At 42.2% G+C, this 230,686-nt stretch carries 196 protein-coding genes, 1 tRNA gene, 1 rRNA gene and 7 pseudogenes (2 of these 205 cut by a window edge); 118 read left to right on the top strand and 87 right to left on the bottom strand.

Annotated elements, in window-relative coordinates:
- Window positions 1–993, bottom strand: the 5' portion of a protein-coding gene (locus P4S60_RS14110) for a sugar MFS transporter (RefSeq protein WP_337116363.1). Its footprint begins 339 nt before the window's first position; 993 of the gene's 1,332 nt are visible here — the first part of the coding sequence; its start codon is at window positions 991–993; its stop codon lies beyond the left edge, outside the window.
- A 159-nt stretch (window positions 994–1,152) separates the two neighbouring features.
- Between P4S60_RS14110 and agaR the strand changes: the two genes are divergently transcribed.
- The 3 genes and pseudogenes from agaR to tatA all read left to right on the top strand — a co-directional run.
- Complete coding sequence (agaR, locus tag P4S60_RS14105) at window positions 1,153–1,917, top strand: transcriptional repressor AgaR (RefSeq protein WP_054561067.1); 765 nt, start codon at window positions 1,153–1,155, stop codon at window positions 1,915–1,917.
- 315 nt (window positions 1,918–2,232) lie between these two features.
- Window positions 2,233–5,049: a TonB-dependent receptor gene (locus P4S60_RS14100; RefSeq protein ID WP_337116362.1), complete on the top strand. Its 2,817-nt coding sequence runs from the start codon at window positions 2,233–2,235 to the stop codon at window positions 5,047–5,049.
- A gap of 75 nt (window positions 5,050–5,124) precedes the next feature.
- A pseudogene (tatA, locus tag P4S60_RS14095) lies at window positions 5,125–5,274 on the top strand (twin-arginine translocase TatA/TatE family subunit); the annotation flags it as partial.
- 19 nt (window positions 5,275–5,293) lie between these two features.
- On the opposite strand, the gene P4S60_RS14090 reads toward tatA, so the two are convergent.
- A complete protein-coding gene (locus P4S60_RS14090) occupies window positions 5,294–6,367 on the bottom strand; it encodes a mechanosensitive ion channel family protein (protein ID WP_337116361.1) in 1,074 nt (357 codons plus the stop codon).
- Between the two features lie 122 nt (window positions 6,368–6,489).
- On the opposite strand from P4S60_RS14090, the gene P4S60_RS14085 reads away from it, so the two are divergent.
- From P4S60_RS14085 to P4S60_RS14075, 3 genes are all read left to right on the top strand, one after another.
- Window positions 6,490–7,458, top strand: coding sequence for a YihY/virulence factor BrkB family protein (locus P4S60_RS14085; RefSeq protein ID WP_337116360.1), 969 nt, complete (start codon window positions 6,490–6,492; stop codon window positions 7,456–7,458).
- 82 nt (window positions 7,459–7,540) lie between these two features.
- Complete coding sequence (locus tag P4S60_RS14080) at window positions 7,541–8,383, top strand: pirin family protein (RefSeq protein ID WP_062566500.1); 843 nt, start codon at window positions 7,541–7,543, stop codon at window positions 8,381–8,383.
- 9 nt (window positions 8,384–8,392) lie between these two features.
- Entirely contained in the window at window positions 8,393–9,364 is a 972-nt protein-coding gene (locus P4S60_RS14075; protein ID WP_337116359.1) for a glutathione S-transferase family protein, read from the top strand.
- A gap of 40 nt (window positions 9,365–9,404) precedes the next feature.
- Here the strand turns inward: P4S60_RS14075 and P4S60_RS14070 are convergent, their stop codons facing one another.
- The 4 genes from P4S60_RS14070 to P4S60_RS14055 all read right to left on the bottom strand — a co-directional run bounded on the left by P4S60_RS14070 (window position 9,405) and on the right by P4S60_RS14055 (window position 11,120).
- The gene (locus tag P4S60_RS14070) at window positions 9,405–9,980 is read right to left on the bottom strand and encodes an AAA family ATPase (protein ID WP_337116358.1); all 576 of its coding nucleotides are present in this window, start codon (window positions 9,978–9,980) and stop codon (window positions 9,405–9,407) included.
- Between the two features lie 89 nt (window positions 9,981–10,069).
- Window positions 10,070–10,327: a hypothetical protein gene (locus P4S60_RS14065; RefSeq protein WP_337116357.1), complete on the bottom strand. Its 258-nt coding sequence runs from the start codon at window positions 10,325–10,327 to the stop codon at window positions 10,070–10,072.
- On the bottom strand, window positions 10,327–10,773 hold the full coding sequence (locus tag P4S60_RS14060) for a hypothetical protein (protein ID WP_337116356.1): 447 nt from the start codon (window positions 10,771–10,773) through the stop codon (window positions 10,327–10,329). The genes P4S60_RS14065 and P4S60_RS14060 overlap by 1 nt, the downstream gene beginning before the upstream one ends.
- Window positions 10,774–10,778: 5 nt before the next feature.
- Window positions 10,779–11,120: a DUF883 domain-containing protein gene (locus P4S60_RS14055; RefSeq protein ID WP_337116355.1), complete on the bottom strand. Its 342-nt coding sequence runs from the start codon at window positions 11,118–11,120 to the stop codon at window positions 10,779–10,781.
- Window positions 11,121–11,591: 471 nt separating this feature from the next.
- On the opposite strand from P4S60_RS14055, the pseudogene mraZ reads away from it, so the two are divergent.
- From mraZ to lpxC, 16 genes and pseudogenes are all read left to right on the top strand, one after another.
- Window positions 11,592–12,049 (top strand): annotated as a pseudogene (mraZ, locus tag P4S60_RS14050) (division/cell wall cluster transcriptional repressor MraZ).
- A gap of 30 nt (window positions 12,050–12,079) precedes the next feature.
- Window positions 12,080–13,015, top strand: coding sequence for a 16S rRNA (cytosine(1402)-N(4))-methyltransferase RsmH (rsmH, locus tag P4S60_RS14045; RefSeq protein ID WP_337116354.1), 936 nt, complete (start codon window positions 12,080–12,082; stop codon window positions 13,013–13,015).
- Complete coding sequence (gene ftsL, locus P4S60_RS14040) at window positions 13,015–13,341, top strand: cell division protein FtsL (RefSeq protein ID WP_119852496.1); 327 nt, start codon at window positions 13,015–13,017, stop codon at window positions 13,339–13,341. Before rsmH ends, ftsL begins: the two co-directional genes overlap by 1 nt.
- On the top strand, window positions 13,338–15,155 hold the full coding sequence (locus tag P4S60_RS14035) for a penicillin-binding transpeptidase domain-containing protein (protein ID WP_337116353.1): 1,818 nt from the start codon (window positions 13,338–13,340) through the stop codon (window positions 15,153–15,155). The genes ftsL and P4S60_RS14035 overlap by 4 nt, the downstream gene beginning before the upstream one ends.
- Window positions 15,148–16,626, top strand: a complete 1,479-nt coding sequence (murE, locus tag P4S60_RS14030; protein WP_337116352.1) for a UDP-N-acetylmuramoyl-L-alanyl-D-glutamate--2,6-diaminopimelate ligase — start codon at window positions 15,148–15,150, stop codon at window positions 16,624–16,626. Before P4S60_RS14035 ends, murE begins: the two co-directional genes overlap by 8 nt.
- Window positions 16,623–18,011, top strand: coding sequence for a UDP-N-acetylmuramoyl-tripeptide--D-alanyl-D-alanine ligase (locus P4S60_RS14025; RefSeq protein ID WP_337116351.1), 1,389 nt, complete (start codon window positions 16,623–16,625; stop codon window positions 18,009–18,011). Before murE ends, P4S60_RS14025 begins: the two co-directional genes overlap by 4 nt.
- Window positions 18,005–19,087 (top strand): phospho-N-acetylmuramoyl-pentapeptide-transferase, encoded by a 1,083-nt coding sequence (gene mraY, locus P4S60_RS14020; protein ID WP_337116350.1) that lies wholly within the window; start codon window positions 18,005–18,007, stop codon window positions 19,085–19,087. Before P4S60_RS14025 ends, mraY begins: the two co-directional genes overlap by 7 nt.
- Window positions 19,088–20,413, top strand: coding sequence for a UDP-N-acetylmuramoyl-L-alanine--D-glutamate ligase (gene murD, locus P4S60_RS14015; RefSeq protein WP_337116349.1), 1,326 nt, complete (start codon window positions 19,088–19,090; stop codon window positions 20,411–20,413). It begins immediately after the preceding gene.
- Window positions 20,410–21,585 carry a cell division protein FtsW gene (gene ftsW, locus P4S60_RS14010; protein ID WP_337116347.1) on the top strand — a complete coding sequence of 392 codons (1,176 nt, stop codon included), beginning with the start codon at window positions 20,410–20,412 and terminating at the stop codon, window positions 21,583–21,585. Before murD ends, ftsW begins: the two co-directional genes overlap by 4 nt.
- The gene (gene murG / locus P4S60_RS14005; protein ID WP_337116346.1) at window positions 21,582–22,655 is read left to right on the top strand and encodes an undecaprenyldiphospho-muramoylpentapeptide beta-N-acetylglucosaminyltransferase; all 1,074 of its coding nucleotides are present in this window, start codon (window positions 21,582–21,584) and stop codon (window positions 22,653–22,655) included. Before ftsW ends, murG begins: the two co-directional genes overlap by 4 nt.
- A gap of 17 nt (window positions 22,656–22,672) precedes the next feature.
- On the top strand, window positions 22,673–24,109 hold the full coding sequence (gene murC, locus P4S60_RS14000) for a UDP-N-acetylmuramate--L-alanine ligase (protein ID WP_442961488.1): 1,437 nt from the start codon (window positions 22,673–22,675) through the stop codon (window positions 24,107–24,109).
- On the top strand, window positions 24,106–25,026 hold the full coding sequence (locus P4S60_RS13995) for a D-alanine--D-alanine ligase (RefSeq protein ID WP_105174506.1): 921 nt from the start codon (window positions 24,106–24,108) through the stop codon (window positions 25,024–25,026). The genes murC and P4S60_RS13995 overlap by 4 nt, the downstream gene beginning before the upstream one ends.
- Before the next feature lies 1 nt (window position 25,027).
- Window positions 25,028–25,807: a cell division protein FtsQ/DivIB gene (locus tag P4S60_RS13990; RefSeq protein WP_063702598.1), complete on the top strand. Its 780-nt coding sequence runs from the start codon at window positions 25,028–25,030 to the stop codon at window positions 25,805–25,807.
- Window positions 25,804–27,036, top strand: a complete 1,233-nt coding sequence (gene ftsA / locus P4S60_RS13985) for a cell division protein FtsA (RefSeq protein WP_063702596.1) — start codon at window positions 25,804–25,806, stop codon at window positions 27,034–27,036. The genes P4S60_RS13990 and ftsA overlap by 4 nt, the downstream gene beginning before the upstream one ends.
- Window positions 27,037–27,057: 21 nt before the next feature.
- Complete coding sequence (ftsZ, locus tag P4S60_RS13980; protein ID WP_063702594.1) at window positions 27,058–28,305, top strand: cell division protein FtsZ; 1,248 nt, start codon at window positions 27,058–27,060, stop codon at window positions 28,303–28,305.
- Window positions 28,306–28,409: 104 nt separating this feature from the next.
- Entirely contained in the window at window positions 28,410–29,321 is a 912-nt protein-coding gene (gene lpxC / locus P4S60_RS13975; protein ID WP_036971181.1) for a UDP-3-O-acyl-N-acetylglucosamine deacetylase, read from the top strand.
- A gap of 70 nt (window positions 29,322–29,391) precedes the next feature.
- Here the strand turns inward: lpxC and yjjG are convergent, their stop codons facing one another.
- From yjjG to P4S60_RS13960, 3 genes are read right to left on the bottom strand one after another with little or no spacing between them, the layout of a single operon-like run.
- The gene (gene yjjG, locus P4S60_RS13970; RefSeq protein WP_119852488.1) at window positions 29,392–30,066 is read right to left on the bottom strand and encodes a pyrimidine 5'-nucleotidase; all 675 of its coding nucleotides are present in this window, start codon (window positions 30,064–30,066) and stop codon (window positions 29,392–29,394) included.
- Window positions 30,067–30,077: 11 nt separating this feature from the next.
- Window positions 30,078–30,617 (bottom strand): inosine/xanthosine triphosphatase, encoded by a 540-nt coding sequence (gene yjjX / locus P4S60_RS13965; protein WP_337116344.1) that lies wholly within the window; start codon window positions 30,615–30,617, stop codon window positions 30,078–30,080.
- 48 nt (window positions 30,618–30,665) lie between these two features.
- Window positions 30,666–31,565 carry a phosphoribulokinase gene (locus tag P4S60_RS13960; RefSeq protein WP_054561042.1) on the bottom strand — a complete coding sequence of 300 codons (900 nt, stop codon included), beginning with the start codon at window positions 31,563–31,565 and terminating at the stop codon, window positions 30,666–30,668.
- A 228-nt stretch (window positions 31,566–31,793) separates the two neighbouring features.
- Here P4S60_RS13960 and P4S60_RS13955 point away from each other — a divergent pair, with 228 nt between their 5' ends.
- Complete coding sequence (locus P4S60_RS13955) at window positions 31,794–32,663, top strand: hypothetical protein (RefSeq protein ID WP_337116342.1); 870 nt, start codon at window positions 31,794–31,796, stop codon at window positions 32,661–32,663.
- A 65-nt stretch (window positions 32,664–32,728) separates the two neighbouring features.
- Window positions 32,729–33,094, top strand: coding sequence for a hypothetical protein (locus tag P4S60_RS13950; RefSeq protein WP_337116341.1), 366 nt, complete (start codon window positions 32,729–32,731; stop codon window positions 33,092–33,094).
- A 39-nt stretch (window positions 33,095–33,133) separates the two neighbouring features.
- Here the strand turns inward: P4S60_RS13950 and P4S60_RS13945 are convergent, their stop codons facing one another.
- The 6 genes from P4S60_RS13945 to P4S60_RS13920 all read right to left on the bottom strand — a co-directional run bounded on the left by P4S60_RS13945 (window position 33,134) and on the right by P4S60_RS13920 (window position 38,547).
- Window positions 33,134–35,704: a M1 family metallopeptidase gene (locus P4S60_RS13945; RefSeq protein ID WP_337116340.1), complete on the bottom strand. Its 2,571-nt coding sequence runs from the start codon at window positions 35,702–35,704 to the stop codon at window positions 33,134–33,136.
- Window positions 35,705–35,816: 112 nt separating this feature from the next.
- A complete protein-coding gene (locus tag P4S60_RS13940) occupies window positions 35,817–36,494 on the bottom strand; it encodes a hypothetical protein (RefSeq protein WP_337116339.1) in 678 nt (225 codons plus the stop codon).
- A gap of 115 nt (window positions 36,495–36,609) precedes the next feature.
- On the bottom strand, window positions 36,610–36,960 hold the full coding sequence (locus tag P4S60_RS13935) for a DUF2750 domain-containing protein (RefSeq protein WP_054552718.1): 351 nt from the start codon (window positions 36,958–36,960) through the stop codon (window positions 36,610–36,612).
- 17 nt (window positions 36,961–36,977) lie between these two features.
- Window positions 36,978–37,556 (bottom strand): glutathione S-transferase family protein, encoded by a 579-nt coding sequence (locus P4S60_RS13930; protein WP_337116337.1) that lies wholly within the window; start codon window positions 37,554–37,556, stop codon window positions 36,978–36,980.
- A 60-nt stretch (window positions 37,557–37,616) separates the two neighbouring features.
- Entirely contained in the window at window positions 37,617–37,898 is a 282-nt protein-coding gene (locus P4S60_RS13925) for a peptidylprolyl isomerase (RefSeq protein WP_054552716.1), read from the bottom strand.
- Between the two features lie 73 nt (window positions 37,899–37,971).
- Window positions 37,972–38,547, bottom strand: a complete 576-nt coding sequence (locus P4S60_RS13920; protein WP_063702578.1) for a glutathione peroxidase — start codon at window positions 38,545–38,547, stop codon at window positions 37,972–37,974.
- A gap of 75 nt (window positions 38,548–38,622) precedes the next feature.
- Between P4S60_RS13920 and P4S60_RS13915 the strand changes: the two genes are divergently transcribed.
- The 3 genes from P4S60_RS13915 (at window position 38,623) to P4S60_RS13905 (ending at window position 42,354) form a co-directional block, all read left to right on the top strand.
- Complete coding sequence (locus P4S60_RS13915; RefSeq protein ID WP_119852482.1) at window positions 38,623–39,114, top strand: GNAT family N-acetyltransferase; 492 nt, start codon at window positions 38,623–38,625, stop codon at window positions 39,112–39,114.
- A gap of 143 nt (window positions 39,115–39,257) precedes the next feature.
- Window positions 39,258–41,207 (top strand): sensor histidine kinase, encoded by a 1,950-nt coding sequence (locus tag P4S60_RS13910; protein WP_337116872.1) that lies wholly within the window; start codon window positions 39,258–39,260, stop codon window positions 41,205–41,207.
- A gap of 19 nt (window positions 41,208–41,226) precedes the next feature.
- A complete protein-coding gene (locus P4S60_RS13905) occupies window positions 41,227–42,354 on the top strand; it encodes a response regulator (RefSeq protein ID WP_138625103.1) in 1,128 nt (375 codons plus the stop codon).
- Between the two features lie 21 nt (window positions 42,355–42,375).
- Here P4S60_RS13905 and queG read toward each other — a convergent pair whose 3' ends face one another.
- The 9 genes from queG to P4S60_RS13860 all read right to left on the bottom strand — a co-directional run bounded on the left by queG (window position 42,376) and on the right by P4S60_RS13860 (window position 50,455).
- Window positions 42,376–43,509 carry a tRNA epoxyqueuosine(34) reductase QueG gene (gene queG / locus P4S60_RS13900; RefSeq protein WP_337116871.1) on the bottom strand — a complete coding sequence of 378 codons (1,134 nt, stop codon included), beginning with the start codon at window positions 43,507–43,509 and terminating at the stop codon, window positions 42,376–42,378.
- 70 nt (window positions 43,510–43,579) lie between these two features.
- On the bottom strand, window positions 43,580–43,951 hold the full coding sequence (locus P4S60_RS13895; RefSeq protein WP_337116335.1) for a hypothetical protein: 372 nt from the start codon (window positions 43,949–43,951) through the stop codon (window positions 43,580–43,582).
- Window positions 43,952–44,076: 125 nt separating this feature from the next.
- Window positions 44,077–44,241 (bottom strand): hypothetical protein, encoded by a 165-nt coding sequence (locus P4S60_RS13890; protein WP_337116334.1) that lies wholly within the window; start codon window positions 44,239–44,241, stop codon window positions 44,077–44,079.
- A 60-nt stretch (window positions 44,242–44,301) separates the two neighbouring features.
- Window positions 44,302–45,519 carry a methyl-accepting chemotaxis protein gene (locus tag P4S60_RS13885; protein ID WP_337116870.1) on the bottom strand — a complete coding sequence of 406 codons (1,218 nt, stop codon included), beginning with the start codon at window positions 45,517–45,519 and terminating at the stop codon, window positions 44,302–44,304.
- A gap of 83 nt (window positions 45,520–45,602) precedes the next feature.
- Window positions 45,603–46,301 (bottom strand): glycerophosphodiester phosphodiesterase, encoded by a 699-nt coding sequence (locus tag P4S60_RS13880; protein ID WP_063702566.1) that lies wholly within the window; start codon window positions 46,299–46,301, stop codon window positions 45,603–45,605.
- Window positions 46,298–47,164 (bottom strand): DMT family transporter, encoded by an 867-nt coding sequence (locus tag P4S60_RS13875; RefSeq protein WP_337116333.1) that lies wholly within the window; start codon window positions 47,162–47,164, stop codon window positions 46,298–46,300. The genes P4S60_RS13880 and P4S60_RS13875 overlap by 4 nt, the downstream gene beginning before the upstream one ends.
- Window positions 47,165–47,251: 87 nt before the next feature.
- Window positions 47,252–48,778 carry a polyamine aminopropyltransferase gene (locus P4S60_RS13870; RefSeq protein WP_337116332.1) on the bottom strand — a complete coding sequence of 509 codons (1,527 nt, stop codon included), beginning with the start codon at window positions 48,776–48,778 and terminating at the stop codon, window positions 47,252–47,254.
- A complete protein-coding gene (locus tag P4S60_RS13865; protein ID WP_337116331.1) occupies window positions 48,768–49,586 on the bottom strand; it encodes a hypothetical protein in 819 nt (272 codons plus the stop codon). The genes P4S60_RS13870 and P4S60_RS13865 overlap by 11 nt, the downstream gene beginning before the upstream one ends.
- Before the next feature lie 20 nt (window positions 49,587–49,606).
- A complete protein-coding gene (locus tag P4S60_RS13860) occupies window positions 49,607–50,455 on the bottom strand; it encodes a DUF350 domain-containing protein (RefSeq protein ID WP_337116330.1) in 849 nt (282 codons plus the stop codon).
- A gap of 182 nt (window positions 50,456–50,637) precedes the next feature.
- Between P4S60_RS13860 and rnr the strand changes: the two genes are divergently transcribed.
- Both rnr and rlmB read left to right on the top strand, forming a co-directional pair.
- Window positions 50,638–53,121: a ribonuclease R gene (gene rnr / locus P4S60_RS13855; RefSeq protein WP_337116329.1), complete on the top strand. Its 2,484-nt coding sequence runs from the start codon at window positions 50,638–50,640 to the stop codon at window positions 53,119–53,121.
- Entirely contained in the window at window positions 53,118–53,864 is a 747-nt protein-coding gene (rlmB, locus tag P4S60_RS13850; RefSeq protein WP_063702555.1) for a 23S rRNA (guanosine(2251)-2'-O)-methyltransferase RlmB, read from the top strand. The genes rnr and rlmB overlap by 4 nt, the downstream gene beginning before the upstream one ends.
- 69 nt (window positions 53,865–53,933) lie before the next feature.
- Here rlmB and P4S60_RS13845 read toward each other — a convergent pair whose 3' ends face one another.
- Entirely contained in the window at window positions 53,934–54,860 is a 927-nt protein-coding gene (locus tag P4S60_RS13845; RefSeq protein ID WP_063701986.1) for a manganese-dependent inorganic pyrophosphatase, read from the bottom strand.
- Between the two features lie 264 nt (window positions 54,861–55,124).
- On the opposite strand from P4S60_RS13845, the gene P4S60_RS13840 reads away from it, so the two are divergent.
- The 5 genes from P4S60_RS13840 (at window position 55,125) to P4S60_RS13820 (ending at window position 62,151) form a co-directional block, all read left to right on the top strand.
- Complete coding sequence (locus P4S60_RS13840; protein ID WP_337116328.1) at window positions 55,125–55,502, top strand: hypothetical protein; 378 nt, start codon at window positions 55,125–55,127, stop codon at window positions 55,500–55,502.
- An 11-nt stretch (window positions 55,503–55,513) separates the two neighbouring features.
- Entirely contained in the window at window positions 55,514–56,323 is an 810-nt protein-coding gene (gene mutM, locus P4S60_RS13835; protein ID WP_337116326.1) for a bifunctional DNA-formamidopyrimidine glycosylase/DNA-(apurinic or apyrimidinic site) lyase, read from the top strand.
- Between the two features lie 74 nt (window positions 56,324–56,397).
- Window positions 56,398–57,624 (top strand): efflux RND transporter periplasmic adaptor subunit, encoded by a 1,227-nt coding sequence (locus tag P4S60_RS13830; RefSeq protein ID WP_337116325.1) that lies wholly within the window; start codon window positions 56,398–56,400, stop codon window positions 57,622–57,624.
- A 2-nt stretch (window positions 57,625–57,626) separates the two neighbouring features.
- A complete protein-coding gene (locus tag P4S60_RS13825) occupies window positions 57,627–60,761 on the top strand; it encodes an efflux RND transporter permease subunit (protein ID WP_337116324.1) in 3,135 nt (1,044 codons plus the stop codon).
- Window positions 60,754–62,151 carry an efflux transporter outer membrane subunit gene (locus tag P4S60_RS13820; RefSeq protein ID WP_337116323.1) on the top strand — a complete coding sequence of 466 codons (1,398 nt, stop codon included), beginning with the start codon at window positions 60,754–60,756 and terminating at the stop codon, window positions 62,149–62,151. Before P4S60_RS13825 ends, P4S60_RS13820 begins: the two co-directional genes overlap by 8 nt.
- Before the next feature lie 27 nt (window positions 62,152–62,178).
- On the opposite strand, the gene P4S60_RS13815 is transcribed toward P4S60_RS13820, so the two are convergent.
- The 4 genes and pseudogenes from P4S60_RS13815 to P4S60_RS13800 all read right to left on the bottom strand — a co-directional run bounded on the left by P4S60_RS13815 (window position 62,179) and on the right by P4S60_RS13800 (window position 65,709).
- Window positions 62,179–62,667, bottom strand: coding sequence for a DUF3299 domain-containing protein (locus tag P4S60_RS13815; RefSeq protein WP_166338804.1), 489 nt, complete (start codon window positions 62,665–62,667; stop codon window positions 62,179–62,181).
- Window positions 62,668–62,675: 8 nt separating this feature from the next.
- Window positions 62,676–63,974, bottom strand: coding sequence for an ABC transporter permease (locus tag P4S60_RS13810; protein WP_337116322.1), 1,299 nt, complete (start codon window positions 63,972–63,974; stop codon window positions 62,676–62,678).
- On the bottom strand, window positions 63,961–64,659 hold the full coding sequence (locus P4S60_RS13805) for an ABC transporter ATP-binding protein (protein WP_337116321.1): 699 nt from the start codon (window positions 64,657–64,659) through the stop codon (window positions 63,961–63,963). Before P4S60_RS13805 ends, P4S60_RS13810 begins: the two co-directional genes overlap by 14 nt.
- Before the next feature lie 16 nt (window positions 64,660–64,675).
- Window positions 64,676–65,709, bottom strand: a pseudogene (locus P4S60_RS13800) (CDP-glycerol glycerophosphotransferase family protein).
- Window positions 65,710–65,964: 255 nt separating this feature from the next.
- On the opposite strand from P4S60_RS13800, the gene P4S60_RS13795 reads away from it, so the two are divergent.
- The 7 genes from P4S60_RS13795 (at window position 65,965) to P4S60_RS13765 (ending at window position 73,524) form a co-directional block, all read left to right on the top strand.
- Window positions 65,965–67,071, top strand: coding sequence for a phosphoribosylaminoimidazolesuccinocarboxamide synthase (locus P4S60_RS13795; RefSeq protein WP_119852470.1), 1,107 nt, complete (start codon window positions 65,965–65,967; stop codon window positions 67,069–67,071).
- A gap of 166 nt (window positions 67,072–67,237) precedes the next feature.
- The gene (locus P4S60_RS13790; RefSeq protein ID WP_337116320.1) at window positions 67,238–67,888 is read left to right on the top strand and encodes a methylamine utilization protein; all 651 of its coding nucleotides are present in this window, start codon (window positions 67,238–67,240) and stop codon (window positions 67,886–67,888) included.
- A complete protein-coding gene (locus P4S60_RS13785; RefSeq protein ID WP_337116319.1) occupies window positions 67,878–70,193 on the top strand; it encodes an EAL domain-containing protein in 2,316 nt (771 codons plus the stop codon). The genes P4S60_RS13790 and P4S60_RS13785 overlap by 11 nt, the downstream gene beginning before the upstream one ends.
- Window positions 70,180–71,013 (top strand): DUF3034 family protein, encoded by an 834-nt coding sequence (locus P4S60_RS13780; RefSeq protein WP_337116318.1) that lies wholly within the window; start codon window positions 70,180–70,182, stop codon window positions 71,011–71,013. The genes P4S60_RS13785 and P4S60_RS13780 overlap by 14 nt, the downstream gene beginning before the upstream one ends.
- The gene (locus P4S60_RS13775; protein WP_063702012.1) at window positions 71,013–71,432 is read left to right on the top strand and encodes a group I truncated hemoglobin; all 420 of its coding nucleotides are present in this window, start codon (window positions 71,013–71,015) and stop codon (window positions 71,430–71,432) included. The genes P4S60_RS13780 and P4S60_RS13775 overlap by 1 nt, the downstream gene beginning before the upstream one ends.
- Window positions 71,433–71,614: 182 nt before the next feature.
- Window positions 71,615–72,685, top strand: a complete 1,071-nt coding sequence (locus tag P4S60_RS13770; protein WP_337116317.1) for a capsular polysaccharide export protein, LipB/KpsS family — start codon at window positions 71,615–71,617, stop codon at window positions 72,683–72,685.
- Window positions 72,685–73,524, top strand: a complete 840-nt coding sequence (locus P4S60_RS13765) for a sulfurtransferase (RefSeq protein ID WP_337116316.1) — start codon at window positions 72,685–72,687, stop codon at window positions 73,522–73,524. The genes P4S60_RS13770 and P4S60_RS13765 overlap by 1 nt, the downstream gene beginning before the upstream one ends.
- Here P4S60_RS13765 and P4S60_RS13760 read toward each other — a convergent pair.
- From P4S60_RS13760 to P4S60_RS13750, 3 genes are all read right to left on the bottom strand, one after another.
- Window positions 73,499–75,037: a tetratricopeptide repeat-containing sulfotransferase family protein gene (locus P4S60_RS13760; protein ID WP_337116315.1), complete on the bottom strand. Its 1,539-nt coding sequence runs from the start codon at window positions 75,035–75,037 to the stop codon at window positions 73,499–73,501. The two genes, P4S60_RS13765 and P4S60_RS13760, sit on opposite strands and share 26 nt — an antisense overlap.
- Window positions 75,038–75,132: 95 nt before the next feature.
- Window positions 75,133–77,565 (bottom strand): TonB-dependent receptor, encoded by a 2,433-nt coding sequence (locus P4S60_RS13755; protein ID WP_337116314.1) that lies wholly within the window; start codon window positions 77,563–77,565, stop codon window positions 75,133–75,135.
- Window positions 77,566–77,746: 181 nt separating this feature from the next.
- A complete protein-coding gene (locus P4S60_RS13750; protein WP_337116313.1) occupies window positions 77,747–78,103 on the bottom strand; it encodes a DUF5522 domain-containing protein in 357 nt (118 codons plus the stop codon).
- A 43-nt stretch (window positions 78,104–78,146) separates the two neighbouring features.
- On the opposite strand from P4S60_RS13750, the gene P4S60_RS13745 reads away from it, so the two are divergent.
- Window positions 78,147–78,467 (top strand): hypothetical protein, encoded by a 321-nt coding sequence (locus P4S60_RS13745; RefSeq protein WP_105174518.1) that lies wholly within the window; start codon window positions 78,147–78,149, stop codon window positions 78,465–78,467.
- Window positions 78,468–78,532: 65 nt separating this feature from the next.
- On the opposite strand, the pseudogene rapA reads toward P4S60_RS13745, so the two are convergent.
- A pseudogene (rapA, locus tag P4S60_RS13740) lies at window positions 78,533–81,428 on the bottom strand (RNA polymerase-associated protein RapA).
- 298 nt (window positions 81,429–81,726) lie between these two features.
- Here rapA and P4S60_RS13735 point away from each other — a divergent pair.
- From P4S60_RS13735 to P4S60_RS13720, 4 genes are all read left to right on the top strand, one after another.
- On the top strand, window positions 81,727–83,124 hold the full coding sequence (locus tag P4S60_RS13735; protein WP_337116312.1) for a PhoH family protein: 1,398 nt from the start codon (window positions 81,727–81,729) through the stop codon (window positions 83,122–83,124).
- A 62-nt stretch (window positions 83,125–83,186) separates the two neighbouring features.
- The gene (locus P4S60_RS13730) at window positions 83,187–85,295 is read left to right on the top strand and encodes a PAS domain S-box protein (protein ID WP_337116311.1); all 2,109 of its coding nucleotides are present in this window, start codon (window positions 83,187–83,189) and stop codon (window positions 85,293–85,295) included.
- A gap of 22 nt (window positions 85,296–85,317) precedes the next feature.
- Window positions 85,318–86,616, top strand: a complete 1,299-nt coding sequence (locus P4S60_RS13725) for a response regulator (RefSeq protein ID WP_337116310.1) — start codon at window positions 85,318–85,320, stop codon at window positions 86,614–86,616.
- Entirely contained in the window at window positions 86,585–87,508 is a 924-nt protein-coding gene (locus P4S60_RS13720) for a GGDEF domain-containing response regulator (RefSeq protein ID WP_337116308.1), read from the top strand. Before P4S60_RS13725 ends, P4S60_RS13720 begins: the two co-directional genes overlap by 32 nt.
- 33 nt (window positions 87,509–87,541) lie before the next feature.
- On the opposite strand, the gene P4S60_RS13715 is transcribed toward P4S60_RS13720, so the two are convergent.
- The gene (locus tag P4S60_RS13715; protein ID WP_337116307.1) at window positions 87,542–87,922 is read right to left on the bottom strand and encodes a DUF3192 domain-containing protein; all 381 of its coding nucleotides are present in this window, start codon (window positions 87,920–87,922) and stop codon (window positions 87,542–87,544) included.
- Window positions 87,923–88,085: 163 nt separating this feature from the next.
- The gene (locus P4S60_RS13710; protein WP_337116306.1) at window positions 88,086–89,030 is read right to left on the bottom strand and encodes a D-2-hydroxyacid dehydrogenase; all 945 of its coding nucleotides are present in this window, start codon (window positions 89,028–89,030) and stop codon (window positions 88,086–88,088) included.
- Between the two features lie 94 nt (window positions 89,031–89,124).
- Between P4S60_RS13710 and zntR the strand changes: the two genes are divergently transcribed.
- The 4 genes from zntR to P4S60_RS13690 all read left to right on the top strand — a co-directional run bounded on the left by zntR (window position 89,125) and on the right by P4S60_RS13690 (window position 92,592).
- Window positions 89,125–89,538, top strand: coding sequence for a Zn(2+)-responsive transcriptional regulator (gene zntR, locus P4S60_RS13705; protein ID WP_119853996.1), 414 nt, complete (start codon window positions 89,125–89,127; stop codon window positions 89,536–89,538).
- The gene (locus P4S60_RS13700) at window positions 89,522–90,799 is read left to right on the top strand and encodes an SO_0444 family Cu/Zn efflux transporter (RefSeq protein WP_337116305.1); all 1,278 of its coding nucleotides are present in this window, start codon (window positions 89,522–89,524) and stop codon (window positions 90,797–90,799) included. The genes zntR and P4S60_RS13700 overlap by 17 nt, the downstream gene beginning before the upstream one ends.
- 154 nt (window positions 90,800–90,953) lie before the next feature.
- The gene (locus P4S60_RS13695; protein WP_188728276.1) at window positions 90,954–92,084 is read left to right on the top strand and encodes a 1-acyl-sn-glycerol-3-phosphate acyltransferase; all 1,131 of its coding nucleotides are present in this window, start codon (window positions 90,954–90,956) and stop codon (window positions 92,082–92,084) included.
- 262 nt (window positions 92,085–92,346) lie between these two features.
- Window positions 92,347–92,592 (top strand): DUF1289 domain-containing protein, encoded by a 246-nt coding sequence (locus P4S60_RS13690; protein ID WP_337116304.1) that lies wholly within the window; start codon window positions 92,347–92,349, stop codon window positions 92,590–92,592.
- Here the strand turns inward: P4S60_RS13690 and P4S60_RS13685 are convergent.
- Window positions 92,589–93,293, bottom strand: coding sequence for a hypothetical protein (locus P4S60_RS13685; RefSeq protein ID WP_337116303.1), 705 nt, complete (start codon window positions 93,291–93,293; stop codon window positions 92,589–92,591). The two genes, P4S60_RS13690 and P4S60_RS13685, sit on opposite strands and share 4 nt — an antisense overlap.
- A gap of 149 nt (window positions 93,294–93,442) precedes the next feature.
- Here P4S60_RS13685 and P4S60_RS13680 point away from each other — a divergent pair, with 149 nt between their 5' ends.
- Genes P4S60_RS13680 through P4S60_RS13670 form a run of 3 tightly spaced genes read left to right on the top strand, consistent with a single transcriptional unit; the run spans window position 93,443 to window position 98,592 of the window.
- Window positions 93,443–93,643 (top strand): DUF3283 family protein, encoded by a 201-nt coding sequence (locus P4S60_RS13680; protein ID WP_054562754.1) that lies wholly within the window; start codon window positions 93,443–93,445, stop codon window positions 93,641–93,643.
- A gap of 2 nt (window positions 93,644–93,645) precedes the next feature.
- On the top strand, window positions 93,646–94,071 hold the full coding sequence (locus P4S60_RS13675; protein ID WP_288343720.1) for a GNAT family N-acetyltransferase: 426 nt from the start codon (window positions 93,646–93,648) through the stop codon (window positions 94,069–94,071).
- A gap of 15 nt (window positions 94,072–94,086) precedes the next feature.
- Window positions 94,087–98,592, top strand: coding sequence for an EAL domain-containing protein (locus P4S60_RS13670; RefSeq protein WP_337116302.1), 4,506 nt, complete (start codon window positions 94,087–94,089; stop codon window positions 98,590–98,592).
- Window positions 98,593–98,614: 22 nt separating this feature from the next.
- Here the strand turns inward: P4S60_RS13670 and P4S60_RS13665 are convergent, their stop codons facing one another.
- Together P4S60_RS13665 and P4S60_RS13660 are read right to left on the bottom strand one after the other, a co-directional pair.
- Window positions 98,615–99,562, bottom strand: a complete 948-nt coding sequence (locus P4S60_RS13665) for an ion transporter (RefSeq protein WP_063702064.1) — start codon at window positions 99,560–99,562, stop codon at window positions 98,615–98,617.
- Between the two features lie 15 nt (window positions 99,563–99,577).
- Window positions 99,578–102,247, bottom strand: coding sequence for a bifunctional acetate--CoA ligase family protein/GNAT family N-acetyltransferase (locus P4S60_RS13660; protein WP_337116301.1), 2,670 nt, complete (start codon window positions 102,245–102,247; stop codon window positions 99,578–99,580).
- Between the two features lie 169 nt (window positions 102,248–102,416).
- Between P4S60_RS13660 and P4S60_RS13655 the strand changes: the two genes are divergently transcribed.
- Window positions 102,417–103,133: an SIMPL domain-containing protein gene (locus P4S60_RS13655; protein ID WP_337116300.1), complete on the top strand. Its 717-nt coding sequence runs from the start codon at window positions 102,417–102,419 to the stop codon at window positions 103,131–103,133.
- Here the strand turns inward: P4S60_RS13655 and P4S60_RS13650 are convergent.
- The 9 genes and pseudogenes from P4S60_RS13650 to P4S60_RS13610 form a co-directional block, all read right to left on the bottom strand.
- Window positions 103,122–104,378: a lipopolysaccharide biosynthesis protein gene (locus P4S60_RS13650; RefSeq protein WP_337116299.1), complete on the bottom strand. Its 1,257-nt coding sequence runs from the start codon at window positions 104,376–104,378 to the stop codon at window positions 103,122–103,124. The genes P4S60_RS13655 and P4S60_RS13650 overlap by 12 nt on opposite strands.
- 4 nt (window positions 104,379–104,382) lie before the next feature.
- Window positions 104,383–105,066, bottom strand: a complete 684-nt coding sequence (locus P4S60_RS13645; RefSeq protein ID WP_337116298.1) for a hypothetical protein — start codon at window positions 105,064–105,066, stop codon at window positions 104,383–104,385.
- Window positions 105,067–105,165: 99 nt separating this feature from the next.
- A pseudogene (locus tag P4S60_RS13640) lies at window positions 105,166–107,002 on the bottom strand (DUF885 domain-containing protein).
- A 34-nt stretch (window positions 107,003–107,036) separates the two neighbouring features.
- On the bottom strand, window positions 107,037–108,170 hold the full coding sequence (gene hemW, locus P4S60_RS13635) for a radical SAM family heme chaperone HemW (protein WP_337116297.1): 1,134 nt from the start codon (window positions 108,168–108,170) through the stop codon (window positions 107,037–107,039).
- On the bottom strand, window positions 108,167–108,766 hold the full coding sequence (locus P4S60_RS13630; RefSeq protein ID WP_054562745.1) for an XTP/dITP diphosphatase: 600 nt from the start codon (window positions 108,764–108,766) through the stop codon (window positions 108,167–108,169). The genes hemW and P4S60_RS13630 overlap by 4 nt, the downstream gene beginning before the upstream one ends.
- A gap of 7 nt (window positions 108,767–108,773) precedes the next feature.
- A complete protein-coding gene (locus P4S60_RS13625; protein ID WP_063702078.1) occupies window positions 108,774–109,214 on the bottom strand; it encodes a DUF4426 domain-containing protein in 441 nt (146 codons plus the stop codon).
- A 58-nt stretch (window positions 109,215–109,272) separates the two neighbouring features.
- Window positions 109,273–109,806 (bottom strand): YggT family protein, encoded by a 534-nt coding sequence (locus tag P4S60_RS13620; protein WP_063702082.1) that lies wholly within the window; start codon window positions 109,804–109,806, stop codon window positions 109,273–109,275.
- 23 nt (window positions 109,807–109,829) lie between these two features.
- Window positions 109,830–110,651, bottom strand: coding sequence for a pyrroline-5-carboxylate reductase (gene proC / locus P4S60_RS13615; protein WP_063702084.1), 822 nt, complete (start codon window positions 110,649–110,651; stop codon window positions 109,830–109,832).
- Between the two features lie 17 nt (window positions 110,652–110,668).
- Window positions 110,669–111,382, bottom strand: coding sequence for a YggS family pyridoxal phosphate-dependent enzyme (locus P4S60_RS13610; RefSeq protein ID WP_337116295.1), 714 nt, complete (start codon window positions 111,380–111,382; stop codon window positions 110,669–110,671).
- A gap of 2 nt (window positions 111,383–111,384) precedes the next feature.
- On the opposite strand from P4S60_RS13610, the gene P4S60_RS13605 reads away from it, so the two are divergent.
- Genes P4S60_RS13605 through P4S60_RS13595 form a run of 3 tightly spaced genes read left to right on the top strand, consistent with a single transcriptional unit; the run spans window position 111,385 to window position 114,446 of the window.
- Window positions 111,385–112,425, top strand: a complete 1,041-nt coding sequence (locus tag P4S60_RS13605) for a type IV pilus twitching motility protein PilT (RefSeq protein WP_337116294.1) — start codon at window positions 111,385–111,387, stop codon at window positions 112,423–112,425.
- Window positions 112,426–112,439: 14 nt separating this feature from the next.
- Window positions 112,440–113,573 carry a PilT/PilU family type 4a pilus ATPase gene (locus P4S60_RS13600; protein WP_119853986.1) on the top strand — a complete coding sequence of 378 codons (1,134 nt, stop codon included), beginning with the start codon at window positions 112,440–112,442 and terminating at the stop codon, window positions 113,571–113,573.
- The gene (locus P4S60_RS13595) at window positions 113,574–114,446 is read left to right on the top strand and encodes a hypothetical protein (protein ID WP_337116293.1); all 873 of its coding nucleotides are present in this window, start codon (window positions 113,574–113,576) and stop codon (window positions 114,444–114,446) included.
- Here P4S60_RS13595 and ruvX read toward each other — a convergent pair.
- From ruvX to P4S60_RS13565, 6 genes and pseudogenes are all read right to left on the bottom strand, one after another.
- Window positions 114,443–114,892: a Holliday junction resolvase RuvX gene (ruvX, locus tag P4S60_RS13590; protein ID WP_063702093.1), complete on the bottom strand. Its 450-nt coding sequence runs from the start codon at window positions 114,890–114,892 to the stop codon at window positions 114,443–114,445. The two genes, P4S60_RS13595 and ruvX, sit on opposite strands and share 4 nt — an antisense overlap.
- A gap of 20 nt (window positions 114,893–114,912) precedes the next feature.
- Window positions 114,913–115,469: pseudogene (locus tag P4S60_RS13585) on the bottom strand (YqgE/AlgH family protein).
- Window positions 115,470–115,493: 24 nt separating this feature from the next.
- A complete protein-coding gene (gshB, locus tag P4S60_RS13580) occupies window positions 115,494–116,447 on the bottom strand; it encodes a glutathione synthase (protein ID WP_337116292.1) in 954 nt (317 codons plus the stop codon).
- Window positions 116,448–116,515: 68 nt separating this feature from the next.
- Entirely contained in the window at window positions 116,516–117,250 is a 735-nt protein-coding gene (gene rsmE / locus P4S60_RS13575) for a 16S rRNA (uracil(1498)-N(3))-methyltransferase (RefSeq protein ID WP_337116291.1), read from the bottom strand.
- A 69-nt stretch (window positions 117,251–117,319) separates the two neighbouring features.
- Window positions 117,320–117,781, bottom strand: a complete 462-nt coding sequence (locus P4S60_RS13570; RefSeq protein WP_105174532.1) for a hypothetical protein — start codon at window positions 117,779–117,781, stop codon at window positions 117,320–117,322.
- 28 nt (window positions 117,782–117,809) lie between these two features.
- Window positions 117,810–118,703 (bottom strand): DUF350 domain-containing protein, encoded by an 894-nt coding sequence (locus P4S60_RS13565; RefSeq protein ID WP_063702105.1) that lies wholly within the window; start codon window positions 118,701–118,703, stop codon window positions 117,810–117,812.
- 72 nt (window positions 118,704–118,775) lie between these two features.
- On the opposite strand from P4S60_RS13565, the gene glnE reads away from it, so the two are divergent.
- Window positions 118,776–121,562, top strand: a complete 2,787-nt coding sequence (glnE, locus tag P4S60_RS13560; protein ID WP_337116290.1) for a bifunctional [glutamate--ammonia ligase]-adenylyl-L-tyrosine phosphorylase/[glutamate--ammonia-ligase] adenylyltransferase — start codon at window positions 118,776–118,778, stop codon at window positions 121,560–121,562.
- Between the two features lie 7 nt (window positions 121,563–121,569).
- On the opposite strand, the gene P4S60_RS13555 is transcribed toward glnE, so the two are convergent.
- The 3 genes from P4S60_RS13555 to tolC form a co-directional block, all read right to left on the bottom strand.
- On the bottom strand, window positions 121,570–122,145 hold the full coding sequence (locus tag P4S60_RS13555) for a TcpQ domain-containing protein (RefSeq protein WP_337116289.1): 576 nt from the start codon (window positions 122,143–122,145) through the stop codon (window positions 121,570–121,572).
- A gap of 59 nt (window positions 122,146–122,204) precedes the next feature.
- Entirely contained in the window at window positions 122,205–123,131 is a 927-nt protein-coding gene (gene lpxL / locus P4S60_RS13550; protein WP_188728306.1) for an LpxL/LpxP family Kdo(2)-lipid IV(A) lauroyl/palmitoleoyl acyltransferase, read from the bottom strand.
- A gap of 107 nt (window positions 123,132–123,238) precedes the next feature.
- Window positions 123,239–124,579 (bottom strand): outer membrane channel protein TolC, encoded by a 1,341-nt coding sequence (tolC, locus tag P4S60_RS13545; protein WP_337116288.1) that lies wholly within the window; start codon window positions 124,577–124,579, stop codon window positions 123,239–123,241.
- 149 nt (window positions 124,580–124,728) lie between these two features.
- On the opposite strand from tolC, the gene P4S60_RS13540 reads away from it, so the two are divergent.
- From P4S60_RS13540 to P4S60_RS13495, 10 genes are all read left to right on the top strand, one after another.
- Entirely contained in the window at window positions 124,729–125,361 is a 633-nt protein-coding gene (locus P4S60_RS13540) for an NUDIX domain-containing protein (protein WP_337116287.1), read from the top strand.
- A gap of 9 nt (window positions 125,362–125,370) precedes the next feature.
- The gene (locus P4S60_RS13535; RefSeq protein ID WP_119853977.1) at window positions 125,371–125,829 is read left to right on the top strand and encodes a DUF1249 domain-containing protein; all 459 of its coding nucleotides are present in this window, start codon (window positions 125,371–125,373) and stop codon (window positions 125,827–125,829) included.
- Entirely contained in the window at window positions 125,816–126,598 is a 783-nt protein-coding gene (locus P4S60_RS13530; RefSeq protein ID WP_337116286.1) for a metallophosphoesterase, read from the top strand. The genes P4S60_RS13535 and P4S60_RS13530 overlap by 14 nt, the downstream gene beginning before the upstream one ends.
- A complete protein-coding gene (locus tag P4S60_RS13525) occupies window positions 126,583–127,143 on the top strand; it encodes a YqiA/YcfP family alpha/beta fold hydrolase (RefSeq protein WP_337116285.1) in 561 nt (186 codons plus the stop codon). Before P4S60_RS13530 ends, P4S60_RS13525 begins: the two co-directional genes overlap by 16 nt.
- 33 nt (window positions 127,144–127,176) lie before the next feature.
- On the top strand, window positions 127,177–129,066 hold the full coding sequence (gene parE, locus P4S60_RS13520; RefSeq protein ID WP_337116284.1) for a DNA topoisomerase IV subunit B: 1,890 nt from the start codon (window positions 127,177–127,179) through the stop codon (window positions 129,064–129,066).
- 52 nt (window positions 129,067–129,118) lie between these two features.
- Window positions 129,119–130,219 carry a PQQ-dependent sugar dehydrogenase gene (locus P4S60_RS13515; RefSeq protein WP_337116283.1) on the top strand — a complete coding sequence of 367 codons (1,101 nt, stop codon included), beginning with the start codon at window positions 129,119–129,121 and terminating at the stop codon, window positions 130,217–130,219.
- 10 nt (window positions 130,220–130,229) lie between these two features.
- Window positions 130,230–132,527, top strand: a complete 2,298-nt coding sequence (gene parC / locus P4S60_RS13510) for a DNA topoisomerase IV subunit A (RefSeq protein WP_337116282.1) — start codon at window positions 130,230–130,232, stop codon at window positions 132,525–132,527.
- Between the two features lie 165 nt (window positions 132,528–132,692).
- Window positions 132,693–133,379: a 1-acylglycerol-3-phosphate O-acyltransferase gene (locus tag P4S60_RS13505; RefSeq protein WP_082665677.1), complete on the top strand. Its 687-nt coding sequence runs from the start codon at window positions 132,693–132,695 to the stop codon at window positions 133,377–133,379.
- Window positions 133,379–133,714, top strand: coding sequence for a ribonuclease E inhibitor RraB (gene rraB / locus P4S60_RS13500; RefSeq protein WP_054552644.1), 336 nt, complete (start codon window positions 133,379–133,381; stop codon window positions 133,712–133,714). The genes P4S60_RS13505 and rraB overlap by 1 nt, the downstream gene beginning before the upstream one ends.
- 198 nt (window positions 133,715–133,912) lie before the next feature.
- Window positions 133,913–135,130 carry an HD-GYP domain-containing protein gene (locus P4S60_RS13495; RefSeq protein WP_337116281.1) on the top strand — a complete coding sequence of 406 codons (1,218 nt, stop codon included), beginning with the start codon at window positions 133,913–133,915 and terminating at the stop codon, window positions 135,128–135,130.
- On the opposite strand, the gene P4S60_RS13490 is transcribed toward P4S60_RS13495, so the two are convergent.
- Window positions 135,090–135,413, bottom strand: coding sequence for a hypothetical protein (locus P4S60_RS13490; RefSeq protein WP_105174539.1), 324 nt, complete (start codon window positions 135,411–135,413; stop codon window positions 135,090–135,092). The two genes, P4S60_RS13495 and P4S60_RS13490, sit on opposite strands and share 41 nt — an antisense overlap.
- A 336-nt stretch (window positions 135,414–135,749) precedes the next feature.
- Between P4S60_RS13490 and P4S60_RS13485 the strand changes: the two genes are divergently transcribed.
- Window positions 135,750–137,027, top strand: a complete 1,278-nt coding sequence (locus P4S60_RS13485) for an outer membrane protein transport protein (RefSeq protein ID WP_337116280.1) — start codon at window positions 135,750–135,752, stop codon at window positions 137,025–137,027.
- Between the two features lie 272 nt (window positions 137,028–137,299).
- Here the strand turns inward: P4S60_RS13485 and P4S60_RS13480 are convergent, their stop codons facing one another.
- The 3 genes from P4S60_RS13480 to pepA form a co-directional block, all read right to left on the bottom strand.
- Window positions 137,300–140,155, bottom strand: a complete 2,856-nt coding sequence (locus P4S60_RS13480; protein WP_337116279.1) for a valine--tRNA ligase — start codon at window positions 140,153–140,155, stop codon at window positions 137,300–137,302.
- Window positions 140,156–140,178: 23 nt separating this feature from the next.
- On the bottom strand, window positions 140,179–140,625 hold the full coding sequence (locus P4S60_RS13475; protein ID WP_337116278.1) for a DNA polymerase III subunit chi: 447 nt from the start codon (window positions 140,623–140,625) through the stop codon (window positions 140,179–140,181).
- Window positions 140,626–140,751: 126 nt separating this feature from the next.
- Window positions 140,752–142,266, bottom strand: a complete 1,515-nt coding sequence (gene pepA, locus P4S60_RS13470) for a leucyl aminopeptidase (protein WP_337116277.1) — start codon at window positions 142,264–142,266, stop codon at window positions 140,752–140,754.
- Between the two features lie 322 nt (window positions 142,267–142,588).
- Here pepA and lptF point away from each other — a divergent pair, with 322 nt between their 5' ends.
- Both lptF and lptG read left to right on the top strand, forming a co-directional pair.
- Entirely contained in the window at window positions 142,589–143,701 is a 1,113-nt protein-coding gene (gene lptF, locus P4S60_RS13465; RefSeq protein WP_119853968.1) for an LPS export ABC transporter permease LptF, read from the top strand.
- On the top strand, window positions 143,698–144,765 hold the full coding sequence (gene lptG / locus P4S60_RS13460; RefSeq protein ID WP_337116276.1) for an LPS export ABC transporter permease LptG: 1,068 nt from the start codon (window positions 143,698–143,700) through the stop codon (window positions 144,763–144,765). Before lptF ends, lptG begins: the two co-directional genes overlap by 4 nt.
- A 73-nt stretch (window positions 144,766–144,838) precedes the next feature.
- Here the strand turns inward: lptG and P4S60_RS13455 are convergent, their stop codons facing one another.
- Window positions 144,839–145,339, bottom strand: coding sequence for an RDD family protein (locus tag P4S60_RS13455; protein ID WP_337116275.1), 501 nt, complete (start codon window positions 145,337–145,339; stop codon window positions 144,839–144,841).
- A gap of 140 nt (window positions 145,340–145,479) precedes the next feature.
- On the opposite strand from P4S60_RS13455, the gene P4S60_RS13450 reads away from it, so the two are divergent.
- From P4S60_RS13450 to P4S60_RS13430, 5 genes are all read left to right on the top strand, one after another.
- Window positions 145,480–147,132, top strand: a complete 1,653-nt coding sequence (locus P4S60_RS13450) for an acyl-CoA dehydrogenase family protein (protein WP_337116274.1) — start codon at window positions 145,480–145,482, stop codon at window positions 147,130–147,132.
- A gap of 177 nt (window positions 147,133–147,309) precedes the next feature.
- Window positions 147,310–147,394, top strand: a tRNA-Leu gene (locus P4S60_RS13445).
- Window positions 147,395–147,913: 519 nt separating this feature from the next.
- The gene (locus P4S60_RS13440; RefSeq protein ID WP_337116273.1) at window positions 147,914–150,085 is read left to right on the top strand and encodes a putative bifunctional diguanylate cyclase/phosphodiesterase; all 2,172 of its coding nucleotides are present in this window, start codon (window positions 147,914–147,916) and stop codon (window positions 150,083–150,085) included.
- 46 nt (window positions 150,086–150,131) lie between these two features.
- Window positions 150,132–151,145, top strand: coding sequence for a fatty acid desaturase (locus P4S60_RS13435; RefSeq protein ID WP_337116272.1), 1,014 nt, complete (start codon window positions 150,132–150,134; stop codon window positions 151,143–151,145).
- A gap of 1 nt (window position 151,146) precedes the next feature.
- Entirely contained in the window at window positions 151,147–151,557 is a 411-nt protein-coding gene (locus P4S60_RS13430; protein WP_337116271.1) for a GFA family protein, read from the top strand.
- Between the two features lie 14 nt (window positions 151,558–151,571).
- Here the strand turns inward: P4S60_RS13430 and P4S60_RS13425 are convergent, their stop codons facing one another.
- The 3 genes from P4S60_RS13425 to rhlP all read right to left on the bottom strand — a co-directional run bounded on the left by P4S60_RS13425 (window position 151,572) and on the right by rhlP (window position 155,811).
- On the bottom strand, window positions 151,572–152,756 hold the full coding sequence (locus P4S60_RS13425) for an MFS transporter (protein ID WP_337116269.1): 1,185 nt from the start codon (window positions 152,754–152,756) through the stop codon (window positions 151,572–151,574).
- Between the two features lie 96 nt (window positions 152,757–152,852).
- Window positions 152,853–154,910 carry a TonB-dependent receptor gene (locus P4S60_RS13420; RefSeq protein WP_337116268.1) on the bottom strand — a complete coding sequence of 686 codons (2,058 nt, stop codon included), beginning with the start codon at window positions 154,908–154,910 and terminating at the stop codon, window positions 152,853–152,855.
- An 88-nt stretch (window positions 154,911–154,998) separates the two neighbouring features.
- The gene (rhlP, locus tag P4S60_RS13415; protein ID WP_337116267.1) at window positions 154,999–155,811 is read right to left on the bottom strand and encodes a rhombotarget lipoprotein; all 813 of its coding nucleotides are present in this window, start codon (window positions 155,809–155,811) and stop codon (window positions 154,999–155,001) included.
- Between the two features lie 251 nt (window positions 155,812–156,062).
- Here rhlP and P4S60_RS13410 point away from each other — a divergent pair, with 251 nt between their 5' ends.
- The 3 genes from P4S60_RS13410 (at window position 156,063) to P4S60_RS13400 (ending at window position 158,004) form a co-directional block, all read left to right on the top strand.
- The gene (locus P4S60_RS13410) at window positions 156,063–156,494 is read left to right on the top strand and encodes a hypothetical protein (protein WP_337116266.1); all 432 of its coding nucleotides are present in this window, start codon (window positions 156,063–156,065) and stop codon (window positions 156,492–156,494) included.
- Window positions 156,495–156,593: 99 nt separating this feature from the next.
- Entirely contained in the window at window positions 156,594–156,809 is a 216-nt protein-coding gene (locus tag P4S60_RS13405; protein ID WP_337116265.1) for a hypothetical protein, read from the top strand.
- A gap of 121 nt (window positions 156,810–156,930) precedes the next feature.
- Window positions 156,931–158,004, top strand: coding sequence for an endonuclease/exonuclease/phosphatase family protein (locus P4S60_RS13400; RefSeq protein ID WP_337116264.1), 1,074 nt, complete (start codon window positions 156,931–156,933; stop codon window positions 158,002–158,004).
- 62 nt (window positions 158,005–158,066) lie between these two features.
- On the opposite strand, the pseudogene P4S60_RS13395 reads toward P4S60_RS13400, so the two are convergent.
- A pseudogene (locus P4S60_RS13395) lies at window positions 158,067–159,442 on the bottom strand (NAD-dependent succinate-semialdehyde dehydrogenase).
- Between the two features lie 165 nt (window positions 159,443–159,607).
- On the opposite strand from P4S60_RS13395, the gene P4S60_RS13390 reads away from it, so the two are divergent.
- From P4S60_RS13390 to P4S60_RS13380, 3 genes are read left to right on the top strand one after another with little or no spacing between them, the layout of a single operon-like run.
- Entirely contained in the window at window positions 159,608–160,645 is a 1,038-nt protein-coding gene (locus P4S60_RS13390; RefSeq protein ID WP_337116263.1) for an NAD(P)H-dependent flavin oxidoreductase, read from the top strand.
- The gene (locus P4S60_RS13385) at window positions 160,642–161,208 is read left to right on the top strand and encodes a Crp/Fnr family transcriptional regulator (RefSeq protein ID WP_337116262.1); all 567 of its coding nucleotides are present in this window, start codon (window positions 160,642–160,644) and stop codon (window positions 161,206–161,208) included. Before P4S60_RS13390 ends, P4S60_RS13385 begins: the two co-directional genes overlap by 4 nt.
- Window positions 161,209–161,257: 49 nt before the next feature.
- Window positions 161,258–161,752 carry a YgjV family protein gene (locus P4S60_RS13380; protein ID WP_337116261.1) on the top strand — a complete coding sequence of 165 codons (495 nt, stop codon included), beginning with the start codon at window positions 161,258–161,260 and terminating at the stop codon, window positions 161,750–161,752.
- A gap of 7 nt (window positions 161,753–161,759) precedes the next feature.
- Here P4S60_RS13380 and P4S60_RS13375 read toward each other — a convergent pair whose 3' ends face one another.
- Window positions 161,760–162,260: a cytochrome b gene (locus P4S60_RS13375; RefSeq protein ID WP_337116869.1), complete on the bottom strand. Its 501-nt coding sequence runs from the start codon at window positions 162,258–162,260 to the stop codon at window positions 161,760–161,762.
- Between the two features lie 113 nt (window positions 162,261–162,373).
- Window positions 162,374–162,886: an NUDIX hydrolase gene (locus tag P4S60_RS13370; RefSeq protein WP_337116259.1), complete on the bottom strand. Its 513-nt coding sequence runs from the start codon at window positions 162,884–162,886 to the stop codon at window positions 162,374–162,376.
- Between the two features lie 216 nt (window positions 162,887–163,102).
- Here P4S60_RS13370 and P4S60_RS13365 point away from each other — a divergent pair, with 216 nt between their 5' ends.
- Genes P4S60_RS13365 through P4S60_RS13345 form a run of 5 tightly spaced genes read left to right on the top strand, consistent with a single transcriptional unit; the run spans window position 163,103 to window position 168,643 of the window.
- Window positions 163,103–164,443: a sigma-54-dependent transcriptional regulator gene (locus P4S60_RS13365; RefSeq protein ID WP_337116257.1), complete on the top strand. Its 1,341-nt coding sequence runs from the start codon at window positions 163,103–163,105 to the stop codon at window positions 164,441–164,443.
- Window positions 164,444–164,453: 10 nt separating this feature from the next.
- Window positions 164,454–164,663, top strand: a complete 210-nt coding sequence (locus P4S60_RS13360; RefSeq protein WP_054562695.1) for a histidine kinase — start codon at window positions 164,454–164,456, stop codon at window positions 164,661–164,663.
- Between the two features lie 22 nt (window positions 164,664–164,685).
- On the top strand, window positions 164,686–166,164 hold the full coding sequence (locus tag P4S60_RS13355) for a sensor histidine kinase (protein WP_337116255.1): 1,479 nt from the start codon (window positions 164,686–164,688) through the stop codon (window positions 166,162–166,164).
- Complete coding sequence (locus P4S60_RS13350; protein ID WP_337116254.1) at window positions 166,164–166,625, top strand: response regulator; 462 nt, start codon at window positions 166,164–166,166, stop codon at window positions 166,623–166,625. The genes P4S60_RS13355 and P4S60_RS13350 overlap by 1 nt, the downstream gene beginning before the upstream one ends.
- Before the next feature lie 50 nt (window positions 166,626–166,675).
- The gene (locus tag P4S60_RS13345; RefSeq protein ID WP_337116253.1) at window positions 166,676–168,643 is read left to right on the top strand and encodes a response regulator; all 1,968 of its coding nucleotides are present in this window, start codon (window positions 166,676–166,678) and stop codon (window positions 168,641–168,643) included.
- Here the strand turns inward: P4S60_RS13345 and P4S60_RS13340 are convergent.
- The 3 genes from P4S60_RS13340 to P4S60_RS13330 are packed head-to-tail and all read right to left on the bottom strand — an operon-like array spanning window position 168,630 to window position 172,334.
- On the bottom strand, window positions 168,630–169,628 hold the full coding sequence (locus P4S60_RS13340) for a LacI family DNA-binding transcriptional regulator (protein WP_105174547.1): 999 nt from the start codon (window positions 169,626–169,628) through the stop codon (window positions 168,630–168,632). The genes P4S60_RS13345 and P4S60_RS13340 overlap by 14 nt on opposite strands.
- A 21-nt stretch (window positions 169,629–169,649) precedes the next feature.
- Window positions 169,650–170,981, bottom strand: a complete 1,332-nt coding sequence (locus P4S60_RS13335; protein ID WP_063702188.1) for a glycoside-pentoside-hexuronide (GPH):cation symporter — start codon at window positions 170,979–170,981, stop codon at window positions 169,650–169,652.
- Window positions 170,982–171,005: 24 nt separating this feature from the next.
- A complete protein-coding gene (locus P4S60_RS13330; RefSeq protein ID WP_337116252.1) occupies window positions 171,006–172,334 on the bottom strand; it encodes a GH1 family beta-glucosidase in 1,329 nt (442 codons plus the stop codon).
- A gap of 232 nt (window positions 172,335–172,566) precedes the next feature.
- Between P4S60_RS13330 and P4S60_RS13325 the strand changes: the two genes are divergently transcribed.
- From P4S60_RS13325 to P4S60_RS13315, 3 genes are read left to right on the top strand one after another with little or no spacing between them, the layout of a single operon-like run.
- Window positions 172,567–173,835 (top strand): sugar MFS transporter, encoded by a 1,269-nt coding sequence (locus P4S60_RS13325; RefSeq protein ID WP_337116251.1) that lies wholly within the window; start codon window positions 172,567–172,569, stop codon window positions 173,833–173,835.
- Between the two features lie 47 nt (window positions 173,836–173,882).
- The gene (locus P4S60_RS13320; RefSeq protein ID WP_442961487.1) at window positions 173,883–176,360 is read left to right on the top strand and encodes a glycoside hydrolase family 3 protein; all 2,478 of its coding nucleotides are present in this window, start codon (window positions 173,883–173,885) and stop codon (window positions 176,358–176,360) included.
- Window positions 176,351–177,388 carry a glycoside hydrolase family 16 protein gene (locus tag P4S60_RS13315; protein WP_337116249.1) on the top strand — a complete coding sequence of 346 codons (1,038 nt, stop codon included), beginning with the start codon at window positions 176,351–176,353 and terminating at the stop codon, window positions 177,386–177,388. The genes P4S60_RS13320 and P4S60_RS13315 overlap by 10 nt, the downstream gene beginning before the upstream one ends.
- A 94-nt stretch (window positions 177,389–177,482) precedes the next feature.
- On the opposite strand, the gene P4S60_RS13310 is transcribed toward P4S60_RS13315, so the two are convergent.
- The 4 genes from P4S60_RS13310 to P4S60_RS13295 all read right to left on the bottom strand — a co-directional run bounded on the left by P4S60_RS13310 (window position 177,483) and on the right by P4S60_RS13295 (window position 183,817).
- A complete protein-coding gene (locus P4S60_RS13310) occupies window positions 177,483–178,493 on the bottom strand; it encodes a cupin-like domain-containing protein (RefSeq protein ID WP_337116248.1) in 1,011 nt (336 codons plus the stop codon).
- Window positions 178,493–179,218, bottom strand: a complete 726-nt coding sequence (locus P4S60_RS13305) for a SapC family protein (protein WP_337116247.1) — start codon at window positions 179,216–179,218, stop codon at window positions 178,493–178,495. Before P4S60_RS13305 ends, P4S60_RS13310 begins: the two co-directional genes overlap by 1 nt.
- 20 nt (window positions 179,219–179,238) lie before the next feature.
- Entirely contained in the window at window positions 179,239–180,780 is a 1,542-nt protein-coding gene (locus P4S60_RS13300) for a tryptophan halogenase family protein (protein WP_337116246.1), read from the bottom strand.
- 88 nt (window positions 180,781–180,868) lie between these two features.
- Complete coding sequence (locus P4S60_RS13295) at window positions 180,869–183,817, bottom strand: TonB-dependent receptor (RefSeq protein WP_337116245.1); 2,949 nt, start codon at window positions 183,815–183,817, stop codon at window positions 180,869–180,871.
- Between the two features lie 301 nt (window positions 183,818–184,118).
- On the opposite strand from P4S60_RS13295, the gene P4S60_RS13290 reads away from it, so the two are divergent.
- A complete protein-coding gene (locus P4S60_RS13290) occupies window positions 184,119–184,730 on the top strand; it encodes a fumarylacetoacetate hydrolase family protein (protein WP_337116244.1) in 612 nt (203 codons plus the stop codon).
- Here P4S60_RS13290 and P4S60_RS13285 read toward each other — a convergent pair.
- The 3 genes from P4S60_RS13285 to P4S60_RS13275 form a co-directional block, all read right to left on the bottom strand.
- Complete coding sequence (locus P4S60_RS13285; RefSeq protein WP_337116243.1) at window positions 184,681–185,607, bottom strand: ABC transporter substrate-binding protein; 927 nt, start codon at window positions 185,605–185,607, stop codon at window positions 184,681–184,683. The two genes, P4S60_RS13290 and P4S60_RS13285, sit on opposite strands and share 50 nt — an antisense overlap.
- Window positions 185,608–185,743: 136 nt before the next feature.
- On the bottom strand, window positions 185,744–186,796 hold the full coding sequence (locus tag P4S60_RS13280) for an aldo/keto reductase (RefSeq protein WP_337116242.1): 1,053 nt from the start codon (window positions 186,794–186,796) through the stop codon (window positions 185,744–185,746).
- Between the two features lie 12 nt (window positions 186,797–186,808).
- Complete coding sequence (locus P4S60_RS13275) at window positions 186,809–187,237, bottom strand: acyl-CoA thioesterase (protein ID WP_337116241.1); 429 nt, start codon at window positions 187,235–187,237, stop codon at window positions 186,809–186,811.
- Window positions 187,238–187,390: 153 nt separating this feature from the next.
- Between P4S60_RS13275 and P4S60_RS13270 the strand changes: the two genes are divergently transcribed.
- The 4 genes from P4S60_RS13270 (at window position 187,391) to P4S60_RS13255 (ending at window position 192,127) form a co-directional block, all read left to right on the top strand.
- Entirely contained in the window at window positions 187,391–187,597 is a 207-nt protein-coding gene (locus tag P4S60_RS13270; protein WP_054552594.1) for a hypothetical protein, read from the top strand.
- A 61-nt stretch (window positions 187,598–187,658) separates the two neighbouring features.
- Window positions 187,659–188,711 carry a DNA polymerase IV gene (gene dinB, locus P4S60_RS13265; RefSeq protein WP_337116240.1) on the top strand — a complete coding sequence of 351 codons (1,053 nt, stop codon included), beginning with the start codon at window positions 187,659–187,661 and terminating at the stop codon, window positions 188,709–188,711.
- A 106-nt stretch (window positions 188,712–188,817) separates the two neighbouring features.
- Window positions 188,818–190,500 (top strand): carbon starvation CstA family protein, encoded by a 1,683-nt coding sequence (locus P4S60_RS13260; RefSeq protein WP_337116239.1) that lies wholly within the window; start codon window positions 188,818–188,820, stop codon window positions 190,498–190,500.
- A gap of 103 nt (window positions 190,501–190,603) precedes the next feature.
- Entirely contained in the window at window positions 190,604–192,127 is a 1,524-nt protein-coding gene (locus P4S60_RS13255; RefSeq protein WP_337116238.1) for a M17 family metallopeptidase, read from the top strand.
- A 64-nt stretch (window positions 192,128–192,191) separates the two neighbouring features.
- On the opposite strand, the gene P4S60_RS13250 is transcribed toward P4S60_RS13255, so the two are convergent.
- Window positions 192,192–193,829, bottom strand: coding sequence for a methyl-accepting chemotaxis protein (locus tag P4S60_RS13250; RefSeq protein WP_105174555.1), 1,638 nt, complete (start codon window positions 193,827–193,829; stop codon window positions 192,192–192,194).
- 148 nt (window positions 193,830–193,977) lie between these two features.
- Window positions 193,978–196,191 carry a S9 family peptidase gene (locus P4S60_RS13245; RefSeq protein ID WP_337116868.1) on the bottom strand — a complete coding sequence of 738 codons (2,214 nt, stop codon included), beginning with the start codon at window positions 196,189–196,191 and terminating at the stop codon, window positions 193,978–193,980.
- Between the two features lie 123 nt (window positions 196,192–196,314).
- On the opposite strand from P4S60_RS13245, the gene P4S60_RS13240 reads away from it, so the two are divergent.
- Complete coding sequence (locus P4S60_RS13240) at window positions 196,315–196,719, top strand: HIT domain-containing protein (RefSeq protein WP_337116237.1); 405 nt, start codon at window positions 196,315–196,317, stop codon at window positions 196,717–196,719.
- A 63-nt stretch (window positions 196,720–196,782) separates the two neighbouring features.
- Window positions 196,783–197,532 (top strand): substrate-binding periplasmic protein, encoded by a 750-nt coding sequence (locus P4S60_RS13235; protein ID WP_337116236.1) that lies wholly within the window; start codon window positions 196,783–196,785, stop codon window positions 197,530–197,532.
- Window positions 197,533–197,607: 75 nt separating this feature from the next.
- Here P4S60_RS13235 and P4S60_RS13230 read toward each other — a convergent pair whose 3' ends face one another.
- A complete protein-coding gene (locus tag P4S60_RS13230; protein WP_337116235.1) occupies window positions 197,608–199,308 on the bottom strand; it encodes a dipeptidyl-peptidase 3 family protein in 1,701 nt (566 codons plus the stop codon).
- Window positions 199,309–199,579: 271 nt separating this feature from the next.
- Between P4S60_RS13230 and P4S60_RS13225 the strand changes: the two genes are divergently transcribed.
- A complete protein-coding gene (locus P4S60_RS13225) occupies window positions 199,580–200,422 on the top strand; it encodes an HDOD domain-containing protein (RefSeq protein WP_062566084.1) in 843 nt (280 codons plus the stop codon).
- A gap of 57 nt (window positions 200,423–200,479) precedes the next feature.
- Here P4S60_RS13225 and rdgC read toward each other — a convergent pair whose 3' ends face one another.
- Both rdgC and P4S60_RS13215 read right to left on the bottom strand, forming a co-directional pair.
- The gene (gene rdgC, locus P4S60_RS13220) at window positions 200,480–201,388 is read right to left on the bottom strand and encodes a recombination-associated protein RdgC (protein ID WP_337116234.1); all 909 of its coding nucleotides are present in this window, start codon (window positions 201,386–201,388) and stop codon (window positions 200,480–200,482) included.
- A 90-nt stretch (window positions 201,389–201,478) separates the two neighbouring features.
- Window positions 201,479–203,242, bottom strand: a complete 1,764-nt coding sequence (locus tag P4S60_RS13215; protein ID WP_337116233.1) for a sensor histidine kinase — start codon at window positions 203,240–203,242, stop codon at window positions 201,479–201,481.
- Between the two features lie 236 nt (window positions 203,243–203,478).
- On the opposite strand from P4S60_RS13215, the gene P4S60_RS13210 reads away from it, so the two are divergent.
- The 4 genes from P4S60_RS13210 (at window position 203,479) to thrC (ending at window position 208,736) form a co-directional block, all read left to right on the top strand.
- Complete coding sequence (locus P4S60_RS13210) at window positions 203,479–203,853, top strand: response regulator (RefSeq protein ID WP_105174557.1); 375 nt, start codon at window positions 203,479–203,481, stop codon at window positions 203,851–203,853.
- A gap of 227 nt (window positions 203,854–204,080) precedes the next feature.
- Window positions 204,081–206,498, top strand: a complete 2,418-nt coding sequence (gene thrA / locus P4S60_RS13205; RefSeq protein ID WP_063702234.1) for a bifunctional aspartate kinase/homoserine dehydrogenase I — start codon at window positions 204,081–204,083, stop codon at window positions 206,496–206,498.
- Window positions 206,499–206,507: 9 nt separating this feature from the next.
- Window positions 206,508–207,434 (top strand): homoserine kinase, encoded by a 927-nt coding sequence (gene thrB / locus P4S60_RS13200; RefSeq protein ID WP_337116232.1) that lies wholly within the window; start codon window positions 206,508–206,510, stop codon window positions 207,432–207,434.
- A gap of 18 nt (window positions 207,435–207,452) precedes the next feature.
- A complete protein-coding gene (thrC, locus tag P4S60_RS13195) occupies window positions 207,453–208,736 on the top strand; it encodes a threonine synthase (RefSeq protein WP_337116231.1) in 1,284 nt (427 codons plus the stop codon).
- A 43-nt stretch (window positions 208,737–208,779) separates the two neighbouring features.
- On the opposite strand, the gene P4S60_RS13190 is transcribed toward thrC, so the two are convergent.
- On the bottom strand, window positions 208,780–209,148 hold the full coding sequence (locus P4S60_RS13190) for a hypothetical protein (protein ID WP_063702240.1): 369 nt from the start codon (window positions 209,146–209,148) through the stop codon (window positions 208,780–208,782).
- Between the two features lie 292 nt (window positions 209,149–209,440).
- Between P4S60_RS13190 and glyA the strand changes: the two genes are divergently transcribed.
- The 10 genes from glyA to P4S60_RS13140 all read left to right on the top strand — a co-directional run bounded on the left by glyA (window position 209,441) and on the right by P4S60_RS13140 (window position 219,830).
- Entirely contained in the window at window positions 209,441–210,697 is a 1,257-nt protein-coding gene (gene glyA / locus P4S60_RS13185; RefSeq protein WP_063702242.1) for a serine hydroxymethyltransferase, read from the top strand.
- A 108-nt stretch (window positions 210,698–210,805) separates the two neighbouring features.
- Entirely contained in the window at window positions 210,806–211,255 is a 450-nt protein-coding gene (gene nrdR, locus P4S60_RS13180; RefSeq protein WP_054552576.1) for a transcriptional regulator NrdR, read from the top strand.
- Between the two features lie 2 nt (window positions 211,256–211,257).
- The gene (gene ribD, locus P4S60_RS13175; protein WP_337116229.1) at window positions 211,258–212,397 is read left to right on the top strand and encodes a bifunctional diaminohydroxyphosphoribosylaminopyrimidine deaminase/5-amino-6-(5-phosphoribosylamino)uracil reductase RibD; all 1,140 of its coding nucleotides are present in this window, start codon (window positions 211,258–211,260) and stop codon (window positions 212,395–212,397) included.
- A gap of 4 nt (window positions 212,398–212,401) precedes the next feature.
- A complete protein-coding gene (locus P4S60_RS13170; RefSeq protein ID WP_063702246.1) occupies window positions 212,402–213,055 on the top strand; it encodes a riboflavin synthase in 654 nt (217 codons plus the stop codon).
- Between the two features lie 42 nt (window positions 213,056–213,097).
- On the top strand, window positions 213,098–214,213 hold the full coding sequence (gene ribBA, locus P4S60_RS13165) for a bifunctional 3,4-dihydroxy-2-butanone-4-phosphate synthase/GTP cyclohydrolase II (RefSeq protein WP_337116227.1): 1,116 nt from the start codon (window positions 213,098–213,100) through the stop codon (window positions 214,211–214,213).
- Window positions 214,214–214,318: 105 nt separating this feature from the next.
- Entirely contained in the window at window positions 214,319–214,783 is a 465-nt protein-coding gene (gene ribH, locus P4S60_RS13160; protein WP_036966328.1) for a 6,7-dimethyl-8-ribityllumazine synthase, read from the top strand.
- A 15-nt stretch (window positions 214,784–214,798) separates the two neighbouring features.
- The gene (gene nusB, locus P4S60_RS13155) at window positions 214,799–215,209 is read left to right on the top strand and encodes a transcription antitermination factor NusB (protein ID WP_105180229.1); all 411 of its coding nucleotides are present in this window, start codon (window positions 214,799–214,801) and stop codon (window positions 215,207–215,209) included.
- Between the two features lie 44 nt (window positions 215,210–215,253).
- Window positions 215,254–216,228, top strand: coding sequence for a thiamine-phosphate kinase (thiL, locus tag P4S60_RS13150; protein WP_337116226.1), 975 nt, complete (start codon window positions 215,254–215,256; stop codon window positions 216,226–216,228).
- Window positions 216,225–216,710, top strand: coding sequence for a phosphatidylglycerophosphatase A family protein (locus tag P4S60_RS13145; protein WP_054562659.1), 486 nt, complete (start codon window positions 216,225–216,227; stop codon window positions 216,708–216,710). The genes thiL and P4S60_RS13145 overlap by 4 nt, the downstream gene beginning before the upstream one ends.
- Window positions 216,711–216,743: 33 nt before the next feature.
- Window positions 216,744–219,830, top strand: a complete 3,087-nt coding sequence (locus tag P4S60_RS13140; protein WP_337116225.1) for a diguanylate cyclase domain-containing protein — start codon at window positions 216,744–216,746, stop codon at window positions 219,828–219,830.
- Between the two features lie 60 nt (window positions 219,831–219,890).
- On the opposite strand, the gene dxs is transcribed toward P4S60_RS13140, so the two are convergent.
- The 3 genes from dxs to xseB form a co-directional block, all read right to left on the bottom strand.
- Complete coding sequence (dxs, locus tag P4S60_RS13135; protein WP_337116224.1) at window positions 219,891–221,753, bottom strand: 1-deoxy-D-xylulose-5-phosphate synthase; 1,863 nt, start codon at window positions 221,751–221,753, stop codon at window positions 219,891–219,893.
- 89 nt (window positions 221,754–221,842) lie between these two features.
- Window positions 221,843–222,730, bottom strand: coding sequence for a (2E,6E)-farnesyl diphosphate synthase (gene ispA, locus P4S60_RS13130; RefSeq protein WP_063702262.1), 888 nt, complete (start codon window positions 222,728–222,730; stop codon window positions 221,843–221,845).
- 4 nt (window positions 222,731–222,734) lie between these two features.
- Window positions 222,735–222,977, bottom strand: coding sequence for an exodeoxyribonuclease VII small subunit (gene xseB / locus P4S60_RS13125; RefSeq protein WP_054552565.1), 243 nt, complete (start codon window positions 222,975–222,977; stop codon window positions 222,735–222,737).
- A gap of 272 nt (window positions 222,978–223,249) precedes the next feature.
- Between xseB and pomA the strand changes: the two genes are divergently transcribed.
- The 4 genes from pomA (at window position 223,250) to P4S60_RS13105 (ending at window position 227,530) form a co-directional block, all read left to right on the top strand.
- A complete protein-coding gene (gene pomA, locus P4S60_RS13120; RefSeq protein ID WP_063702264.1) occupies window positions 223,250–224,017 on the top strand; it encodes a flagellar motor protein PomA in 768 nt (255 codons plus the stop codon).
- A gap of 3 nt (window positions 224,018–224,020) precedes the next feature.
- Window positions 224,021–224,944 (top strand): flagellar motor protein MotB, encoded by a 924-nt coding sequence (locus tag P4S60_RS13115; RefSeq protein WP_063702266.1) that lies wholly within the window; start codon window positions 224,021–224,023, stop codon window positions 224,942–224,944.
- A 135-nt stretch (window positions 224,945–225,079) separates the two neighbouring features.
- Complete coding sequence (locus P4S60_RS13110; RefSeq protein ID WP_188731011.1) at window positions 225,080–225,556, top strand: hypothetical protein; 477 nt, start codon at window positions 225,080–225,082, stop codon at window positions 225,554–225,556.
- A 66-nt stretch (window positions 225,557–225,622) separates the two neighbouring features.
- On the top strand, window positions 225,623–227,530 hold the full coding sequence (locus P4S60_RS13105; protein ID WP_337116222.1) for a DNA topoisomerase III: 1,908 nt from the start codon (window positions 225,623–225,625) through the stop codon (window positions 227,528–227,530).
- A gap of 1 nt (window position 227,531) precedes the next feature.
- Here P4S60_RS13105 and P4S60_RS13100 read toward each other — a convergent pair whose 3' ends face one another.
- Window positions 227,532–228,845: a M20 metallopeptidase family protein gene (locus P4S60_RS13100; RefSeq protein ID WP_337116221.1), complete on the bottom strand. Its 1,314-nt coding sequence runs from the start codon at window positions 228,843–228,845 to the stop codon at window positions 227,532–227,534.
- An 83-nt stretch (window positions 228,846–228,928) separates the two neighbouring features.
- Here P4S60_RS13100 and P4S60_RS13095 point away from each other — a divergent pair, with 83 nt between their 5' ends.
- Window positions 228,929–229,786: a tetratricopeptide repeat protein gene (locus P4S60_RS13095; protein ID WP_337116220.1), complete on the top strand. Its 858-nt coding sequence runs from the start codon at window positions 228,929–228,931 to the stop codon at window positions 229,784–229,786.
- A gap of 619 nt (window positions 229,787–230,405) precedes the next feature.
- Window positions 230,406–230,686 (top strand): 16S ribosomal RNA (locus P4S60_RS13090) (it continues 1,260 nt past the right edge of the window).

The raw sequence follows: 230,686 nt of genomic DNA, 5'->3' as shown, positions 1-230,686 counted from the left end.
TTCAATCAAAATGATGCACAGTGAAAACACACAACCACTTAACGCGGAAAATATCAGCGCCTGTTGCTGACTAAAAAAGCGAGGAATTAACACGATACCTAAAACATAACCTAGCACCATAAAGCCCATGGTGTAAGAGGTGAGTTCTGCGAACTGCAATACCCCTTGTTCTTTGCCGTACAGGCCAATAGTGTCGCCGGCAATAACTTCTGCACCTATGTAAAAGAATAGGGCTATCACGCCTAAAACTAAGTGTGGAAATTGCAGGACTGATTTGCTCTCGCTGTTATTGCTGGCTTTTGGTTGCTCAATATCAGGTAGCGGGGCCAGCATGATTAACGCCGCTAATATCGTTAATGCGATTGCCATTACAAAGTAAGGAGTAATTAAACGATTAGCGAGTTCTTGTAACTGCAACTGCTTTTGAGTGCTATTCAATTGGGCGAGGGCTTCTGGGCTAAAGCTGGCAATGTCGCTAAACACAATCGCAGAGAAAAGTAATGGAGCAACCACGCCTGCGCTCTTATTGAGAATGCCCATAATGCTAATGCGCACGGCTGCCGTGTCTTTAGAGCCTATTAGCACGATGTAAGGATTCGCGACGGTTTGTAATAAGGTGAGGCCGCTACCTAACGTAAATAAGGCAACCAAAAATAACCAATACGCTTGAATTTGTGCTGCAGGAATAAACAACAGTGCACCAAATGCCATGGTGCCTAAACCAAATGACATTCCATGTTTATAGCTGAATATTTGCAAAATCTTAGCGCTTGGCAGTGCCATCACGGTATAGGCGATATAAAACACCAGTGTCACCATGTAAGCTTCAATATGGTTGAGATCGCAGACCATTTGTAAAAATGGGATCAAGGAGCCGTTAAGCCAAGTTATAAAACCAAATAAGAAAAACAAGCCACCTATAATCATCATTGGCAGTAATTGCGTGCGATTGGTGTGTTCTGTTTGCTCTAACAGTGAGCTTTGTGTTGTCATTTTTGTCACCAAGAAATTTATTGTGAAATTATCATAAAACAATTATCGTAAGTTTTGAAAGTTTTATTTTGTTTCGAAACTAAATTTGGCTTTAAAACTGTAAATTGTGTAATATTGATCTACAAATTTGAAAGCAGCTATTAAAACAACAGGCCAGCTATGCTAACCACAATAGAAAGAAGACAAAAAATCGTCCTGATGACCGAGGAAAATGGCAAAGTAAATGTTAAAGATCTTGCAAAGACCTTTGATATTTCGGAGGTTAGCATTCGCCATGATCTTAACGAGCTCGGTAAACGAGGCTTAGTTGTCCGTTCACGTGGTGGGGCAATTGCCTGCGATAAATTGGCAAAAGAGCTTTCGGTAAAAGATAAGCATAACGAAAACTATGCTGTGAAAGTGTTATTAGCGAAAGCTGTGGCAAGTTTGGTTGATGATGGCGATTCATTGATTATTGATTCTGGCACCACCACAGAAGAAGTTGCCAAAGCATTAACCAATAAGCAGGGCCTTACTGTGATGACAAACGGCCTTAATATTGCCCATGTATTGGCTGATATTGAAGATGCAAATGTGTTTATGCTGGGTGGGCAACTACGAAAGAAATCAATGTCTTTCTACTCAAATGAAGTCGAGCAAGCACTTAGCAAATATAACTTTAAAAAGGTTATTTTAGGGGTTGATGGTATCGACTCAGAAGCGGGGATCACCACTCATTATGAGCCCGAGGCAATGTTGAATCGCACCATGTGCACCCGCGCAGATAAAGTCATTGCAGTCACAGATTCAAGTAAATTTGGTAAGCGTGCTTTGTATAATGTATTGCCGCTTAAATCAATTGATGTGCTGGTCACCGACAAAAATATGCCAGCAGAGTTCGTTGAATCATTAACGAGCTTAGGTATCGAGGTGATTACCGTTTAACTCGCTAGTTAAATAGAATTGATGAAAGGTGGCTGTTGCCGCCTTTTTTGTTGTGCAAAATAACCTTACCTGCCCACCGTAAATAAAATCTTTAAAAAAAATCATTATCGTAATTTTCGAAATTAAAACCCTATATTTAAAGGCTTTGAAGGTCATTTTTGTCATATTTAAAACCTAATTCGTAACTATCGAAAGTTTCACAAGGTAATTTATTGTTGCTAGATTGTTTCATTTTGTTATAGATTAAATATAAGGCCTTACTCATTACCATTTTTATGGTGAAGAAATCTGAACATTTAAAAACAGGAAATCATCATGGCAACAACAACTAGAAAAACATATTTGAGCATGCTGATAAGCTCGATTCTGGCCTCATCAGTCAGTTTCGCAGCAACTGCTCAGCAACAACAAAACGATAGTAAGGCCGAAGAGGATGTTGAGGTTATTGAAGTTACAGGGATCCGTAGCAGTATTAAAGAATCAAACTTTCGAAAGAAAGAAGCAACGACGGTTGTTGATGTCGTTGTCGCTGATGACATCGGTAAGTTCCCCGATGAAAACTTAGCGGAAGCATTGCAGCGTATTCCGGGCATCACCATTACTCGTAATGGCGGTGAGGGGCAAAATATCTTAGTCCGTGGTTTAGGTGGTGGCTACAACATTACTACGTTGAATGGTCGTAAACTGGCGTCTGAAAACTCAGGCCGCGACTTTAACTTTGATACGATTGCTTCAGAGTTAGTGGGGGCACTACAAGTGTATAAGTCACCAGAAGCACGCTTAATTGAAGGGGGCATTGGTGCAGTTGTTGATATCGAAACGCGTAAACCACTAGATCAAGATGGCTTTACCTTGAGTGCTTCAGCAAAAGGGATTTATGAATCGCGAACAGGCGATGTACACCCGCATGCTTCATTCATCATAGGTGACAACTTTAATGATGATACCTTTGGTGTGCTTTTCTCTGGTGCGTATTCTAAGAAAACCTTACGTGCAGACACATACTCAGCAAGCGGCTTTTTTGACGAAGAAGAAGGTTGGGGAGCAGACAGTGCTGGTGTGCCAGTCGACATGAACGGCAACGGAGAAATTGATGGCCAAAGTGAAATATTTGCCTCAAAAATACCGAGTTACATGTATTTTGCCAACGCGCAGGATGTGCGTGAACGCGTCGGTGCGACGTTAGCAATGCAATGGCGCCCAACAGATACCCTAGATATTAACTTTGATGCTCTTTATTCACGTTACAACACTGATGGTCATCGCTATCAAATCGGTTTTGTTAACTATGATGAAAGCTGGACACCAGGCACGCCAGTGTTTACCGATGCAGAATTTGATGACACAGGCCGTGTAGTTTCAATGACGCAAACCGGTAACACTATGGTGGAGTTACTCAACTTAACCAATCCACGTAAAACCGATACTTATCAGTTTGCCCTTAATGCTAAATGGTATCCAATGGATGGCCTAACACTGGCTGTGGATGTTGCACATTCAAAAGCGAAAAACGATAACGGTGGTGACAACCGCTTTATTGTTGCGCGTGGTTTTATTGATTCGATTGGGATTGATTACACCACGGGTAATATGCTGCCAGATGTGACCTTATCGCCGGGCTTAACTGCGGATCAATCATACGGTGCTCACTATAGCCGTAATACAGGTACTGGGGTTGAAGACACGGTTAATGACTTTAAATTTACCGGTACGTTTGTGCCAGAAAGTGATTTAGTGACCCGTGTTGATTTTGGTTTGACTTACCTTGAGCAGACTAAAAGTCAGCTTCAGTATGCATCAAAAAATGCCAGCCAATTCAGTAATGGTGGTCAATATTTAGAGCGCGATGGTTACGAATTTGATGACAGCACAGTAGTGAATGTTGGTGACTTTAACCTCTTTGAAATTCCAAGCGATGTGTTTGTTGAGGCGAATTTCGATAACTTCTTAGAAGGCGAAAGTAGCATCACACCTGAGCCATGGCCAAGTTTCGATTACGATAAGTTACTTGCTTATTATCGTTCAATTAATGCTGAAGCGACCGATAAGAGCATTGTTGCATCGCTTAATCCATCAGGTTCTTATGAGGTAACCGAAGAAGTCCTTACCGCGTATGCGCAAGTGACGCTCGAAAGCACTCTTGCAAACATGCCGTATATGTTAAACGTCGGTATTCGTGGTTCGCAAACAGAAGTGAGCTCTAAAGGGTCAGTGTATGATCTATCGTTAATTGACTTACAAGAGGATGGTAAACCGCTTGAAAATGGTTGGCGCGAAACCGTTGAGCAATCATTTGAAGGAGACTATAGCAACATTTTACCAAGCATGAACTTCAAGCTCAGTATTACCGATGATTTGATTTATCGTTTCTCTGCGGCACAAGTAATTAGCCGCCCATCGTTAGGCTATTTACGCCCATGGCTTGCGCCAAACTTTGATACGTATCGTGAAGGTTTACCACAACTTTCTATGGGCGATTCATCGTTAACGCCTGAAGAAGCTAATCAAGCCGATATGACCTTAGAGTGGTACTTTGAAGACAGTAGCTCATTAAGTGGTGGAGTGTTTGTCAAAGACCTGAAATCATTTATCGATTACGTAGAAAGCCCAGTTGAAATTGAAGGTGTGCGTTACTTTGCATCTTACCCTGGTAAGAGCAAGTACGGTGCAACTATCAAAGGGGCTGAGTTTGCTTATCAGCAGTCGCTTGAAAACTTACTACCTGAACCATTCAATGGCTTAGGTTTTCAGTTGAACTACACCTACGTTGACAGTAGTTACGATGAGCCAGAGCTTAAAGAGTCAGGCTTGCCATTTAAAGGCATGTCGAAGAACTCATACAACGCCGTGGTTTATTATGAGCAATATGGTTTCCAAGCACGCTTAGCGTATAACTGGCGTAGCAAATTCTTATCGGATCCTGATGCATGGGGCGGTCCATATTGGATCTCTGATTATGGTCAGTTAGATGCCAGCATGAGCTATAACATCAGTGATCAATTCACTGTGTTTGCTGAAGCAACTAACTTAACGAATGAGCGTTATTGGGGTTACACCAAACGCACTGACCAAGTGAGTTACCTTGAGCGCTTTGGTACTCAGGTCGCATTAGGTATACGTGCTAGTTTTTAATCTTTGTATTCCCAGTTGTTAGTGTTGTTCAAGCGCCTGCAAAGGCGCTTTTATTTTTAAAAAAATGAGGTTGTTATGGCAGGAATTAGTGTTTGGCAATTAGTCATTATTGCCGCAATTGTGGTGCTGTTATTTGGCACAAAAAAGCTCTCTCGAATAGGTGGTGATTTAGGGACATCAGTTAAAGGGTTTAAACGCGCTATGCACGATAAACCCAATGATGAAACCTAGTTAGCAATAAATTTTAGATAATATTACTGCCTTGTTCGGGGTCGCGAGATTGATCAGCTTGTTCGCGTATATCATCAGCATCGCTGCTGACATCATCTAAACTATGATCGGTGAGTGTTTTTGATGTTTGGGTAGGCGTGCTCGAATTACTATTTATTTGCTCTGTTTCGGTATTTAAAATAATTCGCTCGCGAGCATCATCAGGCATACTTATTTGCTCTGCTAAATAGGTATTGACCAGCTCTCGCATTAATTGTGAGGCCACTTTAATAGTACTGTGCTCGTTACTATTGACCCAAAAATAAATGGTTAGATTAAGGGTCGCTGAGCCTAATGAATCAATTAACACTTGGCTTGGCGGATCATTAATAACAGCCGAGTTTTGATTAACCACTTTCATCGCTAATTGTTGGGCATAGCGAATGTCATTATCGTAACCAATGCCAACATTAAAGTGACCCCGCATTTTCGGGTTTGCGGTGAGATTTTTAATGACGTTTTTATACACGGTCGCATTGGGAATTTGAATGTGATTGCCATCAAAATCAACCAAGGTGGTGGCGCGAGCCGTAACCTTTTTAACTACCCCTAAACGACCATCAACTTCGATAACATCATCAATACGAAAAGGGCGCTGCACACTAAGTAGCATACTCGAAATAAAGTTTTCGGCGATATCGCGAAAAGCAAAACCTAAAATAAGACCGACTAAGCCAGTACCACTCATAATCGCCACGGCAAAACTGGTGAGCCCTGCAAGACGCAAAAATAAGTACACGCCAAACAAGATGATAATGATGCTAAAAAAGCGCCTAGTCACCACATGTAAAAGTTTACTTTCACTGACAAAGCCAAGCGGTTTGATTAATAAATACGATAAAGGACGAGCTAATAAGTAGCAGATAATGATAGCTACAATACCGAGTGTCAGTGCAGGTAACATTTGCCATGTAGTATGTAAAAACTGCGTAACTTGAGAATTTAAGTCTTGCCAAGATAGACTCTCAGGAATTGCTTGTGACGTTACTGAAACTGTCGGTGTAAACAAACTAGCTAATTGATTTTTAATAAGTAAATAATAACTCATCGCACCGCTCCATGGACCTTTGTACTGTTTTTATAAGCTTAGCTTAATGCAATTCAGACGCCATTATTACTGGCAAGTTGTTTGCAGCTTGAGAGTGTTAAAGGCAATTATTTAGGTCGTTTATGAGTAAGGACAATCGTGGTTACCACGCTCGCTCACCGATGGAGATCCCAATTCGTGGTTGGTGGGATATCAGTAAGCGGGTTTATCACAACCTATCACAAGACAATTTATCTTTCGTGGCGGCAGGTGTGGCATTTTATGCCTTGTTGGCGATTTTCCCTGCGCTGGCGGCCATAGTCTCTGTGTATGCTTATTTTGCGTCGCCAACCGATATTTATGATCAGCTCGATAAAGTGATTGCTATTTTACCTGCAAGTAGCCGCGACATTATTTTGCTGCAAGTGAGTGGCATCACTCAGCAATCACAAAAGGTATTAAGTGTCAGCGCCATAGGGACCTTGTTATTAACGGTTTGGAGTAGTAGTAAAGGCTGCCAAGCACTGATCACTGCCTGCAACATTACTTATCATCAGCGCAATAAGCGCCAGTTTTTTATGGCATTAGTGGTGCGTTTTTTATTTTCGTTAGGTGCTATTGTGGTTGCGCTGGTGGCGTTATTGATCATTGGCATTTTACCGATAGTGCTTAACTTAGTTGGCTTAACTGAGCTTATCGATTTAATGATTAAGCTTGTTACTTGGCCGCTATTAGCCATTATATTTAATTGCGCTTTAGCATTTTTATATCGCTATGCACCTCACCGAACGCCTGCAAAATGGCGCTGGATCACCCCAGGCTCAATGCTTGCCACCTTACTGTGGATCATCGCATCAATAGGCTTTTCATATTATGTATCGCAATTTGCAAGTTATAACGAAACTTACGGATCGTTAGGTGGTGTGGTGATCATGTTGATGTGGCTTTATATCAGCGCATACATCATCATTTTTGGTGCGGCCATTAATGCCAGTGCTGAGCAGCAAACCTTAGTAGATAGCACCATAGGTCCAGAGAAAGAAGTGGGAGATCGCGGGGCAACAGTGGCTGATAGGTTAACCAGACAACAAAATAAGCATTCTCATAAATAGAATGATTAGTGCGAATTTTACTCATGGTTGTTAGTTAAATTAGCGCCTACAATCATTTCATACAATTTACGGGAGTAAAGTTATGAAAGTGATTCAACAATTAAATAGCCATGCCACACAAGATGGTGATGGTGTAAACATCAGCCGTATTCCAGGCTTTGATGGCAAGTATTTAGACCCTTTTTTAATGATCGATGAGCTGAAGTCTGATGATCACAGTGATTTTATGGGCGGCTTTCCTGCGCATCCTCACCGTGGTATTGAAACCTTTACGTACATTATTAAAGGTGGCTTTGAGCACCAAGATCAAATGGGTAACAAAAAAGCGATTCGCGCTGGTGATGTGCAGTGGATGAGTACCGGTTTTGGTGTGATCCACAGTGAAATGCCATTAGCAGATGCCAAAGAAGGTATGCACGGCTTTCAGATTTGGCTCAATATGCCAAGTGCCGAGAAGCTAAGAGCACCGCGATATCAAGATACCACTGAAGCGCCAGCACCAACGACTCAAAATGAGCAAGGTGTTGAGCTTAAAGCGTTGGCAGGAAGCTGGCAGTTTGCCGGTGAAAAGCAGGACTCAAGCCTACAAGACCTCGCCGCTGATGGCATGCTTGCTGATGTGACTTTACCGGCTGGTACGCAGTTTTACCATGCACCATTAGCGCAAACTAAGGTGATGATTTATATCCATACCGGAGAAATCCATACTGAACAGGGCGGTCCAGTTAAAGCGGGCAGCTTATTGATTTTAGAGCCTGGCAGTAACATTGAGTTTAACTCGCAAACTGGTGCTGGGGCGTTGATCCTAGCCGGTGAGCCGCTTAAGCAACCAATCGCTCATATGGGCCCGTTTGTAATGACAACCCAAGCTGAGTTACAGCAAGCAGTACGTGACTATCAGCTAGGTAAATTTGGCACACTATAGGAGGTTATTGTGGGATTACTAGTAAATGGCCAATGGCAAGATAAATGGTACGATACCGATAACAATCAAGGTGAGTTCAAACGTGAGGCAGCCCAGTTACGTAACTGGGTTACCGAAGATGGCAGTGCAGGGCAAAGCGGTGATGCGGGCTTTAAAGCTGAGAAAGGTCGTTACCATCTTTATGTCTCTTTAGCTTGCCCTTGGGCTCATCGCACTTTGATTTTTCGCCATTTAAAAGGCCTTGAAGATTATATCAGTGTGTCGGTTGTGAGCCCTGACATGCTAGAGCATGGCTGGACCTTTGATAAAGACAATCACAGCACCGGTGATGCACTTTTCGATAGCGACTTTATGCATCAAATTTATACGCGTAACAAAGCCGATTATTCAGGTCGTGTTACGGTTCCCGTGCTTTGGGATAAAAAAACGCGGCGTATTGTTAGCAACGAATCTGCTGAAATTATCAGAATGTTTAATAGCGCGTTTAATGCTCTAACAGGTAATGAACGCGACTTTTATCCGCAATCGTTACGTTCTGAAATTGATGAAGTTAATGAGTTTGTTTATCACAACATTAATAATGGGGTGTATCGTGCTGGCTTTGCGACAACGCAAGAAGCTTATACATCAGCCTTTGATAATCTCTTTGCCGCTCTAGATAAGATTGAGCAACGTTTAACAGCTAATCGTTATTTAGTGGGTGACACACTGACAGAGGCCGACTGGCGTTTATTTACTACTTTAATTCGCTTCGACAGTGTTTATGTGGGCCACTTTAAATGTAATTTGCGTACTATTGAGAGCTATCCGGCGATCAGCAACTATTTGCGTGAGTTATATCAAGTTGAAGGTGTAAGTAAGACCGTTGATTTTTATCATATAAAACGTCATTACTATTTTAGCCACACCATGATCAACCCAACTCAAGTTGTGCCAAAAGGGCCTGATATAGACTACGCTCGACCACATAATCGTGGTTAATAGACCTGATAACTAACAGTTTAATGGCTTGATTAAGCTGTTAGTTATAGCTATCCATGACTTTGCGGATGGTGTCGATGCCAAACATCACCTTTTGAATAAATGACTCTGAACTTTTCACTAAATTAAAGTTAGGGTGCTGAGACCAAACAGCTTGTAGTTTGTCATCAAGCAATATGGCTTGTTGATCAGATTCGTTTCTGACTGGGTTATTAGAATGAATACTCTGCCCAGATTTAGCAGCCGTTTCAAAAAAGATCACCGCATCATACTGATTAAGTTCGATTTCTAGGCTGGTTTTTAAGCACTGAAAAAACTCATCTTGTTCACCGGGCCAGTAGGCAAGGCCATCTAAGCTACCACGATCGCAAAGCATTAAACGATCTGGGTGCATGGTTCGCTGAATATGTTCAAGGTGTTTTTGTAAGCTGAAGATAGCTTGTTGATGGGCTTTGATAAGATGAGCTGAATCGCCTCGTTCTATACCACCACTGAAAAGCATGGTCGCAGACTCTGGCACCACGACAATTTGTTTTGAAAACTCACGTCTTAATAAATCGATGGCTGTTGTTTTGCCACCACCAGGTCCGCCTGTTAATACAATCCTTTTTTTCACCTTAGGTTTCCACAAATAGCTAGTGTGTGTTTAAAGTAATGAAAATGGATGGAAAAGAGAAGTAAAATGCACACTTTACATGATAAAGATCACAACAAACGCAGTAACCAGCTAAAGCGACCAATTTGTTTCAGTTTGCTGCTTTTTGGCTGTGGATCATTGAGCGCTTCGTAGCCCATACCCGCCGTAAAGGCACTGGCAATACCCACCTTACTGACAGCAAAACGTTTCAGGCGGTAATTAAATGCTTGATGATGCTGACGTTTAAGCTCATCTTGTAAATCCATTTGATGACTAAGCTCACCGACTTTGTGTTGTGGCTTATTGATAAAATAATCAATTAACATCATTCATCCTTATTAATATTCAGTAATTGACGAACGCTCTTGAGCGTATGATCAAAACCAATTTTACTGCTGACATAACCAATGTTTTTCCAAAGCCATGCAAGACAAAGCAATTGCAAAACAATCAATGAAACAGCAGATAACCACAATGATTGGCTAAAGCTAAATATCGCGATGCCTACAGTGGCAAGTAAGCCAGCCCAAAGTAGCACCAAGCCGCCTGCAAAACAGACGAGTAGAATTATTGTTAAGGCGAGTGAGCGTGTTGATAAGCGCCACTCCGTCGCGGCAAGCTGTTTGCAAAGCCCCGTTTGCTTGCGGTAGTCAATATAAAGCTGTTTGGCATAGTCAGATAATTTGGCAAGATGATCTTGCCACTGATCAGCGTTTAACGGCTGATCAGTGGCATCTTGCGTTTTCTCATCTGTAGATTGAGAAGATTGCATAACGATTACTTACGACGAATAAGTGCGGTTACTAGCATGCCTGCTGCAAATGCAATACCTGCTGTCGCAAGTGGGTTCTCAGATGCAAGCTTACGAGTTTTACCACTGTACTCATTAATTTTAGCGCGTGCTATAGCTTGCTTTTCAGAAAGCGTTTGAGCTGAGTTCGATGCACCTTGACGAACACTGTGCTCAGCACTTGCTGCACGCGATGATAATGCATCTACAGCGTGGTGCGCTGCTTCTGTTGCTTTTTCTGTGAATGGCGCCTCTACTTGAGCCGCGTTCGAGTGTGCACTGCCATTCGTTGCTGTGCTTGAGTTCGATTTTGAAGTTGCGGTAGTCATAATCATTCCTTAAAAATTGCCATTTAATTGGTAGTTAACCTGTCGCAACCTTCATACCAAATAGTAAAAGTTATTTTTTTCAATGCGTTATGTTTTTAAAACAGCTGTTGGTTGGAGAATACTCGTAACTCTTGCAGGGTGATTAAGTAAAAATTACAGAATAAGAAAGATGTGCGACTTATTTGTAATCATTCACTGGCTATTCATTAACCATTTATCCCCAATAGTTCGCCAATAAAATTGAAAAAAATTTTTTTTCGATGTTTACCACTTTTTCCCACGTAATTCATAGGCTTTGCCCGAGCCCTTATTTTTTCTGGCTTCACAAGGCGATTATGATGATCTGCTTACTTGACAAAAAGGCTTGTCAAGCCCTAAACTGGAGCACTGTGGTAAAAAGTGGTTTTTAGTGGATCAAACTGGATCGGAATTAATCATTAACGATTAACAACCTAATTTTTAAGGCAAGCTATGTTTCGGGGTGCGAGCTCTCTGAGTTTGGATGACAAAGGACGCTTTGCGGTACCAACAAAGTACCGAGATGCGATCTTGTCTGAAGATCAGGGAACGGTTATTTGCACTGTGGCCTTAAACGAACCGTGTTTGTGGTTATATCCGTTAGCAGAATGGCTCGAAATTGAAGAACGATTATTAAAAATTTCGAACATGAATCCACGCGCTCGCCGTATGCAACGTATGTTGCTCGGTAATGCTACAGAGTATCAACTAGATAAAAATGGCCGAATTTTGCTGGCGCCGTCGCTACGCGCACATGCAGAACTTGGAAAAAAATCATGTTGGTTGGCTTGATGAACAAATTTGAAATTTGGGATGAAGATCGTTGGCATGAACAAATGCGCCAAGATACTGAAATTGAACGCCTAGGCGATTTTGAGGCGAATCCTGAATTCGATAACTTTTCACTCTAACCACAATAATAAAAAGGCAAAAAATAGCTAATGACAGCGCAATTTGAACATGTCTCTGTACTGATGGACGAAACCATAGATGCTTTGGATATTAAACCCGAAGGCATTTACATGGATGGCACATTTGGTCGCGGTGGACACTCTGGACAAATTCTTGCGCGATTAAGTGAGCAAGGTCGCTTACAAGCGATTGACCAAGATCCACAAGCTATTAAAGCTGCCGAAAAATTTGCTGATGATGCACGCTTCTCGATTGCTCACACTCGCTTTTCAAATCTTAAAACGGTTGCCGAAGATAACGATTTAATCGGCAAGGTTGACGGTATTTTGTTAGATATCGGCGTTTCTTCACCGCAACTTGATGATGCTGAGCGCGGTTTTAGCTTTATGAAAGATGGCCCGCTTGATATGCGTATGGACCCAACCAGTGGTCGCAGTGCGGCACAATGGCTAGCAGAAGCTGAACTTGAAGATATTACTCATGTGATTAAAACCTACGGCGAAGAAAAGTTTGGTCGTCGTATTGCTCATAAAATTATTGAAACACGTGAGCACACACCGATCATCAGCACTAAGCAGCTTGCTGACTTAGTCGATGAAGCGGTGCCAGTGAAAGATAAATATAAACACCCAGCTACAAGAACATTCCAAGCGATCCGTATTTATATCAACAGTGAGCTTGAAGAAATTCAAACTGCACTGCAAGCCGCTGTTGAGGTGTTAAAACCAGGTGGACGTTTAGTCGTTATTTCGTTCCACTCGTTAGAAGATCGCATTGTTAAGCAGTTTATTAAAAAACAGAGTAAGGGAGAGGCGATACCCAGAGGTCTGCCTTTGACTGACGCACAAATAAATAAAAACCTGACGTTAAAGGCAGTGGGTAAAGCCATTAAGCCAAGTAAGGCGGAAATTGAAGCGAACCCGCGCTCACGCAGTTCGGTGTTAAGGATTGCACAGAGGTTGTAATGAAAGCTAAAGCGGTGAATCGCCAACCTAATTTATTTGTAGAGATTTTTAAAGGCCTAGGAGCTAATAAGCTGACCTTGGCCTTGTTGGTTGTGATTCTGGCTTCAAGCTTAAGTGTAGTTCAGGTGACGCACTTAGCTCGTCAACAATTAATAAAGCAAGATAAATTATTGCAAGAGCGCGATGAACTCGATTTAGAGTGGCGTTACTTGCTTGTAGAAGAAGAGTTTTATTCTCAGCATGCGCGCATTGAAGAAGTGGCGACCATGCAATTAGAAATGAAACGGCTAACTAGCAAAGATGAACAAGTGGTGGTGCTGCAATGAGAAGCAGAGGGAAAAAGCCAACAAATACCTTGATCACATGGCGTTTTTCGCTGGTGTGTTCAGTGGTGTTTTTAGTATTCATGTCGCTGGTTGCACGAGCCGCATTTTTACAAGTGATTGAACCAGACAAAGCGCGTTCTGAAAGTGACAAACGCACTGTACGAGTTGAAAAACAACATGTGCAGCGAGGTATGATCTTCGATCGCAATGGTAAAGAATTAGCAGTCAGTGTGCCTGTGGTGAGTGTGTATGCCGATCCTAAAGCTCTGAACAAGTCTCTGATCAGTAAAGTACTTCGTCAAGCCCGCAAAAACGGCGAGGACCAACAAGCGCTTGCTGAAAACACCGCTGAATTAGATAAACGTATTGCCGCTTATTATAACAATGACATCCGTTGGCGTGAGCTTGCGGATGTATTACGTATTGAACCAAGCAAAATTAATTCTCGCCTGCGTGATAACCCAAAACGTCGTTTTGTGTATCTAAAACGTCAGGTTACCCCTGCCGTTGCTAACTATATTGGTGACCTTCGTTTACCTGGTATCCATTTGCTGGATGAGTCGAAACGTTATTACCCTGCTGGTGAAGTGACGGCTCATGTTGTTGGTTTCACCAACATTGATGGTCATGGTATCGAAGGGATTGAAAAGCTGTATGAAAAATCGTTAACCGGTGTTGAAGGGCAACGTACCATCCGTAAAGATGCGCAAGGCCGTGAAGTCGAAGTACTCGATGAACGTGAGCGTGTAGAACCAGAAAACATCCATTTAAGTATCGACCAGCGTATTCAAGCAATTGCCTATAAAGCATTAAAATCTGCGGTATTAACATACAAAGCAACATCGGGTTCAGCCATGGTTGTGGACGTTAAAACCGGTGAAGTGTTAGCCATGGTAAATAGCCCATCTTTTAACCCAAACAATCTTAATGATGCAGCTCCTCATAAGCGTCGTAACCGTGCAATTACCGATTTGTTTGAGCCTGGCTCAACTGTTAAGCCGCTAGCCATTTTGGCTGGTTTAGACTACGGCACAATTCAACCGGATTCAATCGTTGATACTTCCCCAGGCTGGATGCGCGTTGGCGGAAGCCTAGTACAAGATACGCGTAATCACGGCAAGATGACGTTAAGAGAAATCTTAAAGTATTCAAGTAATATGGGTGTAACAAAGGTGAGTCAAGAACTACCAAAAGACTACTTTGTAAGCCTGTATGAAAAAGTCGGATTTGGCAGCGACAGTGGCACGGGCATGGTTGGTGAAAGCAGTGGTTTATTTTATCCAAATCGCCGCTGGTCAGATCATGAAATTGCCGCATTATCATTTGGCTATAACCTCGCTGTAAGTACCGCACAAATGGCGCGCTTTTATGCGATGTTAGGTTCAGGTGGCGTGATGCGTCCGCTTACGGTACTTAAACAAGAGTCAATTCCTGAAGGTGAGCGAGTTTTTCAGCAAAAAGACGTTGAAGCTGTTGTTCACATGATGGAAAGCGTGTTTGAGAAAGGCGGTACCGCACAAAAGGTTCATGTTGATGGCTATCGCGCAGCAGCAAAAACAGGGACTTCTAAAAAAGCCGCGGTAGGTGGTTACGGTGACGAGTACGTCGGCTATATTGCTGGCCTTGCACCAGCGAGTAACCCACGCTTAGCGGTAGTAGTAATGATTAACGAACCAGGTGGAGATGTTTATTACGGCGGTGCGACGGCAGGTCCTGCATTTGCAGAGATTGTCTCCAATGCCTTAAGAATTCTCAACGTTGCACCGGACAAAGATGCGGTTGCGTACGTAGAAGGCAAAGATAACGATGCGTGATTTAAAACCGATTCTTAATCATATTGATGTTGAGGCCAATAGTTTAGTGGTCAATCAACTACGTCTTGATAGCCGAGATGTCAAAGCTGGCGATGTGTTTGTTGCCATAAAAGGCCATCAACTCGATGGCGGACAGTTTATTGAAAAAGCCATTGAAAATGGTGCGGTGGCAGTCATTGCCGACCGTTTATGTGAGTTCGAAAGTGATTTTGAACCACTTTATCTAGTAACCGATTTAGCGAAAAAGCTGCCTGCACTTGCAGCTGCTTTTTACCAACAGCCATCAAAGCAGCTGGATTTAGTGGGTGTGACAGGCACCAATGGTAAATCGACTACCACAGCGATGATCGCGCACTTAGCGCAGCACTGCCATAAACGTGCAGCTGTGATTGGTACGCTCGGTTATGGGCATCCTGATAACCTGACCGAGCTTGCAAACACCACACCATCGAGTGTTGATTTACAACGTATTTTATCTGAGCTTGTTGCAGAGCAGAATGATGTTGTGGCTATGGAAGTTTCATCTCATGGCTTAGTACAACAACGCGTTGATCAGTGTAAATTTAAAGCTGCAGTGTTTACTAATCTTTCACGGGATCACTTAGATTATCATGGCACGATGGATGCCTATGGTGATGCGAAGTTGATGTTAATGCGTGACCATATGCCTGAGCTTGTAGTGCTTAATCAAGACGATGCGCAAGTTGAAGCATGGTTAGATAAATACGACTTTAATAACCTGATTTGTTATGGGCATAAAAATTTACCACCTGAAAACGCACGTTTTGTTTATTTCAGCGATGTAACTTATGATAACGCCGGTATTTCAGCGAAGTTCGATACCAGCTGGGGACAAGCTGAAGTTAACAGTACACTATTTGGTGAATTTAACCTTTATAACTTAGCCGCTGCAATGGCCACTTTATTAGGTATGGGTTACCCGCTTAATTTACTTGTTGAAGGGTGTAAAACATTACAGCCTGTAGCAGGGCGTATGCAGGCATTTAGTGCGCCAGGTCAACCGACTTGTATTGTTGACTATGCCCACACTCCTGATGCATTAGCACTGGCATTACAAGCATTGCAAAAACATGTTCCAGGTGGCGTGAGCTGTGTGTTTGGCTGTGGTGGCGACCGAGATAAAGGCAAGCGCCCGATGATGGCAAAAGCTGCTGAAGGTAATGCAAACCGTATTATTATCACCAGTGATAACCCGAGAAGTGAAGACCCAGACGCTATTATCGCAGATGTGATTGCAGGGCTTGAACAGCCTGAGCGAGCACATTGTGAAGCAGACCGCGCACAAGCTATTAGCTATGCCATCGCACAAGCGGGGGCTGATGATGTCATTCTTATTGCAGGTAAAGGCCACGAAGACTATCAAATTATTGGCGACCAACGAATCGACTTCTGCGATCGTCAATATGTACAACAACAATTAAAAGAAAAATCGCAAGGGGCGCAGTTATGATCCCTATGGATTTTGATTGGCTAGCTAAAGTTCTAGCAACAGATTACCAAGGTGGTAATCAAACGGTAAAAAATATTAACACTGACACCCGTACGTTGTGCGATGGTGAAGTGTTTTTAGCGCTACAAGGGCCTAATTTTGATGGTCATAAATTTGTTGCGCAAGCAAAAGAAAAAGGGGCGATAGCTGCCATTGTAGCTCGTCCTGTTAATGTCGATATTGTGCAGTTTGTGGTCAGTGATACACGTATTGCGCTTGGCCAAATTGGCGCAGCTGTGATGGCACAGGTCGCGCCAAAAACAATCGCTATCACAGGTAGCGTGGGTAAAACGACCGTTAAAGAAATGTGTGCGGCGATTTTATCTGGTCATGGTGAAGTACTGGCCACAAAAGGCAACTTTAATAATGACATTGGTGTACCACTAACATTGTTACGCCTTGAGCCACAGCACCAATATGCAGTGATTGAGTTAGGTGCAAACCACATTGGTGAAATAGCTTACACCGTTGCAATGACAAAACCTGATGTTGCTGTGGTATGTAATGTTGCCGCTTCTCACTTAGAAGGCTTTGGCTCATTACAAGGTGTTGCAACGGCAAAAGGCGAAATCTATGACGGCTTAAAGCCTAATGGGGTTGCTATCGTCAATTGCGATAGCGACTTTGCCGATTTTTGGCTTGATAAACTAACTGATCGCAACGTAAAACGTTTTTCTACTAGCCAACAATTAGATTATTGGGCAGAAGATGTGGTGCTTGATGAACAAGCGCGCGCTTCTTTCATGCTTTGTAATAAAGATAAAAAAATACCTGTCACGCTCGCGTTACCGGGCAAACATAATATTGCTAATGCGTTAATTGCAACTGCCTTAACCACTGAGTTGGGTGTAAGCCTAGAAAGCGTAGCATCAGCGCTGGCAACCATGGGCGAAGTTAAAGGCCGCGTTAACGTCCTTAAAGTGTCAGACACATTGACGGTGATTGACGATACCTACAACGCAAATGTGCAGTCGGTGAAAGCGGCAATTGATTTATTAAGTGATATGCCGGGGCGTCGTATTTTTGCGTTAGGTGATATGGGCGAGCTTGGTGAAGAAGCGCGTTTTTATCATCAACAAGTCGGTGAATATGCACAGCAAAAAGGCATTGATGAACTTTATAGCTTAGGCGTATTAAGTAAATCAGCCAGTGATGTCTTTGAAAAGCCAAACCGCCACTTCTCAAGCCGTGAACAATTATTACAACAATTACAAAGTGAGCTTGCTCAATCGACGCAAAAAACCACAGTTGTTGTAAAAGGTTCGCGCAGTTCTCGTATGGAGCTTGTGGTCACAGATTTAGTAAATAGCCAGCAAAATGGCAACAATGGAGTATCGTCATGTTAGTTTGGCTGGCCGAGTATTTAACACAGTATTACAGTGGTTTTAATGTTTTTTCTTACCTAACAGCGCGCGCAATTTTAGGTATTTTAACAGCGCTGCTTATCTCACTTTATTTTGGCCCTAAGCTAATTCGTGCATTACAAAAAATGCAGATTGGTCAGGTGGTTCGTCACGATGGTCCAGAGTCACACCTATCTAAAAAAGGTACGCCAACTATGGGCGGTATTTTGATTTTAGGAGCGATTTTTACTAGCACATTACTGTGGGCAGACCTTTCAAATAAATATGTTTGGGCAACCTTATTTGTCGTGGGCTCGTTAGGTGTGGTTGGTTTTATTGATGACTACCGTAAAGTGATCCGCAAAGACCCTAAAGGCTTAATTGCGAAGTGGAAATACTTTTGGCAATCAGTGATTGCGTTAGTGGTTGCCAGTGCGCTTTATTTTACCTCGCAGCAAGGCAGCGAAACCTCGTTAGTTGTGCCGTTTTTCAAAGACGTTTTACCACAGCTTGGCTTGTTTTATATCGTGATGACTTATTTTGTAATTGTCGGTACGTCGAACGCGGTAAACCTGACAGATGGCCTTGATGGTTTAGCGATTGTGCCAACCATTTTAGTAGCGGCAGCACTTGCCATTATTGCTTACTTAACTGGTAACGTTAATTTCTCAAGCTACCTACACATTCCTCATTTGCCGCTCGCCAGTGAGCTTGTGGTTGTGTGTACTGCGATTGTCGGGGCTGGGCTTGGTTTCTTATGGTTTAACACCTACCCAGCACAGGTATTTATGGGTGATGTAGGCTCATTAGCACTGGGCGGTGCTTTGGGTATTATTGCGGTGCTGGTTCGCCAAGAACTGGTACTTATCATCATGGGTGGTGTGTTTGTAATGGAAGCATTATCGGTGATTTTACAAGTAGGCTCATACAAATTACGTGGCCAACGTATTTTTAGAATGGCGCCTATTCACCACCATTATGAATTAAAGGGTTGGCCTGAGCCGCGCGTTATTGTGCGCTTTTGGATTATTTCAATCGTGCTAGTACTTGCTGGCCTTGCGACATTAAAGATCAGGTAAATGATTGTAATTAACGAGATTAAAAACAAACAAATTTCAGTGCTCGGACTCGGTGTAACCGGTCTGGGCATTGTGCGTTTTTTATTGTCTCAGAATATTAAGCCAATTGTTGTTGATAGCCGCACAGCGCCGCCGGGGGCTGATTGGCTAAATGAGCATGCCAGTGAGTTAACGACTCACTTTGGTGACTTAGAACAGGCAGACTTAGCCAGCAATGACATTATTATCATCAGCCCTGGTTTAAGCCTCGCTACACCCGCTGTAGCAAAGGCAATTGATGCTGGTGTTGAAGTGATTGGTGATGTTGAGCTTTTTGCTCGATTGACGGATAAGCCGATTGTCGCGGTGACTGGCTCAAATGGTAAGTCGACAGTGGTTACATTGGCGTTTGAAGTGCTTAAAGCGGCTGGTTATAAAGTTGGCCTTGGTGGCAACATTGGTACTGCGGTGCTTGATTTACTCTCGCAAGACTACGATGTATATGTACTTGAGCTGTCGAGTTTTCAACTTGATACCACGCACAGCTTAAAAGCAAAAAGTGCTTGTGTCTTGAATGTGAGTGAAGATCACCTTGATCGTTACCCAAGCTACCAAGCATACATTGACTCTAAGCAAAGTATTTATAACGGCTCTGAGCTTGCGGTAGTCAATGCTATTGATGTGGCAACGCACACTGCAAAGCAACCTCAAGTGAGCTTTGCACTTGCCAATGCAGATTTTGCCTTGGTTGAACATCACGGTGAGCAATACTTTGCAGCACACGGTAAACCAGTGTTGCCTGCAAGCTGTTTGCAAGTTGTTGGCTCGCACAACCAACAAAATGCGCTCGCGGTGATGGCGTTATTGAGTCCGTTTAGCATCTCTACAGCGCATTATCAGCAAGCGTTTAGTGCATTTACTGGACTTGCCCATCGTTGCCAGTTTGTCGCCGAAATTAATGAAGTGAAATACTTTAACGATTCAAAGGCGACCAATGTTGGTGCGACTATCGTCGCGATTGAAAGCTTAGCTGATCAAGCAAAGCAACTAGTTGTGATTGCCGGTGGTGATGCAAAAGGGGCAGATTTAGATGCCTTAAAGCCTTATTTAAATGACAAAGTGAAAGCGCTTATTTGTTTTGGTAAGGATGCTAAAGCACTTGTGGCATTAACCGAAAAAGGCCACCTAACCACCAACATGCATGAAGCTGTGCAGTTAGCTAAACAGCTAAGCAGCAGCGGCGATATCGTTTTATTAGCACCTGCTTGTGCCAGCATCGATATGTATAACAACTATATGCAACGTGGCGATGACTTTGCGCAGTGCGTATTGGCGGAGGCAGTATGATCGCATTTGCTGACATCCGGGAAGCATTAACACCAAAGCAATCGCCACAACTTTATGATGTGCCGTTGCTGTATTGCATGTTGATGTTGATAGGTGTTGGTTTTGTGATGGTAACCAGTGCGTCAATGCCAACTGCCGAGCGAATTTTTGATAATCCGTACCACATTATTATTCGTCATAGCATGTTTTTAATCATGGGCTTTTTCTTGTTTTGGATAGCCACTAATGTGCCTATGGATTGGTGGAAACGCAGTAACGCTTATTTATTATTACTGGGTTTAGGTTTACTCGTTTTGGTGCTGATTGTTGGCCGTGAAGTGAATGGCGCAAAACGTTGGATACCAATCGGCCCAGTTGGTTTTCAGGTAGCCGAGGCTGCGAAGTTGTATTTCTTTAGTTACATTGCCGGTTACTTAGTGCGTAAACGTGAAGAAGTGCAAGAGAACTTAAAAGGTTTCTTTAAGCCATTAGCTGTGTTTGGTGTGTATGCGTTTTTGATTTTAATGCAACCAGATTTAGGCACCGTGGTGGTGTTGTTTGTGACTACTGTAGGCTTACTGTTTTTAGCCGGTGCTAAGTTATGGCAGTTTTTTGGTCTTATCTTAACGGGTATAGCAGCCGTTGTGGTTTTGATTATCGCTGAACCATACCGTATGGCTCGTGTTACAGGCTTTTTAGAGCCATGGGAAGATCCATTCGGTAAAGGTTATCAGTTAGTACAATCGTTAATGGCATACAGCCAAGGTGGCTGGTTTGGTCAAGGCTTAGGTAATAGTGTACAAAAACTACAATATCTTCCAGAAGCACATAATGACTTTATCTTTGCTGTGATTGGTGAAGAGCTCGGCTTTTTTGGCGTAGTGAGTATCTTGATGGTACTCGGTGTGTTTGTATTCAGAGCCTTGTTGATTGGTCAAAAAGCGCTGAAATGTGGCAAAGAGTACGAAGGCTATTTTGCCTTTGCTATTGGTATCTGGTTTGCGTTTCAAACCATGGTAAATATTGGCGCAAGTGCAGGTATTTTACCAACAAAAGGCTTAACGCTACCGTTTATTTCTTACGGTGGTTCAAGCTTATTAATTATGACCATAGCAACAGGTGTACTTTTGCGAATAGATTTTGAAACAAAAATGGCGACTAAGCAGGCTACCTCTCGTGGAGGTAAGCGATGAGTAAAAAATTACTTGTAGTTGCAGGTGGTACCGGTGGCCATATTTTCCCAGGTATTGCTGTTGCTGACTTTTTAAAGCAACAAGGCTGGCAAGTTAGCTGGATTGGTACGCCTGATAGAATGGAAGCAACTGTGGTTCCTAAACACAACATTGAGATTGATTTTATCAATGTGAAAGGTGTGCGTGGTAATGGAATTAAACGCTTGATTAAAGCGCCATTTATGGTGATGAATGCGATTTTTCAAGCACGTAAAATTTTAAAAGCACAAAAGCCTGATGTTGTTCTTGCTATGGGTGGCTATGTGACCGGACCTACTGGGATTGCAGCAAAGAGCTTAGGTATTCCTTTGGTTATTCATGAGCAAAATGCGGTTGCAGGTATGAGTAACCGCTGGTTAGCAAAGTTTGCCAATAAAGTGTTAGCCGCTTTTCCATCGGCTTTTGTAAAAGAACAATGTGAAGTGGTGGGTAATCCGGTCAGAGCCAGTGTTGCAAATGTCACCGCTAAGCAAACAACGACACCGATCAATGTGCTTGTGGTGGGTGGTTCACTTGGTGCGCAGGTACTTAATGAGACTTTACCTGCTGTATTCAGTGAACTTTCAGCGCTAACAACGCTTAATATATGGCACCAAACAGGTAAAAATAATGAACCGAATGTGACTGCGAGCTATCAACAGTTAGGATTAGCTGAAAATAGCAAAGTTGCTGAATTCATTGATGATATGGATAGTGCATATCAATGGGCCGATTTGGTAATTTGCCGCGCTGGTGCGTTAACGGTCAGTGAGATTGCCGCGACGGGTCGAATGGCATTATTTGTGCCTTTCCCACATGCTGTCGACGACCATCAAACTGCCAATGCAAAATATTTAGTGACAGAACATGCCGCGCTGATTATGCAGCAAAGCGAGTTCAACAAAACTGCGGTCGTTGAGTTATTAACACCGTACGTAAACGCACCAGAAAAAATTTCAACAATGGCAAGTAAAGCAAAACAACTTGCTATTTTAGATGCCACAGCCAATGTAGCAAAACGCTGTGAGCAACTAGCAGATAGAAGAGATTAGTAGTGAAAGAAAGCACGATGAAAGAAAACAACACTCGTCCTGCGATGCGTCGTATCGACACCATCCATTTTGTTGGGATTGGTGGTGCAGGCATGGGTGGAATTGCCGAAGTACTTGCTTTTGAAGGCTACCGCATCACAGGCTCAGATATTGCGCACAGTGCAATGACTGAGCGCTTAATTCAAGTGGGTGCAGAAGTATTTATTGGTCATGATGAAAACAATGTAAAAGATGCCAGCGTTGTGGTGGTATCAAGTGCTATAAATGAGCAAAACCCTGAGATTAAAGCGGCTAAAGCGGCGCGTATTCCTATTGTTCGCCGTGCTGAGATGCTGGCTGAACTAATGCGTTTTCGCCACGGAATTGCGGTAGCAGGCACTCATGGTAAAACCACAACCACGAGTTTAATCGCGAGCATTTATGCGCAAGCTGGCCTTGATCCAACATTTATTATTGGTGGCTTGTTAAATAGTGCAGGAAGTAATGCCAAGGTTGGTAAAAGTGACTTTTTAATTGCAGAAGCTGATGAGAGTGATGCGTCATTCTTACATTTACAGCCTATGGTATCGGTGATCACGAATATCGAAGAAGATCACATGGATACGTACGGCGGTAGCTTAGAAAAAATGAAAGACACCTATGTTGATTTCATTCATAACTTACCGTTTTATGGTTTAGCAGTGGTGTGTATTGATTCTGAGGTTGCGGCAGAGCTGATCCCGCGCTTTGGACGTCCTGTTATTACCTATGGTGAATCGGCCGAAGCTGATTACCGTATGCTTGATTTTAGCCAAACAGCGAATACCTGCTCATTTAGTGTAGTGAATAAGCAAGGTGAAAGCTTAGCTGTCACGCTTAATATGCCGGGCAAACACAACGCGCTTAACGCGACAGCGGCGATTGCAGTGGCTAAAGATCAAAACATTGCGAACCATGCAATTTTAGAGGCACTTGCAAAGTTTGAAGGTGTAGGCCGCCGCTTCCAACATTATGGTACGTTTGAAAATGAGCGCGGCAATGTGATGTTAGTTGATGACTATGGCCATCATCCATCTGAAGTTGCAGCGACAATTGCTGCGGTTCGTGAGGGTTGGCCAGATAAACGTTTAGTGATGGTTTACCAGCCGCACCGTTATAGTCGTACTCGCGACTTGTACGAAGATTTTGTCAAAGTGCTTGCTGATGTTGATCAGCTATTACTCCTTGATGTGTACTCAGCGGGCGAAGAGCCAATTGTGGGTGCAGATAGTAAGAGTTTATGTCGTAGTTTACGCCAGCGTGGCAAAGAGCCACTGCATGTTGCTAGTAGCTCTGAGCTTGCCGGTGTCCTTGCTGATACACTGCAAGATAATGATTTAGTTTTAACACAAGGCGCTGGTAACATAGGCCAGTTAGTGAAAAAGTTAGCAGCAACCAACTTGTCTATTGAACAACTAAAGCAGGTAAATGTATGAGCCAGTTAAGCGACAAATTTGGCAAAGTAGCGGTACTTTTTGGTGGCACATCTGCCGAACGAGAAGTTTCTCTTAAATCTGGCCAAGCCGTATTGAACGCTTTGCAAAGTGTTGGCGTTGACGCCATTGCTTTTGATCCAAAAGATCAGCCGTTATGGCAATTAAAAGAATTAAACATTGAACGTGTATTCATTGCCCTTCATGGTCGTGGTGGTGAAGATGGCACCATTCAAGGTGCGCTTGAATTTATGGGTATTCCTTATACCGGTAGTGATGTACTTGGCTCTGCACTTGCGATGGACAAAGTACGTTGTAAACACTTGTTCAAAGCGATGGGCCTAAGCACCTCACCTTATACCGTTGTTGATAGCCGTTATGAATTTGATAGCCAAGCGATTATTAATGAATTTGGCAAAGTGATGGTCAAACCGTCACATGAAGGTTCAAGCATTGGTATGGCAGAAGCAAGTAGCGCAGAGCAACTCGATGCTGCATTAAATGCTGCATTTAAGTTTGATAGCCAAGTGCTTGTAGAGCAGTGGATCACTGGCCGTGAATTTACTGTTGCGGTACTTGGGCAAGATGTTCAACCTGTGATTGAAATGACGACGCCGAATGGTTTTTATGACTATCAAGCTAAGTACCAATCAACTACAACTCAGTACCATTGCCCAGCAGATTTATCTGCGCAAGAAACTGAATTGTTGCAAGATATGGCATTAAAAGCGTTTGATTTAGTCGGTGCAAGTGGTTGGGGCCGTGTTGATGCAATGCGTGATCAGCAAGGAAACTTTTACTTATTAGAAGTAAATACGGTACCAGGCATGACAGAAAAGTCTTTAGTACCAATGGCGGCAAAAGCAAATGGTGCAAGCTTTGAGCAATTAGTTGTTCGCATTTTGGAGCAAACACTTTAATATGCATCCTTTTTTAGAAAAAGCGCAACAATTAAAACAACAGCTAAATTGGTCGTTGATTTTTGGTGTGAGCTTTTTTCTAGTGGTGATTTTTGCATTAGTGAAAATCACCACGGGCGTCTCTGATTGGTTGGTCGAAAATAAAGACGCACAAATAAAGCATTTATCAGTACTTGGTCAGCCCCAATATACTGATGAAAAAGCAATTATTGGTGCAATAAAAAAAGCCGACTTATCGAGTTTTTTTGAATTAGACGTAAAACATGTGCAACGCTTAGTGCAAAGCTTACCTTGGGTGGCAACGGCCTCGGTCAGAAAACAATGGCCAGATACCTTACAGGTCTATGTTGTTGAACACCAAGCTGTAGCGCACTGGAACAGTGATTTACTGCTAAACCAAGCAGGCGAAGTGTTTCAGGCCAGTAGTGAAAAATTACCCACTACTTTGCCGCAGCTTTACGGCCCTGAAGGCAGTGAAATCGAAGCGTGGACTGCATTTCGTCAATTTCAAGAAATGCTTAAAGTGAATAATTTAGAGCTGACAAGTTTAGCGCTATCAGAGCGTTTTTCGTGGCAGTTATGGCTTGATAATGGCATTCGCCTGAATTTAGGCCGCAAAGAAAAAGCAAAGCGTGTACAACGTTTTATTGACGTGTATCCGCGCATGGAACAACGTGCAGATGCACAAATCGATGTTGTTGATTTACGGTATGATACCGGTCTTGCGGTGAGCTGGAAGCCAGTGCAAGAAGAACAATTAGAAAATAAGAGTAAGGCATGACCAAGTCAGCAGAAAGAAACCTAGTGATTGGATTAGACGTTGGCACATCGAAAGTTGTGGCCACCGTTGGTGAAATCACCGCAGATAACAAACTGAGCATTGTGGGTGTTGGCAGCCAAGTATCGCATGGTATGGATAAAGGCGGCGTTAACGACCTTAACCTTGTTTCTGAATCGATTCGTCGCGCAATAGACGAAGCAGAGTTGATGGCTGATTGCCGTATCAGCTCTGTTTATTTAGGTATTTCTGGAAAACACATCCAGTGCCAAAACGAAAGCGGTGTCGTTGCGATTAACAACACTGAAGTAACTGATGAAGATATCGAAAATGTGATTCACATTGCTCGCTCTGTGCCAATTTCGGCAGAGCGCAAAATGCTGCATGCACTGCCACAAGAGTACAGCATTGATATGCAAGAGGGGATTAAGAACCCACTTGGTATGAGTGGTGTACGTATGGAAGCTCGTGCGCACATCATTACTTGCTCAAATGATATGGCAAAGAATATCGAAAAGTGCGTTGAGCGTTGTGGTCTCGAAGTCGATCAGTTGATCTTCACAGCACTGGCATCATGTTATTCAGTCCTTACAGATGATGAAAAAGAACTGGGTGTGGCTGTGTTAGATATTGGTGGCGGCACTATGGATATCACCATTTATATTAATGGTGCGCTTCGTCACTCAGCCGTTATTCCGGTAGCTGGTAACCAAGTGACTGGTGATATTGCAAAAATATTTAGAACACCTATATCACATGCTGAGTCACTCAAAGTACAATACGCGTGTGCGAGTAGCCAAATGGCAAGCAACGAAGACACGATTGAAGTGCCGAGTGTGGGTGGTCGTCCTGCGCGCATTATGTCGCGTCATACCTTATCTGAGGTTGTGGAGCCACGTTTTAGAGAATTATTCGAGTTGGCGATGGAAGAAATACGCCGCTCAGGTTTTGAAGACCAAATTGCTGCAGGTCTCGTCATTACTGGCGGAACAGCAAAAATGACGGGTGCAATGGAAGTGGCAGAAGACATTTTCCAAATGCCGGTCAGAATTGGCAAACCAATCGGGATTGTTGGTTTGACAGATTATGTAGATGATCCTTCGTACGCGACCGCGGTTGGTTTGTTACAATACGGCCGTACAATGCAATCGATGAATGCACAAAAGTCGAAAGCGGAAGGTGATAATAATTGGTGGAACCGTATTACTAAATGGTTCCAAGGTGAGTTTTAAGACTCAAGTCGGAGAGTAAACATGTTTGATATGATGGAACAGCACAGCGAAGAAGCTGTCATTAAAGTAATTGGCGTGGGCGGTGGCGGCGGTAACGCTGTTGAGCACATGGTAAAACAACAAATTGAAGGCGTACGTTTCATTGCCGCGAATACAGATGCACAAGCATTACGTAATTCGTCGGCTGATGTGACAGTACAGCTAGGAACACAAATCACCTCTGGTCTAGGTGCGGGTGCAAACCCTGAAGTGGGTCGTAACTCTGCTGAAGAAGACGCTGATACTATCCGTGCCAGCCTTGAAGGCGCTGACATGGTGTTCATCGCTGCAGGTATGGGCGGTGGTACGGGTACCGGTGCTGCACCAGTGGTTGCTAAAATTGCTAAAGAGTTAGGTATTCTAACGGTTGCTGTAGTAACACGCCCATTTGACTTCGAAGGTAAAAAGCGTGCTGCAGCTGCTGAACAAGGCATTAATGAATTGTCAGAAACTGTAGACTCACTTATTACAATTCCGAACAATAAATTGCTTAAAGTTTTAGGTAAAGGGACTACACTATTAGATGCTTTCGCAAAAGCGAATGACGTGTTATTTGGTGCGGTACAAGGTATTGCAGAGCTAATTACACGTTCTGGTCTAATCAACGTGGATTTCGCCGACGTACGTACAGTAATGTCAGCGATGGGCACTGCGATGATGGGAACAGCATCAGCGTCTGGTCCAGACCGCGCGCAAGAAGCAGCTGAAGCGGCTATTTCAAGCCCATTACTTGAAGATGTTGATTTAACAGGTGCTAAAGGTATCCTAGTTAATATCACCGCAGGTATGGATATTGCGATTGAAGAATTTGAAATTGTTGGTAACCACGTTAAAGCACTTGCGTCAGAAAACGCAACAGTGGTTGTAGGTGCGGTAATTGACCCTGAAATGAGCGACGAGTTACGTGTAACGGTTGTTGCAACAGGTTTAGGCGGCGATCGTCGTCCACAGTTTGGTATTGTTGATAATGGCTTTAAAAAAGCATCAGGTTCTGATGTACACAGCTCAATGAACCAAACGACTAGCAGCATGTATGTACCAAGCTTTGCAAGTCAAGGCAGCAGCGATGACGTAAGCATGTCATCTGCGTCTGAAAAGCAAGAGCCAGTACAACAAAGTACAGCGAGCAGCTCAGTATCTAGCAGCACTGAGAGCAGCAAAAAATCTGATAAATCAGAGGGTGGCGATTACTTCGACATTCCTGCTTTCCTAAGAAAGCAAGCTGACTAAGACAGTTTTTGTTGGTAATTTTGTTCGATAAATAAACAAATTGGCAGCTGGATGTATTTATGATACAATTCGCCGTCTAACTGTAACTATAAGTGAGCGAACCTATGATTAAACAGCGTACGATTGCAGAAGTAGTCAAAGCCATAGGAATTGGACTTCATAAAGGTGAGAAGGTCACTATTACTCTCCGACCTGCGAGCGCAAATACTGGGATAGTATTTCGTCGCGTAGACCTTGATCCGGTTGTTGATTTTGAAACAACACCAGAAGCCGTTGGTGATACGCAACTGTGTACCTGTTTAACAAACAAAGATGGCGTTCGTTTATCAACGACTGAGCACCTTATTGCGGCGGTAGCGGCGATGGGTATTGATAATCTAATTGTTGAATTAGATAGCTCAGAAGTACCAATCATGGATGGTAGTGCATTACCATTCATCTACTTGTTACAAAAAGGCGGCATTAAAGAAGTAAATGCAGCTAAACGCTTTATTCGTATTAAAGAAAAAGTACGTATTGAAGAAGGCGATAAATGGGCTGAGATCGAACCATACGATGGTTTTCACATCGATTTTGAAATTGCGTTTGATCACCCAGCAATCAATGAAAGCCGCCAACGTATCGGTTTAGATATCACGGCACAAAGCTTCACTGAAGAAATCAGCCGCGCACGTACTTTCGGCTTTATGAAAGATATCGAGTATATGCACGCTAACAACCTAGCATTAGGTGGTAGCATGGATAACGCAGTTGTATTGGATGAGTTTAAAGTACTGAATCCAAACGGCTTACGTTATAGCGATGAGTTTGTTAAACACAAGATCTTAGACTGTGTGGGCGATATGTTTATGACTGGCCACAACATTCTAGGTAAAATCACGGCTTATAAATCAGGCCATGATTTAAACAATAAACTACTTCGTAAAATTATGGCGACTGAGTCAGCATGGGAATGGGCAACTTTCGATACCCCAGTGACTATGCCAGCACCAGGCTTAGAAGTAGCGACAGCTTAATCGCAAGCATATTACAGTTACAAAAAATGACGCTTTAAGCGTCATTTTTTTGCCAAACTATTATCAAGAATTATAAGCCTAGAATAGCTTCAAGCTCGACCAACTGATTGATTTGATATGTAGGTTTAATATCCTCAGGTAGCTCAACTCCCGGGTGTTGTAACCAACACGTGTCGATACCCACATTGTGACCACCTAAAATATCACTGGCAGCGGTATCACCCACCATTAAAATCTGCTCTTTTGGCGGATTGCCCATTAATTGGAATGTGTGCTGAAAAATCTCTGGGGCAGGCTTTGCTTTACCGACTAACTCTGAAATAACAAGCCAATCGAACATATCCTGTAAACCGGTGTGCTCTAAGCGCTTTTGTTGTAACTTAGCAAACCCATTGGTAATAATGCCTAGCTTGGCGTGTGGCTTCAATTTTGTGAGTAATTCAACTGCACCAGGCAGTGGCACACAAATAGAGGCCATAGCGTCTAAGAAGCCATCGTTAAGTGCTTTTGCTGGTACATCGAGTTTATTTGCCCACTCGGTAAAGCGAGTTATCTGTAGTTCACTGGCAGTAATTTCGTGCTTTTGATATGCAACCCACAGCGGCTTATTAGTTGCTTGGTAATGATGATAATCTGACTCAGTAAATTCTACGCCGTAATGTGCAAACATCACTTTTAAACCTTCAAATGCATTAAAGCTAAAAAGCGTTTCATCTGCATCGAATAATACGTGGCTATACTTCATAGTTATCCTAATTACTGATTGAATAGGGTTGGGTGTAAAAATGGCGCCATGGCCAGTGTCAGCGCTTGTACATAAGTGCTTTCACGCGTAGCAAGGTGATTGGTCAATAAGCCAATAGCACCACCTTGTTGTTTGATATTAACAGTATTGAATGCCTCATCCATGACATCACCCAACTCTTTACCTGCCAGCAATGCATCGTAAAAAGGTTGCGGTAATGGCAGGTTGCTACTGCGACCAACGCTAAATTGTTGCTTGTTTGCAATCACCACAAAGGCAAAGGTTGCTGCGCCATAACTAAATTGTTCTGCGCCACCTTCCATTGCTGCATAAAAGTCGGCGTCAAAGTGATCTTGGCAATACTTAACACGATTCTCAGCACCGATACGGGTTTCATCTTCACCTAGCGGTTGATCAGGCACGCCAGAAGGCGCATGTTCACCTTTGCATTCAATCGTATGATTTGGGAAATAAAGACTAAAGACATGTTTAGCCGCGTTAATTTTAACGGGGTTCTTTGAACCAACCATAACACGTAAAGTTTGTTTCAAGCCGACGACTCCATTGTTTTACCAGAGTCAGCAGTGTACCCGAGTGAATTAAATCGGCAAGTCAACCGGGGCTAAATTTTCAAGAGCGCGTTTTTTCAAAATAATATCTTTGATCAACGGGGTTAGCACAAGCTCCATTGCTAAGCCCATTTTGCCTCCAGGCACCACAAGCGTATTGATACGAGACATAAAGCTGCCTTCAATCATGCTCAAATAGTACGGAAAATCGACGTCATCTATGCCACGAAAGCGAATAACAACAAAGCTTTCGTCTAGCGATGGAATGTCTTTTGCGCTGAATGGGTTTGAGGTATCAACAGTAGGCACTCGCTGGAAGTTGATATGAGTACGTGAAAACTGAGGTGTAATATGATTTATGTAATCGTCCATCGAACGCACAATAGAACCCATTACCGCCTCACGAGAGTGGCCTCGTTCCGAGGTATCGCGAATGAGCTTTTGGATCCACTCAAGGTTAATAATAGGCACCATGCCAATCAATAAATCGACATGCTTAGCAACATCATGATTCTCATCGACAGCACCACCATGTAGACCTTCATAGAACAAGATATCTGTATTTGATTCTAAGTCTTGCCAAGGTGTAAAGGTGCCCGGTAATTGGTTATAAGGAACCGCTTCGTCGAAAGTATGTAAGTAGCGTCTGATTTTACCTTGCCCGGTTTCACCATATTGGTAAAAAAGCTCTTCAAGGGCGCCAAAATCGTTAGCTTCTCGGCCAAAGTAGCTAATATGCTTGCCTTCTTGCTGTGCTTCACGGACTTTTTTATCCATTTCTGGACGTGTATAACGATGAAAGCTATCGCCCTCGATGAAGGCTGCATCAATGCTTAAGCTTCTAAAAATGTGCTTAATTGCATTGGTGGTTGTAGTAGTCCCCGCCCCAGATGAACCGGTAATAGCGATGATAGGGTGTTTAGCTGACATAATTATTCTCGTTATTGTTGATACCTATCGGCTTAAATAGTTAACCATTGTTGTGCTTAATGGTCAGTACCTTAACGCGTTTGGTATTATCGTGCATAAAATCAATCAGTAGAAACTGATAAAAAACGAACACGTCCTAGTTATAAAGGTCGAGCATGGTAAGGTCAAGTGACTGGCGGATTAATTAACGCTATCATGGGCTGATAAAAATTAAAACGAGAGAACAACATGAAATTGATTTCGTCTTTACTTTTCGTCGCAGCAGGGACATTGTTTACCAGTCACGTACATGCAGCGATGCCTAAAAGCGAAATATTACTTGCCGACTTAGATACCCCATATGGTATGCAGGTGTCGCGAGTAACAGATGATAAAGCTTATAATAATCAACCATTTTTAGTTGATACAGGGCTTTACTATACCCATGAGGTTGTTGGCGAAAATGACCAATCGCAAACCGATATTGCGTTTTACGACTATGCAACTAAAAGCAGTGTGAATATTACCAATACGCCCGTCAGTGAATACTCTCCAACCCTGATGCCAAATCAGCAAGCCTTGTCGGCAATCGTGGTTGAAGCAGATGGCAAGCAAAAGTTATGGCAGTATCCATTAGCAGAAGAGTCTGTTGCTAGCCGAATTTTTGAATGGATTGAACCGGTTGGCTACCATGCTTGGGGCGCTGATGAAGAACTCATCATGTTTATCTTAGGTGAGCCGCATACATTGCAATACACTCGCGTTGCAGCTGCTAAACCACGTGTCATTGCCGGTGATATTGGCCGTACTTTAATTTTTGATAAGCACACAAACAGTTATTTATTTAGTTATAACAAAGATAACCAACACTGGGTTGCGCGCTTTATGCCGCAAACAGTGGAAGTAAGTGATTTATTTAGATTACCTGAGTCGGTGCAAGACTTTGCTTTAATTGATAAAGATACTGTGGCCTATGCGGTTAATAACCGAGTGCATAAGCGCAGTTTGTCAGAGCCAGAAGTGGTATCACAGTGGCTTGATTTGAGACGCTTTTGTGAAGGCTCAATCTCGCGTTTAAATTATAAACAGAGCAAACTGGCATTTGTATGTAATAAATGAGTAACGGTTTCAGCCTGATTGCTGTACTGTGGCTAAACTATCCACGTTATATGTAAGGAACGCCTTTGTCTTTTTCTGCCGAGCAAGTGAGTGTACAGCTGGTAAAAGCGGGCTGCCGCAGTAATTTCAAGATTAAAAATATTAACGAATTTATGCCAGCTAGCTCAAAAGAGGCATTTTATGTTCATGAGCAAAGTGGCCAAGCAAAAATTGTTATTAGACCTATTTTTGAAGTATTCAGTGCTGATTTCGAGTCAATTGAGGGCATTACACGTATCAAAGATTATTTTCACAGTAGTGAAATGACTCGTTTTCCAACTCGCATTTATAAAAGTGCACAGCCCATTCATTATGGTATTGCATTTAAAGTCACCTCATCTGAAGCGACTGAGCAATTTATAACTAAATTAAATGCTATTTTAGCGCAATAAAAAAGGGCCACATTGTGGCCCTTTTCGTGTTAGCTTAAATTAGCGTTTAAGGAAGCTATTCACTGAGTTTAACTCACGATTTTTCAGTGCAATACAATCATTGATGCTTTCTTCAAGCTTACTAAGAGAACGTGCATAACCAGGTACTTCAGTGATTTTATCGTTGAAGAAGGTTTTGGTTTTCTCTAAGCTTTTTGCATCACAGCTTGCAGTGGTGAAAAACGGTAAGTTTGGTACAAAGAACGGCGGTAAGTTCTTAGTGATTGCATCGTAATTGTTGTAAATCCACTCAATAAACAGTGCTTCACGCTCTTTACCATAGCCTAAACCACCTAATAACGTACGCATATCAGAGGCTGTTACGTTATCTGTTAAGCTGTATTCTAGAACCGCATTTTGTAGCTCAGGTTTACCAAAGTAACCCATCGCTGCCAGCATCTTAGTACGAACTTGTGGATCTTTGGTCGTTTTAAAGGTTTGCTTGTACTTTTCAAGTAACTTCGCATCGCCATGGTAAGCCGCAAGGTTTAAGTATGTTGAGGCTAAATAAGGGTCAACATTTTCAGGGTTGTTTAAGTACAGTGCCGCTTGTGCTTTTGCTGTATCAATGACTTTTTGGTCATGGCCATCAAAGCCTAAACGAGCAATAACTTGCGCACGTAATTGCGATACCGCCGCGTCTTCACCTGCTTTTGCTGTTAAACCATATTGCTTAGCGGCAGGAGCAATGCTATCACGGATAAACTTAGGCCATAGGTCACGATTGCTGTCGTCTTCGAATACGCGTTTTTGAGAAGCTAGGTAACCTAACGCTGTGTTTGCCACTAGAGGGTGAGCATCACTCACAAAGGCTTCTAAAGTTTGCATTAAGTGAGCCGCAGAGATAACACCCGCATCAAGTAATGAATCAACCGCAGAAAGTAACGCTAAGCGCTCACGCACCGTTAGCTTATCTGCTGCATTCTCTAATAGAGCATTGAACTGTGCATCATTTAATACCCAGCGGTAATAACCCATGGCACCTTGATCTGGGTAGATCCACTCAGGTTCAAAGTCGAGAGTCAATTGCTGTGTTTCTTTGTTCAGCAGAACACTTGCGGTTTTAACTTTGTCGCCCGCACCATACTTAATTGCAACCGGAACATTCCACAGTTGTGCAGGTGCATCAACGCCAGCATTTACAAAGCGGCTTTGACTGATATTAATTTTCTTACCATCTTGCGTTACTTTGATAAGTGGGAAAGATGATTGTTCGATAAATGATTTTAGTACGCTTGCTACATCTTTATTAGACGCTTCGCCTAGTGCTTGCCATAGGTCAGCGGCTTCTGCATTTTTATACGAGAATTTCTTCAAGTAGGCACGAATACCTTGCTGGAATGCCTCTTCGCCAATCCAGTTTTCAACCATAGATAAAACCGCACTCCCTTTACTGTAGGCAAGGCCAAGGCCGTCCATGATGTCAGCTTCAGTTTTGATTGGTTTACGAATAGGTTTAGTACTTAAACGCGCATCCAGTGCCATTACATGGTTTTGCGGCAAGTCTAAGTGCGACTCAAACTCTGGGTTGATTTGTGCAGTGATTTTCGCTGCCATCCAGCTTGCGAATGCTTCGTTTAACCATAAGTCATTCCACCATTTCATGGTCACTAGGTTACCGTACCATTGGTGAGCTAATTCATGGGCAATGATTGATACATTTCGCTCTTTTTTGCTGCGCGTTGCTGTTGCTAGGTCTACCAATAAAATGTCTTCACGGTAAGTCACTAAGCCTGCATTTTCCATCGCGCCAAATGGGAACTCTGGTACAGCAACTGAATCTAGTTTTTTGTAAACGTAAGGAATGCCAAAGTAATCTTCTAGTGCTTTTAACACACGCGGCATATTTTCTTTTGCGTAGTCAGCAAGATGGATTTTGCCTTGTGGAGTCAGAACGCGGCCAGGAATTGGCATGCCTTTAATTTCAAGCTCTTCAAACGGGCCTACAGCCATGGCGACTAAGTAAGAAGGAATAGGAGGCGTTTTGTCAAAAAAGTGCGTTGTCATATCGCCATCAACTTTGGTTTTTAAAACCGGTGTATTGGCATACACTTTTTGTGATGTTGGCGCTGTGATAGTTAGCTGAAATGGAATTTTATAACTAGGCTCGTCAAAAACCGGGAATGCACGACGCGCATCGCTCATTTCAAATTGGGTGAAAAGATAAGGCGTGCCTTGATCTAGCGTTTTATATAAACCAACACTTTGACGGTTATAAGGGGCTGTAAAATCAACTTTTAAAGTGTATTTGCCTGGCTGAATTTTTTCTTCACAAGCGAATTTAACTTTGCCTGTTTTTAGCATTTCAGCACTTAGGTCACAGTTTTCTGCACCTAAAATTTTCGCCATGCTAACCGCATAATCAATACCGTTTAATTCGATATAATTCGTTGCTTTTAAAACCTCTAAAGCAATTTCAGTATGACCAGAAAAATTGTCTTTTGCAGGATCAAGCGTAAGTTCTACTTGTTGTGAGCTAGGCTTGGCAAGCTTTTCGATAACATATTCATTGGCATGGGCAGAGCTAACAGCAAGTGCAACACTTACCGTTAATAGGCTTTTTAAGAACATAAGTATCCCTGATTTTTTGTTGTTAGAAAGGCACCTGCTATGAGGGGCGAATCACCATGCTATCAGGTTTTAATTTGAACAGTAATAAATAGTTAGTAACAAAGTTTGTCAATTAATTATGGCGGTCGATGAAACGTTGCCAATGCAGGTGTGGGTTTATTTGTCGGACGTTTTGTAGCACGGCATTTAATAGTGCCAAATCAGTAAAGCGTTGTTCGTTGAAATCTTTAAAACCAAGTAAGTAGTTAAAGGCGTCTTTGCTATTTGCTTGCAGTGCATGAATACGCACTTGTTGTTCGAAGTTGAGCCGTAAGCTACTAATTGCGGTTTTCATACCTTGTTGATCGACATTAGGAATAGCGCATTTTTGTAAGTAACCAGCACGTTCACCTTCACCAGAAAACCAAATGCGTACTTTTTCGCTATAGCGACCTGATTTTGCAGGTAAATCAAACATTAGCCGTTGTTGATTTTGCTCTGTTAAAAAGTCTAAGTATTGATCAAGTCCAGCATCGAGTAATGCATTATGGATTGGCACATAGCGGGGTTTTATCTTGCCATGCGTATGAAAATCAAAGCAGCGAATACCGTCAAGGGTGACGATGTTATCTAGGGTTAAGTGGCCAATTTCATCGCTATAGGCACCAGTATAATAAGCAAATAAAGGCAGCCAAAAGTGCCAATGCTTAGCTTGTTCACGTGCTAAACGCTGATCACCATAGATGTAACCATTATACAGGGTATGTAATTCCATGGCCGAAAATGGCCTACGACCAAGATGGGACTTCAACCTAATACCTTGATAATAAAGATGTGTCGAAGAGTATACCTGATAAGTATCAAGTTTCCAGCTTAACGACACTGCCACAAATACGGCCGTGTCGTTATAAGCTTAAGGATTGCTATTAATCACAAAGAGCTTTAGCTAAACCAACCGGTTCGATTTCAACGCAAACTTGATCATCGTTCCAGTTTAAACCTACAAGTGCATCATCTTCGTTTAGGTCTTCAACCCATTCATCAAGGAACTCGTCAAGGCCAATTTCAACGGGCGTGTAGTCTTGCCATTCGTCTTTACATTGTGCTTTTGCAGCGTCTTCAGTGCCCCATAGTAATAGCACATCAGTGTCGCTAAATTGGTTTGATTCACAGACAACAAAACCACCATCTTCGGCACCGAGTGCCCACATAGATTCGTTCAAACGAACTTTTTCTACAAAGCTAACTAATTCTGATTCAATTTCGATATCGCTCATTTGCGTAATCCTTATCTTTATTTTCGTGGATCTGTTTGTTGTACCGCCGCTTTATCGGCGAATTTATGATAAAAATCAACTAAGTTATTTAGTTGGCTAAAATCAGTTAATTCGCGGAAGCGGATCCAATCTAGCAAGCAGTATAAACTGATGTTGAGGTATTCACAGCTTTTAAATACTGGCTCCGATAAATGACTATTTAAATAGGCTAATGTTTCAGCAATTCGTTCATTCTGTAAATTAAAAAACAGTTTGTCGGTATTGGTATCAAACCCCGAGCGCTGACAAAGTAGAATTTCTACTAATGAATCATTACAGGCATTGATAATGGTTAAATAGTTCTCTTGCTGCCAGCTAAGTAATGGCTGGTCTGATTGTTCAAGCAAATAGCGAATAATTGAGTTGGAATCACACAAGGTAAAATCATGGTCGATTAATACAGGAATTTTTCTGGCAGGGTTATGAGCAATCATGGTTTGTCTGTCTTGCTCAGAGAAAATATCCAAATTAATAAAATCAATAGGTAGGTTATTCAGTGCCGCCCAAATCCGAATACGGCGCACAAAAGGTGAGGTGGTAGAGCCTAGTAATTGCATGATGGTGTCCTTTGCAAAAAAAAGCCGCTGTGAAGCGGCTTTTTGGATTCAATTGTGAAATTAATCAGTACGGCTTGTTACTTCAAGAAGATGATAACCAAACTGAGTTTGTACCGGGCCTTGTACTTGGTTAATTGGCGCAGAGAAAACGACTTTGTCGAACTCTGGAACCATCATGCCAGGGCCAAACTCACCTAATGCACCACCATCTTGACCTGATGGGCAATTAGAATGAGCACGAGCAAGCTCTGCAAAGTCAGCTCCTTGCTCAATTTGCTGTTTTAAATCCAAACAGTGAGCTTCACTGTCTACGAGAATGTGTCTTGCACTGGCTACTGCCATAACATCTCCCTAATGTGTGTTTTAGTATTAAATTACTAGTCTAGTTCAATATTTACCGAACGAAAAATTAAATTTATTTTGCAGTCAGCTCAGCTTCAATTGCATCGCGTAATGTTTGCGATTCTGGCTTAGTTTTACTGTTGAAGCGTTGTACTGTCTTACGGTCAGCTGACACTAAGTATTTGTAAAAGTTCCAGTTAGGTGAACTGGTTACTTCGTTTAAATGCTTAAATATTGGGTTTACATCACTACCACGAACAGCACTGGTGGCAAACATATCAAAGGTTACACCATAATTGATGAAGCATACTTTAGCAGTGTCTTTTTCATCGTCTTCTTCTTGAAAAAAATCATCTGAAGGAAACCCTAATACGACTAAACCACGGTCTTTGTATTCTTTATGAAGGGCTTCTAAGCCTTCAAATTGCGGTGTAAAACCACAGTTACTGGCGGTATTAACAATTAAAAGCGGCTTATCTTTAAATTCACATAAGTTGATTGACTCTTTCGAGCGTAATTTTCTCATTGTGACATTGGTGAAATCATCGCATTGACTGCTTGCTTTAGCTGCCGGTGTCGCTTCTGTGGTTTGTGCTGCAAGGTTTGTTGTTAGTAGGCCTGCTGCAAGTAACAAAGCATATTTATACATAGTTATTTCCCGCTAGTTATTTGTGATGAATATACGCTAATATGCAGCAAAGTGATCATTTAATTTCAGCTATTTATGACGATTCGCAAAGCAACTCAAAACGATTTAACTGACATAGTCGCTATTTATAACGAGACTATCCCTGGGCGTATGGTAACCGCAGATACCGAAGAAGTGTCGGTTGCAGATAGGCAAGCGTGGTTTGATAGCCATACACAGAAAAGACCAATCTTTGTTTTTGAGCAACAAGGTAAAGTGCTTGCTTGGCTGAGTTATAAGTCGTTTTATGGCCGTCCTGCTTATGATGGTACCGTTGAAATAAGCATTTACATCACTCAACAGGCTCAAGGACAAGGGCTTGGTAAACAATTGCTTACATTTTCAGAGCAACATGCAAAAACACTTGATATCAAGGTGTTATTAGCTTTTATTTTCAGCCATAACCTACCGAGCATAAAACTGTTTAATCGCTTTGATTACAAGGTCTGGGGAGAGCTTCCGGATATTGCGATTATGGATGATAAAGCTTATAGCCTCACTATTTTAGGCAAGCGATTAGACCGTTAATACGTTAAAAAACTAATAAAAAATGCGGTACAAATTGTGACCCACTGTGATTTTAGACTACGCTAAAATAGGTATTTATTATTAAGTGGGTCTAGTCAACGGTGCGAAGAATATTAATTGTTGATAGCAATAGCGTTTTAGCCATGCGGGTCAAGGTGCTGCTGGAGCTGATTGGCTGCAGAGTAGAGCTATTACATTTTGCGATGGTTGATGATGCTGTTTTAGAGCAAGACTTTGATCTTGTTGCAGCTTCTCATGGTGTGCCAACCAGTATTATTAAAAAGCTTATGGAGGTATTTGCTCAAGAGCATTTCTTGCTTTTGGCTCCTAAAGCGCAACGAAGCGATTTACTTGAGCATTTTAGTGAAGTAAATCGCCTGTTACCTAATGCTGTGGTCATTTACCCATTCTTTGCTAATAAAGAAATTAGCTCTTTATTGGAAGGGGTACTTGAGCTCGACAGCGATAATATTCTTCAACTTCCTACCGTGTTACTCGTTGATCATAGTGCTGAACGTTTGGCGCAAATAGCCCTGAATCTCAAAGGTGCACATATTAAAACCTTCACGGCTGGTAGTACGGCGTCAGCATTGGATGTTATCAAAGAGCAAAATATTGATTTACTGATAAGCGACTTTACTTTTGAAGACGGTACTGGACTTGCGCTTTTCAACAAGCTCAAAACACGCCAGCCGAATAGTCGCTGTTTACTTTATACTTCTAAGCCTGATCAAGTCTCCATGGTGGCCGCTATTCGCCAAGGGGTGGAAGATGTGCTCATCAAACCGGTTGATGATAATAGCTTACTGCAATCCGTACATAAACTGTGGCAGACAGAGCTCTTAAGACGCCATAACAGTGAATTAGTTGAGCGTTTACAAAATACTGTTGATGCACTCATTGAAAAAGACAGCTTACTGCGAGTTATCTTTAAACACACACCCGATGCCATTATTTTATTTGAACGCTGTGGCAAGGTAATTGAAACGAATGATGCCTGTGAACAGCTGTTTGAAAAACCGCTAAAAGAGTTTGAAAACTGCTCGGTCTATGAGTTCTTTGATGTTGCATCAACTGAGCGAATCAAAGATAAAATCGCAACCTTAAGTAAAAATCGTCAATTTAGTTGTGATTTACGACTACTTAAGAAAAATGGCACAGAGGTACCTCTTGTTGGATCGTTTAATGAAATCGATCATCATGGCGAAATAGCGTTAGCGGTTATCTTTAAAAATGTGACTCATTTAAAAGAGAAAGAAGACTTGCTGCTTGAAGCAAAAGACATGCTTGAAGAAGAAGTAAAAGCCCGTACTGCCCAGTTAGAGCATGCTAAAAATGTTGCAGAAGCTGCAAATCACAGTAAATCTGAGTTTTTAGCAAACATGTCTCACGAACTTAGAACCCCTATGCATTCTATCTTAAGTTTTGCTCGCTTTGGGCTTGAGAAGGTGGCCAATGACGATTTAAGTAAAGATAAGTTAAACAAATACTTATCTAGAATTGAGCAAAGTGGTGAGCGCTTATTGTCGCTGCTAAATAACTTGCTTGATTTATCAAAGCTCGATGTCGGGAAATTCCCATTCAATCCACACAAACATAATTTAAGCAATATTATAAAAACCAGTATTGATGATGTGTCGGGAACAGCGCTTGAGCGAAATATTGCGATTCGGCCAATAGGCTTTGAGCAAGGCATTGTGCTTGAGTGTGACGAAGAGCAAATAAACCAAATCATGCGCAACTTACTCGGAAATGCACTGAAATTTAGTGAGCCGAATAGCGAGATTGATATTAGTTTAGCTGTGCATGAGGAGATGGCCGAAATCGCTGTTATTGACCGCGGAATAGGGATCCCTGAACAAGAACTTGAAAAGATTTTTGCTAAGTTTGAGCAAAGTAGTAAAACCAACAGTGGTGCGGGAGGCACCGGGCTTGGTCTGGCGATTTGTCGTGAATTCGTGTCCTTGCATCAAGGCACCATTATGGCAAGCAACAATGAATACGGGGGCGCCACTATTTTGGTTCGATTGCCCCTAGAAATAGACTTGCCACAACACTTGGCAAATGAACAACAGTCTATATCGATAAATTGATAAAACGGAAGAAGCAATCATGGCCTTGAAGCGTATTTTAGCGGTTGATGATGAACCATTTAATCTAGAAATTATTGAAGAGATCTTAGAAGATCTCGATTTTGAGCTGAAAATGGTTAATAGCGGCCCAGAATGTTTAGAAGTCGTTGAAGAGTTTGATCCTCAGGTGATTTTACTCGATGTGAGCATGCCACAAATGAGTGGTTATGATGTATGCCGTAAACTCAAAGAAAATCCAATCACACAAAAAATTATAGTGATGTTTGTCTCAGCGAGGGGCACGGTTGAAGAGCGTATGGAAGGCTACTCTGTCGGTGCAGAAGACTACATTGTTAAGCCATTTAGTCATGAAGAACTGAGACTTAAATTACAACATTTGAATCAAGTACTCATTGAAAAAGAGTCGTTAGAGCAACAGGTTGAAGATGCGACTTCAACGGCGTTTAACGCCATGGCAAACAGCAGTGAAATGGGGCAAATCGTTAATTACATCGAACATATTGGTTCGATTGATAATGAGCAAGATCTCGGTAAAGCCTTTTTAAACTGTTTAGGTGCGTTTGATTTACAAAGTAACGTGGAATTTAGGCTAGATGGTGAAGTGTTACATTTCTCTGTGTCGGGGGTGTGTTCACCCATAGTGATCGAGCTGTTTGAAATGCTCAAAAGTAAAGGACGTTTGCACGAGTTCTCAAATCGGATTTTAGTAAACTATGAAATGATTAGTTTGCTTATCTTAAACATGCCGGGACAAGACCCCGATAAGCATGGCCGAATTCGAGACCATATTTGCTTTTTAGTCAGTGTTACAGAGCAGCAGCTTAAAGCGATTCTCACTAAAAAAGAGCTTCTTCAGCAGCAACAACAATTGAATGATGCCGTCGGTAAGGTACATAGTAAATTTACTGGTTTAATTGAGCTTTTAAATGAAAACCGTATCAATAACGAAGCAATTTTTAAGCAGCTTCAAGAAGACTTAGAAAGGCGCATACCGACCATGGGCTTAGATGAAGACCAAGAGGTGTTTATCTATCAAAAGGTCGATGAAACCATTCAAAACTCGGTAGCTCGAGAAGAGTCTGTAAAAGGGGTTAAAACGGCCTTCAAAGAAATTGAAAATGACCTATCGCAATTATTAAAGCAATAGGTACATCGCTTTGATTATGCATTAAGCATCTCTGGGGAGGCCTTTTTCAACAATGCGAATTAAGCGCGCAGTTTTACGAAGCTTTAACTGGCGCTTATTTTTTTGTTGATCAAGTGCCCACTCAATATGCTCTGCGACCAAAGTGCTAGCGGTTGTTAATCTTTGCTCTAAAGCATCGATTATCTGCTCATTGTAATCAGCGTTACCTAATCCGACAGCGAGGTTCCTTAACCAACGCTCATGGCCGATGCGGCGAATAGGGCTGCCTTCGGTATTTTTAAGAAATGTCGCTTCATCCCATGCAAATAAAGCCAGTAAGTCTTGATCTTTAAGCTGTGTTCTTGGGTGAAAGTCAGTTTCATCGGTGATCTGACCATAGCGATTCCATGGACACACTAACTGGCAATCATCACAGCCATAAACGCGATTACCTAGCAGTGGGCGATACTCTTCAGGAATTGCGCCTTGCAGTTCAATAGTAAGGTAAGAGATACATTTACGGGCATCGACTACATAAGGCTCGACAATCGCACCGGTTGGGCACAGCGTCATACAGGCAACGCATTTCCCACAGCCTTCAAAGCTATTTTCTTCATCAATAGGCAGCGGTATATCAACAAATAACTCACCTAAGAAAAACCAAGAGCCCGCTTCTTTATTGATTAATAAACTATGTTTTCCACGCCAACCTAAGCCTGCCTTTTCGGCTAGTTGTCTTTCAAGCACAGGGGCTGAGTCAACAAAAGGACGAAAACCGAGTTGGCCGATATGCTGTTCTATTTGTTGGCCTAATTTTTTCAAACGGTTGCGAATTAACTTGTGATAATCACGACCTAGTGCATAGCGACTGATGTACGCTTTGTCGGTTTGTTTAAGGTTTTTAGCAAAACTTGCATCAGGCGGTAGGTAATTCATTTTTACTGAGATGACTCGTCGCGTACCAGGTACCAACTCAGCGGGGCGCGCTCGCTTCATACCATGGGCTGCCATGTATTCCATTTCACCGTGATAGCCTGAATCTAACCAGCGTTGTAGCTGCGCTTCGTGCTTCGTTAGGTCAATATCAGTGATCCCGACTTCTGCAAAGCCAAGTTCTTTACCCCATTGCTTTATTTGCAGTGCGAGTTGTTCATAATCAATAGAGGGTATTGTCACGGTCAATAAAAAAGTAGCCAAGAAGCGGCTACTTTAACATAGTTTGAGGTAGGCCCTGAACAATATTCACTTATCGTAGGGTAATTCCTTCGTCAGTAATAACAGCGATTAGTAAGCCATACTCGACGTTGTTTTCAGAAAAAGCACGCGATAATCCACCTCTACTGTTTTGCTTCATTGTATTGCTGCTGATTAAATCATCAAGGCTCTGGCTAATAGCATCTGTATTATTGCTTTGCAGAATAATGCCGCATAGTTGATTTGAACATTGCATATCATAAACAGTAATGTCTGCGTGTTCTTCTTGGTATTTCACTGTTTCATCGTAAACTAGTTCTCTAATTTGCGCTTTGTTGGTATCAGTTAAGCCATTCGCTAACTCAGAAACATAATCTTGAATTTGTGTAAATCCCATTTCGTTTAATGGCTGTGTATTAAACACTTTTTGACCGTTTTCTGTGTTTGTTACGAGTTCATCAAATGAGCTTATTGAATCTTTAGAGGCGTTTGTGTTGGCAAATGTACTGCTATAACTTGGAGAATCAGTCTCTTGTGATGATTGCGGGTTTATTTTTGTTTGAAGCGCTGATGACTCAATATTAAGGGGGCGGTTTCTTTTGCTGTTTCTACAGCCATCACATTGTGTGTACTGTTACTCTCAAGCAGGTTAACGACTTTATAAGTAATAAAAAGCGTGCAGAGCGTGAGTACTGCAAAGAAAACATTTTTCATTTAAATTCCCTTTAGATGTTTTCTTATACAGTACTGTAACTAAATGAATTAAGTCAATTTTTACACAAAGCGTTTTAATTGCTCTTGGGTTTGTTGGCTTAGTTTGTGTGATTGTTGGCAATCAGCGAGTGATTCATCAATTTGCTGTTTAGCTTGCTCGCCCAAAGCCACAATTTGCTCTACCGTTTGATGAGTGTGGGTTTGGGTTTGCTCTAGTAAATGCACCGCGCTGACAATCTGCTGCAACTGTTGTTGGTTTTGCTCAAATTCGCCAAGCATATTGCTAAAGCCTGTTGAGGTATTGCTAATTGCTGTTTCAGCCTCACTCGAGTGGCTAATTAGTTGCTCAGATTCTTTATTGGTTTCGCTAACGAGCGTGTTCATTTGGTTAATAAAATCACTGATCTGGCGAGTTGCATCGTTTACTTTAACTGAGAGCGATCTGACTTCATCGGCAACCACAGCAAACCCTCGGCCAGCTTCACCGGCACGTGCCGCCTCAATTGCAGCATTGAGGGCAAGTAAGTTGGTTTGATCCGAAAACTCTTCGACCATTTTCAAAATGGCGCGAATGTTCTCGCTGTTTTCTTTCAGACCTGACACAGTTGCTGAGAAGTTACCCAAAATTTGGCTAATCATCGCGACCTTTTTAACTAATGCCGATAACTCAGTGGCTGAGTGCTTAACAAAGTTTAAGTGCTCACTATTAACATGGTGCACGCTGTCAGTATTTGCTGAGATATTCTCAAGGCTTGAAGTAATTTGGTTGCTTGAATCAGTAATGGTTTGACTGAATTTTATTTGCTGGTGGCTCATTTCTGCGGTTTGCTGCATTGAATGAGTCATCTTTAAGCTACTATCAGCACTGGCTTGTGCACTTTGATACGTGGTGGCTAATAGTTTTGCTAGGTGAACGGTAAAGGTATTGTACTGCTCACTTAAATCACGAAATTCATCGTAGGTAAAATGCGGTAGCTTGGCAGATAAATCAGCATCATGGCGATTTATTTGCTCAAGTGTGTCGCGCATTGCTTGCACCGGGCGCACAATCAAAAAGCGCATGTAGAAAACAGTAAAAATAAAGCTGGCGACTATAACAAAGGTCATTAACCAAAATAGTCCCATACCAGCTTGTTGCTCTGACAGGCTGCTATAAAGCCAGATTAATGTGATAGCTTGAAACGCAAACACAAAACCTAAATTACCGACAATCTTACGTGTAAGAGTGTAAAAGAATGTTTGTTCGATAAAATTATAAATGCGCATATAGCTACTCATTAAGGTGTTGTGTTGATTCATTTTGGCGTATTTTTTATTATTCAATTTCACATAATTCAACAGTATAGCTTAGTTTTGTTGAGTTACAGTGACTGCAGTGTCATTTGTGTATGACACGGAAAATTAGTAAAAATACCATCTACGCCATACTCTAGCATTAATTCGATATCTTCCACTTTATCGACCGTGTAAGCATAAACTTGAAGGCCGCGTTGTTTTGCATCAGCAACAAACTCATGGTTTATAAAGTTTTTATCTACGTGAATGCTATAGGCATGCAGTTTTTGCGCAAACTCGCTGTAATTAATTGGAATAGAAGCGGTGAGTGCGCCAATTTTTACCCAAGGCAGTTTTTGCTTAAGCCACATTAGTTGGTGATGATCGAATGAAGAGACTAACAGGTTATCTCTAGATATCTTTCCTGCACTGACATTTGACTCAATAAGCTCAACAAATTTATCTAGCGAAAAAGTATGTTTAAGTTCTAAATTGAGCAGTGTTTTATCATCAACCCAATCGATTGCCTGCTGTAAAGTCGGTACAACTTCGCCATTGCCTGCATCGTATTGCTGAATTTTTTCTTTTGAGCAGGCGTTTACCTTACCGCGCCCTGAGGTTGTACGATCAAGCCAGGTGTCATGAATAATCATGTAATCATCAAGACAGCTTTGCACATCAATTTCGATACCATCTACTGCCAAATCAACAGCGGCGATAATGGCGCTCTTGGTATTTTCTGGATAGGTACCACTGGCACCTCTGTGAGCGAATACTTTCATCATTGCTTATACCTACGAGTCACTGACCATGTTTCATAAAAAGCGGCACTAATTACCAATGCGCCACCAATAAGAGTGCTAATTGAAGGTTGCTCATGCAAAATTAAAAAAGCGAAAAATGTACCGTATAAAGGCTGCAAACACGATATCAAACCAGCGGTTGAGGCTGATAAGTTTTTTAGGCTTGCTGCAAACAGTGAATGCGGTGCTGCTGTAAAAATAACCCCTACGGTAATTAATAGCAGCCAATTTATTGTATCAACTTGTAATGGCGGTACTTCGACAAAGGCGCACAGCATAATGCAGGCGATCCAGGTTTGATAAAGCATGGTTTGTGGGCCGCTATACTGGCTAAAGTAACGCTTGTGAACGATATTTCGAAACGCAAAAAAGAACGCTGACAAAATACCAATAGCAATACCTAGGGTGACATCATTGCCTAAGCTGGCATCAGGAATAAGTAAATAAATACCAAGCATCACCACCAAGGCGCTAAAAATATCTTTGAGCTGTGGTTTGCTGCCATGAAAAAAAGGTTCTAAAAATACCGTGATAACAGGGTAAGTAAAAAAGGCAATCATACCGACTGCAATACCTGCCAATTGCATACCTGCGAAATAGGTGAGCCAATGTATTCCAACAGTGACACCAAGTAACAAGGCTATGAAGTAGTCGCGACGTGAATGAAGCTTAATCGCTTTGTTTTGAATTGTAAGTAAGATCAGTAAGGCACAGCCTGCAATTGCTGTTCGGTAAACGGTAATATCTAATGCACTTAAGCTGACTAGTTTAGCAAATAATGCAGTACCGCCAAAGAGTAGTACTGCAATGTGTAAGTATATTAGGCTCTGTTTGTGCGCCTGCATTACAAACCTTGTTATTGTTGTTATTAACTCTCTTTGTAACGGTAATCCTTTACTTTGTAAACTCCCCAAATGGGCTAATCCATTCGTTTAGTTCCAATATTTCCATCCCTGTAAGTAATAGTGCAGCACATTTGGCTCATCAAGCGTCGATACTTTTTCGTTGTTAGCGCTAATGTCTGGCGTGAAAATAAACAGTTGTGGGTCATTTTCAGGGCGATAATAGCGAGTGTTAACAGGCAATAACTGGTGGTTGCTACACATCAAGTTGCAAGCCATAACAAAGCCCCACTCACCAAAAGAGGGCACATTCAAATGATAAGGCAAAGTATGAGCAAAGCCTGCTGCACTGAGCGTGTTGTTGATAGACCAAAATGCCTGTTTTGCAAAAAATGGACTGGTGGCTTGGGTGACCACAATTCCGTTATTTGGTAATCGTGTTTTTACTAGTTGATAAAATTGCTGACTGTAAAGCCGTGCAAGATTGATTGCTTTTGGATCCGGTAAATCAATAAAAATAATATCGAACAGCTGTTCGCTTTGCTCAATAAACACATAAGCATCTTGATGAATAACCGTCACTTTAGGGTCGCTGAGTGAGTGCTTGTTAAGTGTTGTGAGGTTGTGATTAGTTTGCGCAAGCCTAGCGACAGCAGGGTCTAAATCAACCAGGGTAATCGACTCTAATTGCGGGTATTTCAAAAGCTCCCTGGCTGCTAAGCCATCGCCACCACCTAAAATTAGAATACGTTTTGCATTGCCATGGCGCACCATAGCTGGGTGAATGAGCGCTTCGTGATAGCGATATTCATCAATCGATGAAAACTGTAAGCCACCGTTTAAATAAAGGCGAATATCATCTTTATGACGAGTGAGTACGATTTGCTGATAGGGGGTTTGCTCTGAATGTACAACACGATCATCGTAAATTTGGCTTTGCCAAAGATACGTGAGTTGTTTACTAGCAAATAAGCAAAGCACCAATATTAAGCAAATTAAAACAAGTGTGAGCCTCAGTACTTTTCGACGGTTTGGGCTGATATGGTCGATAAAGTACCACAGTAATAATAACGCAATACTCAGGTTCATTAAGCCAAAGCTTAGGGCCGTTTTAAAAACCCCAAGCCAAGGTAAAAATAGAAAAGGAAACAGTAAAGTCGCGAGCAGGGCACCAAAGTAGTCAATAGATAACACATTGGCGAGGTTTGCTTTTAGCGCATAATGTTTTTCCATTAGGCGACTTAACAGCGGAATTTCTAAGCCAATCAAAATCCCTATTAGCGTGGTGAGTAAAATACTAATTGCTTGCAGTGGCAAGCCATAGGCATACGAGAAGTACAACAAGGGCACACTCAAACCACCGAGTAACGCAAGCGCTAACTCAAAACCAATAAAATAAGCTAGCAATGGTTTATCGGGCACAAAACGCGAAAAATAAGAGCCTATGCCCATTGCCGCCATATAGACGCCAATCGTCAGAGAAAATTGGGTGATGCTATCACCCAAAAAGTAGGCACCCGTTGTTGCGATCAGCAGCTCATAGATAATAGAGCAAAGACCAGCAACAAAAATACTAAACAGTAAAATGTGGCTTTCGCGAATTGATTTACTTACCACCCGGGCCGCCTCGTGAACGAAAACCAGCACTACCAATACTTTGCTCTCGAAGCTGTTTATCTACATAGATATTACTGTGTCCATAGGCGTAAACTTGCCAGTCAGCTTCATCATCACCCTTGCCATAGGCGAACAGAGATACAAGTAGCACAGGCACAAAAAACAGTAGGGCAATAGGCCAAACAGGAAATGTTGTTTCCATCGCTTGCTTTGCCTGTAAACCTTTTTTGGTGATAGGTTTAAAAGAAATATCTGATTTATTTTTACCTTCCTCTAAGCGATTCAAAATCACAAAAAGGCATAAGCCAGCAATAATGCCTGACATCCACATTAGCGGAATCAGTATTTTACTATTCCCTTTGATTGGGATAATTCGAAACGTATAACTGAAATGTTCGGCACGCTTATTTGGGCCAAACGTACTACTGACGTAGGCGCTATATTGCCCCTTCTTGGGGAAGTGGACATCGTGATAAGTATAATCACGGTATTCAGTCCATTTTCCTTCTGAATCGCGTCCGGTTTCTGCCCATAGCTCATCTGCGTAACTAAATAAATAGTTGCCATCAGGGTCAAATACTTCGAGGTCAATGGCTTTCCACGAATTTAAAGGCAGTCTGCCTTTAATTTCTAAGCGCATCATCTGGCCATCTTCTGGCACTGAAAATAGGTAGGCTTTATCTTGTCCGTCGTAGTCTTTAAAGTTGCCATATTGGCCACTGATAAGTGGCGCTTGTAGATCTGCACGTATTATTATGCAAGCCAAAAACGAGATGGCAGCAATAATAAAAAGCTTATAGATGTTCATCCATTACTCCATATATAAGCTTAAATAGCGATAGTGATGATAACAGCAACACAAATGGCAATGCTGCTTTCGATAACCGCAACAGCGGTGTTTTTATCGTGCATTGCTTGGTCGAGAGAAATTTTACTAAAGATAATCTTATCAACGAGATAACGCACAATTGGTAAAATTAAAAAGCCAAATAATGCGTCAATAAAGAATAAGCTTAAGCTTTGTTGCCAACTATGAAAGCCACCAATAAGCGCATGACATAAGATAATTGCTAATGCCAACATGGTGCCAGAAAAGCTAAGTGCAACAGCTTTATTGCCTTTTTCTAACTGCTCGTGAAGGTTGAATGCAGTAAGGTGATCATAGCCTTTGGCAAAAATGATCAGCATCAGTTGCCCTAAAAAGTAGAACACAATGGCTGATAACCAGGTGCCTTCGCCGGTTAATGCGCCACCAATGATAAGTGCTGCTGCCATATAGTTAGCTGCTTGTACTAAGCCAACAGCCTCGTTTTGTTGGTTAATTAATTGCTCTTGGTTGCAGAACAATCGCAGCAGTAATTTGTCATTTAAAATACGTGAGCAGGTCAGTAGTACCATACCTAACACGCTGTACAGTGATACATTCATCAAGTCGCTAACAAGCCCTTTACTAGGCCCAGCTAAAACAAAGCCGTAAATAATGGTGATAGCACCTAAATAACCGCCAATCGATAAACCTAAAGCACTGTTGGCATTATCGGTTAACTGGCTGGTGGTGTTGTAAGGAGTTGCTAAGTTATACGACAGTTTTGCAAGGGCTATGATAGCAATGAACAGGGCAATATAAGCGCTGTTATAGGCCATAGTCGAAAGGTAATGGGTTAAGTTAATATCCATATAGATTTGTTAGCTTGTTGTTATTTTCCGAAAATATTAACACAGAGTGTTTGTTGCAAAGAATATCAACGCCTCATTTTTTGCCAGAATTAATCAATTTCTTAAAAGTTTCATAGCTTTTGCCTGTCTCATTGTTAGGTTATGGGTTAAAATAACAACATAACCAACTAACAAGATAGTGAATGTCAAAACAGGATCCCAATCTCAGTCGAGAACAAGAAAAGTACGAAAACCCCGTCCCTAGCCGTGAGTTTATACTTACTCACTTAGAATCTCGCGCCAAACCAGCAAACTTCACACAACTTTGTGACGAATTACATGTGAACGATACAGAGCGCCAAATAGCGTTCAAACGTCGTTTACGTGCTATGGAGCGCGATGGTCAACTGTATTTCAATAAGTTTAAATGCTACGCATTGATCGATGAATCTGGCCTCGTTAAAGGTAAGGTCATTGGTCATCGTGACGGATTCGGCTTTTTAGAAGTTGAAGGTGAGAGTAAAGATTGGTTTATCGCGAAGCACCAAATGAATATGGTGTTACACGGTGACATTGTGCTTGCAAAAGGCAATCGTAAAGGCGCTAGTGGCAAATGCGAAGCACGTATCATTAAGGTATTAACCAATGAACGTGCACCGATTGTTGGTCGCTATTTTGTTGAGCATGGTATTGCTGTTGTAGTGGCGGAAGACCCACGCATAACGCAAGACATTATGATACTACCGGGTAGTGAAAATGGTGCGCGCCACAATCAAATGGTGCAGGTGCAAATTACCCAAAACCCTAGCCGACATATGAATGCGGTAGGTAAAGTAACCGAGGTACTGGGTGAGCACTTAGCTCCGGGTATGGAAATTGAAGTAGCACTACGCAATCACGATATTCCCCATGTGTGGCCAGAAGCGGTTGAGAAGCAAGTTGCTCATTTAGGTGAGTTTGTTGATGAACAAGCAAAGCAAGGTCGTGTTGATTTACGTGACTTACCGCTGGTGACCATTGACGGTGAAGATGCTCGTGACTTTGACGATGCCGTTTATTGTGAGCGTAAACCATCGGGTGGTTGGCGTTTATGGGTCGCTATTGCTGATGTGTCGCATTATGTAGGTATGAATACGCCTCTGAATAAAGAAGCGATTGAACGCGGTAATTCGGTGTACTTCCCTGAGCAAGTTATTCCGATGCTGCCAAAAGTGTTATCCAATGGCTTATGCTCACTAAACCCGAAAGTTGACCGCTTATGTATGGTCGCTGAGATGACAGTGTCAGATGCGGGTAAATTGTCTGGGTACAAATTTTACGAAGCGGTGATGAATTCACACGCTCGTTTTACCTACACTAAAGTGAATGCGATTTTACAAGGCGATGAAAAGCTGCGTGAAGAATATGCCGAGATGGTGCCACATTTAACTGATTTACATCAAATGTATATGGCACTAAAAGCAGCACGCCAAGAACGTGGTGCGATTGAGTTTGAAACGTTAGAAACGCGTTTTGTGTTTAATGCACACCGTAAGATTGAATCAATCGTGCCAGTGGTTCGCAATGATGCACACAAACTTATCGAAGAGTGCATGATTCTTGCGAACGTATCAGCTGCCCGTTTATTAGAAAAACACGAAGCAAGTGCGCTTTATCGTGTGCATGATGAGCCTGATGCTGAAAAGCTTGGTTTCTTCAGAAACTTTTTATCAGAGCTTGGTATTGAAACCGCGATTTCTGATGAGCCAACACCAAAAGAAATCACTCAGGTGTTAGCAAAATTAGGCGACCGCCCAGAAGCTGAGCTTATTCAAACCATGTTGCTTCGTTCGATGAAGCAAGCGGTGTATCAGCCAGATAACATTGGTCACTTTGGTTTGGCTTTGCCAGCCTATGCCCACTTTACATCGCCTATTCGTCGTTACCCTGATTTAGTGGTACACCGTGCAATTAAAGCCATGCTTAAAGCGCAAGGTCAGCAAACATCCGGTGAGTACGCCTACACTGATGACGAAGTTGATATTTTAGGTGAGCAGTGTTCAACCACTGAACGCCGTGCTGATGATGCGACACGCGAAGTCGCAGATTGGCTGAAATGTGAATTTATGCAAGATCATGTTGGTGACGAATTTGGTGGGGTGATCTCATCGGTAACTAACTTTGGTTTATTTGTACGCTTAGATGATTTACAAATCGACGGTATGATCCATGTAACTAATTTAGGTAATGAATATTTCCATTATGATGGAGCTAAGCATTGCTTGATTGGTGAACAAACACATACCGTTTATCGTTTAGGCGATAAAGTAACAGTTCAGGTTTCATCTGTAAGTCTTGATGAGCGACGCATAAACCTAGTGTTAGCAGGTGAAGCGCAACAAGACCGTTATGCGCGTCGTCGTGGTCATAGTGCCCCTGCAAAACCAAGTGTTCGTGCCCAGCTTAAGGCCGGTAAAATCCCAGGCAAAAAACCGCAGTCAGGCAGTTTTGAGGCTAAGTCAGGCGATACAGACAACGAAAAACGTGGCAAGTCTTCTCATTCTAAAGGGCGTAAAAAACCTAATGGTAAACAAGCCGATGCTGTAAAAGCCGGCAACAAGAAGAGCAAGAAGAAAGCCACCAAAAAGGCAAAAAGACCGGGTAAGAATGCCCGTAAACGTAATAGCCGAGGAGCAAATAATACGTGAGTAATGAATTAATTTTTGGTTTTCACTCAGTTGAAGCAATTTTAGCAAAAGAGCCAGAGCGCTTTTTAGAAATTTATGCTTTAAAAGGACGTGAAGATAAACGTTTAAACCCGATTATTGATGAAGCACGTAAATTCGGTATTTCTGTACAATTTATGCAGCGTAAAGCGCTTGATAATAAAGCCGACGGTGAGCAGCACCAAGGCATTATTGCCAATGTAAAAGCAGCCCGTATGTATAACGAGAAAGATCTCGATGAGATCATTGCCCGTGAGGAAACGCCTTTCTTACTGGTACTTGATGGCATAACTGATCCGCATAACTTAGGGGCGTGTTTACGTAGTGCTGATGCTGCAGGCGTGCACGCGATTATCGTTCCTAAAGATAAATCAGCAAAACTCAATGGTACAGCGCGTAAAGTCGCATGTGGTGCTGCAGAAACAGTACCACTGGTACAAGTCACTAATCTGGCACGCACATTACGCGAAATTAAAGACGCAGGTGTTTGGGTTGTCGGCACTGCCGGTGAAACAGATACTGAGTTATTCGATGCAAATCTAACAGGGCCAATGGCGATTGTTATGGGTGCAGAAGGGGATGGTATGCGCCGTCTTACTCGCGAGCATTGTGATTTATTAGTTAAAATCCCAATGGCTGGTACGGTATCTAGCTTAAATGTGTCAGTTGCGACGGGGATTTGCTTATTTGAAGTGTTACGCCAGCGTAATGCAACGCAAATCTAACTACCGCGAAAATTTTAGACACAAAAAAGCCGATGTAACATCGGCTTTTTTTGTATCTATTTCGTAAGATTAGATCTTTGCGAAAGCGTCTTGTAGTGGTGGTACTACTTGCTTCTTACGGCTTAATACGCCATCTAACCATACGCGACCGTCTTCTGATTTAACATCATAAGCAGCTTCGATTACAGATACGTCATCAGACGTAATTAGCATTTCTGAGCCTTCTTTCATGATATCAGTTAACAGGAGTAATACTGAGTGGCGATCGCCTTCTTCTTTAAGCTTAGCGATATCAGCTTCAAGATCTGCTTTGATTTCATCAAATACTGCAAGGTCGATAACTTCTAGCTGGCCAATACCTACTAGCTTACCGTTCATGTTGAAGTCTTTGAAATCACGCATTACTAAATCGCGTGCAGGCGTGCCTTCCACTGCTGATTTAACCTTGAACATGTCCATACCAAGTTCTTTGAAATCTTCGATGCCAGCGATTTCAGCAAGTGCTTCAACACACTTGATATCAGCCGTTGTACACGTTGGTGATTTAAAGATTACAGTGTCGCTTAAGATAGCGCATAACATGATGCCTGCGATATCTTTTGGAATCTCTACGTTGTAGAAGTCATACATCATTTTGATGATAGTGTTTGAACAACCAACTGGGCGGATCCAACACTCAAGTGGTGTTGACGATGTTAAATCGCCTAGTTTGTGGTGATCAACAACACCTACAACACGTGCTTCATCGATGTCATCAGGCGCTTGTGTTTTTTCTGTGTGGTCAACGATATAAACGTCTTCGCCTGCGTAGCTAAGTTTTAGCTCAGGTGCTTCGAAACCGAATTTATCTAGGATAAATTGTGTTTCAGGTGATACTTCACCTAAACGCGTCGGGATCGCAGGTTCATTGATCTGGTTTTTTAAGTAAGCAAGCGCAATTGCACCGCAAATTGAATCTGAATCAGGGATCTTATGACCCACTACATACATTGACATTGACGGAACTCCTTTAAATTTGGCGGATATTTTAGCAAAGTATCGACAGATTGATACATAACAGACATGAAATTTTGTTGATCAATTACAACTGCCAATTAATGCCCTTTTTGGTTACACTTTAAGATATTGAAAACTGAGGAAGATACTGATGCGCTTGAGCCGAAAAGCATGGAATAATGTGGTGATTATTTCGATGCTATTGATGATTTTTTCTTCAATGGCCTACATAAAAAGCTCAATACACAGCCCGTTGAAGAAGGAGTGCAAGCGTTACTCCCAGAGCAAAGCTTTATTTTGGCGATGGCATTTCCAGAATTAAAAATCGAGCGTATCGGCACCTCTTGGCGTAGCCAATCCCTGCAAGAAACCACATGGCAAGGCGATGAGCAGCAGCTCGAACAACTCGTTGAACTTTGGCAACATCAAAAGCTGACTATTGCCAGTCTCCCTGTGAGTAAAATTTCACAGACATCGGCTGATTATGTTGCCTCCGTGTGGTTAGCTGGAGAGCAGTTGCCAGCGGTGTACCAGTTGTACAACATAGATCAGCAATACTATTTATTAGATAAGCGGTTACAACGGGTATTTGAGCTTGAACAAGCTGATGCTACTAAGTTATTTCCGTTATATCCGTTTTAAGAGAGCCACAGATGCCTGAATTACCAGAAGTTGAAGTTAGCCGTTTGGGAATAACGCCGCATGTGCTTAACCAAACAGTGACCAAAGTAAATATTCATAACGCCAGTATGCGTTGGCCTGTGCCTGATGATGTATATCAATTACAAGGACTTAAAGTTACTTCAGTGGAGCGCAGAGCAAAATACTTATTACTCGGTTGTGAGCTGGGTAGTGTTATTCTGCACTTGGGAATGTCGGGTAACTTACGGGTTGTGAGCGCAGATGAGCCACTGAAAAAGCACGACCATATCGAGTTTATTTTAGCTTCAGGTAAAGCGCTTAGACTCAACGACGCGCGTCGCTTTGGTGCCTGTTTGTGGCAAGCGCCAGGTGAATGTCATACCTTGTTAACCAAACTCGGGCCTGAGCCGCTCACTGATGAGTTTACTGGTAAGCGAGTCTACGAGCAGTCTAGAAATAAAAAAGTACCAATCAAACAGTTTATTATGGATAACGCTGTGGTGGTTGGCGTAGGTAATATCTATGCCAATGAGTCGTTGTTTAAAGCGGGGATCCATCCAAAGCGAGAAGCCGGCAAGGTGTCTTTAAAGCGTTTTCAGCAATTAGTGCCTATTATTAAAGAAACACTTGCTGCGGCTATCACGCAAGGGGGTACAACATTAAAAGATTTTGCTCAAAGTGATGGTAAGCCCGGTTATTTTGCCCAGCAATTACTAGTTTATGGCCGCAAAGGTGAGCCATGTGTAACGTGTAAAGAGCCATTAAAAGAAATTAGACTAGGACAAAGAAGCACAGTGTACTGTTCTAATTGTCAAAAATAATAAAGAATCCCTCATCTATGTAGTATTGCAACAGATAGCAAGATAGAGACAGGCTTAAGGAATGAGAAGGTTGTATGCTATTAAACAAATACGTCATAGGGTGTGTGTGCTTAGCGGTACTGGTGGGTTGTTCTAAAGAGCAACCTCAAGTTATCGTTGAGGAAGTGGTTACCGCTGAGGTAAAGCAGCTTGATGTGCCGCTGTACGGGAATTACGTGGCACGCACAGATGCATCACTTGATGTTGAAGTACGCGCAAGGATCACCGGCTTTGTACAAAGCGTAGAATTTGTTGAAGGTAGCTGGGTAAATGAAGGAGATTTACTCTACACCATTGATGATAGGCCTTACCGAGCAAAACTTAATCGCGTTAAAGCGGCGCTGCAAAAAGACCAAGCAGCGCTGGCTAAAGCAAAGCGCGATGTAACCCGTTTAAAACCCCTCTACGAGCAAGACGCAGCAAGTCAGCTCGACTACGACAATGCAATTTCGATTCAAGAGCAAGCGCAAGCATCACTATCAGCAACCCAAGCAGAACTTGAAGAAACCAAGCTCGATTTAGAATATACCCGCGTGACGGCGCCAATTAGCGGCATGGTCGGTAGCTCAGAAGCCGATCTTGGTGCTTTGGTCGGCAGTAATGGTATTTCGCTCCTTACCACCATTCAGCAAATAGACCCTATTTTTGTTAATTTTAATATGTCGGCACTTGATTATTTGAATGCCAAGCGGCGTATGACCAGCATGATGGAGCAGCTACAAGCCGAACAACAAGGCAAGGCACTAGAAGGCTTTGTACGTATTTCTTTGCCAGATGGCAGCGAGTATCGATATTGGGGCGATGTGAGTTTTACCGACCCTAAAATTAGCCCGAAAACGGGCACCTTTAAAGTAAGAGCAAAGCTACCTAACCCTAATAGTGAGCTATTACCTGGGCAATATACAAAAGCGCGTATCAAATTATCTGAGCTTACAGATGCCATTGTCGTCCCTGAGGAAGCTACACAAGTGGAGCAGGGTGGTATTTATGTGATGGTGGTACTTGATTCAGGTGAGATAGAGCGGCGCTTTATTGTTGTTGAGCATTACGGTGAACAGGGAATTGTTGCCAGCGGGGGCTTGAGTGCGGGTGAGCAAGTGGTGGTGAAAGGTTTGCATCGCATTCGTCATGGTCAGCAAGTAAAGGCGATTTCGTTAGCCGAGTTTGAAAAACGCCAAGTCGCACCTAACACAGACATTATTCCACTGGCGCCAGATAAACCAAGCAAACAAGATGATGAAAAAAATCAGCAGGGAGCTTAACTATGTTTTCGCATTTTTTTATCAAGCGTCCAGTGTTTGCTATCGTTATTTCGTTAGTTATTTTACTCACAGGCTTGGTTTCGCTCTTTACCCTACCCATTGATCAATACCCAGATATTGCTCCGCCGTCGGTTAAAGTGTCAGCTTCATTCCCTGGCGCAACGGCAGAGACCGCATCGGAGTCGGTAGCCATTCCTCTTGAGCAAGAATTAAATGGCACACCGAATATGTTGTATATGGAGTCAAAGGCAACTAACTCTGGCAGTGTTGGGATCACACTTACCTTTGATGTTGGCACCGACCCTGATCTCGCCCTTGTTGATGTACAAAACACCGCAAGCCAAGCTGGTAGTAATTTACCTGTTGATGTGCAAACTGAAGGGGTGAATGTCTCTAATGAAAGTTCCGTTGAGCTTTTAAAACTGGCACTGACCTCTGATGATCCTCGCTATGACGAAATCTATTTGAGTAACTACGCTAGCATCAATGTTGAGGCGGCTTTAAAGCGTGTTCCGGGGGTTGGTAAGGTGCGTAACACCGGCTCGCGTTCATATGCTATGCGGGTCTGGTTAAAGCCTGATATTTTAGCGGGCTACGAGTTAACAGTGAATGATGTGACCGCAGCAATCAAAGCACAAAATAAAGAGGCCGCTGCTGGGGAGATCGGGGCTCAGCCAATGAGTGATGCAATTAAGCTTAACTTTCCGGTACGAGCACAAGGCCGGCTTAATAAGGTTGATGAGTTTAATAATATTATGCTGCGAGTTAATAGTGATGGCTCGATGATCCGTTTGCGAGATGTCGCAAGGGTTGAGCTAGCTTCCTCTGCGTATACTTTAAATTCAAAACTTAATGAACAGCCAGCCACTATTTTGCAGGTTTACATGTTACCAGGCTCTAATGCATTAGCGGTTACTGAGCGTGTTAAGGCTGAGATGGAACGCCTGAGCGAGGCTTTTCCAAAGGGAGTGAAATGGCAGCTTTTTTATGATGCATCTGAGTTCATTAAGCTGTCGATTAATGAGGTGATCAATACCCTTATTCAAGCGCTTATCTTAGTGATTTTAGTGGTGTATTTATTTTTGCAAAACTGGCGAACAACTTTAATACCCGCTTTAGCTGTGCCGGTGTCGATAGTGGGTACCTTTATCGCCTTGGCTGCATTTGGATTTACCATAAACAATGTCAGTTTATTGGCTATGGTATTGGCAATCGGCATCGTCGTCGATGATGCGATTGTCGTAGTCGAAAGTGTTGAGAGACTGATCAACGAGCAAAATATGGAGGTAGTTGCTGCTACTAAGCAAGCGATGACAGAGCTTTCTGGCGCCATAGTGGCAACCTCTTTAGTACTGGCGGCGGTGTTTGTGCCGGTGTCATTTTTAGCCGGTATTACGGGCATTATGTACCGAGAGTTTGCGATTTCAATCACCGTTGCGGTACTCATTTCAACCTTAGTTGCGCTAACCTTGAGTCCTGCTTTATGTGCGATTTTCTTAAAACCTAGCGCCCCATCAAACAATAAGATTTTTGTTAAATTTAATAGCTGGCTTGAAGGTGTTGGCGAAAAATACACTTGGCTTGTAAAGGCATGCTCCGAAAAAGCGAAACGTAGTTATATCGGCTTTTTTATAATGGTAGGTGGCTGTTACTTTGTGTTTAGCCAATTACCAAGCAGCTTTATGCCGCAAGAAGATCAAGGACGCTTTTTTGTTGATATTACCTTGCCAGATGCGGCAACTGTCTCGCGTACCAATGAGGTGATAAGTAAGGCAAACCTATTTGTTATGAACCATGCAGGGGTGGCTTATTCGTTTACTCTAGCGGGTGAAAACCGTCGTGCTGGTAGTGCGCAATCGCATGGGCAAATGGAGGTGATTTTAAAGCCTTGGCAAGTGCGTGCAGAGCAAGGTTTTACGGTCACAAGTGTGATGAATGATATACGTAAGCAGCTGTATGCCATTCCGGATGCTGAGTTTAATGTGTTTCAACCATCAGCTGTAGCGGGGCTTGGTTCGGGCTCTGGCGTTGAGTTTGCGCTGCAAGAAAAAACAGGAGGTAACTTAACGAGTCTGGTTGAATCGCTTGAGGTACTGTTGGCAAATTTAAATAATCGCCCTGAAGTTGCTAAAGCAAGTAGCTCACTGCGTGGCTCAGTACCTCAGCTGTTTTTGGAATTAGATAGAGAAAAAGCCATGGCATTAGAGGTACCGATTGCCGATGTATACAGCACAATGAAGGTGCTGACTGGCTCATCAACAATTAATGACTTTAATTTATTTGGCCGGGTTTATCGGGTTAAAGTTCAGGCTGAAGATGAATTTAGAGCGCGCCCTGAAAACCTCAATGAATTTTATGTGCGTTCAAAAAATGGCGCTATGGTGCCATCAAATGTGCTTGCTAAGTTGAATTTAACAACCGGTCCGTCGGCGATAAATCGCTTTAATATGTTTACCAGTGCCATGGTGAATGTATCGCCAGCTGAAGGCTATGCATCAGGTGATGTAATTAAGGTAATTAAAGAAGAAATGGCAAAACTACCGCCTAACCTTGGCTATGAATGGACAGGGTTAACCTATCAAGAAATTCGTTCATCGGGTCAGTTAAGTATCGCTATCAGCCTTGCTATCGTGTTTGTATTTTTATTTTTAGCGGCGCTCTATGAAAGTTGGAGCTTGCCGTTTGCGGTTCTACTAATAAGCCCGATTGCTATGTTAGGAGCCGCTGTATTGACCTTAGTGACGGGGCATGAAAACAATTTATTCTTCCAAGTCGCCTTTATTGCCTTGATAGGCCTTGCTGCAAAGAACTCAATTTTGATTGTTGAGGTGGCAAATCAGCTTTATCAAGAAGGTATGGATGCCGCTGATGCAGCAATAGAAGCTGCACGCTCTCGCTTTCGGCCTATCTTAATGACCGCAGCCTCTTTTGTGCTTGGAGTTTTGCCGTTAGTGCTTGCCTCTGGTCCCGGAGCCGTTGGTCGGCAGTCGGTATCTATGCCTATTTTAGGGGGGATGTTACTGGCAAGCTCTATAGGCATTATATTAGTGCCGCTGTTTTTTATTACTGCTGCACGCTTTGTGAAAAAACAGCCAATACTGGCCTCTAAAGCAGTACAGGAGCAAGTTGATGCATAAATTGTTGCCATTGCTTTGTTTCGCTTGTATTCATGGCTGTGCTGTAGGGCCAGATTTTGAAATACCTGATCATAGTGAAGTTGCTAATTTTATGGGCGCAACAGCAACGCCACAGTCGGAGGCTTTAGCGGGCTGGAAGCAAATATATAACGACCCACATTTGCAAAAACTAATTAGCCAAGCGCTTCTTAACAACCAAGATATGCTAATTGCGCAATCGAAAATTATTGTAGCGCGAGCTCAGTATCGGATTACCGATGCCGCTTTATGGCCTGATGTAAGCATAGGGCTTACCTCAGAGCGAGAAGAAGAGCTTAATAGCAGCCCCGAAAATACATTTGATTTAAAAGGTTACTTAAGTTGGGAGCTAGATTTATTTGGCAGTAACCGCCGCGCAAGCGAAGCTGCACTGGCAAATTATTATAGCCAAGAGCAAGCAAGAAACGCGTTGCAGCTCGCCTTGATTGCTGATGTTGCACAGCAGTTTTTTGCCCTCAAAGAAGTGGAAGAGCAATTAAAAATTAGCCTGAGTACGATTAAGCTTCGCGAGAAAGAGCTTGAAATTGCACGTATTCGCAAAAAGGGCGGTATTATTTCAGGGCTAGAGCAGCGCCAAGCTGAGGTTGAATTAGAATCTGCGAAAGTGAAGATCCCGCCATTACAGCACAGTGAAAGGCGGATTATTAATCAGTTAAAGTTTTTGATTGGTGATGCCAATGCTGATGTGCAAGGGGGTAATGAGTTATCTGTACAAACCCTTCCTAAGCAATTACCCACAGGGCTACCTAGCGAGCTTTTAAAACGCAGGCCAGATGTACAGCAAGCAATGTATCAATGGCAAGCGGCCATGGCTGAAATAGGGGTCGCAAAAGCGGCGTTATTTCCAAAACTTAATTTATATGCCGAGCTTGGCAGTGAAAGTGCAGATTTTAGTGATTTGCTCGATAGTAACTCGCAGGTTTGGTTGCTGGGCTCAGAGTTGTTAATGCCCATATTTAATATGGGGCGCAATCAGGCAAATTTAACGGTGGCGGAACAACGAGCATATCAGGCAAGTATTCAATACCAAAAAACAGTGCTGGTGGCACTGCAAGAAGTGAGCAATCAACTTTCGAATTATCAGTCTGCAGAGCAAAGCTATGATGCGCAAAGAAGCCTGGTGCTCAGTAGTCAAGATTACTACCGCTTAGCACGTCTTAGGTATAGCAATGGTGTTGCCAGCTCCCTTGATTTAATGGATGCACAGCGGCAGTTATTTTCGGCAGAAATTGCGTTATCGCAGGCAAAAAATGATCGCTTACAAAGCTTAGCTACGCTTTATAAAGCCTTAGGTGGCGGATGGTATGAATTAAGCGAACAGGAACTGGAAAAAGAACAAGTTATGGATTAGAGCATGCAAAAGCATGCTCTTTAAAACTTATAACTCAAATGGTGCTACACCGACGGCTTTCATTTTATAGCCGACTTGGGCAATTTCACCAGACCAGGTTTCGGTGCTGATAACGCCTGTCACGACAATCGCATCGTAGAGGCTTTCGATTGGAACGCCGTCTTTAATCGTGACATGCACAATTTGATTTGGTGGCGGTGGTGGCACGTGGATACAGGCACCAAAATAAGGAACCAATAAAAACTCGGTGATCACTTCGCTATCACCTTCTAGTGGTACAACAAAACCAGGCAAACTCACTGATTGACCATTAAGCTCTTTTACCACGGGGGCATCAAGGTCTGGTTGCACCCAGTTTTGCTCGCTACCTTCATGGTTTGCTTGCGCTTGGGTGTCGATTTGCACATGACCTTTTGGAATTAAATCTTCCCAGAAGATTTCTTTAGGTGCGCCAGCATTAGCGCTAGCACACACAACTAATGCGACTAAAGCGACGAATTTTCGAAAAAACGGCATAACATTCCTTAAATTTTAATACTCATACCATCAGCAAGAGAGTAGAAATACGCACGGGTTGCAGGAATTAACCCAACAATAAAGCCTGCGACCATTATCGCAGCTAAGAGCATGAGTTCATAGGATGACAGTAAAGCAATATTTAGGCTTATTCCGGCATGGCTTTGCAAGTAATCTGCGCCGAGTAACATTAAAGTATAGAACAGTGCGGTGCCAACAATGCAGCCAAGCCCTGTGATAAGTAACGATTCGACACTGATTAAGGTGAAAATATGCCATGGCCTTGCGCCAACAGAGCGCAAAATAGCAAGCTCTCTACGGCGTTGATTGAGGCTTGAAAGCAGGCTCGTCAACATGCCAAGTAAACTGATCAGCACCACGACGATAGAAAATAACAGCAAGATTTTTTCAACGATAGAGAGCATTTCCCATAGTTCACGCAAGGTAACCCCCGGCATGATGGCTAGCAGTGCTTCATCTTTGTATTGGTTAATATTACGACGCACTTGTAAGGTATAAAGTGGTGAATCAAAACCAAGTAAAAACGCGGTTATTTGTTTTGGTGTGCCAACTAAATCAACATCATCATGCTGGTCGTGGTCGTGGTCGTGGTCGTGGTCGTGGTCATGACCATTTGCATCAGCCTGAGCGGCTTCATGCTGATGAGTCTGACCACCATGAATCGCCTCAATTGCTGCAAGTGGAATATGCAGGGTTTTATCAACTGGCGTGCCCGTTGGTTTTAAAATACCGACCACTTTAAATGGGTTATCGTCATGGTTATGAAAGCTGGTATTGCCCATGCCGTGCGCAATCACCACTTCATCGCCTAGCTGATAGCCTAAGCTGCTGGCAACCTCAGCACCTAAAACAACCTCAAATAAGTGATTAAACTCATGACCTTGTGAAAAGCTCAACGACTGCTTTTTAGCAAAGCGATAGTGCTCAAAATAGTCTTTATTTGTACCAAGTACAGCTAAACCTTTATGGCTGTCGCCAAGTGACATAGGGATAGCCCATTTTACACCTCGCTGCTCAGAGATGTATTGGTAACTTTTCCAGCTCACACCATTGTTAGCATGGCCAATTCGAAATACCGAAGACAGCAGCAACTGGATATCACCGGTACGCGCACCAACAATTAAATCAGTGCCAGAAATTGTATTACTAAAGCTACTTTTAGCATCAACTCGAACCCGTTCAATCGACATGAGTAGCATCACGCTTATGGCTATTGTAAACAAAGTGAGTAGGGCACTGGCCTTACGGTTTAATAAACTTTTTGTGGCGAGTTTAATGAGTAGCATCTGTGCCTCCTTGTAACTCAACAAGGCTGACACTTCGGGTAAATAGTGTTTGTAATGTTTCATCATGACTAACAAAAATTAGCGTGCTATTTGCTGCGCTTGCCTGCTCAAATAACAATTTTACGAAGGCTTGGCGATTTTGCGTGTCGAGTGCTGAGGTAGGTTCATCTGCAATGATAATTTCAGGGCTGCCAATAAAGGCTCGTGCTGCAGCAACTCTTTGTTGCTGACCAATACTCAGCTGTGCAACTGCTTGATGTTGCAAGGCGTTGTTTAGTCCTAAAGCAGTGAGTAAGCGACTTGCTTCAGCGGCTATTGTTGCACTATTTTTTAGAGCGTTGTTTTGCCTTTGTTTTGAAAACTGGCAACCTAAGGTCACGTTTTCAATGGGCGATAAATAGGGCAGTAAATTAAAGTTTTGAAAAATATAACCAATATGGTTGGCACGAAAACGGTCACGTTTACTATTACTCAGTTGGTTTATCGCTTTACCAAGAAGCACGATATTGCCCTGTGTTGGCACTGTGACGCCAGCAAGAAGGGATAATAACGTTGACTTACCACAACCACTCGGACCGTGAAGAAAAACATGTTCGCCTGGATCAATATCTAATTTAGTAATATTGATCGTCGGCTCAGTTTGTTTTGCGTGCCATTTGAAAAGCACATTTTCAAGCGTGATCATAACGACCTATGAATTGTTACCATCGCCAGTAATTTAATTTTCTACGCATTTTAAAATTACGAAGAAAATTACGTGGTTTTGGCTTAAGTGCAGGATTGTTCAATAGTAATTCATTGCTAGCAGCAAGTACACGCTGACTCGATAAGCCGTCTTGGTATGGATGTAACTGTTGGCAGAAGTGTTCAATTTTCGCCATTAATTCAGCGGGTCGTGTAAAGGCATAATCAATCGCCTCAGTTAGCTTATCAGCATTTGTGACATCAATAAGATGTTCGCCAGGTGCTTGGTTGCAGAAAGTCACGACAGGCTTTCTTTGTAAGATAAACATAAGCAAAATAGAAGAGGTATCACACAGCATAACATCCGCTGCTTGCAACAGCGGTAATACATTATCTGTCTCGACAAAGGTGAGATTGTCGTTTTGTAGAGCCTTGTATTGTTCAACAAGCTCGCTTGGCATTTTCGGGTGAAATTGCACCAAAATTCGCCATTTACCTTGCTCACTGTATGCTTTTATTTGTTCGTATAATTTAGGTGCAAGAGAAAGGCGCTTTGAGAAAGTCGAGCAAATCAATAAGGTTTTTCTGTCGTCATCAGGGTTTTTGTATGGATTGTTTTCTATTTTTGAGAATAACGGATCTAGGGTAGGCCAGCCGGTTTCTTTAGCTAAAAAGAAACCATGCTTTTCAGCTAGTTCCTCAAACTTAGAAGTTGTATTAGGACCTTGGGTACAATACAGGTCAAAGCAGCCTCGGATATTAAAATGATCTTCGTATCCTTTTCGATTTAGTTTTCCAGAATTAAAACCGTGAAAAACTGCTACTTTTTTCCTGGAATAAAATTTGGAATCACATTTCCTGGAATGTATGAAATGTCAGGTCGCCACCGAATTACTTCATCTAGTGTTTCTAAACACGATTCATCAGGACGGAGAAAGTTCTGATTAACTTCATTACCAAAGAAGAACCAGCGAACTTCACCACCACGCGCTAAAATCTCCCGTTGTAGTGGGCGTAAGATCGCGTACGAATAGTTCTGTGAAATAAACATTAAATATTTTTTTCTGCGGTAGCTGCTAAGTAATCCAAGAAAACCTCCTATTGCGAGGGCACTAGTATAGCGAAATAATGTTTATGACAGCAAAATTACTGAAAGTTTAAATTTTTATGGTTTTTATCACATCCGCAGGCTGATGATGATAGTGCAATGATTGAGCTTTCAAGGCGTCTAGATTATTATAGGCGGCCATAACCCCAATCCCATACATGTGCTCACAAGAGCATGCCAAATACTATCGGAGATAGCATGACTAGCTATAAAGTTTTAGACGTAAACGATGATTTACCGATCCGTACCAAAGGTGCGGTACATAGTGGTAAAGTGCGTTCAGTTTATTGGTTAACTGATGAAGACAGCGCTCGTTTAATTAATGAAAAAGGTTACCAAGTTCCAAAAGGAACTGAGCTAGCTATTATGGTTATTTCTGACCGTATTTCTGCGTTTGATTGTATTTGGCAAGGTGAAAACGGTTTAAATGGTGTGCCTGGTAAAGGTATCGCGCTTAACTCTGTGGCATCTCATTGGTTTAAGCTATTTGATAAAGCTGGCCTTGCTGGTAACCATATTGTTGATATTCCACACCCTTATGTATGGATTGTACGTAAAGCAAGTACAGTAAAAGTTGAAGCCATTGCGCGCCAATATATTACTGGCAGCATGTGGCGTGATTACGCGAAAGGTACGCGTAATTTCTGTGGTATTGATTTACCAGAAGGCTTAGCTGCGAACCAAAAGCTAGATGACGTGTTAATTACGCCATCAACCAAAGGCATTATCACAGGTGTTGCAGACATTCCTGCAGTCGATGATGTAAATATTACCCGTGAAAACATCACGAATAACTTAGCTGTTTTTAACTTCAAGTCTGAAGATGATGTGGCTAAATATGAGCAATTACTTGTTGAAGGCTTTAAGCTGATCAGTGATGAACTTGCAAAGCTTGATCAAATCTTTGTCGATACTAAATTTGAATTTGGTTATGTTGAAGACGTTGATGGTTCAGATAAGCTTATCTATATCGATGAAGTAGGTACACCTGATTCATCACGTATTTGGGATGGCCCAGCTTACCGTGACGGTAAAATCATTGAAAACTCAAAAGAGGGTTTCCGCCAGTTATTAATTAATAACGTGCCAGACAGCGACGTGTTATTAAATAAAGACCGTATGGGCGAGCGTGAGCAGCTTGCTAAAGACTATACCTTGCCAGAATCAGTGATGCTTGAAGTGTCTGATACCTACGTTGGCATTGCGAGTAAAATTATTGGTCAAGAAATCACGATTCCAAGCGACCCACGTAGTGAAGTGATCGCTATTTTAGATAAAGAATACGGCTTAATTAAGCACAATTAATTGTCGTCTTTTAACTTAGTCATGTGCTAAGTCAATATTATTAAAGCCATGTTAGTTTTCTAGTAAAACTGCTTGGCTTTTTTCTTGCTTTTCATATCCTCTCTCATTAACTTAAGCTAAGATTAATCTATACTTATTAGCAAACTAAGCTAAGCAAGGTCTAATTATGACGTTTTTTTCGCATTGTGCCCGCACTGTATGCTCTTTTGTAGTTCTTTGTTGCTCAGCAAGTACTTTTGCTGGTGATATTTCATTTACCGTTCGTGACCAGTTTGGTAAGCCGTTAGCTGATGCTGTAATCGAATTAGAAAGTAATGCGAACTTACCGAGCACGCAATTACCCATAGCGATAATGGACCAGGTTGATAAACAATTTTCACCTAATGTATTGGTCATACAGCAAGGGCAATCTGTTGATTTTCCAAATAGCGATAATATCCGTCATCATGTTTATTCTTTTTCGAGTGCTAAACCTTTCAATATTAGGCTCTACGCTGACCGTCCAGAGAAACCAGAGTTGTTTGATAACTCTGGGGTTGTAGTCCTTGGCTGTAATATCCACGATTCTATGGTGGGTTATATCTATGTCGCAAACAGCGCTAACACACTAAAAACAGCAGAGGATGGCAAAGTACAATTAAAAGGGGTTACTTTACCGGCCAGTTTAACTATTTGGCACCCAAACCAAGTAAGTGAAATTAACAAAAAATTATCGGTTACTGTAACTGAGCAAGTTGCTGATATTACAATTAATACGAATGAACCTGCACCGCGTAATACGTTTGGTGAGATGTTTAAGGCAGATAATGATTCATAGTTTAAGAGGGCGTATCATAGCTTTATGCGTAAGCTTGGTTTTATTAACTAGTTTAGTCAGTTTAGCGAGCTCTTGGTGGTCGACTAATCGCTTTAATGATCAAAAGTTACGTGAAGATATTAATGTCGCTGAAAATGTTTTTAAGCAATACTTAAGTGCTAAAGAAAGCCTGCTATTAACAGCTGCAAAGGTACTCACCGCAGATTTTGGCTTTAAGCAAGCAATCGCAACTCAAGATGCTGATACTATCAGTAGTGTACTGAATAACCACAGTCGTCGTATCAATGCTGATTTGATGTTACTGATTGATTTATCTGGGCAATTGGTTTCTGCAAATACTGAGTTTAACCATACGCCAGATGAGTTTTCTGCACTGATGAATGAATTACTCATTGATGCAGAACAATCAAATTTCATTGTACTTGACCAAACCCTTTACCAAGTAATTTTACTGCCAGTGCGCGCCCCTCGTACTGTTGCTTACAGCCTTGTGGGATTTGAAATCAACGACTTGGTTGCAGCAGAACTTAAAAAACTCACCACAATGGACGTGAGTTTTATTGGTGAAGAGGATGGTGTTGTAGAGACATCACTCACCAAGCAGCCACAAAGTGATTCGGTGTTAGCGCATTTTAATAACAAAACAACCCAGCGAATTTTTGGCGAAAAACCTGTTTATAGAAACCGATTGGTTGAACTTCCGTCGTTACCAGGTCACTTTGTCTCCGTGTTGTTAAGTGCCGATTTAACGCAAAGTTATCGTGAGTTTGAGCAGTTGTTTTTCACGATTATTGTGCTTGCTGCTATCACGGTTGTCATCGGTGTGCTGGCCAGTGGTATCTTAGCCAAAAACCTGACCACACCGCTTTCAAAGCTTACCTTACTTGCTCAGCAATTTGCGCGAGGTAATTATAAAGCTGAATTTGTAGGTAAAAAACAAAGTAGCGAAATTACTACCTTAGTCGATGCATTTAATAACATGGGTAATGACATACAAGAGCGTGAGCAACAAATTAGTTTTCAAGCCAGCCATGATTCTTTAACTGGCTTTTATACCCGTTCTGCGATGTTAGAGAGCATGGAAAGCTTGTTTGCTGAAGGGGCTGAATACACACTCGTTGCTATTGATATACGCGGTCTTCGTCATATCAATGATAAATTAGGCCCGCGTATTGGTGATGATTGTTTAAAAGCCGTTGCTGAGCGAATTGGCGAATACTCAGCTCATCATAATGGGGTGAATGCTCGGATTGGCGGTGACGAGTTTTTAACTTTATTGCCAGCAGATGAAACGAAACAATTTAAAGATGCAGTAATGAAGCTGGTTACTCAGCTACAAGCAGGCTACTTAATTCAAAGCTTGAATATTACGTTACGCTTTAGCGTTGGGGTAGTGCATTGTCTTTCACAAAATGTCAGCCCTGAGGACTTAATGCGTCGCTCGTTAATTGCCGTTGATACCGCATCTTGTGAGCATAAAACCATTCACTATTATCAAGAAGGTGAAGACGAAGAGCACCTTGAGCGCCTTGCTATTATCGATGAACTTAAGCAAGCCCTTGTCGATGATGATGGTCAGCTGTTTATGACCTATCAGCCAAAACTAAATATTAAAACCAATTGTATTGATAAAGTTGAGTCGTTAATTCGTTGGCAACGCAAAGATGGTCAGTGGGTTTCACCTGAGCTGTTCATTGATTTAGCAGAGCAATCGGGGGTGATTGTTGAGCTAACTTCTTGGGTTGTAAAAACCGTAGTGTCTCAAGTTGCTGCATGGCAACAGCAAGGTATTACTATGCAGGCTGCAATTAATGTCTCTGCACAAGATATTGCATACCCAAGCTTTTACTCACACCTTGCTAAACAACTTGAGAAACATGCTGTTAATGGGCGTTTAATTACGATTGAACTTACAGAGCGAGATATGATTGAGAATGAAGAGCAAGGCATTAAGGCACTCGAAAACCTTAAAACCTTGGGTGTTAAAATCTCGTTGGATGACTATGGTGTAGGGCAAACATCGCTTGGGCGCTTAAAGTCATTACCGATTGATGAGCTAAAGCTTGATAAGTGTTTTATTTTGCAACTAGACCAGTCACGTCAAGATCAATATATAGTGCAATCGACGGTGACTCTAGGTCATCAGTTGGGCTTTTCGGTAGTAGCGGAAGGCGTTGAGAACAAAGATTCACTGGATATTTTAGTGCAAAACAAATGCGATTATGCACAAGGGTATTATTTAAGTAGGCCACTAAAATCAGAGCAGTTTTTGCAGTGGTTAGAGGTGTACAATGAAGCGTCTTAATTGGTTGTTTGGGTTAACATGCCTTGCTTTTGCAAGTTCTGGCTTTGCGGCGTCAGGTAAATTATTAGCAACACCCGGAGTCTCCCAGGTAGAAGGTAGTGCGGGTGGTGGTATTGTCCCTTGGGCGCAGCTTGCAGGCTATGCAAGTGATGATGAAATAGCAATAAATGGTTTTTGCAGCCGTGCAGATGTGAGTGATTATCGCCTAGATGTTTGTGGCGCGCAGCTAAATATTTATGATCGCGTTGAATTTAGTTACGCAGAACAACGCTTCGAAGTTCCGGCATTAAATACCGATATTGAACAATCAATAACAGGGGCAAAAATACGCTTATACGGCGATATCGTTTACAGTAAATGGCCGCAGTTGAGCTTGGGTGTGCAACATAAATCACTGGATGACGGCAGTATCGCAAACCTACTCGGCGCCAAAGACACCAGTGGTACCGATATTTATCTTGCTGCCAGTAAATTACACTTAGGGGCGCTTGCTGGGTATAACTGGTTTTGGAACACCACCTTTCGTTATAGCGATGCTAATCAGCTAGGCTTGTTAGGCTTTGGAGGCCCTGATAGCGATAGAGAATTGTTATTTGAAGCATCGACAGCTATGTTTTTAACCCATCAAATAGCTGTGGGTGTTGAGTATCGTGAAAAGTCCAATAACCTTGGCTTAGGAGAGCAAGATTGGCAAGATGTATTTGTTGCCTGGTTTCCAAATAAGCATGTTAGTGTGACTGCAGCTTGGTTAGACTTAGGAAGTATTGCTGGGGCTGAGGATCAAACTGGTTGGTATCTTTCTGTAACAGGGTATTGGTAATGATGAAAACACTTTTTACATTTGTATTTGCCGCTATGTTAGTTGGTTGTGCGAGTAGCAACAATAGCACCTTGTATCAGCAAATTAATGGTGAGCAAGGAGTTGAAAAACTGGTTGATAGTTTTATTAATCAAATAGGCCGTGACGAACAAATTTTAGCTTATTTTAAACAAACGAATGTTGCTCACTTTCGCCAAGGTTTTATTACTCATCTGTGTAGCGTCACAGACGGCCCTTGTGAATACAAAGGCGACAATATGGTAGATATCCACACGGGAATGAACATCCCTGAAAAAGACTTTAACCGCGTAGTAGAGCTTTTGATTAATGCTATGGACGAACAACAGATCCCGCAAACAGTACAAAATAAGATTCTTAGTCGCTTAGCACCCCTTCGCCCTGAGGTAATTGATATTTAGCTATTGTTTATATTAAATTTTTACTTTATTGCATTCTTTGACTGTAGTCCTTAAACTTCAACAGAATTATTTAATGTATGGCTTAAAGCATGTCTTTTCTATTTATCTCTCGCAATAATGTACACGCCCGCTATTACAAAGAACTAATTGAGAAGTTACCCTTAAATTGCAAAGTGCACACGATGGGGGTACCAAGATTTGGTGCTCTGAAATACATCAAAAATACGACTAAGTATGATTTTAGTAAAATAATTGCGGAGCAACTATTACGTAAACAAGCGCGTAATAGTTTGTGGCATAACCCGCTAATAATCAAAAGTTACTCTGCTTTGATGTATTTAGTAGAGCGATGCCGGTTTGCCAAGTATTATGACTTATTGAAGTCAGAATCCCCACAAGCGTTAGTCATTTGGAATGGTAATAAATTGCCTAATGTTACTGTTTGTATGGCAGCTAAGGCATTAGGAGTGACCACCTATTTCTATGAAAATGGGTTATTGCCTGGAACAACAAGCTTAGATCCTAAAGGTATTAATTTTGCGGCTTCGGTACCGCGAGATAGTCAATTCTATTTAAACTTTGATCCGCAGGGGAAGTTGCCATTTTCTGCGCCTGATTTAATTCCAAGAGCGAATCATAAAAAGCGCTGTAAGTTTGACGCAATCGAGTTACCTAAAAAATACTTATTTGTGCCATTTCAAGTTCCACACGATACCCAAATAGCCTGTTACTCTCCTTGGCTTAAATCAATGGAAGAGTATTACGATGCTGTTGTTTCAGCTGTAAAACAGTTAAATGATCCAGAACTTAAAGTCGTTTTTAAAGAACATCCTTCATGGCATAAGCACTATGAGCACTTGTACGATAGAAATGATGTTGCCATTTTTGCTAACGGAAATTGTACTCGAGAGCTTATCAATGGCGCTGAAGCCGTGATCACAATTAACTCGACCGTTGGCTTAGAATCTTTATTACTTGATAAAAAAGTGATTACCTTAGGGCTTGCTTGTTACAACATTGATGAGCTTGTACTACATGCGAGTGATCAAGCGACTTTGATTAAGTGCTTAGAAAAAATACAAAATGGCTGGCAGTCTAACAGTATTCTGAGAGATAAGTTTTTTACCTACTTAAAGCATGTGTATTGCTTGCCTGGTGTTTGGAAAGAATGTACAACTGAGCATGTTGAAGCGGTCGAAAAGCGCTTAACTCAACAAGATACATTTGCACAGTTATCGCAAAAGGAAAGCTAATGAAGAACATCGTCTCGCCAGAATGGTTAAACGAGCATTTAAGCCACGATAACTTGATTATATTTGATGCAGGAATGGTGCGCCCTGGTTTACCGGGGGAGTATGCACCTAAGGCTATGCTCCCTAATGCACAGCGTTTTGATTTTAAAAAGACGCTAGCAGATAACAGTAACCCTGTACCAAGTATGATGTGCAGTAGCGAGCAGTTTGAAGAGCAAATGCAGTTTGCTGGTGTTAACCAAGACTCTCTAGTTGTGATTTATGAAGACCAAGGCTTGTTCAGTTCTGCCCGTGCGTGGTGGATGTTTAAAGCAATGGGCTTTGATAATGTAAAAGTGTTAAGCGGTGGTTTGGCTAAGTGGCAAGCACTTGGCTTTGCAACACAAGCACGTTATTCAGCTGCTTCTGGTCAAGGCAACTTTGTTGCCAGCCCGCGTGTTGATTACTTCATCAGTGCTGAGCAAGTACTTAACTCACTTGATGAACAAAGCACACTAACACTTGATGCTCGTCCTTATGAGCGCTTTACCGGTGAACACGCTGAGCCGCGCGAAGGCATGCGCAGTGGTCATATTCCAAATAGTCGCAGTTTATCTCTTGCAACAGTGCTAAATAACGGTGAGCTTAAATCGCTAAGCGAGTTGCAGGCATTATTTGAGCAACACATAGCGCCGCATCACACCCAGTTGCAGTTTAGCTGTGGTTCAGGTGTAACCGCTTGCGCAATTGCATTGTGTGCCGATGAATGCGGCTACGCTAACTTACGTGTTTACGATGGCTCATGGAGTGAGTGGGGCGCTCGTCACGACTTACCTATTGAAACAGGCCCGCACCAATAAACTCAGCGTAATTTTGCCAGCTGCCGATACTGTTTTTATTCAGTGGTTGGCGAATTTGCTTTTTACTCGCTGTGGCTGATGCTGCATTGTTTTTATAAAAAGTCAGGCAGTTTTCCTGCCAGCTTAAATCACAAAACGCATAGAGCTTTTGAGTTTGTAGGGTAGGCTCTGCCACCAATTGCTCATAGCTTTGCAAAAAAACGTTCTCAGGATACTTGTTGGCAAAATGACTGACTAATACCGAGTAATCTTGATGGAACGAGGCAATATCTTCAAGTGTAAAACTGTAGTGATGGAACACACTTTGCGGGCTATACATCTGCCTAAAATTGGCAATGCTGCAATCTTGCCAGTCCCGCTGCATACAAACGATTTTAGCATTAGGAAAAGCCGCTAAAATAAAATCAATATAGTAAAAGTTAAATGGCTGTTTATCAGAAATTCTTTGACCACCACTTAGCAGCTGGGCTCTTTGTTGATAGCTAGTCAGTGCTGTCTTTATCGCCTCAGATTCATATGCCTTATTGAGCATTTCGCTGTCAATCACACGCGCTGATTGCGTGGCGTGTTGTATCAATTGCGCAATATCATTTAATTCCCCAATGCCTCGTAGCTTTGAACTTTGATTAAGGATTTTCTCAACTAAGGTTGTACCAGAGCGGGGCATGCCAACGACAAAAACGGGTGAGAACTCAGATTCACTACTTTTAATTGCTTGCTGTTTGCTCTGGGTAATCAGTTTTTGACAAAAGTGGCGATGCTGTGTGGCTTGATAATTAAGTTTACCGGCTATCGCTTGCTTACTTTGTGCAAAGTATTTAAATGCATTTTTGTAGTCATTGAGGTGCTCATAATTAAGAGCAAGACTATGAAAATACACTTGTTGGTCAATAATGCTTTTTTCTCTATCCGCCAAGGCTTGTAGTTTTTGAATATGTAGCTCTGCATCTATAACAGTATTGAGTTCAGCCTGCGAATAGTGGGCTTGATAAAAACTAGCTTGCTTTGTGGTTAGTTGCTGTAACAAGCTTTTAGCTTCATCGAACAGTCCGTGAATTTTATAACACACCGCCAAATTATAGCTAATTTGTAGGTTATCTTTATTGCGTTGGTAGGCTGCTTGTTGAAAGCTAAGGGCGTCGTCATAATGCCCTAAACGGGTCGCAATATTGGCTAATGTATCAAAGTCAGCGGCACCAAAGTCAGCTGTTTGTAGAGCGCTTTGATAATGCACAGCCGCATTACTTACTTTGCCTAACAGTACGTATAACTTGGCAAGTGCTAAATGATAAATCGCAAAAGGGGCTAGGATTAGCGCTTTCTCAAGGAGCTTAATCGCTTTGTTGATATCGCCAGCTGCGGTGTTGACTTCGCTGAGTAAAAAGTAACAAACGTGGTCTTCAGGATTTTGCTTTAGGCGCTGCACGAGTAGGTGATGTGCATCGTTTAGTTGTTTGTTGCTTAACAACTGTTGGATATGAGCGCGAAGCGCTTGTTGGGTATCATTTAGCATAAGCGCATAGTATACCAATTCGCCATAATACTTAATTATTTTGAGGTATTAAAAGCCCTGCCTAAAGGAGGCAAGGCTTTTATGGGGATGTTTAATTACAGCTCAAAGTTGTAGCTAAACTTCATACCGATAGTACGAGGCGCGGTGGTGTAGTGACCATAAACACGCTGTAGCTCAGGTAGCTCTTTATTAAGCTCAGCATATTGCGACATACCTGCCCAAGACCTATCACGACGTACAGAAGTGAATGCATATTTATCGAATAAGTTGTCTACGTAAAGCGTTGCAGACCACATATCGCCAGTAATTTTGGCAGATAAGTTACTTAGTGCATAACCTGGTAATACTTCGCCGTCTGCTTTTAAGCCTACTTTGGTGATCACATCGCTTTGCGCTGTGATACCGTAGTTTACGCTTAATAACTTATCACCTAAGACATCTTGCTCGTAACGAAGACCAAACGAGAATTGATGCTCAGGAGCACCTGGTAAACGGTCGCCTTTAGCACCATCATAGTAGCTTTGGTACTGCGCTAAGTCATCGCCTAACACGCCAAATAAGTACGGCGCATCTTCGGTCAATTCAGCCTTTGCATACGCGTATGTTGCATATGCAGCCCAGTTATCACCAATCATTGCGCGAGTAGAAAGCTCAACACCTTTTGAATTAGCAGAGCCTGCGTTCGAGGTAATTAGCTCTTGACCATTTACAGTACTGCTACCTACTTGCGCATCTTTCCAATCAACATTAAATAGTGCTGCATTGAAGTGTAGGCGGTTACGTAACCATGATGACTTAAAGCCTAGCTCGTAGTTGACCGTTGTATCTGGTTTGTAATCTTCTTCGTTTGGCAGGGCACAAACTATTTGTTGCTCAGGTAATACATCAGGGCAAGGAGCAATGCCGTTACCACCACCAATACGGAAGCCTTCACTCACAGTAAAGTAAGCAAGAATACCGTTATCAAATGTGTAATTAGCATTAAACTTAAATAAGTTACCGCTATCGCTGGCACTAACCGTTTCCATATCTAGATTAGCAAGTGAATCAAAATCCCCTGAGTAAAGCGGTGTAGCAGAACCTGATGTTGTAGAAACATCGTATTCGTAAAAACGTGCACCTAGAGTTACATCAAGCTGATCTGTAATGCTGTAGCCGACTTCACCAAAAAGTGCTTTTTCAGTGGTTTCGCTATCTGAAATTAGAATGTACTCAAGGTCTTGTTCAACATTAGGGATACCGCCACCCCAATATTCAGTCAGACCTGGCGTGTACTCACGGTCATCTGAGTGACTTTCTAATTTGTTATAGAAGCCACCTACGATCCAGTTAAAAGCGCTACTACTATTTGAAACTAAACGAAGTTCTTGCGTGAAGGTATCGCGCTCAGAGGTGTCGTGTGTGTAGCCAACGAATGAAGGGAAGTCAGCATACCCTGACCAAATATCGTAAAGTAGATCGGTTTGATCGCGCTGACCAGATTGCTCATAGCTAGACCAACCTGATGCCGATACCAGCTCAGCAAAACCAAGATCCGCTTTAATTTCTAAGCTTAATAAATCGTTTTCTTCTTCGCCTGGCTCAAGTACACGGGCAACGTTTTCGTACTTTCCTGGGATACCTTGTAGCGCACTGCTATCAGCAAGTGAGCCGTATTGCGATGTTGAGTTACCGCCATTTTCTTGTTTTTGATAGAAGTAGTTAAGCGTTGCATCTACATCTTCGGTTGCAAGCCAACGCAGTGATAAACGTGCTGTGGTGATTTGCTCATCGTTAACATCGCTTACGCTTTTTAAGTTAGCATTTACATCGCTGCTGTCAGAAAAGTCAGGATTCGGATTTGATACACCTGGCTCTTGTACCACGTGCGTGTAGTCAATGTAACCCGGGTTATCGTAATAATTTAAGCTAGCGCGAAGAGCTAGTTTTTCTTCAATTAGCGGAGTGTTGAATACCACGCCAAACTCACCGCCTGTGCCGTCACTTTCGTTAATGCTAAATACATCACCTGTTACCTGACCTTCTGTTAAATCTAGATCGGGTTGCTTAAGCAAATAACGGATCGCACCGCCTAAAGTCCCTGCGCCATACAGTGTACCTTGTGGGCCAATTAGCACTTCAACACGGTCAACATCAGTTAAACGTAAGTCGATGCTAAGTGGAATTTCACCAACATAAGTGGCCACTGTGCCACTATCAGAAATACGGTCAGAGGTATTAGTGTTTAAACCACGAACGATAATCGGAGAGCCTTCACGACCACCTTGATCAGAAATTGTTAAGCCAGGTACCCAGCGCGCGACATCTTCAAGATCACCAATGTTTTGATCGCTAATTACATCGCCGTTTAGCGCTGTAATGTTAAGTGGCGCATCTTGCACTGAGCCTGCACGTCGTGTTGCAGTGATTTGAATAGTTTCAATTGATTTATCAACTTCGATAGCATCTTCAGCTGCAAACGCCATATTGCTATTGAATAAAACCGCAGAAATTGCACTTGCAAGTAGAGCAGGCTTAAAGGTATTCATGATTGATTCCGACTTAGTTACAGTAAATTTATGCTTAAAAAATAGACGTTATTAATAGTTTAAGCTTAAAAATGATTAATTTAGTGAATTTATATCCAATTATAATGTATTTTTATTCTTTTCGTCCATGCAATATTTGCAATTAAATGCAAACTAATTGAATAAATACTCTACTTGGGTGTTAGTTATCGGAATAAGGACAGTGAGAGCAGCCATTACTGCAGCAATGGCCGCGTTTTAAAAAGAACCAGCGGCTAAATACCATGTAATTGTTTTGCATGGTGTAATCAAGATTTTCTATTAAATTTCCTTGAGAAAAATAAGGCTTGGCAAAGGCTAGTTGCTGTTCTAAAGGTTGTTGGTAAAGTTTAGATAAAAATGAATTTATCTTTTTTATAGTACAGTCTCGGCATAAACACTCTGTTGCAGCCTCATCGAGTGGTAAAATGTTGGGCAGCTCGTTACACCAGCAGGCATTAATATTATCGGCTTGGCAGTGAAGGGTTGCTTTGCATTGTGAGCAAGTAAGGGTTGTCATTTATTAAAAAGATGCTTTGAGATTGAAAAGGTAAGCATAGCAAATGGATAAATTAGACGCATTAGATGAGTTTGCCCGTTTTGGTGATAACCGATTTGAGGCAATCTCAGTGATTACAAGCACTCCTGACACACAAGGTGATGTGTATATTCTAACGCAAGACGTTTTCTGTCAGGTTTTACAGCGTGTTATCGATGGCGAAATAGATATCGATGAGTTAGAGCTTTGGGCAAATGTCGTAGAGTCCAGGCAAGACATCGACGAAAGTGCTGTTGAAGGGGCTATATATGCTTTAAGCAATAACGAGCAAATGGGTGAGTTGAATAAAAGTATGCTAGAGAAGTTATTAACGATAATGCAATAGCATGATTGAAGGTAAGCACGAAAGCTTTAAGCAAACCTTAAAGCTTTCGCTCACAAGCCAATGGGTTAGTGAGAAACCACAATTAAACGAATTGCATCCAGTTTAACTTGCGCTTTTTCGATATAAGTAGTGAGTTCACTACGTTGCTTATCAAAGAAGCTCAGCTCTTCATCACGAATATTCGGGTTGATCTGCTTAAGTGCTGTTAAACGAGCTTGCTCTTCACCGAGTGCAGTTTGCATTTTCTCTAGTGATTCAGCGCGTAGTGTTTCAAGCTTGGTTTGTGCCATGCCTTGTGCGCTGGTGATCATTGGGTGAATGGCGCTTTGTAGTGCACTGGCTAACTTACTTGCCGTCTGGCGACCAACCGCAGACAACTGCTGGTTGAAGGCATCAAAGGCAACATTGTCGGCCAAGTTATTGCTGCTCTTATCTAATAAGATACGAATTGGCGTAGGTGGTAAGAAGCGACCAACCTGCAACGCTTTAGGTGCCATCGCCTCAGCAATAAAGATCATTTCAACAAAGAAGGTGCCAGCAGGTAACTTTTTGTTTTTCAGTAACGCCACAGAGGCAGTACCAAAGTCATCATCACAAATCATATCTAAGCTGCCTTGCACCATAGGGTGGTCCCAACTAATGAAATGCGCGTCTTCTTGCGAAAGCGAGGTGCTGCGATCAAACGTTACCGTGATGCCATCATCTTTCAAACATGGGAAAGATGGGTTTAGCATGTGCTCAGTTGGCTTTAAGATAATGGTATTTTCACCTTTATCTTCTTGGCTTACACCGAAGGTGTCGAACACATTGATCATGTAACTTGGCAGCGTGAATTGATCGTCTAATTCTTCGATATCAGCAACAAGACTTTCTGCTCGACCTTGACCACTTGAGTGCAGCTCTAGTAAGCGGTCACGACCACTTTCCATTTGCTTACGAAGCTTGGCATTTTGACCTGCAACTTGTTCTAGTAGTGGGTCTAGCTCTTCTTCGTCGCAATTGTGTGCACCAATAAACTCAAGTAGCTCTTCGCCAAACTCTTTATACAGCATTTGCCCAGTTGTTGAGGTTGTTTCAAACGCATCTAGGCCTTCGTTGTACCAACGTAATAACACTTCTTGTGCCGTGTTTTCGAAATACGGCACGTGAATGTTTACGTCTTGAGTTTGACCAATACGGTCAAGACGGCCAATGCGTTGCTCAAGTAAGTCTGGGTTAAGTGGTAAATCAAACAGTACTAGGTGATGCGAGAATTGGAAGTTACGACCTTCAGAGCCAATTTCAGAACAAAGAAGAATTTGTGCGCTGTCGTACTCATCAGCAAAGTAAGCTGCTGCACGGTCACGTTCTACAATCGACATACCTTCGTGGAAAACTGAGGCTTTAATTGCTTCACGCTCACGTAAAATCTGTTCTAGGCTAAGTGCGGTTTCTGCTTTAGCACAGATAAGCAGTACTTTTTCGTGTTTAAGGGTTTTTAAGGTATCGATTAACCAATCAACACGTGGGTCAAATGCGCCCCAGCTGGCATTTTCACCCTCAAACTCTTGGAAGATTTTTTCTGGGAATAAAGCGCGAAGAGCAGTTAGCTCTGCATTTTGAATCCCAGCCATGTTACCCAGTACTGACATCGCCGTTTTATATTGTTTAGGCATCGCCATAGGGTATGCATGAAGTTTACGGCTTGGGTAGCCATCAATTCCGCTACGGCTATTTCTAAATAAAATACGACCTGTACCATGGCGGTCTAGCAGCATTGATAAAATTTCGTTACGTGCCGTTTCATCACCTTGCTCTGCTTTGGCTAAAAGCTCTGTGATATCGGTTTCTTTTAATAGCTCTTTTAATGTTGCACGAGAAGTATCATCAAGGCCTTTTTGACCCAGTAATTGGTTAGCAGCTTCGGCAACCTCTTTGTAGTTACTTTCTTCTTCAACAAACGCATCGTAGTCATAGAAACGATCTGGATCGAGTAATTGCAAGCGGGCAAAGTGACTGCGGTGACCAAGTTGATCTGGCGTCGCAGTTAATAAGATAAGGCCTGGAATGTCTTGGCTTAATTCTGCCATACGTTGGTATTCAGTGCTTGGCTTACCATTGTTGATACTTAAATGGTGCGCTTCATCAACCACTAATAAATCCCAATCAGCCAGCGTTGCTTGCTCAAACCAGCGTTTTTTCTTGCTTAAGAACTCAAGGCTAGTAAGTACTAACTGTTCTGTTTCGAATACGTTTGGTGAGTCTGCAAATGCTTCATCACAACGCTCTTCATCAAAAATTGAAAAACGTAAGTTAAAGCGGCGTAGCATTTCTACTAACCACTGATGTTGAAGGTTTTCAGGCACAACAATCAATACGCGGCTAGCGCGGCCACTGATGATTTGCTGGTGTAAAATCATACCTGCTTCAATGGTTTTACCTAAACCCACTTCATCAGAAAGTAATACGCGTGGCGCAAAACGTTTACCCACTTCTTGTGCGATATAAAGCTGATGCGGAATAAGGTTTGCACGCTGACCAATTAAACCTTTTAAAGGTGATTGTTGGCGCTCAAACTGGTGCTGCCAAGTTTGGTAGCGAAGCGTGTAGCGGTCAAAACGGTCTACTTGACCTGCAAATAAACGGTCTTGTGGTTTATTGAATTTGATAAAGTGATCTAAAAAGGTTTCTTTTAACTGCGTTTTTTCACCATTATCAACGCGAATGCCGTGATAGCATAGTAACTCGCCTTGCGCTTCAACAGACTCAACTTCTAATTCCCACTCTTCAACAGCCGCGAATAATATCACCTGGATTAAATGCGACACGAGTAACAGGTGCTTCTGTTAAAGAATAAACTCTGTTTTCTCCACTGGCTGGAAATAAAATGCTGACCTGACGGCCTTCAAGGGCAACAACGGTGCCTAATCCTAAATCTGACTCAGTATCACTGATCCAACGCTGACCTAAGGAAAAATTCATGTATGTCTCGTCTATGAAGAAAAAGGCGGCTATGTTACCTGTAACGCCATGCTACTTCAAGGCAGTAAACTCGCCGCACACAATTAAATTTAGTCAACCTTTTTAAGTCATTATTAAGGGTAAAAATTGTATGTATTTTAACCAGTTAAATAATTGTATATTTGTTTGTCATAAAAAGGACTTTTGTCGTAAATAGACTAAACTGAGTATATACCTGACAAATAAATCATAGCTTCATCCGCCGCTTGTTTAGTTTATTGGGTATAGCATAAAAATCATAAAACGTAAGGAAAGTGCTATGGAAAAAGCTTCGAACCTTGATAGTAAAATGTATGTGCTCGATACCAATGTATTACTCCACGAACCCCTCGCTTATTTATCTTTCCAAGAACATGATGTTGTTATCCCCATGACAGTATTAGAAGAGCTCGACCACATTAAAGATAGGAAACATGACGTTAGCCGTGACGCCCGTGTTGCTATTCGTGGTTTAGATGAAGTGCTAAAGGACGCTTCGCCAGAGCAAATGTTGCAGGGTGTCGCGCTTCCTAGTAACAAAAAGGCTAAAACAGAATCTCGTGGCCGCTTAATTATCGTTAATGACCATTTATTTGCAGACAGTATTTCGGGGTTACCTGGCAACGAAAACGACCATCGCATTATCAATTGTGCTGTTCATTTGCAGAAGCAACACAGCGATAGCAAGGTGGTGCTTGTGACCAAAGACATAAATATGCGCCTCAAAGCGAAAGGGGCAGGCCTTAAATTTGTTGAAGACTACAGAACAGACCAATTAATTGACGACATTGCTTTGCTTACTAGCGGCTATAAAAAAATTGACGGTGATTTTTGGCAACAGGTTGGAGAATGCGAAACAGAACAGCAAGGCCGAGATACCTATCATCATGTGGCAAAAAGCACGATTAGCGATGTGTTCTGTAATGAATATATTTTAGATGAAAGCGACCACTTTGCGGCTCGAGTAACAAGCTACGATGATAAACAAATTACTTTAAAAGATATCAGTGTTGAGCGTTTGATGAGCCATACCGCGTGGGGAGTTAAGCCTAAAAATGTGTATCAAGGAATGGCACTTGATGCGCTGCTTGACCCAAGCATTGAGTTGGTGATTTTAACTGGCCCCGCTGGCTGTGGTAAAACCTTACTCGCTCTTGCCAGTGCGCTTGAAATGATTATTGAAAAAGGCATTTACGATAAAGTTATTGTCACTCGTAATACCCCAGAGATTGCTGAGTCAATTGGTTTTTTACCGGGCACCGAAGAAGAGAAAATGGCGCCGTGGTTAGCTGCTATCACCGATACGTTAGAAGTGCTGCATAAAGGAGATGAGAATCCGATTTCAAGCCGTAATTACATTATGGAAAAAGCCAACGTACAGTTTAAATCGGTAAACTTTATGCGTGGTCGTAGTATTCAAAATGCTGTTGTTATTTTGGATGAGAGTCAAAACTTAACCGCATCACAGCTGAAGACCATTATTACTCGTCGCGGTGAAGGCACTAAACTAATTTGCTCAGGTAACCTAGCGCAAATTGATAGTAACTACCTCACGCCTGTGACCTCAGGCTTAACCTATATTGTTGAGCGTTTTAAAGATTTTGAGGGTAGTGCCACTGTTAACTTAAACGGTGTAGTACGTAGTCGTTTAGCCAGCTTTGCTGAAGAAAATTTATAACTTGCCAGTATACCTATGCCTCGTTAACCTAGCTGTTACCGAGGTAAGGTACTTATAAGCCAGTGAATTTTTTACCGTTAAAGCATTACTATCGCTCTTTAGCAGTGGCACTTATTGTGCCGCTGCTGGTGGCGTTTTTTTTGTGTTTACACTTATATAATTTAAAACTTGAGCGGGCGATAGAAAGCAGGCAAAACGGTTTTAATAATATCTCAGCTCAACTTAGCCATGCGATGAGTGCCGCAGATGGCCTCATTGACACCATGTTTAAACTCTACGAGCAGCCACTTTCTTATGATTTTGATCCTAGTTGGGCACGTAATGTGAACCAGTTTGATCATTATTACTATCAAATCGTTGGTGATGGAGTGGGCGAGATAGTCGGGCAAGGAAAGTTTGCTTCAACCGCTTATGCAATTAATCAATGGCGACGAGTAATTGCCCTTGGTCCGTCTTTTAATACCACGCTGTCACTTATTCAATCTTTAGAAGCGGTTGCTTATGTTAATGAGCAAGGCTTTGTTTATATTAAGCGCCGTAACACAGCAAAAAGTGAATTTTTGACCAGTGTGCTAGATAACAAGTTTCGGCCTCTATTAGTGAATAGCAACAAGCTTGCTTCGAGCCCCGTGTTGACTATTAATGGCCATGCCTACTTTGCTATTGGTAAGCAACGAGCAGCCAATAGTCGTGATTACATCGTGTTGATTTATGACCTTGAAGCAATTTCTAGTTGGTTAAAAAAAATATCGCCTAACTATGGTGAGTATATTTTTATCAACCAAGATAACCAAGTTATAGCCAGCTCGAAGACACAACTTAACATTGCCGTCAGTGCTAGCGAACATTGGCCGAATGTCGCTGTAGATATGCGCAAAAATAACCACAGTCATTTAGTGCAAGAAGCAACAAACTTACCTATTTACACTCGTTTCTATGAATCAAAGCAAGCCTTGAGTGAACCTGTAGGCTACGACATTTTTTTAGAATTCGCATTTTTGAGTGTGTTTTTAGTGATGATGTTCAGCGCTGTTTTTTGGTTGAGTCAGCGTATTTTTGTAAAACCAATGACGCACTTAATGAATTATCTTGAGCAGCATGATGAAGGCAAACAAGCGTTAGTTCATTATCGTATTCCAGTTGATTGGCAGCCTTGGTTCAGCCGTGTGAAAAAGGTATTTAGCCGTAATGAAGAGCTCGTTCAATCATTACAAGAGGCAAATAAAGCGCTTGATTCGCAAGTACAGGTAAAGTCAAAACAATTGCGTCGAAGTATTGATGCGAAAGAGCGTCACTTAGCGTTATTAAATACCATGCTTAATAACGTACCTGATCTCATTTATTTTAAGAATATTGATGGCTCGTTTTTAGGCTGTAATAAAGCGTATGAGCGCTATATTGGTTTGCCACAAGAGAAGCTTGTAGGGCAGCAATTATGTGATATTAGTGATGATAACGGCGAGTTAAATGAGCTTGAAAAACAAGTCCTCAAAGATCGCCAAGCTTATCAAAAAAGATTGACCACAGAAGATAACAGTTATCTGTTTAGCATCGTGCCATTTTACAACGAGCATCAGCAATTTCTTGGCACCATGGCGATTGGTCGTGATATTACCGAGCAGCATAATGCGCTGAATGCATTACAAAGTTCTGAAGCGAAATTACGCAGTGCCATGGAGTATGCCGCTAATGGGGTGCTGTTGGTATCACTTGACGATCAGGTGCTGCAAGCAAACAAAGCGGCACGTAAAATCTTTGCAATTGAAAACGCCAATGATCTTAAATTAATAGACTTATTTGCCGATACGTCTTATCAGGCGTTAAAAAATACCCTGACAGAGCTGTTGCATGAGAAGAAAAAAGTTTATCACTTTAGTCTTGAACAACAAGAGCAGCAGCGCTGGCTACAAATTAGTGTGTCATTAGTTTGGAATGCTGAGCAAACACCTGATTACTATGTTGTTCATGTGCAGGATGTGACGGATTTAGTTAAAGCAAAAGATGATGCTGAGCGGGCAACATTAGCTAAAAGCCGCTTTATTGCTAACCTCAGTCATGAAATACGCACACCACTTAATGCTGTATTAGGCTTAATTGATGTTATCGCTTTACAAGGTTTAACACAGCCGCAGGCGCAACCATGCCGAACAGGCAAAATCAGCGGCCAATAGCTTGCTTACTTTATTGAATCGTATGCTCGACTTTGCCCGCGCGGAAAGCTCGCAAGTACAACTTAATAAAGCCCCTTTTAGTGTGCCTGATTTAATCGACTATTGTCAGGGAATAACGGCCCCTTTATGCGCAAGTAAAGATATCGAGTTTAAAGTTGAATGCGATCAAAATATTAGCGATAACTTAGTGGGTGACCAAATTTGCTTGCAGCAAGTATTGGCTAATTTACTGACAAACGCTGCCAAATTCACCGAGCAAGGCACAGTGACATTAAACTTAATGTTGGTAGAAGAGTCAGCTGAGCAACAACTCATTTGTTTTACTGTTAAAGATACGGGCATTGGTATTAGCAAGGCAGATCAAAGCCGCTTATTTGATGCATTTACTCAAGGTGATGAATCATTAACGCGCTCTCATCAGGGAGTTGGCTTAGGCTTAGCGATTGTTAAGTACGAAGTTGCGTTAATGGGAGGCGAAATTAAACTTGAAAGCGAAAAAGGCAAAGGCAGTGAATTTTGCTTTTGCTTACAGCTTGATAAAGCCGCGGAGCCTGCGAAAAAAGAGCTGGTTTCACTGCCTTCAAGTACTGACTTATCAGGGCTTTTAGTACTCGCTGTGGATGATAACCCGCTTAATTTAAGCATTATTAAAAGTATTCTAGAGCAAATTGATGTCACCGTTGTGTGTGCAAAAAATGGTGAAAAAGGCATTGAACTGGCAAATAGCTTAAGGCCCGATCTCATTTTTATGGATATTCAGATGCCAGAGATGGATGGTTGCCAGGCAACGCGTATTATTCGTCAGTCATTCACCAAAGAGCAAATGCCGATTTACGCACTCACTGCACACAGTGAAAGTGAGGATATTGAGCATTCAATCGCGGCGGGGATGAATAAGCATTTAACTAAACCGATTGTTGCTAGTAAGTTGTTTTTAGCAATGAGTGAACTTGATAACACAAAAGAAGTCTTTTTTGATCAAGCTTTTATACTGTCTCAGTTTGCAAACAATACTAAGTTAGTATTAACTATGTTATCAAAGTTTGCGACTATGGCAGCAGAGCAGTTATTACAAATCTCCACATTAAAAACTACCGATGAGTTGGTCCGTGTGGTTCATAATGTAAAAGGGTCAGCCGGAAATCTCGGTTTTAAGCGATTGTCAGCGTGCGCTCAGCAATGTGAAGCTAGGCTTAAGGCAGATGGTGAACTGCCCGAACAATTAAATGATGAGTTGCAATGGCAAATAAAACAGGTCATCGCATTTATCATCGAACAAGGATCTACTGATGTTGAAAAGAGCCAAGGTACTGATTGTTGATGACGATCCGTTAAACCGCTTGGTATTAGAGAAAACATTGCAGCAAGACTATGATGTTTTTTGTGTTGAGAGTGGCGAAAAAGCACTGACGTTTTTAAAAACGCAAAGTGTTGATTTGTTGATCTTGGATATTGTAATGCCCGGCATTGACGGCTACGAAGTGCTTACTAAGTTAAAAGAAAGCGCGGCCACCAGTATGCTGCCCGTAATATTTATTTCTGCTAATACCAGTCACGATGATGAAGCAAAGGGCCTTGAATTAGGTGCGATGGATTACATCACTAAACCATTTAGTGCAGCTATCGTGCGTGCCCGAGTGCGTAACCAGCTGCTGATCAAACAAAAAAATGACTTACTCGAAATGCTCGCCTCAATTGATGGCCTAACCGAGATCCCAAACCGACGTTATTTAGATGAAAATTTAGCGCGAGAGTGGCGTCGTTGCCGCCGAGATCAAACCCCGTTATCGGTGTTATTGATGGATGTTGATCACTTCAAGCGTTACAACGATTGCTATGGTCACCGAGCAGGTGATGATTGCTTAAAACAAATTGCTCATGCCTTAGTTGGGGCGTGTGAACGAGGCAGTGACTTTGTTGCTCGTTATGGTGGTGAAGAGTTTGCTGCGGTGTTACCCAATACTTCAGCGAAAGAGGCTATGTCGTTTGCAAATAAACTGCGCAATGCCGTGAATGAGTTAAACATCCCGCACAAAGCGTCGCTAAATGCTGACCATGTCACAATTAGTATTGGTATTGCGACCACTGAAAATGGTCAGGTTTATGCTGAGCAAACCTTACTTGAAGAAGCCGATTTAGGTCTTTATCAGGCTAAGGATGCCGGACGAGATCAGATAGTATCGAGAATGATTGCAGTAAATGAACATGAGTAGGCGATTGCCTACTCACCCGTTTTAAATTTCTTATTAGCCATTGCTAAGTGATTTATAAATAGTATCACCCACACCAATTAACTTATCATTTTTAAATACGAGTGGCGTACACTCGTCTTTAGTCATCTTGCCATCAGAGTGAATGCTATGCGTTGCATAGAATAATACTTGATACACATCATCATCTTGCTTTAATAACTCGGTAAAGTTAGGTGTATTTAGTTTGTTTAATACCGTTTGGTAGCTTGTATCTAATGCAAGATTAGAAATCACTTCACGATTATTTTTATGTTGTTGCTGCCAGCTAGATGAGCTTCCCGCCCAATGTGTATCGGCTTCGCCGTCAGAAACAGCAATGACACAACCAGTTAAAAATGGTGCAGTTAGCGCGGCAATTAGAAGTGCTTTTTTCATGTTCTTTTATCCCGAAGAAATTGTTTTTTAGTTATTCACTTAATAGCAAACTGCTTGCCAAACTTTTAAATCATAACTAAATCAATTGTTTATGTTGTTTTTAGTCAAAAGGCTAAGTTATAAATTACTAACTACTTAGCTCTATTGACTAATAAATTGCGATTTAGACCAACCTGTTACGCATTTCGCCTTGATTAAATGCTTGGATATTTAACGCAATTTCGTTAACTAAGCGCACGATAGATTCTTGGCTGGCCCATGCAATGTGTGGGGTAAGTAATAAGTTTGCACCTTTGTATTGTGCCAGCGGGTTTTCTTGCTCTGCGGGTTCTTTACTGAGTACATCAACACCGGCTCCGGCAATGACATTATTAGCTAATGCATTAGCTAAATCGGCTTCGTTGATAATTCCACCACGAGCTGTATTAATAATAATAGCTGACGGTTTCATCATGCTTAATTCTGCCGCGCCGATTTGGTTGCGTGTTTCATCAGTAAGCGGGCAGTGAACACTAATAATATCAGCTGTGGTTAGGGCATCATTGAAACTAACACGACCTTCACGAGGCGTTTCGCCTTTTCGTTCGCTGATTATAACATTGGCACCAAAAGCGCGCGCTACATCGGCAACGGCTTTACCCAGCGAGCCATAACCAACAATAGCCAGTGTTTTGCTGGCAATTTCATTAAAGCTGTAATCTAAACGGCAAAACATTGGGCTTTGTTGCCATAAGCCTTGCTGGCAATCATTAATGTATCTGTGAGTATTACCCAGTAAATTAGTGATGAGGGTAAAGGTATGCTGCACTACACTCGGCGTTGAATAACCTGCGACATTGGTCACTGCGATGCCATGCTCTTTTGCTGCACCTAAATCAATGTTGTTAGTCCCTGTCGCTGCAACACATATTAATTTTAAATTAGGTAATTTGCTCATAGCGTGCTGATCAATCACCACTTTATTACTGATAACGACATCGGCATCTTGGCTGCGCTCAACAACCTGCTCTTGGGCGGTTAAGTCGTAACAGGTTAATTTACCTAATTGCGCTAGGGCATCTAACGACGTGTTGGCTAATGTCGCTGCATCAAGGACAGTAATATTCATGTGCTTTCCTTTTTTAATTTATTGCTTGACCTTGGGGTGTACTCCAAGGTTTATAGTGAGCATAATAATTAAACGCTTCACAATGGAGACGGTGATGAAAATAGGTGAGTTTGCACGCCAGTTGGGTGTCTCAACAGATACGCTAAGGTACTACGAAAAGCATGGTTTGTTAACGCCAAGTTCGCGCTCAGACGTGGGATATCGTTTTTATTCTGAGAATGACTATAAACAAATGACGTTTATTCTCAGAGCAAAGAATGTTGGCTTTAGCCTGGCTGAGATTAAAGAGCTACTGCAAATTAAGTTTCATAAAGATCAGCATTCTTGTCATGAAGTTAAAGAGATGACATTACAAAAACGCGATCTCGTTGCACAACGAATTGCAGAGCTTACTCGCTTTTATGACTCACTTTCATTATTAGCAGATAAATGTTGTGGCGGCGAAGAGCCTGCTGAAAACTGTTCAATACTAACGACGCTGGAGGATATCGATGGACTTACTCAATAATTTTTGGCATCTATTTTTACTCTCAGCGCCTTGGTTAATGCTGGGCTTATTCATAGCGGGTCTTCTCAATGTGTATTTGCCTGCTAACTTTCTTAACCGGCATTTAGGCAAAGAAGGGTTATGGACCACAGTTAAAGCAGCCTTTATTGGTGCCCCAATGCCATTGTGTTCATGTGGTGTGATCCCTGCGGCCATTGGTTTAAGAAGGGCGGGGGCGTCAAAAAGTGCCACCACCGCATTTTTAGTTTCAACCCCTGAAACTGGGGTCGATTCGGTTTCGGTATCTTATGTGTTGCTTGGCCCATTTATGGCAGTAATACGTCCTATTGCCGCCGTGTGCAGTGCCATTGTGGCCGGTGTCTTAGTGGGGAAAGATAGTGAACTTCATCAACCGCAAAGCACACAATCAGATAAAGAAAGTACTAAAAAAGACTCTTGTTGTAGTAGTAAACAACCTGAGCCTATGACCACAACGAGCTGTTGCAGTAAAGAGGCAACTGCTAAGCCCGCACAAAGTTGTTGTAGTAAGCAAACACCTCAAGAGCTTGAGCCTGTTAAAACAAGTTGTTGTAGTAGCAAGGGATCGCAACCAATTCAGGAGCCGCAAAATAGTTGCGCAACTGAAAAAGCAGCACCTTCGCAGAAAAGCTGTTGCAGCAGTGAGCAGTCAACTAAAGCCATTGAAAGTCGTTTTAGCAAACTGAAACGTGCGGTGAGCTTTAGTTGTAACAAGCTGCTTGAAGACACCATGATTTGGTTAATGATTGGTTTATTTTTTGCTGCTCTGGTACAAACTTATGTTCCAGAATCTTTTTTAAGCCAGTGGGGTAATGGCATTTTTGCGATGCTGGTGGTTATTTTAATCAGTATTCCTATGTATATCTGTGCGACTGCATCGACACCTATTGCGGCAGGCTTATTACTCAGTGGTGTGTCTCCTGGGGCGGTGCTGGTGTTTATGTTGGCAGGGCCGGCAACCAACATTGCAACGCTTGGTGTGGTTGGAAAAGAGCTTGGCAAGCGCGCGGTATTTGCCTACCTAATTGGGGTGATTGGTACGGCGCTGGCATTTGGCTTTTTAACCGATTATTTAGTGGCGCAATATGGTTTTGTGGTGGCGCCGATGATGGGTGAAGAGCATGAAGTTCTACCACATTGGTTAAGCCTGATAGCAGGTATTGTATTGGCAATTTTAATCCTTAGATTAATGCTAAAAATGGTATTAAAAAAGTCATCTCAAACTGGTAAGAGCATTGCGTAATTGTTTGTTGTAAAATAACTTTTTAAAATTTATTGGCATTTAACTTGGTTAACTACCGCGTCTCGGTTCGCATTTAAAATTGCCTGAGTTATAATCCGCCAATTATTTTTAACGGCACGCTCTGCGTGCCGTTTTTTAACTTAAGTAGTTTTTAATGAGTGAAAGTGTGGATAAATACGCCGACATAAGACCTTACAATGATGATGAAGTAGCTGATTCAGTAGCGCGTTTGATTGCTGATAATGCCTTTGTAGATGTAATCGCTAAGTATAATCTACCGCGCTTTTTATCGAACTTCCCATTTATTACTCGCCCATTAGTGCGTAGCCAGCTACGTAAAAAGTGGGGTAACACCACATCAGTTGAGCAAGTTCAGCATGAAGTGGCTGATTACTTAAATAAACTCGTTACCCGTACTACGTCAGAAGTGACGTTTTCAGGTATCGATAAACTAGACCCAAAACAAGCTTACTTATTTATCTCTAATCACCGCGATATTGTGCTTGATCCTGCGTTGGTGAATTGGGGCTTGTTCAAGCACAACATGCCGACAGTTCGCATCGCAATTGGTGATAACTTACTGCAAATTCCGTATATCACAGAGTTAATGCGTTTAAACAAAAGCTTTATTGTGAAGCGCTCAGCGAAAGCACCGAAAGAGATGCTAAAAGCGCTGTCGCAGCTGTCTGCTTATATTTATGACTCACTTGCTGAAGGCCACTCAATTTGGATAGCGCAAAAAGAAGGTCGAGCAAAAGATGGTTTTGATCAAACAGATCCAGCCTTACTTAAAATGTTGCAGTTACAAGGTCGCAAGCAGAAGAAAGAATTTGCTGAGTACGTTCGCGAGTTAAAAATTGTACCAGTGTCTATCTCTTATCAATACGAGCCATGCGCGATTGCTAAAGCGAAAGAGCTTTATCACAAACAGCAACATGGTCAGTATGTGAAACAGCAGGGGGAAGACATTGCTAGTATTGTTGAAGGTTTTAGTACAGCAAAAGGGCATGTACATTTAGCGTTTGGTGAGCCAATTGAGTCTGGCTGTGAATCGCCTGAAGAGCTGGCAAAAACCATTGATCAGCAAATTGTTGATTCGTTTTTCTTACACCCAGGTAACTATATAGCGGGTGGTTGTACGCAAGCTGTGATTGATGAAAAAGATGCTGCAGCTTTTAACGAGCGCATCGCGAAAGTGCCAGAGGAGTTAAAACCTTTGGTATTAGCTATGTATGCTAAGCCTTTTCATCGTAAAGCAGAACTTGCCACAAGCGAATCTGAGTAAGCGAAACAATTATACCAATCCGCAATAATACTTAATCATTTTGAGGGATTAAACCTGTCGCTACCTGCGTTAAAAATTTCTCATTTAGAACAACTAAATAACGAAATTTTTTCCTTGTTATCAACAAGGTTTTCTTGCCTCAAAATAAACTACTTAATTAAGCGAATTGGTATTAGTTTAAGAAGCCACTTTTTAAAGTGGCTTTTTTTATGGTTAATTTTCAGGCTATACTTTTACTATTACTTATTAACTGGCATTTGTGATGCAACAAATTGAAATATTTGAAATTCCAAGCCCTTGCAAAGGGATATGCCAAGTTAATAACCGTGGCTATTGTAAAGGATGCTACCGTAGCCGTGACGAGCGTTTTTATTGGAATAAGTTTACCAATGCAGAAAAACGTAAAGTCATTAGCTTATGCCAACAGCGTTATAAACGTTACCTTCAGAAAAAACAGCAGGTAGAGCAACAACACACAAACCCTGAGCAAGGTGGCTTTGATTTTTAAAATTTACTGAGGTTATATTTCGATTTTAAAAATTGCACCGTGCCGTTTTCATCAAGCTTTTTAAGTACTTTGGTCAGTTGCGGTATTATTGCCGCATGACGCTTATGAACAAAATGAAAGCTCTTCATCGGCATTAAAACTTGTTTATGGAAGGCTGTTTGGTCAAAGCCAGGGTGCTTAGTCGACAATAAAAAGTCTAGCAAGATTGTCCCTTCAACACGTTTTTGCGTCAGTAAGTTAAGCTGCGCAGTGACATTTCTAACCTTGATCACATCGCCTTCAAATGGGTGGTTATCGATATAACTCTGAGCCGCCGGGTAGCTTGACTGAATTGCTAACGATTTAAGTTCTTCATATTGGCATTGTCGGCAATTTTTCAGTAGCACTAAATTAAAATCAAAAAGTGGGTAGTCCACCTTCAATAAATTAGGATAATCATCTTTAACATCAGCAATACGGCCTAGCTGCCCATCGAGCACACCTTGGTTTGCGGCAACAAGCGCATTTTGATGATTAAAATCGATTATATGGATCTCATAGCCAATTTCTTTGTATGCTATTTTCATTAAATCAATAACATAGCGAGCTTGTGGTGTATCGGCGGGGCGATTAAAGATCAGTAAATTGGTGCTGGCACTACTTGAGAAGCAAAAAAACAGCAAAAATAAGGCGAATCTGTGACTCAGATATTTTGACAACATGCGTTCCTTGCGTACATAAATTGCTCGTTAATTTACTGATATGTGTTTCCAAAATCAAGTTTATACGCGGGCTTTTAAACTAATAAAAGGGATTAAAGCCTGTTAATTTTGTTATACTTGCTAAATTAAAATTTTATTGCTGAGAAAGTATGAGTTTCAATCTATGTAAATTGCCACGAGAGCAAAAATATCAAATTCAACTGGATTACGAAGCGTCTTTTTGGGCTTACCAAATAAAGCGAGGTAAAAACACCCGTGAAGGTGTTTATACTGCAATAAATAGTCGTCCAATATCTGAGCAAGCGTTCTTAAAGCAGCAGTTTGAGCATTACCTTTCGCTAATGAGTTAACCATGGCTGCGTTTAGATTTTGTTTACTTGAGCCAATTAAAACGCCGTTAGTAAATAAATTTTATGATAAACACAAGACACGCGGTCGAGCGACCAAAGCTGACCAAGTATGGGTTGCCTACAAAGAGACAGAAATAATTGCCGCTTGCCGAGTTCAAAACCAAGCTGGGCTGTTATTTTTATCAACCCTTTATGTGGATGAAATGTGGCGGGGTCAAAAAATTGCTTCACAATTACTTGCTACCCTAACTGCATCACAAAAAGGGACGGTTTTTACCTTCGTGTACCAAAATCTGATTGATTTTTATCTACAAAATGGGTTTAACTATGCATTAACATTACCCAATTCTTTGCAATCGTTGTTTGAGGTATATGCGCATCGAAACGTAGTTGCGATGCACTTTACGCGTGACACAGTGCCAAGTTAGCAATTTGGAACGTCAATGACTAAGTTCTTCTCCAGTATAACGTTATTTTTTATTTTGACCTGTGGCTTGTTTAGCCATCCCGCTATCTCGCAGGTAAAACGTTTATCAACCAGTGAAGGCTTATCGCAAAGTTATGTAAACACCATGCTTATCGATAACAGTGGCTACTTGTGGTTATCGACTGAAGGTGGCCTCAATCGCTACGATGGTTATCAGGTGGTCCATATTAAAGGCCCTAATGGTGAGCTTGAAGATGCCATCATTGACCGTATATACCAAGATCCACAAGGCTATATTTGGATAGCTTCGCTACAAGCGGGTTTATTCCGTTATGATCCCACTTCTGATACTTATCAGCAGTTTATTGCTAAACCAACCACAGAAGAGCAAATTTTTATTGAGTCGGTGTTTAGTATGGTGGCTGTTGATGACAAAACACTATGGCTAGGGCGTGGCTGGGATTTTGCCAAACTAGACTTAGAAACGAAAAAAATCACCTCTATTTTTGAAATACCTGAACGTGTAAAAAGCAGTGTTATTCGTGAGCTTTTCGCGTACCAGGGTTATATTTTTATGGGTACCAGTAATGGTGCTTATGTCTATGAGCTTGCATCAGGAAAAGTCCGTAAGCTTGATCATCTGCAAAATGAGCCAACTCATATTTATCAAAATTATGTGAAATCATTCGCTATTATCAATGAACAAACATTGCTAGTGGGTGCTGTTAGAGGCCTTTATCAGGTTGATATTAGTAATTTAAAAGCAATGTTTGATACCCCAGACATCGCCTTTAAAAACAAAACACTCATCAGTGAATTAAATATTTGGAAGATTATTCCAGAGGCTAACTCGATTACGCTTGGCACTGACAAAGGGTTATTTGAATATAACCTTGGAACGGGTGAGCTAGCTAAGAATATGCGCTTAAAAGAAAGTGGTTACACACTAGCTGACACCAGCATTATTGATATTGTGAAAGACCGCTCTGGTGGAATGTGGCTGGCAACTAAAAATGATGGGGCGTTTTATCAGTCATACGATAATTACAATTTTATTAATGTGACCGCCAATTCATTAAAAGGCGATGGGCTATCTCATCACTCAATTTGGAGTATTACTGAGTTTCAAAATCGTCTTTGGCTTGCCACCCATAATGGCTTAACAGCGGTTGATTTAGAAACCTACGAAAGTGAAGTGTTTTTGAAAGATTATCAGGTTGACTTAATAACCACTGAATTTAGTGTTTATCAAGTTATGCCCTATAAAGATAAGTTATGGCTGCATACTAATCGCGGCATTTTAAGCTTTGATCCGAAAACCGGGCAGGCCACGCCTGTCAAAGCGGCAAACCCAGATAATCAGGTTTTAATTAACGATTGGGTGCACGGCATATTGTTGATGCCATCGGGCGATCTTTACTATGTTCATCCTGATTACGGCATGTTTGTTTATAATATTGATAGCCAAAAAGTAACCCGATTAGGCGGTAAATTTGATGAATTTGAGCCGTTTTTAGCCTACGGGTTTTTACCAGCGTTATCTTCAAAGCCTGATGCGCCATTATTTTATAATGCGGGTATTCTTTATCAAGTTGATCCCAAAACTTACGAGCTTTCGACGATTTACAAAGTGCCTGAACAGCATGAAAATGTTGCTGTGAATGTGATGTCTTACATCATAGATAACAACAATGTGTTGTGGTTATCGCTTTCAAACTTTGGCTTAATCGGCTTAGACGCCAGCACCTACGAACATATTTATACCATCGACCTTGAGAAGAATAAGTTAGGTACTTTGTTATACGACATGGTGCTTGATGAAGCAGGTATGATCTGGATGAGTAGCCACAAAGGACTTTGGCGACTGAACCCTGATAATTTACATTTTCAGCAATTTACTGGCTCAGAAGGGTTATTCTCAACCGAGTTTAATAGTGGGGCATTTACTAAGCTTGAGTCGGGGCAAATCGTCTATGGTACGCTAAAAGGCTTTACCTATTTTTACCCTATGGATAACCACTATCAGCAAGCTTTAATTGATCACGTAAATATTACCAACCTTGATTTAATGTCTCGTGATTTACCCGCTGAGCTAAAACAGCCAATCGACAATGTTGTCCTTGAGCATGATGATATAGGCCTCGAAGTTGCCTTTTCGGCGATGGCATTTAACTATCAAGAACGTATCATTTATGAATACCAGCTGGGTGATGGCCAAAAAACCTATACCCGCAATAACAACCGAGTGCTGTTCCCAAAACTCAGCGCAGGAAAATACCACCTCAAGGTATGGGCAAAAGATCCACTAACCGGCGATTTAACGCCGCCCGCTATTTTAAATATCGAAGTGAAATACCCCCTTTGGCGTGCGCCACACTTTATTGTTTTATATGTGATTTTGGTTGCACTGTTTGTTGCTGCTTGGGTATTTAGACGTAACCGTATGCAACAAATACTGCTAGCCGCCCATAAAGAAAGTAAAGAGAGTGAAGCGCGATTGAAGCTTGCTCTTGAAGGCAGTCATTCAGGGGTTTGGGATTGGTCATCGCAAAGCCCGGTTATTTATCAGCCGCGTCTTAAAAATGAGTTAGGCTATGAAACTGACAGCGTTAATTTAGATGACTATTTAGCAAAGATTCACCCTCATGATAAGCAAACTTTCCGGTTAGAGTGGTTAGAGTTTTTATCTACGCAAAAAGGCTATTTCAATTGCACCTACAGGCTGCGCCATGCCGATGGTAATTGGCGTTGGTATAAAGACTTTGGCAAAGTGGTTGAGTGGCAAGATAGCGCCCCTGAAAAAGTTGCTGGCACCTACACGAATATGACCCGTGAGCTGGTATTTGAAGAAAATGCCCGCTTGTTTGGTGCAGCATTTGAACAGACTCGTGATTGGGTGTTTATTTTAGATAAAAACCTGCGTATTCGCGCTACCAATAAGTCATTCCAAGATGCTTTTGGTTTTCCTGCAGAGCCTCGCTCTAGCCGCTCGCTTACACTGGGTATGCCTATATCAACTCGTATCCATTACTTACGCATTATGCAAAAGCTTGAGTCGGGTGAGCATTTTTCAGCCGAAGATGTGGTAGAAGTTGCCAGCGGTGAAAAGCGTCAAGTATTGATAAAAATAAGTGCGGTTGCAGGTAATAATCGCCAACTTGATAGCTATGTAATTATAGTTACTGATATTAGCGCGCAAAAGCTGGCTGAAAGCGAGCTGCATTTACTGGCCAATTACGACGCTTTGACGGGGCTGCCAAATAAAACCTTATTCAATGATCGGGTTATTCATGCCATTGAACAAGCTGATTACCATCAAACAAAAGTCGCCTTATTAAACGTTAATATTAAGCGCTTTAAGCACTTTAATGACTCGCTTGGGCGTGAAGAGTCAGATGAATTAATTAAGCGTGTGGCTAAGCGTTTAAAGCTCGTATTGCGCCCACAAGATAGCGTGGCTCGTTTCGATGGCGACGAGTTTGTGATCCTTGCTGAAGATTTTAAGCAGCTTGATGAGCTACTGCTGTTATGTGCAAAAGTGATGGATTGTGTCGATACCCATATTGAACTGAGCCAGCAAGCTGTAAAAGTGAACCTTAGCGTTGGTGTTGCTGTTTACCCAGATGATGCAAAGGATACCAAAGCATTGCTGAAAGCCTCTAATGTGGCACTGTATCACGCGAAAAGTCATGTCGAGAGTTGTTATCAATTCTATAAGCAAGAAATGAACTTGCAAGTGCAGCGTACTTTGCATCTTGAATCTCAGCTAAGCAAAGCCTATCAAGAGCACGAGTTTTGTAATTTTTATCAGCCAATCGTGAGTGCACAAACTGGTAAAGTCGCAGGACTTGAAGTGTTACTACGTTGGCCTAGTAATGATGAATATAAACCAGAAGACTTTGCAAATGCTGCAGAGAGCTCAGGGCTAATTACCAAAATTATGTTGCAAACCCTTTCAAGAGCATTGATTGAGCTGCGCCAGTGGCGTATCACGCATCCTGATTTATATGTTTCTATAAATCTCTCTGCCCTCGATTTTGAAAGCGAGAATCTAGTTGAGAAAATACATCTATCAATAAGTGCAATTAAAGTGCCTGCAAGCGCATTAGTGTTTGAGATCACCGAATCAGTAATGATGCATGATTCAGATAAAGCGCAGCAGAGTATGGAAAAACTCAAAGCTCTAGGCTGTCGTATTTACATGGATGACTTTGGTACAGGCTATGCGTCACTGACCTACTTGAAGCGTTTTCCGGTTGATGTGCTGAAAATAGACAAGAGTTTTGTCAACGACATCGGGGTCGATAAAGGTGATGAAGCGATTATCAACTCAACGCTTACCTTGGCAAAAAGCTTAGGGAAAGAGTGTGTAGCCGAAGGGGTCGAAAACCACACGCAATTGCAATTCTTACGCACTTTAGGTTGTGAATATTTCCAAGGTTATCTGTTTAGCAAACCTGTGGCAGGTGATGAAGTAAAAGCGCTTTTAGATACTCAATGGGATGAGGGATTTTTAGGGTAAAGCCAAAGCTTTACCCTTTTCGTTAATCTTGGCGTTTTCCGCAGTGGCGGCAATATAAGTTACGATTGCGGTTTTTAAGTTCGTTATGAATCGCTTTATTCGCCTCTTGCTGACTTAAACCCAGTTTGTAACGTAAGTTTTCTAAGTGTTCTTCTTCAACCGGCGATAAATGCCCATCTTCAACGGCTTCGTGGACTGCATCGGTAAATACTTGTCTGCGTTTACGTAACTGCTCAGAAAAGCTTGAGGCCAACAAACCGGTTGGAATAGCCACCATGCCCATACTCACTAGTGTGATGGCACCACCAAATAAGCGACCAAGGGGAGTCACAGGTACGACATCGCCATAACCAACGGTTGTCAGTGTTACCATGGCCCACCACATCGCAGCAGGAATAGAGCCAAATTTATCGGGCTGCACATCGTGTTCAATTAAATAAATACCGCATGAGGCAATGATCAAGACCACAGCCATAATAAAAAATGCCGCAAGCAGTGAGCTGCTTTCTTCTTTGAACGAGTTTAATAATAGCTGCATCGCCCTTGAATAGCGGGTCAGCTTAAAGATACGCATTAACCTAAGCACTCGTAAGAAGCGTAAATCAACACTCACAAAGACCATCAGAATGGTGGGTAAAATCGCGATCAGATCAATCAGCGCCAACGGCGAAAAGAAATATCTAATGCGAATTTTTGAGTTTGTTAACGGGCTTTCTTTATGCACGCTTTTATCTACACAAGACCAAAGCCTGAGCACATATTCTAAGGTGAAGATACCGACAGAAATCAGCTCAATCATTAAAAATTCGTGATGATATTGCTTTGCTAAAGGGCCAACCGACTCCAGCACAATTGCCACCACATTGACCATGATCAGCGACATCAAAAATACGTCGAGTGCGCGTCCTATACGTCGATATTTACCGTTACCTTCAAAAACTCGTGCAGTGTAATTTCTTAAACGATGCAAAATAGTGATCCAGTTTTAGTTAAGTTTTAGCACCATATTTATGCTGCCTTCTTCAAAGTCGCGGGTGATCTTAAACCCGAGTTTTCGTGCCAGTTCAATCATGCCGGTGTTTTCTGGCAAGGTGATACCAGCAATTTGTTTTACGCCTTGGTTCTTACAATGCTCAATCGCCGCGTTCATTAATATTGTGCCAAGCCCTAAACCTTGGCAATCAGAGCGCACCACAATTGCAAATTCCGCATCGAGCTTGTCTGGATCCATCAATACACGAGATACCCCTAATGTACAGGCTGAACCATTTTGCTCTTGGCTGACAATAAACGCCATTTCTCGGTCATAATCAATTTGCGTCATTTTCGCGAGCTGATCATGGTTAAATTGCGGTAATTCACCGAAAAAACGCTTATATCTGTCTTCTTTACTCAATGATTGATCAAACTCTAAGTGTGCTTGCTCATCTTCCGGTTTGATAGGTCTTAGCTGTGCTTGGGTATTATTTTTAAGCGTTACTTCTTTCACCAATTCAATTGGGTAGGGGCGAATACACAAGCGTTTACGGTTCGCTTTTGCTTTATAACGGCTAAGGCCAATGGTTGCATCAAGTACCAAAAACTGCCCGTTGCTGGCTAAAATAGGGTTTAGCTCAACACTAGTGATATCAGGTTGGTCGATAACCAGCTGCGAGATGCGGGTGAGTAGGGCACATAAACGGTATTTATCGACTTTTTCTGGTAGTACGCGGTCTTTAAGTACGCCTTTATCGTGCGCCGCAGCAATCAGGTATTTTGCCAAGTTCATATTTAGTGGTGGTAATGCCACTGCTGCTTGAGCGAATTCAAGTCCGGTGCCTGCTTCACCCAGTAAGATCACCGGGCCAAAGTTAGGCTCTGTTTTTATAGCGATACGTAGCTCATTAGCACCTGCTCGCGGCGCCATCTTTTGCAGTGAAAAACCTTCTATATGGGCATCAGGGTAGGTGTTTTTGATTCGTAGCAGCATGGCAAAGGCTGTTTGTTCAACTTCTTGCGCATCATTTAAATTAAGGACCACACCACCGACTTCTGATTTTGAAGGAATACTTGGGCTAATTAATTTTAATGCTACAGGAAAACCCAGTTCAATAGCTTGCTCTTTGGCTTCTGTTGGTGTGTAAGCAACCTCAGTTTGAATACAATCAATACCATAATGAGTGAGAATTTGGCTTGCTTCATGGGTTGATAGATAGCTTTGCTCTTCGGCTAAAAACTCATTCACTACAGTGCGTGCTGCGTCTTTATTTATTTTTGCATCATCGGTGTTCGATTCTGGCGTTTGCGTTAAATGTTTTTGGTTACGACGATAACTTACCAAGTGCATAAACGCACCAACCGCACCTTCAGGTGTACGGTAGGTCGGAATGGCATTATTAGCGCAGACCTTACGCGCGGCATACGCGGCATCTTCACCCATAAAGTTTGTCATAACATAAGGGCGAGCCATCTTCGGGATTTTTTCTAAGGTTTCAACAATGATCTCTGCATAATCTTCACTCGGTGCAAGCGCAGAAGGGGTATGAATGATCAGCAGGTTTTTAACTTCTTTGGCTTGCAGCAAGATTTCTAAGGCTTGTTGATAGCGTCTTGGCGCTGAGTCACCAAAAATATCCACCGGATTCGAGGTCATTTCTGATTGCGGAATCACTTTATTAAGCGCAGCTCTGGTCTCGTCGCTAAGCTCTGCCAGCTTTCCTGAGCTTTGCAAGAGCGTATCCACAGCCATGACACCTGGGCCGCCGCCATTGGTTAAAATAGTCAGTTGTTCGACTTTAAGTAGTTTGGGGTGCATTGCCAGCGTTTGTGTTGCTGCAAAAAGCTCTCGTAAGTCATTTACCCTTAGCATACCCGCTCGCTGAAACAGCGCATCATAGACTGCATCAGAGCTTTGTTTGCCACCAGTGTGTATTTCTGCTGCAAGGGCACCGGCACTGGTTTTACCGGTTTTAATGGCAATAACAGGTTTACTAAACGCAGCAGCTCGCGCCGCGGAAATAAAGCTGCGAATATCTTCAATATTATCGATATACAACAAGATAGCCTTGGTTTTTGCATCTCGGCCTAAAAAGTCGAGTAACTCATCAAAGTCGATATCAAGGCAATCACCCACAGACACAAAATATGAAAAGCCAATCTCTTTGTTTTTCGCCCAATCAAGAATCGTTGAGCAAACCGCGGCCGATTGCGACACAAAAGCGAGCTTTCCAGGGCTTGCAACTGTGTGCGAAAAACTAGCATTTAAGCCAATGTGAGGAATAAGCAAGCCCAAGCAATTAGGCCCAAGTAAAGAGACATTTGCCTCAGCAGCCGCTTCTTTTAATGCGTGCTTTTGCTCGGCGTTTAAACCCGCAGCTATCACTACCGCATGTTTACAGCCAAGTTCTCCAAGCTCATTTATGATGTTGATTAAGGTGTTTTTATTAGTACAAATAACCGCAAGGTCGGGCACTTTTGGTAGTGCAGCAATGCTCGGGTAGGCTAATACGCCGTGTACAGCGCTGTGATTTAAGCTAACAGGCATGATTGGGCCTTTAAAGCCCCCTTGTAAAAGGTTGCGCATAACCACAAAGCCCGCTCGGTTAGGGGAATTTGAGGCGCCAATGACCGCGACTGATTTAGGGTTAAAAAATTGGCTAATACGTTTAACGCTCATGCTGTTTCCTTCGCTTGCGCTGTTTGTTAAAACTTCAGGGTCTGTTAAGTTTAATACACCCAAACTAGAACCGACACGCTTCTAAAGTATTAAAAGTTATACTCATAAGATAACCTGTTTATAACTACTTTTCGAGTCAAAAACAGTGACCTACATCAAGGAGAAAAGCATGAATAAAGCGCAACCATTTAATATCGTTATTGCAGCGTGTGCATTGGCGGTTGGTTTGCTTGGATTAGGTTTTATTTTGAAAAGTGCAGCCCTTGATGTGAAAGGCATGGAGCGCACTGTTCATGTAAAAGGGTTAGCCGAAATGGAAGTGCCAGCCGACACCGTTATTTGGCCACTGCAGTTTTCTGATGCCGATAACAACCTTGAAAAATTAGTGGAGCGGGTTGAAGAGAAAAGTGATGCAGTCGTCGCCTTTTTAAAGCTGCATGGCTTTAGTGACGAAGAAATCAGTCTTGGCAGTCAGTCAATTATTGATAAACAAGCCCGTGAATATGGCGGCGAGAATCAGCAGTTTCGTTATATTGCTCGCAGCAATGTGATTGTTTATTCAAATGATATTGAAAAAGTACAGCATGCGTTAGGCGAAGTAAGCCAATTAGCCAAGCAAGGTATCGCGATAGTGCAAGATAACTACGAAACGCGTATTCAGTATTTATTTAATGGCTTAAATGAAATCAAGCCAAATATGATTCAAGAGGCAACCGAAAAAGCCCGTGAAGTAGCAATGAAATTTGCTAAAGATTCACAGTCGAAGCTGGGTAAAATTAAAACCGCCCACCAAGGCCAGTTTTCAATTTCTGATAGAGACTCAAATACACCTCAGCTGAAAAAAGTACGTGTTGTTACCAGTGTCGAATATTATTTATCTGACTAAACCCAATACCACAGGTAAAGGCAGCCGCATGCGTGTACACACAATCACCATGCGGCATAGCGCACCAAGCATAAAGCCACCACTAAACGCAACAGCCACGCCCATTAAGCCAAACTGATCTTTTAAAATTATAGCCATCAATACGGTGACACTGGTTGCGCCTAGTAATACGTACAAGTTGATGAGTGGGTTGCCTTTTAATTTGATCATACTACTAGCTAAAATTCTCGCTGGTAGTAACAATTGCCCGAGTAACAGCAGCATTAAAATCCAAAACCCTTCTTGTAATTGGCTTTCGCCATAGAGGCTGAGTAGTGGTTTTGCGAGCAAGGCGAGTAGCAAGATAGCGGCAAAGTTAAAGCGCCACACTACTTTCATTAACTCGCTCAGTTGCTGTTCGGTATTTTCGTTAGCCATTAAAATGGGTTTTAAATATTGGTTGGCCGCATTGCCTAAAATCGTCAGTAAGCCGGCGATCACTACCGCAGGAAAGAAGATACTCACGCCTTGTGCACCAAACCAGTGATGCACCAATAATACATCGAGTTTTGCTACTAATACGGTGCCTGCGCCACTGGCGAGCATGATCAAGGAGTCTTTACACCATTGCTTAGTTTGGTAGCGGGCAGTCCCTGCGACGATCATTTTTTTGATTAGCCAATATTGATAGCTGACTACACACAAGATACTACAAAACAACAAGATACAAATCTCGACTAACGATAAGTCCCCACGTATCAAATAAACTAAGAAACAAAACCCTGCGGTTAATAATTCAAAGATACATTGCTGTGTTATTAGGCCTATTTTAGGTTTATTTAACGCTACTAAAAAAGCTGATTGGCTTTGCATAATAGCGCCAACCGGCACCAGTAACAGTAAATAAACTACATGCTCTTTGGCACTTTGATGCGGTGAAATAGCCTGAAAGCTAATCACCACCGCGACGACAAAAATCACCCCGAATAAACACGATGCAGCTAAATATACGTGTTTTAATCCCCGCAATAACTCATGTTGCTGAGCCTTGTAGAGCGGATAGCTAATACGCATTAAAGACGATGCAAAGCCCATACTCGCGGGTAATAACAGAATTTCACAAAGTGCGAGTAACGCCGCAAAAGTACCAAATTCATCACTACTTAATAATCTTGCAAGGCACAAGGTGAGCACAATACGGCTACCATGATTAAGAGCGGTAAAACTACTGAGCGATAAAAACGCTTTAACAACATCCTTATTCATCGGGTTATTGATTAAGCGCGTTTAATAACTGCGCCGTTGGCACTTGCAAATAGGCCGCGCAAAGCAGCACTTTGCTGTCGGCACTCGTTGGTTGATTGGCACCATAGAATTGCTTAAGGCTATTTACCAAGGCGCTGACTGCACTAGGGCTGTGGCTTTGGTCGACTTCCATCATGGCTAATAACGCAGAGAACTCATGTTTGGCTAACATTTGAGTCGTGCTGTTTAGTGCTACAAAGCAACCAATTGGAGAGAGCAGCTGTTTATTTAATGTTTTTAACGCAACGCCTAAGCTTTCGTTGCTTTCAAATAACATTAACGAACGCAAGTAATTAAAGGGAAGTTTATCTGCTTGGCACTGCGTAAATAAATGATGTAGTAGGGTATTGCCCAGATTGTCTGTTACACAAAAAGCATTTTGAAACTTAAGCCCAGGCGTGAAAAAGCTTAGCTTATCGATATCATCAATCAAGGCAACCGCTTCACTTGGCAGCGGGCTGGCTTCGAGTAAATGCGCTGCCACATTTTGTAAAAACAAGTATTTAACTTCACTACTGCACGCTAATTGATAGATGTGTTGTAATTGTGCCGCTTGCAAAACCCCGGAAACACTTTGGTAATCGGCAATGAGTTCTTTTAATTGGTGATGCTGAAGTCGGCTGTTCAATTGCTCTATAGCGCTTTGCATGAAAATACTCGTTTTTTATTATTTATACATTTATAGCTCAACTACTTGTTTAAATAAATAAAAAAGGCCGCTGAGCGGCCTTTTTCAAGTCTTTATTGTTTAAGCTGCTTGTTTCTTAGCAACCCATTGGTCAACAAATTCCTCAAGTACGTTTAATGGTACAGCACCATTTTTAAGTACGACGTCGTGGAATTCACGAATATCGAATTTATCACCTAGTTTTGCTTTAGCCGCTTCACGAAGCTCTAAAATTTTCAACATACCTACTTTGTATGCCGTTGCTTGTGAAGGCATTACAATGTGACGCTCAACCATTTTAACGCCATCAGAGGTTGCGTTAGGTGTGTTATTTACGTAGTAGTCGATACCCTGTTGACGCGTCCACTTCATAGCGTGGATACCGGTATCTACAACTAAGCGACATGCACGCCATAATTCCATTGAAAGACGACCAAAATCTGAATAAGGGTCTTCGTATAAGCCCATTTCTTTTGGTACTAGCTCAGAGTATAAACCCCAGCCTTCAACATACGCTGTGTAGCCACCAAACTTACGGAACTTAGGCACACCTTCAAGTTCTTGCGCGATAGCAATTTGCATGTGGTGACCCGGAATACCTTCGTGGTATGCAAGTGCTTCCATTTGGTATGTTGGCATTGCTTCCATATCGTATAGGTTTGCGTAATAAATACCTGGGCGAGAACCATCTGGTGCAGGTTGTTGGTAGAACGCTTTACCTGCTGCTTTTTCGCGGAATGCTTCTACAGCTTTAACTTTAAGGTCAGCTTTTGGCTTAACAATGAATAACTCATCTAGGCGAGATTTCATGTTATCGATAAGGGCCGTAGCTTCATCAAGGTAACGTTGTTTACCTTCAGCGGTATTCGGGTAGTAGAACTGCTTATCAGTTTTCATGAATTGCATGAATGCTTTAAGGTCACCTTTAAAGCCAACTTTGTCTTTGATTGCACGCATTTCGTCGTGAATACGCGCAACTTCAGCTAACCCGATAGAGTGAATTTCTTTCGCTGTTAAATCAGTTGTTGTGGTACGTGCTAGCGCATTGTTATAGAACGCTTCACCGTCAGGGAATTTCCAAGCACCGTCACGGTCATCTGCGCGTTTTTCTAACTGAGCTAAAAAGTTAATTAGCTTAGTGTAAGAAGGTTTAAGAGCCGCTTTTAGGGCTTTTTCAGCATCGCTGATAAGTGCTGATTTTTCGCTATCTGCAATCTCTAGAGCGTTAACTTTACGTTTAAAGTCAGCAAGTAATGTTGAATCTTCACCATCATTAAACGGTGCGCCTCGTAAGATGTTTTTGCTTGAATCAATCACGTGTGGGAATACAAACTTAGGCGCGATGATACCTTCATCTGCACGTACTTCTAAATCAGTGATTAATTGATCAATGACCGCTGGTACACCATTTAAACGCGAGATATACGCTTTTGCATCAGATACATCAGCAATCTGATGTTGGTTGATTAAAAACGCAGGGATCATCGAGTGAACACCAAACATTTGGTTCACAGGGTAGTTGTAATGACGCCATTTGAAATCAGCAATTTCGTTTTCTAAGTCTTGCTTTTTAAGGTCGTAGCTTACTTTTGTTGCGTCATCTAATAAATCACGATTAATTGCATTCAACGCAACTAAGTCCGCTTTAGTTTGTTCAAAGTCAGCTAAAACGCGCTCTTCGCTACCATCATCCCATTTATCGTAATCTTTTTTGATACCCATGTATGTTTGGTAGACAGGGCTTTTCATTACGTCACGGTTAAAAGTATCTTCGAAGAAAGCATTTGCTTTATCGATTTCACTTTGAACAGGTTGGCTTTGTACGCTTGGCGCTGGCGTTGGTTGCTCTTGCATTTGTTGGCAGCCACCAAGTAATGCAACGCTTACCGCCGCAGCCGATGAAGGTCAATTTACGCATTTTAGTTCCTTTGTTGTTGTTAGAAATATAATTATTAAACGAATAATTCTAGCAGGTCATTCAAAAAACGATGGCCTTTTTGGCTGACTTGCCAGTTATCTTTATCATCAATTAGTAAGCCTTTTGTAATTGCTTCGGTCAAGGCTTGTTCCTGACTTTGCAGTGACAAACTTGTAAGCAAAGGTAAATCTGCTTTCGGACAAGGTTCGACTAAGCGAAAGCGATTCATAAAGAATTCAAAGGCTAAATCGTCTTCGGTTACTTGCCATTGTTCGTATAAATAAGGTTTGGCAAGGTCCATATAGCCCCGCGGGTGCTTAACTTTCACGGTGCGGGTGATGACTTTATTTTCATCAGTAATTTTACCATGAGCACCACAGCCGATACCGAGATAATCGCCAAATCGCCAATAATTCAAGTTATGACGGCATTGGTAGCCGGGCTTGGCGTAGCCTGAGATCTCGTATTGCTCATAACCTGCTGCGGCTAGTAAGGCTTGACCTTGTTCTTGAATATCCCAAAGGATGTCATCATGAGGTAAGGTCGGTGGCTTTGAAGCAAATTGCGTATTTGGCTCAATCGTTAGCTGATACCAAGAGATATGGGGAGGATTAAGGGCAATGATTTTTTCAAGGTCACCCAAGGCATCTTCAAGAGATTGTCCGGGTAAGCCATGCATTAAATCAAGGTTAAAACTGTTTAGCCCCGCTTGATGCGCTTGCTTAGCAGCGTAGCTTGCTTCATCAGCACCATGAATGCGGCCAAGGGCTTTTAGCTTGTCGTTTTGCATGCTTTGCACACCAATCGAAATACGATTAATGCCAGCGGCTACATATTCTTTAAAGCGACCGGTTTCGACGGTGCCTGGGTTTGCCTCTAAGGTAATTTCACAGTCATCGCTTAAGCCAATTAATTTGTCGACTTCGCCAAGTAGGCGAGTATAAGCGTCACCGGTTAATAAGCTCGGGGTACCGCCACCAATAAAGATGCTGTGGATTTTACGCCCTTGTACTAGGTGTAAATCGGCCTTGAGATCATCAATAAGATGCTGAACGTATTCTTTTTCGGGGATCGTGCCTTTTTGGCCATGGCTATTAAAGTCACAGTATGGGCACTTTTGCACGCACCAAGGCACGTGCACATATAAACTTAAAGGCGGTAAACTCACAGGCCGCCTTTTTGCTGCAATTGCGCAAGTAGTTGTTTTAAAGCTTGGCCGCGATGGCTAAGGGCATTTTTTTGCTCTTTAGTTAACTGAGCGCTAGTACATTGCTCAGACGGCACATAAAACACCGGATCATAACCAAAACCACCCTGACCATCTTGGCTATGGGTGATTTCGCCTTCCCAACTGGCACTACAAATAAGCGGTGTTGGGTCGTCGGCGTGGCGCATTAATACTAACACACACCAAAAGCGTGCACTGCGAACAGGATTATCAGCAAGCTCTTTTAATAACTTATCGATATTATCTTGATCGCTAGCACCCGCTCCGGCAAAGCGTGCAGAGTACACTCCCGGTGCACCATTCAGGCCGTCGACTTCAAGGCCTGAGTCATCGGCTATCGCAGGTAAACCTGTGATCTTTGCTGCATGGCGCGCTTTAATAATCGCGTTTTCAACAAATGTGGTGCCTGTTTCTGGCACATCTGGCACTTGAAAATCGCTTTGTGGAACCACGTTAATATTAAGAGGGCTAAGCATACTTGCCAGCTCTTTTACTTTGCCAGGATTACCCGTGGCTAAAACCAAGGTGTTGTTCATAGGTCTATTAATCTACGTAAAATTTTTGCTGAAATTTCAGCGTCTGTACTTGGCCATTTTGATTAATTTCGATATCAAAACGGTAAATTTCTTCGTTGCTGTAATCGATTTGTGCAAGGTAATAAATTGCATCACCTTCAACAACTTCTTTAAATGTAAGCTGTTTTTTATTGCCAAGCAGATTACGAGCTGTGCCTGTTAAGCTAGCTGTTTGTGCTGATTTGTCGCTATTTTTTAATACCGAAATATTGATAATCCCTTTGTTAGGGCTACGGTCTAAGTCGTAGTTTTTGGCGATATTTGGCTGAATGAAGGTCGATGGAAATGCAATGTAGTGAACTTCCCAAGGACCAAGTACCTTGTACTGAGCGCCTGCTTGTTCATCTGCTTTGGCATAGCTTGTAAATAAACTTAATAAAATCAAAGAAAAATAAATAAATTGCTTCATGGTATATCTCACTTAACAAAAGAGGCCTTTCGGCCCCTTACTGCTTCACGTTAAACGCTTAGCCAATAAAATCCATTAATAGAATTTGTAAAAACTGTAGACCAATAATCAACACTAAGATTGATAAGTCCAGACCACCGAGTGGCGGAATAACCTTACGAATTGGGCGTAACATTGGCTCAGTTAGCTGGTGGAATACAGCTTCAATTGGGTTGTAGCCTTGACTTACCCAACTAAGTAAAGCACGAATAATTAATACCCAAAATAATAAGTTTAAACCTTCTTTGATCACTGTCATAAATGCTTGAATGAATACTGGACCCGGCGCCCAAGCATTATAAAACATCAGAAAAATAACACTGAGTTTTGCTACAGCAACTAAATAAGCAAGCACTAATGAAGCAATATCAAAGCCACCCACTCCAGGGATGATTTTACGTAGAGGGTTCACTGCGAACGAAGTGGCTTTCACCACAAACTGGCTCATAGGATTGTAAAAGTCAGCTTTTGCCGCTTGTAACCAAAAGCGTAAAAGGACCACCATTAAAAAGAGATCAAAAATAATCCCAACTAAAAAGTGCATGGCTTGCATAGTTTTACCTTCAAAAAGTAAGCTTAAAGTTCTTTTTCCATCGCTTCAGCGCGAGCGATACAGGCATCCATTGCATCTGCAACAGTACCGACTAAACCTTGTGATTTCAGATGTTCTACCGCTTCGTGAGTTGTACCCCCTTTAGAGGTTACGTTTGCACGTAGCTGAGAAATACTGATGTCTTGTTGCGACAGCGCCATTTCGGCTGCACCCAGTGCGGTTTGTTGTACTAAACGGCGTGCATCTTCATCGCTAAAACCAAGTGCTTTGGCTTTTTCTTCAATAGCTTCCATAAATAAGAAGAAGTAAGCAGGTGATGAGCCTGTTACAGCAATGATATCGTTGATTTGTGACTCTTGCTCAACCCACACAACAATGCCTGTACACTCAAAAACTTGTTGCACAAACTCGTGTTCTTCAGCGGTTTCACCCGCGCCATAAAGGCCAGAAACACCGCGCCCAAGTAATGAAGGGGTATTTGGCATGCAACGTACCATTTTTACATCTTGGCCTAGCATTTCACGTAATCGTTTAACGGTAAGACCGGCAGCCACTGAAATAAATAGTTTGTTGCTAAAATCAACGCCAGAATCTTGGAATGATTGACAAAGCTCGCCCATCATTTGTGGTTTAACAGATAAGACAATCACATCTGCATCGCGAAGTGCCGCGTTGTTATCCGCGGTAGTTTGCACCCCGAAATCAGCAGCAACCTTAGCTAATTTGTCTTGGTTGCGATTGGTTGCAATGATGTTTTTAGCTGCAAAACCGTTCTTTACCATGCCGCCAATGATGGCGTAGCTCATGTTACCCGTGCCTATAAATGCGATTTTTTTGTCTGACATATGTCTGTTATCACCTTTTAATTTCGTTGGCCAAATATATCCGTGCCAATGCGTACCATGGTTGAACCTGCTGCAATCGCCGCTTCAACATCGTTACTCATACCCATCGACAAGGTGTCTACTTGGGGATATTGGGCCTTTAGTTTATCAAAGCAAGCGCTTAATTGCTCAAAATATTGTAATTGTAGCTGGGCATCTTCGGTTTTGGCAGGAATCGCCATCACACCACGCAGGCACAAATTAGGGCATTGATTGACGAATTCGGCCAATGCCATTAGCTCGTCTGGGTGGCAGCCTGACTTCGCCTCTTCTAAACTAATATTAACTTGAATTAATACATTGAGCGGGGCTTTGTCGGCTGGTCGTTGCTCATTAAGACGTTTTGCAATTTTAGTGCGGTCAACACTTTGTACCCAATCGAAATGTGTGGCTACTTGTGCACTTTTATTTGATTGAATAGGGCCAATAAAGTGCCAAATAATGTCTGTGTAATCAGCCAATGCTGTGACCTTTGTGACTGCTTCTTGAACGTATGATTCGCCAAACTGGCGTTGACCATGCGTATAGGCGGCAATCACATCGTCTGCAGGTTTTGTTTTTGAAACAGCCAATAGGCTGATTGATTGCTCATCGCGATGATTATTTTTTGCAGCTTGAGCAATTCTTGCGTAGGCGGATGTAAGTCGTTCTGCTATTGTAACCATATAATTATCAGTTGGTTGTGGAGTCATAAATGGATATTACCGAATTATTGGCCTTTAGTGTGCAACACAAAGCCTCGGATTTACACTTGTCATCGGGCGTATCACCTATGATACGTGTTGATGGTGATGTGCGTCGTATTAATATTCCAGCATTAGAACAAAAAGATGTAAATAGTCTGGTATACGATATTATGAACGATAATCAGCGTAAGGACTACGAACAAAATCTTGAAGTGGATTTTTCATTTGAAGTACCAAACCTTGCGCGTTTTCGTGTTAACGCATTTAACTCAAACCGTGGCCCGGCTGCGGTGTTTCGTACTATCCCAAGCGATGTATTAACACTGGATGATTTAGGTGCCCCAGATATTTTTAAAACCATTGCCGACAACCCACGTGGTTTAGTGTTGGTTACAGGCCCTACGGGGTCGGGTAAATCAACGACCTTAGCGGCGATGGTTGATTATATTAATCAAACTAAACATCACCATATTTTAACTATCGAAGATCCAATCGAATTCGTACACGATAATAAGCTGAGCCTTATTAACCAACGTGAAGTTCATCGTGACACGCATAGTTTCTCCAATGCACTTCGAAGCGCACTTCGTGAAGACCCGGATGTTATCTTAGTCGGTGAGCTTCGAGACCTTGAAACAATCCGTCTTGCGATGACCGCAGCAGAAACAGGTCACTTAGTGTTTGGCACATTGCATACTACCTCGGCACCAAAAACCATTGACCGTATCATTGACGTATTCCCAGGTGAAGAAAAAGACATGGTACGTTCAATGTTGTCAGAATCATTACGCGCTGTAATCTCGCAAACCTTACTTAAAAAAGTGGGCGGTGGCCGAGTTGCAGCACACGAAATTATGATTGGTGTGCCGGCTATCCGAAATCTGATCCGTGAAGATAAAATTGCACAAATGTATTCATCAATTCAAACCGGTGCATCGCATGGTATGCAAACCATGGATCAATGTTTAGCAAGCTTAGTTAACTACGGTATTATTACAACTAATGATGCGCGTGCTAAAGCGCAAGATAAAACCCAGTTTGGTGGTTAACGGAGCTATTTAAAATGTCTTTACCTTTAAATCATTTTTTACAAGTTATGATCGATAAAAAAGCGTCTGACTTGTTTGTTTCTAGCCAACTGCCAGTCAGTGCAAAAATCAACGGTGAGCTAGTACACCTTACCGACGAAAGACTGTCGGATGATGCTTCCCTTGCGTTAGTTGAGTCGGCTATGAATGATAAGCAACGCAAAGAGTTTCATGACACTAAAGAGTGTAACTTTGCAATTGCAACTGATGAAGGCCGTTTCCGTGTTTCAGCTTTTTGGCAACGTGATAGAGCCGGTATGGTTATCCGCCGTATCGTGACGCAAATTCCTGATGTAAATGAGTTAGGTTTGCCATCAACATTAACCGATGTGATCATGGCAAAACGTGGTTTAGTGCTATTTGTAGGTGGTACAGGTACTGGTAAATCAACATCATTAGCAGCGCTTTTGGGCTATCGTAACCGCAATCAACGTGGTCATATTCTTACTATTGAAGATCCTATTGAATTTGTTCACGAACATCGTAAAAGTATCATCACTCAACGCGAGGTTGGTTTAGATACAGAAAGCTTTGAATCAGCCCTGAAAAGCTCGTTACGTCAAGCACCTGATGTGATCTTAATTGGTGAGATCCGTTCACAAGAAACCATGGAATACGCACTTAGCTTTGCTGAAACAGGTCACTTGTGTGTGGCAACACTGCATGCAAATAATGCCAATCAAGCTATTGACCGTATCATGCACTTAGTACCTAAAGAAAAGCACGACAAGTTAAAGTACGACCTTGCACTTAACCTTCGTGCCATTGTTGCTCAGCAGTTAGTGCCAACTGCCGATGGGGAAGGGCGTGTCGCTGCTATCGAAATTCTACTAAATTCACCGATGGTGGCAGAGCTCATCAAACGTGGCGATATTGGCTCTATCAAAGAAACCATGGCTAAATCGAAAGAAATGGGCATGCAGACCTTTGACCAAGCGTTATTTGAGCTTTATAAACAGCGTCGTATTAACTACGCTGATGCGCTGCACCATGCTGACTCGCCAAATGACTTACGTCTCATGATTAAGCTGCAAAACAATGAACAAAGTGGTGCAGGCTTCTTACAAGGCGTGACTATCGATGGCCTTGATGGTAAGAGTGATATATAAATGCTGCTGGGAGTAAATTTAATCGGCTGGTTATTTTTATTATTGAGTACGTTTCATGTATACGGTAATGACAATAAAAGTGTGGTTATTTTTATTCGCGATGATGTTTATGACGATTACAGTCGCTTTTTGAATGGTCGTAAGCCCATTGAAGTTAAAGACTTCAGTGGTGCTTACATTCGCCGCGATGTCGTTGATATGATCATCGCTCAACAAGCGTTAAGTTTAGGTGGTTTTACAAAGCCATTTCTCTATCACAAAGGGAATGTTAATTACCGTAATACCAAGCTGCTAGAAGATGGCCAACTACTATTAAGCTTCGATAGTGTTTGGTCTGTTGATGCAAAGCAGCTTACTGAGTCAGTGTATATCTCAGATCCTGTCATTAGAAATGGTGAGTATTTTGCGGGCATATTTACTTCGCCGAACAACAAAAAAGTGCTTAAAGTAAAACAGCTTGCTGACTTTAAACAATTAACTGCGGTATCAACGCCACGCTGGCAAACTGATTGGCAAACGTTATCGGCTCTGCCACTAAAAGAGCTGCTCAGAGAAGATGAGTGGCTTGGGCAAGTCCGCACTGTATCGATGCAGTGGGTTGATTTTATGATGATGCCCCTGATGCCGAGTCTCAATAACCGTTATAGCTTAGAAAACATTGAACTGGTTGCAGTGCCAAACCTTGTACTCCAGCTCAATGATAGCCGTCATTTTATTATTTCGAAGAGTCACCCCGATGGCAAAGTGGCTTTTGCTGCAATTCAAAAGGGGCTTTCGCAACTACGTAAAACAGGCGCAATTGAAAAAGCCTACCGAGAGGCAGGCTTTATTCCAAATTTAAACAGCTATACTGTGATTAACAAAGCCCGTTAGTCACCATAAAACTGCTCAAAGAAACTTTCTAAAATGATTACCGCAGACATGTTATCAACGTTACCTTTGCCAAGGTTTCGATAACCGCCTTGTTCGAATAAACGTGCTTTGGCATCAGCAGTCGTCAAGCGTTCATCTTGTGTTTCAACCGGAATACCAAAGTGATTGTGTAAGCGATTAGCGAATTTTTTGGCTTTGAAAGTCACTTCTTGATTGGTGCCATCCATATTGAGCGGTAAACCAACCACCATTAAATCGGGTTGCCACTCGTCCACCTGTTTTTTAATTAGTTGCCAATCAGGAATACCATCTTTCGCTTTCACTGCGTGTAAGCTTGAAGCCGTTCCTGTGAGTTCTTGACCAATGGCAATACCAATGCTTTTGGTGCCAAAATCAAAGCCCATAACGGTGCGTTCACCGAGCGGCTTAAAAGTACGTTTTGTCATAGTCTTAAAAATTTATTAAGTTAGGCGTGGCCGGCTTCAGAGCTTAATTGGCTAACATCAAAGCCCAGCATAGAGACCGCTTTTTCCCAGCGTTTTTCAACGGGAGTGTTAAAGATGATCTCAGGGTCTGCTTTAATAATTAACCACGAATTCTCTAACAGTTCTTGCTCTAATTGACCTTGATCCCAACCTGCATAGCCCAGTGTGATAATAAACTGATCTGGGGCCTCATTAGTGGTTAGGCTTGCTAACACATCTTTTGAGGTCGTGATCATGATGTCACTGCTGAGTTTTTGGCTTGACGCATAACCTGGCTTAGGCGAATGCAATACAAACCCACGATCGGTTTTTACAGGTCCGCCTGCATACACAGCAAAGCCCGCGGCTTGCTTGCTTTTGTCGTTATCAATTTCGATTTTATCGAGTAGCTCGCCCACAGTGATGTTGATAGGCTGGTTGATCACCAAGCCCATCGCACCATCTTGATTGTGCTCACAAATATAAGTGACTGCACGTTTAAAAAAGGGTCTTGCATGCTCGGCATTGCGATTAAGAAATGATTCTCTAATGACTGCATAGGTCGCCCCTTTTGCTGTTTAAATTAAGTATGGCTCAGTTTTCTTTCAATGGCATCAAATAAGTGGCCAGTGATTGAAATGTCGTATGCCGCTTCAATTTCTTTTACGCAGGTTGGTGCAGTCACATTGATTTCAGTTAAGCGGTCGCCAATGATATCTAGGCCAACAAAAATAAGGCCTTTTTCTTTAAGGGTTGGTGCAACAGCCTCTGCAATTTTACGGTCTGAATCGCTAATTGGGCGTGCTTCACCACGACCACCTGCTGCTAAGTTACCGCGTGTTTCGCCATTTTGTGGGATACGCGCTAGGCAATACGGCATTACTTCACCATCAACCACAAGTACGCGTTTATCGCCTTGTTTGATTTCAGGAATATAATTTTGTGCCATCGCAAAGCGGCTACCATGCTCGGTTAATGTTTCGCAGATCACACCGATATTTGAGTCGTCTTCTTTAATGCGGAAAATTGATGCTCCACCCATACCATCAAGCGGCTTTAAGATAATATCTTTATGCTCAGCTAAAAATGCACGAATGTCTGCTTGGCTACGCGTGACCAAAGTATCGGGTGTATGTTCACTAAACCAAGCAGTGAATAGTTTTTCGTTCGCATCACGTAAGCTCTGTGGTTTATTGATAACCAGTGTGCCAGCTTGTTCAGCTCGCTCTAAAATGTAGGTTGCGTAGATATACTCAGTATCAAAAGGCGGATCTTTACGCATTAAAATGACGTCCAAATCAGCTAAAGCAATGGTGGCTTTTTCTTCTAATTCATACCAGTGATTTACATCATCAAATACACGGGCTTTGGCAGCTGTTGCATAGCTTTGACCTTGACGCAGAGACAGGTCATCCATTTCCATGTAGTAAATTTCGTAGCCGCGTTTTTGTGCTTCCATCATCATTGCAAAACCAGTGTCTTTTTTAATATTAAAGCCACTAATTGGATCAGAGATTATGCCTAACTTAATTGCCATGTTTTTGCCTTAGAGTCGTATGCCATACTGTGTTTTGTTACTTTGATATATGGGTGTTTTTACGGTTTTCAATTCGCTAAATCGCCAAACTGCAATTGCAATGCACTCAATACTGTTAGAGCGGCTGTTTCTGTTCGCAGAACACGTGGCCCTAAGCGAATATCAACAAAGTGTTGCTGTTTAGCAATGTCAATTTCTTCATCGGTAAAGCCACCTTCAGGACCGACTAAAAAGCGCACGCCTTCGCTGGGTACTTGAATCGTTTTAATGCTGTGCTCAGCACGTGGATGCAGAGTAAGTTTAATCGCATCACTTGCTTGCTCTAGCCACTCTTTTATATCGATAGGCGGGTGCACAACAGGCACAAAGTTACGGCCTGATTGCTCTGCAGCTGCAATCGCAATTTTTTGCCATTGTTGGTGTTTTTTCTGTAATCGTTCGCCGCTTAGTTTGACGCCACAGCGTTGACTAAAAATAGGCGTGATTTCAGTGATACCAAGCTCGACTGACTTTTGAATTGTAAAATCCATTTTATCGCCGCGAGAAATACCTTGCCCTAAGTGAATTTTTAACGGTGATTCCACATCATGATCAATAAACTCTTGTGGCTCAACCAGCACATTTTTTTTGCTTACTTCAATAATTTCACTGAGGTATTCACCTCCTTCACCATTAAAAATGGAAACTTTATCACCGACTTGCATACGCAATACACGGCCAACATGACCTGCGGCATCATCATCAAGTGCTATCGGGGTGTTTAAAGAAATCGCTGAAGGTTGGTAAATATGAGGAACTCGCATGGCTGTCACTTATCAATAATTTTAGCAATATGGTAAGTATACAGCGGCTTAGGTGCAATTATTTATTTGTTATTTAAATTCGTCTTTGGCAGTTAAAGCATGAGCGGTGGTTTCAGCAATCTCAGATTGACACGAAAGGTGATTAATATGAGCAGGATCAGGGCAGGGAATAAAACTAAAGCTATGCCCATCTTGTTGCACTAAGTAACGTATTTTGTGTAGCGAATTATAAATAAACTTTTGTGCATCATTCGCCAGTTGATAGTCGGTCTGATTGATCAGCACACCTTGAATATCATGATGTTCGTGTAGATAACTGGCGAGCTCTGAAACGCTAATTTCGTTACTAAAATCGCAATAGCAATAATCTTTAACGAGTTGATCGAACATGAGTTTAACCATGTGGCGGCTATTAGCGCCAGCCACAACTAGAGTCGAATTTTCGGCATTTGCAAAGTAGTGCTGAGCAAATGCGCGGCTAAACTCATCATCTATATCAACTAATAAATAATTATTAACTTTAAAGGGCATAATGCCTCACGATTCAAATACTTCCGTATCAAATTGAAAACATACTTATTAGTAAATAGCCTATTGCACCGAAAACGGCAAACTCAATACAAGCTATACCAATGTTATCTTGGTGATCTACTTCTAAGGATGTGTCTATATTAGGTAGCGAGATATATTTAATAATGTAGCTCAAAACATACAACAATACCCACATCGCCCCGCAATGAGATACGAGAGTGAATAAATTTTCTACCATCTTACCACTAATAAATGATGCACTGGCAAGACCAGCATAACCCGCAAGTGCTAAGCCAATAGACTTACCTGCATAGCGAATCCCAATAGAAGTATTTTCGAGATTAAAATTACTTTGCAGTGATGCGCCTTGGTTGGCTTTTGCAAAACGATACTCACGAATTTTACTATCAAGAGCAAACATTCCTTGCAGTACAAAGAAGCTCACTGTGGCGATAAGTAAGCTACTGTAGCCTTGGGTATGACACCAGTTATAAAGACCTAAAGATATTATGCAGTTCGCGATTAACATACCTGAATCGACCAAAGCGGCACACACATTTTGCTTGAGTATGGCTGCTTCTTCGTTAAAGCGATGCAAAATCCATTTACGGTGAATTAAGTGACCGACCTTGATAAAGGTAAACAAAAGTACAATGAGTAAAAGAACTTTGAGTGGATTAGACTGTGCGGCGCTTAAGCTGATTTCATCAAAAATATAGGCGATGGTGGTAATGACCACCAGGATCTCGCTGGCAAAGCTGATCCCCATGGCAAAATTATCATGTTGCGCAAGCTCTTCTTTAAGCGCTTGTTTTGCTTTAATTTGCGTTAGAATACGTAGCAGCACTATGGTGACGCAAATTACAGCGAAACTAATAGCAATCGCGACTAAACTAGTGTTAGATAATGATAAATATGACATGCAGGTCCCTGCTAAATAATTCTTTGATAATCATTCTAGTACGGTTATTGGCAAGTTAAAAGAGAGTATTTAATGAGTAATTTACACGCGCTTCCCGAGTCCCTTTATCAATTAGGGCAAACCCGCTTTGCGAGCTTGTATGAGGGGCAAGCTGAACAACATAAAATTATTAACTTGTTGTCTTTAAGTGACTTTGCGTGGAATTGCTTACAATCTCAACCTGACTTAAAAGACTGGCTACTTGATGACAATGAACTTGCTAACCGGACTGTTGAACTGCCTCTAAACAGTACTGAGATTAACGAGCTGGACGACAGTGCCGCAATGGCAAAGTTGCGCTTATATCGAGAAAAGTATTGGTTGAAAGTGGCTTACCTTGACCTGTGTTGTGCAAACCCAATTGCCGATAGCATTACTTATATCTCGGCCCTTGCAAGCCAGCTCATTGATAGTGCAAACCAGTGGGCGTTTGCGCAGGTCGCAAAAGTCAGTGGTATGCCACTTGATAATGAAGGCAATGCAATTCCCATGTTAGTGCTAGGGATGGGCAAACTTGGTGGGGGAGAGCTCAATTACTCATCAGACATTGATTTAATTTTTTCTTATCCTCGCGATGTTGCAACGCAAGGCGGTCGTCGCTCAGTAGAAGCCCAAGTGTTTTATACCAAAGTGGCGCAAAAGCTCATAATGGCGCTTAACCAAACCACAGTGAATGGCCAAGTTTTTCGCGTTGATATGCGTTTGCGCCCGTTTGGTGAAAGCGGACCTTTGGTAATGAGTTTTCATGCAATGGAAGATTATTACCAAGAGCAAGGGCGTGAATGGGAACGTTATGCGATGCTCAAAGGGCGCTTAATTGGCACTGAAAACCTTTACTGGAAGGAGTTTTATGAATTGCTACGCCCGTTTGTTTACCGACGTTATATTGATTTTTCGGTGATTGAATCGGCGCGTAAGATGAAGCAAATGATCGCCCAAGAGGTACGCCGAAAACGCCTCACAAACAATATTAAATTAGGTGCAGGTGGCATTCGAGAAGTAGAGTTTGTGGTGCAAGCGCTACAAATGGTTCGAGGTGGCCGTGAAGCTAACTTGCAAACTCAGTCACTGCTAATTGCTTTAAAAGAGCTGGTTAATAATCAAGTGATGTCGAGTAAAGAGGCCGATGTATTAACACAGAACTATTTAGACCTTCGTAAAATAGAGCAATACTTACAAATTTTTGCAGATAAACAAACGCAAACGCTACCTGATGACGAATTAAACCAACAACGCTTATGTTATTTGCTCAACAAAGATGACTTTAAACAGTGTTTAACGAGTATTGAGCAGACCATGGCGCAAGTGCATGGTGAATTCGAGCAAGTGATTGGCTTTGAAAGTGAAACGGCGGATCCGTGTGAGAGTGAGTACATTAGCGCTTGGGAAATGACTGATGTTAGCTTGATGTGTGAACCTAACCTTGATTGGCAAGCTGCGCTTGAAGACTTTAAAGCGCGTCTAACAAAAGCGAAAATTGGCAGCCGCGGTCGTGATATCCTCGATAAATTAATGCCACTTTTACTTAAACAGTTAACCGTGACGAAAGCGAGCAGTGATGCCTTTACGATGATTTGCCAAGTGTTAAATAAAATCATCTCACGTACCGCCTACCTAGAGCTGTTATATGAAAATCCTGGGGCCTTAAATCAGCTAGTTGCACTTTGTTGTCATAGTAAATGGATTGGCGAGCATATCTCTCGTTATCCAATTTTACTTGATGAGCTGATCGATCCGCAGGTGCTCTATAAACCGACACCTTTATCCGCTTACAAAGATGAAATCAGGCAGTATTTCTTGCGTATCGAACATGGCGATTTAGAGCTGCAAATGGAAGCACTTCGTCAGTTTAAACAAACGCATCAGTTACGCATTGCCGCAGCCGATGCAACAGGTGTGTTGAGTGTGATGAAGGTAAGCGATCACCTCACTGCACTTGCTGAGGCTATTGTAGAGCAAGCGGTCAATATTGCATGGCATGCGTGTGTTGAGCGCTTTGGCCAACCTGCCAATACGACAGAGCAAGAAAAGGGCTTTGCGGTTATTGCTTACGGGAAAACGGGTGGCTTTGAAGTAGGTTATGATTCAGACTTAGATCTGGTATTTGTGCATAACCACGATGGCAGCAGTTATACCGATGGTGATAAGTCGATTGATTCTAGGCAGTTTTATTTAAAACTTGCGCAGCGTTTAATGCACTTATTCAATACCCGCACTGCGTCAGGTATTTTGTATGAACTTGATACTCGCTTGCGTCCTGAAGGGGCGTCGGGCTTATTGGCTATTAATTTAGAAAGTTACTACCACTATCAGCAAACTCAAGCATGGACCTGGGAGCATCAAGCCTTGGTTCGCTCACGCATGATTTACGGACAAGACTCGTTGAGTGAGCGCTTTGCTCAAATTCGCAAAGACGTTTTATGCCAACCTCGCGATAACGAAAAATTGAAAACCGATGTCGTTGAAATGCGAGAAAAAATGCGTGCACACCTTGCTAAAGGTGATGATGAGCTGTTTGATTTAAAACAAGATAGAGGTGGTATCACAGATATTGAATTTATCACTCAATATTTGGTGTTGAACAATGCAGTGCAGTACCCTGAGCTAACGACATGGTCTGATAATGTGCGCATTTTAGCTGATGCTGCCCGTTTAGGCTGTATTACTGTGCAAATGCAGCAAGAGTTAGTGGCTGCGTATATTGCCTATCGTTCACGTTATCACGTAATGAGTTTGAATCAGCAGGGACGTTGTGCGCCACGTGCTGAGTTAACTCAGCACATCGACTTAGTAAGTCAGGCGTGGCAACAGGTGTTTTAGAGATTCGCTAGCTTTTTAAGCGACGGCAGTTTTCGCGCACATAAGCAGAGGGCAGCTCAGTGATAACCGCTGCTCTTTGCTTAAAGCAAAAATAGGTGTAAACCTCATTTTCGAAATCATCGTTGATGGCGCGGCCAACCTGGTAAAGTGTTGAAACAAAGTTACTATCAACGCGAAAATGGTCTTTTACTACATAGTCTTTGCTTAAATACCAGTACAACACGATGTCTTCGTGACGGGCATAGTCAGACAGTACATCTTTTAAAGTATTGCCATTTTCAAAGCGGCGAGGTTGGATGTCACCAGTCCAGTTGGGTGATGAAGGCTCTACGACTTTTTCGCGTTCAAAAAGCGCGACATCTAAGCTTGTTTCTGGCGTAGGCAATTTTAGAACGTATTTATCACGCTCATTATTTTTGTCATTCACTTGGTTACGTAGCGCTGCATAAAAGCGTGATAAACCTTGTGCTGCAGCATTTTTGGTATCTTTCATGTCCATTACAGGACCACTACCAAATAAAAAGTAAATAGCAGCAGCAATTAAAATAACAGCTAATGATAAATGCTTAACCCAAAACCACATTTCTAATACTCTTGTTGTTAATTAGCTTAATAAAACCATACAAACAGTAAAATGTCACTCTACTTGTAATAAGAAGGTGCGTTCTTGTCAGGGCGAGTTTTAAAGCGGCGGTGAAGCCACATATATTGCTCAGGTGCTAAATCGATGGCTTGTTCCATGCGTTGATTTACTCGGGTAACGTCAGCAAGGTCATCGCCACTTGGGAAGTTTTCAAGAGCAGGTAACACTTCTAAGTGGTAGCGGCCCTTTTCATCACGACGACTTGTTAGGCTTACCGTTTCACAGTTACGGCTACTTGAAAATAACAGCGTTCCCGTTGTTGTGGCTGCTTCTTTTACTGCATAAAAAGGGGCAAACTCACAGCGGTTACGGCCGTAATCTTGATCTGGCAGATAATAACAAACCTTTTTATTTTTAAGTGCTTGCAATAAGCCTTTGACATCTTTTTTGCCAATTAAATATTCGTTTGAACGAAGGCGGCCGTTAGTCGTGAAATATTCCATCAAAGGGTTGTTATGAGGACGGTAAAAGCCAATGCCTTGGTGTTTTACGCCCATAATGCGGCTCGCCATTTCTAAGTGTAAAAAGTGTGGCACAAGTAACAGCACGCCTTTACCTGATTGCTGAGCTTTTTCAAAGTGCTCCAAGCCTTTAACTGAACCAAATACTTTATTGATACGCCAATTTGGCCACCACCAAGCCATGCCAGTTTCCATCATTGCAATACCGGTATTTTCCATGTTTTTGCGGACTAATTCGCGTTGTTCATGTTCAGGCATATCAGGAAAACATAAGCGAATGTTGACCTCTGCAATATGACGGCGGCGCTTCATAAAGCGATGTACTAAACGGCCCAGCAGTTTTCCAAGTGCAAGTTGTAATTTATGTGGTAACCAAGAGATAAGGTATAAAAAGAACACGCCAATCCAAGTTAACCAGTAACGAGGACCTAAAAAAGACGCTTTAAAAGGAGATGAACTAACCACAAAAAAATCTCTAAAAATAAAAAAGCTAGTTTAACTGTATGTCTTTAAAAATACAAAAAAGCCAGCACGAGGCTGGCTTTACAATAAGGACTTTATAGAAGAAATGCTTAGATTTCTTTTAAACCTTGGTTAATTGCAACAAGGTCTTCGCTAGTTAGTGTACCAGCAGCTTGTTTCAAGCGAAGTGTTGAAACAACATAGCGGTAACGAACGTTTGCTAAATTACTTTTTGCATTGTAAAGGTTTTGCGTGCTGATCAGTACGTCTACGATAGTACGTGTACCCACTTCAAAGCCTGCTTCAGTTGCTTTAAGCGCACTTTCAGCAGAAACAACAGCTTGTTGTAGCGCTTTATAAGTAGCAATGTCAGACACTACTTGGTTGTACGATGTGATAACCGAGCGAGTTACTGCACGTAAGCTTGCTTCTAAATCTTCACTTGCAGCAACATAGTATGCGCGTGCTTGGTCAGTCGCTGCTGTAGTCGCGCCACCTGAGTAGATAGGTAGGCTGAAGTTTACACCAATACTCGCACTGTCTTCACGAGGCTGATGTGAGTTGCTGTTTAGATCCGTTAGGCTGTCACCGTATGAAGCGCTTAACGTTAACTTCGGATAGTGGCCAGCTTTTGCTAAGTCGATTTGATCTTTAGCAATATCAACCGTTACTTTTGACACTTGCAGGTTTAAGTTGTTGTCTTTTGCAATTTCAATGTAGTCAGTTGATTGTTTGTTAGGTGCAACAGTTGAAAACGTATCTGTATTCAACATGTCTAGTTTTGCGTGGTATTTGCCTGTGATTTCACGAAGTTGCTCACGGGCTGTTTCAACGCTGTTTTTAGCAACGATTTCTTGTGCTACTGAGTTATCGTACTGCGCCTGCGCTTCATGTACGTCAGTGATTGCAGTTAAACCTACCGCATAACGCTCTTTAGTTTGTTGTAATTGACGCTCGATAGCGCGTTTTTCAGCTTGAACAAACTCAAGGTTATCGATTGCACTTAAAACGTTGAAGTAACCATCTGCAACACGAACGATTAAGTCTTGGCGAGCATAATCATATTGTGCATTTGCTTGTAATGCTTGTTTATCTGCAATACCCAGTGAATTCCATGCACCTAAATCAAACAGTGTTTGATTTAGGCTAATACCACGGCTGAATTCATCAGGGTCATAGTCATAACCGGTATAACCCGTTGCATCAGTACCGTCATAAAGATCTGATTTGGTTGATTGGTAACCAAGGCTTAAGCCAATTTGTGGTAATAGTGCACTTAACGCGCGATCGCTCTCAAAGGCTTGCGCATCTGCTTGGGCTTTTGCTTTAAGTACGGTAGGATCGTTTGCTGTCGCAATCTCGTAAACTTGTAGTAAGTCTTCAGCGTAACTTGCTGTTGCAGTCAGTGCGCTTGAAAAACCAATCAGCGCGACGAGTAGTGTTTTTTTCATTGTTCGTTCAGTCCTTAGACAATTTTGTACTGTGACCATGGTACTCTTTTTTAATGAATAACCAAAAAAAATTACGTAAATCTGCATGTCCAAGTGTAACAGAATATAATTGGCCGTAACATTTACTTAAAACGTGAAGGAAATAGTGAATGAAAATATCAGCAATCTCACAATTTAGCCATGATGACATAGAGTTAAAGCCAATTGAGCGTGTTTATGATGGTTTCTTTAAAATTAACACCTATCGCTTTCATCATGCGTTGTTTGCAGGTGGTAAATCGGTTGAAGTTAAACGCGAAATTTTAGAGCGCGGCCATGCTGTTGCTGTACTTCCTTATGACCCGGCGACAGACCACGTTTTGTTAATCGAACAAATTAGAATCGGAGCACTCGCATCTAAGCAGTCGCCTTGGTTACTTGAGTGTATTGCTGGTATGGCAGATGGCAGTACTGATTATGAAGAGGTTGCTAAGCGTGAAGCATTCGAAGAAGCGGGTATTGAGCTTAACGAGCTGGAATTTATGATGTCGTATCTTTCAAGCCCCGGCGGTACAACTGAGCGTTTGTATTTATATTTAGCGCGCACTGACCTAGCAGGGTATCAAGGCGGTATTTTTGGCCTTGATAATGAAGATGAAGATATCAAAACCCATGTAATGTCATACGATGAAGCTATGCTGCGCCTAGAACAGGGTGAAATAGACAATGCAGCGACAGTTATCTCATTACAGTGGTTAGCACTGAATAAGCAACGTATACTGTCTGATTGGAAAAACTCATAGGGGATTATTTTGTCGTACGTCAGTGCCCAGCAGCGTTATATTCAAAGTTTACCTAAGTACTTAACTTTATGTGAGCATAATTACGTGCGTGCGCTTAAGCTCTTACCTCATGAGCGCCGTGTCGGTCAGGAGCGTAAAGTGCAATTAGGTCACAGTACTTTTACGGTTAAAGTTGACGATACAGCAAAATACACCACAGATATTTCTATCAAACAAGATGCCGGTAATTTACCTTCGGTTAAGCCTTTGTATTTAACTGTACGCATGTATCATGATGCGAAAGTCGCTGAGATTGTGCATCATGATTTTCACCAGCGTATTAAGCCTTCCTATGCTTACCCCAATCCGAATATGCATCAAAAAGATGAAAAATATCAGCTTAACGCCTTTTTATATGACTGGCTGGTGGCCTGTGTTGAAAACGGCCGTGCAGTTTTAAATTGGGATGTAAATAATGGCTTGGTTTAGGAACGCCTACCATTTTGATAAAACAGTATTGAAAGTTGCCCATATCACTGACTGCCATTTATCAAAAGACACAACGGGCAAATACTTTAGCGTGAATACGGCAGCGTATTTTGCGCGTTGCTTACAAGCTATTACTAAGTTAGATGTAGATTGTGTGGTGTTTGGTGGTGACTTAACACAAGATCACAGCACTGAGTCATATCAACTTTTTGCTAAATTAATTGATGACTCAGCGCTCAGTTGTCCGGTGTTTTGGCTACCAGGCAATCATGATGAACTCGCGGAATATGAAAAGCTTACGAGTCCGCAAATTTTAAGCAATAAATGTATTACTTTTTTAGGTGGGCAGTTGCTGTTGGTAAACTCAAAAGGCCCGACGCCAGCTGGTTGGGTAACACACACGCATTTAGATGAATTAAACCAAGCAATTGGTCAGGTGCCTAGCGTGGTGTTTTGTCATCATAATCCGCTACCTATTCAAGCCTACTTAGATAAACATATGCTAGAAAATGGCCCGCAGTTTTTAAATATATGCGTCAATACTGAGCATTGCCTTGGCGTATTCCACGGTCATGTGCATCATGAGTACAGGCAAACCTACCGTGACCTTAGTGTGTATGCGACTCCAGCCAGCTCAATCCAATTTACCAAACACACTATGGCGTGGCAGCAAGACGATTTAGGCCCCGCATTTAGAGTTATTAACTTAACAATTGATGAGCAACAAAACTTACGCTTAAGCACGGATGTAGTATGGCTAAACGAGTAATTTATATTCATGGCTTTAATAGCTCAGAGAAGTCTTATAAAGCCGTTCGTTTTGGTGAGCATATGGCACAATTTGATGTTGATTATCTGGTGCCAAGATTAACTCATGAACCATTACATGCAATTTTACAATTAGAACAACTGCTAAATGATGATACTGTATTACTAGGAAGTTCATTAGGCGGTTTTTATGCGACCTATTTGTCGCAACGTTATTCAATACCTGCGGTGGTAATAAACCCTGCGGTTCGCCCATTTGAGTTACTCGATAACTATTTAGGGCCAAATTACAATCCGTATCAAGATAGTCATTACGAACTTGATACTCGTCACATGGATGCATTGCGCAGTTTATATTTGCCGCAATTAGACACACCTTCATTGCTTTATTTGTTACAGCAAACGGGCGATGAAGTACTGCCTTTTCAACAGGCGGTTAACTATTATTCTCAGTGTAAGCAACACGTTGAATTTGGAGGCGATCATAGTTTTATCGGCTTCGAACAAACCTTTGCAAGTATTGTAGATTTTCTTAAAATCACGTAAAACATAGCTAAGCGCATAAAAGATATAAAAACTATGAGTCAGCAAAATTATAACGCCGAAGCAATTGAAGTCTTAAACGGGTTAGAACCCGTAAAACGCCGCCCAGGTATGTACACCGACACGGTTCGTCCTAACCACTTAGGTCAAGAGGTTATCGATAACAGTGTCGATGAAGCAATGGCAGGTCATGCAACAAAAATAGATGTCATTCTTCATGAAGATAATTCCCTTGAAGTTATCGATGACGGCCGTGGTATGCCGATTGATATTCACCCTGAAGAAGGTATTCCGGGTGTGGAACTTATTTTTACCAAGCTGCACGCCGGTGGTAAATTCTCAAATAAAAACTATCAATTCTCGGGTGGCTTACACGGAGTAGGTATTTCGGTTGTAAATGCGCTATCGACTCGTGTTGAAGTCACTGTGCGCCGTGATGCACAGCAATTTCGCATGGCCTTTGAGAACGGCGATAAGGTTGAAGACTTAAACGTCATTGGCTCTGTGGGCAAACGTAACACAGGTACAACCGTGCGCTTTTGGCCTGATGCCAGCTATTTCGACTCAGCTAATTTTTCGATTACTAAGCTTAATCATTTATTAAAAGCCAAAGCGGTATTATGCCCAGGCTTACGTATCAAGTTTACCAACAAGCAAACCAAAGAAAGCCAAGAATGGTATTACGAAACTGGCTTAAAAGACTATTTAACAGAAGCCGTTAAAGGTTTTGAAATACTACCAAAAGAACCATTTATTGGTGAGTTTTCAAGCTCAACAGAAGGTGCTGACTGGGCTGTAGTGTGGTTGCCTGAAGGCGGTGAGTCCATTGCAGAAAGCTATGTAAACTTAATCCCTACTGCACAAGGTGGCACACACGTTAATGGTTTACGCCAAGGTTTACTTGAAGCAATGCGTGAATTCTGTGAATTCAGAAACCTACTACCGCGTGGTGTAAAGCTAACACCTGATGATATTTGGGAACGCTGTAGCTATGTGTTGTCGGTAAAAATGCAAGATCCGCAGTTTGCAGGCCAAACAAAAGAGAAATTATCATCTCGTTCTTGCGCGGCGTTTGTATCTGGTGTGGTGAAAGACTCATTTAGCTTATGGTTAAACGAGCACACTGAGACTGCTGAATTATTAGCTGAGCTATGTATCTCAAATGCACAGCGCCGCTTACGTGCTGCCAAAAAAGTTGTCCGTAAGCGCATTACCTCAGGCCCTGCGTTACCTGGTAAATTAACTGACTGTAGCGCTCAAGATAATGACCGCACTGAACTGTTTTTAGTAGAGGGTGACTCTGCGGGTGGTTCAGCAAAACAAGCACGCGATCGTGAATTCCAAGCAATCATGCCGGCGCGCGGTAAGATTTTAAATACGTGGGAAGTTGAGTCAGGGCAGATTTTAGCATCGCAAGAGGTGCATGATATTTCAGTGGCTCTAGGCATTGACCCAGACTCAAGTGATTTATCTGGCCTACGCTACAACAAGATTTGTATTTTGGCCGATGCTGACTCGGATGGATTACACATTGCTACCTTGTTATGCGCACTGTTCGTTCGCCATTTCCCTGCGCTTGTAAAAGAAGGTCACGTCTATGTGGCGATGCCACCGTTATTTCGTATCGACATCGGTAAAGAGGTGTATTACGCCCTTGATGAAGATGAAAAGAACGGTATTTTAGCGCGCATTGAAGCAGAGAAAAAACGCGGCAAAGTGAACGTGCAACGCTTCAAAGGGTTAGGTGAAATGAACCCATTACAACTGCGTGAAACGACCATGGACCCTAATACTCGTCGGTTAGTACAGCTTACTTTGGATGAAGAAGAGCAAACCATGGAGATGATGGACATGCTACTTGCGAAAAAGCGTTCGTCAGACCGTCGCCAGTGGTTAGAAGATCACGGTAACCGCGCAGAAGTTTAATAAAGGGTGTAGCAACCTAATTGCTAGCAACGAATTAAAGGGCAAGACAAAAATGAAAAAATTACTGACCTCATTATTATCGCTGAGTTTGTTATCAGCGCCTGTAATGGCAAAAGATATTCTTGATAAGTTAACTGTTGCTGATGGCTTTTCTATCAGCTTATTCGCTGATGATGTCGAAAATGCACGCCAAATTGCGGTATCAAAAAAAGGCATTGTTTACGCAGGTTCACGTAAAGCAGGTAACGTGTATGCATTAATTGATCACAACAGTGATGGTATCGCAGATAAAAAGATTGTGATTGCCACAGGTCTTGAAATGCCATCCGGTTTAGCTGTTAAAGATGGTGATTTATATGTGGCTGAAGTGTCACGTATTATTCGTTTTAAAGACATTGATAAAAATCTAAAAGATCCTAAATTCGAGGTGGTATACGATAAGTTCCCAACCGATCGTCACCACGGCTGGAAGTTCATAAGCTTTGCACCAACAGGTGAATTAATTGTGCCAGTGGGTGTGCCATGTAACATTTGCGCTGAAGACGACAAATACGGTCGTATCTTTTCTTTAAATGTTGATACCAAAGAAATTAAAACGATCGCCAAAGGTGTACGTAACTCAGTTGGTTTTGACTATCATCCTACAACAAATGCATTTTGGTTCAGTGATAACGGCCGTGACATGATGGGTGATGACATCCCTCCTTGCGAAATTAACCGTGTTGGTGAAGGCGAAGAGGGCGCACATTATGGTTTCCCTTATGTTCACGCCGGTGCGATTTTAGATCCTGAATTTGGCGCAGGCAAAAGCATTGCTGACTATAAATCGCCAGCCCTTGCATTAGGTGCCCATGTTGCACCACTGGGTATCCATTTCTATAACGGCAAGCAGTTCCCTGCTAAGTACAAAGAGCAATTATTTGTTGCCGAGCATGGCTCTTGGAACCGTAGTAAAAAGTCAGGTTATAAAGTAATGCTAGCGAATGTTGATCAAGGTCGTATTACTAAATACACCCCATTCATCACTGGTTTCATGCAAAACGAAGAAACATTTGGTCGCCCAGTTGCATTTGCAGAGCTTGCAGATGGCAGCTTATTGATCTCAGACGACTTTGCTAACGTGATCTATCGTGTTAGTGCTAAGAAAAAATAGGTAAGCGTTAATGAGTGATACAGATACCTTGCTGATGCAAGGCATAGAACAACAAACAATGGGGCGTTTTACCGAAGACGCCTACTTAAACTACTCAATGTACGTCATCATGGATCGCGCCTTACCTCATGTAGGTGACGGTCTTAAGCCTGTACAGCGTCGTATCATTTATGCAATGAGCGAACTGGGGTTATCGGCGCAAGCAAAATATAAAAAATCAGCGCGTACCGTGGGTGATGTACTGGGTAAATACCACCCTCATGGTGATAGTGCCTGTTACGAAGCAATGGTGTTAATGGCGCAGCCGTTTTCTTACCGCTACCCGCTGGTGGACGGTCAAGGTAACTGGGGTGCTGCGGATGATCCTAAGTCATTTGCTGCGATGCGTTATACCGAAGCGCGTTTATCTAAGTTCTCTGAAGTTTTATTAAAAGAGCTTGGTCAAGGTACAGTTGACTGGACCTCAAACTTTGATGGCACACTTGATGAGCCAATGGTGTTACCTGCGCGTTTACCACACATCTTACTGAATGGTGTAACCGGTATTGCGGTAGGTATGGCGACCGATATTCCACCGCATAATGTGCGTGAAGTCGCCAGTGCCTGTTGTTTACTTCTAGATAAACCAAAAGCTGAAATCGAAGAGTTGCTTGAGTTAGTGCATGCGCCTGACTACCCAACAGAAGCTGAGATCATCACACCGAAAGACGATATTCGTAAGATTTATCAGACCGGACGTGGCTCTATCAAGATGCGTGCAATTTACACTGAAGAGCAAGGTGACATAGTGATCACAGCGCTGCCTCATCAGTGTTCAGGTGCAAAAGTACTTGAGCAAATTGCTGCGCAAATGAATGCTAAAAAGCTGCCAATGGTTGCTGATTTACGTGACGAATCAGATCACGAAAACCCAACTCGTATCGTGATTGTTCCGCGTTCTAACCGTATCAAGGCTGAGCCATTAATGGCGCATCTATTTGCAACGACAGACTTAGAAAAGAACTACCGCGTAAACTTAAACATGCTTGGTCTCGATGGTCGTCCGCAAGTTAAAGACTTACGTAGTATCTTAACTGAGTGGTTAACGTTTCGCCGTGAAACAGTTCGCCGTCGTTTACAATACCGCTTAGATAAAGTGTTAGCACGCTTACATATTTTAGAAGGTTTATTAACGGCTTTCTTAAATATTGACGAAGTCATTGAAATTATTCGTACTGAAGATAAACCGAAGCCTGTATTAATGGAGCGCTTTGGTATTACCGATATTCAAGCCGAAGCAATTTTAGAATTAAAACTACGTCATTTAGCAAAACTTGAAGAGTTCAAGATTAAAGGTGAGCAAGATGAGCTTGCGCTTGAACGTGACAAGTTAGAGCAAATTTTGGGTTCTGAGCGTCGTATGTCGACGTTGATGAAAAAAGAAATCCAAGAAGCGGCTGAAATGTATGGTGATGATCGTCGCTCACCTGTTGTAGAACGTTTAGAAGCAAAAGCACTAAGCGAAAAAGATCTTATTCCTTCTGAGTCAGTGACCGTTGTGTTATCTGAAAAAGGCTGGGCACGTGTCGGTAAAGGTCATGATTTAGATGTTGAAGGGCTGAGTTATAAGTCAGGCGACAGTTATAAAGCTTCTGCGCGAGGTAAGAGTAATCAGCCTGCGGTGTTCTTAGACTCAAGTGGTCGCGCTTTTGCTACCGATGCCCACAGTTTACCTTCAGCACGTAGTCAAGGCGAGCCAATGACCGGGCGCTTTAACTTAAGCGCTGGTGCTAACTTTGAGCATGTCGTGATGGCTGAAGACAACCAAGTGTTGTTAATGGCTTCAGATGCAGGTTATGGCTTTATAAGCGACTTTAAAGATCTGGTGAGTAAGAACAAAAACGGTAAAGCGCTGGTCAGTGTTCCTAAAGGGGGTGAGTTACTCACGCCAATTAGAGTGACTGATGTAGCGACTGACTACTGTATGGCAATCTCTAACGAAGGCCGAATGTTGCTATTCCCACTGCGAGACTTACCTAAGCTAAGTAAAGGTAAAGGCAATAAGATTATTTCTATACCAAGTGCGAAAGTACAAGCTCGTGAAGAGTTTGTAAAAGTACTGGCTGTGGTGCCTGAGGGCAGTAGCGTAACCCTGCATGCAGGTAAACGAAAACTGACACTCAAACCGTCTGATCTTGAGCATTATCATGGTGAACGTGGTAGACGAGGTAATAAATTACCCCGTGGCTTGCAGCGTGTTGATGAAGCTGTAGTCGAAGTAACTCAAACAGATGAGAGTGATGAGTCGCCAAGCGAAGTAACAGAGTAAAAACCAGAGGCCTGCAATTGCAGGCCTTTTTATTGTTAAAACGTTATGAAATTTTAAGCGTACACATGTGCGCTTAAAGCTATGGAAATGGTATTTTTCACGTTATAATGCGCGCTGATTAGTACGAGGAGAATTCGTTTGTTAGCTATTTTTCGCATAATTTTCATGGCGTTATTTATTATTTTAAGCTGTGTTTTTGGGCTGCTTTTATGCATAGTGAAGCCGTTTCATACTAATAACGTGCATATTATTTCAGGTTGGTTTTGCAAGGTAGCTAAAATTTTAGGTGTCAAACTAGAGCTTAAATATCACGAGACTCCAAAAAATATTGGCCCTGCTGTCTATGTAGCAAATCATCAAAATAACTATGACTTATTCACTTTGCCTGCCATGGTGCCAGAAAACTGTGTAAGCCTTGGTAAAAAAAGCCTTAAATGGATCCCATTTTTTGGTCAACTATATTGGTTATCGGGTAATATTTTAATTGACCGTGCTAACCGCTCAAAAGCGGCTGGCACAATTTCTAAATCAGCTGAGAAAATAAAACAAAAAGGCCTATCGGTTTGGATGTTTCCTGAGGGTACGCGAAGCTATGGCCGTGGTTTATTACCCTTCAAAACAGGTGCTTTTCACACGGCAATGAGTGCAGATGTGCCAGTCGTGCCAGTTTGTATGAGTACAACACACAAAACTATTAAGCTAAATCGCTGGGATAATGGTACAATTTACCTCGAAATGTTAGCGCCAATTTATCTTGATAAAGACGTATCTGCTCGTGACCATGCTTCACATGTTCATCAGATTATGGCTGCTAAAATAACTGAATTAGATGCTCAAGTGAGAAACAAATAATGGAAAATTGGCGCGAAATTACTGAAGACATCGTTACTTCATTGCTTGAAGATGGCTCAGATCCTGAAGTACTTTATGAAGTGGAACACCACTTTGTTAGCGAAAATTTTGAAAAACTAGAGCAGGCCGCTTTAGCCGCTTTTAAACTAGGTTACGATGTTGAAGAACCTGCAGAACTTGAGCTAGAAGACGGCGAGAAAGTGTGGAGCTTTGACGTGGTTGTTGAGTGTGAACTTGACGTAGAAGCCATTATGGAAGATGTAGACAAGCTAGAAGCACTTGCTCAGCAAACAGATGTTGAATACGACGGCTGGGGCACTTACTTTCAGGAATAAAGTTAGCGAGTTACTAGGGGAAAGAGTAAAGTAAGCTGCTGACACATAAAGTGGTGATTCTAGGCTTTCTAACTTTCCCCTTTCTAACTTTCCCCTTTTAAGCTAATACCTATTTCGTATTCGCCACTCAATCTATAGACATTTGTAATCAATTAGCGATAATAAAAAACTCGATGTTTTTATGCGCTAAGCTCACATATGCTTATTACCTTACCCATTGCCGAACTTGTACCAGGGATGTTTGTTGACAGTGTCAGTAAGCAACAAGAGCATGTAAATAGTATTAAAATCAAAACACGTGGTTTAGTACGTGACAAAACCATTATTCAGCGCCTGATCTCTGAAGGGGTTGAAGAGCTACTCATTGACTTTACACAAAGCGATGTTGCACTCCCTAAAAAATACCAACCAAAACCTGAACCGGCTAAACCGAAAGTTGAACAAAAGCCTGCCGCTAACGAAGCACCGCAAGGGGTTACGGTTCAGCAAGAGTTTCTAAAAGCCAGCGTACATTACGAGCAGCACAGCCGGAAACTGCAAGGTTTCTACTCAGACATTACATCGGGTTTGAAGATGAATGTATCGGTGCTCGATGATATCGCCGTTGATATAGTCAGCTCGGTATTTCGTAACCACAATGCCTTAACTATTTTAACTCGCCTTAAAGATAAGCATATCTATAACTGGCGTCATATGATCAACACCGCTATTTTGGTGAGTGTGTTTGCTAAGTACTTAGGTTACAAAGAAAAAACAATTAAAGAACTGGCAATGGGTGCATTGATGCACGATATTGGCCAGGCGAAAATGCCACAAGGAGTATTGTCTAAACCAAGCGCTTTAAACGACAACGAAATGCAAGTTGTTAAAAAGCATGTGGCGCAGAGTTTAGGTTTAGTGAAAGGCGAAAAGGGCATTACGCCGTTAATGCTCGATATGATAGTGAATCACCATGAGCGTTTAGATGGTACAGGTTACCCTCGCGGTATTGCAGCTGAAAAGCTGAGCCGTGCAGCCCGTATCATGGCAATTGTTGATGTGTATGATGCCATGACGGCAGATAGGCCTCATCAAATGGGTGAAGAGCCAATCTCAGCGGCGCGTTATTTACTCGCTAATAAACACATGTTCGATTCTGAATTGGTGCAACGCTTTATTAAATGCCTAGGTGTGCACCCGGTTGGAACTATTGTGAAGTTAAACAATGAGCGTTTGGCATTAGTGATGGAAGGTAACCATGAAAACCCAATCAAACCAAAGATAAAGATTTTCTATAATGCCAAGCATAAGCATCATATTACTGCCAAAGACGTCGATTTAAGCGCAGAAAAAGAGCTAAAAATTATCGCCAGTATTAAGCCTCTAGATTATCAACTTAATTTGGCTCGTTTGTTAAAAGAGCATCTGCTTGTTTAGACTTAATGCAGCGTTTTTTGGCGCTGCGTTTTGCTGATATAAATGCACCACTAAAGCAACTTGTCATTAATACCAACCACAATAACGTGCCTTTTTCGACATGTAATGCCACGCAGCATAATAACAGCGACAACACCGCACTTAGCATAGCGCCTAACCAATAATGATTCACTGGATTATCGCAATCACCCGCTTTAGTACAGGCACAGTAGTTTGCTTTACAAAAATAATGAACACTCACACCGCATAACATCAGTGCCGCAATAATCAATGCGATTTCCATACTCACACTCAACAGAAAAACCTTTATTTTTAGTCTAAAGGGACAAGAAATAGATGTCAATGCAAATGATAATTACTACTGTTTGTTGTTTTTGTAATCAGAGCTCTGATGAGTTTTAATAAGTTGTTATCTTGTTGTTAAAATACGGGTTTTTTACCTATTTCTAACGAAAAATTACAGTTTTTTGATCTTAATTAAGGTAATGTTCGAAAGTTTGTAATCATTAGAATAAAACATCTAATACCAACATACAGCGCTAATCTTTTATGCTTAACTAATAGGTTGCCCTCATTGTTGGATTAGTTTTCGCACAAGTTTGCAAGAGGACACAGATTTATGAAGTTCACTAAAACACTAATTGCAGCATCACTTGCTGTTGTTTCTGCTGACAGCTTTGCTGCAGCTTTCCAATTAGCAGAGCAAAACGTTTCAGGTTTAGGTCGCGCATACGCTGGTGAAGCCGCTGTTGCAGATGACGCATCAGTTGTTGCTCGTAACCCTGCACTTATGTCTTTATTCAAAGGCAAGCAAATTTCAGTAGCAGGTATTGCTGTCATTCCAGATGTAAGCTTAAAAGGTGAAAGTGCAGCATACGGCTTAGATGAAAGCTCTATCGATGACGATAGCATCGCGCCATCTGCATTTATTCCTGCAGGTTACTTCACAATGCCTTTAAACGACAAAGTGTCTTTAGGTTTTGGTGCTTTTTCAAACTTTGGTCTTTCAACTGAGTTTAAAGATGACTACGCGGCAGGCTCTATCGCGGGTGAAACTGAAATCGTAACAGTTAACATGAATGCAAGCGCTTCATACAAAATCAACGAACAGTTCAGCCTAGGTCTTGGTTTAAACTATGTTTATGCTGATGCGAAAGTTGTTCGTAATGCCGGTACTAACCCATTTGGTTTACCAGCGAGCACGCAAATCGCTCACCTTGAAGGTGACGACTACGGCTTTGGTTGGAACATTGGTGCAATGTATCAGTTAGACGAAAACAACCGTTTTGGTTTTAACTACCGCGACGAAACAGATATCGACTTTGAAGGTGAGTACTCAAATCAATTACCAGCTGCAGTTGGCGGTTTAGCGGGCACTGTAGTACCGGGTGAGTTAAAACTGACTTTACCAGCAATTGCTGAGTTCTCTGGTTCACATCAACTTGATAAGAAGCTTGGTGTGCACTACAGCATCTTATGGACTGGCTGGGACAGCTTCCAAAAATTAGAAGCTTACGTACCAGGTGTTGAATCTCCAGTATTCTCTAAAGAAGAGAACTTCTCAGATTCAATGCGTTACTCTATCGGTACTGACTACCAGTATAGCGATGCACTTTTACTTCGTGCAGGTATTGCATACGATGAGTCACCAGCAGACCAATCACATCTTTCGATCTCTATCCCTGATACAGATCGTTTCTGGTTCTCGTTTGGTGGTAACTACGCATTCAGCGAAAACTCAAATGTTGACTTAGGTGTAAGTATCCTTCGTGGTAAAACACAAAACTTCTCTGAAAAAGACAGCCTAGCAGCTTCTTTAGGCCAAGATGTTTCATGGGAATTTGAATCAAAAGGTCACGCAGTTCTAGTTGGTGCTCAGTACAACTACAAATTTTAATACCAATTCGCTTAATAAAGTGGTCTATTTTGAGGCAATAAAACCTGTTGATAACAAGGCAAAAATTTCGTTATTTAGTTGTTCTAAATCAGAAATTTTTAACGCAGGTAGCAACAGGTTTAATCCCTCAAAATGATTAAGTATTATTGCGGATTGGTATAATTGTGATGCGACGTAAAGTCGCTGTTACAGAGCATTAAAAAGCCGCGCTATAACATTGTTATAGCGCGGCTTTTTTGTAAGCGCGAATAAATCGCGCTTTATATATGCTGTTATAGACTTTCGATTTTCGCTTTTTGCGCTAATAGTTTGTCTTTCGCATCTGTAAACTCAGCCAGCTTAGCATGTTCTTTAGCAAGCACAGCTTCTGGCGCGTTATTTACGAACTTCTCGTTAGCTAATTTGTTTTGAACCTGAGCTAAGCCTTTTTCTGCTTTTTCAAGCTGCTTCGCGATACGCGCTAATTCAGCTTCAACATCGATTAGGCCAGCCATTGGGATCATGATCTCAAGGTTACCAACATACGATGTTGCACACGCAGGTGCATCGTCTTTGTTATCAAGAAGCGTGAACTCTTCAAGCTTAGCAAGAGACGCTAAGAAAGCTTCGTTTTCCGTTAAGCGACGCTTGTCTTCGTCAGACGCATTAGCAAGCAATACCGATAATGGTTTGCTTGGGCTGATATCCATTTCACCACGGATGTTACGAATAGCAAGAATGAATTGTTTAACCCATTCTAGGTCGTCCATCGCTTGGCTATCAACATTTGCTTCATTGTATACAGGGAAACCTTGAACCATGATGCTAGTGCCCGCAGTTTCGATACCTGCAAGTGGTGCAACACGTTGCCAAATCGTTTCTGTGATGTATGGCATTAACGGGTGCATTAAGCGAAGTAGGCTTTCTAATACCGTGATTAGGGTATGACGAGTACCACGTTGCTGTGCTTCGTTACCTTTAAACAATACTGGTTTAGTCAGTTCTAGGTACCAGTCACAGAATTGGTTCCAAGTGAACTCATAAATGGTGTTTGCAGCTAGGTCAAAACGGTAGTTTTCTAGATGCTCAGTATAGGTTTTAACAGTTGCTTCAAACTGGCCTAAAATCCAACGATCAGCGAGTGAGTACTGTTTTTCAGCATCTGTAGCGAAACCACAGTCTTGCTCTTCTGTGTTCATCAATACGTAACGACTTGCGTTCCATAGTTTGTTACAGAAGTTACGGTAACCTTCAAGACGGTTCATATCCCAGTTGATATCACGACCTGTTGAAGCCATTGCTGCAAGGGTGAAACGCAGTGCATCTGTACCGTGTGCTTCGATACCGTTTTCGAATGTTTTACGAGTGTTCTTCTCAATCTTCTTCGCTAGTTGTGGCTGCATCATGTTACCAGTGCGCTTTTCAACTAGGCTTTCAAGATCGATACCGTCAATCATGTCGATAGGATCAAGTACGTTACCTTTCGATTTAGACATCTTATCGCCGTTTTCATCGCGGATAAGGCCAGTTACGTAAACGGTTTTAAATGGTACTTGTGGTTTGCCGTCTTCATCTTTGATGAAGTGCATGGTCATCATGATCATACGAGCAACCCAGAAGAAGATGATGTCGAAACCTGTTACCAATACGTCAGACGGGTGGAACGTTTTTAAATCATCAGTGTTTGCAGGCCAGCCTTGCGTTGAGAAAGTCCAAAGCGCAGATGAGAACCAGGTATCTAAAACGTCTTCGTCTTGCTTAAGTGCAACATCATCAGCAAGGTTATTATCGCGGCGAACTTCAGCTTCGTCACGACCAACGTATACATTGCCTTCGTTGTCGTACCAAGCTGGGATACGATGACCCCACCAAAGCTGACGTGAAATACACCAGTCTTGTACGTCGTTCATCCACGAGAAGTACATGTTCTCGTATTGTTGAGGTACGAACTTAATGTCGCCATTTTTAACTGCTTCTTTTGCAGGCTCAGCAAGTGGTGCTACGCGCACGTACCACTGATCTGTAAGAAGAGGCTCAATCACTACGCCAGAACGGTCACCGTAAGGTACAGTTAGGCTATGATCTTCAATTTTTTCTAATAGGCCAAGTTCTTCAAATTCGCTCACAATCGCTTTACGTGCATCAAAGCGGTCAAGGCCGTGTAGGCGCTCAGGGATTGGCGCATCTAATTCAAGCTCTTTACCGTCGAATGTGTAGCTTTCGCCTTCGCTTAATACCGCAGCATCTTTGTTGAAGATGTTGATCATAGGAAGCTGGTGACGTTTACCTACTTCGTTATCGTTAAAGTCGTGGGCAGGCGTGATTTTCACACAACCTGTGCCTTTTTCCATGTCTGCATGTTCATCGGCAACAATTGGAATACGACGGTTTACGATAGGCAGTAAAATGTCTTTACCGATCAGGTCTTGGTAACGCTCATCATCAGGGTTAACCGCAACACCTGTATCACCTAGCATTGTTTCAGGACGTGTTGTGGCAACAACGATATAGTCTTTGCCGTCTTGTGTTTTTACGCCATCAGCAAGTGGGTAACGCAAGTTCCACATGTGACCTTGTTTGTCTTTGTTTTCAACTTCAAGATCAGAAATAGCCGTGTGAAGTTTAGGGTCCCAGTTAACTAGACGCTTACCACGGTAGATTAAATCTTCTTTGTGAAGACGTACGAATACTTCTTTAACCGCTTCAGAAAGACCTTCGTCCATAGTGAAACGCTCACGGTCCCAATCTACAGAAGCACCTAAACGACGTAGTTGTTTAGTGATCGTGCCGCCAGAGTGGTTTTTCCACTCCCAGATTTTATCGATAAATGCTTCACGGCCAAGGTCGTGACGTGTTTTACCTTCTTCAGCAGCAAGCTTACGCTCAACAAGCATTTGTGTTGCGATACCCGCGTGGTCAGTACCTACTTGCCATAATGTGTTGTTGCCTTGCATACGTTTTAAACGCGTTAGCGTATCCATGATGGTATCTTGGAACGCGTGGCCCATGTGTAAGCTACCCGTGACGTTTGGTGGCGGGATCATAATTGAGTATGCGTCACCTTGGCCAGACGGTTTAAAGTAGCCATTTTCTTCCCAGCCTTGGTATAAAGACTGTTCAATATCTTGCGGATTATAGGTTTTATCCATTACACAGAACCTTAAATAAATGCTTAAATGTCAATTTCTTGCGTTGCAATATGGGCGCCCAGTTGGCGAAGCTTTTTAAACCGCTCACGGGCGGCTTGTTTAGCATTTGGCTCAACGGGTACGAAATCATAAACCTGCTGAAAACGGCGAATAAAATCCGGTAGGTGTTCAGCTAAGTTGATTAATATTTTTCTGTTGCCGACAGGCGGAGTCATACCAATTTCAACCGGTGCGCCACCTTTAGGGCCTTCACCTTGTAAGTTGTGAGGTACAAAACTATCTGGTTCAAATGACCAAATGATGTCGTCGATTGTGTGGGCCGTGTCGGTGTTATCGGCGTAAATAAATACGCGATGACCTAGACGATACTGATCCGCAGCAATTTTAGCTGCAAGATCGAAAACTGCGCCAGCCGATTGGAGGGCATTATCATCTTGTTTTAGAACGTAAAATTGTGCGTTCATATTCATAGTGACTTTCGTCCCCACAGATACACAGATCAAAGCAGGGATTTTGACATAGAACGCGAATTGCTTCAATTAATAAGGCGCCATTTGGCGCCTTATTTAGGGTTAGTTTTAAGCTTGCAATAAGGCTTAATCGTGACTTGCTTCGCTTACACCCGCGCGGTTTAGTAAATACTGAGTCAACATAGGGACCGGACGACCCGTTGCACCTTTGTTTTTACCGCCAGCGCGCCATGCTGTACCTGCGATATCTAAATGCGCCCAGTTATATTTTTTGGTGAATTTAGATAAGAAGCATGCCGCTGTAATCGTACCTGCAGCACGGCCACCTAAGTTGGTGAAATCTGCGAATGGGCTTTCAAGTTGCTCTTGATAGTCATCCCACAGTGGTAGTTGCCAAGCACGGTCGCCACTTTGCTCAGACGCTTTTAGTAGGTCATGGGCAAGCGGGTTGTGGTTTGATAGTAAACCAGTGGCATGCGAACCCAGCGCGATAATACATGCGCCAGTCAGTGTTGCTACGTCGACAACAGTATCTGGTTCAAAGCGCTCAACATAAGTGAGTGCATCACACAGTACTAAACGGCCTTCAGCGTCGGTATTTAACACTTCAACTGTTTGACCCGACATAGTGGTTAAGATATCACCAGGGCGATAAGCGTTTGAGCCAGGCATGTTCTCACAACCCGCTAAAACACCGACAACGTTAATCGGTAATTGCATTTGCACTAAAGCGCGCATCGTACCAATAACACCCGCTGCACCACCCATGTCGTATTTCATTTCATCCATGGCTTCGCCAGGCTTAATTGAAATACCACCTGAGTCAAAGGTTAAGCCTTTACCCACTAACACGATTGGCGCTTGGTCTTTGTCGCCACCTTGGTAGTTGATCACCGACATAACCGATTCATTCGCGCTGCCACGACCAACTGCCAGGTATGAATTCATGCCCAGCTCTGCCATTTTTTCTTCGCCAATAATCTCAACGCTAACGTTCTCAAAGTTTTCAGCAAGCTCTTGAGCTTGTTCACCTAAATATGCCGGGTTACAGATATTTGGCGGCATGTTGGCAACGTCTTTACATAATTTGCTACCCGCGACGATTGCTAAGCCATGCTCAATTGCGCTTTCGCCAATGGTTAACTCGCGTCGCGTAGGTACGTTGAAAACAATTTTACGCAGTGGACGGCGAGGGTCGCTCTTTTTGCTTTTCAGTTGGTTGAAGGTGTACAAGCAGTCTTGAGTTGTTTCAACTGCTTGACGCACTTTCCAATAGGTGTCGCGGCTTTTAACGTGCTGCTCAGTTAAAAAGCATACGGCTTCCATCGAACCCGTTTCGTTTAGCGTGTTAATCGTTTTGGAGATGATTTGTTTATATTGTTTGTCATCAAGCTCACGCTCTTTACCACAACCTACTAGTAGTACACGCTCGCTCAGCACATTAGGCACATGATGCAATAGCAGTACTTGGCCTGGTTTACCTTCAAGGTCACCGCGGCGTAGCAAGTTAGAAATATAACCGTCACTGATCTTATCTAATTGTTCACCAATGGGGGATAAACGACGTGGCTCATAAACGCCTACTACAATACATGCGCTACGTTGCTTTTCTGGACTACCACTTTTTACGCTAAATTCCATTGTTACTCCTGATATTGAGTCATATAACCTTAGTTAATAAGGGTAAGAAATTCTTTTTCGAGTCCTTTCTTACATTTTTAAGTTTAATAGCACTAATCTTAGTACATAAACTATGACTCTATTTATGTGTTTTTGAACTTTATCTTAATGTGACTATCAATATCACATAATAGACGCCATCTGCACCATTTATGCAAGATTATATGTTCTTGCTAGGTATGATATTTAACTGTGATGGCATATAATAAAGTGAGTAAAATAACTAGTTTACTCAAAATTCCTTACTATTCCAGTGAAACTCGATGTTTAACAGGGGCGAGCATTGCTAATTTTTCGTTATTTGACCACTGAAGTTCTCAAGTCGCAGGTCGCCGTATTTTTAACTTTGATGACTATTTTTGTGTCTCAAAAGTTTGTTGTTATTTTAGGAGACGCCTCTGAAGGGGGTCTTCCTGCTAAACTTGTGCTTTCGATGATTGCACTAAAACTTCCTCAGCTGGCTTCTCTTATCTTACCTTTGAGTATCTTCTTAGGGATTATTCTGGCGTACAGTCGCATTTATGCCGACAGCGAAATGACCGTATTCAGAGCTTGCGGTGTCAGTGAATGGTATGTGGTTCGGGTAACCCTTATTTCAAGCACTGCGATGGCTGTTTTAGCAGGGGCATTGACACTTTATATTGCGCCATGGGCCAGTGAACAAGAATATCAATTAAAAGAGCAAGCCAAAGCTGATGCTGGCTTATCGGCATTACGTGCCGGGCGTTTCCAAGAAACCGGTAACGAAAAAGCCGTGGTCTTTATTCACAATATTGAAAATGGTGGCAAAGAGCTACACAAGGTATTTGTTGCTCAGCTACCCGATCGTGAAAAAGGTGACTTAGCACGTTTGGTGTATGCAGAACGTGGTGTGGTGATTGAGCAAGAAAACGGTGAACAGCAACTTGTTCTTAACGATGGTAAGCGCTACGAAACAGATGGCGAGTCTGCTGCGTTAAACTTAACAGAGTTCGATGGTTACAGTGTGCAAATTCAAGATCAAGAAATTGAACACCAGCGCCGTAAGTTAGAAGCTATTCCAACGCTTGATTTATTCAAAATGAAAACCTCTGAAGCCATTGCGCAGTGGCAATGGCGTCTTGCTATTCCGCTGTCAATTCCATTACTAACATTACTAGCAGTCCCTTTAAGTGTGGTAAATCCACGCCAAGGCAAATTTGCTAAATTAGTGCCTGCAATCAGCTTGTATTTAGGGTATTTCATATTACTCAATGCCGCTAAATTTGCAGTTGAAGATGGCAAAATTCCTCCTTCAATTGGTTTATGGTGGATCCATTTGTCAGCCTTATTTATTGGTGGATTCTTGATTATTAAAGGTCGTCCGCTCGGCGCATGGTTAAAAGCAGTTGTGACTAAGCGGGAGTTAAACGCATGATGAAAACACTCGACTGGTATTTAGGTCGCAGCATAATTCAAACCACCGGTTTTGCTTTAATGGTACTGGTAGGTATTAGTACCCTAATCAAGTTTATTGAGCAGTTAAAATCGGTTGGCCGTGGTAGTTATGACATTGCTACTGCGCTTATTTACACTGTATATAGCATGCCGGGTGATTTAGTTATCTTCTTCCCAATGGCAGCCTTGATTGGTGGCTTAACAGGCTTAGGTGCATTGGCATCAAACAGTGAGCTGGTAGTCATGCAAGCGGCGGGTATGTCACGTTTACAAATTATTGCATCAGTAATGAAAACCGCGATGTTTATGGCGATTTGTATGATGGCGCTTGGTGAATGGGGAGCCCCAGAAGCACAGCTCAAGGCAAAAGAGATCCGTAACCAAGCAATTAATGGTGGGGATATTTTTAATGCCAAGCGCGGTGTTTGGGCTAAAGATGGCAGTAACTTCATTAATATTGAAGATGTCGATCAGCAGGGCACTTTACGCGGTGTTCACATATATCACTTTGATAAATCGTTGCAACTTACTCAAATTACGAAAGCAAAAGAAGCCGTAAACCGCAAAGATGGTTGGTTGTTGCGTGATGTAAACAAAGTAATGATCACGCCAGAGCAAATTAGTACAGAGCAGCAAAAAGAAGAGTTTTACGACTCGCAACTGACCGCCGAGAAATTAGGGGTGGTGTCGGTTAAGCCGGAAGCACTGTCGTTTACTGGGCTTTGGTCATATTTAAGTTACTTAAAACAGAATGAGCAAGATACTAGCACCTATGAATTAGCGCTTTGGCGCAAAATAATGCAACCGGTGTCTGTGGCTGTGATGTTGCTGGTTGCTTTATCGTTTATATTCGGCCCACTTCGCACCGTGACGATGGGAGCACGTATTATAATGGGTGTAATAACCGGTATTACTTTCCACTTAACCAATGAGATTTTCGGTCCTGTGGTGATGGTTTATCAAATTCCAGCTGTGGTTGGTGCTGTGTTACCAAGCCTGTTGTTTATTGGTTTTGCGACTTATCTCTTAAATAAACGAGTTTAATAGTCGTTTAAAAAGCACAAAAAAAGCGTGGTTGAGCCATGCTTTTTTTGTGCTTAATGTGTTGCTTAATTACTTAATCAAGTGAGCGATAAATACGTTTATTTTCTTCTTTGGTGAGGGTGATCACTTCCGTTTTTGTGATGTAATCTTGCAATGCGCGCTTATTTTTAAAATCGACCAACACCACTAAATTACCTAAACCTAATAGCGCAGTAATGGCTCTAAGTGCACCTTGTTGCCAGCTAATTAATTGACCATCGAGGGTTTGCACCTTTAAACGCCATGCACGCATACCAATTGTTTGGCCGCTCTTAGCCCAGAAGTAGCTAAAGAAACTAATACTCACTATCACCAATAACGCACTACGGATGCCATACAATAATGGTGAATTTTGAATGAAAGCAGATACATCTTCAGCGTCACCAATACTTAGCAACTCCAGAGAAATAAGCCCTTGAACAGCTAATAAATAGAGTACGGTTGTCAGCATCGCAAAAGCAATGATAACCAAGGTATCGTAAATTAAAGAGGCAAAGCGGCGCCAAAAACCGGCACGTGGAAACTCAGCTGACATAAACAATCTCATCCAATTAAATTGCGCAGTAGTTTAGCAAAGTCCTGAGCAAACAAGAAATAGTTAGCGGTTGTTTAGTAAGTCGACAAACAGGTCTGACCTGCTATAGTTGAGAAAATAATAAAAATGAGCACACAGTTATGGCCGTTTCTCAAAGCGAAACTCACCAAGTATTTAATCAACCCAAACCACTTGAAAACTACAACGCCTATGAGGCCGACATGGTACTTCAATATTGGCAAAACTGTTTTGCAGGGCAATGGGGAACTGCGAACTTAACAGCGTTTGGGGAGCAAGTGGGTGGTGCATTACTGCAAGCAGGGTTTTTAGCAAACAAACACTTACCAGAATTAACCACTCACAGCCGCTTTGGCGAACGTATAGACCAAGTTGATTATCATCCAAGTTACCATCAGCTAATGCAGCATGCTATAGAGCAAGGGCACTGCGCATTGCCTTGGCAGCAAAAGAAAGCCGGTAGCCATGTTGTAAGAGCGGTAATGGCGGTGCTACACAATCATGCTGATCCGGGCTCTGGTTGCCCATTAACCATGACGTTTGCTAGTGTGCCTGCCATTGCGAGTCAAGAAAATGTAGCGGCTATGTGGCTACCTAAAATACTGGCAAATCATTACGATTCAGACAATAAGCCTTGGACAGAGAAAAAAGGTGTCACCATAGGTATGGCGATGACCGAAAAACAAGGCGGCTCTGATGTTCGGGCGAACACCACCAAAGCAGACGCCATCAATGAGAGTGGTGCAGGGCAATTATATGCTTTAACTGGGCATAAATGGTTTTGCTCAGCACCTATGAGCGACGCATTTTTAGTCCTCGCTAATACCGATGAAAAGCAATTATCTTGCTTTTTAGTGCCGCGTTGGCTCGAAACTGGCGAGAAAAATGCCATGTATATTCAGCGCTTAAAAAGTAAATTAGGGAATCAATCAAATGCGAGTTCTGAAATTGAATTTAGAGGCGCGCATGGCTGGTTACTCGGTGAGCCGGGGCGAGGCATTGCCACTATCATTCAAATGGTCGCTTTAACTCGTTATGATTGCATGCTGGGTTCAAGCTCGCTGATGTTACAAGCAGTAAAAGAAGCAATATGGCATACAGCTGGGCGCAGTGTATTTGGTAAAAACTTACATCAACAGCCACTCATGCTCAATGTATTGGCTGATTTAGCTATCGAGGCAGAAGCTGCACTTGCCATTTCAATGCGTATTGCTCATGCCCTTGATAACCAAGATGATAGCAATGAAGTGGCATTAGTACGCAGTGCCACAGCAATCGGTAAATATTGGATCTGTAAGCGGGCAGTGCAGCACACTTATGAGGCTATGGAATGTATTGGTGGCGTGGGTTATGTTCAAGACAACATTACCAGTCGACTTTATAGAGAAGCACCAGTTAACTCTATCTGGGAAGGCTCTGGTAATGTGCAATGCCTTGATCTTTTACGCGTGTTCAGCCGTGAACCTGAATCACTTAAGGTGCTTATCAATGAGCTCGAAAAAGCGCGCAGTTTGCACCCTAATTTTGCAATAAAACTCGATGAGCTTAAAGGTATGCTGACAGATACTGCAAACCTCGAAATGCATGCTCGGCGTATAATTGAAAAGCTTGCACTGCTTTGGCAAGCAGCAACACTATTACAATTTGGCGAGCCACTTATTGCCGATGCGTTTGTAAAAAGTCGTTTAAGTGACGCAGGGTTTAGTCAGTACGGCTGCCTTAGTCATGATATCGATTGTCAGGCGATTGTTTCGCGAATGATGCCAAAACTCTAAAGTTAACAACTTGTTTAATTATTGTGCGGTTGAGCAGTGGCGCCGCACAAAACGCTTGCCGCCTTACCCATTCTTTGTATAATGCTTGGCATAGAGACAAAAGCAGTTAAAAAAGCTTCTTGCTCTAAAGTGGTTTTTCTTTATCTTCTCGTGTTTAGAAGGTTAAAGAAAAATGAAGCCAGTATGATGGAATTGGTAGACATGACGGATTCAAAATCCGTTGCCTTCGGGCGTGGCGGTTCAAGTCCGCCTACTGGTACCACTTTTGAACCCTAGCCAATTGGTTAGGGTTTTTTTATGCCTGAAAAGCTTTCAGCCATCAGATATCAGCCATCAGCTATCAGCTGTCAGTTTTTAGCCGAGCGGTGCGGTTGTTGGGTTTTGAAACCACCCTTAGCAATTTAATTCGTAAAAGCATTGTAGGAGGTAGTTTACTGCCGAACCAGCAATGCTGAAAAATATAATTCATGGCTAAAGCCATTCCTACGGGTACATTTTGCCTAGCGCCTAGCGCCTAGCGCCTAGCACCCAGAACCTATAACTCAAATCTAAGTACCAATTCAGGCTCTATTAAAGCAACTTTTGTTCTATTTATAAGCGGTCAAGTTCAAACTATGCTTAGTCTACAAATAACCACGAAAAATGTGTGCTTATTTGTTTGAAAATTAACCATTTAAGACTAGAGTACGATGGTGTTTGAATGCATCTTATAATACAATTTGTGGTCTGAACTATAAGTGAAGTCAATCACTTAGTGCACAATGAAGTAGGATAGCTTAGCGTGGGTACATACGACTTAAAGCGTATTGTTGAAAGTATTTCAAGTCTTAAAAGTGAGAACTTTTATAATGCAATATGCCTGTCTTTATCAGAAGTGCTTGGTGCTTCTCATGTTTTTTTAGCTCAAGTTGATGAGTTAACTCAACATGCGACGACTATCGCTTTGGCTGCGCATGACGAAATCATTGAAAATATCAGCTACGATATTCGTAGCACGCCATGTAATGATGTCAGTTGTGGCAGTATCTCTAGTTACAGCGCAGGAGTTCAGCAGCTATTCCCAGATGATCAGCTACTTGTCGATATGGGTATCGAAGCCTATGTGGGTGTTCCACTACAAAGTATTTCAGGCAAAACCGATACCATCCTTGTCGCGCTATTTCAGCATGAAATAGGCGATGCACTTCAGATTGAATCATTCTTTTCGCTCTTTACTGGCCTTATCCAGCGTGAAATCGAAAAAGACCGTTTTATTGCTAAATTAGATTTCTCAAACCAACTGATTGAGCAAAGTCACGAGGCGATTTTTATTTGCGACCACAATGTGCAAATTACTTACGCAAATACCGCATTTACTAAAATGACGGGCTATTCGTTAGCTGAAGTCTTAGGGCAAAACCCAAAGATTTTAAGCTCAAATCAGTATGATCCGCATTTTTATAAAGCAATGTGGCATCAAATTAATACTGAGGGAAAGTGGTCTGGTGAAATCACCAATAAAACCAAACAAGGTAAGTTGTACACGCAGTTTTTATCAATAACCAAAATGCAAAATAATGGTGAAGATTGCTATGTGGCGTTTATTTTAGATATCACCGAGAAAAAAGAAGCCGAGCAGAAAATTTATTTTCACGCAAACCACGACCAACTTACCGGCTTAACTAACCGTTTTTACTTTAAAGAGTATTTGTGCAAGCTAATATCGTCTTTGTCGTACCAAGACGATGCAAATACTAACCTAGCCGTGATCTACTTTGATGTTGATAAGTTTCAAGATATCAACACCGTTTATGGCTTAACCTTTGGTGATAAGGTTTTATGTGAGCTTGCAGAACGCCTCGACGGTAGCTTTAAAGAATCGGCTTTTTCACGTATCGATGGTGATAGTTTTGCTATCTTACAAACTTATCAGCATGTCAGTGAACTAGAGCATGTTTGCAAACAAATTACCGCGTTACTTGTTGAGCCTGTTTCTATAGGTGGCATTAGTCAGCAGGTTTCAGTTACGCTGGGCATTAGTCAATTTGAGCAAGCTGGAACGGCGACTTCACAAGAAAAAATCGAAAAAATAGCCCGTCGCTTAGTTCGCCAAGCTGAGCTTGCCACCTTGAATGCAAAACAAACAGGCGATGAATATCTGTTTTTCTGCAAAGAGATGGATAACAAGGTTAAAAAGCACAACTTATTAGTTGAGCAGCTTACACAAGCCGTGAAGAACAACGATATTGAAGTGTATTTTCAACCAATTATTGATATTGAAAATAACACGGTCGCTAAATTCGAAAGTTTAGTGCGTTGGAACAATCAAGGACAATGGGTATCGCCTGCCGAGTTTATTCCGCTTGCAGAAGAGTCGCGGGTGATTATTCCCCTCGGTGAGCTTGTGTTGATTAAAACCTGTCAGCAAATAAAAGCGTTAGAAGCACAAGGATATGAAAACTTTGTTTTTAACGTAAACCGTTCTTTATTTGAGTTTACTGAATTTAATCCAGAGCGTAATGCATGGCTTGAAACCATTAAAAGCCAAGGGGTTAAGCCATCGCAAATTTCATTTGAATTAACCGAGAGTGTTTTAGCGCCAGAAAATACTAACCACCTAGACGTGCTTACGCAGTTGAAGCAAGCTGGGTGTTTAATTTCGCTAGATGATTTTGGTACCGGTTATTCGTCTCTTAGCTACTTGCGTCGTTTTCCGGTTGATGTACTTAAACTTGATAAGTCATTTATTGATGAAGTACATGTTGATTTAGGCGACGAAGCGCTGGTTAAATCGATTATTCAAATGAGTCGTGTATTAGGTATTAAAGTCGTTGCTGAAGGGGTTGAAGAGCGCGAGCAATTAGCTGTGTTAACTGAAGCCGGTTGTGACTATATTCAAGGCTATTACTTTTCAAAGCCATTGCCAGCAAATGATGTAATACCATTTTTAACGCAATTTTCTCGAGAGCAATAGATAATTTCGGTATGATTTAGATATCAAACAGTTAGCAAAGCTTGTGATGTCAGAATTAACCGCAAAGCAAAACATAAAGGCGATTGTTACAGCGATAAAAGCCGAAGAGCAATCGCTTAGAGCGCGTTTCCCTATACTCAACCAGCAAAATACACTTGCGATGATTATTCTGCTGGTGTCGTTGTGCTCACTAATCGGTGCTGCAACACTTTATTACTTAGCGATTATTCCCTCGTGGCTGTGTATCATTCTGGCTGCTTTCATTACCTCGATATCACATGAGCTTGAGCATGACCTTATCCATAAGCAGTATTTTAGTAATCGTCCTTTTATACATAACTTTATGATGTTAACTGTGTGGCTTATGCGGCCGAATACGGTGAACCCTTGGTATCGCAGAAAGATTCACCTACATCACCATAAAGTATCCGGCACCTCACAAGATTTAGAAGAGCGATTAGTGGGCAATGGCATTAAATCGCCATTTTTAAGAGCCTTGGTCATTACTGATGGTCTGCTAGGTTTGCTAGTTAACACCAAGCGATTTAGTAAAGAAATTAGCGGTTTTAAGTTTTTAAGCGTGTTTAATGCGGGCTTTCCGGTTGCAACCGCGTATTTTGCGATTCTTTATGGGGTAATTGCTTATTACGCGGTGCAGTTTGTACAGCCATTTACATTGCCGCCGTGGGGAGCTGAGTTATTGGCGATGGCAGAGTTTTTAATGGTGGTACTTATTGTGCCTAATATTATTCGTTCGAGTTCTCTTAACTTAGTGACATCGTCAATGCATTATTATGGCGGTGTAAATAATTTACTTGAGCAAACGCATGTGATCACCAGCCGTTGGTTTTTACCGTTTCAGCTATTTTGTTTTGATTTTGGTCGCACCCACACAATCCATCATTTTGTGCCGAATCAGCCCTTTTATATTAGACAATTGATCAGCAAAAAAATACGTCCTATTATGGCCCAGCATGGGGTACGTTTTAATGATTTTCAAAGCTTAAAACATGCCAATCACTACCCTGTAAAAGGGCAATCATCTCAACAAGGAATTTAATATGAAGGTCACCGGTCGTTGTCATTGTGGTGAGGTAACTTACCACGCAGAAGTGGATGAAAATAAAGTGATTAACTGTCACTGTACTGACTGTCAAATTATCTCGGGTGCGCCATTTCGCACTGTTGTGGTGTCTATGCCTGATGGGGTTACCTTTACAGGTGCAGAGCCAAAAGAATATATAAAAATTGCCGAGAGTGGTAATCAGCGTGCGCAAGGGTTTTGTGGTAACTGTGGAACGGCCTTATACGCGACTTCTGTAGGTGCAGGTGAACGTATTTATGGCTTACGTATTGGCGCCGTAGAGCAAGCTGATGAACTTATCCCTAAAGCGCATATTTGGTATCGCTCACATAAACCTTGGCTCGATAACCTTAATAATATGAATGCTTTTGAAACCGCACCTAAATAGCTGCGGTTTCATATTTATTGTTGGCCGATGGTGATATTGCGGCCACTTAAGTAACCAAATAAAGCACACAATAGGCTTGATGCAATACACAGCCAAAGTGCTCCCGCCCAGTTATTAAAATAACTATGTAAGGCGCCCGCAATAATAGGGCCTGTTGCAGCCAATAAATACCCGATACATTGCGCCATACCCGATAACGCCGCGGCTTGCATTGAGTCATGAGTTCGCAGGCTTACAAATGATAAGCCCAAGATGAAACAGGCTCCTGAGCAAAAACCTAAGGTGACTGACCAAAGCATCGCAAAACTAGGCGCAACTAATAATCCAACAGAACAAAGCGCGCCAAGTAATGCCAAGCTTAGCGTTAAGATGCGTTGATCTTTTAATTTGGCAAGTAGTGGAATAAGCACAATTCCTGGCAGCGCAGAGGCAACTTGAAAGGCGCCTTGCAAAGCACCCGCATGCTGCGCACTATGGCCGCCTTCTATTAAAATGCTGGGTAGCCAACCTAGCATGATATAAGTGAAAAATGAGTTAAAGCCGAGCAATAAGGTGATTTGCCAAGCAAGTGTAGAGTGCCAAATTTTGCTTTGTGTACTGTTTGAAACGGATGCCTGTTTTGGCATGGTATGTTGCTTAAGTTGTGGTAACCACACCACAATAGCCAGCACAACCAATAAGGCATAACTGGCAAGCGCCAATTGCCAACCAAGTTCTTTATACTCAGCCAGCGGAATGATGAGTGCTGAATAGCTGCCACCAAATATGCCCATTGCCAAAACATAACTAGACGTCATTACTGCCACTTTGTGTGGAAAGTCTCGTTTTATCAGGCTTGGCAATAACACATTACCAATCGCGATACCGACACCAATCACTGCAGTGCCAATAAATAATACGGTGGCAGAATCAATAACACGAGACACAACCCCTATGCCTATTAATACAAGGGCAATGAAAAGTGATACTTCAAGGCCACATTTTTTAGCAAGGCTTGCTGCCATAGGCGAGGCAATAGCAAACGCGATTAAAGGTAAAGTCGTCAACATGCCTGCTTGTGATGCATTTAACTTAAATTGATCAATGATCTGTTCAAGTACTGGAGCAATACCAGTGATAGGGGCTCGCAAACTGGCTGCAATAAGAAAAATGCCCAGCACTAAAAGAAGGTTACGAATTAGATTTTGAGAAGATGACACGCTGTTTAGAAACTATAGCAATAGGTACATTTATCATACCAAAACACTAAGCAGCGTGGGTGAACTATGAGATAGCTCACCAAATAATGCGGTTACTTAAAACTGATAACTTGCTGATAACATGGCGTTGCGCGGTCTACCCGGAAAGTAGCGGTCGCCACTAAATGTGGTGTAGTCAGCGCGTTCAGCATAGCGTTCGTCGGTTAAATTGTTTATTCGCGCAGTCACAGTAAAGTTAGCTGCTAGCTGCCACGCCGCTCTTAAATTTACTAATGAATGACCTTCGTAGCTATGCTGGTTTTCAGGATCTGTAAAGTAGCTGCTGGTGGTATGTAGCTCAAGGCCAACACGCGTTATGTTGTTTGCTTGCCATAGTAGCTGTAAGTTAGCGATGTTACGTGGTGCAGTATCAATGAGATTACCATTGATATTAACTGTGCTGAGTACTTGGTCATAACTGTATGTATGCTTGGCGTGACTCGCGGCTAACTGCATCGATAAGCTTGGCGTAATGGCATAAGCTAACTCTAGCTCAACACCACGGTGCTGAGTTTGGCCATCGTTGACGTAATAAAAATCACTGTCGCGGAAAATCGTGTTCTTTTTATTCATTGCATAAATGCTAACTACATAATGCAGTTGTGCTTGTTGACCTTTTAAACCTAGCTCGAGGTTTTTAGCTGTTTCAGATTTCAGGTCTGCGACATTTTGTTCGCGTTGTAACTGATAAAGCTCAGCCGCTTGCGGTGCTCGATAACCTTCTGAAGCATTGGCGTAGATAAACTGGTTATCAGCATATTGATAGCTTAAACCTAGCTTAGGCGAAAAATTAGTAAAGCGGTTTACACCGCTTTCTGGTCGAGAATAGCGACATCCGCCCATTGCGCATGCTGTGCCATCTTCTTTTGTACGGCCAGCCAACATATGGTTGTCGTAGTCATAACGCATACGCTCGTATCGACCACCAAGGCTGATGAGTAACTCATCAAGTTGCCAATCAAGGTTCACAAACGGTGCTAATAGGGTGCTTGTTACTTGATAATCATAATGTTTCCCTTGAGGCACGGTGGCGACTAAAAACGCTGAGCCTTCAGTTGGGCTATCCTGATATTGTAAAAAGTCAGCATCTGTAAGCTCACCATCAAAGCCAACAGTTAACAGGCTAGAACCGGTCAACGTATGCTGCCAGCTTGATTGAAGGCCAACACCTTGCTGAGCATTTTCTTCAAGGGGAGTACCCGGTAAAAAATGCTTAAAGAAGGTCATTTCTTGGTCGCGGATATAAGGCGTTAAAGTAAAGCTGTTAGCCTCATCTTGTGTCCAATTTAGCTTTGACCAAACACGCAAAGAGCGGGCTTTACGAAATGCATCAGGGTCAAAATTAGACTGAGCTATTTGCTCATCTTTATAGCTTTCAAAGCCTTCAATAAAACCAGCCGTTTGTTGATCTAAATGGGTGTAAGTTAGGCCTGTACTTACGTTTAGTTTTTTGCCATCAAAACGGTGACGTAGCGAGAGCTTTTCTTGGTCAACACTTTCATCATCACGATAACCCGTATCTCGGGTGATCGTGGCATTAATGCCTAAACCTTGTTGGCCAAAGTCACGCCCCGTACCTAGTTTGTAGCGGGTGTAGCCAAACGAGCCGTAATCAAAACCAAGTTGGTTATGGTCGTAGGTTGTATCTGGGGTGATTACGTTGATCACACCATGCACTGCGTTTGAACCATAAAGTGCAGAGCCCGGACCTTTCAGTACTTCGATGCGTTCAGCCATTTCAGTGTGGGCTTCGAATAATTCATTGATGTTGCAAAAACCGGCTGCGCGAAGTGGAATACCGTCTTCGGCAGTGAGTAAGCCGCCGCAGGCACCTGCGCCAGAAAGTACAGGTGAACGTAAAGCGGGTAAATACTCTTGTCCGTTACCATGTTGAAGATTCGCACCGGCCACTTGCTTTAGGGCTTGTTCAATGTGAGTTGGAGCGATAAGAGCCAGTTGCTTTTGTGAAATACTGCTGACGACAACAGGCAATGGATCTGCCAACACTTCGTCGCGTGATGCGGTCGTTGTAATATGTTCTAGCTCATTATTAGCGAAAGCTTGATAGTTAAATAATGAGGTGCTCACAAGCACTGAGAGTATCGACAACTTCATGAAAACCCTTTGGTTAGGTACAACAAAAACCAAAGGGTATCTGCTTTTTAGGATGGGTAAAAGCTTTCGCGATTAATAACTTTGTCTGTTATGCACTGCGGCGATGTACGGCAAAACCTGCCAGTACTGCCACTAACCAGAATAAGCTACTGCCGCCAGTACCATTTCTGTGCGTGACATTAGCCACTTTTTCTTCTTTTACGCGGGTTTTAAATTGCGCCAATTCAGCATCGAGATTCGTGATCATGTCATCAACTGCACCATTAAAGCTTGCTAGTGACTGCTCTTTAGCGACTTCATCGATGCCAATCGCTGTGCTGCGTTGCTCTGCTTTATGAATACCTGGCGCGCGAAACAGCATTTTTCGGCTTTTTACGTCAAATACGGCGGTATCTACAAAGGTTTGTACTGAGTTTTCATTGCCTGGAATCACATATAAACCAACAATCGTTAGATATAAAAACGCGACGTTATTTTCTAAGCTTTGCGACACTTGGTCGTACGAAACAAGCGCCATAATATCCACATCATATAAACGAGAAACTTGCTCTAATGCGGTAAATCCTTCACTACCTTTTAAGTAAGTGCTTGGGATCACTTCAATACGGTCTATGTAGTCATATTGCATAAACTGCTTTTTAACTTTATTAAGCAGTGCGACTTCATCACCATGATGCAAGCCATCATTGTACTTGTTAGGAATAAAGGCAATCCCTACTGTGGCAGGTAAGTTCAAGGTTGGAATCGTTGCTTGGTGTGCAGCTCTGTCTTGTTGGTCAGGGTAAAGGTACTCAACTAATGAACTTGATTGCGTATTTTGATTGCCATATTGGCTCATCATGGCACTACAACCCGTTAGTGCAGCAATACTAATTATCAAACACCATTTTAGTACATTCATAAATTATCCTTATTATGGAGTGAAGAAGCGTTTGTTTATGTTGCAAATATAAATACAAACACTGCAACTGGAACTGTAACTCAGACTTGATTTTTCGTAAATAGTGCCAAAGAAGTTTAAAGAAATGTAAAGATTGGCTTTCTAATGTGTTGATATGTAAACAGTTGCGTTTTTAAATCGTAACCCTTCATCTATGATTCAGGCTAAAACGTTAGGCTTTTTATCAAGAGCAAACGTTGAGGGTCTCTATTATGAATAAATTAATTACTATCTCAGTTGCCGTTTTAGGTTTGAGTTTGATACCTATGGAAGCAAACGCGAAACATGATCGTGACCATGATAGATACGAACAAAAACACGAACGCAAAAAGCATAAACATAAAAAACATCACAAGCACTACCATCATGACAGACATGATCGTCATGACCGATATGACCATTACAGCTACCGTGATTTACCACCCGGTTTATACAAAAAAATAGGGCATGGTGGTGGCTTACCACCAGGTTGGTATAAGCGTTATCACCATGGTGATATTCTTGACCGAGATATATATCGCCATGGTCGAGTGATTAAACGTCGCGACCGAAATGGCATTATTGCCATCGAAATCGATGACCGTCTTATTCATTTAGTACACGATACGCGAGAGATTTTATCAATCGTTACTCGCCATCGTTAATCCTGTCAAAAGCCGCTTAGCGGCTTTTTTTAGCTGGTTTCATACCCAGTTCAGAAAAACTTGCTACGCTTAATTGGGACTAATAAAAGGAGCACTCGCATGAAAGCATTGTTAACAGTTGCAGTGATAGGTTTAAGCCTAGTGACGGCTGGCGCACTTGCAAAAGACAAAGACAAGGATAAGGATAAAGATAAAAGTCTACCACCTGGCCTTGAAAAGAAACTTGATAATGGTGGCGATTTACCACCCGGTTGGCAAAAAAATTACGTAAAGGCGATATTCTTGACCGTGATATTTACCGCCGCGGTAAAGTGATTAAATCACGAGACAGAGATGGTCTAATTTCAATTCAAGTTGACGATACTGTCGTGCGTTTAGTGGAAGACACCCGAGAAATTATTTCTATTCTGAGCCGCTAGTTTTGCTTGAATCGATTATGACTTATGGATTGGGTTCACTATTGGCCATGCTGCTAGTGGTCTCAATCTTGCCATTTTCATATTCCCAACATTATTTAATTCGCAGTTGTGACTTTGTACGCTTGCAAGTGGTTTACCTTGCTTGTGGAAGTTTAATTGCTGCAAGCTATTTAATCAGTCGAACGGGATCAATGCTTTTTATTGGTTGCGCTCTGGCGAGTATCGTCGTGCTGCTATTACAAGTTGGCTGGATTTACCCCTACACAAGGCTTGCTAACAAAGAAGTTGCCTCAAGTAATAAAAGCGATAAGCACAGTATTCGTATTATGTCGGCAAATGTACTGATGTCGAACACTGAATATGACAAACTCATTGGATTAGTTAAAACGCACCAACCTGACTTACTCATTACGTTAGAGTCTGATCAAACTTGGCAAAATAAACTGAGCAGTTTAGAACAAGAGTACCCATATCGAGTGTACTGCCCAAAAGATAATCGTTATGGTATGCACTTGTACAGCAAGTTCAAAATTAGACAACAGCAAGTTTGTGAGCTTATTGAAAGCGATATCCCCTCAATCCATATTTTGTTTGAAGATGCAGATGGCGTAGAAGTACAAGGGCACTTTATTCATCCTGCTCCTCCGAGTCCTACAGAAGAAGATAGCTCACGACCGCGTGATACTGAGCTGATTTTCTTAGCGAAAGCACTTAAAAACAGACAGCGACCTTGTATTGTTGCCGGTGATCTAAATGATGTTGCATGGTCGCGTAGTACCCGCTTGTTTATGCGTATTAGCGGTTTGTTAGACCCACGTAAAGGGAGAGGTTTTTTTAATACCTTTCATGCCAGCTATTTCTTTATGCGCTGGCCGCTTGATCACCTTTTTCATAGTAATGAGTTTAGTGTTAAGCGTATTGAGCGTTTGGCAAAGTATGGTTCTGATCACTTTGCACTGCTTAATGAGCTTGTTTATAACCCCGACTCTGACAATCAAAAACAACAAGAGCAGATTGATAAAGAAAAAGCCGTGGATGAGTTAAAAATGCCATCAGCCTCAAAGCAGCAAGTGCCCATGTTTGAAAACTGATAACTTTATTCAGGATTGCACAATCAGATATTAAAAAGGGCTCTAATGAGCCCTTTTTGTGGTTAGTCGTTGACCATAATAGTTTTGATATTAACAAATTCTCGTAGTCCAAAGCCGCCGTGTTCACGGCCATAGCCACTGTCTTTTACACCACCAAATGGTAAGTTCGGCTCTGCAAGGCCATAGCCATTGATATTCACCATACCGGTATCAAAGTGGCGTTTTGCAAGTTCAATGGCTGCTTGTTCATCTTTTGAGAAAATACCGCCACCAAGACCATAGCGTGAATCATTAGCAATTTGCATTGCTTCAGCGTTATCTTTAGCCCTGATAAGCGATGCTACAGGGCCAAATAATTCATCATCGTAAGCGGGCATGCCCGGTTTTATATTTTCAAGTAGAGTCGGGGTGTAATAAAAGCCTGTGTGTTCGGCAACTTTACCGCCGGTAATTATGCTCGCACCTGCATTTACTGATTCAGTCACTTGCTGATGAAGCTTATCTCGTAGATCTTTACGGGCCATTGGGCCGAGCGTGGTTTTTTCATCATTCGGATCACCAAGAACAACCTGTTCAAATTGCTCTTTAATTAAGGCTTTAAAGTCATCGTATAAGGCATCAACCACAATAAAGCGTTTTGCTGCAACACAGGTTTGCCCGTTATTGATTAAGCGCCCTTGTGTACATGCGGTAATCGCCGTATTTAAGTCAGCATCATCGAGTACAACATAGGCATCGTTACTGCCAAGTTCGAGTACCGTTTTCTTAACTTGTTTACCCGCAAGCTCAGCCACTTTTTTGCCTGTTTCGTCGCTACCAGTAAATGTCACGCCACGAATAGCTGAGTGCTCAATAAGCTTGCTTGCGGTTTTGCCGTCAATCAGTAAGTTTTTAAAGCAATAGTCATCAAAACCTGCTTGAGTAAATAACTGCTCAATTTTTTCGGCCATGCCAAATACATTACCAGCATGTTTTAGTACCGTGGTATTACCCGCCATGATATTCGCGCAAGCATAGCGAATAACTTGATAAAGCGGGAAGTTCCAAGGTTGGATACCTAAAATGACACCGATTGGTTGATAGCTAATAATTGCGTGCCCGTCTTGCATATCACGGCTTTCATCAGCAAGCACTTTGGGCCCTTGTTCAGCAGTATAGCGACAAATTGCAGCGCATAATTCAACTTCTTGTAGACCTTGTTGATATAACTTGCCCATTTCATCGGTCATCAGTTGGGCTAATTCTTGTTGATTAGACTCAATCACTTGTGCAAGTTGGTTGAGTAATTTAGCGCGCTGTTCATGTGATGTGGTGCGCCACTTTAAAAAGCTTGATGACATTGGTCAACTTCACTCTGTGCTTGTTGCAATGACAATAAATTATACGTATTTAAGGTTTGCTCATCGGCTGGATTGATTGTAGTAACAGTATCAGTCATCATTATCTCCTTACAAAATTGTAGGAAAAGGTTTGCAAGGCTAATACCTAATTTTCGATATTCTATCTATATGATTTAACTGCCTTTTATTTTATTTAATCTTAACTAGGCACTCTTTTTTCTGTAAAAACTGCAACAGGCTGCAAAACTTACAAGGAATACGTAATGACAAACTCAGTGTTAAATACCGAACTTGCGATTATTCAAGCACCGATGGCGGGTGTGCAAAATGCCAAGCTGGCAGTGGCAGTGTGTGAAGCTGGGGGGCTTGGCTCGTTACCTTGCGCTATGCTCTCGGCTGAGCAGCTAGTTTCAGAGCTTGATTACATTAGTCAGCAGACGGATAAGCCGTTCAATCTTAATTTCTTTTGCCATCAAACACCTGACTATTCACTGGCTCAGCAAACTGCTTGGCATAATGCGCTTACACCTTATTTTGATGAGTTTGCTGTCGATGTCTCACAATTTACCCGTAACGCCTCACGCCAGCCAATTAATCAGCAAGTGATCGATATTATCGCCCCTTATAAGCCTGCTGTTGTGAGCTTTCACTTTGGTCTGCCAAGTAAAGAGATTGTTTCTCAAATAAAAGCATGGGGCGGGGTCGTTCTTTCATCAGCCACAACGTTAGATGAAGCGCGTTGGTTACAAGCAAATGGTGCCGATGCGGTTATCGCACAAGGGATTGAAGCAGGCGGCCACCGCGGCCATTTTTTATCGATGGATTTATCGCTGCAACCAACCACAGCGCAATTGGTGCGAGAGTGTGTAAAGCTTGATATACCCGTTATTGCAGCTGGTGGAATTTGTACAGCAGAAGATGTAGCACACTATCAAGCATTAGGTGTAGCAGCAGTGCAGGTAGGGAGCGCTTACTTACTTTGTGAAGAAGCGACAACAAGTGCTTTGCATCGTGAAGTATTAAAAACAGCTGCACCAAACTCAACCGAATTGACGACATTGTTTTCTGGCCGCCCGGCACGAGGAATACGCAACAGAGTGATGCAAGAGTTAGGCGCGATGCCAGAGCAAGCGCCGCCTTTTCCGTATGCGTCGATTGCGATGACGGCATTACGTGCAAAAGCAGAGGCTAAAGGTGAGAGTGGTTTTTCACCGCTTTGGTGTGGTGAGCGCTTTGTGGTTCGAGAAGGTATAAACGCCCAGCAAATGACTGAACTACTAATGCAAGGTTGGCAATCTTGATAGATACCCAGTTACTTCCGCTCGGTGATAGTTACCATCAACTAGCCTGTGAATTTCGTAACAAGCTTGCTGGGCAATGCGCTATAAAGCGTTACGCTAAAGGTGGTGTTTTATTGCAGCAAGGCGACGAACAAGATGCAGGTTACTTAATTATATCTGGGGTGCTTGGGGCATTACATGCATCATCGCAAGGTGCGCAAAAGTGTAAAGAGTTCTACTTTCAAGATGAATTTGCACTGCTATATGGTAACTGGTTAACCAAAACCCCAGCGCTTTACCAGCTCAAAGTGATACGTGATGCTGAGCTTATTAAGGTGCCTTTGGCTTTACTTGATAGTGCCGACTGGCAAGCAATTAAACATCAGTTAATTAGTCAGCAATTATTGTTTAAAGAAGCAAAAGAAGCGTTTTTATTACTCAATACCCCTGAGCAGCGTTACCAATATTTACTGGAACAAAAACCGCATTGGCTTGAACAACTGAGTTTAAACGAGGTTGCTATGTATTTAGGGATCTCTGCGATTTCTTTATCGCGAATTAGACGGCGTCTTAACTTAAGTTAAGGCGTAGCAAAACAGTGAACATTACACTGCTGATTTTTCAGGAGTCGTTATGTTTATTTTATCTCAGTGTCTAGTTGCCATTGCCACATTACTCGATTTAGCATCTTTTCAATTTAAACAAAGACAGGCAATTTTGGCTTGTTTGTTTAGCTCGGTTTTACTGACATCTGTGCACTTTATGTTGCTCGAAAACTTTAGTGCAGCAAGCTTAATGCTGATTGCTGCACTGCGTTATGGCTATTGTATTTTTGCCCGCAAAAGCTGGGTGATGATAGCTTTTATGCTTTTGAGTATTAGCGCAGTACTATTTACTTGGCAAAGCTGGGTTAGCTTTATCGCGCTGTCGGCAACATTACTGCAAACCTACGCTTCATTCCAAGGCAAAGACTTTACCTTACGTATACTGATGATTGTTGGCACGATTGGCTGGATAGTCCATAACATCTTGGTTTTTTCACCATTGGCAGTGCTTATGGAGACGGTTTTTTTAATAAGTAATTTAGTGGGCTTATGGCGCTTTTATGCTCACCCTAAGCCCGCTTAAATTTGATTTAAGACTTACCTAGCATGCGGCTCAGCATGGCATCTTTGTCAACAAACTGGTGTTTAAGTGCTGCGGCAATGTGCAAGGCTAAAATCACCACGATAATAAGCACTGAACTGTGATGCACAAAGCTGCCTGCATCAGCAAGCCAAGGTGTTTTCTCTGGTGCGCTTAATAATTCAAACTCAAAGAAGCTAATTGCACGACCACCCGCATAGCTCATGATAAAACCAGATAACGGCATAGCTAGAGTTGCAAGTAATAATAAGCCATGAGTGAGGTGAGCAACTGCTGTTTGCCATTTAGGCATTGCAGATGTTGCAGGTAATACGCCTTCTTTAATACGCCAAATAAGCCTTGCAATGGCAAAAACTAATACCATTAAGCCCATTGATTTATGCCAACCCATATAAGTAAATTTAGCGGGGGGCTCGGCAAAATCAGCAACATAAATGCCCATCGCGAATACGCCGATAAACAAAATGGCAACGGTCCAATGTAAAAGGATGGTTGGCTTTGAAAGGGGGCTACTTTACTCATGGTTTACTCTCATAATTGGCTTTAACTATAAGTATAGACTGCCACAATATCTGATGGTTGCGTAAAGTTATGTAAAATAACTTAAAGAATGTCAGCAATCAGCTTTAATAAAAAGGTTTCGCGCTGAATCGATAGGCCCTGTTTCTCACTCATTGCCATGGTGGTTTCGTTATGTGCGATGGCATCAAAAATATTCACCCACTTAGGGTGCATGCCATTTTGCACTTCGTAATGCTCCATTTTAGGGTCTGCAAATTCATCGCTGATTTCACAGTAGTAGCAATAGGATTTGATATGAACACAATCAAAGTCGTCTTTATACCAAGGCCTAATTTCTTCGTATAACCCTAGTGGCTGCTTTATTTGAATTTGTAATGCGCCTGTTTCTTCATGTAGTTCTCGCAGGAGTCCTTGTTCAATGCTTTCGCCTTCATCAACGCCACCGCCAGGTAGGCTGTAGTCATCATAACGGGCGGTGTATAAAAGTAGTATTTGTTCACCTTTTAAAACGATGGCGCGAGCAGTGTTACGAATAAACACCGTGCCATAGTCATTACTTAAACTTGGGTGAATTACTTTTCTTAATAACTTCATAGGATTACAACTTTAAATTAATGCGAGTACAGCTTAGCTTAATATTGAACGTGCCATAATAACCTTTTTTCCGCATTTAATTCATTATGCTTACCCCAAATTGAAACTAATAAGGTAATATAACTGGAATTAAGAACTATTTAGGTATCTAGCGCATATAGTTTTCATTTGCTTATAACTGTGCGTAGAATGATTAAAAAAGCTTAGGGAATGAATATGTTAAACGTACTTTTGGTCGATGACGACAGTGAATTTAGTGATGTAGTTTGTCACATAGTCGAGTTCCTCGGGCACAATATAAATACCGCGCCGAACCTTGCTGAAGCGGAGCAATGGTTTGAAAACAATACGTTTGACCATGTTTTTTTAGATTTCATGTTGCCTGATGGCAGCGGCCTTCATTTACTTGAACACTTAAAAACTATCGGTCAATCGCCTCGTGTTACGTTAATTTCAGGGCACCCTTCCGTAAAAGGTAAGCTGGCTGAAATGTGTGAACCAAATGTAGGCCACCTAGTTAAGCCACTGCAACGCGAAGACATCGAGCGTGTTCTTAACCCTAAAAAAGCAAGTCCTAAGAAAAAAGCAACGCCAGCGATTAAACGCCACTTTGGCACTTTAATTGGTGAATCTGAGGTGATGCAAAAGCTTTACACTATGATCGAACGCGTCGCTGCCACTTCTGCCAATGTAATGTTGATGGGTGAAAGTGGCGCAGGTAAAGAAGTCGTTGCGCAGGCGATTCATAATGCGACTGACTGTGATGGTCCGTTAGTAGCAACCAACTGTGGTGCATTTTCAAAAGAGCTGATCGGTAGCGAATTGTTCGGTCATGAAAAGGGGGCGTTCACTGGGGCTATTGCGCGTAAAGAAGGTGTATTTGAGCAAGCTGCGGGTGGCACTTTGTTTTTAGATGAAGTCACCGAAATGCCGATTGATATGCAGCCAAACTTACTGCGCGTACTCGAAAGCAAAAAAGTAACCCGCGTGGGTGGTACCAAAGAGCAAGCGGTGAACTGCCGCGTTATTTCTGCAACCAACCGCACCTTGACTGACCTTGCGCAAAACAATGTTATACGTGAAGACATTTACTTTCGTTTAGCGGTATTCCCCATTGATATTCCACCGCTTCGTGAACGCAAAGAAGATATTCCACTGCTTGCCAATGCCTTTTTAGAGCAACTCAATGAAGAAAATGGCACCGACTTTAAATGGCAAGCGGCGCAAATCAAAGAGCTTGAAGCCCATGATTGGCCAGGTAACGTGCGTGAGCTTCGTCACGCTATTCACCGCGCCTTTATTATGAGTGACCCTAAGGGCACTGCTATTACTTTGCCTGATTCATTAGAGTCGCCATTTTCTAAAGTGAATAAAGAGAGCCAAGCAAACCAAGTTGTTGCAGGGCAAACCATTGAAGAAGTTGAAAAAGAATTGATCCACGCCACTTTAGATAAAGTACAAGGTAACAAGACGATTGCGGCACAAATGCTGGGGATCAGTACGAAAACACTCTATAACCGTTTAAATGCTTATGGAGGCATTGGCGAATATAAATAAAAGGATAGCTATGAATAATAACGAGTCTTTACGAAAAATGGTGCATGATGCTCGTGCGCCACTAAACCGTATTTCGATGAATGCAGAGTTAGTTAAGCTCGTATTAGAAAATGATATGCCAAAACAAAAAGCACTTGAGGCATTGAATAAAATTATTGCTAATTGTCAGCAGTGTAGTGAGCACTTACAGGAAATAAGCGACACTCACGCAGCTGATTAAGCACTCATAGATTGGGAAGTAAATGCAAAAACAAAAAGGAAAAATAGCAGTCAGTTGGGCTGGCTTTATTGCCGTGGTGCTTTGTATTGTGGTGGCTAATGCGTTTTTAGCCCTTAATAGCATTCGCTCACTCACTGAAACACAAAGTAGCCTTGATAATACCAACTCACTAAACACTGCGATTGAGCGTTTGCACTTATCTGTGGTGCAAGCTGAGTCTGGTCAGCGTGGTTATCTATTAACCGATCGAAAAGACTATTTACTCCCTTACAATGATGCGATTGCATCGATGCAAGCGCAAATCATGCTTGTGAAAAGTTTGCATTCCGAAATACCCGGTCAGGCAGACCGCATTGCGCGGTTAATTTATCTAGTAAACGACAAAGTGGCGGTGATGACTAAAACCACCGATCTGGCCCTTGCAAATAAAGACCTTAAAGCACGCCAACTGTTGCTAACAGACCAAGGTCGCGAATTATATAAAGACATCCGTGTAGCGGTTGATGAAATTCAAATGCGTGAGCTCAACTTTAAAATCGAGCAGTTCGCGAAGCTCTCTCAAATCAAAAACGAAGCTAAGCTAACATTTGCGATTACGGCTGTGACCAGTACCTTATTGCTTATAGGTATGTTTGTGTTAACCCGTATCAACTTACGCAACCAAGCTAAGTACAGAGCTGAGCTTGAAGAACAAAACGAAAACTTGGCAGCAAAGGTAGCAGAGCGCACTCAAGAGCTAACCATCTATTCAGACGAACTAAGCCGTTCAAACAGAGAGCTTGAAGACTTTGCCTTTGTTGCAAGTCATGATCTACAAGAGCCACTACGTAAGATTCAAGCTTTCAGTGACCGCCTTGAAAAGATGTTTAAAGATGAACTTGGCGAAAAAGGTATTGACTATATTAGTCGTATGAAAAATGCCGCTCAGCGTATGTCTAATTTAATCAATGACCTGCTTGAGTTCTCACGAGTAACAACCCGTGGCAAAGACTTTACTGATACAGATTTAAATGAAGTTGTTGCAGAAGTTCTCGATGACCTTGAAATCGCAATAAAAGAATCTGAGACCACAGTGAATCTTGATACTTTACCGCACATTCAAGCGGATCCTAGCCAAATGCTGCAATTGTTCTTAAACATACTTTCTAATGCGGTGAAGTTTAGACGTGAAAATGTGCCGCCTGTAATCAATATTAGTTACCAGCGAACCAAAGAGTTTAGTCAAGTTCATAATGCTGATGTGGAGTGGGAAATTATTACGATTTCAGATAACGGTATCGGCTTTTCTGAAGAGTATCTAGAAAAAATATTTGTTCCGTTTCAGCGATTGCATGGTCGTTCTCAATATAAAGGCACAGGCATTGGTTTATCGGTTTGCCGCCGTATTGTGGAGCGTCACGGCGGAGAAATAACAGCAAGTAGTCGCGTTGGTGAGGGTGCAAGCTTCACTCTTAAATTACCCGTGGAAGCATCGCTTTTCACATTACAAGGAGAGGCGTAATGCCACTTACTAAAGTTAAACCAATTACTATTTTAATGGCTGATGACGACGAAGATGATCGTTTATTAACCCAAGATGCATTGGCCGAAAGCCGTGTATTGAACGAGCTATTTTTTGTTGAAGACGGTGTAGAGCTGCTTGAGTATCTTGAGCGTAAAGGCAAATTTAGTGAAAAAGAAAAATCGCCTCGTCCGGGCTTGATTTTACTTGATTTAAATATGCCGCGCATGGACGGCCGAGAGGCTTTACAAGCAATCAAAGCCAACCCTAACTTAAAGGGGATCCCGGTTGTAATTTTAACCACATCAAAACAAGAAGAAGATATGGTTAAAGGCTACGATTTAGGCGCTGCATCTTATATTACTAAACCGGTTACTTTTGAAGGTTTAGTCGAGTTAATGCAAACATTAGGAAAATACTGGGTAGAGTTTGTAGAGCTGCCAACATCACAGAACGATTAATTCCAATTTGCAAAAGTACTAATTTAAGCAAATAGGTATAAGGAACAAGAATGTTAGATAAGGTAACCCGATTACTCTTAGTAGAAGACGATGAAGACGATTATATTCTTACTTGCGACTACCTAGATCAGTTAGGTTCCCATACATTCGATGTAGAATGGTTAAGTTGCCCAGAACAAGCCATTAGTGTGCTGAGCGAAAACAAGCATGATATTTGTTTGTTAGACTATCGTTTAGGTGCCTCTGATGGCTTAGAAGTACTGAAACGGGCCGTGGCGAATGGCTTTCGCGGCCCAATTATCATGCTAACAGGGCAATCTGATGACGCCCTAGATTCTGCTGCACTCGATGCCGGTGCGGTTGATTACCTCGTTAAAAATGAAATGAGCACCGGGCGCTTTGCGCGTGCTATACGTTACGCGTTAGCTCGTCGAGATGTTGAAGATGAGCGTGTTGAGCGCTTAAAGGCCGAAGCTGAAAACCGCTCTAAAGACCGCTTTTTGGCCCATTTAAGCCATGAGCTACGCACACCGCTGTCATCTATCTTGGGTTACACCGAGTTACTTATGCAAAGCGGCAAGAACCAGCATGCCCAAAATGAGCTAGGAGTGATTTACCGAAATGGTAAGCACTTACTGAGTTTACTCAATGATGTGCTCGACCTCTCAAAAATTGCTGCTGATAAACTTGAGCTCAATTGCAGTGATGTCAATTTAGATAGCCTAATGGCTGACGTTTATACCTTAATGCGCGTCTCAGCCATAGATAAAGGCTTAACACTTAAATTTGAGTCACAGCAAGCCTTACCTTTAGTGATAAACACAGACGCGACGCGGTTACGCCAAATCCTGATTAACATCATTAATAATGCAATTAAGTTTACCAACCAAGGCGAGATCACCGTGCGTGCTTGGACTGCTTGGGTCAATGAGCGGGAAATGCTGTTTTTTAGCATTAAAGACACAGGCCTTGGGATCCCTGCCGAAAAACAAGCTTTGATCTTTAAGCCATTTGAACAAATTGCCGATGTAGAATCTCGAGATGTCGGTGGTGCAGGGCTTGGCCTTGCTATTTGTTCAGAGCTACTTAGCCGTATGCAAGGCGCTATTGAGCTTGAGTCAACCCAAGGGGTGGGCTCTGAATTTACCCTGTCGATATACCCTGGCAACATTCGCGATGTTGAGCGCCAAGTGCTGCGCTTTGATTCAAACCCAGATTGCCAGCAAAAATTAGCCACCCTCGAAACCAGTGGTCGAGTATTAGTGGTCGATGACTTAAAAGATTTACGTACCCTCGTTGGTCATATGATCAGCATGACCGGGGCTGAAGTGGAATACGCAGAGCACGGTAAACAAGCCATAGAAAAAGTAGCCGGTGCCGAGCAAGCAGGTAAACCTTTTGATATTGTATTTATTGATTTGCATATGCCGGTGATGGGCGGTAAAGAGGCCACCATCGAGCTTCGTAAAATGGGCTATCAAGGGCCAATCATCGCGCTTACCGCCGCCACCATGAAAGGGGTGAAAACTGAGTTAAGCGCGCTTGGCTTTAACGATATGATTGCCAAGCCGGTTGATTCTGGGCTGCTTTACCGAGTGCTCAATCATTATATATGCGAGGGCAATACGGCACCTGTGGTTGAGCAAGACGACAGCCCTGAAATGACATTACAAAGTACACGTTATTTACTGGTCGAAGACGACAGTGATGCGGCGCAAATCACTCAGTTATTGCTTGAAAGCTTAGGTGTTGAAACTGTTATAGCGCCAAGTTGTGCTGCATGTCTTGCGACGCTGAGTGACGATCAAAATTTTGCTAAAGTATTACTGGATATGCATTTGCCTGATGGTGAAGGACTTGATTTAGCAAGAGAAATTAAACAGCGCCACCCCGACTTAAAGTTAGTCATTGTTAGTGGCGCCGAGCCAGAACCAGAAAAAATCAAGCAACTTGAGATTGAACAAGTGCTGTTAAAGCCGATTAATCTTGGTTTATTATCTGAGCTTATTGGCGGCTAATTGAATGCCTAATTACAAGTTCAGGTTCAAATAGCGTTTGTAACGGCGGCGTTTGTTTTTGATAAACATGGCTTAACACCCAATCTGCGGCCATGCGACCCATTTCATTTATTGGATAATTAACAGTACTCAATTGTGGGTAAACGTGACGAGTGAAAAACACGTTATCGTAACCCATAATCGACAATTGCTTAGGTAAAGTTAGCCCTAAATCGCGCGCGCTTGCCATGGCGCCCACTGCCATTTCATCATTGGCACAGATTAGCGCCGTGAATGGATGCGTTTGTTGATGCAGCGCCTTTAACCCTTCATAACCGCTCGCTTCCATGAAATCACCTTGGAATAAGAGGTTTTCATCAAACTCAAGATTAAACTCAGCCAGTGCTTGTTTATGACCTTCTAGGCGGTCTTTGGCATCTTGCTTCCATAGCGGCCCGCTGATGTAGGCAATATTTTTATGACCTTGCTCCAACACATGTTTCGCCGCTAAATAGCCACCTTTAATGTTGTTAAGCAAAATACAGCGGTCACTGAGTTCGCTGATATAGCGGTTGATCAAAACAAACGGCGTCCGACCTTTACTGAGCTTAATAAGGTAGTCGTCGCTGACCGCTTCAACATGTAAAATAAGGCCATCGCAGTTACGGCTAATTAAAAATTCAATCCCTTGTTTTTCGCGTTCTTCATCACTGTGACCTGCAGCAATAATCAGATGTTTGCCTTGATTACGAAAGGTATTTTCAATGCCGCTCATCATAGGCCCGTAAAACGGACCTTGTAATTCAGAGACCAGTAGGCCAACACTGTTCGAGCAATTTGATGCCAATGATTGAGCAATTGAGTTAGGTCGATAGCCAAGCTCATCCATTGCGGCAGTGACTTTTTTACGCGTTGCATCACTGACATTTGCATTGTTGTTCATTACTCGTGAAACGGTTGCAAGAGAAACACCTGCAAGTTTCGACACCTCGTAAATGGTGGCCATGTTATTCCTTTTTAAACAAAGTTATGGATGCTGCTTTAACGATAAATCGGCACTGATCTGCTCAACCGTTTGATTATCAAGAATATACCTTTTCATGATAAATGCGACAAGCATACTACCTATTGCTGGATAAAGGGTAAATGAAATTAAGATACCCGAAAGCGTGTGTTCACTGAGTTCGGTATTGGCTTCATAGCCATAAAATGCCAGTAACCAACCTGCAATGGCACCGCCAAGGGCAAGACCAAGCTTAATAAAAAAGACCACGCTTGCGTAAACTAGGCCTGTGAGTCTTTCACCGGTTTTCCATTGCCCGTAATCTATGGTGTCGGCCATTTTTGCCCACAGTAGCGGGGTTGCCATTTGCGTGAAGAAACACCATAAAAAGTACACCGCAAAGGCAAGTATCAATTGTTCGCCCGGCAACCAAAATGCCACACAACTAATTGCCGCAGAGATATATTGCAAACGAATATAAGCGGTTTTCTTATCAACGCGTTTACTAAGAGGGTTTGCACAGGCGCAGCCCAAAATATTACCTATCATGCCGATGGTAACAAAGTAGGTGACCAGCTCGGCTTCACCAAGTACATATTTTACATAGTAAATGGCAAGGGTGGTGCGTAGTACCATACTGGTTAACAGCATAAATGCGGCAAAGCACAATACTTTAAATGGGCCATTTTGCCATAGCGTATTCATGCGGGTTTTCCAGCTCAACGATGAGCTGTTATGAGCAGCTACGCGCTCTTTGGTAAAGCGAAAACAAATTAGAAATAAGATCACACCTAAGCCGCTCATCAGGGCCATAGTGAGTTGGTAGCCCGTAGCGTTATCACCTTTGCCAAGCCAGTTTACCAAAGGCAAGGTACAGGCACTGACAATTAAGCCGCCCAGCATACCAAACACAAAGCGATAAGATTGAATGGATACTCGCTCTTTAGGGTCGCCACTTAATACCCCACCTAAGGCTGAGTAAGGAATATTGATCGCGGTGTAAACCAGCATTAGCAAAGTGTAAGTGACAAACGCGTAAATGACTTTGCCTGATTCAGGCAAGTCTGGCGTGGTGAAGGTGATCATGCTGATCACCCCAAATGGTAAAGCAAGCCAGAGTAAGTAGGGACGATAGCTTCCCCACTTAGTGCGGGTTGAATCGGTTAAGGCTCCCATTAATGGGTCGGTAATTGCATCAACGACTCTCACCACCAAAAACAAGGTGCCAACAATCGCGGGTGAAATACCAAAGATATCAGTATAGAAAAAAGTTAAAAATAACATCACCGTTTGAAAGATGATATTACTTGCTGTGTCGCCTAATCCGTAGGCTATTTTTTCTCTTTTTGTCAGCATGTGTGTTCTCGATTGTTGTTATTTTTATCGCTGTTTGAGCAGCGCGCGATATTGTTTTGCGCTTTCTTTTAAAATGCGTTGTTGGCTTTGATAATCAATATAAACTAACCCAAAGCGCTTTTCGTAGCCATACGCCCATTCAAAGTTGTCCATTAAGCTCCACGCAAAGTAGCCTTGAATATCAACACCTTGACGAATTGCATCACATACTGCATTTAAGTGAGTGTGATAATAATCTACGCGTTCTATGTCGTTCACTTCACCATTTTCTAGCGTGTCGGCCATGGCTGCGCCATTTTCAGTAATATACATTTTTGGTAAATCATATTGCTGATGAAGTGATACTAAAAGCTCTGTTAAACCTTGTGGGTAAACTTCCCAGCCCATATCGGTAACACGAACATCAGTAAGGCTTGCTTCTTCAAACCAGCCATCAGCAGTATTTTTGTAGTGTATGCGGGTATAATAGTTAACGCCAATAAAGTCGACGGCTTGACTAATAATCGCCATATCGCCAGCAATAATAGTTGGCTTTACTTCATCAGCTAAATCATCCAGTAAAGAAGGGTAAGCCCCCTCTAAAACCGCTTTGATATACCATTGATTATGATATTGATCGGCAAGTACTGCGGCTTTTTTATCATCGGCTGTTAAAGGATACGTTGGGCTGAAGTTTAATACGATACCCGCTTCTGTGTCTGGGCAGTTTTTACGTAATACTTGCATAGCAAGGCCGTGGGCGAGTAGTAAGTGGTGCGCTGCTTGTCGGCCAGCTTGTTGTGATTTTATGCCAGGTGCATGTACACCCACTTCATAACCTAAGTAAGCACTACAAAATGGTTCGTTCAAGGTGGCGAATGAATCAACCAAATGGCCTAAATGTTGAGTAACAAGTTCGGTATATTCTTTGAATTTATAGGCCGTATCGCGGTTTAACCAACCGCCATTATCTTCAAGGTATTGAGGTAAATCCCAGTGATATAAGGTGACATAGGTCTTAATGTTACGTGCTTTTAACGCCGATAATAGCTGGGCATAAAACGCCATACCTTGCTCGTTAACCGAGCCATCTTGCAGCATGACCCTCGGCCACGAAATAGATAAGCGGTAAGCATCGACAGCCAAATCTGCAATCATCTCGACATCTTGCTGCCAACGCGCAATATGCTCACAAGCTACATCGCCATGGCTTTGGTCTGCGATAGCGCCAGGCTTTTCGCAAAATGTATCCCAGATACAATCGAGGCGCTTATCGCGTGCCCCTTCAATCTGGAATGAGGCTGTTGCCACACCGAACGTGAACTCGGGCTTGAGTAAAGATGAATCTGGTAACAGTGAAATTGATTTATACACAGTTGATACTCGTCCTTCGGGTTAAGTGTAAGGCTTGGCTAATTAGAGCTTAAACTCGACTGTAAGCGCTTACAATTTTTCTGCAAATAAATTGCTAAATATGATTTATATGTTATAAATGTAAGCGCTTACATTTAATGTTGCAACATATTTCGCTATTTGTTGTTAGTGATTAAGTACCAAACGTTGCTGTAACAAACTGATAAATATAATTAACTAGAGAAGAAAAATTATGGCTCATGTTTCAACCCCTGTGTCGGCTGCTGCAAGCCAAGCAGATATGCCTAAGCAGCACTTTGCGCTGGCATCATTGACCACATTATTTTTTATGTGGGGATTCATCACCTGTCTGAATGACATTTTAATCCCTTATTTAAAAGGTATGTTTTCACTTAACTATACGCAGGCTATGCTCATTCAATTTTGCTTCTTTGGTGCGTATTTTGTGATGTCGATCCCCGCAGGTAAGTTGGTCAGTCGTATTGGCTACCAATTTGGTATTGTGGTTGGCTTAGTCGTTGCAGCCGTTGGGTGTGCACTGTTTTACCCCGCTGCAGTTGCCCATGTATATGAATTATTTTTACTCGCCTTGTTTGTACTTGCCTCGGGTATCACGATTTTGCAAGTATCTGCCAATCCTTATGTAAGTGTACTTGGTCCGCAAAAAACGGCGTCTTCGCGTTTGACCATGACACAAGCGTTTAACTCGTTAGGCACGACAGTTGCGCCAATTTTTGGTGGCTGGTTAATTCTATCTGAAATTAGCCAAGCAACAGCAGAACAAGTGAAACTGCCTTATTTAATGTTGTCGTTAAGCTTGTTGGTACTAGCGGTTATCTTTGCGTTTTTAAAACTGCCAAAACTAGGTAAAGAAAGTGATAGCGAAGCCGCACATCAAGATTTAGAAGACTTTGTTGATTTGGGCAGTGTTTGGCGCTATCGCCACCTTATTTTAGGTGCTGTTGGTATTTTTGTGTATGTGGGTGCAGAAGTGGCAATAGGTAGCTTTTTAGTCGGCTTTTTGACTCTAGATAACATTGCGGGCCTCGCTGAAAAAGAAGCCGCTCATTACATTAGTTACTACTTTGCAGGCGCTATGGTTGGCCGCTTTATTGGCGCTGCTGTAATGCAAAAATTTAATGCAGGTAAGGTATTGGCGTGCCATGCCTTATTGGCAGTACTGCTGGTTGTGATTGCAATGACAGGTGAGGGTAGCCTTGCTATGTGGGCAATTTTACTCGTGGGGTTATGTAACTCTATTATGTTCCCAACGATTTTCAGCCTTGCTCTACATGGCCTTGGTAAATATACCTCTAAAGGCTCAGGCATTTTATGTTTAGCGATTGTAGGTGGTGCGATTATTCCATTACTACAAGGCGTGTTAGCAGATTCTATTGGCGTGCAAATGGCGTTGTTTTTACCTATCGCATGTTACTTATACATTACTTACTTTGCGCTGGTTGGCTCAAAGGTATCGACTCAGACTCAGCAATCTTCATAGGTGTAAAAATGAAATTGAAAAAAACATTCACACTCTTCTCGTTAATGATGGCAGGCGCCAGCATGACAGCTTGCACTGGGCAAGATAAGGTGGCAACCGTGAGCGCTGAGCAAGAAATTTGGCCAAACATCGAAACGGGTATTGCTGCAAACCCAGAAATGGAAGCAAAAATTGCGAAAATGCTGGCAAATATGACCCTTGAGCAAAAAATTGCGCAAATGATCCAACCAGAAATTCGCGATATTACCGTTGAAGATATGCGTAAGTACGGCTTTGGTTCTTACCTTAATGGTGGTGGTGCATTCCCAAATAATGATAAACATGCCAGTGCCGCAGATTGGATTGAGCTTGCTGAGAAAATGTATCAAGCCTCAATTGATGACTCGCTTGATGGCAGCTCAATTCCGACAATGTGGGGTACTGATGCCGTACATGGTCACAATAATGTTATTGGTGCGACATTATTTCCACATAACATTGGTTTAGGTGCAACAAACAACCCAGAGTTAATCGAAAAAATTGCAGCTGCTACCGCGCAAGAAGTGATGGTAACCGGCATCGACTGGGTGTTCGCACCAACAGTCGCAGTTGTTCGTGACGACCGTTGGGGTCGTACTTATGAAGGCTATTCTGAAGACCCTGAAATTGTGAAAGCATACTCGGCAGCCATTGTTAAAGGGTTGCAAGGTGCGGTTGATGAAGACTTTTTATCTGATAAGCGCGTGATAAGTACAGTGAAACACTTTTTAGGTGATGGCGGCACAGAAGGCGGTGATGACCAAGGTAATAACACGGCATCTGAGCAAGAATTATTTGATATTCATGCGCAAGGTTATGTTGGCGGTTTAGGTGCAGGTGCTCAGACCGTGATGGCGTCATTTAATAGCTGGAATGGCGAAAAAATTCATGGTAGCAAATACCTACTTACCGACGTACTTAAAGGCAAAATGGGCTTTGATGGTTTTGTTGTTGGTGACTGGAACGGCCACGGTCAAATTCCGGGTTGTACTAATGGCAACTGTGCGCAAGCAGCAAATGCCGGTCTTGATGTGTACATGGTACCGACAGATGCATGGAAACCTCTTTACGAAAACCTTATTAAGCAAGTTAAAAGTGGCGAAATTGCACAAAGTCGCATCGATGATGCAGTAACGCGTATCTTACGTGTGAAAATGCGCGCAGGTTTGTTTGATAAGCCAAGCCCTGCTAAGCGTCCGCTTTCAGGTAAAACAGAGATCATTGGTAGTGCAGAACATCGCGCAGTTGCAAAACAAGCAGTCCGTGAATCACTGGTACTACTTAAAAATAAACAACAGTTGTTACCGCTATCAGCAAATGCAAACGTATTAGTTGCCGGTCAAGGCGCTGATAACATCGGTATGCAGTCAGGTGGTTGGACAATCACATGGCAGGGTACAGGTAATGAGAATAGTGACTTCCCGGGTGGTTCTTCAATTTTTGATGGCATCAAAAATACAGTTGAGCAAGCAGGTGGTCAGGTTCAATACAATGTGAATGGCGAATTTGAATCTAAACCAGATGTCGCGATTGTGGTGTTCGGTGAACAACCATATGCAGAAGGTAATGGTGATTTAGATAACCTTGAATACCAACGCGGTAATAAAACTGATTTAGCCCTACTTAAAAAGCTAAAAGATGCCGGTATTCCTGTGGTGTCGCTATTTATTAGTGGTCGCCCAATGTGGGTGAATGCAGAGCTGAATGCCAGTGATGCGTTTGTCGCAACTTGGTTACCAGGCAGTGAAGGTGATGCAATCAGCGATGTTATCTTTAAAAAGCAAGATGGCTCTATCAATCATGACTTTAAAGGTAAGTTATCGTTCTCATGGCCGAATAACCCGGTAGGTAACCAAAACCGTGGTGATAAAGATTACGCGCCACTATTACCTTATGGCTTTGGTTTAACTTACCAAGATAAAAACACCTTGGCGGATAACCTTAGCGAAAAATCACAAGTCGCGGCTAAATTAGAAGACTTAGTATTATTTGAACGTGCCGTAAAAGCACCGTGGTCACTGCAACTACAAAGTGGTTCTGAGCTACAGGCCATGACCAGTAGCCGTGCAGCACTTAACGCTGTTAGCGTAAAAACCTTTGATAAAGACGTACAAGAAGATGCGCGCGCAATCAGCTTTAATGGTAAAGAAGCGGCTGCGGTACGTTTAATGGCGGCGTTCCCATCGGATTTACGTTCATACGTTGAAAAAGCGGGTCAACTGCAAATGCAGATTAAGGTAGACCAAGCTGCTGATGCGCCGCTAATGCTGGGTATGCAATGTGGTGAAAACTGTGATGGCCAATTTGATATTAGCAAACAGGTTAAAGTAGCAAATGATTGGCAAACACTGACCGTAGATTTGAGCTGCTTTGCAGAGCAAGGTGTGCAGCTTGGGCAAGTATTCTCGCCTTGGCAATTAGCCACTGAAGGTGCATGGCAAGTATCAATTGCTAAACTATCAGTAACGAGCGCGCACACCGAGGACGCAACAGTCTCATGTCAGTAAAATCGTATGCTGTTATTTTGCTAACAGGTGCGCTTAGTGCCTGTCAGCAAACCCCTGCGCCTGTCAAAGCCAGCCTAGGAGAAGGCTGGCAGTTAGTTTGGCAAGACGAATTTTCGCAAAATGATCTCGACCTAACTAAGTGGCAACACGAAGTAAATTGTCGAGGTGGCGGTAATGATGAGCTGCAATGTTATACCGCGCGTAGCGAAAACAGTTTTGTTAAAGATGGCCTATTGCATATTGTTGCTCGCCAAGAGCAATACACTGGGCCATTGCATAATAGCGATGAAGTGACTAGCGATGTTGAGCGAGAAAAACAAGCGACTCAGCCGTTCACTTCTGCACGTTTACGCACTAAAAACTTAGCTGATTGGCGATACGGCCGGTTTGAAATTCGCGCTAAATTGCCAGCAGGACAAGGTGCGTGGCCAGCAATTTGGATGTTACCGACTGATTGGCGTTATGGTCGCTGGGCATCATCAGGCGAAATAGACATCATGGAAGCAGTTAATCTAAAGACTCTCACTGATGACAAAACAGCGCCAGCTGGCAGCCTTGAAACGCGCGTACACGGCACCTTGCATTACGGTGGTCCTGCACCCAAAAATGTTTACAGCGGTACGCCGTACCGTTTCAGCGAAGCTAATAACCCGGCTGATAACTTTCATGTTTATGCCCTTGAATGGCAGCAAGATGAAATTCGTTGGTATGTTGATGATGTTCACTATGCGACATTTCGCCACGACCAGTGGTATTCAACATCACAACAACAAGACGGCTCGTTTATAGAAAATACCGGCTTTGCTCCGTTTGATCAGCGTTTTCATTTACTGCTTAACTTTGCTGTAGGCGGAAACTGGCCAGCAAATGTGAATGATAAAGGCGTTGATTTTGCAGGTTATCCTAAGCAAATGCTGGTGGATTACGTACGTGTTTTTCAATGCAGTAAAAATAGTGAAACAGGTATCGGCTGTGCAACAACACAGCCATCAGCAGTACAAATAAAGGGTAAGACCAATCCGCAATAATACTTAATTAAGCAGATTGCTATAAGTGAATTATGAACCAAGAGCCTGCAGATGCTTCGCCGAACTCGTTGCATCCGCTGGCTTTTGGTTCATTCTATCGGTTGAGCTTTTGTAGTAATAGCTGTCTTATTCTTCTGGCTGTTAGTTCGTCGATATCCGCTAATATCCCTTGCGCAGGCTCAGCAACGTGGCTTGCTAAATCCACATCATCAGCAAACACATAATGATTAAATAGTTGCTGCCATTTCTGTTTATGCTCGTTTGGCAAGTCTTTAATTGCCAGCATACTGTGCAGCATGGCATCAAATGGGTTTGCTAAATACTCTGGGGCTTGTCGCCACCAATAGTTCACCAACACATTAAACGGACTGGTTGCGCTAACCTGATGCCACCAAAGCGCTGGAATATAAATAGCATCGCCAGGGCCAAGAGTTGCCGATTGCGTCTTTGCTATAGCCTCTTTAAAGCGTGGAAAGCGGCTGAAATCGGGGTTATTAAAATCAACCAAGCTAACCGCTTGCCCAGCGGGTGTAAATTCGAGTGGACCAACGTAAAGGTTATTGACCTGATCAGTTGGCAATAGAGTAAACGTACGCTCACCTGCAGCAACACAAGCTAGGTTGTCGGCGTTGTCATAGTGAGCCGCAATCTGACTATGATTTCCCACCCAGAGGCTGGTTAGGCAGTTATAGTCGGTCACTGTTAATGGGTTTTCAACACTAAAGCTCGGAGCGCAATACTCCACAGCAGTAGAGCCCATATACAGTGAATCACTGTCGGTTTGTGTGAGTGTTAGTGCTAATTTTTGCAGCACAGAAAGTAGGTTATCGGCGTGCTGTGAAAAATTAAGCCCCGAGAAATCAGTGTTATAAAAGTAGCGCCCCTGATGAATTGCTTGGCTGCTAAAACTACGTACAGGGGCGTTATTGGCAAACCCTAAAAGATAGTCTAAAGCGTTTTTAGAACCTTGTTTAGCGGCAATGACTTGGGGCCAATCAGCGCAGAGACCTCTTATGACCAGTGGCTCAGTTAGCTCAGCTAAAAATGCTTTTAGATCAGCAATGCTTGAAGCCTGGCATTCTTTTATTGGCGCAGCCGCAAACATTACTGCTGAGCCCATTTTTTATTGAGCAAATGAGGAATGTGCTCCATTGATGCCAGCACCATATAAACAGCTTGTAGGTCACCTTGCTGTTGTAACTGCTTAAGTTGTTCAGCGGTTAAGCCATTGAGTACCTGTTGGTTAATAGTATAAAAGCCGCTCACTGTGACTTTTTCGCCATTTTTATCTGCATATTCAATATTGAAAGCTTCGAGTAAATTAACACTAAGCAAACGCTCAAAAAATTGATTAATTGTTTGGTGTTCTTGATGTAACGCGTTAAGTACTTGAGCAATATGATTTAAGTATTCGCTATTTCCACCATGTTCAAGGAAAATGGCTTCGCCATCACGTGTGCTTATGCGTGGGCTGTCTAAATCAATATGTACCACCAGTGATTGCTCAGGAATACCATTGTTATACTGGGTTTGTTGGCCAATTAAAAATGGCTGGCGCTGCATACTTAGTGGTAAGTAACTCAGTTGTAATTCGCCTTGCTCGTTTAGCAGCAAGTTCTCGCCATTTTCAAAACCAAATAAAGCGAGGGCTTCGAATTGACCTGTTTGCGGGTGCTTACGAAATACGATAGGTTGATTTGCTTGAACTTTAGCAAACTCACTTGGAAATACGGTAGCGCAGCTAATATTGTCGCCCCAGTTAGCACCGCGTGTGGTGATCACTTTTAGGTCTTTATGGCTGATGTTATCAAGTAAGACATGATTGGCCATTGGGCCTCCTAATACTGAGATTAAATAGGTTGTATACCAAATTGCTGAATATGATTTAACAGCTCGCGGTTAGTGGGTAGTTGTTGTAATCCGCGTTTGGCTTGTTGTTGGTTAGCACTAAAATGCTCAATAATAGCCGTTGGCATTGCAAGTACAGGAAATTGTGGCAATTGCTTCATTCCATAAAGTACATACTGGTAACTGGCTGCAGAGAAGACCTCTTGAGCGCGGTCAAAGTCGTTTAACCACGGACTTTGATATTGCCAAAGTGCTAAGTTTTCTTGAAGTTGCAGAGGGATTGAGTTTGCCTCTTTATGGGCTTGCCAATAGGGGCTAGTGCGCTTTGACAACACATAATGCAGCTTTAAAAATTCAATGATACGTTGCCAGCGATAATGGCACTGCTCATCAAACCGCTTTGCCAGTGTCGGCATTGCAGCACGATGTGTTGGGAAATTAGCAAGTAAGTTATTCAAGCCAAGCTCCACCATGACTAACGCTGAGGCTTCAAGTGGTTCAATAAAGCCTGCAGACATACCAATAGCTAAACAGTTTTTATACCAAAAACGGCGTCTATAGCCGGGCGTAAAACTGATTTCACGAAATGTCAGTTCATTTTGCGCGGTTCCAGGCTGGGTTTTTGCAATGTACTGGCTAAGCGCCTGTTTCGCATCTTCGCTGCTGGCAAAACGACTTGAGTACACCATACCTAGACCACGGCGGCTTTGTAAGCCGATATCCCAAATCCAACCGGCATCTTGCGCAGTGGCTTTGGTATAAGAAAGGATCTCTTGCTGCGGGTTTAAATAGGACACCTGTACGGCAACGGCTCGATCGTTAAATAACACATCGTGTTGCTCAATTAGCTCTATCCCGTAATGTTGATGTAACAGCTTTGCGTGGGTGCCAGAGCAATCAATAAATAAATCACCCGCAATAGTGCCATGATCGCGGGTTTGCAATGAACTAATATAGCCATCTTCATCACTATTGATACATTCAACATGACTGACGATATGCTCAACGTTTAGTTTGGTCGTGCAGTGCTGTTGTAGCAGCATGGCAAACTTACCAGCATCTAAATGATAGCCATAATTTGCTTCACCTTGATAGGCGCTATGTAAGTGGTTTTTCGGTGCTTTATGGTGATCGCATAAGTAGGTTTGGCTTGCCACTGCGTGGCTGAAACTCACGGCATCTTTGTTGGCAAACCAGTAAGGTGCAATATTTAATTGCTGATATGCCACCGGTAAGCTGAACGGGTGGTAATAATGTGCGTCGCCTTCATCGTCGCACCAGCCATCAAAGCGTGAACCTTGTTTAAAAGACGCATCACAACGTTGAATAAATTCACTTTCGCTAATGCCGATGGTTTTTAAGGTTTGTCGCATGGTTGGCCAAGTGCCTTCACCAACACCAATGGTGGCAATATCGGGCGACTCAATCAGGGTGATCTGTGCGTTGTGAGTTAAATGGGGCTGGGCAGCAATTAAACCTGCAGACAACCAACCTGCAGTTCCACCACCTAAAATGACGACTTTTTTTACTTCATTCTGTTGCATGTTTAAGGCCATCTCAAATGCTATGTAGACAAACTAGCATAAATACGAAAAAAAGCCGCTGTTGAGCGGCTTTTTTGACAACAAAATGCTAGAACGAGTAGCGGAAGCCGATGTTGTAGCGCGCACCATATTGGTTTGCACGTAACAGCTGCTCAGAGTAACGAACATAAGTACGTTGCGTTTCATCTGTCAGATTTAGACCTTCAACAAACACCGTTAAGTTCTCGTTAACTGAATAGTTCACGTTGATATCCCACTGGCCATAAGACTCAGTAAAGATTGGTGAAGCATGTTGGTCAAAGCCTGTTAAGAACTCATCACGCCAGTTATAAGAAATACGAGCAGATAAACCGTTTAAATCATAAATCGCAGAGAAGTTAGCTGAATCACTTAAACCCGGTAGGGCAAATTGATAGCCAATAGCATCTCGGTCTGCTTCAACATCACCAAATACGAAAGTCGCGTTAGCGGCAATACCAAAGCCAGAATCACCAAACATATGTTGCGCTGCTAGTTCCCAGCCCCATAGGTTTGCTGTTTCAACGTTGTTATCACGCGATACGAAGAAGCTTGCCAGCGGATCTGTATCGTTACCAACGATAGGCGTGCCTTCTTCAGTGCCTTGGTTTTCGTTGATCTTATCGTGGATTGCTTGGTCAGATGGTTGTTCACCTGCTGCTGCTAAATCTTCACGCGCTTGCTCTGCACGATCACCAATGAATGGGTCTGTAATACCATCAATCGTTTCTTCGGTTGTGATATTTACAAGGAAGTTATCAACTTGCTTACGATAGTAACCCGCAGACACATAGCTGCCTTCACCGTAGTAGTATTCAAGTGACAGGTCGATATTATCTGAAGTATAAGGTTTTAAGTTCGGGTTACCCACAGCCACTTTACGTTGACCCACTTTCGGGTTACCTAAGAATGACGTTGTTGAGCGAAGCGCGCCAACAGGAGGACGAGCAAGGCTGCGGCTGTAAGAGAAACGTGCAATAACGTCTTCAACTACTTCGATGTTCATATCGATGCTAGGTAAAAACTCTTTGCTGCTACCTTCACCGTTTGAGAATGAACGTTCATCAGCGTAAATGTATGACCACTCGTTACCGTTAACCCACTCCATTGCAACAGCAGGACGCTCTAAGCTGTTTGCTGTAACATCTGTTGATTCGTAACGTAAACCCGCAGTGATGTTCACTGGCATACCGTTAAATTCTGTTTCGAAGTTAGCTTGTGCGTATACCGCAGTTGTTTCTTCGCTTACGCGGTGGTCGTTATCGATTGGACCCGCTTGCACCATACCGTTTACATCAGCAGGCCAGCTACATGCGCCAACACCGCCATCAGGGTGATCACAGTCAATGCTTTCGGCAATCGCGACAATGTCATCGAAATCAGCATCGTAGTAGTAATTTAATAGCTTATCGCTACCACCACCAGAGAAGCCATCAAGTAAACCTGAGCTGTCTACACGAGTGAACATGCTGTCATCGTACCAATCAGCTGACATTAACCACCAACCAGCAGCAAGCTGACCTGAGTAGGCTGTTGTCGTACGGAAATCGATTTTAGTGTGTGATACACCAAAGTTAATGCTCGATAGGGCACCGCTGTCTTCGTTATACCACGTACCCTTTAACTGGTATTGATCAAGGTCGTTGGTGTTAGTGTCTTTGTTTACACCGGCGAAAAGAGTCCCTATGTCGCTTGGTAAAATTTCTGCTTGGCCATTGGTTAAGGTCATATCAATAAGCGGAATTTCGCCTTGGCTAAAGTCAGCCATTTTTTCATCGATATTAACCGTTGGGTTTTCACACCATGAACATGATGTGTTACCAATAATCATAAACGCATCGTGACCGATACCTACACCGGCACTTTCAGCCGATGAGTTATGCGCATCAAACTCAATGTTTAAATTGTCTGTTACTTGCCAATCAATGTTTAAACCAAGAGATTTATTTTCGTTAGTTGTCGCACCGCGGTTTAAGTTTGTTGAGTAGTCACCACCAATTTCAGTTACTTGCGTGTAAGTACCGTTTTCATTGATAGTTGCTGCGCTAACATTACCACCATTGTTGAACCACACGCCAAAGCTACGGCCATCTTTTTCAAACTCAAGTTTTGAGTAAGTGTAATCAACGGTTGCAGTAATGCGGTCATTCGGTGCGTATTGCAGCACAAGTTGACCATTGGTACGTTTACGTGAATTATCTGAAAACGCATAACCAGCATTTTGCGGATACCAGGTTGCGCCATCAGCGCGTTGGTTATTATCTGTCAGTGCTAAATTAGGAGACGATGAAATATCAACATTTGGGATCCAGTTATCAACCGCCATTGATTGTTCGCGGTTGTCACGCTCTTGAACTGAGCCTGAGATTAAAATACCGAATTTGTCATCGTTGAATGTGTTGCTGTAGATACCTGATAACTCAGGCGTTACATCATCACCTGTTTCGTTTGATGTGTCGTGAACTGCTTTTGCACCAATCGAAGCGTGTAAACCAGGGTTAGAAAGAGGTTTAGCTGTGTTGATATTAACTGTTGCACCAATACCCCCGCTAGGGATATCAGAACGCGCTGTTTTATATACTTCAACACCGCTTACACTTTCTGTTGCGATGTCGCCAAAATCAAATGAACGACCGCCAGTTGTTGGCATTTGACGATTGTTAAGGGTTACTAAGTTAAATTCAGGACCAAAACCACGAACCGTAATTTTGCTACCTTCACCATTACTACGGTCAATAGACACACCGGTAATACGTTGTAAAGATTCAGCTAGGTTGGTATCAGGGAATTTACCAATGTCTTCAGAGGTAATTGCATCAACAACACCCGCAGATTGACGTTTGATATCCATTGATTTTACTAGGCTTCCGCGAATACCTGATACTTGTATTACTTCAATATCACTTGCTTTGTCGGGCTGCTCTTCGGCGACAGCTGAGTGAGGAACTAGCGCGCTTAGACCCATTGCCATAGACAGGCTAATAGCAAGCTGCTTTTTCTTGAAAAGTGTGTGGTTCATGCAAATCTCCAGATTTGGTTTTATTTTATGTTGTTGTCTATTTTTGTAAGCGCTTACATTTTCTTTCAAAAAAATCGCCGAACCCGATTTTATAAATGTAACCGCTTACATTAAGTTATTAGAAAGTAAAACAATCGTCAACACAAATAACGGTTTAAGATCAGAGGTAATATCTATGTTTATGTTATTATGGGAAATATTTTATCAAAAAGTTTTTGTTTTTTAGGTACAAAGGCAACGCCTTTCAGCTAAAATTAGAAAATTAGAGTCTTTTACATTTGTTAAAACAAGAGGTGCTTTCGTGCAAACAGTGAAATGGAATGAAGGTGTATTCACCCCAAGCAAAATCATTTGCGTTGGTCGTAATTATGCTGCACATATTGCAGAGCTTAACAATGAAACACCAACAAATATGGTGCTGTTTGCAAAACCAAATAGCGCAATCACAGAGTCTCTTAAAAGTGAGCATTTAGCTGAGGCACTCCACTTCGAAACTGAGCTCTGCTTTTTATTTAAAAACAAACAATTGGCTGCGGTTGGGCTAGGGCTTGATTTAACCAAACGAGGCCTACAAAGCACGCTTAAAGAAAAAGGCCTACCTTGGGAGCGCGCAAAAGCATTTAATGGTTCTGCACTTTTTACTGAATTTGTCACGGTGAATGACAGTTACCATTATCAATTTAGTCTGAAGATTGATGGTCAAGAGACCCAATTTGGCGATACAAAGTTAATGCTGCATAACGCTGAGCAAATCTTAGCTGAAATCAGTGAATTTATGGACCTAGAAGATGGCGATATCATTATGACTGGCACGCCTGAAGGAGTAGGGAAGGTTGTCGCTAATTCAACCTTTGCTGTAACTCTTATGGATGATCAACAGGCGTTGCTATCTCATCAGTGGCAGGCTCTTTAAGCGGGTCTAAAATGTAGCGCTGATAATATGTTGAAAACTCAGGAAAGCTTTGTTCGAGCCAAACTCGTTGGCTTTGCTGATATCTTTCACTTGGTAATACCTTGTTCTTCAGCGCCTCATTAATTTCTGCTAGCACTTTTTCGGCATAGTTATTAGGCGCGTTCGTTGAGCAACCAATGGCACCAAAAACCACATTCTGAGCCGGATTAACAATGGTGAGCTTTTGAATATTCTGTTGGTTTTGTTGATTGTAATAATCAGCAACGTAGGGATAATCAATAGTGTAATCAATGTAGCCATGCTCTAACTGCGAGAGCAAAGCAAAATTTGGACTACTGCCAGTGCCACTTAATGCTGCACTTTCATAGAGCTTGGTATTTTTCGCTATAGTATCAAGCTTACTGCCAAACTTTCGCGCATCATTTTGCCCAAACATAAAATTTGCATCAGTCAATAATGAGATTAATGACACTGGGTTACCGTGTTTTTGCTTAATCTTCAGTGCTTTTTCTTTGGTACTTAATACGCTAAACGGTGGGTACACTGTGGTTGGGATTGAGTAAGTAGCACGGTTGGTTTTTTTATCACGATGGATCATGCAGGCATAGCACGCCATTTGTCCGTCATCGAGATATTTACTGCCACGTTTTTGCGGCAACATCACTTTGTTGTGGTTAATGTTGGGTAAGGCTTCAATCAACATATCGGTAATTTCATTGCATAGCCCACCATGGGGATAAGCGTTACTTTTCTCGATAAAGAAGGGCTTACCATCATTTTCAAGCCAGGTAATTGAGAGCTGCTCAGAGGCATGAGTAATGGTGGCAAACAACGACCCTGCAACCACGCATAATACTTGTTTTACGTATTTACTCATCAACACCCTACAAAGTTAAATGCTATGAGTAACTATACACTAAAGTATGGATAAACCTGTAGGTGAAACATAAAAATGATGAATTAGTGCTAGTGAGCCTACAGAAGGTAGACTCACTCATATTTTCGAAGGTTACCTAGAAAGGCATAGGATAGCGGGTAAATACGTCAGCGATTTTATCGTTAGCTTCATCGCTTAATTGCACCGAGAAAGCATCGATATTTTCTTTTAACTGCGCCATTGATGTTGCGCCTATGATTGTTGAGCTTACGCCATCTACTTGATCACACCAAGCAAGCGCGAGTTGTGAAGGTGTTAAATTAAAGGCGTTAGCAATTTCAACATATTCAGCAATCGCAGCACGTGATTGTGCTGTGTCTCTAAATAGGCCATTACGTTGCACTAGCGTCCAACGGCTACCTTCAGGGCGAGCACCATTTAAGTACTTACCACTTAGCATGCCGCCACCTAGCGGTGACCAAGGTAGGTAAGCAATATCTTCATGAATACATTGTTCAATCAAATAGGGCCAATCTTTGGCGTGCAATAAACTAAATTCGTTTTGAATCGATACCATGCGCGGAAGGTTATGCTGCTCACTTAAGCGTAAGTACTGGCTGATGCCCCAAGGTGTATCGTCTGATAAACCACAGTGCTTAATTTTACCAGCCTGGATACAGTCATTCAGCCCTTCAAGAATATCTAACATACCCGCGATATTTTGCTCGGTGTCAGCCTCTGAGAAGCACACTTTACCTGGCCATTGTTTACCAAAGTGCGGTGATGTACGGTTAGGCCAATGTAATTGGTATAAATCGATAACATCAGTTTGTAAGCGTTTAAGAGATGCATCAACGGCTTCAATCACTGCTTGGCGAGTAATATCGCCGGCATCGCGTACCCAAGGTAAGCCGTTACCCGCAATTTTAGTGGCAATGACAAGATCATCGCGTTTGTCTTTATTACGCGCTAACCAATTACCGATGATCTCTTCTGTCTTGCCGTAGGTGTCTGGAGAAGGTGGAACGGCATACATTTCTGCGGTATCAATAAAGTTAACGCCTTTATCTAATGCATAGGCGATTTGTTCATCGGCATCAGCTTGGTTGTTTTGCATACCCCATGTCATGCTACCTAAGCAGACACGAGATACATCAATACCACTTCGACCAAGTGGGCTATAAAGCATAATAGATCCTTGTTAATCGCTAGAATGGGCTTTAAGTGCAGTTAATAACTCATAATTTAACTGCGCTTTTTTACCCGTTTTAAAATTAAACATAACCACTTGTGATGAGCCAATGGTTGTTACTGCGTCTTGGCTTTCACTAAATACAGTGTAATGCATCATAAAACGATCTTGTTCAATGTCACTAATCTTTACACCAACATGCACCGTATCAGGAAATGTCACTGGGCGTTTATAGCGAGCATTGTTTTCGCTGATCACCGGACCCACACCTGTTACTTGTAAATCTTTAAGAAAGCCGAGTTGAGTAAAAAAATCAATACGGGCTGATTCAAAGTAGCGAAAATACACCACATTATTGACGTGCTGCAGGGCATCCATTTCACCCCATGCAACATTAATTTTTGTTCTGATAGGGTGTTGTTCTATAAACGATTGCATAGTAAATCTTCGTTGATTGTGAGAAAACTTAGGTTAGCAATATGCTGCTTTTAGCTCAAGGAAATTAGAAAACTCAGTAGATTGTGCTAGATTTATAAGTTCATGCTTACGTAAAGTGTGAGCAAAATGAACACACATTAAAGGACCTTAATTATGCAGCAACTAACCTTGAGGGTGATAAAGTGGATTGCACTTTTCATCTTACTCGCTCTAGCTTTGCTCTGTTATAGCATGGGCACAATGTCAGGATTTATCGCTTTAATTGTCGTGGGCTTGTTATTCGAAGCCGCGTTTTGGTTATTTGGCGCACGGCTTATCAGTCGCAAAAAACCAAACCAACAAACAAGCCAAACCTCTTAGCTTGCACTCTCAGGAAGTTTAAATATAATAACTGTATATATAAACAGTTGTTGTATTCCTGATGAAAAAATTCATTCACATCGATATGGACTGCTTTTATGCAGCCGTTGAGATGCGTGATAACCCCGCGCTTGCCAATGTGCCACTGGCCATAGGTGGTAATAGTCGTCGCGGGGTGTTATCAACAGCTAATTATATTGCCCGTAAATATGGTGTGCGCTCGGCGATGTCGAACTATCACGCCAAACAAATGTGCCCCGATCTGGTTATCGTCCCCGGACGCATGCAGGTTTACAAAGAAATCTCCACGCAAATTCGCGCCATTTTTGCAAAGTACACTGACCTTATTGAGCCGTTATCGTTAGATGAAGCCTACCTTGATGTAACCGACAGTACCGCATGCAAAGGCAGTGCAACTCTGATGGCAAAGCAAATCCGCCAAGAAATCTATGACACCACCGGACTAACAGCCTCAGCGGGCGTTGCGCCAATTAAGTTTATTGCCAAAATAGCCAGCGATGAAAACAAGCCTAATGGTCAGTTTGTGGTATTGCCCGATCAAGTTGATGACTTTTTGGCGAGTTTACCGCTTGGCAAAATTCCCGGCGTAGGCAAGGTGACATTAGAAAAGCTGCAACTTAAAGGGCTTTACACAGGGGCTGATGTGCGCGCAAAAGGGGTTAATTGGATGCAGCAGCATATTGGTAATTTTGGCGTGTCTTTATATCAAAAGTGTGCAGGCGAGTACGTTGGCAAAGTGTCAACAGAGCGAGTACGAAAGTCGCTCAGTGTTGAGCACACCTATGAATACAACAAAAATAATTTAGACGAGTGTTTAAGCCAGTTACCCCGATTGATGGATGAATTAACTCGTCGTCTTGATAGACAACAATTAAACAACCGCATCAATAAATTATCGGTGAAGGTCAAGTTTGCCAATTTTGTTGTGACCAGTGCCGATCAAAGCCACCACCAATTAGACGAACGCATTTTTGCTGAGTTAATGAGCAAAGCCTATGAGCGAGGTAACAACCAGCCAGTACGTCTGCTAGGGATAGGTGTCGGAATAAAGAGTCAGGCTCACGAGCATTTTCAGCTGAGTATATTAGACTAAAGGTTAACACCTTGGTGCTTGAAAGTTTGTTAGTGTCTAGTTGGGGTGCTAGGCCTGCCTAGTTCAACACCTTAGACAACATTATAACTTAATAAGAGAGATGACTATGCAATCGGTCGTAATCGTGCTGCTCGGAATAGTCGGTATGTTGTTCGGATGGTTCTTTTATTCGAAATTCATCGCCGAAAAAATATTTAAAATGGATGATAATTTTGTCACACCTGCTCATGAACTTGAGGATGGTGTGGATTATGTGCCAACCAACAAAGTTGTGTTATGGGGTCACCATTTCACCTCTGTTGCAGGTGCTGCGCCAATTGTTGGCCCTGCCATTGCCGTTTATTGGGGCTGGGTGCCTGCGGTACTTTGGGTGGTATTTGGTACTATCTTTTTTGCTGGTGTTCACGACATGGGGGCTCTATGGGCCAGTGCGCGTAACAAAGGCAAATCAATGGGCGCTTTATCTGAAAGCGTAATTGGTAAACGCACCCGTGCGTTATTTATGATTGTGGTTTTCTTAGTACTGCTGATGGTGAATGCGGTATTTGGTGTGGTCATTGCCAAATCATTTGTATCTCAACCTAACGCGGTATTTCCTGCTTGGTCAGCGATTGTGGTGGCTTTAGTCATCGGTCAATTGTTACGCCGTAAAGTGTCGTTAATTCCACTGTGTTTAATTGGTGTCGCCATTCTTTACTACACAATTTACCTAGGTAGTAGCATGCCAATCGCATTACCTGATGAAATGTTCGGATTGAGTGCGAATGCGAACTGGATCATCATCTTATTTATTTATGCTGCCATTGCTTCATTATTGCCGGTATGGATGCTGTTACAGCCACGTGACTTCATCAACGGTATGCAGTTATTAGTGGGATTAGTACTACTTTATGGTGCGGTATTTATTTCAATGCCAGATATCACAGCGCCTGCGTTTAATACCCAAACGGCGGTAGATACACCAAGTATTATTCCATTGTTATTTGTGACCATAGCCTGTGGTGCGGTATCTGGTTTCCACGGTATTGTGTCTTCAGGTACGAGCTCTAAGCAGCTTAACAAAGAAACTGATGGTCGCTTTGTTGGTTACTTAGGTGCGGTAGGCGAAGGTATGCTTGCGCTTATTACATTGGTTGCAGTAAGTGGTGTTGCGCTTGCGGTATCTCCAGAAGAATGGCATGAAATTTACAGCCACTTAGGTGCCGGTAGTGTGAGTGCCTTTATTAATGGTGGCGCTAATCTAATTGAAAACGGCTGGGGTATTTCGCAAGAAGTCGCCTCAACATTACTTGCCGTAATGGTGGTACTGTTTGCAGGGACTACGATGGACTCTGGTGTTCGTCTGCAGCGTTATATCATCCAAGAATGGGGCGATATTTATAATATCAGCATTATACGAAACGGTGTGGTTGCGACGTTAGTTGCTGTACTTTGCTGTTTACTGCTTGCTTTTGGTGCTGGTGGCGCTGATGGTAGTGGCGGTATGATCATTTGGCCGTTATTCGGCTCGACTAACCAAATCCTTGCAAGTTTAACCTTGTTGGTTATTTCAGTGATGCTAATTAAGGCAAATCGTCCTGCAAAATACACACTGATCCCAATGAGTTTTGTATTGATAATGGCGTTCTTTGCTGGGGTTATTAAACTGGGCGAGTACTATCACCAAGGTAACTGGTTACTGGTGACACTTGATTTGTTAGTACTGGTGGTGAGCGTACTGGTTATGCTTGAAGCTTGGTCTGTAATTGTTAAGCATCGCAAAGACTCAGCAGACATTACAGAGCAGTAAACTTAGCTTGCCAGCCTTATCGTAAGCTATCTTACTTGGCTGGCAATAGCGCTTTAAATCAATGATAATAAGGTCCTATGTTTCTAACAGCAGGACCTTTTTTATGGCATACCCTCATGCAGTTGCAGCCCCTCAATTAGCGGATGCAAATCACGATGCATTGATTATTATCGGTGATGATTTTTCTTCTTTAGCAGACGCAAGCTTAAGCCAAGCTATTAGCGCTCAACAAGCCGTAGACGCACGTATTGGTAAACAAGTGACATTACTTGTAATTGACTCTAAACGCGTTATTTTGGCGCCTACAGGCCCTCTGAACCGTGATTATGATGATGTACGTCGTTACTTTGATGCGGCAAAGCAAGGTGTACTAGAAGCGAAAGCATCGGGTAGCACTCAGCCTGCAATTTTACTTGCTAATGTAAATCAAGATAGCCGTTACAAGCACGCCCTCGAAGTGGCTTATTTAGGTGCTTGCCAAGCGCTTTGGCAACCACTTGAGGCTCGTGAGTACCATGGTCAAGCGATTGAACCAGTTAGCCAAATTAGCCTAGTTGGCGCAGACGAGACAATGAGCAAAGCGCTTAATGCTATTGCTGCGGGTCAATACGCTGCACGTGATTTATGTGGTACAGAACCTGAGCGTATGGCACCACCACGTTTTGCTGATTACTGCGTTGAGTTATTTGCGGGTAGCAAGGTGTCTGTTGAAGTGATTTCAGATATCAACACTATCGATAAAGATTACCCAATGATGAGCACTGTAGCGCGCGCATCTTACGCTGTTGAACGTCATCACCCACGTGTTGTAAAACTAGAATACGTGCCTGAAGGCGACGTTGAGCGTACCTTAATGTTTGTTGGTAAAGGTTTAGTTTACGATACCGGTGGTGCAGACCTTAAAGTAGGTGGCTTTATGGCAGGCATGAGCCGCGATAAAGGCGGTGCGGCTTCGGTTGCTGGCTTTATGAAATCTGTGGCTGACTTTGCACCAAAAGGCGTAAAAGTAATTGCCTATTTAGCCGTGGTTCGTAACTCAATTGGTTCTGATTGTTTTGTTCCTGATGAAATCATCACTTGCCGTGAAGGTGTACGTGTTCGTATCGGTAACACCGATGCTGAAGGTCGTTTAGCAATGGGTGACTTACTAAGTGAAATGAAAGATCGCGCTTTAAACGAAGTGAACCCAGAGCTATTCACTGTTGCTACGCTAACAGGCCACGCAGCACGTGCGATGGGTCCTTACAGTGCGTATGTTGAAAATGGTCCAGCTCGTGCAGCGAATGTTTCACGCCAAATTGCTGATTTAGGTGATTTATGGGCAGATGGCGCAGAAGTATCTCGTAGCCGCCGTGAAGATTACGATTTCGTAAAACCACGTACACTGGCAGATGACGTACTTTCAAGCAACAATGCACCATCAGCTGTAACTGCACGTGGTCACCAGTTCCCAATGGCATTCTTAGCGATTGTTGGTGGCTTAGATAAGCATGGCACTGAATCTGAAAAGCCATTACCGTATGTTCATATGGATATCGCAGGTAGCGGTGTAGAAGGTGGTGATTGGCAACATGGTAAGCCTACCGCAGCAACAGTAAGCAGCTTATTCGCTCGTTATTGTTTATAAGCTAAAAGCTATAAGTTTTAAGTTTGAAAAGCCCCGCACAGCAGTGCGGGGCTTTTTTGTGGTGTTAGTCGAGCTTGAAGCGGTTAACGACATCACTTAACGCTTGCGAGCTTTGTTTTAAGTTTTCACTGGCGTTCGAAAGCCCTTCGGTATTCGACAGTGATTGTTCGGTTGATTGTGAAAGCTCATTAATCCGTAAATTAACCTCATCTGCGGCGCTGGTTTGTTGCTCGGTAGCGCGGGCGATTTGACTGTTCATATCTTTGATAATAGTGACAAGTCGCTCAATCTCACTCAGTGAACTATTTGCTTCACCAGCCTGTGAAACTGTTTCAGTTGATAGCTGTTGGCTTGCCGATACAGCATCAACAGCAGCTTGTGCGCCGGTTTGTAGTTTACTGATCATGGCTTGAATTTCGTCAGTACTTTTACCTGTGCGACTTGCTAATGTACGTACTTCGTCAGCTACAACGGCAAAGCCTCGGCCTTGCTCACCAGCACGTGCCGCTTCAATAGCAGCATTGAGTGCCAGTAAGTTGGTTTGCTCAGCAATACTGCGAATAACATCAAGTACTGAACCAATGTTGTTACTCTCTGCAGCAAGGTCGGCAGTAACCTTACTCACTTGTTCAATATTATGCGACAGGGTCTCAATGGCGGTAATGGTCTTGTTAAGAACCTGCTTGCCTGCTTCGGCATTTTGCGCCGCTTCATTGGCAGCATGTTCAGCTTGGTCAGCATTTTGACTAACATCGTGAATTTGATGAGTCATTTGTTCCATCGCGGTTGCTACTTGAGTTGAGCTATCGTTTTGTAATTCAATAAAAGAGTGATTGGTTTTACTCGCATCATCTACGCTATGAGCAAACTGATTTACTTGCTCGGCATTGTGGGCAACATGTTTCAGTGACTCACGCATTTTTGCGGTGTACAAATTAAAGTAGCGCGACAAACGAGACACTTCATCATTGCCATTTTCATCAAGCTTTTGGGTTAAATCCCCTTCGCCTTGTGAAATGTCTTTCATCATGTCGGCGGCAAGTTGGGTCGGGCGTAGAATACTATTGGCAATTAGGTAGCTAAGTGCAACCAGTAGGGCTATGAGCACCACTGCGGTGATAATGACATGGGTGCGAAGCGAAGAGAACGCTTCTTCAATGGTATCAATGTAGACACCAGAGCCAACAATCCATTGCCATTTGTCAAAACCTTTTACGTAGGCAATTTTATCAACCGGCTTATCTTTACCAGGTTTTGGCCACTTGTAGGGAATAAAGCCTTTACCTTGTTTTTTGACAATATTAACCATATCGACAAATAACAACACGCCATCTGGATCTTTACTGCCCGCTAGCGATTTACCATTTAATTCGGGCTTAAACGGGTGCATGACCATCACGGGTTGATAATCGTTGATCCAAAAGTAATTGTTGTTGTCATAACGTAGTGCAGAAATTGTTTCGAGGGCTGCTTGTTTGGCCTGTTGCTCACTTAGCTTACCTTGCTCAAACAATTCATAGTTATGCTCAATAATAGAGTAAGCAGACTCAACAAGGTTTTGGGTTTTTATGTATTGCTCATGTTTTAGCGAGCTGTATTGCTGCGTTAAACTCGAGACGCTCAAAAATATCAGCCCTATCACGACCACACTCACTAACATGGCGAGGCGCTGAAAAATTGTAAAACGGCGTAAGTAATTCATGTGTGTTCCTTCGTCATGCTCATAGGAGCAATGTATTAAGCGTAGCCAAAATAGGTCGAAAATCTAGTTAAATAGTAGAATACATTGGGACAAAAAAAGGCTGATTTAACAATCAGCCTTTTGTCTAAGTTACCGAAATTGAACGTGATTATTCAACGTTAAAGTGTCGGTTGAAGAAACTTGTGATAGTTTGGTGTAAGTGCGTTTGTACGCTCTTGCCACGTAAACTGTGTTTTGACCCCGGGTAAGTCATCATTTCGAACTGTTTTTCTTGATCTTGCAGTTGTTTGAATAACTTAGTGGCGTGAGTGAATAACACGTTATCATCAGCCATACCGTGATAAATCATCAGCGGCCCTTTTAAGCCTTCAGCATACGGGAAAACTGCACTTGCTTCGTAACCTTTCGCGTTAGTTGCAGGGTGACCTACATAACGCTCAGTGTAGTGAGTGTCGTAAAGTTCCCAATCAGTAACTGGCGCACCAGAAACACCGGCTTTGAAGTAGTCGCCCGCTTTAAACATGGTCATAAGCGCCATGTAACCACCGTAGCTGTGGCCATAAATACCAATACGCTCAGGGTCAACGTAATCAAGGGTGCGTAAGAACTCGACACCTTTGATTTGGTCTGCCACTTCAGCAACACCTAAGTGCTTATAAATCACGTCTTCAAACTTTTTACCACGGTTGTATGAACCACGGTTATCAAGTTGGAAAATAACATAGCCTTGTTGTGCCATGTACTGGAAGTATAAGTTTTTACTACGCCAACTGTTCGTTACGCGCTGAGCATGAGGGCCGCCATACACGTTAACAATAACCGGGTGCTTTTTACCGTCTTGGTAATTAGTTGGCTTGAATAAACGGTAATGCATGATTTGCCCGTCTTCAGCCGTTAACGTGCCGTATTCTGGGGTGATCAAATCAGCTAGGTAAGGCGTTAATGGGTGTGACTTATCTAACTTGTTTTCTTCAAGCCAAGTGATAAATTCGCCATTAATTTTACGTAATGCTGCTGAGCCTGGCTTATTAACTGATGAGCTGTTATCGATAAAGGTTTTGTTATCTTTAGCAATCACCACATTATGGTAAGCACCTAGTTCAGTTACGCGTTTAATTTCGCCTTTCTTGAATAGCGGTACGCTATAAAGGTGGCTCTCAAGTGCTGTATCTTTACGACCTGCAAAATAAACGATGCCTTTTTTCTCATCGATACCTTTTAAGCTATCAACAACCCATTCACCTTGGGTGATTTGACGGATCATTTCGCCGTTTGTACGGTATAAATAAAGATGCTTAAAACCGTCGCGCTCAGATGCCCAAACGAAATGTTTTTTATCGTTTAAGAACTGCAAATCAAAGTGCAGGTTAATCCAAGTATCACTGGTTTCTGTTAGGGCAACGGTTTGCTTTTTCGTTTCACTATTATAAAAACGTAACTCTAAATTGTGTTGCGATCGGTCTTGCCACTGGTAAGAAAGCGTTTTGTTATCTTTTAACCAGTTAGCACGAGCGATATAGATATCTTGCTCGTCGCCTAAATCAACCCAGTCAGTTTTTTGATTGTTGATGCTCACAACACCTAACTGAATTTTAACATTGTCGGTACCTGTAAACGGGTAGCGTTGGTTAAAAAGCTTTACTTCATCCGCGTAAATTTCATTACGGATCGCTTCTTTTACTGGGCTTTCATCAACACGGGTATAAGCAATTTTAGACTCATCACCTGACCACCAGTAGCCAGTCATACGGCCCATTTCTTCTTGCGCAACAAACTCAGCCATACCGTTTTTAATTACGCCGCCACCATCTTTACTTAATTGGATTTCTTGACCCGTTTTTAAGTTAAGTGCGTAGAGGTTTTGCTCACGAATAAACGACACAAAGTGGCCTTTAGGTGAGAAACGTGCATCGGTTTCAAATGCGTCTGTGTCGGTTAATTTACGGCTTTTAGCTGAAGCAAGCTCATAATAGTAAAGGTCGCCATTAAGCGGGAATAAAAGCGCTTTACCGTCTTTTGACCATTTATATTCTAAGATCCCTTTACCAAAAATACGCTGGCGCTCACGGCGTGCTTTTTCTTCATCAGATAAGTTTTCTGGACCAGAAAATAGCGCAGCAGAGTCAACTAATAAGCGGTTTTTGTTATCTTTTAAGTTGTATTCCCATAAGTCGTAACGGTTGTAATCATCGGTTTTACCTTGCAGGTAAGTAACACGACTTCCGTCTGGAGAGAATTTAAGTTGTACAGGCGCTTTGCCTGCTAAGCTTGGATCGTCAAAAATACGCTCAAGAGTAAGGGGGTCAGCGGTCACACTGAATGCTGTTGCCAGCACTGGCAAAGCAAGTGAGAGAGATTTAATTTTTTTAGCACAGGAGTACCTTCGCTCGAATAAAAACTGCCACGATGGTAATGGTAAGCTTAGGCAACTGCAACAAAATGCTATAAAGTAGGGGATGTTTACCCAATATCAAAGGATTTATTGATGAAAAATACTGATACGCCGTTTTCTCTGGCCCCAGAACTACAACGCGACTGCATTGAGCTTGCGGATTGGCCACTGTGTAAAGTATTACTGATGAATGATAGCCAATACCCTTGGTTTATTTTAGTGCCACGCGTCGCTGGTGTTAAAGAAATTATCGACCTTTCTGAAGAGCTACAAATTACCTTATTACAAGAGTCGGGCAAACTGAGTAAACTATTACAACAGGTATTCAACCCTGACAAACTTAATGTGGCAGCTCTGGGGAATATGGTACCGCAATTACATGTTCATCATATTGCGCGTTTCACAACTGATGCAACTTGGCCAACACCAATCTGGGGTAAATTACCTGCAGTGCCTTATACAGACGAGCAAATTGCGGTATTAAAAGCGCACTTTTAAACTGTTTGTTCTACCAAGATTGGACTAAGCTAAATGGATGATGCACGAAGGGGTACAGAATAAATGAAACACACAGTGTTTGCCGTGTTGCTTATTCTGAGCTCTTTTTCTTGTTTAGCAAAAAGTTATTACTTTGTTGGTAGTCACTTTCCTGCCATTTTAGAACAAGATCAGCAGGGAATAGTGGTCGGCTTAGGTGCCGATATCGCACACGAAATTTGCAGACGTTTAGGGCATGAGTTAGTTATTGATATCATGCCACTAAAACGCGCACTAAAAATGGTAGAGCAAGGTCACGCTGATGCCATTATCGGTCCTTACAAATCCCTCATGCGTCAGCAGTATATGCAATTTAGTGACTTGCCCTTTTACGAAGACCCAATCGTTTTTTATACCAAGAAGAACAATGATGTGACCTGGGTTGGTAATTTTGCTAGTTTACGAAAAGATATTATTGGTACCATTCGAGGCTGGAACTATGGCCCTGAATTTAAACGTAATGAAACAAGTCTATCGCTATCTGAAGTGGGCAATGTGCGGGCTAGTTTTTTACAGCTGATGTATAACCGAGTTGACTTAATTCTCACCCATCCTCGGGCAGCAAAGCCTGTGATCGATAGTTTAGATATAGCAGATAAAGTGATTATGTTATCGCCGCCGGTGACGGTTAATCAGGGCTACTATGGCTTTAGTAAACAACGCGAACTCGATGAATTTATTGATGCTTTTAATGCCGAGTTTCAAAAAATGCTGATCGACGGGGATATTGTAGAATTGAATTCTAAATACGGCCTCAATTTTGTAGCACACTAGCAGTGCTTTACTCGATTTCAGGCAATAAAAAACGCTGCAATTGCAGCGTTTTTTATTGTCAAAGAATGGTAAACCTTAAAGGCCTAATACTTCTTTACCTTGTTTGAAAGTAACATCAACAGGGATGTTAGCTTGGCTTAGTTTTTCTAAGTCTTTAGCTAGTTCAGCTTTGATATCGCCATGGGTTGCGATTAGCTGATCAACTTTTTGGTAATCACCGTTACCTTGAATTGTTAAGATTAAGCGTGATAGTTTTTCCATTGCTTGGCTCATCTTCTCCATGTTAACGCTGTATAAGCCGTCAGCATTTTTAGAGAAGGCACCTTCTTCAGCAAAGAAGTTAAAGCGGATCATATTCGCTTTACCGTGTGCACTTGATGCACCAAAACGCACTGAGCGGAAGATACCAGCCATAAAGGTAATGTAGTAATCTTCTAATGTACCGTCAGTGATCTCGCCTTTCTTAAGTAATTGCTCAACCATGTAAAGACCTAAGATATCCGCTTTACCTTCTTCAAGGGCACTAGCATGCTCTTGCAATGATTGGCGAACAGTTCCTTTACCAGTAATGGTGTTTTTAATACCTAAACCGTGCGCTACTTCGTGGAACATCGTGTTTGCGAAGAACGCGTCAAAGGTGATGTGTTTACGTTGCTCAGGAACAATTAACTGCTCTGAAATTGGCACTAAGATTTTATCGAACTTAGCACGCATTGCATTTTTAAGCTGTAAACGACGCGTGCCTTTTTCTAGCTGTACTTGCTCATCATTTGGCAGGTTGATAGCTATTGTTTTACTACCTGCATTTGAGTGACCTGCGTAATAAACAACATCATAAGCATTTAGGTCAGCATCAGAGCCAGGTACTTCTTGCTTGTATTTTTCGTCTACAGGTAAACCTTTTTGTAGTTCAGGTAAGAAAGCGGCAAATTTAGCTAAACGCTCGCTCCAAGCTAAATCTTTGATTAGTACATAGGCTTCATACGTCGCGCGGTAACCAAATAATTGATCTTCATAGGTTTCGATAGGGCCAATAACCACGTCAATTGGGTTATTTTTCATATCCATCCAAGCAAAATCAGAAGGTTGGAAGTCATCACTTACCAATGCGTCTGCGCGCATACTTAGGTAGTTAGCGAACTCTTTATCATCAGCAAGAGTGCTTGCTTCACGTAATAAGTTAGCTGCTTTTTCTAGTTCTTGTGCGTACTCAACCGAGTAAGCTACGCTATAAAGAAGACCTTTTTCATCGCGTTTGATCACCGAGTAAAGACCGGTTTTGTCATCCACGGTTGCGTTGTTTAATTCTTCTTTTGTGATATCGCTTGGGTAAAACTCAGCGCCTAGTGGCTTTTCTTCATAACCCGATAAGAATACTTGGTCGCCGTTTAAGCGATCCCAAGGGCCATAGTTGATATCTGCAAACTTCTGAACTTTTTCATCATTAATTTTTGCTAAAAATGCGTCTTTATTCTCACCAAATGCTTGGCGCCAGAATAGCTCATCCATAATTTTTGAGGCTTCGATCAACTTACCAACCATTTGTTTTTGGTTGTCACTTAAGTGACTAAGATCAGAAGTAAGCGTGAAGTCTGTGTAAATGTCTAAACGGCTTTTCTCTGCATTGATAAGTTGTGGGTTGTTTTGTTCAGTACTTTGCTTTGTTTGCTCTGCAGCAGGCTTAGTTTGAGAAGTGGTTGCTTGCTGATCAGAACATGCACCAAGAAAAACAGCACCTGATAAGATAAGTGCTTGGCTAATTTTATTTAATGTCATTTTTTTGCCCGTTAAAAAGTGAGAGTCATTGCTTAGAAAACAAAAAGTCTATGCATTAAAGCAAACCTGACATATATATGGCAAGTTTACAGCGCTAGAAGCAATATTTATTTATGAGTTAGGGAGTTAAAAAATATAAAAAAAGATAATTTCTGTGAATTTCTTAACTTTAGCGCTAAGTTAGACAATACTAAAACTATAACTAATCTAATAATGTCAGTCATTAGTTTGTCTTTATTTTGACAAACTAACCCAAGAGGATGGCACACATATGTCAACAGAGAATGCATTACTGACCATATTGGTCGACAGAATAAATAATGACACGTTAGTGTTACCTACCTTACCCGAAGTTGCAGTGAAGGTGAGGCAAGCCGCGGATAACCCCGAGGTAAACTTGATGGATATGGCAGATGTCATTTCGCATGACCCTGCATTGTCGGCACGGATGATCAAAGTCGCGAATAGTGCATTTATGGGGCGCTCAGTTAAAGTCACAAACCTACACCAAGCTGTAACACGAATTGGCCTGCGTCAAATCAAGAACATTGCGACGGCAATGGCAATGGAGCAGCTGTTTGTATCACATAATGAGCTGATTAAAGGCTATATGGACAAGGCATGGCAGAAAACCCTTAAAGTAGCGTGCCATTCAATTACCTTGATGGACTTCTTCTTACGTCGAAATAAGCATACATCATTGAATCGTGACACAATTACTTTGGCTGCATTAGTTTATAACATTGGCGTGCTGCCAATTTTAACTGAAGCTGAGAAGCACCCAGAAGTGTTTGCAAACCCTAGTTTCCTTGCTCATGCTATCCAAAAGCTGGGCGGTAAAGTGGGTGGCGCAATTATGCGTGCTTGGGGATTTACTGATGAGTTTGTAGAAGTTGCTGAAAGTTGGGCAAATCCAAACTATCGACCAGAGCATATTTGTTATGTCGATTTCATTCGTATTGGTGCGATATTAGAAGGCATCTTACAGGTTTCTGATAAGTCAGCGGCATTACAAACCTATATGGACAAAGGCGTGATTGAATCACTTGATATGTTCAGTGACGATGAATATAACGATATGCTTAACGAAGTAAAAGCAATTTTTACTGAATAACTTTAACAAAAAGCGCGACTTAGTCGCGCTTTAAATTAATTAACTCTCAGATTAATTTTATAAATCTTCTGCGTCGCCTAAACCTTGGGTCAGTTCTTCTAGCAACTGTTTAATTTCTTCTGACGCTAAAATAAAGTCAGCATCAAGTTTGACCGCCATATCTTCTTTTGGAATGTCGGCGTTTTCTTCTTTTAACGTTTCTGAATAGCTTAGACGCTTAATTGAACCATCATTTTGTAGCATGAACTTAACGCGTTCTTGCCAATCAAGGGCCAGTTTAGTTACGCGCTTACCATTTTCTAAGTGTGATTTTACTTCGTCACACGATAAGTCATGGCCTTTTAATTTAACCTGAGCGCCACTGTCATCTGCTTCCTCAAGCTCTGCATCGTTACCGATAGAAAAGCCTTCAGGGGTACTGAAATTAGTTAACCAGTCAGTTAAAAATACATCTAAATCGTAATTCGCAAATGCAGGTACGACAGGAAGCGTACCAAGTGATTTACGAAGTAGAGCTAAAAGCTCTTCTGCTTTATTAAAGCTTGCGCTGTTAACCACAACCCAGCCATTCTTTTGATCAATAAATGCAAACTGCAGGCTCGATTTTTTAAATGCTTGAGGCAGTAAAGTGTGCAGAATATTTTCTTTTAGTTCGTCTTTTTCTTTTTTCTTTACTGGGCGGTTTTCTTCGGCTTCGATTTGCTCAACTTTCTCTGCAACCATCTCGTTGATAACAGCGGCTGGTAACACTTTTTCTTCACGCTTTGCGCATACTAAAATGCTGTCTTGAGAGAAATGAGACAGAGTTTGACCGTGCTTACCAAAGGCTTTTGTCCAACCGAAAGTTGAAAGCTCTTGGCCTGTACATGAGCGGAACAGGTCTTGTTCTAGGGCTTTGTCGAAGTCTTCTTGAGCATATGAAACGTCTTGTTTAAAACGGTAACAGATAAGGTTACTAAACCACATAATTAGGCTAATCCTTTCAATAAATTTGCCCAATCATAACAATAAAAAACTGATGCCGAAATGAATCATTTCGCCATCAGTGCTAATTGCTTATGAGTTAAACATTGAAAGTGGTTTTGGCATGTTTTTCGGAAAATTAATATGGTAGTGCAAGCCTTTACCAACTTCGCTTGATACCTCAATATCGCCACTCAGGGTTTGCTTAACGAGGTTAAAAGTAATATGCGTGCCCAAGCCACTGCCGCCTTGGTCGCGCTTGGTTGTAAAGAATGGGTCAAATAGCTTTTCTAGCTGGTCTTTTGATACGCCATTACCATTGTCTTTAAAGTCGATAACGACTTCGTCATCTTCTTCTTTGATAACGATATCGATGATGCCACTTTCAATCCCTTCGAAACCATGAATGAGAGAGTTCATAATCAAGTTTGTGAAAATCTGACTAATCGCTCCCGCAGGCAGGTTAAGTGTTAAATCGTCAGGGCAATCTAAATTAATATGATGCGACGTTTTCTTTAGTTTTGGATGGAGTGAGCGGATCACTTCACCTAAGTACTCTTTAAAGTTAATCGTTCTTACCGCTTCACTGGCTTGGTCCACTGCAATTTGCTTAAAGCTTGCAACCAGCTCAGAAGCTCTATCTAGGTTACTAGTAAGTAGGCTAGTACTTTGCTTGGCGTCATTAATAAACTCTTCAAGCGCTTTTGGTGACAGGGTTTTATCCTTGTAAGCCGCTTCAATTTGGTCCAAGCGTTCTTGTAAGAATGACGTCGCAGTAACACCAATCCCGATAGGTGTATTCACATCATGCGTAATACCCGCTACTAAACCGCCTAATGCAGCCATTTTTTCTGAGCCAACTAAGCGTTCTTGCGCCATATTTAGTTCATCAAGGTAGCGTTGTAACTCTGTTTGTTTGGTGATGAGCTCTTGTTCAGTTTGCTTACGTAAATCGATTTCTTCAGTCAGTGTTAACTTTTGTTTTTCAAGCTCATATTTTTGCTGCTGCAAGTCCATCATTGCTTGGCTTAAGTTTGATGTTTTGCGCGCCACTTCTTGTTCTAACTGTAAGTTATGTTGGTCGAGCTTTTCATTGCTTATCAATAATTCTTTTTGTGTATGTTCGAGCTCTTCACGGTAAAGTACCACCTTATCGATTAGGCGGTTGAAAGACTCTTCCATTACTTTAAGCTCGTTGTGCTCAACGGTATGGATCTGAATATGGCGACCTTCTAAGTCGTTTAATTCAAGATCTTCAATTTGTTCTGTAAATTGTGCTAATGGCTCGGTTAAGCGCTTTCTAAATGCCAATAAGAAAAGAATGATCAAAAAGGTGGTTTTGATCATCGCATTACCAATTAAAAAGTAGATAGAAATCATGATGCGGCTAAATACCACTTCACGACTTGAGAATAAGGTTACGTCACCGACTTGGGTTGTTTTACCAGAGAATTCAAAAATGAGTGGGAATGTATAACCGAATAAACCTGATGGCGTATCTTCGATAATCGCTTCTTCTTGCACTAACTGCTGACTGTAAAGCTCATGGATATCTAGTGAACGGCCTAATTGTGAGAGCACTTCACCACTGTCATCACGTACAATAATGCCTTCAATCATAGGGATCGCTAATAGGCCTTCAGCTGTTGTAATGGTTTGTTTATCGTTCAACTCCCAAATAGCGCGGGTTAAACTACGGCTAAATGTTTTTTGTAAAGTCGTTAACTCGTCACGAATGTAATCTTTGGTATTAACGTACTCAGCAATAACTTGTCCACAGGTCACTACAAAAGTAAGTAAAAAGTAGACTGAGAGTACATTTGTTAATAATTCTTTTGACAGGCTTTTTTGTAGCATGGAATATCCATAGCTCCTTGGTGACAATTGTAATACATTCAGCTAGTTCTAAAGTTAGCTAATAAATGGTTAAAAAGAAATAAATATATCCTTTTTTACTGGAACATTTATAAATTGTTAGTATTTTTTGAAAAAACTTAACCTTACTGCGCTTGAAAAAGTGTGTTATAAATTTATTTCATCTTTAATTTAGCCTTTTTTAATGTTGTATTTGCTACAGCGAAGATTTTTATTTCATGAATAATCCTAATTTTTCAGTACTAGTCTGTGATGATTCAAATATTGCCCGTAAGCAGGTAGTACGCTGTTTAGGTGATTGCTTGGATGCAGATATTCAGCAAGCTACCAATGGCCGAGAAGCTCTTGCGCTACTTCGTGAGCAAAATTTTGATCTATTGTGCTTAGATTTAACCATGCCTGAAATTGATGGCGTTGCAGTGCTCGAAACGATTAAAGCAGAGAAAATAGAGTGCTTCGTAATAGTGATTTCGGCTGATATTCAGGCCGAAATGAAACAAAGAGTAGTAAAATTGGGTGCGATTGACTTCATTGATAAACCGATAGATCTTGTGCGTCTTAAAGCAACTTTGCATAAATTTGGTATTCATTAATCTTTTATATAACGCAAACGCATAATTTATCTTTTCTTTAAGGGTTGACAGGCTGGCTATAATTAAGGCAGTCTACAGACTATGAAAACATTTAATCACGCAACGACCATTATTATTACAACCATCATCCTTACTGGATAGTGGCATAGGTCGGTGCAACAAATTTATAGGCCTGTGTTCACTAGAACACAGGCCTTTTTCGTTTATGGAATGAGGAAACATAAATAATGCGAGTATTAAAATTTGGTGGGTCATCCTTGGCCGACTACGCATGTTTGCAACAGGTAGCTCAGTTAGTTAAAGAAGAATTACGCGATGAAATGCTGTTAGTGCTGTCTGCACCAGGTGGTATGACAGATTCATTAGTCGCATTAGCAAGCGCTGCAGAGCAGGGGCAAGAGTTTAGTGAGCAATGGCAAGCTTTGGTTGCACGTTGTGAACAATTAAAAGCTGCTGTCGAAGCTGATTTTGGTCAGGTAGCAAGTTGGCCTAATCTTAGTGAACTTAAGAATAAACTAGATGGTGTTGCACTTTTAAAGTGTTGTCCAGACCAAGTGCGTGCTTATGTTATCAGCTTCGGTGAACGCGTTAGTGTTGCTTTAATGGAGTGCATGCTTAAAGAAAGTAATGCTCGTTATTTAGAAGCAACAGACTGTATTGCATCAGTGGGTGGCTACATTGATGCTGAAGCAGACTTGAATGCTAGTAAGCTACGTTTTCAAGAAGCCTTAAAAGCTGCACCGAGTACTATTTATATCATGCCGGGTTTCACTGCTGCTAATGAGCAAGGTGAGCTAACAACACTTGGTCGTAATGGCTCAGATTACTCAGCTGCGATTGCTGCAGCGTGTTTAGAAGCTGATGTATGCCAGATCTGGACTGATGTAGATGGCGTTTACAATGCGGATCCGCGCTATATCAAAAAAGCCTCTAAAGTTGATTCATTATCCTATAAAGAAGCAATGGAGCTTTCTTATTTTGGTGCGAAAGTACTGCATCCAAAAACGATTTTACCTTGTGCTAAAGCAGGCGTGCCATGTGAGATCAAAAATACTCATAACCCACGCGCTGAAGGTTCTGTGATCAGCAACGACAGTGTATCGAACGAACCTGTTAAAGCGCTATCAAGCTTACAAAACCTGGCTATGTTAACGGTGTCTGGTCCAGGTATGAAAGGCAAAGTGGGCATGGCGTCAAAAGTATTTAATGCGCTGGCACACGACAATGTTTCAATTGTGCTAATCACTCAATCTTCGTGTGAGTTTAGTATCAGTTTTTGTGTTCACGAAAGTGATTTAACGCTCGCGCTTGAAGCGCTTCAAGTTGCTTTTGAATTGGAATCACAAGCCGGTTTAATCGAACCAGTTCAAGTACAACGTAACCTTGCTATTGTCACTTTAGTGGGTGATAACATGCGTGCGCACAAAGGTTTAGCGGCTAAGTTCTTTGCCTCATTAGCACAAGCCCAAGTTAACATTGTTGCTATTGCACAGGATTCAACAGAAAGCGCCATTTCAGCGGTTATCGACGGTGAGTTATGCAACGACGCGGTGAAAGTGTGCCATGAGAACTTCTTTACTCACATTCCTTCAATCGATGTGTTTTTACTTGGTTGTGGCTTAGTAGGCCAAGAACTTATTCAGCAGTTAAAGCGTCAACAAGCATGGCTTGAAAAACGTAACATTAAACTGAACTTATACGGTGTTGCTAACTCAAGACAACTTTATCTAGATAGCGAAGGCATTGCATTTGATGGCTGGCAAGACAAACTAGCCGAGTCAGAGCAGGCATTTGATTTAAATCTGGTTGAGCAATTTGTTAAACAAAATCACTTAATCAATCCAGTGATCGTAGATTGTAGCTCAGCCGATAAACTTGCTGCGCAATATGTTGATTTCTTGAATGCTGGTTTCCATGTCGTTGCGGCAAATAAAAAAGCTAATACTAGCTCGTATGCTTACTATCAAGATTTAGTTGCAGCGACACAAAAGAATAATCGTAAATTTTTATACGAAACAAACGTAGGTGCAGGCTTACCGGTTCTAGATAACCTGAAATCGCTATTTGGTGCCGGTGATGAACTTATTAAGTTCAGCGGTATCTTGTCTGGTTCATTATCGTATATGTTTGGTGCGCTACAAGATGGTTTATCACTTAGCGAAGCAACGTTAAAAGCAAAAGAAAGTGGATTTACAGAGCCAGATCCGCGTGATGATTTATCAGGCACTGATGTGGCTCGAAAACTACTGATCATTGCTCGTGAATCGGGTCTTGAGTTAGAACTAAGCGATATCGAAGTTGAATCTGTTTTACCAAAAGGGTTTGCAGAAGGTGATTCTGTAGCTGATTTCATGGCAAAACTACCATCACTTGATGCACAGTTTAACGACCGCATTCAAAGCGCTGCAAGTGAAGGTAAAGTACTTCGTTATGTGGGCACTATTGAAAACGGTCAATGTAAAGTAGGCATTGAAGCTGTAGATAGTAGCCATGCTCTTTACGATATCCGTGACGGTGAAAATGCACTGGCCATCTTAAGTCAATATTATCAACCACGTCCGTTCGTGATCCGTGGTTATGGCGCAGGTGCTGAAGTAACGGCTGCAGGCGTATTTGCCGACATTTTAAAAACGTTAACACGTTAGGAGCTGGTCATGATCCGTGTATATGCACCCGCTTCAATCGGGAATTTTGCTGTCGGCTTTGATGCGCTAGGTGCTGCGCTAGCACCTATTGATGGCACGTTATTAGGTGATGTTGTTGAGGTGAGTGCCGCTGAGCAAGATACTTTTGTTTGCTCTGGCGACTATGCCTATAAACTGCCTGCTAATGCTGAAGAAAACTTGGCTTATCAATGTTTAATTCATTTTAAAGAACACGTTGCGCCGACTATGTCTGCGGTAAAACTTGAACTGAAAAAGAACTTACCAATTGGTTCTGGTTTAGGTTCAAGTGCTTGTTCTGTGGTGGCTGCGTTTGCAGCCCTTGATAAGTTCGCTGAAACGAATTTATCTCAAGAGCAACTTATCGAGTTGATGGCTGATTTTGAAGCTATTGTTAGTGGCGGCCGTCATTACGATAACATCACACCATGTTACTTGGGTGGCTTGCAATTAACTGGTGAACTTATTCCGAACAAGTCAATTTCGTTACCCGTGGATAATCAATGGTATTACGTAGCGGCTTTTCCAGGTTTTTCACTGAATACCGCAAAAGCGCGCTCAGTACTGCCAAAGCAATTATCAATGCATGACAGTGTTGAGTTTGCACAGCGACTTTCTGCGTTTAGTAGTTTATTACTAACAGGTCGCTTTGATGCAGCGCTCTCCATTATGAGTGATGAAATAGCCGAGCCACATCGTGCACCGCTTATTCAAGGCTTTGCAGAAGCTAAAAGTGCTTTACCTGAGTTTGGCGCAGAGATAGTCAGCATTTCGGGGGCTGGGCCAACATTATTTACCGTGTGTAAGAGCCTTGAAGCTGCACAAAAGTGTGCAGCGTGGCTGAATGATAATTACATCAATGAGCAGGGTTTCTGCCACATCTGTCAACTAGATCAGCTTGGCACACGACAGCTTTAAAGAATTTAAGGAATAAACATGCAATTACATAATTTAAAAGATGAAACACAACAGGTGTCGTTTGTTGAAGCGGTAAAAACGGGTTTAGGGCGTAATCAAGGTGTATTCTTCCCTAATAGCCTTACGCCAATTCAAGACATTGATGCGTTACTTGATTTAGACTTTGTTAGCCGTAGCAGCAAGATTTTATCGCACCTTATTGGTGACGAGCTTCCTGCCGATACCGTTGCACAGATGGTGCAAAATGCCTTTAACTTTGATGTGAAATTAGTTGAAGTAGAAAAAGACATTTATTGCCTTGAACTATTTCATGGCCCAACGCTTGCGTTTAAAGACTTTGGCGGCCGTTTTATGGCTGAGTGTCTTGCGCAATTTAATCAGGGCGAAAAAGTCACGATTTTAACGGCTACATCAGGCGATACAGGGGCGGCGGTTGCCCATGCCTTTTATAATAAGCCTAATATCGATGTCGTGATCTTATACCCGAAAGGTAAAATTTCATTAGCGCAGCAAAAACTATTCACTACTTTAGGTAATAACATTCACTGCTATGCGGTTGATGGCAGCTTTGATGATTGCCAAAGTATGGTAAAGCAAGCCTTTTTAGACGATGAAGTTAAACAAAAGCTTGGTCTAAACTCTGCAAACTCAATCAATATTAGTCGTTTAGTTGCACAGGTGTGCTATTACTTTGAAGCGATTGCTCAATTACCAAAAGAGCAACGCAGTAAAGCGCATATCTCAGTACCTAGTGGTAACTTTGGTAATGTGTGCGCTGCAATGATTGGTGCTGTGATTGGTATGCCAGTAGCGAAATTAAGTGCTACAACTAACCAAAACGACACAGTGCCACGTTTCTTACAAAGCAAAGAGTGGGCGCCAAATGACACGCTTGAGTCGTTATCGAACGCTATGGATGTGAGTAAACCGAATAACTGGCCTCGTGTACAATTTATGCTAGATAACGAGTGGTTTAGCTATGATGACTTTTATTCGAGCTGTGTAGGTGAAGAAGAAACAAAAGAGGTGATGAAAAAAATTCATCAAACCGGTTACATCGCAGAGCCTCATACTGCAATTGCTTATCAGGGCTTGAAAGAAAATCTAGCTGGTGGCAGTGCAGGTATCTTTTTAGCGACTGCACACCCAGCTAAATTCAAAGACAGCGTAGAGCAAATTTTAGACATCGAATTGCCTATGCCGAAACCACTGGCAGATGCATTAGCAAAACAGTGTTTAGCAGAAGATATTAAGTTTGATTATCAATTGCTTCGCACTGAGCTGTTAAATAAATTGGCATAACAGCAAGTAAAGAGCGGCTAAGCCGCTCTTTTTAATGAAGCCTTTAATGAAGTAACGAATGACTATGACGGTTTAAAACCCGCATACTTAGAATGACCCCAGCCGCAATACACAGCAAAATGCTGATCACAGAGACGAGTTCATTTTGTGTCCATTGCATCAAAGTGAATGCCGAAATAAAAATGATAAAAGGTTTAAATTCATAGTAATAGCGAAGTTTTTTTTGTTTAACTCGCTGGCTTGAATGATCGGTTCTTCTGGCTTCAGAACGCATCCGCCAAATGTTAGCACCTAATAAAAATAAGATGACACCGATTAATGTAGGCACATAATCATTGGCTAATGTGATACAACTGATGCCGAGAAAGAAGTATCCGTAGGGGACTAATTCGTATATTGGTTTAGCTAACATGAACTTATACCATCCTTGATATTGACCAGTCCTATAAGCTTAGTTTGCCCCTATAAAAACGCAATGTAACAGGGCTATTTTTTGTTGAAATAACATTTTAAAAAGCTATGAAATGTTTTAAATTTATAAATTTTTGTTATGTATCAATAAAAAAATATCATTATTAAAACACTGTGAAATAAATTCAATCCCTGTTTAAATATGTTCATCTTTACAAGATAGGCAAAAGTGCGTTTTAAGCGTACAATACAGCCTTCAAAAAAACACCATACACGTTGCCTTAGGAGACCCCATGTTAGAACGTAGCATGAATATTTCGGATTTCGATCCAGAGTTATTTGCAGCCATCACTAAAGAGACGGCTCGTCAAGAAGAGCACATCGAACTGATCGCGTCTGAAAACTACTGTAGCCCACGCGTACTTGAAGCGCAGGGTTCTCAGCTTACCAACAAATACGCTGAAGGTTACCCAGGCAAACGTTACTATGGCGGTTGTGAGCATGTTGACGTTGTTGAACAACTAGCTATTGACCGTGCAAACGAGTTATTCGGCACTGACTACGCTAACGTTCAACCACATGCGGGTTCACAAGCAAACGCAGCTGTTTTCCAAGCACTTCTTCAGCCACACGATACAGTACTAGGTATGAGCTTAGCTCATGGTGGTCACTTAACTCACGGTTCACACGTTAACTTTTCTGGTAAAACGTACAATGCAATTCAATACGGCCTAAATGAAGAAACAGGCGAAATTGATTACGCTCAAGTTGAAGCACTTGCATTAGAGCACAAGCCAAAAATGATCATCGCTGGTTTCTCAGCATATTCAGGCGTTGTTGACTGGGCTAAATTCCGTGAAATCGCTGATAAAGTAGGTGCATACTTATTCGTAGATATGGCTCACGTTGCTGGTCTTATCGCGGCTGGTGTATACCCAAGCCCAATCCCTCACGCACACGTTGTTACAACAACAACTCACAAAACTTTAGCGGGTCCTCGTGGCGGTCTAATCGTTTCTGCATGTGGTGATGAAGAGATTTACAAAAAGCTAAACAGCGCTGTATTCCCTGGTGGTCAAGGTGGTCCTTTATGCCACATCATCGCTGCTAAAGCGGTTGCTTTCAAAGAAGCATTACAACCAGAATTCAAAGCGTACCAAGCACAAGTTGTTAAGAACGCACAAGCGATGGTTGAAGTACTACAAGAGCGCGGCTACAAGGTTGTTTCTGGTAAAACAGACAACCACTTATTCCTTCTTGACCTAATCGATAAAGATATCACAGGTAAAGATGCTGACGCTGCACTAGGTAACGCAAACATCACTGTTAACAAAAACTCAGTACCAAACGACCCTCGTTCACCGTTCGTAACGTCTGGTCTTCGTATTGGTTCTCCGGCTATTACTCGCCGTGGTTTCAAAGAAGCTGAGTCAAAAGAGCTTGCTGGCTGGATCTGTGACGTACTAGACAACATCAACGATGAGTCTGTACAAGCAGAAGTAAAAGAGAAAGTTAAAGCTATCTGTAAAAAATTACCAGTTTACGCTTAATTACTGGTTAAACCGTAATTAAGATAACAATAGCGTTGTTTTTTGCTATTATAAAGGCCGCTTACTAAGCGGCCTTTTTTTGTTTTTTATAAACGGAAGTTGAACCTTATGCATTGCCCTTTTTGCACAGCAAAAGATACCAAAGTAATTGATTCTCGACTTGTTGGCGGTGGTCATCAAGTGAGACGTCGACGTGAATGTAACGAATGCCATGAGCGCTTTACCACCTTTGAAGGCGCTGAACTTGTGATGCCAAGAGTCATCAAGCAAGATGGTAGCCGCGAACCATTCAATGAAGACAAGTTACTGAATGGCTTGCATCGCGCTTTAGAGAAACGCCCAGTCAGCACAGAGCAGGTCGACGAAGTCGTTAACATCATTAAATCTCAACTTCGTGCCACGGGTGAACGTGAAATCTCTAGCCATTTGATTGGTGAGTGCATCATGGAATCTCTGAAGAAACTCGACAAAGTGGCCTACGTACGCTTTGCTTCGGTTTATCGTTCATTTGAAGATATTCGCGAGTTTGGTGAAGAAATCGCTCGTTTAGGTGATTAATCATGTCATTCACAGAGCTTGATACTGCTTATATGGCGCGTGCCATTGAGCTTGCTAAACACGGCCGTTTTACTACGACACCAAATCCGAATGTTGGCTGTGTACTGGTTAAAGATGGCGAAATAGTCGGTGAAGGCTTTCATCAAATCGCAGGGCAGGGCCATGCTGAAGTGAATGCCTTGGCTGTAGCTGGCGACAACGCAAAAGGCGCCACTGCCTATGTGACTTTAGAGCCTTGTAGTCATTATGGGCGAACTCCGCCTTGTGCCGAAGGTTTAAAAGCCGCGGGTGTTAGCAAGGTGATTGCTGCTATGGTTGACCCAAACCCTGCTGTGAGTGGTCGTGGCCTACAAATTTTAGCCGATGCTGGCATTGAGGTGGCATCTGGTTTACTTGAGCAACAAGCGCGTGATTTAAACAAAGGCTTTTTAAAGCGTATGGAAACTGGATTGCCATATGTAACTTGTAAAATGGCGTGCAGTTTAGATGGTAAAACCGCACTCAATAATGGCCAAAGTAAATGGATAACAGGCCCTAAAGCGCGCCAAGATGTGCAAGCATTTCGTGCGCAAAGCTGTGCTATCTTAACCGGTGCAGACACCGTTATTAGCGATAATGCCAAACTTAATGTTCGTGTTGATGAGTTGCCATTTAGCATGCCAACCTCGTTACCTTTACGCCAACCTACCCGAATCATTATTGACTCACAAAATAGGTTAACGCCTGAGCTTGCGTTATTCAGCATCGAGGGCCCTGTGATAATTTTTACCACGTCGCTTGATAATCAAACTAAGTGGCCTCACTTTGTTAAACACGAAGTAGTGCCAGCAGTTAATAATAAAGTTGATTTATCGGCGGTTTTAAAGCGTCTTGCTGAACTACAATTTAATCATGTTTGGCTCGAAGCAGGTGCGACCCTAGCTGGCGTGTTTGCTGAGCAAGATTTAATTGACGAATACATTGTTTATATTGCCCCTAAGTTAATAGGTGATATGGGCAAAAGCTTACTAAACTTTGCAGAAGTCACCATGATGAGTGATATCACTGAACTGACCTTTACTGATACAGTGATGATTGGTGACGACATCCGCCTAACAGCGGTAAAAGCAAAGCAAGCCACACACATTGAAAATAAAGAGTAGCACTATGTTTACTGGAATTATTGAAGCAACAGGTAAAATTGTTGAACTAACACAAAAGCAAGGTGATCTAGCTATTCGTATTCAAAGCGCTAATTTGGATATGAAAGACGTCAAGCTCGGTGACAGTATTGCCACCAACGGTGTGTGTTTAACGGTTGTCGCTAAACATAGCGATGGTTTTAGTGCTGACTTATCAAACGAAACCATCAGCTTAACTGGGTTTGCTCATTACAAAAAAGGGCAAACAGTTAATCTTGAAAAAGCCATGCAACCTATTTCTCGTTTAGGTGGACACTTAGTGTCAGGCCATGTTGATGGTATTGCGACCGTTGAAAGTATCAGCCCGAATGCTCGTGCAACAGAGTACTGGCTAAGTACAGATAGCGATTTAATGAAATATATTCCGTACAAAGGTTCGGTGTGTATTGATGGCATTAGCTTAACGGTCAACGAGGTCGAGCAAAATCGCTTTAAGTTGACGATTGTTCCGCATACTGCTGAGCAAACTACGATTGCAGAATTTCAGGTGGGGACTCAGGTGAACTTAGAAGTTGACCAGATTGCTCGCTATTTAGAGCGCCTAATAAAAGGGGCCGAACAACCTTCCCGTTCAGACATATCAATGAGCTTGCTCGCACAAGCTGGCTTTATTAAATAAGTAAAGATACGTCACTATTAATCATACTCTCATGGGCACATTATGAATTTACACAGCGCGCAAGAAATTATCGATGACATTAAAGCCGGTAAAATGGTTATTTTAATGGACGATGAAGACAGAGAAAATGAAGGCGATTTAATCATCGCTGCAGAGCACATTAGTGCTGATGCCATCAACTTTATGGCAACACACGGTCGTGGTTTAATTTGTTTAACAATGACACAAGAGCGTTGTCAGCAGTTAGATTTGCCGTTAATGGTGAAAAATAACGGGGCTGCTTTTTCAACTAACTTCACCATGTCGATTGAAGCAGCGAAAGGCGTAACAACGGGTATTTCAGCAGCTGACCGTGCTCGTACAGTGCAAGCGGCCATTGCTAAAGGTGCCGTGCCGAGCGATATTGTACAACCAGGGCATATTTTCCCTATCATGGCGCAGCCAGGTGGCGTGTTAACACGTGCTGGTCATACCGAAGCGGGTTGTGATTTAGCGCGTTTAGCAGGTCTTGAGCCTTCATCTGTGATTGTTGAAATCTTAAATGCAGATGGCACCATGGCTCGTCGCCCAGATCTTGAAATATTTGCTAAAGAGCATGACTTAAAGATTGGCACTATTGCAGATTTAATCGAATACCGAAACTTAAACGAAACCACCATTGAGCGCGTTGCTAAATGTAAACTGCCAACAGATCACGGTGAGTTTGATTTAGTGACCTACAAAGACACTATTGATGGTCAGCTTCACTATGTTTTACAAAAAGGTGAAGTATCGAAAGATGAACCTACGCTAGTACGTGTTCACTTACAAAGCACCTTTAACGACATTTTATTATCAGATAGAAGTGCTGATCGTAGCTGGGGCTTATCAGATGCAATGGCTTATATCGCTGAGCACAGCGGCGTGCTGGTTATTTTAGGTAAGCAAGAATCAACTGAAGACTTAGAAGCAACCGTTAAAGCGTTTGCTGCTGAAGATGCGGGCGAAAATGTCAGTCATCGTAAGTTCCAAGGTACATCGCGTACAGTGGGCGTGGGGTCTCAGATTTTGGCTGATTTAGGTATTGAAAAGATGCGCTTAATGAGCCGTCCTAAGAAGTACCATGCGCTATCTGGTTTCCACTTAGAAGTGGTTGACTACGTTGAGCCGCGCTCTTAATTAGGGAAAACAGATTTTCTAGGCTACTTTTATATTTTTGTGGTATTATGCGCCGTAATTTTTGCGCAATCGCAACCGCTTAAACTTATTTTTTAGGGTTATTAAATGAAAATTATTGAAGGTAACAAATACGCACCGGGCAAAAAATTTGCCATTGTCATTTCTCGCTTTAATGACTTTATTGGTAGCAGCCTATTAGCAGGTGCTGTTGATGAGCTTAAGCGCACAGGTGGCGTATCTGATGACGACATTACTGTTGTTTACGTACCAGGTGCCGTTGAATTACCTTTAGCAGCGAAACGCGTTGCAGCAAAGAAAGAACACGATGCAATCATCGCTTTAGGCGTAGTGATCAGAGGTGGTACCCCACACTTTGATTTAGTCGCTGGCGAATCAAACAAAGGTCTTGCGCAAGTATCTCTTGAGTATGATATCCCGGTTGCATTTGGCGTATTAACCACTGAAAGCATTGAGCAAGCAATTGAGCGCGCAGGTACCAAAATGGGTAATAAAGGCGGCGAAGCTGCTTTAGGCGCGCTTGAAATGGTTAATGTGTTAGACAAAATTTAAGTTTAAGGAATCTCTGTGAAACCAGCAGCAAGACGTAAAGCACGTATCTTAGCACTTCAAGCCGTATACTCTTGGCAGTTAAGCGGTAACCCAATTGCTGATATTGAACAGCAAATGTTAATTGAAAATGATGTGACTAAGATCGACGTCGAATATTTCAAAGACCTAGCACGCGGTGTTGTTGTTAACTGTAAGCAATTAGATGAAATCGTTGCGCCACATTTAGCACGCCCAGCAGATGAGTTAGACATGGTCGAAAAAGCAATTTTACGTCTGTCTGCCTATGAGCTGAAATTCCGTGAAGACGTACCTTACAAAGTGGCAATCAATGAAGGCATTGAGCTTGCGAAGATGTTTGGTGCTGAAGACAGCCATAAGTTTGTCAACGGTGTACTTGATAAAGCAGTGAAAGACCTGCGTAAGTAAGTAGCCCCGTAAAGGAGAGCCGGCTTGGGCCGGCTTTTTTGTGTATGAAGGAATTTGAATTAATCAATCGTTACTTTAAGGGGCGTGGCATTATTCGCCGTGATGTGAACCTAGGTATTGGTGACGATTGTGCCTTAGTAACTGTGCCTGAAAACTGTCAATTGGCGGTAACAACAGACACCTTAGTTGCGGGCGTACACTTTTTTGATGACATCTCTGCGCGTGCCCTTGGGCATCGGGCGTTAGCTGTTAATTTAAGTGATCTTGCGGCAATGGGCGCTGAACCTACGTGGATTTCGGTTGGCTTAACCTTGCCTGAGGTAAATATAGAGTGGCTTGAAGAGTTCACTGAAGGTATGCATGAAATTGCAGAGTACTTCAATGTGCAAATCATTGGTGGTGATACCACCCAAGGCCCTTTAACCATTACAATCTGCGCTAAAGGCATTGTGCCTGAAGGCAAAGCACTACGCCGTAGCGGTGCTAAAGTTGGCGATTGGATTTATGTAACAGGCCCATTAGGTGATGCTGGTGTAGCTATTGAAGCCCGTAAACAAGACCTTGATATTGCCCCTGAACATTTAAGCTATTTAAATAATCGCTTTGATTATCCGACGCCACGTGTAGCTGCGGGTCAGGTTTTGCGAGGCGCGGCCTCTGCGGCTATCGATATTTCTGATGGCTTGTTGGCAGATTTAGGCCATATTTTAGCGCTATCGCAAGTTAGTGCGGTGATCAATGTCGATAAAGTGCCTGTTTCTGATGCATTAAATTCGTCGATTCCACGTGCTGAGCAATTTGACTATATCCTAAATTATGGTGACGACTATGAGTTGCTGTTTACTGTGCCTGAAAGCAATAAAAGCATGGTTGATATGAAATTACGCCAATATGGTGTTGAAGCAAGTTGTGTTGGGCAAATTAAAAGTGGCGAAGGTGAGATTGAGCTATTACTTGATGGTGAAAAGTTTAACTATCAAGGTAAGGGCTTTCAGCACTTCGCGAAGGAGCCGGTTTGAGCAGTAACCGTTTATTCAATTTAAAACGCCCGCACCAATTTTTTGGTTTGGGTTTTGGCTTAGGCCTTGCCCCTAAAGCGCCTGGCACCTTTGGTACTTTTGCTGCTTTGCCATTTATTTTCACCACGATGTACTTTCCACTGTGGTTACAGATTGTGTTTGCAATCGTGATCAGCGTGTTTGGTATTTGGGCATGTGGTAAAACAGCAGATGACTTAGGGGTACATGATCATCCAGCCATTGTTTGGGATGAAGTTGCTGGTTATTATATCACCATGATTGGTGCTGCATTGAGTTGGCAGTCACTGTTGGTGGGTTTTTTATTGTTCCGCTTTTTTGATATCGCTAAACCAGGTCCTATCCGAATTTTAGATAGACGCTTACACGGTGGCTTGGGCATCATGGCTGATGATATTTTAGCAGGTATTTTTTCATTAATTTGTGTTCAAGCCTTGTTTAAAGCAGGCTATTTGCCTTTTTAAACGATGAGTTAAGTGTTACTTGGTGGCAAGTATATGATGCGATTTCTAGTTGTCTGTTTGTTGGTGTTTTGCAGCATGCCTGCGTTTGCATCTATCACAGAGTATGTGGTCAAACAGTGGAACATCCAAAATGGCTTGCCATCGCAATCTTTAAAAAGCATTGCTCAAGATGAGCAAGGCTATATGTGGCTGGGTACTCAGTTTGGCTTAAGCCGTTTTGATGGTAACACCTTCACTAACTTCAATACGCAAAACAGCGACTTCCTACCAAGTAATGGTATTAATAAACTATTAGTCGATAGCACAGGGTTACTGTGGGTTGGTACCAAAAATGGCTTGGTTACCCTTGATCCTAAAACCATGATGTCGCAAACCTTTAACGTTAAAGGTCCGGTTCGCGATATTCTCGAAGACTCCAAAGGCAGCATCTGGATTGCGGCCAACGGCCTTTATTATGTTGCTCGAAATCAAGTCACACTCAATCAAAACTCAGCGTTAATCGTACCGGTATCTAATGCCACTGCAATTACGCAAATTGTTGGTTCGGTGAGTCAAATGGCATTGTCACCAGAAGGCATTTGGCTGGTCAATGAGCGCCATTTATTGCGTTTAACCAATACTTCATCTGACTTTGCTAAATTACGATTAGAGCTTACTGCCAAGGTTTCATTACCTGAGCGTTTAGCACAAACCATTATTCATGATATGGCGTGGCTTGAAGGTAACTTATACCTTGCCTCAGAGCTGGGTGCCTACTTTCTTGATTTAGATGACGAGCTGCGTCCATTCCCACTGCCCAATGCGAGTAACTCTGCCGTTTATAAATTTATGAGTGACTCCGATGGGGCGCTATGGATTTCGACCTACGGCCGACTGTTATTTCGTGATAACTCAGGGGATTGGCAATGGGTTGAGCCAAGCCAGCTCGATCAAAGCATTTGGTTTGCCGATATTTTCCGTGACAATCAAAATAACATTTGGCTGGCAAGCTTCAGTGAAGGCTTATGGCTTGCTCACGAGGGGCGTATTGAACGTCACTCAGCTATCTCAAATATGACCGAAGCGGTGATGGCGATTAGCCAAGCACCTGATGGCAAATTATGGGTAGCTAACCGCGCCGGTGTTGGCTACTTCGATTACAACAAGAATTTTGTAAATCAAATTCCGAGTAATCAATTTGGTCGAGCTGCGGTACACGACTTACAATTTGATGGTGATCGTTTGTACATCGCAACAGGCCGCGGTGTGTTTTATTACGAAAACCAAAACTTGTATACGGTGCCAGGGCGAGCACTGCGCGATAACCCAGTATTCGCAATTAGCCGTTCTAGCAAAGGCGGTTTTTGGCTCGGTACAGGCCGCGGAATGTATCGCTTAAGTTATGGTGGTTTAACACCTTTTGCATACAATGCCTTCTTAAGTAGTAAATTTATTACCTACGTTCTGGATGAGCAAAACTTTGGCCTAATTGGTACCAGTAAAGGGGCGTATTACTTTACCGACCGCGGTATTGAAAAAATTGGCGACCAAACCAGCTTAGAAAGTGCTTACGTCACCAGTATTTTGAATATTGAAGGGGTGGGAATATTAATTGGCTCACTTAACGATGGTTTATTTTATCGCAGTACCAAAGGCCAATGGCGTCAGTTAGATGCGACCGATGGTCTACCTTATGGCTCTATTTTTAGTCTGGTTTACGATAAGCAATTAAAACGTATCTGGGTCAGCACCATGAAAGGCGTATACCGCATGCCGGTAGAGCAGTTTGGTACAGATATCGAGAGCTTAAAAGTAGAACAAGTGATTTCATCGTTTGACCGCCAACTAGATGGTAAAGCCAGTCAGTGTTGTGCCGGCCTTGGCCACGATGCTGTAGCAGACACGGGTAACTCTATTTGGTACCCAAGCTTACAAGGTGTGGTAGAAATACCTAAGAGCGTTGAGCTTTTTGGTGTTCAAGCACTTAAGCCACGTATTGAAAGCTTGATCACGCCGCTTCGTCATTTAAGTACCGCAACCTTAGGTGATAAACCACAGCTGCAAATTGATGAACGCGATGTAACGTTAAAATACACCGCGATTGACTATTATGCCCCTTCAAGTATCGAGTTCCGCTACCGTTTAAGTGGCTTAGACAGTGATTGGCGTTATGCCAATACTCGTCGTGAGGCAATTTATACTAACTTACCGCCGGGGTCGTTTTTATTCCAACTTGAAGCAAAGCGTCGTGGTGAAGATTGGCAAAAAGCACGTCGTACTGAGTACAGCTTTGTAGTACCGCGCCGTTTTGATGAGACTATTTATTTTAGACTCTTGATCACCAGTAGCTTTATTTTACTGTTCTACCTTGTATTTTGGGTATTTAGAGCGCAAGAGAAACGTAAGCAATTAGCGCTTGAAAGCTTAGTAACAGAACGAACCGTAGAGCTTCGAGAAGCCAACGATAAGCTTAACCAAGTGAATTCACAGCTTAAGTTAGTTAGTCACTCAGATGAGCTTACAGGGTTACGTAGTCGCCGCTTCTTGTTTGATCAGCTCCCTAAAGATATCGAACACTTCCAGCGTAACTCGCAGTCATTGCAAGCGCAGGGTAAGTCGCTAGTGCTATTAATAATTAACTTTGATAACTTCAGCCGCATTAATGATGCGTATGGCCCCCTTGCTGGCGATAGCTGTTTACAACAAATGGCGACTTTATTGAATAGTCGTACTCAAGGTTCTGACTATGTTGCGCGTTGGAGTGGTGATGAGTTTTTACTCTTACTACGTGACTTCAAACGCACAGCGATAGACAATTATGTGGCCGATTTATGTGAAGCAATTGCAGCAAACCCATTTAGATTACCGAATGGAGAATCGACCACCATTACTGCGTCGATTGGCTGGTCTTTCTACCCATTACCTTTACTGGGTGGCCAAGTTATTGGTTGGGAAACCTCAGTTAACCTAGCTGATATTGCACTGCATCAAGTGAAAAAGCGCGGTGGCGATGGTGTAGCAAACATTACCTTTGACGAGCAATTAGATGCCTTTGAGTTCGAGCAAAGCAACAATGTTGACCAGCAGCTTAGTGCACTACAAGCTAATGGCCTAGCCGATATTAAAATTTGGATGCGCTAGCGTTTCTATTGGTATTAAAAAAGGAGCCTTAAGGCTCCTTTTTTGTGAATGCTGTTTGGCTTAAGCCATGAACTCTTTGATGCGAGTTAAGATACCATTTGCATCTAGGCCCATTTCGGCGTGCATTTCATCTTGCGTACCATGCTTAATGAACTCATCTGGAATACCTAAGTTTAAGATAGTCACATCCGCTTTGATTGCAGCTAAGTATTCATTAACAGCAGAACCTGCACCGCCTGCAATGGCGTTGTCTTCTAAGGTAACAATCACATTATGGCTGCCGAGTAAGTCACTGATAGCGTCAGTATCAAGAGGTTTGATAAAGCGCATATCAATGACTGTTGCGTTAAGCGCTTCTGCAGCTACTTTGGCGTTCTCTAGCAGCGTACCGAACGACAAGATCGCCACTTTGCTACCTTGTTTGATGCTTCTCGCTTTACCAATTTCAATCGCACTCATGGTTGATTCAACCTCACATGTGCCTGCACTACCACGCGGGTAACGAACAGCGACAGGTTGATTGCATTGGTAACCAGTGTAAAGCATTTGACGGCACTCGTTCGTGTCGCTTGGTGCCATGATAACCATATTAGGAATACAGCGCATAAAGCTTAAGTCATAAGCACCTTGGTGAGTTTCACCATCAGCACCAACAATACCAGCACGGTCAATAGCAAATAAAACAGGTAAGTTTTGTAATGCTACATCGTGGATAAGTTGATCGTACGCACGTTGTAAAAAGCTTGAATAAATAGCAACAACAGGCTTCAAACCTTCACATGCAAAGCCAGCAGCAAGCGTTACAGCATGTTGCTCTGCAATCGCCACATCAAAGTATTGCGCAGGGTACTCTTTAGAAAAACGTACCATGCCTGAGCCTTCACGCATCGCTGGGGTAATTGCCATTAGCTTGTCGTCTTGTGCTGCCATATCACATAACCAGTCACCAAACACATTTGAGAATGTGGCAGCGCCTGGTTTTGATTTTGGTAATTTTGACATGCTCGGATCAAATTTTGGTACGCCATGGTAACCAATTGGATCCGCTTCAGCTGGTTTATAACCTTTACCTTTTTGCGTTTTAATATGCAGTAACTGCGGGCCTTTAAGGTTACGCATATTACGTAAGGTATCAACCAACATATTTACATCATGACCATCAATTGGGCCGATGTAGTTTAGGCCTAATTCTTCAAAGAACGTGCCTGGAATGACCATACCTTTTAAGTGTTCTTCCATGCGGCTAGCAAGTTCTTTCACTGGCGGTAAACCTGAAAGCAGCTTTTTACTGCCTTCACGAATATTGGTGTAGAAACTACCAGATAAAATACGAGCAAAGTGATTATTTAGTGCACCTACGTTTTCTGAAATCGACATTTCATTATCGTTTAAGATAATTAACACGTTAGGGTTTACATCACCCATGTGATTCATCGCTTCAAATGCCATACCCGCCGTAATCGCACCATCGCCAATAACCGCTACAGTTTTACGATCTTTACCTTCTTTTTCAGCGGCAATGGCCATGCCTAAGGCAGCCGAAATAGAGGTGCTCGAATGGCCTACACTGAAAGTGTCGTAAGGGCTTTCTTCACGGAATGGGAAAGGGTGCAAACCGTCTTTTTGACGAATAGTATGCATTTGGTCACGGCGACCCGTTAAGATTTTGTGCGGGTATGCTTGATGACCCACATCCCATACTAAACGATCTTCAGGAGTGTTATAAACATAATGCAACGCAACGGTTAGTTCAACAGTGCCTAAACCTGATGCTAAGTGACCACTACTTTGCGAAACCGAGTTAAGTAGGTATTCGCGTAACTCTTTACTAAACGCAGGTAACTTGTCTTGCGCTAAATCACGCAGTTGTGCTGGTTCGTCAACCAAACTTAATAATGGATACTTGCTACTATCAAGTGTCATGATTTTTTATACATCCTTCGCTAACCAGAGTGCATTATAGCCCATTGCTGCTCTGATTTTTTAGTTATTTTGTCTTTCTTTTGTAGGCATTAATAATTACGTTCAACGATATAGCTTGCAAGGCTCGCCAGTTCGCTGGTGTCGTAATCAATTGCCTCAAGAGCTTGATGAGCTTGAGCCAGTAAATCTTGTGCTTTTTGCTTTGCGCCAGCCATACCTAATAATGCAGGGTAAGTTGCTTTATTAGCTGCAATATCTGAACCTTGTGGTTTACCCAATGTTTCAGTATCAGCTTCTACATCAAGGATATCGTCTTGTACCTGAAAAGCCAGTCCTATTGCTTGGCCAAATAGGTTTAATTGCGCGAGGGTATGCTCATCGCAATTTTTAGCACACAACGCACCAAGTGTAATTGCGCAATTAAGTAATGCGCCTGTTTTTAGCTGGTGAATGCGCTCCAGCTGTTCAACAGTAATTTGTTTATCGGTCGCTTCGATATCCAGTGCTTGTCCACCTACCATACCCTCAATACCTGAGGCTTTGCTTAACGAGGCTATCATTTTTACTTGTTGCGTAGCTGAAACTGCAAATTGATGGTTGGCGATTAAATCAAATGCCAGTGTTTGTAATGCATCTCCGGCAAGTATTGCTTGCGCTTCCCCGTAAACAATATGACAGGTAGGACGGCCACGTCTTAAGTCATCATCATCCATGGCAGGTAGGTCATCATGGACTAATGAGTAGCTATGAATACACTCAATAGCAGCGGCAAGAATATCAAGATCGGCTTTGTCTGCGCCCATCATTCGGCCAGTTGCATAAACAAGGTAAGGACGTAAGCGCTTACCACCATTTAAAACCCCATAATGCGTGGCTTCTTTGATGGTTTTTTCGGTATTAAGTGGTCGTTCGAAATAGCGATTTAAATGTGCTTCAACGTCTTCTCGAGCGCGTTGTAGTTGTTCTTTTAATTGCACTTAATTAGTCCAGATTTGAATCAAAATTGCTAAGAGGCGCTTGGCTATCGTTGCCCATTAATATGGCAACCTTTTGTTCGGCTTGTTGTAACTTACCAGATGAAGCATTTGCCAACGCAATGCCGCGTTCAAACTGTTTGAGTGACTGCTCTAGCGACAGTTCACCTTGCTCCATTTGTGCAACAATTTGAGATAATTCATCCAGTGCTTCTTCAAAGCTTAAGTTTTCTGGTTTCTTTGTTGCCATTGTGGCCTCGATAGCTGTTAGAAAGTGAGGCCAATTTTAGGGGGAATGCTAAACTAGGTCAAAGAATGATGTGTTTTTTTACGCATAATCCATTTTCAATATGCTATTTTTACGGTTTTAGATACAGCTTAAACTTGTAGCTTAAAAATCTTACATTAAAATAAAATTAATTCATTTAATGATTTAAGTATTTCAATTGCTTGCCGATAAGCAGTTAATAATAAAAATTTGATGCCTATGGGTGTCGTGTAATTGTTGCTCTGGAGGGGTATGTGGATTTAGCAACCATAATAGGTATTCTTGGTGCCATAGGCTTAATTGCTATGTCGATGGTGTTAAGTAGTGACGGCCAAGTTGCAATGTTTTACAACACGCCTTCGGTGGTCATTGTATTTGGTGGTTCGATTTTTATCGTATTATCGAATTTCACTATGGGGCAATTTTTGGGCATTGGTAAGGTCGCTGCAAAAGCCTTTATGTTCAAAATTGAATCGCCAGAAGAATTAATCGAAAAAGCAGTAGAATTAGCTGACTCAGCACGTAAAGGTGGTTTCTTAGCATTAGAAGAAGCCGAAATCCCAAACGGCTTTATGCGTAAAGGGGTTGATATGTTAGTGGATGGCCATGATGCTGATGTGGTACGAGCTACACTGCAAAAAGATATTTCCCTTACTGCTACTCGCCATGAAATTGGTGCAGGCTTATTTAAGTCCCTCGCCGATATCGCTCCAGCGATGGGGATGATCGGTACACTGATCGGTCTGGTTGCTATGTTATCAAACATGGATGACCCAAAAGCAATCGGTCCTGCAATGGCGGTTGCTCTTTTAACAACACTTTATGGTGCTTTCTTAGCAAACGTTGTTGCTATTCCTATTCAGGTAAAACTAGAGCTGCGTAAAGACGAGGAAGCGCTTAACCAACGCTTAATTCTCGACGCAGTACTGGGTATTCAAGATGGTCAAAACCCGAAAGTGATTGAAGGTATCTTGAAAAACTACTTAGCCGAATCAAAACGTAAAGTTGATACCGAGGAGTAGGGTATGTCTGATCAAGAGTGCAAATGCCCACCTCCTGGCTTACCTGCTTGGATGGGAACTTTCGCAGATTTAATGTCACTATTAATGTGCTTCTTTGTACTCTTACTAGCCTTCTCGGAAATGGATGTACTGAAGTTCAAGCAAATTGCCGGCTCTATGAAGTTTGCTTTCGGTGTACAAAATAAAATAGAAGTAAAAGATATTCCTAAAGGAACCTCAGTCATTGCCATGGAGTTCACGCCTGGTAAGCCTGAACCCACTCCAATTGAAACGATTCAACAACAAACCGTAGAAATGACGCAGCAAATGCTTGAGTTTCAGGCCGGCGACGAAAGCTCTGCCGGTGGTCGACAAGAACAGCGCGGTAACAAGCGTGGTGGTGAGTCTCAAAGTACGGCTCAGCAACAAGCCTTGGAACAGTCAATTTCTGCGGCTGATCAAGAACAAACAAATGAACTTGTTAAGAAAATTGCCCAGCAGCTAGAACAGCAAATAATGGATGGGGCGATTGAGCTTGAGTCATTAGGTCAACAAATTATTATTCGCATTCGAGAAAATGGTTCGTTCCCGTCTGGCAGTGCATTTTTACAACCAAAATTTAAACCGATTATTCGTGATATTGCCACGTTGTTAAAAGATGTGCCGGGCGAAATTACCGTGTCAGGACACACTGATGATTTCCAAGTATCGAATGAGCTTTACACGAATAACTGGGATTTATCATCAAAACGCGCAGTGGCAGTCGCCAGTGAAATGGAAAAAGCCCCGGGCTTTGATAAGTCACGAATGGTCGTGGTAGGGCATGCTGAAACACGGCCCCTTGTACCTAATGTGACTGATGAAGATCGTAAACGAAATCGCCGTGTTGAAATCTCTATCATGCAAGGTAAAGCACACGAATCTGACCCTATTGATGTAAGGCCGTAAATCAATTAAAGTGAAACTTCATTAACACATGTAATGGAGTATAAAAATGAAAAAAGTTGATAAGTACAGCTATATGCCAGGTAATGGCGGCGGTGGCGATGACAATGATGATGGTAAAACACAAGGCGATTAACTTTGCCTCATTGGATTGACTCTGTCATTGTGACATTGGATCATAGCTGGGTGTTCATTCTGAGCCCGGCTATTTTTGTATTTTATCTTCGCAAAGATTGGCCTGCATTTTACTTTGCTGTTATCACAGCCGCTTTCTTCCTATACGGAACTCTTATTTATTCAGCTTTAAAAGCATTTGATGATATTTATGTGTGGCGCTATGTTGTTTGGGCGTTTAATGATATTGCTTGGATGGCTGTGATTGCCTACTTAGGTATTAAAGATAAAGTCTATTTATGGCAAAGTGCTTTGGGGCAACTTGTTGTTATAATGGCGCCCATTTTGCAATTGTTTCGTTTAGTCGACCGCCACCTATGGGATTTATCGTACAGCACTTATATGTATAAAACGCTATTGCCTTTAATCAACGTTGGTACAGTGGTTGTCTGTTATCTACCCCTCATTTACCTTTTTACTCGACGTAGCCCGCAGACGTAAGTCATTCCTTAGTTAAAATTCTTGTGCTAGACTACTGTTTATAAAAACAGTATTTAGTGTTGCGTTATGAAACTTTACATTGCCGAAAAACCGTCCTTGGCGCGAGCCATTGCAGATGCATTGCCTAAACCACAAAAAAAACAGGATGGTTATATAGAGCTTGCTAATGGTGATTGTGTTTCTTGGTGTATTGGTCATTTGCTTGAACAAGCAGAGCCAGATGATTACGATGCAAGTTTTAAAAAGTGGCAATTTGAGCACTTACCTATCGTGCCAGAACAATGGCAATTAAAACCTAAAGCAAAAACACGCAAACAACTTACTGTATTAAAAAAGCTAATTAAGCAGGCAAACATAATTGTTCATGCTGGCGACCCTGATCGCGAAGGCCAGTTATTGGTTGATGAGGTAATTGAACAGGTCAGATTAAGCCAAGCTAAAAAACAGCAAATTCAACGACTATTAATCAGCGACTTAAACTTAAGTGCAGTGAAAAAAGCACTGAATAACTTAAAGTCGAATCGCGATTTTATTCCCTTGAGTGTATCTGCTTTAGCTCGCTCACGTGCAGATTGGCTATTTGGCATGAATTTAACTCGCGCTTATACGCTTGCTGGGCAAAAAGCTGGATTTGGTAATGTGTTATCAGTAGGTCGTGTCCAAACACCTATTTTAGGTTTAGTCGTTAATCGTGATAATGAAATAGCTAACTTTGTAGCGAAACCTTTTTATGAAGTATTAGCTCATCTTGAAACTCAGCATCAAGCATTTTCTGCAAAGTGGCAGCCAAGTAAAGCATGTGAACCTTATCAAGATGAGGAAGGGCGGGTATTACATAGAGGGCTTGCTGAAAATGTTGTGTCACGCATAACTAATCAACCAGCTAAAGTGGTTGAGCTTGAACAAAAGCAAAAAAAGCAACAAGCGCCACTGCCTTATAACTTATCAGCTTTACAAATTGATGCGGCAAAGGCGTTTTCAATGCCAGCACAAAAGGTGCTAGATACCTGTCAAAGCTTGTATGAGCGTCATAAGTTAATTACGTATCCTCGTTCAGATAACCGCTATTTACCAAAAGAGCATCATAGAGATGCAGCGAGGATTATTGCCGCCATCACTAATAATGAAGGTCAAGTAAGTGAAGCTTGCAAGCAAGCCGATATGAGTAAGCGGAGTAAATGTTTTAATGACAGCAAGGTTGCAGCTCACCACGCTATTGTTCCTACCGAAAAACAACTTCGCTCAGCATCATTAAATAGTGATGAACAAAAAATCTATCGGTTGATCTGTCGTCATTATTTAATTCAGTTTTATCCAGACTATGTATTTAACGAAACCAAAGTCACAGTCGAAATTGCGGGTGGGCTTTTTAAAGCTGCGGCTAAGCAAGATGTTAGCTTAGGCTTCAAAACATTAATGGGTAAAACCGAGTTAAAAGATGAGCAGACCTTACCGCCACTTGAAAAAGGTCAGCAGCTGCATTGTAATCAAGGTGACGTGGTAGATAAAATGACAACACCGCCAGCACACTTTACTGATGCGACCTTATTAAGTGCTATGACAGGCATCAGCCGCTATGTGAAAGACCCTGAAATTAAAAAGATCCTTAAAGAAACTGATGGCTTAGGCACTGAGGCTACACGGGCAGGTATTCTTGAGCTTTTATTCAAGCGCCGCTTTTTGGAACGTCAGGGTAAAAACATTCTAGCTACCGCAACAGGTAAAGCTCTCATAAGTACATTACCAGAGCAGCTTGCTAGCCCCGACTTAACAGCTAAGTGGGAAGCGTCGTTAGGGAATATAGCTGAGCAACATATGAGTTATCAGCAGTTTTTAACGCCATTACTAGCAGAGCTGCATGCTTTAGTTGAGCAAGCCAAGCAGTGCGACAGCCAAGTATTCGGCCAATTACCAAAAACGCCGCAAAAGCGACGTTTTAAAAGAAAAGCAAAGCCTAGAGCCAAGTCAGCCTAAACTATTTTTTGTTGAATAGGGCAACCGCGGCATTACTCATTGCTGTAATCCCAGTAGGGAGCGCCTTCTTGTAATCAGGCGCAAACTTACTTGAGTGTAATGAAGGTAATGTTGCGCCTGATTGCATTGCTGCATCATATTGACTCGGTTCAACACCACCTAACCAAAACAAAGTAATTGGTACGTGCTGCTCTGTACGACCATAAAGACCAAAGTCTTCACCAGCCATTACAGCTTCAGTTTCAAGTACATTCTCTTCACCAATAGCGTTAGCAATTGCTGAACGCACTAGGTTGGTTTGAGCTGGATTATTATAAGTTGAAGGAATTGATTCGTCTTCATGTACATAGACTTCAGGTGCTAAGCTTTCATCAAGGCCAGCACTTAATGCTATGCCTTTAGAAATTCGTTTAATCGCCGCGATTTGTTGTAAACGAACTTCAGGGTTATAACTGCGCAGTGTAAGTTGTAGTTTTACTTCATCCGAAATGACATTGTGTTTAGAGCCACCGTGAATTGAGCCAACAGTAATAACTGACGGTTCTAATGGTGACAATTCGCGGCTCGTAATTGTTTGTAGTGCTAATACAATGCGCGAAGCAATCACAACAGGGTCTATTGTTGTATGAGGATAGGCACCGTGACCGCCTTTACCCTTTACAGTAATATCAACAGAGTCAACACTTGCCATCGTATATTCAGTTTTCATACTGACTTTACCAGCTTGAACACTCGCACTTACATGTAACCCAATAACATGGTCTGGGGTAGGGTACTTAGTAAAGAGCCCTTCTCTAAGCATTGCTTTTGCACCACCGCCTACTTCCTCTGCGGGTTGTGCGACCATCATTAGTGTACCTTGCCACTGATCTTTGTGGGTCATTAACTGTTGTGCTGTGCCAATAAATGAACTCATGTGAATATCATGACCACAACCATGCATTACGCCAACAGTTGCACCCGTATCATTAGTGACTGTTACTTTAGAAGCGTAAGGCTTACCGGTTTGTTCAACAATTGGTAATCCGTCAGTATCAGTGCGGATCATAATTGTAGGGCCATCACCATTTTCATAAATCCCAACAACGCCGTAACCCCCTACATTATCTGTAACAGTAAAGCCTAGTTGTTTTAATTGCTTTGCTATCTTTTGGCCTGTTTGTTTTTCGTGGTACGACAGTTCAGGAGATTGATGCAAGTCTAAATAGAGCTTTTCAATCTCAGGCATAGTTTGTTGAAGGTTTAAATCTAGTGTTGTTGCTTGTGCGAATGGACTAAGAAGTAATAAAGCTGCAGAAATAGCAGATAATTTCATAATGACCTCGACCTGTGGGACTTGTAATTGTTATGTTTGCCACTATATAAAAACCTAAATACTTATATAGTGCAATCAATCAAATGAATAATATGATAAATCTTACCCCGCAAAATTTGCAGCAAGCTTTGGGTGAAACATCCGCTGAAAAATTAGTGTTACTTACTTTTTACTCTGCGCAAAACCCTGAGTGTCATCAACAAGCTGCTATTTTAGAAAAAATCGCACATGAATATGGTGAGCATTTATTGGTAGCAACATTAGATTGTGATATTGAGCAAGCTCTTGCTGGGCAACTTGCTCAACAAATTGGTTTGCAAGCATTACCAACGCTTGTGATGTTAAAAGATTCTGCACCTGTCGATATGTTACCGGGTGCTCAAACAGAACAGCAAATTCGTGATGCCCTTGCAAAACATTTACCAGCACAGCACGAGTTATTATTAGAGCAAGCTAAACAAGCGTTAATTAATCAAGATTTAAATAATGCCTTTAATTATGCAAAGCAAGCTTACGAGTTAGATCCAAGCCATACGCGTGTAAAGTTAGTTTTAGCTGATATCTGTATTCAAATTCATAAATTAGAAGATGCACAAGCATTATTAGATTCGGTTGCAGAAAATGAACGTGATGCGTATTTCACAAATATTCAAGCAAAATGTGAACAAGCATTAGCTGCAACAGATTCACCAGAAATAAAAGCACTGCAAGATAAAGTTGAAAAATACCCAAATGATTTAGAGATAAAAGTAGAACTAAGTAATGCGCTTAATAGTGCGGGTCGTAAAGAAGAAGCTTTAGAGATGTTATTTAATATACTTAAAAAAGATCTTAACTACGCAGATGCAAAACCAACCTATCTAGAGATTATCGCTTCTTTACCTGATGGCGATGCCTTGGCATCTAAGTATCGCCGTAAGTTATATAGTATCTTGTACTAATTCAGAGTTGATTGATAAAAGCGCCATTAAAAATAGTGGCGCTTTTTTTATTTAAAAACTTGCGTATTACCTAATTTCGATAATACTTAAGATCCTCTCGAGAAAAGTTGACTGTATTTTGTACAGTAAACTGTGTTTTTTACTGCTTTTAGCTTGTTTTTTGCGCGAAAGGTAAGTTTTTAGTAGTTTTCTACAAAAAGTGCTTGCGTTAATTCTTCGCATCCCTATAATGCGCATCCACTGACACGGCGGGCAGCAATGAAAAGCGCTGAACAAAGTGACAGAGAGTTAAGTAAAACTTCGGTTTAAAACGGTCTAAAAAGAAAGTTTGAAATTAAGTGTTGACTCGAAAAATTAAGGATGTATTATACGCATCCCTAGCGACAACGTCGCAACGTTCTTTAACAATATAAAGCAATCATCTGTGTGGGCACTCGTGCAGATTGAGTTCTAACAGCGAAGCTTAGTTTACTAAGTAACGCAAACAAATTTAGAGTCTCAATTGAACTGAGTGACCAACGGAAACAAGTTTACTTGTTTCAGCACAGTCAATTCGATATCGAAAGATATCAAAATTCAGAATTCATTGAGCACGAAACTTCGGTTTCAAAAAAACTTTTAATTGAAGAGTTTGATCATGGCTCAGATTGAACGCTGGCGGCAGGCCTAACACATGCAAGTCGAGCGGTAACAGAGAGTAGCTTGCTACTCTGCTGACGAGCGGCGGACGGGTGAGTAATGCTTGGGAATATGCCTTATGGTGGGGGACAACAGTTGGAAACGACTGCTAATACCGCATGATGTCTACGGACCAAAGTGGGGGACCTTCGGGCCTCACGCCATAAGATTAGCCCAAGTGGGATTAGCTAGTTGGTGAGGTAATGGCTCACCAAGGCGACG

Origin of the sequence: Pseudoalteromonas sp. Hal040 (assembly GCF_037162425.1) — a bacterium.
Classification (GTDB): domain Bacteria; phylum Pseudomonadota; class Gammaproteobacteria; order Enterobacterales; family Alteromonadaceae; genus Pseudoalteromonas; species Pseudoalteromonas gelatinilytica.
This window is presented reverse-complemented; position numbering and strand designations above follow the sequence as displayed.

Excerpts from the sequence above, each read along its gene's own strand:
- P4S60_RS13420 (WP_337116268.1), bottom strand. The coding sequence starts at position 154,910 with ATGAAGTTGTCGATACTCTCAGTGCTTGTGAGCACCTCATTATTTAAC.
- P4S60_RS13595 (WP_337116293.1), top strand. The coding sequence starts at position 113,574 with ATGCTGCTGGGAGTAAATTTAATCGGCTGGTTATTTTTATTATTGAGT.
- P4S60_RS13530 (WP_337116286.1), top strand. The coding sequence starts at position 125,816 with ATGGCTTGGTTTAGGAACGCCTACCATTTTGATAAAACAGTATTGAAA.
- P4S60_RS13675 (WP_288343720.1), top strand. The coding sequence starts at position 93,646 with ATGGCTGCGTTTAGATTTTGTTTACTTGAGCCAATTAAAACGCCGTTA.
- thrA (WP_063702234.1), top strand. The coding sequence starts at position 204,081 with ATGCGAGTATTAAAATTTGGTGGGTCATCCTTGGCCGACTACGCATGT.
- P4S60_RS13315 (WP_337116249.1), top strand. The coding sequence starts at position 176,351 with ATGTCAGTAAAATCGTATGCTGTTATTTTGCTAACAGGTGCGCTTAGT.
- P4S60_RS13670 (WP_337116302.1), top strand. The coding sequence starts at position 94,087 with ATGACTAAGTTCTTCTCCAGTATAACGTTATTTTTTATTTTGACCTGT.
- P4S60_RS13960 (WP_054561042.1), bottom strand. The coding sequence starts at position 31,565 with ATGTCAGCTAAACACCCTATCATCGCTATTACCGGTTCATCTGGGGCG.
- P4S60_RS13905 (WP_138625103.1), top strand. The coding sequence starts at position 41,227 with ATGGCCTTGAAGCGTATTTTAGCGGTTGATGATGAACCATTTAATCTA.
- tolC (WP_337116288.1), bottom strand. The coding sequence starts at position 124,579 with ATGAAAAAAACACTACTCGTCGCGCTGATTGGTTTTTCAAGCGCACTG.
- P4S60_RS13810 (WP_337116322.1), bottom strand. The coding sequence starts at position 63,974 with ATGCTACTCATTAAACTCGCCACAAAAAGTTTATTAAACCGTAAGGCC.
- P4S60_RS13540 (WP_337116287.1), top strand. The coding sequence starts at position 124,729 with ATGAAAATATCAGCAATCTCACAATTTAGCCATGATGACATAGAGTTA.
- dinB (WP_337116240.1), top strand. The coding sequence starts at position 187,659 with ATGAAAAAATTCATTCACATCGATATGGACTGCTTTTATGCAGCCGTT.
- agaR (WP_054561067.1), top strand. The coding sequence starts at position 1,153 with ATGCTAACCACAATAGAAAGAAGACAAAAAATCGTCCTGATGACCGAG.
- P4S60_RS13860 (WP_337116330.1), bottom strand. The coding sequence starts at position 50,455 with ATGGATATTAACTTAACCCATTACCTTTCGACTATGGCCTATAACAGC.
- P4S60_RS13630 (WP_054562745.1), bottom strand. The coding sequence starts at position 108,766 with ATGAACAACACCTTGGTTTTAGCCACGGGTAATCCTGGCAAAGTAAAA.
- rdgC (WP_337116234.1), bottom strand. The coding sequence starts at position 201,388 with ATGTGGTTTAGTAACCTTATCTGTTACCGTTTTAAACAAGACGTTTCA.
- P4S60_RS13690 (WP_337116304.1), top strand. The coding sequence starts at position 92,347 with ATGCAACAAATTGAAATATTTGAAATTCCAAGCCCTTGCAAAGGGATA.
- P4S60_RS13790 (WP_337116320.1), top strand. The coding sequence starts at position 67,238 with ATGACGTTTTTTTCGCATTGTGCCCGCACTGTATGCTCTTTTGTAGTT.
- P4S60_RS13300 (WP_337116246.1), bottom strand. The coding sequence starts at position 180,780 with ATGCAACAGAATGAAGTAAAAAAAGTCGTCATTTTAGGTGGTGGAACT.
- P4S60_RS13250 (WP_105174555.1), bottom strand. The coding sequence starts at position 193,829 with ATGAATTACTTACGCCGTTTTACAATTTTTCAGCGCCTCGCCATGTTA.
- murE (WP_337116352.1), top strand. The coding sequence starts at position 15,148 with ATGCGTGATTTAAAACCGATTCTTAATCATATTGATGTTGAGGCCAAT.
- P4S60_RS13380 (WP_337116261.1), top strand. The coding sequence starts at position 161,258 with ATGTTTATTTTATCTCAGTGTCTAGTTGCCATTGCCACATTACTCGAT.
- P4S60_RS14090 (WP_337116361.1), bottom strand. The coding sequence starts at position 6,367 with ATGAGTTATTATTTACTTATTAAAAATCAATTAGCTAGTTTGTTTACA.
- P4S60_RS13365 (WP_337116257.1), top strand. The coding sequence starts at position 163,103 with ATGTTAAACGTACTTTTGGTCGATGACGACAGTGAATTTAGTGATGTA.
- P4S60_RS14025 (WP_337116351.1), top strand. The coding sequence starts at position 16,623 with ATGATCCCTATGGATTTTGATTGGCTAGCTAAAGTTCTAGCAACAGAT.
- P4S60_RS13480 (WP_337116279.1), bottom strand. The coding sequence starts at position 140,155 with ATGGATAAAACCTATAATCCGCAAGATATTGAACAGTCTTTATACCAA.
- ruvX (WP_063702093.1), bottom strand. The coding sequence starts at position 114,892 with ATGACAAAACGTACTTTTAAGCCGCTCGGTGAACGCACCGTTATGGGC.
- rnr (WP_337116329.1), top strand. The coding sequence starts at position 50,638 with ATGTCAAAACAGGATCCCAATCTCAGTCGAGAACAAGAAAAGTACGAA.
- murD (WP_337116349.1), top strand. The coding sequence starts at position 19,088 with ATGATTGTAATTAACGAGATTAAAAACAAACAAATTTCAGTGCTCGGA.
- P4S60_RS13410 (WP_337116266.1), top strand. The coding sequence starts at position 156,063 with ATGAATAAATTAATTACTATCTCAGTTGCCGTTTTAGGTTTGAGTTTG.
- P4S60_RS13355 (WP_337116255.1), top strand. The coding sequence starts at position 164,686 with ATGCAAAAACAAAAAGGAAAAATAGCAGTCAGTTGGGCTGGCTTTATT.
- P4S60_RS13795 (WP_119852470.1), top strand. The coding sequence starts at position 65,965 with ATGACTAGCTATAAAGTTTTAGACGTAAACGATGATTTACCGATCCGT.
- P4S60_RS13485 (WP_337116280.1), top strand. The coding sequence starts at position 135,750 with ATGAAGTTCACTAAAACACTAATTGCAGCATCACTTGCTGTTGTTTCT.
- rraB (WP_054552644.1), top strand. The coding sequence starts at position 133,379 with ATGGAAAATTGGCGCGAAATTACTGAAGACATCGTTACTTCATTGCTT.
- P4S60_RS13310 (WP_337116248.1), bottom strand. The coding sequence starts at position 178,493 with ATGTTTGCGGCTGCGCCAATAAAAGAATGCCAGGCTTCAAGCATTGCT.
- ftsA (WP_063702596.1), top strand. The coding sequence starts at position 25,804 with ATGACCAAGTCAGCAGAAAGAAACCTAGTGATTGGATTAGACGTTGGC.
- P4S60_RS13945 (WP_337116340.1), bottom strand. The coding sequence starts at position 35,704 with ATGTTCTTAAAAAGCCTATTAACGGTAAGTGTTGCACTTGCTGTTAGC.
- P4S60_RS13695 (WP_188728276.1), top strand. The coding sequence starts at position 90,954 with ATGAGTGAAAGTGTGGATAAATACGCCGACATAAGACCTTACAATGAT.
- P4S60_RS13760 (WP_337116315.1), bottom strand. The coding sequence starts at position 75,037 with ATGCTAAATGATACCCAACAAGCGCTTCGCGCTCATATCCAACAGTTG.
- P4S60_RS13235 (WP_337116236.1), top strand. The coding sequence starts at position 196,783 with ATGAAACACACAGTGTTTGCCGTGTTGCTTATTCTGAGCTCTTTTTCT.
- mutM (WP_337116326.1), top strand. The coding sequence starts at position 55,514 with ATGCCTGAATTACCAGAAGTTGAAGTTAGCCGTTTGGGAATAACGCCG.
- P4S60_RS13650 (WP_337116299.1), bottom strand. The coding sequence starts at position 104,378 with ATGAATAAGGATGTTGTTAAAGCGTTTTTATCGCTCAGTAGTTTTACC.
- P4S60_RS13430 (WP_337116271.1), top strand. The coding sequence starts at position 151,147 with ATGAAGGTCACCGGTCGTTGTCATTGTGGTGAGGTAACTTACCACGCA.
- P4S60_RS13350 (WP_337116254.1), top strand. The coding sequence starts at position 166,164 with ATGCCACTTACTAAAGTTAAACCAATTACTATTTTAATGGCTGATGAC.
- rsmE (WP_337116291.1), bottom strand. The coding sequence starts at position 117,250 with ATGCGAGTTCCTCATATTTACCAACCTTCAGCGATTTCTTTAAACACC.
- P4S60_RS13620 (WP_063702082.1), bottom strand. The coding sequence starts at position 109,806 with ATGCAAGCCATGCACTTTTTAGTTGGGATTATTTTTGATCTCTTTTTA.
- P4S60_RS13910 (WP_337116872.1), top strand. The coding sequence starts at position 39,258 with ATGCGGGTCAAGGTGCTGCTGGAGCTGATTGGCTGCAGAGTAGAGCTA.
- yjjG (WP_119852488.1), bottom strand. The coding sequence starts at position 30,066 with ATGAAGTATAGCCACGTATTATTCGATGCAGATGAAACGCTTTTTAGC.
- P4S60_RS13340 (WP_105174547.1), bottom strand. The coding sequence starts at position 169,628 with ATGGCCACCATTTACGAGGTGTCGAAACTTGCAGGTGTTTCTCTTGCA.
- P4S60_RS14100 (WP_337116362.1), top strand. The coding sequence starts at position 2,233 with ATGGCAACAACAACTAGAAAAACATATTTGAGCATGCTGATAAGCTCG.
- P4S60_RS13495 (WP_337116281.1), top strand. The coding sequence starts at position 133,913 with ATGCTTATTACCTTACCCATTGCCGAACTTGTACCAGGGATGTTTGTT.
- P4S60_RS13605 (WP_337116294.1), top strand. The coding sequence starts at position 111,385 with ATGGATATTACCGAATTATTGGCCTTTAGTGTGCAACACAAAGCCTCG.
- P4S60_RS14085 (WP_337116360.1), top strand. The coding sequence starts at position 6,490 with ATGAGTAAGGACAATCGTGGTTACCACGCTCGCTCACCGATGGAGATC.
- P4S60_RS13780 (WP_337116318.1), top strand. The coding sequence starts at position 70,180 with ATGAAGCGTCTTAATTGGTTGTTTGGGTTAACATGCCTTGCTTTTGCA.
- P4S60_RS13725 (WP_337116310.1), top strand. The coding sequence starts at position 85,318 with ATGCTCGACTTTGCCCGCGCGGAAAGCTCGCAAGTACAACTTAATAAA.
- P4S60_RS13100 (WP_337116221.1), bottom strand. The coding sequence starts at position 228,845 with ATGAAATTATCTGCTATTTCTGCAGCTTTATTACTTCTTAGTCCATTC.
- P4S60_RS13360 (WP_054562695.1), top strand. The coding sequence starts at position 164,454 with ATGAATAATAACGAGTCTTTACGAAAAATGGTGCATGATGCTCGTGCG.
- ribBA (WP_337116227.1), top strand. The coding sequence starts at position 213,098 with ATGAATTTACACAGCGCGCAAGAAATTATCGATGACATTAAAGCCGGT.
- P4S60_RS13830 (WP_337116325.1), top strand. The coding sequence starts at position 56,398 with ATGCTATTAAACAAATACGTCATAGGGTGTGTGTGCTTAGCGGTACTG.
- P4S60_RS13170 (WP_063702246.1), top strand. The coding sequence starts at position 212,402 with ATGTTTACTGGAATTATTGAAGCAACAGGTAAAATTGTTGAACTAACA.
- P4S60_RS13140 (WP_337116225.1), top strand. The coding sequence starts at position 216,744 with ATGATGCGATTTCTAGTTGTCTGTTTGTTGGTGTTTTGCAGCATGCCT.
- P4S60_RS13890 (WP_337116334.1), bottom strand. The coding sequence starts at position 44,241 with ATGAAAAATGTTTTCTTTGCAGTACTCACGCTCTGCACGCTTTTTATT.
- P4S60_RS13565 (WP_063702105.1), bottom strand. The coding sequence starts at position 118,703 with ATGTCATATTTATCATTATCTAACACTAGTTTAGTCGCGATTGCTATT.
- P4S60_RS13345 (WP_337116253.1), top strand. The coding sequence starts at position 166,676 with ATGTTAGATAAGGTAACCCGATTACTCTTAGTAGAAGACGATGAAGAC.
- P4S60_RS13915 (WP_119852482.1), top strand. The coding sequence starts at position 38,623 with ATGACGATTCGCAAAGCAACTCAAAACGATTTAACTGACATAGTCGCT.
- P4S60_RS13745 (WP_105174518.1), top strand. The coding sequence starts at position 78,147 with ATGGATAAATTAGACGCATTAGATGAGTTTGCCCGTTTTGGTGATAAC.
- P4S60_RS13450 (WP_337116274.1), top strand. The coding sequence starts at position 145,480 with ATGGCCGTTTCTCAAAGCGAAACTCACCAAGTATTTAATCAACCCAAA.
- P4S60_RS13820 (WP_337116323.1), top strand. The coding sequence starts at position 60,754 with ATGCATAAATTGTTGCCATTGCTTTGTTTCGCTTGTATTCATGGCTGT.
- murG (WP_337116346.1), top strand. The coding sequence starts at position 21,582 with ATGAGTAAAAAATTACTTGTAGTTGCAGGTGGTACCGGTGGCCATATT.
- P4S60_RS14060 (WP_337116356.1), bottom strand. The coding sequence starts at position 10,773 with ATGCAATCTTCTCAATCTACAGATGAGAAAACGCAAGATGCCACTGAT.
- P4S60_RS13570 (WP_105174532.1), bottom strand. The coding sequence starts at position 117,781 with ATGCCCTTTAAAGTTAATAATTATTTATTAGTTGATATAGATGATGAG.
- P4S60_RS13750 (WP_337116313.1), bottom strand. The coding sequence starts at position 78,103 with ATGACAACCCTTACTTGCTCACAATGCAAAGCAACCCTTCACTGCCAA.
- P4S60_RS13685 (WP_337116303.1), bottom strand. The coding sequence starts at position 93,293 with ATGTTGTCAAAATATCTGAGTCACAGATTCGCCTTATTTTTGCTGTTT.
- pepA (WP_337116277.1), bottom strand. The coding sequence starts at position 142,266 with ATGGAATTTAGCGTAAAAAGTGGTAGTCCAGAAAAGCAACGTAGCGCA.
- P4S60_RS14080 (WP_062566500.1), top strand. The coding sequence starts at position 7,541 with ATGAAAGTGATTCAACAATTAAATAGCCATGCCACACAAGATGGTGAT.
- glyA (WP_063702242.1), top strand. The coding sequence starts at position 209,441 with ATGTTAGAACGTAGCATGAATATTTCGGATTTCGATCCAGAGTTATTT.
- rsmH (WP_337116354.1), top strand. The coding sequence starts at position 12,080 with ATGACAGCGCAATTTGAACATGTCTCTGTACTGATGGACGAAACCATA.
- P4S60_RS13925 (WP_054552716.1), bottom strand. The coding sequence starts at position 37,898 with ATGGCAGTAGCCAGTGCAAGACACATTCTCGTAGACAGTGAAGCTCAC.
- P4S60_RS13285 (WP_337116243.1), bottom strand. The coding sequence starts at position 185,607 with ATGAGTAAATACGTAAAACAAGTATTATGCGTGGTTGCAGGGTCGTTG.
- P4S60_RS13295 (WP_337116245.1), bottom strand. The coding sequence starts at position 183,817 with ATGAACCACACACTTTTCAAGAAAAAGCAGCTTGCTATTAGCCTGTCT.
- P4S60_RS13280 (WP_337116242.1), bottom strand. The coding sequence starts at position 186,796 with ATGCTTTATAGCCCACTTGGTCGAAGTGGTATTGATGTATCTCGTGTC.
- P4S60_RS13625 (WP_063702078.1), bottom strand. The coding sequence starts at position 109,214 with ATGAAGCAATTTATTTATTTTTCTTTGATTTTATTAAGTTTATTTACA.
- parC (WP_337116282.1), top strand. The coding sequence starts at position 130,230 with ATGAGTGATACAGATACCTTGCTGATGCAAGGCATAGAACAACAAACA.
- P4S60_RS14055 (WP_337116355.1), bottom strand. The coding sequence starts at position 11,120 with ATGACTACCGCAACTTCAAAATCGAACTCAAGCACAGCAACGAATGGC.
- P4S60_RS13710 (WP_337116306.1), bottom strand. The coding sequence starts at position 89,030 with ATGAATATTACTGTCCTTGATGCAGCGACATTAGCCAACACGTCGTTA.
- mraY (WP_337116350.1), top strand. The coding sequence starts at position 18,005 with ATGTTAGTTTGGCTGGCCGAGTATTTAACACAGTATTACAGTGGTTTT.
- P4S60_RS13955 (WP_337116342.1), top strand. The coding sequence starts at position 31,794 with ATGAAATTGATTTCGTCTTTACTTTTCGTCGCAGCAGGGACATTGTTT.
- P4S60_RS13770 (WP_337116317.1), top strand. The coding sequence starts at position 71,615 with ATGGGGGTACCAAGATTTGGTGCTCTGAAATACATCAAAAATACGACT.
- P4S60_RS13505 (WP_082665677.1), top strand. The coding sequence starts at position 132,693 with ATGGCGTTATTTATTATTTTAAGCTGTGTTTTTGGGCTGCTTTTATGC.
- P4S60_RS13325 (WP_337116251.1), top strand. The coding sequence starts at position 172,567 with ATGGCTCATGTTTCAACCCCTGTGTCGGCTGCTGCAAGCCAAGCAGAT.
- P4S60_RS13755 (WP_337116314.1), bottom strand. The coding sequence starts at position 77,565 with ATGAATACCTTTAAGCCTGCTCTACTTGCAAGTGCAATTTCTGCGGTT.
- P4S60_RS13805 (WP_337116321.1), bottom strand. The coding sequence starts at position 64,659 with ATGATCACGCTTGAAAATGTGCTTTTCAAATGGCACGCAAAACAAACT.
- P4S60_RS13655 (WP_337116300.1), top strand. The coding sequence starts at position 102,417 with ATGAATAAAGCGCAACCATTTAATATCGTTATTGCAGCGTGTGCATTG.
- P4S60_RS13825 (WP_337116324.1), top strand. The coding sequence starts at position 57,627 with ATGTTTTCGCATTTTTTTATCAAGCGTCCAGTGTTTGCTATCGTTATT.
- P4S60_RS13920 (WP_063702578.1), bottom strand. The coding sequence starts at position 38,547 with ATGTATAAATATGCTTTGTTACTTGCAGCAGGCCTACTAACAACAAAC.
- P4S60_RS13995 (WP_105174506.1), top strand. The coding sequence starts at position 24,106 with ATGAGCCAGTTAAGCGACAAATTTGGCAAAGTAGCGGTACTTTTTGGT.
- P4S60_RS13260 (WP_337116239.1), top strand. The coding sequence starts at position 188,818 with ATGCAATCGGTCGTAATCGTGCTGCTCGGAATAGTCGGTATGTTGTTC.
- P4S60_RS14065 (WP_337116357.1), bottom strand. The coding sequence starts at position 10,327 with ATGTTAATTGATTATTTTATCAATAAGCCACAACACAAAGTCGGTGAG.
- P4S60_RS13490 (WP_105174539.1), bottom strand. The coding sequence starts at position 135,413 with ATGGAAATCGCATTGATTATTGCGGCACTGATGTTATGCGGTGTGAGT.
- P4S60_RS13105 (WP_337116222.1), top strand. The coding sequence starts at position 225,623 with ATGAAACTTTACATTGCCGAAAAACCGTCCTTGGCGCGAGCCATTGCA.
- parE (WP_337116284.1), top strand. The coding sequence starts at position 127,177 with ATGAGTCAGCAAAATTATAACGCCGAAGCAATTGAAGTCTTAAACGGG.
- proC (WP_063702084.1), bottom strand. The coding sequence starts at position 110,651 with ATGTCAGACAAAAAAATCGCATTTATAGGCACGGGTAACATGAGCTAC.
- P4S60_RS13115 (WP_063702266.1), top strand. The coding sequence starts at position 224,021 with ATGTCTGATCAAGAGTGCAAATGCCCACCTCCTGGCTTACCTGCTTGG.
- thrB (WP_337116232.1), top strand. The coding sequence starts at position 206,508 with ATGATCCGTGTATATGCACCCGCTTCAATCGGGAATTTTGCTGTCGGC.
- P4S60_RS13875 (WP_337116333.1), bottom strand. The coding sequence starts at position 47,164 with ATGCAGGCGCACAAACAGAGCCTAATATACTTACACATTGCAGTACTA.
- P4S60_RS13335 (WP_063702188.1), bottom strand. The coding sequence starts at position 170,981 with ATGCTGACAAAAAGAGAAAAAATAGCCTACGGATTAGGCGACACAGCA.
- ribD (WP_337116229.1), top strand. The coding sequence starts at position 211,258 with ATGTCATTCACAGAGCTTGATACTGCTTATATGGCGCGTGCCATTGAG.
- murC (WP_442961488.1), top strand. The coding sequence starts at position 22,673 with ATGAAAGAAAACAACACTCGTCCTGCGATGCGTCGTATCGACACCATC.
- P4S60_RS13405 (WP_337116265.1), top strand. The coding sequence starts at position 156,594 with ATGAAAGCATTGTTAACAGTTGCAGTGATAGGTTTAAGCCTAGTGACG.
- P4S60_RS13680 (WP_054562754.1), top strand. The coding sequence starts at position 93,443 with ATGAGTTTCAATCTATGTAAATTGCCACGAGAGCAAAAATATCAAATT.
- P4S60_RS13660 (WP_337116301.1), bottom strand. The coding sequence starts at position 102,247 with ATGAGCGTTAAACGTATTAGCCAATTTTTTAACCCTAAATCAGTCGCG.
- P4S60_RS13720 (WP_337116308.1), top strand. The coding sequence starts at position 86,585 with ATGTTGAAAAGAGCCAAGGTACTGATTGTTGATGACGATCCGTTAAAC.
- gshB (WP_337116292.1), bottom strand. The coding sequence starts at position 116,447 with ATGGCAATTAAGTTAGGCATAATCTCTGATCCAATTAGTGGCTTTAAT.
- ftsZ (WP_063702594.1), top strand. The coding sequence starts at position 27,058 with ATGTTTGATATGATGGAACAGCACAGCGAAGAAGCTGTCATTAAAGTA.
- P4S60_RS13990 (WP_063702598.1), top strand. The coding sequence starts at position 25,028 with ATGCATCCTTTTTTAGAAAAAGCGCAACAATTAAAACAACAGCTAAAT.
- P4S60_RS13305 (WP_337116247.1), bottom strand. The coding sequence starts at position 179,218 with ATGGCCAATCATGTCTTACTTGATAACATCAGCCATAAAGACCTAAAA.
- P4S60_RS13700 (WP_337116305.1), top strand. The coding sequence starts at position 89,522 with ATGGACTTACTCAATAATTTTTGGCATCTATTTTTACTCTCAGCGCCT.
- P4S60_RS13255 (WP_337116238.1), top strand. The coding sequence starts at position 190,604 with ATGGCATACCCTCATGCAGTTGCAGCCCCTCAATTAGCGGATGCAAAT.
- P4S60_RS13230 (WP_337116235.1), bottom strand. The coding sequence starts at position 199,308 with ATGACATTAAATAAAATTAGCCAAGCACTTATCTTATCAGGTGCTGTT.
- P4S60_RS13320 (WP_442961487.1), top strand. The coding sequence starts at position 173,883 with ATGGCAGGCGCCAGCATGACAGCTTGCACTGGGCAAGATAAGGTGGCA.
- ftsL (WP_119852496.1), top strand. The coding sequence starts at position 13,015 with ATGAAAGCTAAAGCGGTGAATCGCCAACCTAATTTATTTGTAGAGATT.
- P4S60_RS13515 (WP_337116283.1), top strand. The coding sequence starts at position 129,119 with ATGAAAAAATTACTGACCTCATTATTATCGCTGAGTTTGTTATCAGCG.
- P4S60_RS14035 (WP_337116353.1), top strand. The coding sequence starts at position 13,338 with ATGAGAAGCAGAGGGAAAAAGCCAACAAATACCTTGATCACATGGCGT.
- P4S60_RS13275 (WP_337116241.1), bottom strand. The coding sequence starts at position 187,237 with ATGCAATCGTTTATAGAACAACACCCTATCAGAACAAAAATTAATGTT.
- P4S60_RS13215 (WP_337116233.1), bottom strand. The coding sequence starts at position 203,242 with ATGCTACAAAAAAGCCTGTCAAAAGAATTATTAACAAATGTACTCTCA.
- lpxC (WP_036971181.1), top strand. The coding sequence starts at position 28,410 with ATGATTAAACAGCGTACGATTGCAGAAGTAGTCAAAGCCATAGGAATT.
- P4S60_RS13865 (WP_337116331.1), bottom strand. The coding sequence starts at position 49,586 with ATGAACATCTATAAGCTTTTTATTATTGCTGCCATCTCGTTTTTGGCT.
- P4S60_RS13455 (WP_337116275.1), bottom strand. The coding sequence starts at position 145,339 with ATGTCAGCTGAGTTTCCACGTGCCGGTTTTTGGCGCCGCTTTGCCTCT.
- P4S60_RS13390 (WP_337116263.1), top strand. The coding sequence starts at position 159,608 with ATGACAAACTCAGTGTTAAATACCGAACTTGCGATTATTCAAGCACCG.
- P4S60_RS13600 (WP_119853986.1), top strand. The coding sequence starts at position 112,440 with ATGTCTTTACCTTTAAATCATTTTTTACAAGTTATGATCGATAAAAAA.
- P4S60_RS13525 (WP_337116285.1), top strand. The coding sequence starts at position 126,583 with ATGGCTAAACGAGTAATTTATATTCATGGCTTTAATAGCTCAGAGAAG.
- P4S60_RS13555 (WP_337116289.1), bottom strand. The coding sequence starts at position 122,145 with ATGTGGTTTTGGGTTAAGCATTTATCATTAGCTGTTATTTTAATTGCT.
- xseB (WP_054552565.1), bottom strand. The coding sequence starts at position 222,977 with ATGGCAACAAAGAAACCAGAAAACTTAAGCTTTGAAGAAGCACTGGAT.
- P4S60_RS13225 (WP_062566084.1), top strand. The coding sequence starts at position 199,580 with ATGTCAACAGAGAATGCATTACTGACCATATTGGTCGACAGAATAAAT.
- rhlP (WP_337116267.1), bottom strand. The coding sequence starts at position 155,811 with ATGAATGTACTAAAATGGTGTTTGATAATTAGTATTGCTGCACTAACG.
- P4S60_RS13935 (WP_054552718.1), bottom strand. The coding sequence starts at position 36,960 with ATGAGCGATATCGAAATTGAATCAGAATTAGTTAGCTTTGTAGAAAAA.
- P4S60_RS13400 (WP_337116264.1), top strand. The coding sequence starts at position 156,931 with ATGACTTATGGATTGGGTTCACTATTGGCCATGCTGCTAGTGGTCTCA.
- P4S60_RS13930 (WP_337116337.1), bottom strand. The coding sequence starts at position 37,556 with ATGCAATTACTAGGCTCTACCACCTCACCTTTTGTGCGCCGTATTCGG.
- P4S60_RS13880 (WP_063702566.1), bottom strand. The coding sequence starts at position 46,301 with ATGATGAAAGTATTCGCTCACAGAGGTGCCAGTGGTACCTATCCAGAA.
- P4S60_RS13785 (WP_337116319.1), top strand. The coding sequence starts at position 67,878 with ATGATTCATAGTTTAAGAGGGCGTATCATAGCTTTATGCGTAAGCTTG.
- P4S60_RS13475 (WP_337116278.1), bottom strand. The coding sequence starts at position 140,625 with ATGAATATGAACGCACAATTTTACGTTCTAAAACAAGATGATAATGCC.
- dxs (WP_337116224.1), bottom strand. The coding sequence starts at position 221,753 with ATGACACTTGATAGTAGCAAGTATCCATTATTAAGTTTGGTTGACGAA.
- nrdR (WP_054552576.1), top strand. The coding sequence starts at position 210,806 with ATGCATTGCCCTTTTTGCACAGCAAAAGATACCAAAGTAATTGATTCT.
- P4S60_RS13095 (WP_337116220.1), top strand. The coding sequence starts at position 228,929 with ATGAATAATATGATAAATCTTACCCCGCAAAATTTGCAGCAAGCTTTG.
- thiL (WP_337116226.1), top strand. The coding sequence starts at position 215,254 with ATGAAGGAATTTGAATTAATCAATCGTTACTTTAAGGGGCGTGGCATT.
- P4S60_RS13270 (WP_054552594.1), top strand. The coding sequence starts at position 187,391 with ATGCAGCAACTAACCTTGAGGGTGATAAAGTGGATTGCACTTTTCATC.
- thrC (WP_337116231.1), top strand. The coding sequence starts at position 207,453 with ATGCAATTACATAATTTAAAAGATGAAACACAACAGGTGTCGTTTGTT.
- P4S60_RS13435 (WP_337116272.1), top strand. The coding sequence starts at position 150,132 with ATGTCAGAATTAACCGCAAAGCAAAACATAAAGGCGATTGTTACAGCG.
- P4S60_RS13775 (WP_063702012.1), top strand. The coding sequence starts at position 71,013 with ATGATGAAAACACTTTTTACATTTGTATTTGCCGCTATGTTAGTTGGT.
- P4S60_RS13240 (WP_337116237.1), top strand. The coding sequence starts at position 196,315 with ATGAAAAATACTGATACGCCGTTTTCTCTGGCCCCAGAACTACAACGC.
- lptG (WP_337116276.1), top strand. The coding sequence starts at position 143,698 with ATGATGAAAACACTCGACTGGTATTTAGGTCGCAGCATAATTCAAACC.
- P4S60_RS13815 (WP_166338804.1), bottom strand. The coding sequence starts at position 62,667 with ATGCCGTTTTTTCGAAAATTCGTCGCTTTAGTCGCATTAGTTGTGTGT.
- ftsW (WP_337116347.1), top strand. The coding sequence starts at position 20,410 with ATGATCGCATTTGCTGACATCCGGGAAGCATTAACACCAAAGCAATCG.
- P4S60_RS13845 (WP_063701986.1), bottom strand. The coding sequence starts at position 54,860 with ATGTCAATGTATGTAGTGGGTCATAAGATCCCTGATTCAGATTCAATT.
- ribH (WP_036966328.1), top strand. The coding sequence starts at position 214,319 with ATGAAAATTATTGAAGGTAACAAATACGCACCGGGCAAAAAATTTGCC.
- glnE (WP_337116290.1), top strand. The coding sequence starts at position 118,776 with ATGAGTAATTTACACGCGCTTCCCGAGTCCCTTTATCAATTAGGGCAA.
- P4S60_RS13190 (WP_063702240.1), bottom strand. The coding sequence starts at position 209,148 with ATGTTAGCTAAACCAATATACGAATTAGTCCCCTACGGATACTTCTTT.
- P4S60_RS13735 (WP_337116312.1), top strand. The coding sequence starts at position 81,727 with ATGGAAAAAGCTTCGAACCTTGATAGTAAAATGTATGTGCTCGATACC.
- P4S60_RS13610 (WP_337116295.1), bottom strand. The coding sequence starts at position 111,382 with ATGACTCCACAACCAACTGATAATTATATGGTTACAATAGCAGAACGA.
- P4S60_RS13370 (WP_337116259.1), bottom strand. The coding sequence starts at position 162,886 with ATGAAGTTATTAAGAAAAGTAATTCACCCAAGTTTAAGTAATGACTAT.
- P4S60_RS13765 (WP_337116316.1), top strand. The coding sequence starts at position 72,685 with ATGAAGAACATCGTCTCGCCAGAATGGTTAAACGAGCATTTAAGCCAC.
- P4S60_RS13645 (WP_337116298.1), bottom strand. The coding sequence starts at position 105,066 with ATGCAAAGCGCTATAGAGCAATTGAACAGCCGACTTCAGCATCACCAA.
- P4S60_RS13885 (WP_337116870.1), bottom strand. The coding sequence starts at position 45,519 with ATGAGTAGCTATATGCGCATTTATAATTTTATCGAACAAACATTCTTT.
- zntR (WP_119853996.1), top strand. The coding sequence starts at position 89,125 with ATGAAAATAGGTGAGTTTGCACGCCAGTTGGGTGTCTCAACAGATACG.
- P4S60_RS13210 (WP_105174557.1), top strand. The coding sequence starts at position 203,479 with ATGAATAATCCTAATTTTTCAGTACTAGTCTGTGATGATTCAAATATT.
- P4S60_RS13715 (WP_337116307.1), bottom strand. The coding sequence starts at position 87,922 with ATGAAAAAAGCACTTCTAATTGCCGCGCTAACTGCACCATTTTTAACT.